Below are 189398 nucleotides of genomic sequence, written 5' to 3' on the forward strand. Positions count from 1 at the left end.
CGACATCTCGAAGCGTGGAGAACGGCCGCCTCCGCTGTCCCGGGAAACACCGCAGATCAGCAGGTCGGGTGACGAGCGAGGATAAATGCCAAGCTCAGTCTGAATCAGGCCTGGCTTTCAGACTTTCGTGCCGAGCGTGCCCACTCCCACACCATGTGCGCGACAAGAGCTACGGCGGTGAGGACAGCGATCACTCGAATCGTGCTCCAAGCGACTTCAGCAAATTGTCCCGCAGCGTCCGCTTCTACCTTCAGTCGTGCAGAGGTCTCGACATAGGCGATCAGTGGAACAAGGAGGCGGAACGAAAGTCCGTCAATTCCGGGGATCCGCGCCAGATTCCCGAAGAGCCCCATCGGGGCGCCGAAAAGAAAAGCGCCAATTCCCCAGATGAGAATTCCTGACGAGACGCTTTCCCCGCTCATTCCGTCGGATGTCATTCCGATCGGCGCGACAGGGCTGAAGTATTTGAGCAGGTAATAGACGGCCACGCCGATGGCCAATGCCGAAGAGGCCAGCCAGGCGGACTCTATCTTCGATGGTCGGGTGTATCCGATCAGTAAGGCGAAACATGCCCACGACCATCCCCCGGAGAATACAAGGTTCACGACGTGAAAAATCTGGCCCTCAAATTTGCCCGAGAGCGCACCAAGCGTGCCAATCAGTACGCCTGCTCCGAGAGCCGAAAGTATGGACATGGTGTGAGTGCGTGGAAAATTCACCTTATGTTTCCTGTCTGCGGGTCACCGATAAAGGGGGTTGGTGATCGCCCTGGGTTCCTGTACTGGCGATTTGTGCGGGAACCCAGGGTGTCGCAATGCCTACGGTGACATCTACGGTTTCGCCTATTGCGGTACTGGAGCCAGCGCGCCGCCGGCACCCAAGTCGAGCCCTGAGCGATCTTGAAACCGTCGTGGCGCGAGTCACCGCGGGTTCAAATCCCAGACCCACCGCAGGTGAACGGCCCCCGACCAGCGAGAACGGTCAGGGCCGTCGGTATGTCCAACCACAGTGATCGCCAGGTGTTCCCCGTAGCTCCCCGACCGATCGGGCGCGTGCGGGGCGCGGATAGCCTCTCTCGCCATGACGATCACTGACCCGACTGACCCGCAGAGAGAGCACGAGCTGGGGAGGGTTGCCCTCTGGTTGACGCCCGACGATCTCCGCTGGCTTGCCGGTCACTGCTGCTGTGGCCCAGACGCGTCGGACGAAGACCATGACCGCTGTGGGCGCATCCGCTTCAGAGCCAGCGCTGCCCTCCACAAGCACGGGCGTACTGGCCAAGCAGGACCAGGGAGCCAGGACGGACAGACGCCGCATCAGAGGTAGCGGTCGGGGAGCCGGGCGTGATCCTCCAGGACATCCGCGATCACCTGAAGCGCTACGCCGAACCGGGTGCGGACGTGCGTGTCTTCATCGGGGGCCAAGGGGGCGACTCCGCGCCGGAATCACTTCAACCGGCTGTGGCACAAGGCTTGCCGGGAGACCGGGAGACCGGGAGACCGGGATCAAGGGGCTGTATTTCCCTGATCTTCGGCACCCCGCCAACACCCTGGCGGCGTCCACGGGAGCCAGTACGAGGGAGTTGATGTCCCGTAGGGGCCCCAGCACTGCCCGCGCCGCGCTGATATGTCAGCACGCGAGCGCCGATCGGGACCGGCTGATCGCCGACGCGCTCAGCGGGCTCGTGAAGAACGGCCGGCAGGGCGCCAAGAAGGGTACGAAGCAAGATCCGCGACCCAAGGGCCGCGTGGGGGACGCGGAGGGCTGATCAGAGCCCTCGGGAATGACTAAGGGCCAGGCGGAGGAAACATCCTCTGACCTGGCCCTTGAGTGTTCAGAGCGGGCGACGGGAATCGAACCCGCGTAGCTAGTTTGGAAGACTAGGGCTCTACCATTGAGCTACGCCCGCAACGCGCGCGCCGCAGGTCCGGGGACCGCGGCACGAACAGCATCCTAGCGGGTCGAGCCGCGGGAACGCACACCACATTCGTGCCCGCGCCGAGTCCTGTCGGAAAGCCGGTCGGGAAACCCCGCGCATCAGAGGGTCTCCGGGCATGTACCCTACGTGTCGCACCGACGGGGTGTGGCGCAGCTTGGTAGCGCGTCCGCTTTGGGAGCGGAAGGTCGTCGGTTCGAATCCGGCCACCCCGACCACCAGCAGTGTCTCCTTCGAGTCCCTCGAGGGTCTCCACAAGATCGCGTTGTGGGCTGATTGCCGCTTGCGGTTACTATGCAAGCTGCGTGCCCGTGTGTCTGATGTACCGGGCCGAAGTCCGCTGAACCGCTGAATCGCAGCGTGACGGCAGAACCCCCAGCAGTCAGCCACAAGGAGACCGAACCGTGAAGAGCGCCGTGGAGACCCTGAACCCGACTCGGGTTCGGCTCACTGTTGAGGTGCCCTTCGAGGAGCTCAAGGACAGCCTCGACGCGGCGTACAAGAAGATCAACCAGCAGGTCACGGTGAAGGGCTTCCGCAAGGGCAAGATCCCTGCCCGCGTCATCGACCAGCGCTTCGGCCGCGGTGCGGTGCTGGAGGAGGCCGTCAACGACGCCCTCCCGAAGTTCTACACCGAGGCGGTCAACGAGGCCGACCTGAACCCGCTGGGCCAGCCCGAGGTCGACATCACGGAGCTGAAGGACGGCGAGCTGCTGGCCTTCACCGCCGAGGTCGACGTCCGCCCCGAGATCGAGATCCCGGACTACTCCGGCATCGAGGTCGAGGTCGACGCCATCGACGTCTCCGACGAGGAGGTCGAGAAGTCGGTCGAGCAGCTGCGCGGTCGTTTCGCGTCCACCAAGGACGTCGAGCGCGCCGCCCAGGACGGCGACGTCGTCACGATCGACCTGGAGGCCAAGGTCGACGGTGAGGTGCTGGAGGACGGCGTCGCTTCCGACGTGTCCTACACCATCGGCTCGGGCGAGCTCCTCGAAGGCATCGACGAGGCCGTCAAGGGCCTGGAGGCCGGTGGCGAGGCCACCTTCACCTCCCAGCTGAAGGGCGGCTCCGCCGAGGGCAAGGACGCCGAGGTCACCGTCAAGGTCACCAAGGTCTCCGCCCGTGAGCTTCCCGAGCTGGACGACGAGTTCGCGCAGATGGCGAGCGAGTTCGACACCCTCGAGGACCTCAAGGCGGACAGCCGCAAGCGCCTCGAGAACATGAAGCAGTACGACCAGGCCACGCAGGCCCAGGAGCGCGTCCTGGAGAAGCTGCTGGAGCTCGTCGAGGTGCCGATCCCCGAGAAGCTGCTCGCGGACGAGGTCCAGACCCGCAAGCACAACCTGGAGCACCACCAGCTCGGCCAGATGGGTCTGACCATCGAGAAGTACCTGGAGTTCCAGGGCAAGACGGTCGAGGAGTTCGACGCCGAGACCTCCGAGCAGGCCGTCAAGGGCATCAAGACCCAGTTCGTCCTCGACGCGCTGGTCAACAAGGAGAAGCTGGGCGTCAACCAGGAGGAGCTCACCGAGCACCTCATGCGCCGTGCCCAGTCCTCCGGCATGTCCCCCGACCAGTTCGCCCAGGCCGTCGTCGAGGGTGGCCAGGTTCCGATGCTCGTCGGCGAGGTCGCCCGCGGCAAGGCCCTCGCGGTCGTCGTCGAGGCCTCCAAGGTCGTCGACACCAACGGTGAGGTCGTCGACCTCTCCGACGAGGACGAGGAGCAGGCCGTCGAGACGGCCGAGGCCGCCGTCGAGGGTGACGCCGAGGCTGCCGAGGACAAGGCCGACGAGGCCAAGTAACACCCCGGGCGAAGCCCACTGAGCAGTGCCCCGAAGGGCCCGGACGCAGCCGCGTCCGGGCCCTTCGGCACAGGCCCCGAAAGGCCCCGGGACCTTGCGCTCCGAGCGAACAGTTCGGGAAGCGGGATGGCGTTGTCCTACCTGCGCGTTAGGGTCCATGAATACGAGGGCACGTGAGTACCCGGATGCCGGCGGACTTGTCCGCACAGGCCGGACCGCGCCCCAGAACGAGACGCTGAGACGGCACATGGCCGTCGGAGACGAGCAGGTGGATACGTGACGAATCTGAAGCCTTACGCCGCGGGTGAGCCGTCCATCGGTGGCGGCCTCGGCGACCATGTCTACAACCGGCTGCTCGGCGAGCGCATCATCTTCCTCGGCCAGCAGGTCGACGACGACATCGCCAACAAGATCACCGCGCAGCTGCTCCTCCTGGCCGCCGAGCCGGAGAAGGACATCTACCTGTACATCAACAGCCCGGGTGGCTCCGTGACGGCGGGCATGGCGGTCTACGACACCATGCAGTACATCCCGAACGACGTCGTCACCATCGGTATGGGCATGGCGGCCTCCATGGGCCAGTTCCTGCTCACCGGTGGCGCCAAGGGCAAGCGCTTCGCCCTGCCGAACACCGACATCCTGATGCACCAGGGCTCCGCCGGCATCGGTGGCACCGCGTCGGACATCAAGATCCAGGCCCAGTACCTGCTGCGCACCAAGCAGCGCATGGCCGAGATCACGGCGTTCCACTCGGGCCAGTCCGTCGAGGCGATCATCCGCGACGGCGACCGTGACCGCTGGTTCACCTCCGAGGAGGCCAAGGAGTACGGCCTCATCGACGAGATCATCTCGGCCGCGTCCAACGTGCCGGGCGGCGGCGGCACCGGGGCCTGATCCCGGCGCGCGACCTCGCGTACGCCCGCCCCGTACAGGCAAGCCTCAGCCCGCAGAACGCCACCAGGATGGTGAACACCCAGATGCACATGAACAACCTCTCCCCCGCGAGCGGCCTCTACACCGGCGCGTCGGTGGACAACCGCTACGTCATCCCGCGCTTCGTCGAGCGCACGTCGCAGGGCGTGCGCGAGTACGACCCGTACGCGAAGCTCTTCGAGGAGCGCATCATCTTCCTCGGCGTGCAGATCGACGACGCCTCCGCCAACGACGTCATGGCGCAGCTGCTGTGCCTGGAGTCGATGGACCCGGACCGCGACATCTCGATCTACATCAACAGCCCCGGTGGCTCCTTCACCGCGCTGACGGCGATCTACGACACCATGCAGTTCGTGAAGCCGGACATCTCGACGGTCTGCATGGGCCAGGCGGCCTCCGCCGCCGCGGTCCTGCTCGCCGCCGGCACCCCCGGCAAGCGCATGGCCCTGCCGAACGCCCGTGTGCTGATCCACCAGCCCTCCGGCGGTACCGGCCGCGAGCAGCTCTCCGACCTGGAGATCGCGGCCAACGAGATCCTGCGCATGCGTGACCAGCTGGAGACCATGCTGGCCAAGCACTCGACGACGCCGATCGAGAAGATCCGCGACGACATCGAGCGCGACAAGATCCTCACTGCGGAGGACGCTCTCGCGTACGGCCTGATCGACCAGGTCGTCTCCACGCGCAAGAGCTCGCACTGATCCTTGCCGCCAATTGGCGTGGACACGCCGTCGAATTCGGCGATGTGAACCACGTCAAGGGGGCCCCGCTCGGGGCCCCCGGCAAGGTACCGTCGGATATGAGGCACCAGGAGCGCTGAACCAGGCGTCTCCCAGGCGAAGGGGAAGCACCTCGTGGCACGCATCGGTGACGGCGGCGACCTGCTCAAGTGCTCGTTCTGCGGAAAGAGCCAGAAGCAGGTGAAGAAGCTCATCGCAGGACCCGGTGTGTACATCTGCGACGAGTGCATCGACCTCTGCAACGAGATCATCGAAGAGGAACTCGCGGAGACCTCCGAGGTCCGGTGGGAGGAACTCCCCAAGCCCCGTGAGATCTACGAGTTCCTGGAGAGCTACGTCGTCGGCCAGGAGCCGGCGAAGAAGGCGCTCTCGGTCGCGGTGTACAACCACTACAAGCGGGTCCAGGCCGGCGAGAACGGTGGCGCGCAGGGCCGGGACGACGCGATCGAACTCGCGAAGTCCAACATCCTGCTGCTGGGCCCCACGGGCTCGGGCAAGACCCTGCTGGCCCAGACGCTCGCGCGCATGCTCAACGTCCCGTTCGCCATCGCCGACGCGACGGCGCTGACGGAGGCCGGTTACGTCGGCGAGGACGTCGAGAACATCCTGCTCAAGCTGATCCAGGCGGCCGACTACGACGTCAAGAAGGCCGAGACCGGGATCATCTACATCGACGAGATCGACAAGGTCGCCCGCAAGAGCGAGAACCCGTCGATCACCCGCGACGTGAGCGGCGAGGGCGTTCAGCAGGCCCTCCTGAAGATCCTGGAAGGCACGACGGCTTCGGTCCCGCCGCAGGGCGGCCGCAAGCACCCGCACCAGGAGTTCATCCAGATCGACACGACGAACGTGCTCTTCATCGTGGGCGGCGCCTTCGCCGGCCTGGAGAAGATCATCGAGTCGCGCGCGGGTGCCAAGGGCATCGGCTTCGCGGCGACGATCCGTTCGAAGCGCGAGATCGAGGCGAGCAACCAGTTCCAGGAGGTCATGCCGGAGGACCTGGTGAAGTTCGGGATGATCCCCGAGTTCATCGGCCGCCTCCCCGTGATCACCTCGGTCCACAACCTGGACCGCGAGGCCCTGCTCCAGATCCTCATCGAGCCGCGCAACGCCCTGGTGAAGCAGTACCAGCGGTTGTTCGAACTCGACGGTGTCGAGCTGGACTTCGAGCGCGAGGCCCTCGAAGCCATTGCCGACCAGGCGATCCTCCGCCAGACGGGCGCGCGCGGCCTGCGCGCCATCATGGAGGAGGTCCTGATGTCGGTGATGTACGAGGTCCCGTCCCGCAAGGACGTGGCCCGCGTGGTCATCACCGCCGAGGTCGTCCGCTCCAACGTCAACCCGACGCTGGTCCCGCGGATCGTCCCGAAGGACCAGGGCCCGCAGGAGAAGTCGGCGTAACCGCCGCCAGACAGCACGCAGAAGGGGCGCCCCGGTCGGGGCGCCCCTTCTGCGTGTTCCGGTGCCGCTACTTCTTGACGCGGGCCGTGTTGTAGAGCTTCGCGGTGATGTCCGCGGTCTGCTCCAGGGTGTAGCCCGGCTTGCCGGCGAGGATGGAGGCGATGTCCGTGGCGCTGACCATGCTCAGCGTGCTGTAGTCACCCCAGATGCAGACGGGGACGGTGAACTCCTTGGGACCCTTGGTCGTCGTGTCCTTCGACGTGACCTTGATCTCCTGGCACTTCATCACGGCGCCGTCGAAGCCGGCCGGGGTCATCGTCTTCGGGCTCCCGATGAGTTGCACCTCCGACTTGCCGTCCTTGGAGGCGTTCAGCTTGGCCATGGCGAAGTAGCCGTCCACCGACTTCTCCGGGTCGGCGAGCTCCCCGTACACGCCCTGGAAGTTGAGGCCCTTTGCCGACAGCGGGTTCTTCGGGTCACCAGCGGTGTAGGTCATGCCCACCTGGGTCGGGTTCTTGATGCCCGCCGCCTCGGCTTCCTTCTTGTCCGCGTCGCTGAATTCCTTGTCCTTGTATTTCGGGTCCTTCTTGAAGTCGTCCACCGACTCCGGGGCCACCAGCTTGTAGCCCTTGGTGGAGGTCGAGACGCCGCCGCCCGCGCCACCGCCCTTCGTGAAGTACCAGCCGCCGCCCGCGATCACCGCTACCGCGACGACCACCGCGATGATGACGCCCGCCTTCGACTTCTTCGGCTGCTGCTGCGGCATCCCGCCGTACGGGGGCTGCTGCGGGTAGCCGTACGCGGGCGTCTGCGGCTGCTGGGGGTAGCCCTGCGGCGGGACGCCCGGCTGCTGGGGGTAGCCGTAGCCCGGCTGGGGCGCGGGCTGACCGTACGGGCCCGGCGGCGGGGGCTGCTGCCCGTACGGACCCGGCTGCTGCGGCTGCTGCCCGTACGGACCTGGCTGGTTGTAACTCATCCCTGCGTCCCCCTTAGGAACTTCTTTAGGAACTTCTTATGTTGTCCACATCCTCTCGGAAGATCGACTGCGTCCGGGCGCCGGGGTCCCAGGCGTTACGGAACTACTACGACGCGGAGACCTCCATCGCGGCCCGCAGCTCACGGGCCTGCGCCGCGAGCGCGTCGATGGTCACCGGCTCGTTCTCGATGGGGACGGTGACCGTCACCAGGGAGCTGTGGTCGGCCCACATGCACATCGGCATCGACCCCTCGGCTATCACGACGGTGCCGCAACGCATCGCGCCACCGGCCGGGTTCCCGGCGTCGTGCGTCGTGATCTCCGCCTCCTCGAGGCCCATCCCCTTCAGGGCGGTGGTGAGTTCCGCGCCCGGGTCCTCGTCGCGGAAGCTGGCCGCCGCGCCGCTGACCACCAGCTGAGCGGTGCCCGCCTGGTCGGCGTACACGACCGCCACCCTCGTCGTGCCCGGCTGCGCGGGGCCGGACTGGTTCTGGCCCTGCTTGATCGCGTCGACCCGCGGTCCGTCGACCTGCAGGGTCAGGCTCTGGAAGGACGCGGGCGGTACGAGCTTGTAGCGGCCGGCGTCCGCCGGGCCGTCGGCCCCACCGAGCGCACCCAAGGCGAACTTGACGGCGAAGGAGCCCGCGGCGAACCCCAGCACCATTCCCACGACCTTGAGGACGCGCTTGTTCTTCGACGGGACGGGCGGCGTGACCTGCACGTTGCCGTAGTACTGGGTGATCTCGTTCATGCCCCGCATGAGACGGCCCCCGCACGCCCACGGTCAACGGGCGGCCGCTGTGCGGTATCGATTCGTAACGGAGGTGGGCCCGCCCTTATCCTTTCGCTCGTGACCGAGAACACGCAGACACCCAGCAGCCCCAACTCCGAACTGCCGACCCAGTACGCGCCGGCCGAGGTAGAAGGGAAGCTCTACGAGCGCTGGGTAGAGCGTGGCTATTTCGAGGCCGACGCGAAGAGCGAGAAGCAGCCGTACACCGTCGTCATCCCGCCGCCGAACGTCACGGGCTCGCTGCACCTGGGCCACGCCTTCGAGCACACGCTGATCGACGCCCTGACCCGCCGCAAGCGCATGCAGGGCTTCGAGACGCTGTGGCAGCCCGGCATGGACCACGCGGGCATCGCCACCCAGAACGTCGTCGAGCGCGAGCTCGCCAAGGAGGGCAAGTCCCGCCACGACCTGGGCCGCGAGGCGTTCGTCGAGCGCGTCTGGCAGTGGAAGGGCGAGTCCGGCGGCCAGATCAGCGGGCAGATGCGCCGCCTCGGCGACGGCGTCGACTGGTCCCGTGAGCGCTTCACCATGGACGAGGGCCTCTCCGAGGCCGTCCAGACGATCTTCAAGAAGCTCTACGACGACGAGCTGATCTACCGCGCCGAGCGCATCATCAACTGGTGTCCGCGCTGCCTCACCGCGATCTCCGACATCGAGGTCGAGTACCAGGACGACGAGGGCGAGCTCGTCTCGATCCGCTACGGCGAGGGCGACGCGTCCATCATCGTCGCGACCACCCGCGCCGAGACGATGCTCGGTGACACCGCCGTCGCCGTCCACCCGGAGGACGAGCGCTACAAGCACCTCGTCGGCACCGAGATCGAACTGCCGCTGACCGGCCGCCGGATCCCGGTCGTCGCCGACGAGCACGTCGACCCCGCGTTCGGCACCGGCGCCGTCAAGGTGACCCCGGCGCACGACCCGAACGACTTCGAGATCGGCCAGCGCCACAACCTGCTGAACCTCGCCGTCCTGGACGAGCACGCCGTCATCACGGCCCACGGCCCCTTCCAGGGCCTGGACCGGCTGGAGGCCCGCTCCGCCATCGTCGCCGCGCTGCGCGCCGACGGCCGGATCGTCGCCGAGAAGCGTCCGTACACCCACTCCGTCGGCCACTGCTCGCGCTGCAAGACCACCATCGAGCCGCGCCTGTCGATGCAGTGGTGGGTCAAGGTCGGCCCGCTCGCGAAGGCCGCCGGTGACGCGGTCCGCGACGGCAAGGTCAAGATCCACCCGCAGGAGATGGAGAAGCGGTACTTCGACTGGGTCGACAACCTGCACGACTGGTGCATCTCGCGCCAGCTGTGGTGGGGCCACCGCATCCCGGTCTGGTACGGCCCGAACGGCGAGGTCGTCTGCGTCGGCCCCGACGAGCAGCCGCCGAGCGGCGAGGGCTGGACCCAGGACACGGACGTCCTGGACACCTGGTTCTCCTCCGGCCTGTGGCCGTTCTCCACGCTGGGCTGGCCGCAGCAGACCGACAGCCTGGCGAAGTTCTACCCGAACTCCGTCCTGGTCACCGGCTACGACATCCTCTTCTTCTGGGTCGCCCGGATGATGATGTTCGGCCTGTACGCGATGGACGGCACCCCGCCGTTCCACACCATCGCCCTGCACGGCATGGTCCGCGACCAGTTCGGCAAGAAGATGTCGAAGTCCTTCGGCAACGCGGTCAACCCGCTGGACTGGATGGACACCTACGGCTCCGACGCGGTCCGCTTCACCCTGGCCCGCGGTGCCAACCCGGGTGTCGACGTCCCGATCGGCGAGGACTGGGTCCAGGCATCCCGCAACTTCGCCAACAAGATCTGGAACGCCACCCGCTTCGCGCTGATGAACGGCGCCACGATCGAGGGCGAGCTGCCGCCGGTCGAGCAGCTGTCGGCCACCGACCGCTGGATCCTGTCCCGGCTCAACAAGACCGTGGCCGAGGTCGATGCGTTCTACGAGGACTACCAGTTCTCGAAGCTGTCGGACACGCTGTACCACTTCGCGTGGGACGAGGTCTTCAGCTGGTACGTCGAGCTGTCGAAGACGACGTTCTTCGCGGGCGGCGAGCAGGCGAAGGTCTCCGGCCGGGTCCTGGGCGAGGTCCTCGACGTCATGCTGCGGCTGCTGCACCCGGTGGTCCCCTTCGTCACCGAGACGCTGTGGACCACGCTGACCGGAGGCGAGTCCCTCGTGATCGCCGACTGGCCGAAGGACAGCGGCTTCCGCGACGAGGCCGCCGAGGCCGAGATCGGACTCGTCCAGGCCGTGGTCACCGAGGTCCGCCGCTTCCGCAAGGAGCAGGGCCTCCAGGACGGCCAGAAGGTCCCGGCCCGCCTGGACCTGTCGGGTACGGCGCTGGCCGCGCACGAGGGTGCCATCCGCCAGCTGCTGCGCCTCCAGCCGGAGGGCGACTCGTTCAGCGCCACCGCGACCCTCCCGGTCGCCGGCGCCACGGTCGCGCTCGACCTGTCGGGCACCATCGACGTGGCCGCCGAGCGCAAGCGCCTCTCCAAGGACCTCGGTGCCGCCGAGAAGGAGAAGCAGCAGGCCGAGGCGAAGCTCGGGAACGAGGCGTTCATCGCCAAGGCCCCCGACAACGTCGTGGACAAGATCAAGGGCCGCCTCGCCAAGGCCGAGACCGACATCGCGCGGCTCCAGGCCCAGCTGGACGCGCTGCCGGCCGGCTAGCAGCCGCGAACGAACGAGTGAAGGCCCCCACACCGTCGGTCGATGTGGGGGCCTTCCCCGTATGCCTTCCCCGCGTGGGAGCCGACGTCACAGAGACCTCCGACCTGTACGAAGTGCCCTGAATCACTCGTCATCCGGTCCCGGGGGATCCGATTCCGCGGCGGCCGGCACGGATGATGGAGGGCATGCACGTCAAGCAGGTCGCCTCGGCGCTCCACCGGGCTGTGGCCTCCGGCCGCCGCCTCACCGAGAGCTGGGCCGGCTCACGACGGGCGCTGGACGTGCTCACCGCCCTCAGCTGCCTCGCCCTGATGGCGCTGGACCTCCCCGGCCTCGCCGCCGCCGACAACTCCCTCAACGGGCCGCTCGCCGCCGTCGTGCTCGCCGTCGGCTGTTCGACCCTGCTGCTGCGGCGCCGGGCGCCCTGGATCTCGTACCTCGCCGCGCCGCTGTTCATCGGCTGGCTGCACGAGCTCACCCTGATCCAGTTCGCCCTCTACTCGGTCGGCCGCTACCGCGGCCGCCGGGCCGGGATCCTCGCCACCCTCGGATACCTGGCCTTCGCGCTGCTGGTGTTCAGCGTCCCGGGCTGGCCCGAGCCCAGGGTGGAGACCCTGAGCTCCTTCCTCAGTCTGGTCGTGCCCATCGGGGTGCTCGCCTCCGCCGTGGGCATCGCCGCCTACCGGCACGACCTGGTGGCAGAGCTCACCGCCCGGCGGGCCGAGTCCGCCGTGTTCCAGGCCGTCCAGCAGGAGCGCACCTCCGTCGCCCGCGACGTGCACGACTTCGTCGGGCGGGAGTTGACCCTGCTCACGGTGCGCTCCGAGGTGCTGTCGACGCGGGCGCGCGAGACGGCGTACGCGAAGGACTTCGAGGAGCTGGCCGACACCGCGCGCCGGGCCCACCTGGTGCTGAACGAGATCATCGTCCAGCGGGGGGAGCGGGCCTCGACTCCGGGGGTGGACGGGCTGCCGGCGCTGGCGGAGGAGAGCGGCCGGGCCGGTTCGCCCGTACGTCTCGCTCTGGATCCGGACGCGCACGCGCTGTCGCCGCTGCGGCAGGCGGCGGTCTACCGGGTGGTCCAGGAGTGCCTGACGAACGCCGCCAAGCACGCGCACGGCGAGACCATCGAGGTGTCCGTCAAGACGGACGGCCCGCGGCTGCGGATCTCCGTCAGCAACGCCCTGCCCGCCCGGACCCCGGGCCGCGCCCCGGTCTCGGCGGGCTCGGGCACGGCGAGCATGTCCGAGCGCGTGCGCAGCCTGGGCGGCGAGCTCACGATGACGCGCACGGAGTACTCGTACGAGGTGGTCGCGACCCTGCCCCGCGGTTAGGCAGGGCCTTCGCCGGGCAGGCAGGCCGCCCAGGCTGTCTGTCCCTGCCCTCGACGCGGGCGGCCCTAGCCCAGGGCGGCCGCGGACGGCTCATTGCGGACGGATTCCCTGCCCCCGTGCCTGGATGAGGGTGCTGCGGTGCCGGGTCCGTCCCTCTGTCGCGGCTGGAAGCTGTCGGGTTGGTGCAGGACTGCGGCATTTGTTCCCCAAGTTCCTGCCCGCAAGGCGGGTACGACGATCACGTCGCCCCGCTCGCCGAAGGGCCCGAAACGCCCGGGCCGAAGGTCCCGCGTGTCCTCGTCCGTAGACTGGGCTCCGTGAGTGAGCAGCAGCCCGACAGCCCCGACAGCCCCTTCGATGGATCTGACGAATTCGACCAGATCATCGCGGAAGAGTCCGACCGCGATCCCGACCTGGCGGTGATCGAGGCCGGCAGCCGCACCCTGCGCGCGCAGGCCGGTCCGCCCCAGGGTGACCCGGTGCCCGCCCCGCCCGCCGACCCGGAGGTCGCGAAGGCGCTGCAGGAGGTGGAGCAGGAGCTCGCCACCCGCTGGGGCGAGACCAAGCTGGAGCCGTCCGTGGCGCGGATCGCCGCGCTGATGGACGTCCTCGGCGAGCCGCAGCGCGCGTACCCCTCCATCCACGTCACCGGCACGAACGGCAAGACCAGCACGGCCCGCATGATCGAGGCCCTGCTGAACGCCTTCGAGCTGCGCACCGGCCGCTACACCAGCCCGCACGTGCAGTCGGTCACCGAGCGGATCAGCCTCGACGGGGCGCCGATCACCGCCGAGCGGTTCGTCGAGACGTACCAGGACGTCAAGCCGTACGTGGAGATGGTCGACGCCTCCCAGGAATACCGGCTGTCGTTCTTCGAGGTGCTCACCGGAATGGCGTACGCGGCCTTCGCGGACGCTCCGGTCGACGCGGCCGTGATCGAGGTCGGCATGGGCGGCACCTGGGACGCGACCAACGTCATCGACGCCTCGGTCGCCGTGGTCACCCCGATCAGCCTGGACCACACGGACCGCCTCGGCTCCACGCCCGGCGAGATCGCCCTGGAGAAGGGCGGCGTCATCAAGCAGGGCGCGACCGTGATCCTGGCGCAGCAGCCCGTGGACGCGGCGCAGGCGCTGCTGAAGAAGGCCGTGGAGGTCGACGCGACCGTGGCCCGCGAGGGCATGGAGTTCGGCGTGGTCTCGCGCGAGGTCGCGGTCGGCGGGCAGCAGCTGACGCTGCGCGGTGTGGGCGGTGAGTACGACGGCATCTTCCTGCCGCTGTACGGCGCGCACATGGCGCACAACGCGGCGGTGGCGCTGGCCGCGGTCGAGGCCTTCTTCGGGATCGGCCAGGAGCACGCGCGCGTGCTGGACCTGGACACCGTACGGAAGGCCTTCGCCTCGGTGACCTCGCCGGGCCGCATGGAGGTCGTGCGGCGCAGCCCGACGGTGGTCCTGGACGCGGCGCACAACCCGGCGGGCGCGGCGGTCACCGCGGAGGCGGTCACCGAGTCGTTCGGGTTCAGCCGGCTGATCGGGGTCGTGGCCGCGAGCGAGGGCAAGGACGTGCGCGGGGTGCTGGAGGCCTTCGAGCCGATCTTCGCCGAGGTGGTGGTGACGGAGAACTCCAGCCACCGCTCGATGGGCGCGGACGAGCTGGCGGCCGTCGCCGTCGAGGTCTTCGGTGTGGACCGGGTGCAGGTGGAGCCGCGGCTGGACGACGCCCTGGAGGCGGCGATCACCCTGGCGGAGGAAGAGGCCGAGTACGGAGGGGCCGGGGTCCTGGTGACCGGTTCCGTGATCACGGTGGGCGAGGCCCGCCTGCTGCTGAAGAGGGGCTGAGGATGCGCACGCTGTGTGCGAGCACGCTGATCGGCGAGTTCTTCGTGATCGGTTTCGCGGGCCTGGTGGCCATGAAGGACCCGGACCTGACCCAGACGACGGTCTGGACGGTGTGCGGGGTGAGCATGCTGCTGTCGGTGCTGCTGTGCGGGATGCTCTCGCGGCCCGGGGCGGTCCAGCTGGGCTGGGCGCTTCAGCTCGGCCTGATCGCGAGCGGGTTCGTCGTCCCGACGATGTTCTTCCTCGGCGCGGTGTTCGCCGCCCTGTGGTGGTGCTCGGTGCACTACGGCCGCAAGATCGACACGATCAAGGCCCGCTGGGCGGCCGCGCAGGAGGCGCCGGCGGCCCCCGGGGCGCCTGACGCTGCGTGACGGGTCACCCTCACAGCCCTGTAGATTCGTCCTACCGCACCCGTATGCCGCAAGGAGCCGCAACATGACCCAGCGCACCCTCGTCCTGCTGAAGCCCGACGCCGTCCGTCGCGGTCTGGTGGGCGAGATCATCGGCCGCATCGAGCGGAAGGCCGGCTGGACCATCCCCGCGCTGGAGCTGCGCACGCTGGACCAGGACACGCTCGAGGCGCACTACGGCGAGCACAAGGGCAAGCCGTTCTACGAGCCCCTCATGGGCTTCATGGCCAGTGGTCCGGTCGTCGCCCTGGTCGTCGAAGGGGAACGCGTGATCGAGGGTGTCCGCCAGTTGGCCGGGCCCACTGACCCGATCGCCGCGGCGCCGGGCTCCATCCGGGGTGATTTCGGGACCATCGTCCGGGAGAACCTGATCCACGCATCGGACTCCGAGGAGTCCGCGGAGCGCGAGCTGAAGCTGTTCTTCCCCGCTCTCTGACCCTTTCGTGAATATTCCGTGAGCACTCTTTTCTGACGTGACATCAGCCAAACAGCGCTCATGACCTGGGGCGACCGAAGTAATTTCGGTCGCCCTGCGGTATTTCCGGGCGATACCGGGAACGCCTGGGCAGGACACGTCGTCACCAGTAAGGGGGCGGGTATCCATTCCGGCGGGATTGCCGGAGTCCCGTCGCGCGGTGTCCGTACTCCCGGCACTACGATGGGGCCTCCACCCACACACCCACCTCGCCGACCTGACAGCAGCCGCTATCAACTGGAAGGCCAGACGCTCCTCATGGGGAACAAGGGGAACAACATGTCGTTCATCGGCCGTGACATGGCGATCGACCTCGGGACCGCCAACACGCTGGTGTACGTGAGGGGCCGGGGGATCGTCCTGAACGAGCCGTCCGTGGTCGCCATCAACACGAACACCGGCGGCATTCTGGCGGTCGGCTCCGAGGCGAAGAAGATGATCGGGCGCACGCCCGGCAACATCGTCGCCGTAAGGCCCCTCAAGGACGGCGTCATCGCCGACTTCGAGATCACCGAGCGTATGCTCCGGTACTTCATCCTCAAGATCCACAAGCGCCGTTACCTGGCCCGCCCCCGCGTGGTGGTCTGCGTCCCCTCCGGCATCACCGGAGTGGAGCGCCGCGCCGTCATCGAGGCGTCCACGCAGGCCGGCGCCCGCCAGGTGCACATCATCGAGGAGCCCATGGCCGCCGCCATCGGCTCGGGCCTGCCCGTCCACGAGGCCACCGGAAACATGGTCGTGGACATCGGCGGCGGCACCACCGAGGTCGCCGTCATCTCCCTCGGCGGAATCGTCACGGCACAGTCCATCCGGGTGGCCGGCGACGAGCTGGACAACGCGATCATCCAGCACATCAAGAAGGAGTACTCGCTCCTCCTCGGCGAACGGACCGCCGAGCAGATCAAGATCACCATCGGGTCGGCGTACGACCTCGACAAGGACGAGCACACCGAGATCCGCGGCCGCGACCTGGTCTCCGGGCTGCCCAAGACGGTCGTCATCTCGGCCGCCGAGGTCCGCAAGGCCATCGAGGAGCCCGTCAACGCCATCGTCGACGCCGTCAAGACCACCCTCGACAAGTGCCCGCCGGAGCTCTCCGGCGACATCATGGACCGCGGCATCGTCCTCACCGGCGGCGGCGCCCTGCTGCGCGGCCTCGACGAGCGGCTGCGCCGTGAGACGGGCATGCCCATCCACATCGCCGAGGACCCGCTCGACTCCGTCGCCCTCGGATCCGGCAAGTGCGTCGAGGAGTTCGAGGCGCTCCAGCAGGTCCTGGACGCCCAGCCCCGTCGCTGACACACGCCCCTCCGAGCAGGAGGGACCATGCGGAACACACAAGGATCCGCCGTACGGGTGCTACCGAGCCCGTGCGGCGGATCGTTGATATACAGGCAAAACAACATTCCGACGAGGAAGGCACGGCCGCCGCACGTGAGGGACACACGAGAAAGCCGGCTGCTCCTGGTGCTTCTGATCGCCATCGCGTTCGCTTTGATCACGGTGGACATCAGGGCAGGCGAGGAGTCGCCGGTCGACGGTGCCCGACAGGCCGCGGCAGCGGTCTTCGGCCCGGTCGAGAAGGGCGTGGCAACCGCCGTCGACCCGGTCGCCAACGCCATAGGGGCGGTACGGGATTCCGGCGAGCGCCACAACCGCATCGCCGTGCTGGAGCAGCAGAACGCGGCCCTGAAGGCCAAACTGGGCAGCGACGAGCAGACCCGCAGCCGCATCCACGAGCTCGACGAGATGCTCAAGCGGGCCGGCGCCGGACAGTACGGCATCAAGGGCGCCGAGGTCATCGCCATAGGAGCGGCCCAGGGCTTCTCCTGGACCGTCACCATCGACGCCGGCAGCAAGGACGGCATCGAGCGCGACATGACCGTCCTCAACGGCGACGGACTCGTCGGCCGGGTCAGCACCGTCGGCCCCGACACCGCCACCGTCGTCCTCGCCAACGACCCCGACTTCACCGTCGGCACCCGCCTGGAGAAGACCGGCGAACTCGGCTTCGCCACCGGCCAGGGCGACCGTGCGCTGTCCGTCCAGATGCTCAACGGCAAGGCCAAGGTCAGCCCCGGAGACCGCCTGGTCACCTTCGGCTCGCGAGGCAACAAGCCGTTCGTGCCCGGCGTGCCGATCGGCGAGGTCGTCAAGGTCGACCCCTCGCGCGGCGACCTGACCCGTACGGTCTGGGTGCGGCCGTTCGTCGGCTTCTCGCGCCTGGACATCGTCGGGGTCGTGGTGATGCCGCCGCGCGAGGACCCGCGCGACGCCGTCCTGCCGCCCAAGCCCGAGGCCCCCAAGCCCACCCCGACGGTCACCGTCACGGTCACGCCGTCCGGGTCCGCCAGTGTGCCCGGCACGCCGGCCGACGAGTAGGAGCAGACCGACCATGCGCTTCAACCGGATCCTGCTCTCGGCCACCCTCGTCGTGGTCGCGCTCGTCGTCCAGGTCACCGTCCTGGGCCGGCTCCAACTGCCCGGCGCCGTGCCCGACCTGGTGCTGCTCACCGTCGTCGCCCTCGCACTCGTGTACGGGCACGTCAGCGGCGCCCTCATCGGCTTCGCCGCGGGCCTCCTCGCCGACCTGGCGCCGCCCGCCGACCACGCCGCCGGACGGTACGCACTCGTCCTGTGCGTCATCGGCTACGTGGCCGGTCTGGTCCGCCCCGACAGCGGGCGGTTCCGCTCCGCCTGGGGCCCGATGCTCACCGTCGTCGGCGCCGCGATCGGCTCCACCCTGCTCTACGCGGGCGTCGGCGCCCTCGTCGGCGACACCGCCGCCCGCCACGTGGGCCTTACCGGGCTGCTGTTCACGGCCACCCTCTACGACCTGCTGCTCGCGCCGTTCACCGTGCCGTTCATCATGGCGCTGGCCCGGCGCGCCGAGAGCGACCCGATGGCCGTCGAGGCCGGCGGCGGTCCCGCGGGCAAGGCCCCCGACGTCTCCTCGGGCTGGCTGTCCGGCGGTACCGGCCTGCGCATCGGCAGCCAGCGCGGCGGCCTCCGGATGAAGACGGCGCGCGTCCGTGCCAACCGGGCCGGCCGCATAAAGGGGGTCAAGGCGGTCAAGGGCGTGAAGAGCATCAAGAAGCTGTAAGGGAGGAGCAGCGTGACCAACGTTCCGGAGACCGGCCGCACCTCCCGGGTGCAGATCCGCCTCGTGATGATCCAGGTGCTCGTCCTCTCGATGCTCATCACCCTCGGCGGGCGCCTCTGGTACCTGCAGATCCGCAACGGCGCGGAGTACTACCACGAGGCGAAGAGCAACCACGTCCAGCGGGTGGTCCAGCCCGCCGTGCGCGGCTCGATCCTCGACGCCCGCGGGGTCCCGCTGGCCGACAACGAGACCCGCCTCGTCGTCTCGGCCAGCCGCACGGCCCTGATGAAGATGAAGGACAGGGGCAAGGGCGTCATGACCCGCCTCGCCGACGTCCTGGACATGACCCCCAAGGAGGTCATGGAAAAGGTCCGGCTCTGCGACTCCACGACCCCCAAGCCCTGCTGGAACGGCTCCCCGTACCAGCCGATTCCGATCACCCTCGAAGCCACCACGCAGCAGGCGCTGCAGCTCCGCGAGCGGCCCGAGGACTTCCCCGGCATCACCGCGGAGCCCACCGCCGTCCGCCGCTACCCGGCCCCCGGCGGGGCCCGCACCTCACAGGTGCTCGGCTACCTCTCGCCGGTCACCGACGAGGAGATCCAGAAGGCCAAGGACACGGATTCGCCGCACCTGCGCTCCGATCAGGTCGGCCGCTCCGGACTCGAACGCACATATGACAAGCAGTTGCGCGGCAAGGCCGAAGTCACCTCGTACGAGGTCGACAACCTCGGCCGGGTCATGCACCAGACCAAGTCCGACCCGGGAGTGCCCGGGTCCACCCTCGTCACCAGCCTCGACGCCCGGGTCCAGGCCGTCGCCGAGTTCGAGCTCCAGCAGGCGATGAAGACCGTCCGTCAGGAGACCGACAACATCACCGGCCGCAAGTACGAGGCCGACTCGGGCGCCGTCGTCGTCATGGAGGCCAAGACCGGCCGCGTCGTCGCGATGGCCTCCCAGCCCGACTACGACCCCAACGCCTGGGTCGGGGGCATCTCCGGCACGGACTACGCCAGTCTCACCAGCAAGAACTCCAACTACCCGCTGCTCAACCGGGCCATCCAGGGCCAGGCCCCCGCAGGCTCCATCTTCAAGGTGGTGTCGGCGAGCGCGGCCGTGCGGGCCGGCTACGACTTCGACGGCAAGTACAACTGCAGCGCTTCCTACAACATGGGCGGCCGGAGCTTCGCGAACTTCGAGTCGAAGGGGCACGGCCCCATCACCCTCGGCGATGCCCTCAAGTTCTCCTGCAACACCGTCTTCTACGCCCTCGGGCACAAGGAGTGGCAGCGCGACGGCGGCCTCAAGCCCAAGAAGGACGCCCACGACTGGTTCTACCGGACCGCCCGCGAGTTCGGACTCGGCGCCGAGACCGGGATCGACCTGCCGAACGAGGTCACCGGGCGCATCCCGGACCGCAAGTGGAAGCAGAGCTTCTGGGCGGCCAACAAGAACTCCTGGTGCAAGCAGGGCAAGAAGGGCGGCACCTACGTCGAGCAGATCGCCTACGAGAGCTGCCTCGAAGGCAACCAGCTGAAGGCGTACGACAGCATCAACTTCGCCATCGGCCAGGGCGATGTCCTCGTCACCCCCATCCAGATGGCCACCGCGTACTCCGCCATCAGCAACGGGGGCACCCTCTACGACCCCACGGTCGGCAAGGCGGTGATCAGCCCCGACGGCAAGCGCATCGAGATGATCAAGCCCAAGCCCCATGGCAGGCTGCCGATCAACGCCGAGACCATCGCCAACCTCGACAAGGGCCTGCGCTCCGTCGCCGAGCCCGGCGGCACCGCCGCCTGGCGCTTCATCGGCTGGCCGATGGACAAGATCCCGATGCACGCCAAGACCGGCACCGCCCAGGTCTACGGCAAGCAGACCACGTCCTGGCTGGCCACCTACACCAAGGACTTCACGATCGTCATGACGATCTCCCAGGGTGGCACCGGCTCCGGAGCCTCCGGCCCCGCCGTGCGCAACCTCTACAACGCCATCTACGGTCTGAGCATGGACGGGAAGCAGGACCTGAAGAAGGCCCTGCTGCTGGCGCCCGAGGCGAAACTGCCGAGGATCCGCCCCGACGGTTCCATCGACTCGCCCGACATCCGGCCGTACGTGCCGCCGTCCCCGGAGGAGCTGGCTCCGCCCGTGCTCGCCGGGCCGCCCGCCCCGCCCCCCGCGCGGCAGGACTGAGGACCGAAACCGACATGCAGACCGCCAACAAGTTCTCCGTCTCCCGGTACGCGCCCGAGCGCGGGGCGATGGCCAAGCTCACCGCCCGCGACTCGGTGGTGCGCCGGCTCGACTGGCCGATACTCCTCTCCGCACTCGCCCTGTCCTTCATCGGCTCCCTGCTGGTGTGGTCGGCGACCCGCAACCGGACCTCCCTGAACCAGGGGGACCCGTACTACTTCCTCCTGCGGCACGCCCTGAACACCGGCATCGGCCTCGTGCTGATGATCGGCACCGTCTGGCTCGGCCACCGCACCCTGCGCGGTGCGGTGCCGGTCCTCTACGGGCTCTCGCTCGTGCTGATCCTCGCCGTGCTCACCCCGCTCGGCGCCACCATCAACGGCGCCCACGCGTGGATCGTGATCGGCGGCGGGTTCTCCCTCCAGCCCTCCGAGTTCGTGAAGATCACGATCATCCTGGTCATGGCGGTGCTGCTGGCCACCCGGGTGGACGCGGGCGACCTCACCCACCCGGACCACCGCACGGTCGTCAAGGCACTCTGCCTGGCCGCCGCCCCGATGGGCATCGTCATGCTGATGCCCGACCTCGGGTCCGTCATGGTCATGGTCGTCATCGTGCTCGGCGTGCTGCTGGGCTCGGGGGCCTCCAACCGCTGGGTGCTGGGCCTGATCGGCTCGGGCGTGGGCGGGGCCGTCCTGATATGGCAGCTCGGCGTCCTGGACGAGTACCAGATCAACCGCTTCGCGGCCTTCGCCAACCCCGAACTCGACCCCGCCGGCGTGGGCTACAACACCAACCAGGCGCGCATCGCGATCGGCTCCGGCGGGCTGACCGGATCAGGGCTCTTCAAGGGCTCCCAGACCACCGGCCAGTTCGTGCCGGAGCAGCAGACCGACTTCGTCTTCACGGTGGCGGGGGAGGAGCTGGGCTTCGTCGGGGCCGGGCTGATCCTGCTGCTGCTCGGCATCGTGCTGTGGCGCGCCTGCATGATCGCCCGGGAGACCACCGAGCTCTACGGGACGATCGTGTGCGCCGGGATCATCGCCTGGTTCGCCTTCCAGGCCTTCGAGAACATCGGGATGAACCTCGGGATCATGCCGGTGGCCGGGCTCCCGCTGCCCTTCGTCTCGTACGGAGGTTCGTCGATGTTCGCGGTGTGGGTGGCCATCGGGCTGTTGCAGTCGATCAAGGTGCAGCGGCCATTGTCGGCCTGATGCCCCGTTCACCCTGCCGACGTGATCCGTTCAGGACTAAGTTCGGTCTATGGCGGACACGAAACGCGAGATCGAGCGGAAATTCGAGTTCTCTCAGGCGAAGTCGGCCCGGCGGGGAGTCCCGGACCTGACGGGCACGGCCGCGATCGCGGCCGTGTCCGATCAGGGCACCGTCGACCTCGACGCCGTCTACTACGACACCCCCGACCAGCGGCTCGCGGCCGACGGCCTCACCCTGCGGCGCAGAACCGGCGGCGCCGACGCCGGCTGGCACCTCAAACTGCCCGTCTCCCCGGGGGTGCGCGACGAGATCGGGGCCGCGCTCAGCGACACGGTCCCGCGCACGCTCGCCGCCCTGCTCCGCTCGCGGGTACGGGCCGCCGGACTGGAGCCGCAGGTCAGGCTCCTCTCCTCGCGCCGGGTCAGCCACCTTCTGGACGCAGGCGGAGCCCTGCTCGCGGAACTGAGCACCGACACGGTCCGGGCCGAGCGGGGCGAGGCCACCGCCACCTGGACCGAGGTCGAGGTGGAGCTCGCCGACGGCGTCGACCCCGGGCTGCTCGACGCTGTCGAGAAGACCTTCCGCAAGGCCGGGCTGAAGGTCTCCGACGCCCCCTCGAAGCTCGCCCGGGCGCTGGCCGAGACCGGCACCGCGCCGCCGGCCCGGTCCGGGGACGAAGCCTCCGACGGCACGGCGGGCGCGTACGTCCTGGCGTACCTGCGCGAGCAGCGCGACGCCCTGATCGCCCAGGACCCGGCCGTGCGGCGGGGCCTCCCGGACTCCGTCCACCAAATGCGGGTCGCCACCCGCCGCCTGCGCAGCGCCTTCAAGACGTACCGCAAGGTGCTGGACCGCACCGTCACCGACCCGCTCGGCGAGGAACTGCGCTGGCTCGCCGCCGAACTCGGCGTCGACCGCGACCAGGAGGTCCTGATGGAGCGGGTCCAGGCCCGCCTCGACGAGCTGCCGCGCACCCTGTTGCTCGGCCCGGTCCGCGGCCGGCTGCGCACGTGGAACGCCACCCGCCGCTCCGGATCGCGCCGCCGGGTCCTGGCCGCGCTCGACAGCGCGCGCTACCTCACCCTGCTCGACTCCCTCGACGCCGTGCTGGACGAGCCCCCGCTGCGCAAGAACGCCCGCGGGCTGGCCGAGCGCGTCCTGCCGAAGGCCGTCCTGCGCGACTACGAACGCCTCGCCGGCCGCGTCGACACGGCACTCGCCCTCGCCGAGGGCCACGAGCGCGACCTGGCCCTGCACGAGGCCCGCAAGGCGGCCAAACGCGCCCGGTACGCGGCGGAGGCGGCCGCGCCCGCGCTCGGCAAACCGGCGAAACGCCTGGCCAAGGCCATCAAGCGGGTCCAGTCCCTGCTCGGCGACCACCAGGACAGCGTGGTCGCCCGCGACGCCCTGCACGGCCTCGCCGTCCAGGCGGAGGGCGCCGGGGAGTCCGCCTTCACCTGGGGCGTGCTCTACGCCCACGAGGAGGCCCTGGCCGCACGGCTCGAAGGGGAGCTTCCGGACATCTGGGCGAAGGCTTCCAAGCGGGGACTGCGGGCGGCGCTGGGATGATCATGTGGGAGGGGGCGGCTGAGCCTCGGGGTACGCTTGAGAGCTGCCCCCTGCCCGCTTCACGAAAGTCGCGTGATGACCGAATCGGTCTTCCCTCAGCTTGAGGCCCTGCTTCCGCACGTGCAGAAGCCCATCCAGTACGTCGGCGGTGAACTCAACTCCACGGTGAAGCCGTGGGAGAGCTGCGACGTCCGCTGGGCGCTGATGTACCCGGACGCGTACGAAGTCGGGCTGCCCAACCAGGGCGTCATGATCCTCTACGAAGTGCTCAACGAGCGCGAGGGCGTCCTCGCCGAGCGCACCTACAGCGTGTGGCCCGACCTCGAAGAACTGATGCGCGAGCACAACGTGCCGCAGTTCACGGTGGACAGCCACCGCCCGGTCTCGGCGTTCGACGTGTTCGGCCTGTCCTTCTCCACGGAGCTGGGCTACACGAACATGCTCACGGCGCTGGACCTCGCGGGCATCCCGCTGGAGGCCAGGAACCGTACGGTCGACCACCCGATCGTCCTCGCGGGCGGCCACGCGGCCTTCAACCCCGAGCCGATCGCGGAGTTCATCGACTGCGCGGTCATCGGCGACGGCGAGCAGGCCGTCCTCGACATGACCGAGATCATCCGCACGTGGAAGGCCGAGGGGCGGCCGGGCGGCCGCGAGGAGGTCCTCTTCCGCCTCGCCAGGACGGGCCAGGTCTACGTGCCCGGCTTCTACGACGTCGACTACCTGCCGGACGGCCGCATCGCCCGCGTCGCACCCAACAAGTCGGGTGTCCCGTACCGGGTCTCCAAGCACACCGTCATGGACCTCGACGAGTGGCCCTACCCCAAGCAGCCGCTGGTCCCGCTCGCCGAGACCGTCCACGAGCGGATGTCGGTGGAGATCTTCCGCGGCTGCACCCGCGGCTGCCGTTTCTGCCAGGCCGGCATGATCACGCGCCCCGTGCGGGAGCGAAGCATCACCGGCATCGGCGAGATGGTGGAGCGCGGTCTGAAGGCCACCGGCTTCGAGGAGGTCGGCCTCCTCTCCCTGTCGTCCGCGGACCACACGGAGATCGCCGACATCGCCAAGGGCCTCGCGGACCGCTACACGGACGACAAGGTGGGCCTGTCCCTGCCGTCGACCCGTGTGGACGCGTTCAACGTGGACCTGGCCAACGAGCTGACCCGCAACGGCCGCCGCTCCGGTCTGACCTTCGCCCCCGAGGGCGGCTCCGAGCGCATGCGCAAGGTCATCAACAAGATGGTCTCGGAAGAGGACCTGATCCGGACCGTCGCCACCGCCTACGGCAACGGCTGGCGTCAGGTGAAGCTGTACTTCATGTGCGGCCTGCCGACCGAGACCGACGACGACGTCCTCCAGATCGGCGACATGGCGGTCAACGTCATCGCCAAGGGCCGCGAGGTCTCCGGCCAGAACGACATCCGCTGCACGGTGTCCATCGGCGGGTTCGTCCCCAAGCCGCACACCCCGTTCCAGTGGGCGCCGCAGCTGTCGGCCGAGGAAACGGACGCCCGCCTGGGCAAGCTCCGCGACAAGATCCGCGGCGACAAGAAGTACGGCCGCTCCATCGGCTTCCGCTACCACGACGGCAAGCCGGGCATCGTCGAGGGCCTCCTCTCGCGCGGTGACCGCCGCATCGGCGACGTCATCCGAGCCGTGTACGAGTCGGGCGGCCGCTTCGACGGCTGGCGCGAGCACTTCTCGTACGACCGCTGGATGGAGGCGGCGGAGAAGACGCTGCCCGCGTACGGCGTGGACGTGGCCTGGTACACGACGCGTGAGCGCACGTACGAGGAGGTACTGCCCTGGGACCACCTGGACTCCGGTCTCGACAAGGACTGGCTCTGGGAGGACTGGCAGGACGCCCTCGACGAGACCGAGGTCGACGACTGCCGCTGGACCCCGTGCTTCGACTGCGGTGTGTGTCCTCAGATGCAGACCGAGATCCAGATCGGCCCGACCGGCAAGAAGCTGCTGCCGCTGTCGGTCGCGAAGTGACCTCGGGCTGACGCAGCCCGCGAGACGCCCCTCACCGGGAACGGTGGGGGGCGTCTTCGTTCGGCTGATCGCGGGGCCCGCGTGCAACGGTGCGGGCCCTGCGTGCGTCGTCACGTGCATGGACCTGGAAAAACACGGCAGGCACGAGCCCGGACCCGGCGGCCAAGGGTGCGTCTTCGCGGTGGTCCGGATCCCGGTGCGGATCCTGGCCGTCGTGATCGTGCTGCCGCTGCGGATGGCCTGGGACCTGCTGGTCCTAGGGGCCCGCAGCGTGCACCGCCGCGCCCTGCGCCCGGCCGGAGACGCGCTGGCCCGGCTGTTCAGCCGGCTCGTCCGGTACGTCCTGGCTCCGGTCGGGCACGGACTGGCCTGGCTGGCCCGAGGTACGGGACTGGTCCTGAAGTGGCTGGCCCTCGCCGTCTTCTACTGGCCGTGGGCCGCGCTGGGGCGGTACGTCCTCGCGCCCGTCGGCGCCGCCCTGTGGCGCCGGCTCCTCGTCCCCCTCGGGCAGGCGGTCGGCTGGCTGGCGAAGGCCCTGTTCGTGTGGCCGTGGGTGGCGTTGTGGCGGTACGTACTGGTCCCCGTCGCCGCCGCGCTGTACCGGTACCTGCTGCGGCCGGCCGGCGGCGCGGTCGCCTGGACGCTCGCCGCCGCGTACCGGTACCTGCTGGTGCCGCCGGCCCGGGGCATCGCCTGGCTGGCGCGCGGGCTGTACCAGTACGTCCTCACCCCGGCCGGCCGAGGCCTGGTCCGGCTGGCCCGGAGCGCCGGGGCCGCGCTCGGCTGGCTGGCGAAGGCCCTGTTCGTGTGGCCGTGGGCCGCGCTGTGGCGGTACGTCGCCGTCCCGGCCGCGGTCGGGACGTACCGCTATCTCCTGACCCCCCTCGGGCACGGCGTGGCCTGGGCCGCGCGGGGCCTTTACCGCTACGTGCTCACGCCCCTCGGGCACTTCGTCGCCGCCGCCTGGCACCTCGCCGGCCGCGTCAGCCGCGCCCTCGGCCGCGGACTCCTCCGGCTGTGGCGCGGCCTCGTCGCCCGCCCCGCGGCCTGGGTCCGCCGGCACGTGCTCACCCCCGCCGGACACCTCGTCCGCGAGGTGTGGCGCAGCTCGCGCCTCGCGGTGCGGGAGGCGCGAGCTTCCGTACGGCAGGCGCTCTTCGGTCCCCCTTCCCGGGAACCGGCGAGGTCACGGGCGCGTACTCTGGGTAGGACGACAGCCGCAGGCAACACGCCCGCTCCCGAGATCTCCCTCCACGAACGGCAGGGGTGAGCCGGAGGCCGGGCGTGGCCGGCAGGTCCCACAGACGCTCAGGGCGACGCGCGAGCCGCGGAGCCCCGCACAAGGAGAAGAACCACTGGGCAAGCGACAGCCCGAAGGCCCGCCTCCCGCACCGGTGGTGCAGCGCATCCGACTGCGCTACACCAAGCGCGGCCGCCTCCGGTTCACCAGCCACCGCGACTTCCAGCGCGCCTTCGAACGGGCCCTGCGCCGCGCCGAGGTGCCGATGGCGTACTCGGCCGGCTTCACCCCGCACCCCCGCGTCTCGTACGCGAACGCCGCCCCGACCGGGACCGGCAGCGAGGCCGAGTACCTGGAGATCGCCCTCGCCGAGTCCCGCGACCCCGAGAAGCTCCGCGAGCTGCTCGACGAGTCGATGCCGGCCGGGCTCGACATCATCGACGCCGTGGAGGCCCGTACCTCGGGCCTCGCGGACCGGCTCACCGCCTCGGTGTGGGAGCTGCGCCTGGACGGCGTGGAGCCCGCCGAGGCCGAGCGGGCCGTGGCGGCCTTCCTCGCCGCCGAGACCGTGGAGGTGCAGCGCCGCACCAAGAACGGCATGAGGACCTTCGACACGCGCGGCGCCGTCGTCACCCTGGAGGCCCTTCCCGCCCCGGCTGATAGGCCCCTGGACGATGCCTGTGCGATACTGCGGCTGGTTGTTCGGCATCTGACACCTGCCGTGCGACCCGACGACGTCCTGTCCGGTCTCCGAGCTGTGGCCGACCTGGCGCCGCCGGTCCCCTCAGCGGTGACCAGGCTGGCGCAGGGGCTCTTCGACGAGGAGTCCGGCACGGTGACCGACCCGCTCGCGCCCGACCGCGAGGCTGATACGGCCGCCCCACCCACGGCCGCCGTAGCCGCCGACGCGAAGGCGCCGGAAGGTCCCGCCGCGTAAGGAACGTCGCCGTCGCGCAGCCCTGGCACTCGGGAGCCACCTGGGTCGGGCCGCGCACAGACCTGAAGACTTCCGCCAGGCCGTACGGACAACACGTACGGAACCGGCGGCCATGAACTGAGTTCCCGTGTGGCGAACGCGCCCCGGAGGCCGGTTCCGCGCTCATTGCGCGGAGCCGTGCCGGACCGGAAGTCAGCCGCGGCGCCCGGGAGCGTGACGGGAGAACCGCCCGCAATGCTCAACAACGAAAACGACACCACCACCGCCGGCAACGCCGACAACAGCAGCCCGAGTGACAACCTGCCTCCGCGCAGGCGTCGCCGCGCCGCTTCCCGGCCCGCCGGGCCGCCCGGCGCCACCGCCGCAGAGGCGAGCCCGGTGACGGAGGCCGCCCCGGCCGCCCCCGTGGAGGAGGCCGCTCCGGCCGCCGCCCCCGCTCGTACCCGCCGCCGCGCGACCCGCGCCGTGGCCGCTCCCGAGACCCCGGCCGCCGAGGCCGCCGCCCCGGCTGCGCCCGTCGAGGCCCCGGCCGCCGTGGCCGAGGAGCCCGCCGCTCCCGCTCCGCGTGCCCGTCGTCGTGCCACCCGCGCCGTCGCCGCTCCCGAGGCTCCGGCCGCCGAGGCCGCGCCCGTGGTCGAGGAGGAGGCTCCGGCCGCTCCCGCTCCGCGTGCCCGCCGTCGGGCGACCCGCGCCGTCGCCGCTCCGGCCGCCGAGGCCGCCCCGGCAGCCGAGGTCGTCGAGGCTCCGGCCGCCGAGGCCGCGCCCGTGGTCGAGGAGGAGGCTCCCGCCGCTCCCGCTCCGCGTGCCCGTCGCCGCGCCACCCGCGCCGTGGCCGCTCCGGCCGCCCCGGCACCCGTTGAGGACGAGGCCCCGGCCGTGGCCGAGGAGGCCCCCAAGGCCGCCGCCCGCGCCTTCACCGTGGCCGACGCCCTGGACTCCCCGAAGCGAGGCGGCCGCCGCCGCGCCACCCGTTCCACCACCGCCCCGGCCGCCCCCGCGCAGCCTGCGGCCGCCGAGACCGAGGCGCCCGCCGCCCCGGCCCGGGCCCGCCGCGCCGCGCGTCCCGCCGTGGCCGTCTTCCAGGCCCCGGTCTTCGCCGAGCCGATGTTCCAGACCCCCGAGACCGCGGCCATGGCAGCTGCGGCAGCCCGCGCCGCCGCCCCGGCCGAGGAGGTCGAGGAGGAGGAGACGGAGGCCCAGGCCGAGGTCGTCCAGACCCCCGCCCCGCAGCCCGCAGGCCGCCGCCGTCGCCGTGGGCGCGGCGCCGCCGAGGCCGCCCCGGTCGCCGAGTCCGCGCCGGTCTCCCTCCCCGACGTACTCGCCGAGGAGGAGCCCGAGGCCGAGCTCGAAGAGGAGTCCGCCGAATTCGAGGAGGGCGACGAGTCGGGCGAGCGCCCCTCGCGCCGCCGCCGTCGCGGTGGCCGTCGCCGCCGTCGTGGCGAGTCCGCCGACCTCGACGAGTCCGCCGAGGAAGAGGCGGAGGCAGAGGCCGAGGAGCACGAGGCTGAGGAGGAAGAGGACGAGGAGGCCGAAGAGGCCCTCGGCTCCAGCTCCAGCCGTCGCCGCCGTCGCCGTCGCCGCCGCAGCGGTGAGCCCGCCGAGGTCACCACCGAGGCGGCCGAGGAGGACGGCGTACGCACCGTCGTCAAGGTCCGCGAGCCGCGCCCGGCCCGTGAGAAGGCCGAGCCGTCCGACGAGGTCCAGTCCATCAAGGGCTCGACCCGCCTGGAGGCGAAGAAGCAGCGCCGCCGCGAAGGCCGCGAGCAGGGCCGCCGCCGCGTGCCGATCATCACCGAGGCCGAGTTCCTGGCCCGCCGTGAGGCCGTCGAGCGCGTGATGGTCGTCCGCCAGGCCGGCGAGCGCACCCAGATCGGCGTCCTCGAGGACAACGTGCTCGTCGAGCACTACGTCAACAAGGAAGAGGCCACCTCGTACGTCGGCAACGTCTACCTGGGCAAGGTCCAGAACGTGCTGCCGTCCATGGAGGCCGCTTTCATCGACATCGGCAAGGGCCGCAACGCGGTCCTGTACGCCGGTGAGGTCAACTTCGAGGCGCTCGGCATGGCCAACGGGCCGCGCCGCATCGAGTCCGCCCTCAAGTCCGGCCAGTCGGTCCTGGTGCAGGTCACCAAGGACCCCATCGGCCACAAGGGCGCCCGCCTGACCAGCCAGGTGTCGCTGCCCGGCCGCTACCTGGTCTACGTGCCCGAGGGCTCTATGACCGGCATCAGCCGCAAGCTGCCCGACACCGAGCGCGCGCGCCTGAAGACCATCCTCAAGAAGATCGTCCCCGAGGACGCGGGCGTCATCGTGCGCACCGCCGCCGAGGGTGCGAGCGAGGACGAGCTGCGCCGCGACGTCGAGCGCCTGCAGGCCCAGTGGGAGGACATCCAGAAGAAGTCGAAGCAGATCTCGACCTCTTCGCCGAGCCTGCTGTACGGCGAGCCGGACATGACCGTCCGCGTCGTGCGCGACATCTTCAACGAGGACTTCTCGAAGGTCATCGTCAGCGGTGACGGCGCCTGGGAGACCATCCACGGCTACGTGAACCACGTGGCCCCGGACCTGGCCGACAGGCTGTCCCGCTGGACCTCCGAGGTCGACGTCTTCGCGACGTACCGGATCGACGAGCAGCTCGCCAAGGCGCTCGACCGCAAGGTGTGGCTGCCCTCGGGCGGTTCGCTTGTGATCGACAAGACCGAGGCGATGATCGTCATCGACGTCAACACCGGCAAGTTCACCGGTCAGGGCGGCAACCTCGAGGAGACCGTCACCAGGAACAACCTGGAGGCGGCCGAGGAGATCGTGCGCCAGCTGCGGCTGCGCGACCTGGGCGGCATCGTCGTCATCGACTTCATCGACATGGTCCTGGAGTCCAACCGCGACCTGGTCCTGCGGCGCATGCTGGAGTGCCTGGGCCGCGACCGGACCAAGCACCAGGTGGCCGAGGTGACCTCGCTGGGCCTGGTCCAGATGACCCGCAAGCGGGTGGGTCAGGGTCTGCTGGAGTCCTTCTCCGAGACCTGCGTCCACTGCAACGGCCGCGGTGTCATCGTGCACATGGAGACGCCGACGGCGATCGGCGGCGGCGGCAACGGCAAGCGTTCCAAGCGCCGCGGCGGCAAGGCGGAGTTCGACCAGCACGACCACGAGGTCGAGACGGTCGAGATGGAGTTCGAGTCCGAGGCCGAGGTGGCCGCCGAGGCCGCCGCGCCGCGGGCGCTGCCCGAGCCCGAGTTCGTCGCGGACGAGGAGCTGTACAGCAGCCCCGCCGAGGCGGAGGCCGCTGCGGGCCTGAGCGGCCGTCGCAACCGTCGCCGCGCCACCCGCAAGGCGACCGCTCCGGCGGGCGCCCCGCGCGGTGTGGCCGCCCCGGCGCAGGCGCCGGCCCCCGTGGCCGAGGTCGTCGCCGAGCCGGTGACCGCGCCGGCCGACACCGTCCTGGAGCCGGCCGCCGAGGTCGTCACCGAGGCCGTGGAGGCCGCGGAGACGGTCGAGGCCGCTCCGGTCGAGGCCGCTCCGGTCGAGGAGGCCGCGCCGAAGGGCCGTACCCGTCGCCGCGCGACCCGTAAGGCCACCGCCCCGGCGACCGCGGCCGAGGAGGCCCCGGAGCCGGTCGTCGTGACGGAGCCCGAGCCGGAGCCGGCCGTCGTGCCCGAGCCCGAGCCGGTCGTCGCCGCGGCCGAGGAGGCCCCCGTGGCGGAGGCCGCGCCGGCCCGTCCGCGCCGCCGTGCCACCCGTAAGGCCACCGCACCCGCCGGTTCCCCGGCAGGCGCGGCGGAGGCCGCCGTGGTGGTCGTGGAGGCCCCGGCGAGCGAGCCGGAGCCGGAGGCCCCCGCTGAGGAGGCCGCTCCGGTCAAGAAGGCCGCCAGGAAGGCTCCGGCCAAGAAGGCGACCGCGGCGAAGAAGGCCACCACCGCCAAGAAGGCGACGGCGGCCAAGAAGACCGTGGCCAAGAAGGCGGCCACGACCAAGAAGACCGCGGCCAAGCGGGCGACGAAGAAGACCGCGGCGGCCGAGCAGCAGACTCTGCCCTCCGTCTCGGCTCCGACCGAAGCCTGATCCACGCTGAGGCATGACCGTGGGCCCCGCCGCGAGGCGGGGCCCACGGCCGCGCGGGCCCGGTTTGACCCTTAGGAACCGGCCCCGTAACCTAGACCGTCGGCGTGTCTTGAACGATTACCGTTCTGCGCGCCGCGCTCCTGAGCACCTTCCTCCCGCCGCGCACGCGCAAGCGTCGTACGGGAGAGGCCGCTCGTCCATTCCGGATCAGTGCGGGCCCCGGCCCGACTGAGCGGCTGGCTTCAGGAGCATCCGCCCCGAGTGAGAGAGAGATCCGCGTGTACGCCATCGTGCGCAGCGGTGGTCGCCAGCACAAGGTTGCTGTTGGTGACATCGTTGAGGTTGACAAGATTTCCACTGCCAAGGTTGGCGACACGGTCGAGCTCTCGACCCTGCTCGTTGTCGACGGCGACGCCGTGACCAGCGACCCGTGGGTCCTGGCCGGCATCAAGGTCACGGCCGAGATTGTGGACCACCACAAGGGCGCCAAGATCGACATCCTGCGCTACAAGAACAAGACCGGCTACCGCCGTCGCCAGGGTCACCGCCAGCAGTACACGGCGATCAAGGTCACCGGTATCCCCGCGGCTGCGAAGTAAGAGGGACTGAGACATGGCACACAAGAAGGGCGCATCGTCCACCCGGAACGGGCGCGACTCCAATGCCCAGCGGCTCGGCGTGAAGCGCTTCGGCGGTCAGGTCGTCTCCGCTGGTGAGATCCTCGTCCGCCAGCGCGGCACCCACTTCCACCCGGGTTCGGGTGTCGGTCGCGGTGGCGACGACACGCTGTTCGCGCTGCAGGCCGGTGCCGTCGAGTTCGGCACGCACCGTGGCCGCAAGGTCGTCAACATCGTTCCGGCCGCCTGATCCAGCTTCGGCTGATCAAGCGTTCGTAACTTCCCGAGGGCGGATCTCAGCTCTTTCCGGCGCAAGCCGGGAAGAGAGGTCCGCCCTCGGCGTGTTGGTACGTACAGACGTTTAATGGGCGGCAAGGCCTGCCCGGGACATTCCCGCATGTAACTGGAGGAACAACCATGACCACCTTCGTGGACCGCGTCGAGCTGCATGTCGCCGCGGGTAACGGGGGCCACGGCTGCGCCTCCGTTCACCGGGAGAAGTTCAAGCCGCTCGGCGGCCCCGACGGCGGCAACGGCGGCCGTGGCGGCGACGTGATCCTGGTGGTGGAGCAGGCGATCACCACCCTGCTGGACTACCACCACAGCCCCCACCGCAAGGCCACCAACGGCAAGCCCGGCGAGGGCGGCAACCGCTCCGGCAAGGACGGCCAGGACCTGGTCCTGCCCGTGCCGGACGGCACCGTCGTCCTCGACAAGGAGGGCAACGTCCTCGCCGACCTCGTCGGCCAGGGCACCACCTACGTCGCCGCCGAGGGCGGCCGGGGCGGTCTCGGCAACGCTGCGCTCTCCTCCGCCCGCCGCAAGGCGCCCGGCTTCGCCCTCCTCGGCGTCCCCGGTACCACCGGCGACATCGTCCTGGAGCTCAAGACCGTCGCCGACGTGGCGCTGGTCGGCTTCCCGAGCGCCGGCAAGTCCTCGCTGATCTCGGTGCTCTCCTCCGCCAAGCCGAAGATCGCGGACTACCCCTTCACCACCCTCGTCCCGAACCTGGGCGTCGTCACGGCCGGCTCGACCGTCTACACGATCGCCGACGTCCCGGGCCTGATCCCGGGCGCCAGCCAGGGCAAGGGCCTCGGCCTGGAGTTCCTGCGCCACGTCGAGCGCTGCTCCGTGCTGGTGCACGTGCTGGACACCGCCACGCTGGAGTCCGACCGCGACCCGGTCGCCGACCTCGACGTCATCGAGGAGGAGCTCAAGCTCTACGGCGGCGGCCTGGAGAAGCGCCCCCGCCTCGTCGTCCTGAACAAGGTCGACATCCCGGACGGCCAGGAGCTCGCCGACATGGTCCGCCCGGACCTGGAGGCGCGCGGTTACAAGGTCTTCGAGGTCTCCGCGGTCGCCCGTACGGGTCTGAAGGAGCTCTCCTACTTCCTCGCCGAGGTCATCGCCAAGGCCCGCGCCCGCAAGCCGAAGGAGGAGGCGACCCGTATCGTCATCCGCCCGAAGGCCGTGGACGACGCCGGCTTCACCGTCACCTACGACGAGGCCGAGGACGTCTACAACGTGCGCGGCGAGAAGCCCGAGCGCTGGGTCCGCCAGACCGACTTCAACAACGACGAGGCCGTGGGCTACCTCGCGGACCGCCTCAACCGCCTCGGTGTCGAGGACGCGCTGAGGAAGGCCGGCGCCCGCGCCGGCGACGGCGTGGCCATCGGATCCGACGAGAACGCGGTCGTCTTCGACTGGGAGCCGACCATGATGGCCGGCGCCGAGATGCTGGGCCGCCGCGGTGAGGACCACCGTATGGAAGCCCCGCGTCCGGCCACCCAGCGCCGCAAGGAGAAGGACGCGAAGCGCGGGGACTCGGCGCAGCAGGAGTACGACGAATTCCGGCCGTTCTAGTCCGGTTCCCCCAGAGGGCACCCGGGCGGCATTGAAGGCGTCTTTACGCGGGTCGCCTAGGATCCTTCGGGTGAACAGCAGCAACCTCCCCACCGTTTCCGTCGTGGTGATCGCGTACAACGACGCCGGGCTCGTGGGCGAGGCCGTCTCCTCGGCTCTCGCCCAGGGCCCGGTGGTCGCCGAGGTCATCGCCGTGAACGACGCCTCGTCCGACGGCACCGCGCGGGTCCTGGACGAGCTGGCCGCCGTACACCCCCGCCTCAAGGTCGTTCACCGTACGGAGAACAGCGGGGGGTGCGGCACCCCGCGCAACGACGGGATCGCCGTCGCGACCGCCCCGTACGTCCTGTTCCTCGACAGCGACGACATCCTGCCAACGGGCGCGGCCGAGGCCCTGGTGCGCGCCGCGGAGGAGCACCGCGCCCAGGTGACCGTCGGCGCCGCCGTGCGGCGCGAGCTGCCGCAGCACCACGACGTGCCGTGGATGCCGGGGCTCTACACCCCCGGCGACGTCATCGAGCGGCCGGCGGACCGCCCGGAGCTGGTCCGGGACACCCTCTGCGTCAACAAGCTGTACGACCGCGCCTTCCTGGAGAAGCACGGCCTGCGCTTCCCCGACGGCCGGTTCGTCTACGAGGACTTCGCCTTCACCGCCCGGGTGCTGGCCGCCGCTCCGCGCATCGCCGTCGTCGGCGACCTCGTGTACGTCTGGCACGTGCGCCGCAGCGCCGCCCAGGTGTCGATCTCCCTGGACCGCAAGGACGTCTCGAACTGGCGGGCCCGCATCGAGGCCCACCGCACGGCCTCCCGGACGCTCGCCGCCGCCTCCCCGGAGCTGGGCAGCGCCTGCCAGGTGAAGTTCCTGGAGTACGACCTGCGCATGTACCTGCGCGAGCTCGGCAACGACCCCGCGCACCAGGCCGCCTGGTGGACCCTTACCCGCGAGTACGTCGCCACCTTCGCCGAGGCCGACATCGAGTCCGCCGCGCCCCACGCCCGCTGGATCGTCGCGGTGCTGCGCGCCACCCCCACCCCGCCCGCCGACGTCGAGCGACTCACCCGGCTGGCCGCCGAGCCCCCGCGCCTACTGCCCCCGTACGCGGCCGACGCCGACGGGGCGCCGGTGTGGAGCGAGGAGCTCCCGGTCCCGCTCGACGGCCTGGCCACGCTGCCGACGGACGGGCTGCCCGTCACCGTCGACGCCGAGCCGGCCGGCCGCGCCGCGGTCCGGATCCGCGTGCACGACCTGTACGGCCGTCTCGCCGAGGCCGGTCCGCGCACCGCGCAGTTGCGCTTCCTGCCGCGCGCCGGCGGCGACCCGGTCCTCGCCCAGCCGGTGGAGCTGCGCCCCGACCGCAACGGCGGCTGGGTCGCGCTGCTGCCCTTCCGCCTCGCCGATCTGGCCGCCACGGGCCGCCGCCGGGGACTGCGCCGGATGCAGGCGTGGAACGTCGGGGTGGGGGTGGAGTGCGCCGACGGGACCTCCGTGTTCACCTCCCTGCGCCCCCGGGGCCGGCTCCTTCGCCGCCGGGCCCTGCCCAGCAGCCGGTACGGTGTTCTGCTGGCGCAGCCGTACCGCACGGGGGCCGGCGCCCTCGCGCTGCGCCTGGCGCCCGGGGCCGAGGGCGCGCTGTACCTCGTACGCAACCGCCTCCACCGGGCCCGGGCAGGCCACGGGACGGGCTGACAGCCCTCTCACACCTTTCACACCGAAGTCGGACAGGACCAGGAGATACACATGACGTTTCTGATCACCGGTGGCGCCGGATACATCGGCGCGCACGTCGTCCGGGCGATGCTGCTCGCGGGGGAGAAGGTGGTCGTCCTCGACGACCTCTCCACGGGCAACGAGAACCGCGTCCCCGAGGGCGTACCGCTGGTGGTCGGCTCGGTCCTGGACCGGCTGATCCTCGACAAGACCATCCGCGAGCACAAGATCACCGGTGTGGTGCACCTCGCGGGCAAGAAGCAGGTCGGCGAGTCCGTCGAGAAGCCGCTGTACTACTACCACGAGAACGTGCAGGGCCTCACGGTCCTGCTCCAGGCCGTGGCCGATGCGGGCATCCGCAACGTCCTCTTCTCCTCCTCCGCCTCCGTCTACGGCATGCCCGACGTGGACCTGGTCACCGAGGACACCCCGTGCGCGCCGCTGAGCCCGTACGGCGAGACCAAGCTGGCCGGCGAGTGGCTGATCCGCGCCGCCGGCAAGGCGCACGGCATCGCCACCGCATGCCTGCGCTACTTCAACGTGGCGGGCGCCGCGACCCCCGAGCTCGCCGACACCGGCGTCTTCAACCTGGTCCCGATGGTCTTCGAGCGCTACGACTCGGGCGAGGGCGCCAAGATCTTCGGCAACGACTACCCGACCCCGGACGGCACCTGCATCCGCGACTACATCCACGTCGAGGACCTCGCGGAGGCCCACGTGGCGGCGGCCCGCAAGCTCGCCGAGTGGGCCGCGGCGGGGGAGTACAAGGACCTCACCGTCAACATCGGGCGCGGCGAGGGCGTCTCGGTCGCCCAGATGGTCGAGCTCCTGAACACCAACACCGGGCACGACGTCCCGCCGGTGATCGTCCCGCGCCGCGCCGGAGACCCGGCGAAGGTCGTGGCCTCGGCCGACAAGATCACCGCAGAGCTGGGCTGGAAGGCCCGGCACGACGTCCGCGAGATGGTCACCTCCGCGTGGGCCGGCTGGGAGGCCAACAAGGCCGCTCGCAAGGACGCGCACAGGGACGCGCACCGGGACGTCCACAAGCCCTGATCCGCACGGGGCTGACACAGGAGCCGCCCGCCCCGGACGTGTCCGGGGCGGGCGGCTCCGTACGTGCCCGAGGGCTGCTCAGCGCTCCAGGAAGGAGAACAGCGCTTCCCACCGGTCGGTGATCTCGGCACTGGAGTACCGCTTGACCGACTGGAAGGCCGTGTCACCGAGCCGGTCGCGCAGCTCGCGGTCCGACATCAGCGCGCGCAGGTGCCCGGCCAGCTCCATCGTGTTGCCCAGCCGGGCCAGCAGCCCGTCCTCGCCGTGCTCGACGATCTCCCGTACGCCCGGGGCGCAGTCGAAGGCGGCCACCGGCACGCCCGCCGCCATGGCCTCCAGCAGGGTGATCGGGAACCCCTCGGCGCGTGAGGCCTGCGCGAAGACCGAGGCCCCGCGCAGCGCGCCCAGCACGTCGTCGGTGCTGCCCATCCACTCCACGGAGTCGTCAAGCCCCAGCGAGGTGCAGTGCGCCCGCAGCGCCGGCTCCTCCAGGCCAGCCCCGTAGATCCGCAGCACCCACTCGGGGTGGTGGGGGGCGGCGTCGGCCCACGCGTCGAGGAGCAGGTCCACGCCCTTCTCGAAGGCGAGACGGCCGACGCTCGCGACGACCTTCTCCGTGCGCGGGGCAGGGGAGTCGGGCATGAACGGCAGCGGGTTCGGCATGCTGCCGACGTTCTCCATGCCCGCCCGGATCCACAGGTCCGCGTCCTCGGCCGTCAGCACCAGCAGCCGGTCGACCTCGGAGTAGTGACGGCGGACCCGCTCACCGCGGGTGGACTTCCGGCTGGCCTCGAAGGACTCGTGGCTCATGCCGATGACGCTGAGCCCCTTGGTGTCGGCGAGGGCCACCCACTCCATCGCCCAGACCTGGGTGACGATCACGACGCCGCCCGGGCGCGCGGCGCGGAACAAGTCGTTCAGCTTCTCCGCCCGGGCCCGCATCCCCGCCCTGCGGGCCGCCTGGCGGCGCCGCTCGGGCGCGTTCAGCCGGCCCTTGATCCCGTGCAGCCGGCGCGCCGCCGGCGGGTGGGCGTCGTACAGCGTGGTCATCTCGTACGGCAGGTCCTGCGGGAGCTTCTGCCGGATCTCCTCGGCGACCGGGGCGATGCCGACGATGTGCACCTTGTGCCCGCGCTCGGTGAACAGCCGGGCCATCTGGTGCGACCAGGTGGTCACGCCGCCGAGTTCGTCGACGTTGTTGGAGACGAGGAAGATGTCACGGCCGCCCGGGGTGGCGGTCTGCTGGCTCACTTGCCGCTCCTGTTGAAGAACTTCTCGACGATCTGGCGGGCCGCGTCCCCGCGGTCGTACTCGCCGAACTCGGTGAGGAAACGCTGCCGCGCCTCCGCGTACTTGGCGTCGGCCTCCTCGAAGACGGAGAGCGCCTGGAGGAGTTCGTCCGCGGTCGCCACCACCGGGCCCGGGGCCTTCTCCTTCAGGTCGAAGTACGTGCCGCGGATGTCGTTGGCGTACTTCTCGTAGTCGTACGCGAAGAACACCATCGGCCGGTCCAGGACCGCGTAGTCGAACATCACGGACGAGTAGTCGGTGATCAGTCCGTCGGCGAGGGCCAGCAGCGGGGTGATGTCGTGGTGCCGGGACACGTCGATGACCCGGCCCGCGACCGACGGCGGCAGCGAGACGCTGTTGAGGTAATGGGTCCGCACCAGCAGCGTGAAGCGGTCGCCGAGCCGGTCGGCGAACTCCTCCACGTCGAACGGGAAGCTGAACCCCTCGACCGCGCCGTCCGCGCCGGCCCGGAAGGTCGGCGCGTACAGCAGCACCTTCTTGTCCGGGTCGAGGCCGAGCTCGGCCGCCAGCGGACCGCGTACCCGCTCACCGGTGTCCGCCTCGTCGCGCTGCGCCTCGACGAGGGCGTCGTTGCGCGGGTAACCCGTGCGCAGCAGCACCTCGTCGCGCAGCCGGAAGCCCTTGGCGAGGGTCCGGGCGTCGTGTTCGGAGCGGATCAGGAAGTGGTCGAAGCGGTCGACGGCCGCCTGGAAGCGGTTCTGGCCCGCGCGGCCCTGCGCCTTGGTGCGGGGCTCGTGGAAGCCCATCCGCTTGAGCGCGGAGCCGTGCCAGGTCTGGATGTACGTGGTCCCCGGGCGCTTGGCGAGGGCCAGCGGGAAGCCCTGGTTGTCGACCCAGAACTCTGCCTGGGCCAGGGCGCGCAGGTACGGCCAGCTCCAGCGCCGCACCAGGGTGGCCTCCTTGGGGAAGCCGGTGGGCTTGGCGCCCGCGTACGACCAGATCGCCTCGAAGGGGGCGCCCTGGCGGACCAGCTCCTCGTAGATCGCCTTCGGGCTGTCGCTGTACTGCTTGCCCATGTGGCTCTCGAAGACGACCGTGCCCTTCTTGACCGGCAGCTTCGAGAAGACCTCGTGGTAGAGCTTCACCTTCTGCTCGCCGGAGCCCATGCTCCGGCGGACCCGCAGGGCCTTGCGCAGGCCCCGCTTGACCACGTTGGCCGCCTTGCCCTGTATGGCGTTGTTGATCAGGCTCTGGGTGCGGACGGCGGCGGCGCTCTCGGCGGTCAGGACGTAGGAGAGGTTGCCCTTCTTGGTGACCTCCGGCTCGAAGCGGTCGGAGACCAGCCGGGTGAGCCGGGGCCGCACGCGCAGGCGGGCAGCCGACTCCAGGTCGACACCTCCCACCGAGACGCGGGTGGTGACCCGGTCCCTCCCGGAGGTCAGCTTCAGCCGGACGTCCCAGACGGCGTCGATGATGCCGAGGGGGCGGACGGTGCTGCCGACGTCGGCGGTACCGGACCACTCGATCGTGTCACCGGCGTGGCGCACGGTTGCCACCGGGAAGCTGAACGAACGCACACCGATCTGCCGGCGGGCCCGGAATTCCAGCGAGGCCTTCAGCTCCGCGTCGGCCGGGATCCGGCCCAGCGGGTTCACGACGGAGCCGGACAGCGTGACGGTCCCGCGTCCGTCGTCCTCGTACGAGGTGAGGCGGTTGCCCAGCTGGAGGGAGGCGAGCGGGGCGGTGTGGAAGCCCTGATCGGTGACATCCAGTATCCGGCGGGCCTCGGCGGCCTCGGCGGTGTCGGGGCTGTCGATGTGCCGGGCGCACCAGTAGACCCGCCCGTCGCGCTCGGCGAGCGAGGAGGAGAGCCGGCCCTTGTTGGTCATGGCGTCGGCGGCAGGGAGCAGGTTGTCCCAGTCCTCCTTGCCGAGCAGATAGGCGCAGATGGCCTGGAGGTACGTGACGTTCTCGTACGCGGCCGGGTCGATGCCGGCGAGGTAGCCGTTGGCGAGGCGGGCGAACTCCTGGCGGTACGCGTCGCTCAGCAGCGGCAGGTCACGCAGGTGCAGGACCAGGTCGTGCTTGAGGAACTTGGCGTCCTTCGCGGACTTGATGTCCGTGTGGCCCTTGGCCGCCAGCAGCTGGTCGACACGGCGGTGGATCTCCATCCGGTGGACGAAGTTCGCGATCTCGTGGCGCCGGTTGCTGATCGACTTCGCCGCGGCGTTCTCGGCCACGTTCCAGAAGTAGACGTGGTTCGGGATCAGCGTGATGCGGCGGGCCGCCACGTACGCCTGGGCGGAGAACAGCAGGTCCTCGTAGTGGATGCCGACCGGGAACTCCAGGCCCTGCTCCAGCAGGAACGCGCGCCGGTAGCACTTGTTCGTGGAGAGGGTGTCGTAGACCAGCAGGTCGGGGAACTCGGTGATCGACTCCAGCGTGCGCGTGCGCGAGTAGATCCAGGGGTACCACTCGGTGGTCTTGCCCCACCGGTTGTCGAGGTGCACGCGTACGCACATGCCCGAGACCAGGTCGGAGCCGGTCCGCTCGGCGGCGTCCAGCATGTTCCGGCAGGCGTTGCGCTCCAGTACGTCGTCGCTGTCCAGGAACATGACGTACTTGCCGGTGGCCTGCTGGATGCCGTGGTTGCGGGGCGCGCCGCAGCCGCCGCTGTTCTCGGGCAGCCGGAAGGCGCGCACCCTCCCCGGGTGGGCGGCCTCCAGTTCCTGGGCGACCCCGTACGAGCGGTCCTTGCTGCAGTCGTCGACGATCACGACTTCGACCCCCTGCAGGGTCTGGTCCAAAACCGACTGGACTGCTGTCGACAGACGCTCTGCGTCGTTGTAGACGATGACGACCACGGAGACGTCGGGCACGTGCACCTCGATCCCTTCGTTTCGTTGCGTTTCGTTCAGCTCATTCCGCTTATCTCGTCCACGCTACCGCGTGCCGCCCTCGACTCAGGCAGGCCCACTCTCGCCGTGCATACTTCTAAGGAAGAGGTGAGTGGCGGGTCCGGTCGCCGACAATCACCCGTTCGGACCCAGCAGGAAGTGTTCATGACGAAGCTGTCCGTAGTTGTCCCTTGCTACAACGAAGAGGCCGTCATCGACAGCTTCGACGTCGAGATCCGCAGGGTCCTGGACGCCCTCCCCGTCGAGTACGAGGTCTGCTACGTCGACGACGGCAGCCGCGACGGCACCCTCGGCAAGCTCCGCAAGATCGCCGCCGAGCACGGAGAGCAGACCCGGTACGTCTCCTTCAGCCGCAACTTCGGCAAGGAGGCCGGCATGCTCGCCGGCCTGCGCGAGGCCACCGGCGACGCCGTTGTGATCATGGACGCGGACCTGCAGCACCCGCCGGAGCTCATCGCGACCATGCTCGACCTCTACCGGCAGGGCCACGACCAGATCATCGCCCGCCGCACGCGCGAGGGCGACAAGAAGCTCCGCTCCGCGCTCAGCCGCCTGTACTACCGCGGCGTGAACCGCTGGGTCGACGTCGAACTCACCGACGGGGTGGGCGACTTCCGCATGCTCTCGCGCCCCGCCGTGGACGCGCTGCTGTCGCTGCCGGAGTACAACCGCTTCTCCAAGGGCCTGTTCTCCTGGATCGGCTTCGACACCGTCCACTTCGACTACCAGAACGCGCAGCGCGAGGCCGGCGAGACGAAGTGGAAGTTCGGCTCCCTGCTGAACTACGGCATGGACGGCCTGATCTCGTTCAACAACAGGCCGCTGCGGATCGGGATCTGGCTCGGCGTGTCGCTGGTGGCTCTGACCGGCCTGTACGCCCTGTGGATCACCATCATGGCGATGACCCACGGCGTGGACTCGCCCGGTTACGTCACCCTGGTCGCGATGATCGCCGGCATCGGCGGCGTACAGATGATCATGCTGGGTCTCATCGGCGAGTACATCGGCCGCATCTACTACGAGACCAAGCGCCGCCCGCACTTCCTGGTGAAGGAAGCGCACGGCGCCGACCCGCTCCCGCGCACCGACCGGGCGCCGCGCGTGGCGGAGCCGACGATCACGGAGCGCAGTACCCGATGAGCCGCAAGGACCAGCTCGGCCAGGTCTTCCGCTTCGCCCTCGTGGGCGGGGTCAACACCGGCACGTTCTTCGGCATCTACCTGCTCCTGCACCCGTGGATGCCGTACTTCGCCGCCTACTCCCTCGCCTTCGTGCTGGCGATGGTCGGCTCGTTCTTCATGAACACCTACTTCACCTACCGGACCCGGCCGACGTGGAAGAAGTTCCTCCTCTTCCCGCTGACCAACGTCACGAACTACGTCATCCAGTCGGCAGGCCTCTACGCCCTGGTGACCTGGGCCGGGATGGACACCCGGATCGCCCCGCTGGTCGCGGCGGTCGTGGCCATCCCGTTCACCTTCCTGCTCTCCCGCAAGATCCTCGTCCCGGGCGCCGCCCGGGCCGCGGAACCGGAGCCGTCCAGGACCTCGTCCACGGTCTGAAACCCCTGAGCGACCGCTGTACGCCACCCCGTAGATTGAGGTCGCAGGCATTTCGGCAAGGGGCAAGGGGACAGACGTGTCAGCGGCTAGGCAAGGTGTCGTGGACGCCCGCAGGATCGTGGTCAAGGTCGGCTCCTCCTCCCTGACCACCGCGGCCGGCGGACTCGACGCCGACCGGGTGGACGCACTGGTGGACGTCCTGGCCAAGGCCCGCAGCGGCGGGGAGAAGGAGATCGTCCTCGTCTCCAGCGGAGCGATCGCCGCCGGGCTCTCCCCGCTCGGCCTGCGCCGCCGCCCCAAGGACCTGGCCCGGCAGCAGGCCGCCGCCAGCGTCGGGCAGGGACTGCTCGTCGCGCGGTACACCGCCTCCTTCGCCCGGTACGGCGTCCGCGTCGGCCAGGTGCTCCTCACCACAGACGACACCAGCCGCCGCGCCCACTACCGCAACGCCTACCGCACCCTGGACCAGCTGCTGGCCATGGGCGCCCTGCCCGTCGTCAACGAGAACGACACCGTCGCCACGGACGAGATCCGCTTCGGCGACAACGACCGCCTGGCCGCCCTGGTCGCCCACCTCGTCCGCGCGGACCTCCTCGTCCTCCTCTCCGACGTGGACGGCCTCTACGACGGCGACCCGGCGCAGCCCGGCACCACCCGCATCGACGAGGTCCGCGGACCGGAGGACATCGCGCACGTCTCCATCGGCAGCGCGGGCAAGGCAGGCGTGGGCACCGGCGGCATGGTCACCAAGGTCGAGGCGGCGCGGATCGCGGCGGCTGCCGGGATCCCCGTCGTCCTGACCTCCGCGAGCCAGGCCGCGGACGCGCTGGCCGGCCGGGGGACGGGCACGCTGTTCCACTCCACCGGTCGCCGCTCGGCGGACCGGCTGCTCTGGCTCCAGCACGCGTCGACCCCGCAGGGACACCTCGTCCTCGACGACGGCGCGGTGCGCGCGGTGACCGAGCGCGGAAGCTCGCTGCTGCCGGCGGGCATCGCGGCGGTCGAGGGAGACTTCGTCGCCGGGGACCCCGTGGAACTGCGGGCCACCGACGGCCGGGCGGTCGCCCGGGGCCTGGTCAACTTCGACGCGAAGGAGCTCCCGCAGCTCCTCGGCCGCTCCACCCGCGAGCTCGCACGGGAACTCGGACCCGCGTACGAGCGGGAGGTCGTCCACAGGGACGATCTGGTCCTGCTCCAGGGCTGAGGTTCGGTAAAACCGCCGCGCGGCGGCCCGGGGACTGGTCAACTGTGAGAGGCGGGCGGACACGCGCGGCGGAGACAGGAGGCGGCTGGTGAGACGAGCGCTGACCAGCGTCGGGCCGGGGGACGGTGACGGCGGCGGTGGCGGTGGCGCGGACGGGCGGGACGACAAGAACGCGGACTCCCGTCTGTGGCACGTGACCCTGAGCGTCTCCGGCAAACCGGCGCCGCTCTCCGAGGTCCGGCGCGGGCTGGAACAACTGGCCCACGACCACCCCTTCCTGCTGACCAGCCGGTACGCCGACGACCACGCGGAGATCCGCTACTGGGAGGAAGCCCGCGACCTCCACGACGCGGCGGCCGTCGCCCTGCGCCTCTGGGGCGAACACCGCTCCTCGGCGCAGCTCCCGCCCTGGGAGATCGTCGGCCTGGAGGTCATCGACCGCGCCACCTACCACCAACGAGTGGCGGAGGGCTACGGCCTGCCCCCGGCCCACCCGGTAGGCGTGCACCCCTACTGAACGCGCGGAGCCCTTTCCAGGCCCGCCGGCGTTTGAGGCGCGGGGTCCGGGGCGGAGCGGAGCCCCAGGTCTGCCAGCCCGTCCGGCGTTCGAGGACCGGGTCCGGGCAGCGCCCGGGGAACGGTGGAAGGGCGGGGCGGGGAGAGGCTCCGCGCAGCGGTCCGCCGGACACCCGTCTCGCGGGGTGAAACCCCGGCCGCCGGGGCCCGGCCGGGGATTACCCTGGGCGGCATGACCTCGCTCGATGCCGCCACCTCGCCCGTCCTCGCCACCGCGCAGCGGTCCCGCACGGCCGCCGCCGCCCTCGCCCCCCTCCCGCGGTCCGCCAAGGACACGGCCCTGCTGGCGATCGCCGACGCGCTGGAGGCCCGTACCGCCGAGATCATCGAGGCCAACGCCACTGACACGGCCAAGGCGCGGGCGGCCGGCACCAGCGAGACGGTCATCGACCGCCTCACCCTGACCCCGGAGCGGATCGCAGCCATCGCCTCCGACGTACGGGACGTCGCCGCCCTCCCCGACCCCGTCGGCGAGGTCGTCCGCGGCAGCACCCTCCCCAACGGCATCGACCTCCGGCAGATCCGCGTCCCGCTCGGCGTCGTCGGCATCATCTACGAGGCCCGCCCCAACGTCACCGTCGACGCCGCCGCACTCTGCCTCAAGTCGGGCAACGCGGTCCTGCTCCGCGGCAGCTCCTCCGCCTACGCCTCCAACACCGCGCTCGTCGCCATCCTGCGCGACGCCGTCGAGAGCACCGGCATTCCCGCCGACGCGATCCAGCTCGTCCCCGGCGAGTCCCGCGACTCCGTCCGCGAACTGATGCGCGCCCGCGGCCTCGTCGACGTGCTCATCCCGCGCGGCGGTGCCGCCCTCATCAAGACCGTGGTCGAGGAGTCCACCGTCCCGGTCATCGAGACCGGTACCGGCAACTGCCACGTCTACGTCGACGCCCAGGCCGACCTGGACATGGCCGTGGACGTCCTCATCAACTCCAAGGCCCAGCGGCCCTCCGTCTGCAACTCCGCCGAAACCCTCCTCGTCCACCGCGACATCGCCGACGCGTTCCTGCCGCGCGCCCTCGACGCCCTCGCCGACGCCGGCGTGACCGTCCACGGCGACGCCCGGGTGCTCGCCGCCGCCGAGGGCACCAAGGCCACCGCCCTGCCCGCCACCGACGAGGACTGGGCCGCCGAGTACCTCTCCTACGACATCGCCGCCGGCGTCGTGGACTCCCTCGACGACGCCGTCGCCCACATCCGCCGCTGGACCTCCGGCCACACCGAGGCCATCGTCACCACCTCGCAGGCGGCCGCCCGGCGCTTCACCCAGCTGGTCGACTCGACCACCGTTGCCGTGAATGCGTCCACCCGGTTCACGGACGGTGGCCAGTTCGGCTTCGGCGCCGAAATCGGGATCTCGACCCAGAAGCTGCACGCCCGGGGCCCGATGGGCCTGCCCGAGCTGACCTCCACCAAGTACATCGTCACCGGCGACGGTCACATCCGGTAGTCGCGGGCTGAACACGGTGTGGCCGGATTTCCGCGGACACCCTGCCCAAAGCAGCCCCCCAGGTCTACGCTGGTCCTGTGCCGGACGACGTGGGGGGCAAGCCGTTCCCGGACGACGGGGAGCCCGACGACGACCGCGGAGGCGCGGACAAGGACTTCGCCTCCGTGGTGTTCGACGAGGACTTCGTCCGGAACGCCGAGATCCATGAACCGAGCGCCGCCGAGCGCCAGAGGGCGGCCGACCGGGCACGCGCGGAGGCCGAAGCCGCCCGCGCGGTCGCCGGCGGCTGGACGAGCGACGACGACTACGACGGCTACGGTTACGGCCACCCCGACGGGTACGGCCTCGACGACGACGGCTGGGAGTACGACCGCGCCCACGGCAATGCCGACGGTCCCTACGGGGCCTACGGCGGCACTCTGCGCCCCTACCGCGGCCGCTCGCCCTGGCTCCGTCCCGTCGCCTGGGTGCTCGCCTTCGTGATGGGCCTCGGCATGGTCGCGCTCGCCTTCAGCGCCGTCTACCGCAGCGCCGCCGACGAGGGGGACCCCGCCCCGGCGCCCGCCAGCACGCCCCTGAGGGAAGTCACCGGCGTCGGCGCGTTTACGTACCCCTCCGACCGCCAACCCTGAAGGTACGACCCCACTCGCATACGCAGGAGCTGGGGGCTTCTCTGAAGCGGGGACAGCGGGGAGAAGCGATGGCCGTGGCAGGAGATCCACCCAACGGCACCCCCGAGGGCATCGGCGGGGGTGACGACGAATTCCGGTCGGAAGAGTACCGCTCGGTGGTGTTCGACGAGGACTTCGTCCGGGCTGCCCGCCTTCAGGAGTACTCCGCGCAGGAACGCATGGGCGAGCACGCCCGGGCCGTCCGCAGCCGCTCCCTCTGGTCGACCGGCGGCTCCCGGTCACGCACCAGCACCCCCGGCCGTGGCGCCCGCCAGGGCATGCTGCTCGTGCTGCTCATCGCCACGGCCTTCGCCACCGCCGTCTACCTGGGGCTGCGCAACCCGTACGTGCCTCCGCCCGGCAGCCCCGCCGCCCCGCTGACCAGCACCGTCGTCCCGCTCGCGGCCGCCTCAGCCGTGGCCGGCGGCCGGCCCGCAGACCTGTACGCGCAGAGCCCCGCCGCCGACTACCGGGTAGGGGCGGCCGGAATCACCCTGCCGGCCGTACGCCGCACACACCACTTCACCGACACCCAGGTCGTCACCGCGCTGTCCATCGCCAAGGACTACCTGGTGCAGTCCTCCCTGGATCCCGACATCCTGGCCGGCACCGCCTCCAGGCCGGTGCGGGTCCTGCTCGACCCGGATCAGCTGGCCCAGTTCGACCGCAGCATGACCACGCCCTCCGGCGACGGCCGCCACGCGGCCACCGGCTGGCTGGTCCGCTTCGATCCGGGCACCGCCGTCGTGGCCGACTCCCGGGTCCGTGTGAGCGGCACCCTCACCTTCGAGGAGGTCACCCCCGAGGTCCTGGAGGTGACCACCGACCACACCTTCGTGTACGCCGTACGCCCCGCCACCGGAGCTCCGGCCGCGGTGGACGGCGCCTCGCTCTTCACCGTCCGGCGAGAGCTGCGGCTGCGCTTCGACCGGCAGGACCTGGGCGCCCGGCGGACCGAGCTGGTCTCGGCCCATGTGATGGCCGGACCGCAGGCCTGTTCCGACGACCCGGCCGAAGGCTTCCGCCCGCTCCTGGCCGGAGCCGGCCCCACCACGGTGGGCCCGGCCGCGAGCGACCCGTACGCCAGCGGCCACCCGCGGCGCGCCACCGGACTGTGCGGCGTGCTCGCGCAGCCCGCAGGCCCGGCGGCGACCCCGGTCAGCCCTGCTCCGTAGCCGCGCCCTTGCCCTCCGGTCCGCCACCGGAACCCGTACCGGCCCCGGTGAACTTGTCGCGGAGCTTGCCGCCCAGGTCGCCCGCGCCGCCCGCGATGTCGCCCACGAGCTTGAACAGCGGATCCTTGCTGGTGCGCACCGAGTCGGCGTAGTGCGCGGCGGACTGCCGGAAGGAATCGCTCACCGAGGTGTCCTTGTCCTCGTCCCGCCGCGGGTAGTGGCCGTCCATGATCCGCTGGAAGTCGCGGTTCTCCGACCACTTCTTCAGCTCGGCCGCCCGCACCGTGGTGAAGGGATGCGTCCGGGGCAGCATGTTCATGATCTTCAGTACGGAGTCCCGCAGGTCGCCGCTCGACTCGTACTCCTCGGCCTGGGCCAGGAAGGCGTCCACGTTCATCTCGTGGAGGTGGTTGCCGCCCGCGATCTTCATCAGCCCCCGCATCGAGGCGTGTACGTCCTGCCCCACCAGCAACCCGGCCCGGTCCGCGGAGAGCTCCGACTTGCGGAACCACTCCCGCAGCGCCGTCACGATCGCCGTGATCGCCACATTGCCCAGCGGGATCCACGCCACCTTCAGCGCCAGGTTCGTCAGGAAGAGCAGGATCGTGCGGTACACGGAGTGTCCCGACAGCGCGTGGCCCACCTCGTGGCCCACCACCGCCCGCATCTCCTCCTCGTCGAGCAGCTCGACCAGGCCCGTCGTCACCACGATGATCGGCTCGTCCAGCCCGATGCACATGGCATTCGGCTTCGGGTCCTGCTGCACGTACATCTGCGGGACCTTCTCCAGGTCCAGGATGTAGCAGGCGTCGCGGAGCATCTCGTACAGGTGCCGGAACTGCGTCTCGCCCACCCGCACCGTGTCCGACAGGAACAGCAGCCGCAGGCTGCGCTCCGGGAGCAGCCCGCTCAGGGCCTTGAACACGGTGTCGAAGCCGCTCAGCTTGCGCAGCGCGACCAGCGCCGAGCGGTCCGCCGGGTGTTCGTACGCCCTCGAGGAGATACCCGGGAACCTCTTTCGGTCCCGCGCCGGTACCTTCTCGAACCCTGTCTCCGTCATAGCGCCCTCCCCTGGATCGGCCTGACTGGCACTGCGTCTATCCTCTCCAACGCCTGAGTCGGCGTGAGCGTGCCCCAGGCCCCCGCATACGATGTGAGCGAAGTCTCCGCCCGCTCCCCGACTCGATAGGTACCTGCCTGATGAGCCTCTCCTCCACCGCCCACAACCTGGTCGTCCTCGCCTCGGAGGGGGCCGAGCAGCACGGCGGCAACCACGACAGCCTCAACCCCTACCTGACCGGCGGCGGCGCGTTCTTCATCCTGTGCCTGATGCTGTGGGTCACCACGCGCCTGAACCGTGACCGCTAGGCCCGTGATTTAGCACTCTCGCCGAGGCCGCCGAGTCCGCCGGGCCAGTAGGCTCTGCGCTCATGGGAGAGCAGGAGATGCCTACCGGCCCGGTCAAGCGCCGGCTCGGCGTGATGGGCGGCACATTCGACCCGATCCACCACGGGCACCTGGTGGCCGCCAGCGAGGTGGCCGCCCTGTTCCACCTCGACGAAGTGGTGTTCGTGCCGACCGGCGAGCCGTGGCAGAAGTCGCAGCGTGCCGTGTCGCCCGCCGAGGACCGCTACCTGATGACGGTCATCGCCACCGCCTCGAACCCGCAGTTCTCGGTGAGCCGCATCGACATCGACCGCGGCGGGCCGACGTACACGATCGACACCCTGCGCGACCTGAAGGCGCTGAACGACGACGCCGACCTGTTCTTCATCACGGGAGCCGACGCGCTCGCCCAGATCCTGACCTGGCGGAACGCCGACGAGCTCTTCTCGCTCGCCCATTTCATCGGGGTCACCCGGCCCGGCCACGTGCTCACCGACGACGGGCTGCCCGAAGGCGGCGTCTCCCTCGTCGAGGTGCCCGCCCTGGCCATCTCGTCCACGGACTGTCGTGCACGGGTCGCCGAGGGGGATCCCGTCTGGTACTTGGTGCCGGACGGCGTGGTGCGCTACATCGACAAGCGTGAGCTGTACCGGGGAGCCTGAGCTTCCGGAGAGAGGGGCCCCGCGGTGAACGACCGACAGGATCCGTACGACCGGTACGATCCGCACACAGCCCACGAGCAGCAGCTCATCGGCTACGACGCGTACGGGCGGCCGGTGTACGGCCAGGTGCCCGCGCAGCCCGCCCAGCCCGCTCCCGACTACGGGCAGCAGCAGTACGGCTACGACTACCAGGCCCAGGGGTACGGCCGGCAGCAGCCGCAGCAGTACTACGACCAGCCCGCCCAGGACCACGACTACGGGCAGCAGCAGTACTCCCAGTCTCCCGCCGCGCCCGCGGCCCCCGGCTACGGGTACGACACGCAGCAGACCCAGCAGTGGATCCCGCAGCAGACCGCCCAGGAGCCTGCGGCCGAGCGGCAGCGGATCCCGCAGGTCCCCGAACCGCGACGGCCCGACACGGGCGCCGCCGCCGGGCCCGAGCGCGAGGCGGGCCGGGACTACCGCACCGAGATGTTCGCCTTCATCGACCAGCCGGACGAGGAGTCCGAGGACGTCATCGACTGGCTCAAGTTCACCGAGAGCCGGACCGAGCGCCGCGAGGAGGCCCGCCGGCGCGGCCGCAACCGGATCGTGGCGCTGATCGTCGTCCTCGCCCTGTTCGTCGTCGGCGGCCTCGGCTACCTCTGGTACGCGGGCAAGCTGCCCTTCCTCGACGGTCCCGGACAGAACAAGGCCCCTGCGGCCGCCGACGCCGGGGCGCAGAAGCGCGACATGATCGTCGTCCACGTGCACAACACGAAGAAGGGCGGCACCTCCTCGGCGCTGCTCGTCGACAACGTCACCGCCAAGCAGGGCGCCACCGTCCTGCTGCCCAACACCCTCGGCGTTCCCGGCGCCGACGGGACCGCCACCGGCCTCGGCAAGGCGGTCGGGGAGGGCGGCCTCGGTACCCGCGAGGCACTCGACTCGGTGCTCGGCACGCACATCGGCGGCACCTGGCGCCTGGACACGCCCTTCCTGGAGAACCTGGTCGAGCTGGTCGGCGGCATCGAGGTCGACACCGACACCGCCGCCCCGGCCGACGACGCGGCCAAGGCCCCGGCCGTGGGCCAGGGCCAGAAGCAGAGCCTGAGCGGACCGATGGCCGTCGCCTACGCCACGTACCGCGCCCAGGGCGAACCGGAGGCCAAGCAGCTGGAGCGCATGGGCAAGGTGCTGTACGCGGTGCTGCGCAAGGTCCCGAGCGACCCGAAGGCGGCCGCGCTCACGGTCGAGAGCATGGGCCAGATCCTCGACCCGGCCCTGAACGCGCAGACGCTCGGCGCCCTGCTGTCCCGGCTGGGCGCGCACGCCAAGGTGGGCGCGTACCGCACCGACGTCCTGACGGTGAAGCCGGACGGCGGCCTGACGGACGACGCCACGCAGAAGGTCGTCAAGGAGGTCCTCGGCGGTTCCGTCACTGCGGCGCAGCCCGGCGCCGCCCCGCGGGTCGGTCTCAAGGACGCCACCGGTGACGAGAAGACGCAGGTCGCGGCCAGGGCGGCGCTGCTCAACGGCGGCTACGACTTCGTGGACGGCGGCAAGGCGGACAAGACCGCGGCCACCTCGCAGATCACGTACCAGGACGACGCCCAGCGGGACCGGGCGGTCGAGGTCGCCAAGACGCTGGGGCTGCCCGAGACGGCCGTGAAGAAGGCCGAAAACGCGGTGAACGCCGACGTCGTGGTGCTCCTCGGCAAGGACTACAAGTCGTCCTGAGGGCGTCCTGCGGGCGTCCTGACCCGGCTCCGGCATGTGGCTCCGCCCGCGCGGGACGTTCCGCGCGGGCGGTGTCGGCGGTACATGAGACCCTTGTATGGATCTGCCCGCCAACCCGAAAGCATGGCCAGTGACCGCCACGGACCGCTCCATCGAGCTCATCACCGCCGCCGCCCAGGCCGCGGCCGACCGGCTCGCGCACGACATCATCGCGTACGACGTCAGCGACGTGCTGTCGATCACCGACGCCTTCCTGCTCGCCTCCGCGCCCAACGACCGCCAGGTCAAGTCGATCGTGGACGAGATCGAGGAGCGCCTGCTCAAGGAGCTCGGCGCCAAGCCGGTGCGCCGCGAGGGCGACCGCGACGCCCGCTGGATCCTGCTCGACTACATCGACATCGTCGTCCACGTCCAGCACAGCGAGGAGCGGGTCTTCTACGCGCTGGAGCGCCTGTGGAAGGACTGCCCCGAGATCGAGCTTCCCGAGGACGCCAAGCTCACCATCGGCAAGGCCGAGGAGCACGCCAAGCTGCGCGAGGCGGCGGGCGACGACGAACTGGACGGTGATCTGTTCTGAGCGCGACCACCTCGGGCACGTCGGGCAGCAAGTCCGGCAGGAAGATCGTCCTCTGGCGGCACGGCCAGACCGCGTGGAACCTGGAGCGGCGCTTCCAGGGCTCCACGGACATCGAGCTGACCGAGGCCGGAGTGGCGCAGGCGCGCCGCTCCGCGCGGCTGCTCGCCTCGCTGAAGCCCGATGCCATCGTGGCGTCCGACCTCCGGCGTGCCGCCGCCACGGCCGCGGAGCTGGCCGCCGTCACGGGGCTGTCCGTGGCGCACGACGAGGCGCTGCGCGAGACCTACGCCGGAGAGTGGCAGGGCCTCACGCACGACGAGATCCTCGGGAAGTACGGCGAGCAGTACGCGGCGTGGAAGCGCGGCGAGCCGGTCCGCCGGGGCGGCGGAGAGCTGGAGACCGAGGTCGCCGACCGCGCCGCGCCGGTGGTGCTGGAGCACGCCGGCCGGCTGCCGGAGGGCGGCACGCTCGTCGTGGTCAGCCACGGCGGCACCATCCGTACGACCATCGGCCGCCTGCTGGGCATGGAGTCGTACTACTGGGAGGGCCTGGGCGGGCTCTCCAACTGCTGCTGGTCCGTCCTCGGTGAGGGCGCACGCGGCTGGCGCCTGCTGGAGCACAACGCCGGCACGCTGCCGCAACCGGTGCTCGGCGACGACGACTGAGGGGCTCCTCCGCAGCTCCTCGGCCGGTGCCCAGCCGGCGTTGCGCCGGTCCTCCGCCACTCCTTCGCCGGTCCCTGCCGGGGCCGCCACCCGGATTTCACTTTCCGGCTGGTCACAGGCTAGAGTTCTTCTTGTTCGCAGCGCGGAACACCGGAGACCGGGGGGAGCGCGGCGGAGAGCGGGGCTATAGCTCAGTTGGTAGAGCGCCTGCATGGCATGCAGGAGGTCAGGAGTTCAATTCTCCTTAGCTCCACAATCAGGATCCCGTCCCCAACAGGGGGCGGGATCCTTGTTTTTGCCCCCTTTGCGTTTGCTGACCGGGCCCGCACCGGCATGGCAGAATCGGACAGCCGGAGGGGGGAGACGACGGCCCGATGCGGGAGGGAGTCGCTGACGGATGGGTGCACACCGGCGCCGGTGCGACTGGTGCAACAACGGCACGCCGATCGTGCGGGACATGGACCCGGTCAACCCCGACTACCAGTACTGGTGCGAGGAATGCGCGCGGGCGCTGATCATAAAAGGCGACCCGATCGAGACGTACCGCGAGCTGGAGGGGGAGCCGATCTACGGCCGGCTGCTCGACGAGCACTGCACGCTCAAGCGGTTCTATCAGTTCGCAAGAGCGTGACTAATTAGGTCAAATCGGGCATGGCCTGCGGTCGACGGAAACCGATTTTTGGACCAGGGCCATGACCGTGTAATGTTTGGGACGTCGCCAAGGGGAGCCGGAAACGGAAGCCCCGAGCGGCAGGCAAGACAAGGGGCTATAGCTCAGTTGGTAGAGCGCCTGCATGGCATGCAGGAGGTCAGGAGTTCAATTCTCCTTAGCTCCACAGTGAAGAAGCGGGCCACCCGGATCGGGTGGCCCGCTTCTCGTCGTGCCCGCTTCTCGTTGTGCCCGCTTCTCGGGTGCGCCCCCTCCCGGGCTCACGGGTCGGAAGGCCGAGCGTCGGCAGGGGCCGCTGCGGTACCCTGACGCCATGCGTGCCGTACGCCTTCTGCTTACCGAGCCGCGCTGATCAGTACCGACCCTTCGAGACGGTCGGCCTCGGCGCGGCGTCCCCTCCTGTGCGAGGGGTTTTTTCGTTTGGGCAGGCAGAGACGGCAGAGACGATCGATGGAGCTTCAGAAATCATGAGCGAGACGAACACCCCGGCCCCCGAGGCGGCCGAGGGGCACCGTTACACGGCTGCCATGGCCGCCGACATCGAGGCACGCTGGCAGGACGTATGGGACGCGCAGGGCACGTACGAGGCCCCGAACCCGACCGGTGACCTGGCCGGGGACCCCGCGCTGGCCGCGCGGCCCAAGAAGTTCATCATGGACATGTTCCCGTACCCGTCCGGTGCGGGGCTGCACGTCGGCCACCCGCTCGGGTACATCGCCACCGACGTGTACGCCCGCCACCAGCGGATGACCGGACACAACGTCCTGCACACCCTGGGCTTCGACGCCTTCGGCCTGCCGGCCGAGCAGTACGCCGTGCAGACCGGCACGCACCCGCGCGTGTCCACCGAGGCGAACATCGAGAACATGAAGGTCCAGCTGCGCCGGCTGGGCCTGGGCCACGACAAGCGCCGGTCCTTCGCGACGATCGACCCGGACTACTACAAGTGGACCCAGTGGATCTTCCTGCAGATCTACAACTCCTGGTACGACGCGGACGCGCGCAAGGCCCGGCCGATCGACGAGCTGGTCGCCGAGTTCGAGGCCGGCACCCGCGAGGTCCCCGGCGGCCGTGCCTGGGCGCGGCTGACCGCGGGCGAGCGGGCCGACGTACTGAACGAGTACCGGCTGGCGTACTCCTCGGACGCGCCCGTCAACTGGTGCCCCGGGCTGGGCACCGTGCTGGCCAACGAGGAGGTCACCGCGGACGGCCGGTCCGAGCGCGGCAACTTCCCGGTCTTCAAGGCCAAGCTGAGCCAGTGGAACATGCGCATCACCGCCTACGCGGACCGGCTGCTGGACGACCTGGACGCGCTGGACTGGCCCGAGGCCATCAAGCTGCAGCAGCGGAACTGGATCGGCCGCAGCGAGGGCGCGCGCGTCGACTTCCCGCTGGGCGACCAGGCGATCACCGTCTTCACCACCCGCCCGGACACCCTGTTCGGCGCCACCTACATGGTGCTGGCGCCCGAGCACCCGCTGGTGGACAAGTTCATCCCGGCCGCCTGGCCCGAGGGCACCCACGACGTGTGGACCGGCGGGCACGCCACGCCGCTGGACGCCGTCACCGCGTACCGCAAGCAGGCCGCCTCCAAGTCCGACGTCGAGCGCCAGGCCGAGGCCAAGGACAAGACCGGCGTCTTCACCGGTGAGTACGCGACCAACCCGGTCAGCGGCGCGAAGGTGCCGGTCTTCATCGCCGACTACGTGCTGATGGGCTACGGCACCGGCGCGATCATGGCCGTTCCGGCGCACGACAGCCGCGACTTCGAGTTCGCGCGCGCCTTCGAGCTGCCGATGCGCTGCGTCGTACAGCCGGGCGACGGGCGGGGCACCGACCCGGCGGAGTGGGACGACGCCTTCGTCTCGTACGACGCCGAGCTGGTCAACTCCACCGGCGAGGGAATCGCGCTGGACGGCCTGGGCGTCGTCGAGGCCAAGGCCGCGATCACCGACTGGCTGGCCGAACGCGGCATCGGCGAGGGCACGGTCAACTTCCGGCTGCGAGACTGGCTGTTCAGCCGTCAGCGCTACTGGGGCGAGCCCTTCCCGATCGTCTACGACGAGGACGGCGTCGCGCACCCCCTGCCCGAGTCGATGCTGCCGCTGGAGCTGCCGGAGGTCGAGGACTACTCGCCGCGCACCTTCGAGCCCGACGACGCCGCCTCGAAGCCGGAGACCCCGCTGTCCCGCAAGGCGGACTGGGTCGAGGTCGAGCTGGACCTGGGCCGCGGCGAGGGCGTCAAGCGCTACCGGCGCGAGACCAACACCATGCCGAACTGGGCCGGTTCCTGCTGGTACGAGCTGCGCTACCTCGACCCGCACAACTCCGAGGCGCTGGTCGACCCGGCGATCGAGCAGTACTGGATGGGCCCGCGCGAGGGGCAGCCGCACGGCGGCGTCGACCTGTACGTGGGCGGCGCCGAGCACGCGGTGCTGCACCTGCTGTACGCCCGCTTCTGGTCGAAGGTGCTGTTCGACCTGGGACACGTCTCCTCGGTCGAGCCGTTCCACAAGCTGTACAACCAGGGCATGATCCAGGCGTACGTCTACCGCGACGAGCGCGGCTTCCCGGTCTCTGCGACGGAGGTCGAGGAGCGGGACGGCAAGTTCTTCTTCGAGGGCGAGCCGGTCAAGCGCGAGCTGGGCAAGATGGGCAAGTCCCTGAAGAACGCCGTCACGCCCGACGAGATCTGCGAGGAGTACGGCGCGGACACCCTGCGCCTGTACGAGATGGCGATGGGTCCGCTGGACGTCTCGCGCCCGTGGGACACCCGGGCCGTGGTCGGCCAGTACCGGCTGCTGCAGCGCCTGTGGCGCAACATCGTGGATGAGGAGACCGGCCAGGTCACCGTCGTGGACGGGGAGCCCGGCGAGGACACGCTGCGCGCCCTGCACAAGGCCATCGACGGCGCCGGCTCGGACCTGGCGGGGCTGCGCTTCAACACGGCCATCGCGAAGATCACCGAGCTGAACAACGCCCTGACGAAGGCCGGCCGGCCGCTGGAGCGCCCGGTCGCCGAGGCGCTGGTACGGCTGATCGCCCCGCTGGCCCCGCACATCGCGGAGGAGCTGTGGCACCGCCTGGGCCACAGCGACTCGGTGGTCCACCAGGACTTCCCGGTCGCGGACCCGGCGTACGTCGTGGACGAGAGCGTGACGTGCGTGGTGCAGGTCAAGGGCAAGGTCAAGGCGCGCCTGGAGGTGCCGCCGACGATCTCGGACGCGGAGCTGGAGCAGCTGGCCGTCACCGATGAGGGAGTCGTCGCGGCGCTGGGCGGTGCGGAGATCCGCAAGGTGATCGTGCGCGCGCCGAAGCTCGTGAACATCGTCATCTGACGTCTCCCGTCCCCTGGGTGACGCCCACCGGGCGATCCATGGGGGACATCCCGTACGGGCAGGTTGGGGGTTCGATTGGAACCCCCAGCCTGCCCGTGGCGTTTACGGTGGAGGGGACGGACAAAAAGCTGCGGGGACTGGGGAAGGGACACTCATGGAGGCCGCGTTGATCATCTTCGCGCTGATGGTGCTTTTCGCCTTCCTGGGCCTGGGCGTGTACGTCACCACCAAGGTGGTGAGGGCGGCCAAGCGCGGCGTGGACCGTACGATCACGCAGGCCCGCCGGACGGTGGAGGACACCACCCTGAAGGCGAAGAGCTTGGGTCAGGTCGGGGTCACGGGAGCGCTGGCGCAGCTGCGGCTGGAGCTGCGGACGTCGATGCGGGCCACGCAGGAGGCGCTGCACGCCGGAGTGCGGACGGATGCTTCGCTGAAGGAGTCCATCGCGCTGTTCGAGCGGCTGAGCGAGCACGGGCACGAGCTGGACGCCGAGCTGAAGCGGCTGGAGCAGGAGCCGGACCGGCAGCGGATCGCCGAGGTCCTGCCCGGCCTGCGCGAGCGCACGGCCAAGATCACGCAGGCGGCGGACTCGCTGCGGTGGGCCGCGCGGGACCGTGCGGGGAGGTTCGCGGCCGATGACCTGTCCGCCCTGTCGGAGCAGATCGAGGTCGAGTCCGGGGCGCTGCGGGACTGGTCCCGCGAGTCGGTGGACGATCTGACGGCGGCGGCCGCGGAGTGGGACGCGGCCCAGGCTGCCGGGCCCGCGGCGGGTCCGGCGACGCGTCCGGGGCAGGCTCCGGATGCGGGCCGGTGGGGCGAGGAGCCCCGGCCGGCGGCGCTGAACCAGGCCGCACCGGCAGCACCGTACCCCTGGCAGAAGACGCGTCGGCCGGAAAGCACGACCTGATCCCCGGCGTCCGGCCGTAGTCCGTGCCGTAGGCTCGGCCCGCCCCGGGGGAGCCCGCGGCGGGCCCGGCGACCAGCCCAGGCTGCCGTCCGGCCCCCACTGGCGGTAACCTCCGGCTCATGTCCCGCCATGTCGCCATCGTCACCGATTCCACGGCCTACCTGCCCCAACCGGCCATGGCGCGGCACGGAATCACCTCCGTACCGCTCACCGTGGTGCTCGGCGGCGAAGCGCTCGAGGAGGGCACCGAGATTTCGGCGCGCAGCCTTGCGCTGGCCCTGCAGAAGCGCCGCTCGGTCACCACCTCGCGCCCGAGCCCGGAGGAGTTCGTACGGGCCTATCAGGCGGCCGCGGACGCCGGGGCGAACGGCATCGTCAGCCTGCACCTGTCCGCCGAGTTCTCCGGCACCTACGACGCCGCCGTGGTGGCCGCGAGGACCGCCCCCGTGCCCGTACGGGTCGTGGACACCGGCATGGTCGCGATGGCCCTCGGCTTCTGCGCGCTGGCCGCCGCCGAAGTGGCGGAGGCGGGCGGTTCCCTCGACGATTCCGTGGCCGCCGCCGAGAAGCGCGCGGCGAACATGTCCGCGTACTTCTACGTCGACACCCTCGACTACCTGCGCCGCGGCGGCCGGATCGGGGCCGCCCAGGCCCTCCTCGGCTCCGCCCTGGCGGTGAAGCCGCTGCTGACCCTGGACGGCGGGCGGATCGAGATGCTGGAGAAGGTGCGTACGGCCTCCAAGGCCATCGCCCGGCTGGAGGAGCTGGCCGTCGAGCGCGCCGGATCGGGCAGCGTCGATGTCGCGGTGCACCACCTGGCGGCCCCGGAGCGGGCCGAGAAGCTCGCCCAGCGGCTGCGGGAACGCATCCCGGGCATGGTCGAGCTTCATGTCAGCGAGGTGGGCGCGGTGATCGGCGCGCACACCGGGCCGGGGCTGCTGGCGGCGGTCGTCTCGCCGCGCTGATCACCGGAACGACCGCGCTGATCACCGGAACGAGTGGCAGGGATATCCACAACGGGGCCGCTGTCCACCGGAATTGAGCCCTCCGAACGGGCGTCGGGATTCGCCCCTACGGTCGTGGCATGACTCTTCGAGCGCGTATGGCGCGTCCGTCCTCCCGGCCGTCGGGTGCCACCAGTGGCCCCGGCCGGTCCCGTTTCTCCGACAGCCGTCTGCGGCACCGGCGCGGCCACGGTGTCCGCCGTGGCCGTCGGGCTCCGCACGCGGAGCCCGATGCCGTGCGGCGGCGGGCAGAAGCCCTGTTGGGCGGCAGCAGTCCGCCGCCGGCTTCGCCCTCGCCGCCACCGCCACCACCACCGCCACCGCCATCACGAGCGGCGTTGCCACCGCCGGGCGCTCCGCCACCGGCTTCGTCGGCGCCGGTGGCGGCCGAGGCGGATCCCGGGGCGCCGCCTGCGGGGCCGCCCGAGACACCGCCTGAGGAAGCTGCCGGGCTTGCTCCCGGCCTGGCGCGCAGCCTGGCCCTCCGGGAGCGGCTGCCGGTGTGGTTCCAGGCCCGTTGCGGGGTGGAGCCGCGCACGGTGGCAGCCGTTGGGGTGGTGCTGGTCCTCGCGGTCGGCTTCGCGGGGCAGCAGTACTGGTCGGCCCGGCCGCGGGAGGTGACCGCCCCCGCCCTGGTCTCCCCGGGGGCGGTACCGGCCACGGCCACGGCGCCGGCCACGGCCCCGGCCCCCGCCCCCGCCCCGGCAGGAGGCTCCGGCGGCGGCGCCGCGCGGATCGTCGTCGACATCGGCGGCAAGGTCCGGGACCCGGGCGTGCGTCGGCTGCCCGCCGGTTCGCGGGTCGAGGACGCGCTCGCCGCTGCCGGGGGCGTGCGGCCCGGTACGGACACCACGGGACTGAACCGGGCCCGGGTGCTGGTGGACGGCGAACAGGTGCTGGTGGGCGCCCCGGCGCCGCCCCCGCCGGGCGGGGGCGCGAGCGGGCCTGGCCAGGGTCCGGGGCCGGGTCCGCTCAGCCTCGGCTCGGCCACCGTCGAGCAGTTGGACGGCCTGCCGGGGGTCGGGCCGGTGCTGGCGCAGCACATCGTGGACTTCCGCACCGCCCGCGGGGGCTTCCGTTCCGTGGAGGAGCTCCGGCAGGTCAACGGCATCGGCGAACGGCGCTTCGCCGACCTGCGCACGCGAGTGCGGCCGTGAACCGCCCCGAGGCCCCGGGAGCGGCGGACCTGCGGCTGGTGGCGCCGGCCCTGGCGGCCTGGGCGGCGGCCGCCCTCGCGCTGGACGCGCCCGCCGGGCTTACAGCAGCCGGGGTGGCCGGGGGCGTGGCCGCGGCAGGGCTGCTGATACTGGCCGGGTGGCGGCGTCCCGGGCGGCTGTGGGGGGCTGCTCCGGCGTTGGCCGCGGCCCTGCTGTGTGCCTGCGCCGGTGCCGGAGTGGCAGGCCTCCAGCGGGCCGAGGCCCGGGCCGGGCCGGTGGCGGATCTGGCCCGGGGCCACGCCCGGGTCCTCGCGGAGCTCACCGTCGGCTCCGATCCACGGGCCGCCCGGAGCGGGAGCGGACCGCCGGTGGTGGTGCTGGACGCGCTGGTGACCGGGGTGACCGGACCGGACGGGGCGCGGACCCGGGTCGAGACCCCGGTGAGGGTGCTCGCCGGGCATCCGGACTGGGCCCGGCTTCAGCCCTCCACCCGGGTGTCGGTCGTCGCCCGGCTGGCGCCCGCGCGCGGCGGGGAGCGGGCCGTGGCGCTGCTGCGGCCCGCGGCCGAGACCCCGCCCGGGGTGACCGGTGGCCCGGACACCGCACAGCGGCTCGCCGGGCGGCTGCGGGCCGGGCTGCGCGAGGCCACCGAGGGGCTCGCGCCGGATGCCAGGGCCCTGCTGCCCGGGCTGGTCGTCGGCGATACGTCCAGGGTGCCCCCCGATCTGCAGGAGGCGTTCCGGGCCACCGACCTGCTGCACCTGCTGGCAGTGTCCGGGTCCAACCTGACCGTGGTGCTGTTCCTGCTCATCGGGCCCCCGGCCCGCGCGCAGCAGGCCGAACGGCGCGGGCTGGCGCCCCGGCTCGGGCTCCCGCTCCGGGCGACCGCCCTGTGCGGGGCGGCCCTGACTCTGGCGTTCGTGGTGGTGTGCCGGCCGGAGCCGAGTGTGCTGCGGGCCGCCGCCTGCGGGGCGGTGACCCTGCTTGCCATCGCCACCGGGCGGCGCAGATCCCTGATCCCGGCCCTGGGCGCCGCCGTGCTGCTGCTGGTTCTTTACGACCCGTGGCTGGCACGGAGTTACGGCTTCCTGCTTTCCGTCCTGGCCACGGGCGCCCTGCTCACCCTCGCGCCCCGGTGGAGCGATGCCCTGGTCCGGCGCGGGATGCGCCCCCGGCTCGCGGACGCGCTGGGGGCCGCGGCGGCCGCCCAGGCGGTGTGCGCGCCCGTGGTCGCCGTGCTCGCCGCCCGGGTCAGCCTGGTGGCCGTGCCGTGCAACCTGCTGGCTGAGCTGGCCGCCGGTCCGGCGACCGTGCTCGGCTTCGCGGTGCTCGCGATGGCCCCGCTGTGGATGTCCGCCGCGAAGGTGCTCGCCTGGTGCGCGGGGGTGCCCGCCGGGTGGATCGCCGCCGTGGCCCGGGCCGGGGCGCGGCTGCCGGGAGCGGAGCTGGCCTGGCCCGGCGGGCTCGCCGGAGGGCTGCTGCTGGCCGCCGCCACCCTGGCCGTCATCGGCCTCGGCGCCCGGTTCGGCCGGCGGCGCGGGGTCTGCTCCGCCCTGGCGGTGCTGCTGGTCCTGGCCGTGCTGCGGCCGCCGCAGCTCACCCGTACCCTCACCGGCTGGCCGCCGCCCGACTGGAGCTACGTCCAGTGCGCCGTGGGCCAGGGGGACGCCGCGGTGCTCGCCGTCGGACCGGGCGAGGCCGTCGTCGTGGACGCCGGACCGGAGCCCGGCCCGGTGGACGCCTGTCTGCGTTCCCTGGGTGTGGTCAGGGTGCCGATGCTCCTGCTGACGCACTTTCACTCCGACCACGTGGCCGGCCTGTCCGGGGTGCTGCGGGGGCGGTCGGTGGGTGTGATTCAGACCACCGCGCTGGAAGAGCCACCGGGGCAGGCGCAGTTCGTCCACCGAACCGCAGCGGCCGCCGGCGTACACGTCGTACGGGCGGTGGCGGGGGAGCGGAGGCGGGCCGGACCCCTGGAGTGGCAGGTGCTCTGGCCGCCGGCGGCGGGACCGCCGCCCGAGGGGCCCAACGACGCGAGCGTCGCCCTGCTGGTGCGTGGCGCGGGGCTGACCCTGCTGCTGCTCGGCGATCTCGAACCGGCCGCGCAGCAGGGCCTCTTGAGGGACCATCCGGAGCTGGGCCCGGTGGACGTGCTCAAGGTCGCGCACCACGGCTCGGCGCACCAGGATCCCGTGCTGTACGCCCGGGTCCGGCCCCGGCTCGCCGTCGTCCCGGTCGGCGCGGGCAACCGCTACGGGCACCCCGCACCCGGTACGCTCGCCCGGCTGCGGGCGACGGGGGCGACCGTACTGCGTACCGACACCGACGGTTCGATCGCGGTCTCCGGCAGCGGCTCGGGGATGCGTGCGTTTCCAGCCGGCCGGCGGCGGAGACGACACGCCCATAACGGGCGGGGCCATTCTGTTTGCCCACAACCCGACAGCATGATCGAATGCGTTTTCGCCAGAGCGGTCCAAATCCACACAGCACGGGGGTGCATCAGCCATGTTCGGTCGCCGACGGGGGATGGAGACGGCCGGAAGTTCCAGTCCGCCCACATCCGCGACACTGACGCTGCCGCCGACGGCGCGTCTGCTCAGCTGCCGGGTTCTCGACACGGTCCACCAGCCGATCCGGCAGGCCGCGTTCGAGGTGACCGACCCGATCGGCCGACGGATCGTCAGCGGCGAGACCGACCCCTACGGCGGGTTCACGGCGGCCGTACCGGAGGGCGAGTACCGGCTGTCCGTCACCGCCGAGGGGTACGCGCCGTTCCACGGGGCGACGCTCGTGGGGGACCCGGCGCAGCCCGGTACCGGGGAGATCGTCCTCGACGCGGTGGAGCCGCCGCTGCTGCCGCAGCCCGGCCACTGGGAGCTCGACCCGACGCACTCGTCCATCGCCTTCACGGCCCGCCACATCGGCTTCGCCCGGATCGGCGGCCGGTTCAACACGTTCGCCGGCGCGGTACGGATAGCCGAGCGCATGGAGGACTCCTCCATGCACGTGATCATCGACGCGGCGAGCATCGACACCGGGGTGCGGATGCGCGACGACCACCTGAGGTCAGGCGACTTCCTGGACGCGGTCCGCCACCCGACGGTGGAGTTCTACAGCGAACGGTTCATCCACCGCAGCGGCAGCCGCTGGGCCGTGGCCGGCGCCCTCACCCTCCACGGGGTGAGCCGCTCCGTCACCCTGGACACCCAGTACCTGGGCCTGGGCACGGGCATGGAGAGCGAGCCGCGGGCCGCCTGCCGGGCCACGGCCGAACTGCACCGCGAGGACTTCACCCTGAACTGGCAGTCGATGCTGGCGCACGGGATCGCGGCGATCGGTTCGAGCGTGGAAGTGACCCTGGACGTGCAGATCGTCCACAAAGCCTGAGCGCTCAGCAGTCCTTCGGGCAGTCCCGCAGGTACTGAGGTGGTCCCTCAGGTACTAGGGGACTTCCAGCCAGCCCTCGTACTCGGACGCGAGGGCGTCCAGCGAGGTCGAGTCGAGCCGTTCTCGCGGGTCCTCGACGACCACGAGCCACTGGGCGTCCTCGGCGTCGTCCTCGCCGGCCAGGGCGTCGCGGACCAACTGCGGTTCCTCGGGGAGGCCGAAGCGGTCGACGGCCTCCTGCGCCACCTCCTCGGCGGCGTCGCGGTCGGGCAGGACGAGTACATGTCGCACGTTCACGCGACCATTCTCGGGCACGCGACGAGGAGGGCTGTCGGTGCGTCGTGGGATGCTGGAGCCGATGGCCACCAGGAAGAACTCCACCGACGATCCGCTTGCCCCGCTCACCCTCGCGGTGGGGCAGGAGGACCTGCTGCTCGACCGTGCCGTACGGGAGGTGGTGGCGGCCGCCCGCGCCGCCGACGCCGACACGGACGTCCGCGACCTCGCCTCCGAGCAGCTCCAGCCCGGCACGCTGGCCGAGCTGACGAGCCCCTCGCTCTTCTCCGAGCGCAAGGTCCTGATCGTGCGGGGCGCCCAGGACCTGTCCGCGGACTCGGTCAAGGAGGTGAAGGCGTACCTCGACGCGCCCTACGAGGAGATCATCCTCGTCCTCCTCCACGCGGGCGGGGCCAAGGGCAAGGGGCTGCTGGACGCGGCGCGCAAGGCGGGCGCACGGGAGATCGCCTGCCCGAAGATGACGAAGCCGGCGGACCGGCTCTCGTTCGTCCGCGGAGAATTCCGCACGCTGGGCCGCTCCGCGACCCCCGAGGCCTGTCAGACCCTGGTCGACGCGATCGGCAGCGACCTGCGGGAGCTGGCGAGCGCGGCGGCGCAGCTGTGCGCGGACGTCGAGGGAACCATCGACGAGGCCGTGGTCGGCCGCTACTACACGGGCCGCGCCGAGGCCTCCAGCTTCACCGTCGCCGACCGGGCGGTCGAGGGGCGGGCGGCGGAGGCCCTCGAAGCCCTGCGGTGGTCCCTGTCCACGGGGGTGGCGCCGGTCCTGATCACCAGCGCCCTGGCCCAGGCGGTGCGCGCGATCGGCAAGCTGGCCTCCGCCCCGCGCGGGGCCCGCCCGGGCGACCTCGCCCGGGACCTCGGCATGCCGCCCTGGAAGATCGACCGGGTTCGCCAGCAGATGCGCGGCTGGTCGGCGGACGGCGTCGCGGACGCCCTGCGCGCCGTGGCCGCGGCCGACGCGGGGGTCAAGGGCGGCGGCGACGACCCCGAGTACGCCCTGGAGAAGGCGGTCGTCGCGGTGGCGCGCGCGGCCCGCCCCCAGCGCCGCTAGACCTCTTCGGACCTCTCCGGACAGGTCCGGGTAGCACGAAGGCCCCGGCCGTCACCCTGGGGAAGGGTGGTGGGCCGGGGCCTTCGGTCACTGCTTTTGCTGCGCCGCACCCGCGTGGCGAACGCTTCGTGTGCGGCGCGGGGTGCCGGTCAGGAGCGGGAGAGAGGGCCCGCTGGGTCCGTTCCGGCGATCACATCAGAGCTCAGCCCTGCAGGGAGGCAACCTTGGAGGCCAGCGCCGACTTCTTGTTGGCGGCGGCGTTCTTGTGGATGACACCCTTCGAGACAGCCTTGTCGAGCGCACGCGCGGCGGCGCGAGAAGCCACGGTGGCCTTCTCGACGTCACCGGCGAGGACGGCCTCGCGGGCCTTGCGGATCGCGGTCTTGAGCGAAGACTTGACGGCCTTGTTGCGCAGGCGCGCCTTCTCGTTCGTCTTGTTCCGCTTGATCTGGGACTTGATGTTCGCCACGAAAGAGCCTTTTCAGGTTCAGAGATTTGATCTTCGGATTGTGCCTCGACAGCTGAGAGGGCATACGAGACACAGCTGCCCAGGCTACCAGGCACGCTCCGGGCGGCCCAAACCGAGCGCACTGCCCCGTCCATGGGAGCATGGGAGTCTGCGTATAGATCCGACATCGCGCCGCCGAGAGCGACGGGAGCCGGACTTTCGCTCCGACCGACGCTCCGCAAACGCTTCCGACTGCGACCCGAGAATCAGGACACTGCGTGCCCGCGATCCCCAGCCACGTGCCCGAGCCGAGCCGTACCGACTCGGCGCTGATCCGCAATTTCTGCATCATCGCGCACATCGACCACGGCAAGTCGACGCTTGCCGACCGGATGCTCCAGATCACCGGTGTGGTCGACCAGCGGCAGATGCGCGCCCAGTACCTCGACCGCATGGACATCGAGCGTGAGCGCGGCATCACGATCAAGTCCCAGGCGGTCCGGCTGCCCTGGGCGCCCACCACGGGCGAGGGTCAGGGCAGCACCCACATCCTCAACATGATCGACACCCCCGGGCACGTCGACTTCACCTACGAGGTCTCGCGCTCGCTCGCCGCGTGCGAGGGCACGGTCCTCCTCGTGGACGCCGCCCAGGGCATCGAGGCCCAGACCCTCGCCAACCTGTACCTGGCGATGGAGAACGACCTCGCGATCGTCCCCGTCCTGAACAAGATCGACCTGCCGGCGGCCCAGCCGGAGAAGTTCGCCGAGGAGCTCGCCAACCTGATCGGCTGCCAGCCGGAGGACGTGCTGCGCGTCTCGGCGAAGACCGGTCTCGGTGTCGAGGCGCTGCTCGACAAGGTCGTCGCCACCGTCCCGGCCCCGGTCGGCGTCAAGGACGCCCCGGCCCGCGCGATGATCTTCGACTCGGTCTACGACTCGTACCGCGGCGTCGTGACCTACGTCCGTGTGGTCGACGGCCAGCTCAACAAGCGCGAGCGCATCCGGATGATGTCCACCGGCGCCACCCACGAGCTGCTGGAGATCGGCGTCTCCTCGCCGGAGATGACCCCCTCCGACGGCATCGGCGTCGGCGAGGTGGGCTACATCATCACCGGCGTGAAGGACGTCCGTCAGTCCAAGGTCGGTGACACCATCACCAGCCTGCACAACGGCGCCACCGAGGCCCTCGGCGGCTACAAGGACCCGCGGCCGATGGTCTTCTCGGGCCTGTACCCGCTCGACGGCTCCGACTACCCGGACCTGCGCGAGGCCCTCGACAAGCTGCAGCTCAACGACGCCGCGCTCGTCTACGAGCCGGAGACCTCGGCGGCGCTCGGCTTCGGCTTCCGCGTCGGCTTCCTCGGCCTGCTCCACCTGGACGTGGTCCGCGAGCGCCTGGAGCGCGAGTTCGGCCTCGACCTGATCGCCACCGCGCCCAACGTGGTCTACCGGGTGGTCATGGAGGACGGCAAGGAAGTCACCGTCACCAACCCGAGCGAGTTTCCCGAGGGCAAGATCTCGGACGTGTTCGAGCCGGTCGTCCGGGCCACCGTGCTCGCGCCCACCGAGTTCATCGGCGCGATCATGGAGCTCTGCCAGCAGCGCCGCGGCACCCTCCTCGGCATGGACTACCTCTCCGAGGACCGCGTCGAGATCCGCTACACGCTCCCGCTCGCGGAGATCGTCTTCGACTTCTTCGACCAGCTGAAGTCCAAGACGCGCGGCTACGCCTCCCTCGACTACGAGCCCACCGGCGAGCAGTCCGGCAGCCTGGTCAAGGTCGACATCCTGCTGCACGGCGACAAGGTCGACGCCTTCTCCGCCGTCACGCACAAGGACGCCGCCTACGCCTACGGCGTGCGCCTGGTCGCCAAGCTGCGCGAGCTCATCCCGCGGCAGGCCTTCGAGGTGCCGATCCAGGCCGCGATCGGCTCCCGCGTCATCGCCCGCGAGACCATCCGCGCCATCCGCAAGGACGTCCTCGCCAAGTGCTACGGCGGTGACATCTCCCGTAAGCGGAAGCTGCTGGAGAAGCAGAAGGAAGGCAAGAAGCGGATGAAGATGGTCGGCTCCGTGGAGGTCCCGCAGGAGGCCTTCATCGCGGTGCTGTCCAGCGACGAGTCCGGTGGCAAGAAGAAGTAGCCCCGGCACCAGGCATTGCGTACGAAACTGGCCCCCGCGCGGAAGTGCGGGGGCCAGTTTCGTTATGAATCGGCCGCTCGGGGGCTCTTACGCACCAGGCGGAGGGCCCCTAGTCTGATCACTGCTCGATGGTTACTCGCCAGTTACAAGCCTTGAGTCACTGCCCCCAATGACAGGCCCTGCCGCGTGGTCCGGAGGACGTCCGTGAGCGATACACAGACCTTGATCGAGAACCGCCCGCCCACTGTGGCGGCCCTCTTCCTTGAGCGTGTCTCGGCCACGCCGGACGCTGAGGCCTACCGGTACCCGGTGCCGGCAGCCGGCGGCACCGGCGGCCCCGACGACTGGAAGTCGCTCAGCTGGGGCCAGGCGGCCGAGCGGGTCTTCGCGATCGCCGCCGGGCTGATCGACCTCGGCCTCGGCTCCGAGGAGCGGGTCGCGCTCGCCTCCAACACCCGGGTCGAGTGGATCCTCGCCGACCTCGGCGTGATGTGCGCCGGCGGCGCGGTCACGACGATCTACCCCAGCACGAACGCGGAGGAGTCGGCGTTCATCCTCTCGGACTCCGAGAGCCAGGTGCTCATCGCCGAGGACGCCGCACAGCTCGCGAAGGCGCGCGAGCGCCGCGCCGACCTGCCGAAACTCGCCCACGTGGTCGTCGTGGAGGCCGCCGACGCGGTCGCCGCCGACGGCGACCCGGAGGGCTGGGTGCTCTCGCTCGCCGATCTGGAGGCACGCGGCAAGGAGTACCTCGCCAAGCACCCCGAGGCGGTCAAGGAGCGGATCGGGGCCATCACCGCCGACCAGCTCGCCACCCTCATCTACACCTCCGGCACCACCGGCCGCCCCAAGGGCGTCCGGCTGCCCCACGACAACTGGTCGTACATGGCCAAGGCCACCGTGGCCACCGGCATGATCCACTCGGACGACGTCCAGTACCTGTGGCTGCCGCTGGCCCACGTCTTCGGCAAGGTGCTGACCTCCGGCCAGATCGAGGTCGGGCACGTGACCGCCGTCGACGGCCGGATCGACAAGATCATCGAGAACCTGCCGGTCGTGCAGCCGACGTACATGGCGGCCGTTCCGCGCATCTTCGAGAAGGTCTACAACGGCGTGGCCGCCAAGGCGCGGGCCGGCGGCGGAGCCAAGTACAAGATCTTCCAGTGGTCGGTCGGCGTCGCCCGGGAGTACGCCAAGGTCACCCAGGACAACTTCCGCCGCACCGGCCAGGCGACCGCCCCCTTCGGCCTCGCCACCAAGCACAAGATCGCCGATGCCCTCGTCTACTCCAAGCTCCGCGACGCCTTCGGCGGCAAGCTGCGCGCCGCCGTCTCCGGCGCCTCCGCCCTGGCGCCCGACATCGGCTACTTCTTCGCCGGCGCCGGCATCCACATCCTGGAGGGCTACGGCCTCACCGAGTCCAGCGCGGCCTCCTTCGTCAACCCGGGCGAGGCCTACCGCACCGGCACGGTCGGCAAGCCGCTCCCCGGCACCGAGGTCCGCATCGCCGACGACGGTGAGGTGCTGCTGCGCGGCCCCGGCATCATGCAGGGCTACCACCAGCAGCCGGAGAAGACCGCCGAGGTCCTGGAGTCCGACGGCTGGCTGCACACGGGAGACATCGGCGAGCTGTCGCCCGACGGCTACCTGCGCATCACCGACCGCAAGAAGGACCTGATCAAGACCTCGAACGGCAAGTACGTCGCGCCGGCGGAGGTCGAGGGCCAGTTCAAGGCGATCTGCCCGTACGTGTCGACCATCGTCGTGCACGGCGCCGACCGGAACTTCTGCACGGCCCTGGTCGCGCTCGACGAGCCGTCCATCCTCACGTGGGCGGTCGAGAACGGGCTGGAGGGCAAGACGTACGCGCAGGTGCTGGCCGCGCCGGAGACCACCCGGCTGATCGAGACGTACGTCCAGACCCTGAACGAGGGCCTGCAGAAGTGGCAGACGGTCAAGAAGTTCCGGCTGCTGCCGCGCGACCTCGACGTCGAGCACGGTGACCTGACGCCCAGCCTCAAGCTGAAGCGCCCGGTCGTCGAGCGTGAGTTCAAGCACCTGATCGACGAGATGTACGAGGGCGCCCGCGAGGCGTGACGCCTGGCGGCGGGCCGGACGGGGCGGGGCGGTGGACCGCCCCGCATGCCCCGCCGCTGCCGGGCGGCCCCGGGGGCCGGGCCTGCCGCGGCTTCCCTGCGGGCCGCTTCCTGGGGCTCCGCCCCGGGCCCCGCGCCTCAAACGCCGGCGAGGCTGGGTTCGGCCGCCTGAGTGCGCGGGAGCGGCTAGGGGATCGCGGCTCCGCCCCGGACCCTGCGCCCCCAAGCGCCGGTGGGGCTGGATTGCGCTGGGCGAGGGTGGGGGCGCGGTGCGGGATGATGGGGGTATGCCTTCCGCACTGCCCGACGGTGAACCCATGCCCGAAGACGGCTCGCTGCCGTCGCACGCCCTGGTGGGTGCCGGGGACCGGCCGCTCGGGTTCTACCTGCACGTCCCGTACTGCGCCACGCGCTGCGGGTACTGCGACTTCAACACCTACACGGCCACCGAGCTGCGGGGTACCGGCGGTGTGCTCGCCTCCCGGGAGAACTACGCCGACACCCTGATCGACGAGGTCAGGCTGGCGCGGAAGGTGCTCGGGGACGACCCGCGGGAGGTCCGGACCGTGTTCGTCGGCGGCGGTACGCCCACGCTGCTGCCCGCCGGGGACCTCGTACGGATGCTCGCGGCGATCCGGGACGAATTCGGTCTGGCGCCGGACGCCGAGGTCACCACCGAGGCCAATCCGGAGTCGGTGAATCCGGAGTACCTGGCAGAGCTGCGCTCCGGCGGCTTCAACCGGATCTCCTTCGGCATGCAGAGCGCCAAGCAGCACGTCCTGAAGGTCCTCGACCGCACGCACACCCCCGGCCGCCCCGAGGCGTGTGTCGCGGAGGCGCGGGCGGCGGGCTTCGAGCACGTCAACCTCGACCTGATCTACGGGACGCCCGGGGAGTCCGACGCGGACTGGCGGGCGTCGCTGGACGCCGCGCTCGGGGCCGGGCCCGACCACATCAGCGCGTACGCGCTGATCGTGGAGGAGGGCACCCAGCTCGCCCGGCGGATCCGCCGCGGCGAGGTCCCGATGACCGACGACGACGTGCACGCCGACCGGTACCTGATCGCCGACGAGGTCATGGCGGACGCCGGATTCCACTGGTACGAGGTGTCGAACTGGGCCACCTCGGAGGCCGGCCGCTGCCTGCACAACGAGCTGTACTGGCGCGGAGCCGACTGGTGGGGCGCCGGTCCCGGCGCCCACTCGCACGTGGGCGGGGTCCGCTGGTGGAACGTCAAGCACCCGGGCGCCTACGCGGCGGCGCTGGCCGAGGGCCGGTCCCCGGGCGCGGGCCGCGAGCTCCTCTCCGAGGAGGACCGCCGGGTCGAGCGGATCCTGCTGGAGCTGCGCCTGGTGGACGGCGCGCCGCTGTCGCTGCTCGCGCCGGCCGGGCTCGCCGCCTCCCGCCGCGCCCTGGCGGACGGGCTGCTGGAGTCCGGTCCCTACGAGGCCGGGCGGGCCGTGCTGACCCAGCGGGGACGGCTGCTCGCCGACGCGGTGGTCCGGGACCTGGTCGACTGACCAGGCCCCGAGGGGCGGCCGCTCAGCCCGGGTAGTTCTCCCGCCAGGGCCGGTAGTGCGGGTTGTCCTGGCACTCGTTCATGATCTCGGTCTTGGTCGCCTTGTCGACCGGGCAGACCGCGACGATGAAGGAGCGCTCGATGCCGCCGGGGAAGGCGACCTCGACCTGCGAGGCCCACTTGTGGGTGTCGCCGATGGTCTGGTTCACGTCCACCCCGCCGGGGGCGTCGATGTAGTAGTTCCAGCCGCTCTTCCACCACGTCTTGTACAGGTCGTGGTCGTAGGTCGTGGAGACGTACGGGGAGGGCTGGTTGACCAGCACGTACTGCTCGATGTCGTACTGCCCGTCCACCGTGGCCTTCGGGTGGAAGCCCTCCTCGAAGACGACCTCCGGCGGGCGGCTGTCGGCGCGGTAGAGCTGCTTGCAGTTGATGCGCCAGGACGGGGACGGCGTGATGCGGGCGACGTCGGCCCGCTGGTCCGCGGCGGCGAAGAGGTGGTCGGTCACCCGCGGGCAGGAGTTCGCCGGAGCGGCGTGCGGGGCGGCCTGCGGCGCCGCGTAGGCCGATGTGGACGGGAGGAGGGCGGCGGCGACCAGGGCGGCGGCGACGAGGACGCGCCGCCGGAGGGCAAAGGTGATCATGGTCAGCACCCTTGCCCGGCGTGGCCCGGCGTACACGCACTGTCACCCGAAGGTGAGCGTGTACCGGACCGGAGTTGACGCCCGGTCCGCTCAGGGGGCCGTCACGAAGTCGATCAGCTCCTCGACGCGGCCCAGCAGGGTCGGCTCCAGGTCGCGGTACGAGGTCACCTTCGACAGGATGTGCTGCCAGGCGGCCCCGGTGTTCTCCGGCCAGCCCAGGGACCGGCAGATGCCCGTCTTCCAGTCCTGGCCCCGGGGGACGGCCGGCCACGCGGGGATGCCCAGTGCGGACGGCTTCACCGCCTGCCACACGTCCACGTACGGATGGCCCACGATCAGCACGTCCGGCGAGGTCACCGACGCCGCGATGCGGGACTCCTTCGAGCCCGGCACCAAGTGGTCCACCAGGATCCCCAGCCGGGCGTCCGGGGCCGGGCCGAACTCGGCCACGACGGCCGGGAGGTCGTCGATCCCCTCCAGGTACTCCACGACCACGCCCTCGATCCGCAGGTCGTCACCCCAGACCCGCTCCACCAGCTCGGCGTCGTGCCGGCCCTCGACGTAGATCCGGCCCGCCCGCGCCACCCGCGCGCGGGCGCCCGGGACGGCGATAGACCCGGACGCGGTGCGCGCGGGAGCCGCCGGAGCGCGCGACGGGCGGACCAGGGTGACGACCGCCCCCTCCAGAAGGAAGCCGCGCGGCTCCATCGGGAACACCCGCCGCTTGCCGAAGCGGTCCTCCAGGGTCACCCTGCCCGCCTCGCAGGCCACCACCGCGCCGCAGAAGTCCGTACCGGCCACCTCGACCACCAGATCGTGTTCCGCTGCCACCTCGGGCACGGCCTTGGGGCGCTTCCACTGCGGGGTCAGGTCGGGGGAGTACTCGCGCATCCGGCCGACACTAGGAGAGCCGCGGCCGTCATGCCTCCGACACGCCGAAACGGGCGGCCAGTGTGGCGCGTTGCGCACGGACGAAGGCCGCGGAGACCACCGCTCCGTGACCCGGCACGTACAGCGCGTCGTCCCCGCCCAGCGACAGCAGCCGGTCCAGGGCCGCGGGCCACTGCGCCGGTACCGCGTCTCGGCCCGCCTGGGGTTCGCCCGACTCCTCGACCAGGTCCCCGCAGAAGACCGTCTCGCGCTCGCCGGGCACGAAGACCGCCAGGTCGTGCCCGCTGTGCCCGGGGCCCACGTTCGCCAGCAGCACCTGCACCCCGCCCAGTTCCAGCGTCCACTCGCCCGACACCGGGTGCTGCGGCAGCACCAGCTGGTCCACGGCCTCCGCCGCCTCCGCCTCCGCCAGTCCGTGCCGTACCGCCGACTCGCGCAGCTCATCGCGGCCCGTGGCGAGCAGCGCGTCCAGTCCGACGGCCCCGAACACCTCGGCCCCGGAGAAGGCCGCCCCGCCCAGCACGTGATCGAAATGGCCGTGCGTGAATGCGATATGGGTCACTCGCCGGCCGGTCAGGCGCTCCGCCTCGGCCCGCACCTGCGCGCCCTCCCGGAGGCACGAACCGGGGTCGACGAGGAGGACGGAATCCTCCCCCACCACCAGTCCCACCGTGCAGTCCCACACCGGAAGCCGCCGCCGGCCGGTCCGCCCGGTCAGTCGTTCCCAGCCCGCCTCTTCCCAACGCACGTCCATGCCGCGACGCTACCTTGGCGGGCCTCCCTTGCCAGGGTCTTACTACCCGGCCGTACACTGAGCGGGGGATCTCTGGCACTCGAACGCCCAGAGTGCCAGGCAGCAGGCAGCGAACAAGGCAACGGACCACAGCTGGAGGTGTGCGCGATGCTCAGCGAACGCAGACTCGAAGTGCTGCGCGCCATCGTCCAGGACTACGTCGGGACGGAGGAGCCGGTCGGCTCCAAGGCGCTCACAGAGCGGCACCGGCTCGGCGTCTCGCCCGCCACCGTGCGCAACGACATGGCCGTGCTGGAGGACGAGGGCTACATCGCCCAGCCCCACACCAGCGCCGGCCGGATCCCCACCGACAAGGGCTACCGGCTCTTCGTCGACAAGCTGGCGGGGGTCAAGCCGCTGTCGTCGCCCGAGCGCCGGGCCATCCAGAACTTCCTCGACGGCGCCGTCGACCTCGACGACGTGGTCGGCCGGACGGTGCGGCTGCTCGCGCAGCTCACCCGCCAGGTCGCGGTCGTCCAGTACCCCTCGCTGACGCGCTCCACCGTGCGCCACGTCGAACTGCTGTCGCTGGCCCCGGCCCGGCTGATGCTCGTACTGATCACCGACACGGGCCGCGTCGAGCAGCGGCTCATCGACTGTGCGAGCCCCTTCGGCGAGACCTCGCTTGCGGACCTGCGGGCCCGGCTCAACAGCAGGGTCGTCGGCCGCCGGTTCACCGATGTGCCCCCGCTCGTCCAGGACCTCCCCGAATCCTTCGAGGCCGAGGACCGCGGCACGGTCTCCACCGTGCTGGCGACGCTCCTCGAAACCCTGGTCGAGGAAGCGGAGGAGCGGCTGATGATCGGCGGTACCGCCAATCTCACCCGCTTCGGACACGATTTTCCCCTGACGATCAGGCCGGTGCTCGAAGCGCTGGAGGAGCAGGTCGTGCTCCTCAAGCTGCTGGGCGAGGCCAATGAGTCGGGAATGGCCGTACGGATCGGGCATGAGAATGCCTACGAGGGACTGAACTCCACGTCCGTCGTCTCGGTCGGTTACGGTTCGGGCGGCGAAACTGTCGCCAAACTCGGCGTGGTCGGACCGACCCGCATGGACTACCCCGGAACGATGGGAGCGGTACGCGCAGTGGCACGTTACGTCGGACAGATCCTGGCGGAGTCGTAAGTGGCCACGGACTACTACGCCGTTCTCGGCGTGCGCCGCGACGCATCGCAGGACGAGATCAAGAAGGCCTTCCGGCGCCTCGCGCGTGAACTCCACCCGGATGTGAATCCGGACCCGAAGACGCAGGAGCGCTTCAAGGAGATCAACGCGGCTTACGAGGTGCTCTCGGACCCGCAGAAGAAGCAGGTCTACGACCTCGGCGGCGACCCGCTGTCCTCCTCGGGCGGCGGCGGTGGCGCGGGCGGATTCGGGGCGGGCGGCTTCGGCAACTTCTCCGACATCATGGACGCCTTCTTCGGCCAGGCCTCGCAGCGCGGCCCGCGCTCGCGGACCCGGCGGGGCCAGGACGCCATGATCCGCCTGGACCTGGAGCTGGACGAGGCGGCCTTCGGGACCACCAAGGACATCCAGGTCGACACGGCCGTCGTCTGCACCACCTGCTCCGGCGAGGGCGCCGCTCCCGGCACCTCGGCGCAGACGTGCGACATGTGCCGCGGCCGCGGTGAGGTCTCGCAGGTCACCAGGTCCTTCCTGGGCCAGGTCATGACCTCGCGCCCCTGCCCGCAGTGCCAGGGCTTCGGCACCGTGGTCCCGACCCCGTGCCCCGAGTGCGCGGGCGACGGCCGGGTCCGCTCCCGCCGCAGCCTCACGGTCAAGATCCCGGCCGGCGTCGAGAACGGCACCCGCATCCAGCTCGCGGGCGAGGGCGAGGTCGGCCCGGGTGGCGGCCCCGCCGGCGACCTGTACGTGGAGATCCACGAGCTGCCGCACCCGACCTTCCAGCGGCGCGGGGACGACCTGCACTGCACGGTCACCATCCCGATGACGGCGGCCGCGCTGGGCACCAAGTGCCCGCTGGAGACGCTGGACGGCCTGGAGGAGATCGACATCCGGCCCGGCACCCAGTCCGGCCAGGCGATCCCGCTGCACGGGCGCGGTGTCACCCACCTGCGCGGTGGCGGGCGCGGCGACCTGATCGTGCACGTCGAGGTCACCACGCCGAGCAAGCTGGACCCGCAGCAGGAGGACCTGCTGCGGCAGCTGGCGAAGCTGCGCGGCGAGGAGCGGCCGACCGGCCAGTTCGCCCCGGGGCAGCAGGGGCTGTTCAGCCGGCTGAAGGACGCCTTCAACGGTCGCTGACCGCCCGCGACCTCATCGACGAGCCCGGCCCGGGGACACCCCCGGCCGGGCTCGTCGCATTCCCCCGGGGCCGCTTCCCGGCCACGCCAGGAAGCGGACTATGCCAGGCGAATGCCGTGATTCGGCCCCCTGAGCGGGACATGGCACGATGCAGTCCATGTCCACCGCACCGAACGGTCTCTCCCCCCACCCGATCGTGCAGGCACCCATGGCGGGCGGCGCTTCCTGTCCGCCGCTCGTCGCGGCCGTGTGCGAGGCGGGCGGGCTGGGCTTCCTGGCCGGTGGCTACAAGACAGCCGACGGCATGTACCAGGAGATCAAGCAGGTACGCGCCCTCACCCGGCGCCCGTTCGGCGTGAACCTCATCATGCCGCAGACCGGTTACGTCGACCCGGCCGCCGTCGAGGCGTACCGCGGGCAGCTGGCCGGAGAGGCGAGCTGGTACGAGATCTCGCTCGCCGACGAGGACATCATCGGCACCTGCGACGACGGCTACGACGCGAAGCTCGCCATTCTGCGGGAGGACCCGGTTCCGGTCGTCTCCTTCACCTTCGGCTGTCCCGCCCCGTCGGTCCTCGCCTCCCTGCGCAAGGCCCGTACCTACACCGTCGTCACCGTGACCTCGGTCGAGGAGGCTCGCGCCGCGCAGGAGGCCGGGGCCGACGCCGTGTGCGTGCAGGGGGTGGAGGCGGGTGGCCACCAGGGCACCTTCCGGGACGACCCGCAGGCCGACGGCACGGCGGCGGTGGGCCTGCTCGCGCTGGTGGCGCAGGTACGGGAGGCCGTGGCGCTCCCGATCATCGCGGCGGGCGGCCTGATGCGGGGCTCGCAGATCGCCGCGCTGCTGGCGGCGGGCGCCGAGGCGGCCCAGCTCGGGACGGCCTTCCTGGCCTGTCCGGAGTCGGGGGCGGACCCGCTGCACAAGAAGGCACTGACCGACCCGCTGTTCGTCCGGACCGAGCTGACCCGGGCCTTCTCCGGGCGGCCGGCCAGGGGCCTGGTGAACCGGTTCATGCGCGAGCACGGGCCGTACGCCCCCGCCGCCTACCCGCAGGTCCACCACCTGACCTCGGGGTTGCGCAAGGCGGCCGCGGCGGCCGGGGACCCGCAGGGCATGGCCTTGTGGGCGGGCCAGGGGCACCGGCTGGCGCGGACGCTGCCGGCCGGGGAGCTGGTGGAGGTGCTGGCGGCCGAACTGGCCGAGGCACAGTGCACGTTGAAGGCAAGGCAGATGAGGAGTGCGTCATGACGGCCCCGGTGTTCGTGGTCGAAGCGGTCCCGGCGGGACCGGAGTTCGTCCTGGAGGGCCCTGAGGGCCGGCACGCGGTGTCCGTGAAGCGGCTGAACCCGGGCGAGGCCGTGGTCCTCACGGACGGCCGGGGCGGCTGGGCGGATGCGGTCGTGAAGGCAACGGAAGGCAAGGACCGCCTCGTCCTGGCGGTGTCCCCGGCCGGGCTGGAAGCCGAACCGGAGGTCCGCATCACGGTGGTGCAGGCCCTGCCCAAAGGGGACCGCGGCGAGCTCGCCGTGGAGACCATGACCGAGACGGGCGTGGACGCGATCGTGCCGTGGCAGGCCTCGCGCTGCATCACGCAGTGGCGCGGCGACCGCGGGGCCAAGTCCCTGGCCAAGTGGCGGGCCACGGCCCGGGAGGCGGGCAAGCAGTCCCGCCGGGTGCGCTTCCCGGAGGTGTCCGAGGCCATGTCCACCAAGCAGGTGGCCGCGCTGCTGGCCGGCGCCGACCTGGCGATGGTGCTCCACGAGGACCGTGACACCCCCTCCGAGGCGCTGGCCTCCGCCGAGCTCCCGGCGGCCGGGTCGATCGTGCTGGTCGTCGGTCCCGAGGGCGGGGTCTCCCCGGAGGAACTGGCCGTCTTCGCCGAGGCGGGCGCCCACCCCTACCGCCTGGGCCGCTCCGTCCTGCGGACCTCCACGGCCGGCACCGCCGCGACGGCGGTCCTGCTCGCCCGCACGGGGCGCTGGGCCTGACCCGTCTCTTCCGGATCTCCGAAAGGCCTGAGGGCTGTCCCGTCATCCCCGGCGGGCGCACGACGCCGGCCACGGCACCTCGCTGCGTTGTCGGAACGCCCGAATACGCCCAGTACGGGGGCGCCCCTCCACCTTGCGATGCACCGCATCCGACGCCGTGCGCCGACCCACCGGGGATTACGGGACAGCCCTCAGGGCTCAGCCGTTCGCGTCGATCGCTCCGGGGATACGATGCCCGGAGCGATCAACGACACGGAGGCGAAGCGATGGCCGGGGAACCGCAGGCCGACTGCCTGTTCTGCAAGATCGTCGCGGGGACCATCCCGGCGACCTTGGTCCGGGAGACCGAGACGACCGTCGCGTTCCGCGACATCAACCCGCAGGCGCCCACGCACGTGCTGGTCATCCCGCGCGTCCACTACTCCGACGCCGCCGCACTGGCCGCGGCCGAGCCGGTCATCGCCGCCGACATACTGCGTGAGGCCGGGCGGATCGCCGCCGAGGAGAAGATCGACGACCACGGCTACCGGGTCGTGTTCAACACGGGCTCCGGCGCCGGCCAGACCGTCTTCCACGCGCACGCGCACGTCCTCGGAGGCCGCGGCCTCCAGTGGCCCCCCGGATAGACCGTGTCCGTACGCGAGTTCGTGGTGCTGGGCACCGCCAGTCAGGTGCCCACGCGCCACCGGAACCACAACGGCTACCTGTTGCGCTGGGACGGCGAGGGCATCCTCTTCGACCCGGGCGAGGGCACCCAGCGCCAGATGCTGCGGGCCGGGGTGGCCGCGCACGACATCAACCGGATCTGCGTCACCCACTTCCACGGTGACCACAGCCTCGGCCTCGCCGGGGTGATCCAGCGGATCAACCTCGACCGGGTCCCGCACGCCGTGACCGCGCACTACCCGGCCTCGGGGCAGAAGTTCTTCGACCGGCTGCGGTACGCCACGGCCTACCGGGAGACCGTCCTGATCGACGAGGAGCCGGTGGCCGGGGACGGGACGCTGACCCTGGCGCGCGGGGACTCGTACGTCCTGGAGGCGCGGCGGCTCTCGCACCCGGTGGAGTCCTTCGGCTACCGGATCACCGAGCCCGACGGGCGCCGCATGGTGCCGGAGCTGCTCGCGCGGTACGGGATCAAGGGGCCGGACGTGGGCCGGATCCAGCGCGAGGGGCGGCTGGGCGGGGTCACGCTGGAGGAGGTCAGCGAGCCGAAGCCGGGGCAGCGGTTCGCGTTCGTCATGGACACCCGGCTGTGCGAGGGCGTGGCCGCGCTCGCCGAGGGCTGCGACATGCTGGTGATCGAGTCGACCTTCCTCGACGAGGACGCGCAACTGGCCGCCGACCACGGGCACCTCACGGCCGGCCAGGCGGCGCGGGCGGCGCGGGACGGCGGTGTGCGGCACCTCGTGCTGACGCACTTCTCACAGCGGTACACGGACCCGTCCGCGTTCGAGCGCCAGGCCCGCGAGGCCCGATTCGAGGGCGAACTCACCGTGGCGGCGGACCTGGTGCGCGTTCCGCTGCCCAAGCGGGCCTGAACGGTGGTCCGGCCCGGCTGTGCTGCCGGGCCGGTGCGGCGCCGCTGCTGGCCTCCGCCGCAGGCCACATCGAGCCTCGCCCGGCGATGGAGGCGCGGGGGCCGGGGCGGAGCCCGGCGAAACGGAGAAAGGGCGGGGCGGGGACCAGCTCCGCGCGGCGGCTAGACCCGTTCGCGGGAGCGGCGGGTCGTGGGGGAGAGCAGGAGGACGCGGCGGGGGAGGCGGCGGAGGGAGACCTCCGTGATCTCCAGCTCCGCCGCGCCGACCCGCGGCACCGCCCCGGACGGCGCCCCCGCGCCGGCCGCCAGTACCGCCGCCGGGGCCCCGCCGCGGCGGCGTACCGAGCCGGCGGTCAGCGGGCGGCCGCCGGCGTGCAGCGCGACCGCGGTCATCGGCCCCGCCACGGCCAGCAGCAGCGCGCCCAGCACCAGGCCCATGCCCGGGAAACCCGCGCCCTCGGCGAGCAGACTGCCGGTGACGGGCCCGCAGGCCACGCCCAGCGAGGACGCGGACCCGGCCAGCACCGCCCAGCGGCCGCGCGGGTCCAGCGCCGCCGCGAGGCCGATGGCGTAGGACAGGACCACCGGGTAGGCCGCGTTCCACAGGATCTCGCCCGCCGCGAATGCGGCGGGGCCGCGCGCCGAGGACGAGAGCACCACGCAGCAGGCGATGACGGCCGTGCCCGCGCCGATCGGCACGGCCCGGCCCAGGCGGGCGCCGAGCGCGGAGGCGGCGGTGACCCCGAGCAGGCCCGCCCCGAGCGCCGCGGCGAAGACGACCCCCAGGGCGACCTCCGACAGGCCCGCCTGCTGGGCGCCGATCCGGCCGCTGACCCCCCACAGGGCGTTCTGCGCGAGGGACCAGAGCATCAGGCCGCCCGCCAGGACCACCCCCGCGCGTGGATACGGCAGCCGGCCCGCGGGGATCCCGGTGACGGCGGCGCCGGTGGCCCCGCCCAGGCGGCCCGTGGCCGGCCAGGCCGCCGCCGCGACCAGCGCGATCGCGGCGAAGGGCAGGCCGTGGCCGCCCCCGAGCCGCGGCAGGGTCAGGTACAGCGTCCCCGCGGTCGCCGATACCGACAGCAGCCCGAGGGCGGAGGTGCGGTGCGGGTCCCGCTGCCCGGCGATCCCGGCGGCGGCCACGGCCGTCGCGGCCCCGGAGCCGAAGCCGCCGACGACCGCGCCCGTGACCACCAGGGGAAGGAGCGGGGTCGCGGCCGCCGTGCCGTAGCCCAGGACGGCGAGCAGCAGCCCAAGCCGGGCCAGCCGGCGGGGCCCGTGGCGCGGGATGCGGGAGGCCAGGGTGAAACCGGCCGCGGCGGAACCGAGCAGCAGGGCCGAGCCGATCAGCCCGGCCTGCGCCGGGCTCAGCGGGAGATGGGCGTCGAGCCGTCCGACGAGGGTCGGCAGCAGGTACGGGGCGGCGTAGCCGGCGGTGAAGAGGGCCACCAGGGGCCGGGCGGGGGGCGGCGCGGAGGCGCGGTGGAGCACGGACGTTCCAGGTGGTGCGTGGGGGATGTCGGAGGCGCCGCGGGGAGAGCGGGGCCCCTGTCTATCAAGCAGCGGGAGTTGCAGATAAGGGCCTTCGGGCAGTGATCTGCGCCACACTGGGTTTTGACCCCGCCAGGGGCGGGAACAGCTGGCAGCTTTCCCTGGAAAACCCTCGTGCAGAAACGACCCTTCGAGAACAACGGGGAGTACACCGTGACCAGTCGGGACAGAGACGACAGCCTCGAAGCGACAGTGGACCCGCTCGGTCCGCTGCGTGACCCCCAGGAACCGGGCTGCGACGTCTTCCTGACCGGAACGGTCTTCCTCGACATCATCTTCACCGGCCTCGACTCGGCCCCCGTGCGCGGTACCGAGTCCTGGGCGCGCGGCATGGGCTCCAGCCCCGGCGGCGTCGCCAACATGGCCACCGCCCTCGCCCGGCTCGGCCTGCGCACCTCCCTCGCTGCGGCCTTCGGCGACGACCACTACGGGGAGTACTGCTGGGACGCCCTCGAACAGGGCGAGGGCATCGATCTCTCCATGTCGCGGATCATCCCCGGCTGGCACAGCCCCGTCACCGTATCGATGGCGTACGAGGGCGAGCGCACGATGGTCTCGCACGGCCACGAGGCGCCTCCGCCGGCGGGCCCCGGCCCCTTCCCGCAGTGCCCGCCGCGGGCCCGGGCGGCCGTGGCCTCGCTGGGGCCCGGCCGGGGCGAGGAGTGGATCCGCGAGGCGGCGCGCCGCGGCTCGCGGGTCTTCGCGGACGTGGGCTGGGACGAGAGCGGCCGCTGGGACCTGGGGGCCCTGGCCGACCTGGAGCACTGCGAGGCCTTCCTGCCCAACGCGGGCGAGGCCATGCGGTACACCCGGACCGACTGCCCGCGCGCGGCCGCCCGCGCGCTGGCCGAGAAGGTGCCGATCGCCGTGGTGACGATGGGCGCGGAGGGCTCGTACGCGGTGGACGGGCACACGGGGGAGACGGCCCACGTCCCGGGGATCGCAGTGGAGGAGCTGGACCCGACCGGGGCGGGCGACGTGTACGTGGCGGGCTTCGTCACCGGCACGCTGGCCGGCTGGCCGCTGGCGGACCGGCTCGCCTTCGCCGGGCTGACGGCGGCCCTGTCGGTCCAGGAGTTCGGCGGCTCCCTGTCGGCCCCCGGCTGGCCGGAGGTGGCCCACTGGTGGCTGGCCGTCCCGGACGGGCTGCGCGGCCGCTACGCCTTCCTGGACGACCTGGTCCCGCCCGGCTCGACCCCGGCGGCGCGGCGCAGGGCGGTGCCGACGATCGGCTTCCGGCACTCCGCGTAGCCGGCCGGGTCCGGCGCGGAAAACCTCTCGGGGAAGGCGCGGCGGCGACGTACGCTTGGTAGTCCGGAGGTCGTCGATCGGCGCGGCCCCTCAGCGGGAGGTATGCGCAGGCCACAGTGCCGGCCCATGACTCAGACACCCACAGCCCAGATCCCAGCGCCGGGCCAGGCGCGAGCCCACTTCACCGTTCCGGCGACGCACCCGATGGTGACGGTGCTCGGCTCGGGTGACGCCCTGTTGCGCGTGATCGAGAAGGCCTTCCCGGAGGCCGACATCCACGTGCGGGGCAATCAGGTCAGCGCTGTCGGGAACGCGGCGGAAGTCGCTCTGATCCAGCGCCTGTTCGACGAGATGATGCTGGTGCTCCGCACCGGGCAGCCGATGACGGAGGACGCAGTGGAACGCTCGATCGCCATGCTCCGGGCCAATGGGACCGACGTGGAAGGAGGGGAGGAGACGCCCGCCGAGGTGCTCACCCAGAACATCCTCTCCAGCCGCGGCCGCACCATCCGGCCCAAGACCCTCAACCAGAAGCGGTACGTCGACGCGATCGACAAGAACACGATCGTCTTCGGCATCGGCCCCGCCGGTACCGGCAAGACCTACCTCGCCATGGCCAAGGCGGTCCAGGCCCTGCAGTCCAAGCAGGTCAGCCGGATCATCCTGACCCGGCCGGCCGTCGAGGCGGGGGAGCGGCTCGGCTTCCTGCCGGGCACCCTCTTCGACAAGATCGACCCGTACCTGCGGCCGCTCTACGACGCCCTGCACGACATGCTCGACCCGGACTCGATCCCCCGGCTGATGGCCGCCGGGACCATCGAGGTGGCACCGCTGGCGTACATGCGCGGACGCACCCTGAACGAGGCGTTCGTCGTCCTCGACGAGGCGCAGAACACCACTCCGGAACAGATGAAGATGTTCCTGACCCGCCTCGGTTTCGACTCGAAGATCGTCATCACCGGTGACATCACCCAGGTCGACCTGCTGCCGGGCGGCACCAGGAGCGGTCTGCGTCAGGTGCAGTCGATCCTCGAAGGGGTCCCGGACATCCACTTCTCGCGGCTCACGTCCGAGGATGTGGTCCGGCACAAGCTGGTCGGCCGTATCGTCGACGCGTACGAAAAGTACGAGGACGGCCAGGACGGCCGGAACGGCCAACACGGGAAGTAGAACTCAGCGCACCATGTCGATCGACGTCAACAACGAGTCCGGAACCGAGGTCGACGAGCATGCGATCCTCGACATCGCCCGCTACGCGCTCACCCGGATGCGGATCCACCCGCTCTCGGAGCTCTCCGTCATCGTCATCGACGAGGACGCGATGGAGCAGCTCCACATCCAGTGGATGGACCTGCCCGGACCCACCGACGTCATGTCCTTCCCGATGGACGAGCTCCGTCCGCCGGCGAAGGACGACGAGGAGCCCCCGCAGGGACTCCTCGGTGACATCGTGCTCTGCCCCGAGGTCGCCAAGAGGCAGGGCGAGGAAGCCCCGACGCAGCACTCCATGGACGAGGAGCTCCAGCTCCTGACCGTCCACGGGGTGCTGCACCTGCTCGGCTACGACCACGAGGAGCCGGACGAGAAGGCCGAGATGTTCGGCCTCCAGGCGGCCATCGTCGACGGCTGGCGCACCGAGCGCGGGATGACCGGCCCGTCCCCGGCGCCGACCGTCTCGTGACCGCCCCCCAACTGATCACCGGCGCCGTCCTGCTGGTGGTGGTGGCCTGGTTCGCGGCGTGCGCCGAGTCCGGGATCGCCCGCATCTCCAGCTTCCGCGCCGAGCAAGCCGTACGGGAGGGCCGGCGCGGCAGCGCCAAGCTCGCCCAGGTGGCCGGCGACCCTACCCGCTACCTCAATGTGGCGCTGCTGGTCCGCGTCACCTGCGAGATGGCGGCGGGGGTCCTCGTGACCTACGTCTGCCTCGACGAGTTCGGCGAGAACTGGACGGCGCTGCTCGTGGCCATCGCCGTGATGGTGCTGGTCTCCTTCGTCGCCGTCGGGGTGTCCCCGCGTACGATCGGCCGTCAGCACCCCCTGAACACCGCGACGGCCGCGGCGTACGTCCTCGTACCTCTCGCCCGGGTGATGGGCCCGATCCCGCAGCTGCTGATCCTCATCGGCAACGCGCTCACGCCCGGGAAGGGCTTCCGCAAGGGGCCGTTCGCCTCCGAGGCCGAGCTGCGCGCGATGGTCGACCTCGCCGAGAAGGAATCGCTGATCGAGGACGACGAGCGCCGGATGGTGCACCAGGTCTTCGAGCTCGGCGACACCCTGGTGCGCGAGGTGATGGTGCCGCGCACCGACCTGATCTGCATCGAGCGGTACAAGACGATCCGTCAGTCGACGACGCTCGCGCTGCGGTCCGGCTTCTCGCGCATCCCGGTGACCGGGGAGAACGAGGACGACATCGTCGGGATCGTCTACCTGAAGGACCTGGTCCGCAAGACCCACATCAGCCGCGAGGCGGAGTCCGACCTGGTCTCCACGGTCATGCGGCCGGCCGTGTTCGTGCCGGACACCAAGAACGCGGGCGATCTGCTGCGCGAGATGCAGCAGGTGCGCAACCACGTGGCCGTGGTCATCGATGAGTACGGCGGCACGGCCGGCATCGTCACGATCGAGGACATCCTGGAGGAGATCGTCGGCGAGATCACCGACGAGTACGACCGGGAACTCCCGCCCGTCGAGGACCTCGGCGAGGACCGCTACCGGGTCACGGCGCGCCTGGACATCACCGACCTCGGTGAGCTGTTCAAGGTCGAAGCCTTCGACGACGAGGACGTGGAGACGGTCGGCGGACTGCTGGCGAAGGCGCTGGGCCGGGTGCCGATCGCGGGCGCATCGGCGCTGGTGGAGCTGCCGGACGGGCGGCCGCTGCGGCTGACGGCCGAGTCCCCCGCCGGGCGGCGGAACAAGATCGTGACGGTGCTGGTGGAACCGGTGGCCGCGGCCGAGACCGCGGGGAAGGAGGGGGAATGACCCCGGCGCAGCTGCGGGAGTTCTGCCTGAGCTTCAACGCGGCGGTGGAAGAGTTCCCCTTCACCCCGGAGACCTCCGTGTTCAAAGTGCTGGGCAAGGTGTTCGCGCTCACGGCGCTGGACGCCGAGCCGCTGAAGGTCAACCTCAAGTGCGACCCGGAGCTGGCGGTGCGGCTGCGCGAGGAGTACGCGGCGGTCGTGCCGGGCTATCACATGAACAAGCGGCACTGGAACACGGTGACCGTGGGCGGGCCGGGTGCGCTGCCCGAGGAGATGGTCCGGGAGCTGGTGGAGGACTCCTACGACCTGGTGGTCGCGGGGCTGCCGAAGACGGAACGGCTGCGGCTCGACCGGCCTTGACGGGCGGGGTCGTTGCATCACCCCGTGGGGGTGCTCCCTATGCTTCGACCATGACCGACAGCACCGGGATCGATCCCGAGGACAGCAAGATCATCACGCTGGCGCGCAGCGCCCGGGCCCGCAACGGCGTGGCCGAGGGGGCGGCGGTGCGCGACGAGACGGGCCGCACCTACGTCGCCGGGACGGTGGAGCTCGACTCCCTGAAGCTGAGCGCGCTGCAGACCGCGGTCGCGATGGCGGTGGCGAGCGGGGCCCGGTCCCTGGAGGCCGCCGCCGTCGTCAGCTCCTCCGACGCCCCCGCCGAGGCCGACCGCGCCGCCGTACGGGACCTGGGCGGCCCGCAGACCCCGGTGCTGCTGGCGGCTCCGGACGGCACCCTGAAGTCCACGACTCCGGCGGGCTGACCGGCGGTTTCCTACGCTCCGGCCGGGGCAGCCGTCTCTGCCGGGGCGGCCGTCCCGGCCGTCGCCGCCGCCAAGGCCGGCCCGGCCGTAGCCGCCGCAGCGGGACGACGCCGGATCACCATCGACATCAGCGCGGCCATCGCGCACAGCGCGCCCGAGGCGTACCAGACGACGTCGTACGAGCCGAACACGTCCCGCGCCAGGCCGCCCAGGAAGGCGACGACCGCAGCGCCCACCTGGTGCGAGGCCAGGACCCAGCCGAAGACGATCGCGCTGTCGTCCCCGTACTGCTCGCGGCACAGGGCGATGGTCGGCGGGACGGTCGCGACCCAGTCCAGGCCGTAGAAGACGATGAAGAAGACCATCGGCGGATGGACCGACGGGGCCAGCAGCACCGGCAGGAAGAGCAGTGAGATCCCGCGCAGGGCGTAGTAGACCGCCAGCAGCCGCCGCGCCTCGAAGCGGTCCGTGAACCAGCCGGACGCCACCGTGCCGACGACGTCGAACACGCCGATCACCGCCAGCAGCCCGGCCGCCGCCGTCACCGGCATGCCGTGGTCGTGGGCCGCCGGTACGAAATGGGTCCTGACCAGGCCGTTCGTGGAGGCTCCGCAGATCGCGAAGGTGCCCGCGAGCAGCCAGAAGGGGCCGGTCCGGGCCGCCTTGAACAAGACGGTGACCGCCCGGCGCGCGGCTCCCGGCACCGGCGCGGGCTTCTGCGCGTACGTGCCCCCGTACGGGGCCAGGCCCACGTCCGCCGGGTGGTCGCGCAGCAGCAGCCACACGAAGGGGACCACGCACAGCGCGGTGAGGGAGACGGTCACCGTCGCCGGGCGCCAGCCGTGGTGCTCCACCAGCCAGGACAGCAGCGGCAGGAAGACCAGCTGGCCGGAGGCGCCGGCCGCCGTCAGGATCCCGGTGACCAGGCCGCGCCGGGCCGTGAACCACCGGTTGGTCACCGTCGCCGCGAAGGCCAGGGCCATCGAGCCGCTGCCCAGGCCCACCAGCACGCCCCAGAACAGCACCAGCTGCCAGGAGGCGGTCATCCACACCGTGGCGGCCGACCCTCCGGCGATGACCGTCAGCGCGCACGCGACGACCTTGCGGATGCCGAAGCGGTCCATCAGCGCGGCCGCGAAGGGCGCGGTCAGCCCGTACAGCGCGAGGTTCACCGAGACGGCGAGGCCGATCGTGCCGCGCGACCAGTCGAACTCCTCGTGCAGCGGCTCGATGAGCAGTCCGGGAAGGGAGGCGAAGCCGGCCGCGCCGATGATCGTCACGAAGGCGACGGCCGCGACGAACCACGCGCGGTGGATGCGTCCGGGCTGCCGCGGGGCCTGCCGGGAGGCCGTGGAGGTGGGGGCTGTCTGCGTCACGCCGAACAGCTTCCGGCCTGCGGCGTCCCTACGACAGTGGCCTGACTGTCACGCTTCGATACGATCGGGCCATGGAGCCGAACGCCCCGACCCACCGCGTCGTCGTCCTCGCACTCGCCGGGCTGCTGCCCTTCGAACTCGGCATCCCGCACCGGATCTTCGGGCGCGCCGAGGACGCGGCCGGACGGCCGCTCTACGAGATCCTGACCTGCGGGCTCGCCCCCGGACCGGTGCGCACGGACGCCGATTTCGCGATCCACGTCGAGCACGGCCCGGAGCTGCTGGCCACCGCCGACACCGTGGTGGTGCCGGCCTCCTACGAGCTGGGGCCGATCTACGAGCACGGCCGGCTGACCGAGGAACTCGCCGCGGCCCTCGCGCACATCCGGCCCGGCACGCGGCTCGTCTCCATCTGCACCGGCGGCTACGTCCTGGCCGCCGCGGGCTGCCTGGACGGCCGCCGGGCCACCACCCACTGGGCCTCCGCCGACCACTTCCAGCAGCTGTTCCCGGCCGTCCGGGTCGACCCGGACGTGCTCTACACCGACGACGGGGACGTACTGACTTCCGCCGGCGTCGCCGCCGGGATCGACCTGTGCCTGTACATCGTGCGCCGCGACCACGGCGCGGCCGTCGCCAACGACGTGGCCCGGCGGACCGTCGTGCCGCCGCACCGGGACGGCGGGCAGGCGCAGTTCATCGAGCGCCCGGTGCCCGAGCCGCAGCTCGCCAGCACCGCGGCGGCCCGCGCGTGGGTGATGGACCGGCTGCACGAACCGCTGCGCCTGACCGACCTGGCCCGGAGGGAGGCCGTGTCCGTACGGACCTTCACGCGCCGCTTCCGGGAGGAGTCGGGCGTCAGTCCCGGCCAGTGGATCGTGGGGCAGCGGGTGGAACGGGCCCGGCGGCTGCTGGAGGAGACGGAGCTGCCGATGGAACAGGTGGCGCGGGAGGCGGGCTTCGGGACGGCACAGTCACTGCGCAAGCACGTGCAGGCGGCGCTGGGGGTGAGCCCGACGGCCTACCGGCGCACCTTCCGGGCAGCAGCCACCACCGCAGGCGCCGGTACTCCGCCATCTCCTGATGGGCCATCAGTTGATGCCGGGCCCGTGCATTGACTTCTCCCGCCGCCCGCTCGTGAATGGCCCCCTGTCGGGGCGATGGAACCCAGTTCGGGGCGATGGAACCCAGGGGGCGGGCAGTGCGAACAGGAGCGCGCAGCAGGAGATGGTCGGCAGCCGTCGGCATGGCCGTGCTCGCGGCGACGGCCGGGGGCGCGCTGAGCGCACCGGCCGCAGCCGATGGGGAAACGCCCCCGGACCGCGTCGAGTTCCCGACCCACTGCCTGCCGCCCCAGGAGGCCGGACTTCCGCCCGCCGACGGGCCGACCACCGCCCGGATCGCCGTGGACAACCCTGCTCCACAGGTCGGCGACACCGTCACCGTGACCTACCAGGTGCTCGCCACCCCCGCCGCGGCGGTCCTGGAGCAGAACTCGGCAGGCGTCGAACTCCCCGCCGGCGCGCTGACCGCGACCGGCCGGATCCTGCTGGCGGGCGCCCAGAGCGGTGAGGTCACCGTGGTCGGCGGCCGGCGCAAGGACCCCGTCCCGGCGGGCGCGGCCCCGGCCGCCGTCACCATGACCGGCACCTTCACCGTCACCGCGCCCGGCGGGATCACCCTGGCGCCCGGCGGCTACACCCTGCACACCAGCCACCCGATGGACCTCGACACCGTGTGCACGGCCGCCGCGGCCCCCGTCTCCGGACGCCTCACCGCTACCCCGCTGCCCCTGGCCAACCTGCGCAGCGTCTTCCTCGCCGCGGCCTCCGGCAGACCGGGCGCCAAGGTCGAGGTCACCGCCGCCGGTTTCCCCCCGGGCGCGGCCGTCACGGTGGCAGGCCGGGCGGGCGCCGCCGAGACGGCCGACCGGGTCGCCGCCACCGCCGACGAGCACGGCGTGGCCCTGGCCGAGCTACCGGTGACCGACAAGGCCACCACCGCGGTCGTCGCCTACGAGGGCACGGCCTGGTCGGCGGGCCAGGGCTCGGGCCCGGCCGCGTACGCCGTCGTCGACGCCGCCCCGCCGCAGCCCGGCACCCAGCGGATGACCGCCACCGTGGAGCCCGGCGCCCTCGGCATGACCCAGGCGGGCGAGGCCATCACCCTGGGCGCGGTGCCCTACGGCGACGGCGGCGCCGCCCCGGGCCGGATCGGCACCGTCACCGTCAAGGACGCCCGCGGCGGCCCGGCCGGCTGGTCCCTGATCGGCAAGGTCACCGACTTCACCGGACCGGGCGGCCTCCGCATCCCGGGCGGCTCGCTCTCCTGGACCCCGGCGTGCGCCGCCGCGGAGGGCAGCCCCAGTCCCTGTACGGCGGGCAGCGCGGGTGCGGTCGGCCCGGACGGGGCGGTGCTGGCCTCCATTCCCGACGGCCCGCTGGTCGGCGGCACGTTCACGGTCGACGCCGCGGTGACCCTTCGGGTGCCCCCGTACACCCCGCCGGGCGCGTACACGGCGGTCCTGACGCTGACCTTGAGCTGACGGTGCGGTTGCCGCTGCGCGGGGCCGTTCCCCACCCCGCCCCTTCCCGTTTCCCGGGGCTCCGCCCCAGACCCCGCGCCTCGAACTCCCCCGGAGTCCCCGGGGGACCCCCGGGCGAGGCTGAGATCACCCTGCGGGCGATCCAGCCCCAGCCCCCTGCAACCCCGCCGGCGGTCGAGGGGCGGGCGCGGAGCGCCGTCGGGGAGCCGGGGACGGGGCGGGGCGGGGGAAGGCCCTGCTCCGCGGCTGCCAGGATCCGGCGGGTACTGCTGGTCGTGGGAGCCGTGCTGGCCGTCTGCTGGCTCGCGCCCGCAGGGACGGCCGTGGCGGCCGACAACGGCCAGTGGTCCGTGCTGCCCGCCGCCAACGCCCTCGGCCGGCGGCCGTACTTCTACCTGGCCGCCGCCCCCGGCCAGGCCGCCGCCGACACCGTGACCGTCACCAACCGATCCGACCGCCCCCGCGCCTTCCGGCTCTACGCCGCCGACGCCTACAACACCGCCCGGGACGGCGGATTCGCGCTCCGCGGCCCCGACGAGCCGCGCCTGGCCACGGCCGCATGGGTCAGGCTCGACCGGGAGCGGGTCACCGTACCGGCCGGGACCTCCGTCAGCGTCGCCTTCACCCTCACCGTCCCCGACCGGGCGGAACCCGGCGACCACCCCGGCGCCATCGTGGCCCTGGAGGACCGGCCCGCCGCCACCACGGCCCGGGGGATCGACGTGCGGCAGGCCGTCGCCGCCCGCCTGTACCTGCGGGTGACCGGCCCCACCGCCCCCGCCCTCGCCGTCCGGGACGTCTCCGTCCGCCGTCGCGGCGCCGGCGCGGAGGTCTCGTACACGCTCCACAACCTCGGCAACGTCACCCTGCGCCCACGCGCCGCCCTCACCGCCTCCGGCGTCCTCGGCCGGCCCCTGCTCGCCCGCGGCCTCACCGGACTGCCCGCCGAGCTGCTGCCCGGCCAGGAAGTCCGGCTCAGCGCCCCCTGGGACGGCCCGCCCGCGGCGGAATGGGCCGACGTGACGGTACGGGCCACAGCCGACGGAACCACAGCTCAGGGCCGTGCCGCCTACGCCGCCCACTCCTCCCTCGGCACCCTCCTCGCGGCTGCGAGCGTCCTCGCCGCCATGGGCTGGTCGGCGCTGGGAGCCGCATCGGGGAGAATGGCCCGTATGAGCGATCGTTCCCCCGAGTCCACAGCCCCGCACCGTGCGGGCTTCGCCTGCTTCGTCGGCCGCCCCAACGCGGGGAAGTCGACCCTCACCAACGCACTCGTGGGCACCAAGGTCGCGATCACCTCCAACCGGCCGCAGACCACCCGCCACACCGTCCGCGGCATCGTGCACCGCCCCGACGCGCAGCTCGTCCTGGTCGACACGCCCGGCCTGCACAAGCCGCGCACCCTGCTCGGTGAGCGCCTCAACGACGTCGTGCGGTCCACCTGGGCCGAGGTCGACGTCATCGGTTTCTGCCTGCCGGCCGACCAGAAGCTCGGCCCCGGCGACAAGTTCATCGCGAAGGAACTCGCGGGGATCAAGAAGACCCCCAAGATCGCCATCGTGACCAAGACCGACCTGGTCGAGTCCAAGCAGCTGGCCGAGCAGCTCCTCGCCATCAACCAGCTCGCCGAGGAGCTCGGCTTCGAGTGGGTCGAGATCGTCCCCGTCTCGGCCGTCGGCGACAGCCAGGTCCAGCTGCTGGCCGACCTGATCGCACCGCTGCTGCCGGAGAGTCCGCCGCTCTACCCCGAGGGCGACCTCACCGACGAGCCCGAGATGGTCATGGTCGCGGAGCTGATCCGTGAGGCCGCGCTGGAAGGCGTACGGGACGAGCTCCCGCACTCCATCGCCGTCGTCGTCGAGGAGATGATCCCGCGCGAGAACCGCCCGGCCGACCGGCCGCTGCTCGACATCCACGCGAACGTGTACATCGAGCGGCCCAGCCAGAAGGGCATCATCATCGGCCCGAAGGGCGCCCGCCTGAAGGAGGTCGGGATGAAGTCGCGCAAGCACATCGAGGCACTGCTCGGGACCCCGGTCTTCCTCGACCTCCACGTGAAGGTCGCCAAGGACTGGCAGCGGGACCCCAAGCAGCTGCGCAAGCTCGGGTTCTAGACGGGGCGCCGGTCGCGGCACCGGGCCCTGTCGTCAAAGTCCCGCCCGGTCCGCGGCCCGACCGGCGCTGCTCCGGCAACAGGGCCTAGCGCAGCCGCCGTACCTTCAGCGCGTTGTCCGGGCGGGTCCCGGGCCGGCCGTCGGGCGCGGTCATGGCCTGCACGTGTTCCGCCGCGAGCAGGACCTCCCAGTCGCCCCCGGGCAGTTCCAGCTGTTCCAGGACCTCGTCCGGGGTCGGGAAGCCGATCTCCGCGTGCTTGTCCGGGTCCCACGAGGGCCCGCCCGCGTGGCCCGCGATCAGCAGGATCCCGCCGGGGGCCACGGCCGCGGCGGCCGTCCGCAGGATCCGCTCGCGGGGGAAGTCCCCGTACGAATGCAGGAAACAGGCGGAGACGAGGTCGAACTCCCCGGCGGGGAAGGACTCCGCGAGGTCGTGCCGCCGCCACTCGACGCGGTCGGCGAGCTCCGCCTCCTCGGCGTGCCGGGCCGCCCGTTCCAGGGCCACCCCGGAGATGTCGGTCCCGGTGACGTGCCAGCCCTGCCGGGCCAGCCACACGGCGTCGGCGCCCTCGCCGCAGCCGAGGTCCAGGGCGCGGCCAGGGGTGAGGTCCGCGACCTCACGGACCAGAACGGCATTGGCCTTGCCGCTCCAGATGCGGTTGCTCTCGCGGTAGCGGGCGTCCCAGAACTCCTCGCCCGCGGCGGCGTGGTCCTGGTGGTGATGGTCGGACATGGGGGCCTCTTCCTGTACGGATCTGCCGGTACGGCCGATGCTGCGCCGGTACCGCCCGAGCGGGCAAATACCGTTGCCGTTCCGGCAAACCCGTCAGGCGGGCCGGATACTTCAGGCCGGGGGCTCCGCGATCAGGGCCGTCGCCACGCGGCGGAAGCCGATGCGGCTGTAGACCCGGGCCACGTCCTCGTCGCCGGCGGAGAGGAAGACCGTACGGGCGCCACGCTCCAGGGCCTGAGCGACCAGGGCCGCCGTGACCCCCAGGGCCAGGCCCTGACGGCGCGCCGACGGGAGGGTGCCGACGCCCACCACCTCGGCGACGTCCCCGACCGGGTTGTACTGGCCCGAACACAGCACCACGCCGTCCCGCACGGCCGCCGCCATGCCGCTACGGCCCGACGCGAGCATCCCCGACACCCGCGCCCGGCCCTCCGCCGCCGCGGGATCGGCCATCGCCACCGCCAGCTCGGCCGGGCCGGCCGCGCCCACCGCCGTGCCGGGCGCGCGGAAGGCCAGGGCAGGGACCGTGACCGCAGCCGTCAGCAGCGGGTCGTCCGCGTCGAGGAGGCGTACCTCCGGATGCGCGGGGACGACCGCAGCGGCAGGGTCCAGCACCATCAGCGGATGCGCGTGCACGTGCAGCCCGGCCGCTTCCACCGCGGCCCGCAGGGAGGGACTGGTTTCGGCCACCCACTCGAAGGCCTCGGGCACCTTCAGCTCCCGCTGCCGGGCCCGTACGCGCTCCACGTCCGCCGTGGTCGCCTCGGGGCCGCCGAGCGCGGGCCGCGCGTAGTACTGCCAGCCCGCGCCCTCCTGCACGAAGAGAGTCAGCGGGCCGAAGTCCTCGGCCCGCGCCCCGCCCACCCGGGGCACCGTGTCGTAGTACTGCTCCAGCTCGGAAAGCATTGAATCGATCATGTGGTCGGTCATCCGGCCATCCAAGCAAAGCGGCCCTTCTCAGGCACCTTCTTTGTCAGGCACCTTCTTTCAGGACGCGCGTGATCAGCGCCCGTTGTGCGTCCGACAGGTTCGGCTCCTGGCAGGACACCGTCCGCCCGTCGACCGTGATCCGGTACGAGAAGCCGTCCCGGATCCGGCCCGCCGCGTGGCCCGGCGGGCCGGGCCGCAGCGCGAGCTGGGCCAGGGCCTGCCACTCGGCCTCGTCCGCCAGGCCCGCGGTGTCCACCTCGACCCGGCGCTCGATGCCCGCGAAACCGCCCGTCCGCACCACCCGAATCAGCATGTGCGCCCTTCTACCCCGCCAGCGGGACGCCCACCGCCGACCACGCCTTCTGCAGGGCCTGGTGTTCCGCGCCCCCGTCCCCGTACCGGGCGACGGCCGCGGCGGTCGACAGCCGGGCGAAGTCCGCGAAGTCCGCGTCCGGGGCGAGCTGCCCGCCCGTGAGGGTGTCGTACCAGATCTGGCCGGCCCGCTCCCAGGCCTTGCCGCCGAGCTCGGTCGCCACGATGTAGAAGGCGTGGTTGGGGATGCCGGAGTTGATGTGCACCCCGCCGTTGTCGCGCGAGGTGGTCACGTAGTCGTCCATGGTCGCCGGCTGCGGGTCCTTGCCGAGCTCGTCGTCGTCGTACGCCGTCCCCGGCGCCTTCATCGACCGCAGCGCGACCCCGGTCACGTTCGGCCCCAGCAGCCCGGCACCGATCAGCCAGTCGGCCTGGTCGGCCGTCTGCTCCAGCGAGTGCTGCTTGATGAGCGAGCCGAAGACGTCCGACATCGACTCGTTCAGGGCGCCCGACTGCTGGTGGTAGTCCAGATTCGCCGAGTACTGCGTGACCCCGTGGGTCAGCTCGTGCCCGATGACGTCCACCGACACAGTGAAGTCGAGGAAGAGGTCCCCGTCCCCGTCGCCGAAGACCATCTGCCGGCCGTCCCAGAAGGCGTTGTTGTAGTCCTCGTCGTAGTGGACGGTCGCGTCCAGCGGCAGCCCGGCATCGTCGATCGAGCGCCGCCCGAAGCCCTGCAGGAACAGTTCGAAGGTGGCCCCGAGCCCCGCGTACGCGCGGTTGACGGTGGCGTCCTTGCCCGCCGGGTCGCCCTCCGCGCGCACCTTCTTCCCGGGCAGCCGGGTGCGGTGCTGGGCGTCGTAAATGGTCCGGTCCGGTTCCCCGGAGGCGGGCGTCCCGAGCGTGGGCACGATCCCCCGCACGGCCGTGACCCGGCGCCGGGTGCGCAGGAGGGAGTCGCGCTCCAGGGTGCGCTGCGCGAGATCGGCGCGCCGCGAGTCCGCGGACCGGGCGGCCTTGTCGAGCAGGTGGGGTGGCACGACGGTGCAGAAGACGGGGTGGCGGTGGTGAGCGCGGGAGGCATCCATGCCCGGCAATGTGGCAGTGGGTCACCTTCGTGTCACTACCTGCGACCATGATTCATTCACATGTCTGAAAGCCGTCGCGTGCGGTTGACGAATCGGCCGGTCCTGGCGGGATGGAAGGAGGTGTAGCTCACATTAGGTACAAATCGGACAGGCGGGTCTTGCATACTGAAACAGGTCCTCGCTTTACGGCGCGGCTCGGCTAGGCTCGGCCCATCATGCGTTTCGGGCTGCTTCTCCTTAGCTGCCGCGGCGAGGGTCTGTAGTCGTAGGCCGACCCCCTCCCCGCGGAGTTTGGTGTTGCGGTTTTGCGACCGTTGTCGGCCGTCCCAGCGAACTACACGCGGACACGCGAGGAGCCCAACGTCATGAGTCAGCACACTTTTGCCGGTCGCCCCACGCCCATCACCAACGCGACCCACGCCCAGAAGCCCTCCGGGATGCCCATCCACAAGTACGGCGCGTACGAGCAGGTGGACATCCCCGACCGCACCTGGCCGGACGCCCGCGTCACCAAGGCTCCCCGCTGGCTGTCCACCGACCTGCGTGACGGCAACCAGTCGCTGATCGACCCGATGACCCCCGCCCGCAAGCGCGAGATGTTCGACCTGCTGGTGCGGATGGGCTACAAGGAGATCGAGGTCGGCTTCCCGTCCTCCGGCGAGACCGACTTCGCCTTCGTGCGTTCCATCATCGAAGAGGGCGCGATCCCGGACGACGTCACCATCTCCGTACTGACCCAGGCCCGCGAGGACCTGATCGAGCGGACCGTGGAGTCCCTGGTCGGCGCCAAGCGCGCCACCGTGCACCTGTACAACGCGACCGCGCCCACCTTCCGCCGGGTCGTCTTCCGCGGCTCCAAGGAGCAGATCAAGCAGATCGCCGTCGACGGCACCCGCCTGGTCATGGAGTACGCCGAGAAGCTGCTGGGCCCCGAGACCGTCTTCGGCTACCAGTACAGCCCGGAGATCTTCACCGACACCGAGCTGGACTTCGCCCTGGAGGTCTGCGAGGCGGTCTGCGACGTCTGGCAGCCGGCCGAGGGCCGCGAGATCATCCTGAACCTGCCCGCCACCGTGGAGCGCTCGACGCCCTCCACCCACGCGGACCGCTTCGAGTGGATGGCCCGCAACCTGACCCGCCGCGAGCACATCTGCATCTCCGTCCACCCGCACAACGACCGCGGCACCGCCGTCGCCGCCGCCGAGCTGGCCCTGATGGCCGGCGCCGACCGCATCGAGGGCTGCCTGTTCGGCCAGGGCGAGCGCACCGGCAACGTCGACCTGATCACCCTGGGCATGAACCTGTTCTCCCAGGGCATCGACCCGCAGATCGACTTCTCGCAGATCGACGAGATCCGCCGCACCAGCGAGTACTGCAACCAGATGGAGGTCCACCCGCGCCACCCCTACGCGGGCGACCTGGTCTACACCGCCTTCTCCGGCTCCCACCAGGACGCCATCAAGAAGGGCTTCGACGCCATGGAGGCCGACGCGGCCGCCCAGGGCAAGACCGTCGACGACATCGAGTGGGCGGTCCCCTACCTGCCCATCGACCCCAAGGACGTCGGCCGCTCCTACGAGGCCGTCATCCGGGTCAACTCGCAGTCCGGCAAGGGCGGTATCGCCTACGTCCTGAAGAACGACCACAAGCTGGACCTGCCGCGCCGCATGCAGATCGAGTTCTCCCGGATCATCCAGGCCAAGACCGACGCCGAGGGCGGCGAGGTCACGCCGAAGGCGATCTGGGACGTCTTCCAGGACGAGTACCTGCCCAACCCCGAGAACCCGTGGGGCCGCATCCAGCTGCGCTCCGGTTCGACGGCCACCGACAAGGACGGCACGGACACGCTGACCGTCGAGGCGGTCGTGGACGGCGTGGAGACGGTCCTGACCGGCACCGGCAACGGCCCGATCTCGGCCTTCTTCGACGCGCTGGCCGGCATCGGCGTCGACGCCCGCCTGCTGGACTACACCGAGCACACCATGAGCGAGGGCGCCTCCGCCGTGGCCGCCTCGTACATCGAGTGCGCGATCGACGGCCGTGTCCTGTGGGGCATCGGCACCGACGCCAACACCACCCGCGCCTCCCTGAAGGCGGTCATCTCCGCCGTCAACCGCGCCGGCCGCTGACCCGCTCGTACGTGAACCCCGTCCCTCCCGTCCGGAGGGGGCGGGGTTCCGCCGTTTCCCGGGCCCTCACCGGGCCAGGTAGCCGCCGTCCACCGGCAGGACCACGCCCGTCACGAACGAGGCCGCGTCGGAGGCCAGGAAGGCGATGACCCGGGCCACCTCCTCCGGCTCGCCGAGCCGGCCCATCGGGTGGGCCCCCGTGACCTCCTGCAGGTACTCCGGCCCGCCCGGCTCCTCCTGCAGCGCGATCACCCGCTCCGTTCGGATGGTGCCCGGGGCCACCGCGTTGACCCGGATCCCGCGCGCCGCCCACTCCACCGCGAGGTGCTTGGTCAGCCCCGACGCCACGAACTTGGCCGGTCCGTACGCCGCCTGCCGGGCCTGCCCGGCCACCCCCGAGATCGACGAGACGCAGACGAGCGCCCCACCGGGCCGCGGCTGTGCGGTCATGGCCTCGATGGCGTACTTGCAGGTCAGGAACATGCCCCGGCCGTCGATGGCCATGACGTGGTCCCAGTCGTCAGGGCTGGTCTCCCGTACATCCGAAAGGGGGAGCACCCCGGCGTTCGCCACGGCGACGTCGAGGCGTCCGTACGCCCCGACCGCCGCGGCGATCATCGCGCGATTGGCCTCCGGATCGGAGACGTCACCGGTGACCGCCGTGATGGCGTACCCCTCGTCGGCCAATTGCGTACGCAGGGCCTCGACCCCGGGGCCGTTGACGTCGGCCGCGGTCACCTGGGCCCCCGAGCGGGCCAGCAGCAGGGCGGTGGCCCGGCCGATCCCGCTCGCGGCGCCGGTCACCAGGCAGGACTTCTCATTCATGCCGCCGACCCTAGGGGGCGCTCGTGGGGGGCGCAGATCAGCCAAGTCCGTGTCACGCGACATGTTGTCCTGTCGCACGACTGACGCATCCTCATCGATGTGGCTAACATCACGCCAACCCGGCGACGTTGCCGGAAGGTTACGCGCGGAGGTGCGACGTGCTGCCAGTTCGGGGTGGGGACGGCCGGAAGCTGACGGTCTGGGGCATCCGTACCACCTGGAGCACCGTGGGCGACGGGGAGTTCTTCTGCCCCGCCTGCGGTGGAGACCGCAACTACCGCAGGCGCACCGGGCGCCGCCGGTTCACCGTCCTCGGGGTGCCGCTGCTGCCGCGCGGCAGCGCCGGGCCCGTCGTCGAGTGCCAGGGCTGCCGCGAGCGCTTCGGCACCGACGTCCTGGACCACCTCACCACCGCCCGCTTCACGGCGATGCTGCGCGACGCCGTGCACACCGTGGCACTGGCCGTGCTCGCCGCGGGCGGGACGGCCTCGCGCAGCGCGCTGGAGGCGGCGGTGAGCGCCGTACGGGCCGCGGGCTTCCAGGACTGCTCGGAGGAGCAACTGGAGTCCCTCGTGGAGGCACTGTCGACCGACGAGGGGCGGCTCGGGCTGTACAACGTTCCCGAATGCTGCGGAGCCGCGCTGTCGATCGAGCTGCACGAGGCGCTGGAGCCGCTGGCCCCGCACCTGGCGGGTCCGGGCCGCGAGTCGATCCTGCTTCAGGGGGCCCGTATCGCGCTGGCGGACGGCCCGTACATCCCGGCGGAGCGCGAGGTGCTCTCCACCGTCGGTGCGGCGCTGCGCATCGACACGAGCGAGGTGGCCCGGCTGCTGTCGGCGGTACGGGCGCCCTGAGCGCGGGCGCGGGACCACAAGAGGTGCGCCCCAGGGCCCGGCGGGATTCCGCCGGGCCCTCGCTCGTGTACGGGCGGGCGCGCCGAAACCGTCCGAAACGGCCCCGGCGCACGTAACGATCCGGCCTCGCAGGACCGAAATCACGCCTGCCGCCGGGCTGGAGCCGATCGCTCCGGGAGCGGCGCGTCCACCCCTTGGACGGTCTCCCGTCGATGTCGGCATGTGTCCGACGGGACCGGTGCGCAGCGCATAACACCAGGTCACAGCCGCTGGATCGGGCGGTGCGCGGCGATCCGAGGCCCGTGCGCGGCCACCCGCCTTACCCTTCCGCGGGTGCTCCCGCTACTGGAGGAACCACAAAATCGTGGACCCGTGAGAGTCAACAATTTGTAGAAGTCGACGATATCTGTGAGGCCCCCCACAGGCGTTCAATTCCGGTCACACGACGAGACGCCGGCTGTAACACAGCGGGGCTTCGATCCACGTGAACGCACTGACAACCCTGGCGGACCAACGGGTTAACGACCCACTCCGGCCAGGGATAACCAGATCTCCTCTCACGTACCTCACCTCTTTGAAGGGCAAGGCAGAGATGGCACGTGTCGCCGCCCGGCTTTCCGTCGACGGAGAGCAGAGCACGCACCCGGTCGACGAGGTGCTCCCCCTCCCCAAGCTCGCGCTGTACGGCTTCCAGCACGTACTCGCCTTCTACGCCGGTGCGGTGATCGTTCCGATCATCGTGGGCAACGCGCTGAAGCTGAGCCCTGAACAGCTGGTCTACCTGATCAACGCGGACCTGTTCACCTGCGGTATCGCCTCGATCATCCAGGCCTGGGGCATCGGCCGGATCGGCGCGCGTCTGCCGCTGATCCAGGGCGTGACCTTCACCGCCGTTTCCCCGATGATCGCCATCGGTCTCGGCGCGGGCGGCGGAACCGCCGCGCTTCTGGTCATCTACGGCGCGGTCATCACCGCCGGCATCGCGACCTTCGCCTTCGCCTGGCTGCCCGCCAAGGCGTTCCGGACGGTCATGCGGCTCTTCCCGCCCGTCGTCACCGGCACCGTGATCACCGTGCTGGGCATCGTCTTGATCCCCGTCGGTCTCAACGACGCGGCCGGCGGCCTCGGCAGCCCGGACTTCGGCGACCCGAAGAACTTCGCGTACGCCGGCGGCACGATGCTCTTCATCCTCGTCCTGATGAAGATCGGCAAGCCGTTCCTCTCCAGCATCTCCATCCTGCTCGGCCTGGTCGGCGGCACCGCGGTCGCCTTCCTGCTCGGCGACGCGAAGTTCGGCGACGTCGGCAACTCCGGCTGGATCGGGGTCACCACCCCCTTCCACTTCGGCGTCCCGAAGTTCGAGTGGTTCCCGATCGTCCTGATGCTGATCGTCATGCTGATCACCATGGTCGAGACGACCGGTGACACGTACGCGGTCGGCGACATCGTCGGCAAGGAGGTCGACAGCGAGACCGTGGCCCGCGCCCTGCGTGCCGACGGCGCGGCGACCGCCCTCGGCGGTGTCCTCAACTCCTTCCCGTACGTGGCCTTCGCCGAGAACGTCGGCCTGGTACGGATGACGAAGGTCAAGAGCCGGTTCGTGGTCGTCGCCGCGGGCGTCTTCATGATCATCCTAGGTCTGCTGCCCAAGGCCGCCGCGATCGTCGCCGCCGTCCCGCACGGGGTCCTCGGCGGAGCCGCGACCGTCATGTTCGGCATGGTCGCCCTGGCCGGTATCCAGACCCTGGGCAAGGTGGATCTCAAGGAGGAGAAGAACGCGCTGATCGTGGGCGTCTCCCTCGCCTTCGCCCTGCTCCCCGCGACCGTCCCGGTCTTCTTCACCAAGCACATGGACCCGGACCTGTCTTCCCTCCTCAACAGCGGTGTCACCCTTGGTGCCACGGCTGCCATCGTCCTCAACCTGATCTTCAACGGCCTGGCCGAGGACGACGTCCCCGCCATCCCCGAGGTCCCGGCTGCCCCTGAGGCCGCCGAGGCCGCCGAGTCGACCGAGGCTCCGGCCGAACCGGCGGGGTCCGCCGCCGCGGCCGAGGCCGTCTCCCCGGCGGTGCCCGCCCAGGTGGCCGCAGCCCCGGCCGGGGCCGAGAAGGCCGACGACGCGGCAACGCCGGCCCCCTGACCCCTCCCAAGGGGTGATGGCCCCTCGCCCGGCACCCCCCGGCCGGACGAGGGGCCATCGCCGTCTCCGGAGGTGTCGTCGCGCGGAGCCGTACGGGTCCGCGTACAGGCGACAATGGGCGCATGAGTCTGTTCCGCGACGACGGCATCGTGCTGCGCACCCAGAAGCTGGGTGAGGCGGACCGCATCATCACGCTGCTGACCCGGGGCCACGGCCGGGTACGGGCCGTCGCCCGCGGGGTGCGGCGTACGAAATCCAAATTCGGCGCCCGGCTGGAACCTTTCTCCCACGCCGACGTGCAGTTCTTCGCCCGCGGCAGCGAGCTGATCGGCCGCAGCCTGCCGCTCTGCACCCAGACCGAGATCATCGCCCCCTACGGCAACGGCATCGTCACCGACTACGCCCGCTACACCGCCGGCACGGCCATGCTGGAGACCGCCGAGCGGTTCACCGAGAACGAGGGCGAGCCCGCCGTACAGCAGTACCTGCTGCTCGTCGGCGCCCTGCGCACGCTCTCGCGCGGCGAACACGAACCGCACCTCATCCTCGACGCCTTCCTGCTGCGCTCCCTCGCCGTCAACGGCTACGCCCCCAGCTTCGAGGACTGCGCGAAGTGCGGGATCCACGGCCCCAACCGGCACTTCTCCGTCGCCGCGGGCGGGGTGATATGCGGGGACTGCCGCGTGCCCGGCAGCGTCGTACCCTCGTCGGAGGCCATCGCCCTCCTCAGCGCGCTGCTGACGGGCGACTGGGGGCATGCCGACGCCTGCGAGGCGCGTCACGTGCGGGAGGGCAGCGGGCTGGTCTCGGCCTATTTGCACTGGCATCTGGAGCGCGGGCTACGCTCCCTGCGATACGTCGAGAAATAGGAGCTGGGCACATGGCACGACGCGGGATTCTGGGACGCTCTCGCCGCGAGTACAAGGTTCCCGAGCCGCACCCGTCCGGTGAGCGTCCGCCGAAGATCCCCGGTGAGCTCGTCCCGAACCACGTCGCGGTCGTCATGGACGGCAACGGTCGCTGGGCGAAGGAGCGCGGCCTGCCGCGTACCGAGGGCCACAAGGTCGGCGAGGGCGTCGTGCTCGACGTGCTCAAGGGCTGCCTGGAGATGGGCGTCAAGAACCTCTCCCTGTACGCCTTCTCGACGGAGAACTGGAAGCGCTCGCCCGACGAGGTCCGCTTCCTGATGAACTTCAACCGCGATGTCATCCGGCGCCGCCGCGACGAGATGAACGAGCTCGGCATCCGCATCCGCTGGGTCGGCCGCATGCCGAAGATGTGGAAGTCGGTCGTCCAGGAGCTCCAGGTCGCGCAGGAGCAGACCGTCGACAACGACGCGATGACGCTGTACTTCTGCGTGAACTACGGCGGCCGCGCGGAGATCGCGGACGCGGCGCAGGCGATCGCCCGCGATGTGGCGGCCGGCAAGCTGGACCCGTCGAAGGTCAACGAGAAGACCTTCGCGAAGTACATGTACTACCCGGACATGCCGGACGTGGACCTGTTCCTGCGCCCGAGCGGAGAGCAGCGCACCTCCAACTACCTGCTCTGGCAGAGCGCCTACGCCGAGATGGTCTTCCAGGACGTGCTGTGGCCGGACTTCGACCGCCGGAACCTCTGGGCGGCCTGTCTGGAGTACGCGCAGCGCGACCGCCGCTTCGGCGGGGCCGTGCCGAACCAGGCGGAGCCGGGCGCCACGGCCTGATCCCGTACGCGGTCCGGCCCGGCCCGGCCCTGCTCAGCGCCCGGCGGCACGCCCGCCGCCGGGCGCGTCGACGCCGGTAGGGTCGCCTGTCATGAACATGAATGATGGCGCGTCGGTACGGCCGGTCGCGGAGGCCGTCGAACTGGCCTACCGGATCACCACGGCGGATCTCGCCGAGGCGGTGCGTGCGAGGGACTCGCGGACAGCGGCCGGGCGCCGCAGGCGGTGGCTGTTCCCCGTGACCGGGATAATGTCGGTGCTCCTCGCCCTGTCGGCGATCGCGAGGGACGAGTCGGCCGCCAGGGTGGCGGTCTTCTTCGCCGCCGGCGCGATGATGTGGGTGTTCGCGCTCTTCAGCCCGCGGATCCAGGCGCGGGCCTTCCGTGGGCTGCTGGAGAAGGCGGGCGAGTGCCGCACCGTCGTCGACGGCTCCGGGGTCCTGGTGGCGACAGCGACGACCGAGGCGCGCATCAGCTGGGCCGCGCAGCCGACCTACGCGGAGACGGACGGTTCGTTCGTCATGCTCAGCGACGACAAGGGGGCGGTGGCCATGACGGTCCTGCCCAAGCGCGGTGTACAGGACCCGGCGGACGTCGACCGGCTGCGCGCGATCCTGGACGCCAGCCTGCGGCGGATCTGAGCCGCCGGAGCCGGGCCCGGTACCGCTGGACGAGCCCGGGCCCGCAGGCGCTCGTACGGTCAGGCCGCGGCAGCGCAATCGGCGCAGGTGCCGAAGATCTCCACCGTGTGGGCCACGTTCACGTAGCCGTGCTCGGCCGCGATGGACTCCGCCCACTTCTCCACTGCCGGGCCCTCCACCTCGACCGCCTTGCCGCACTTGCGGCAGACCAGGTGGTGGTGGTGGTCCCCGGTGGAGCAGCGCCGGTAGACGGACTCGCCGTCGCTGGTGCGCAGCACGTCGACCTCGCCGGCGTCGGCGAGCGACTGGAGGGTGCGGTAGACGGTGGTCAGGCCCACGGAATCGCCACGGTGCTTGAGCATGTCGTGGAGTTCCTGGGCGCTGCGGAACTCGTCCACCTCGTCCAGCGCCGCCGCCACGGCGGCCCGCTGCCGGGTGGATCGTCCTCGTACTGGCGCGGTATTCGTCTCGCCAGGCGCAGTCGCCACCGGTTCCTCCTCGTATCGGCCTGCCGCCATTGTGCCAGGCGGCCGAGGCCTCTAGACCTTTACGTCGTCCCGGGTGCACACCTCTTCGGCGGCGCGGGCCGCCTTCGCCCGGCGCCGGGCCAGGGGGGTGGACAGGGCCGTCAGCACCATGAAGACGCCGATCGCGAGCAGCACGATCGTGGCGCCCGAGGGCACGTCGATGTAGTACGTGGCCGCCGTGCCGGTCACGGAGACGGTGAGGCTGATGGCGATGGCCAGGCCAAGGGTGGCGGCGAAACCACGGGTGAGCCGCTGGGCGGCCGCGACCGGGATCACCATCATGGCGCTGACCAGCAGCAGGCCCACGATGCGCATGGCGACGGTGACGGTGACCGCGGCGGTGACCGCGATCAGCAGGTTCAGGACGCGTACGGGCAGGCCGGTGACCCGGGCGAACTCCTCGTCCTGGCAGACGGCGAAGAGCTGCCTGCGCAGGCCGATGGTGACGGCGAGCACCAAGGCGGCGAGGAGCGCCATCGCGACCACGTCCTCGGAGGCGACGTGGGTGATCGAGCCGAACATGGCGCTGAGGAGCCTGGCCGTGGAGCCGCCCCCGACGCTGATGATCATCACGCCGCCGGCCAGGCCGCCGTAGAAGAGCATGGCGAGGGCGACGTCCCCGCTGGTCTTGCCGCGGGAGCGGATCAGTTCCATGCAGACGGCGCCGACGACGGCGACCAGCGTGGCCATCCACACCGGGCTGGTGTGGAGGACGAAGCCGAGGGCGACACCGGTCATGGCGACGTGGCCGAGACCGTCGCCCATGACGGCCTGGCGGCGCTGGACGAGGTACGTGCCGATGGCGGGCGCCGTGATGCCGACCAGGGCCGCCGCGATCAGCGCGCGCTGCATGAAGGCGTAGTCGAGGATTTCCATCAGCTCAGCAGTCCCGTCCGCAGGGGCTCGGCGTCGTGCGCCGCGTGGGGGTGTACGTGGTCGTGGCCGGGCAGGGCGTGCTGGCCGACGGCCTCCGGCGGTGGGCCGTCGTGGACGACGCAGCCGTCGCGCAGGACGACGGCGCGGTCGATCAGCGGCTCCAGCGGGCCCAGCTCGTGCAGGACGAGGAGGACGGTGGAGCCGACGGCGACCTGCTCGCGCAGGGCGTTCGCGAGGACCTCCTGGTTGGCGAGGTCCACGCCGGCCATCGGCTCGTCCATGATCAGGAGTTCCGGCTCGACGGCGAGTGCCCGGGCTATGAGGACGCGCTGGTGCTGGCCGCCGGAGAGGGCGTTGACCGAGGCGTCGGCGTGCCCGTCCATGTCGACGAGGGCCAGGGCGCGCTCGACGGCGGCCTTGTCGGCCTTGCGCAGGAGGCCGAAGCGGGTACGGGCCAGCCGGCCGGAGGAGACGACCTCGCGGACGGTGGCGGGGACGCCGCTGGCGGCGGTGGTGCGCTGCGGGACGTACCCGATGCGCGACCAGTCGCGGAAGCGCTTGAAGTCCGTTCCGAAGAGGGAGAGGTCGCCGTCGGTGAGCGGGACCTGGCCGACGACGGCGCGGACGGCGGTGGACTTGCCGGAGCCGTTGGCGCCGAGCAGGGCGACGACCTCACCGCGGCGGACGGTGAGGTCGATCCCGCGCAGCACGGGGCGCGAGCCGAGCGAGGCCGTGGCCCCGCGCAGGGATATGACGGGCCGGTCGTCGGCCTGTAGGGGCGTGGACTGCATGGCTCGCGCCTCCGTTGCTGCTGCCATCACTTGCTGCCGAGTGCCTTCTGGAGGTTCTTCAGGTTGGACCGCATGACCGCGAAGTAGTCAGCGCCCTGGGACTTGTCGGTGATTCCCTCGAGCGGGTCGAGGACGTCGGTCTTCAGGCCGGTGTCCGCCGCGAGGGTCTTGGCCGTCTTGTCGCCGGCCAGGGTCTCGAAGAACACCGTGGTGGCATTCTCCTTCTTCGCGATCTCGTGGATCTCCTTGATCCGGGCCGGGCTCGGCTCGGACTCGGGGTCGAGGCCGGCGATGCCCTCCTGGTCCAGGCCGTAGCGCTCGGCGAGGTAGCCGAAGGCGGAGTGGGTGGTGATGAAGGTCTTGGTGGCCGTGTTCTTCAGGCCGTCCTTGAACTCGGTGTCGAGCCCGGTCAGCTTGCCGACCAGGTCGTCGGTGTTCTTCTTGTAGTCGGCGGCGTGCTCGGGGTCGGCCTTCTCCAGTGCGGCGCCGACGCCCTTGGCGACCTCCGCGTACTTGGCGGGGTCGAGCCAGATGTGCGGGTCCGCGCCGGAAACACCCTCGTGCGCGTGGTCGTGGCCCTCCTCGCCCGCGGCCTCGCCCTCGTGGCCGTGGTCGTGGCCCGGAGCGCCGTGGGCCTCCATCGTGGTGAGGGTGGCGGCGTCGACGACGTTCTTCCCGCCGGACTGGGCAACGGCCTTGTCGACAGCGGGCTGCAGGGTCTTGAGGTAGAGGATCACGTCGGCCTCGCCCAGCTGGGCGGTCTGCTTCGGCGTGATCTCCAAGTCGTGCGGTTCGACACCTGGCTTGGTCAGGATGTCGACCTTCACGTGGTCCTTGCCGATCTGCTCGGCGAGGAACTGCATCGGGTAGAACGACGCCGTCACGTCGAGCGTGCCGTCCTTGCTGCCGCTCGCGGAGGCTCCGGAGCAGGCCGTGAGGGCCGTGGCGCCGAGGGCGACGGCTCCGGCGAGGGCGGTGGCGGGTATGAGGCGTCGTACGTTCATGACATCCATTTTCATCAAAAATGGAAACGATTGTCAAAAACCCAGGGGGGGGCCCGGGGTGGGACCGTGGAAGGGGATCCGATTTGAAAGCGGGGGTGCGGGCGCCGGTAACCTAAAGACTTCGCCGTTCGTCCTCGTAATGAAGAGAGCACCGTGGCCGCCGACAAGATCGACACCATCGTCAGCCTGAGCAAGCGCCGTGGCTTCGTTTTCCCGTGCAGTGAGATCTACGGCGGCTCCAAGGCCGCCTGGGACTACGGCCCGCTCGGTGTCGAGCTCAAGGAGAACATCAAGCGCCAGTGGTGGAAGGCGATGGTCACCGGGCGTGAGGACATCGTCGGCCTCGACTCCTCCGTGATCCTGGCCCCCGAGGTCTGGGTGGCCTCCGGCCACGTCGCGACCTTCTCGGACCCGCTGACCGAGTGCACCTCCTGCCACAAGCGCCACCGCGCGGACCACCTGGAAGAGGCGTACGAGGCCAAGCACGGCCGCGTGCCCGCCAATGGTCTTGCCGACGTCAACTGCCCCAACTGCGGTGTGAAGGGCCAGTTCACCGAGCCCAAGCAGTTCTCCGGCATGCTGGAGACCCACCTCGGCCCGACCCAGGACACGGGCTCCAAGGCGTACCTGCGCCCCGAGACCGCCCAGGGCATCTTCACCAACTTCGCCCAGGTGCAGACCACCTCGCGCAAGAAGCCCCCCTTCGGCATCGCGCAGATGGGCAAGTCCTTCCGCAACGAGATCACTCCGGGCAACTTCATCTTCCGCACGCGCGAGTTCGAGCAGATGGAGATGGAGTTCTTCGTCAAGCCGGGCGAGGACGAGCAGTGGCAGGAGTACTGGATGCAGGAGCGGTGGAACTGGTACCGCGACCTCGGCATCCGCGAGGAGAACATCCGCTGGTTCGACCACCCGAAGGAGAAGCTCTCCCACTACTCGAAGCGCACCGCCGACATCGAGTACCGCTTCAACTTCGGTGGCAATGAGTTCTCCGAGCTCGAGGGCATCGCCAACCGCACCGACTTCGACCTCAAGGCCCACTCCGCCGCCTCCGGCCAGGACCTCGTGTACTTCGACCAGGAGTCCAAGGAGCGCTACACCCCGTACGTCATCGAGCCGGCGGCCGGCGTCAACCGCGCCATGCTCGCCTTCATGCTCGACGCGTACAACGAGGACGAGGCCCCCAACGCCAAGGGCGTCATGGAGAAGCGCACCGTGATGCGCCTCGACCCGCGCCTGGCCCCGGTCAAGGTCGCCGTCCTGCCGCTGTCCCGCAACCCGCAGCTCTCGCCGAAGGCCAAGGGCCTCGCCGCCGACCTGCGCAAGTTCTGGAACATCGAGTTCGACGACGCCGGCGCCATCGGCCGCCGCTACCGCCGCCAGGACGAGATCGGTACGCCGTTCTGCGTCACCGTCGACTTCGACACCCTGGACGACAACGCGGTGACCGTGCGCGAGCGCGACACCATGAAGCAGGAGCGCGTCTCCCTGGACCAGATCCAGAGCTACCTCGGCAGCCGCCTGCTCGGCTGCTAGGTTCCACCCGGCAAAAGACCGGTGGCCCGGTGCGCAGTGTGCGCACCGGGCCACCGGTCTTTTTCGGCTCGGATCAGGCGGTCGTCGCGGCCTCGGCGGCCGCGGCCTCCGCTTCGGCCGCGCGGCGCTCGCCCTCCCGCTGTGACCGCTTTCCGTAGAGCGCCGTCCACACGCCCAGGGCGCCCAGCACCCCGTAGATCATGATCGGGCTGAGGCTCACCATGGTCTTGGTGTCCAGGACGTACGCCAGGCCCATCCGGATCAGCGCCTCGGCGACGTAGGCCACGCCCCAGACCAGGGTCATGGTGCGCATGGTGGTGCGGAAGCCCTCGTACTGCCACAGGCCGTTCCACCAGGCCGTGCTCTCCGGCGTGCCGTCGGTGGCGAACTTGCGGCCGAAGTAGAACATCAGCGGGCGCGCTGCCAGCAGGGTGGCCAGGCAGAGCAGACCGAACAGCCCGGTCACGCCCGAGTCCTTGATCAGCAGGGCGCGGGCAGAGTGGGCGCCGACGAGCGAGACGACGGCCGTGATCACGATGAACACCAGCGTGACGACGGCGAACTCGTCGAGCTTGCGCCGCCAGGCCACGCTGATGGCGCTGTCGAGCACCGGCCAGGCGCTGCTGAGGAGGAGCGCCGAGAACTCGCTCCAGCCGTGGTCGTCGACGAGCGTGTTGTACGTGATGATCGGCGCGACGACGTTGAGGCCGATGGTCAGGACCCAGCCGATGGCTGTGGCGGCGCCGGAGCGGGTGGGAGGTGCGGGTCGTGCTGCTTGGGTGGACAAGGTTCCCCCTGAAACTGCCTGATGAGTGCGGTAGGGGGACCGTAGGGACATGTTGCTGACATGTACAAGCTGAACAAGCCAAAATGATCACCAAAGCGTCCGGAGGGGGTAATTCCGGATCCTTGGGCCCCGCGTCAGGCGCGCAGACCCCGGATGATCAGTGAGGTGACGGCCTCGAACTCCGTGAGGATCGTGGGCGAGAGCCAGTCCGCCGCGTACTGCGGGTCGTGGAACCGGCCTGTGGCGTCGAAGACCGCGCGGGCGGCAGCCGGTACGTCGTCGGCGGCGAGGGTGCCCGCCGTGACGCCCTCGGCGATGATCCGGGCCAACTGGTCGATCAGCTCGGTCAGGTGGTGATCCACGATGCCGCTGTTCTCGGCGAGCAGCACGGTGTAGGTGGCGAACAGCTCCGGGTCGTCACCTGCCTTGTGCCGCTTGGCCTCGAAGAGCGCCTCCAGCCATGCCTCCAGCTTGGAGGGGGCGCTTGTGGCGGACGCCGAGGTGATCTCCTCCAGCATGACGACGCTCTTGGCGAGCCAGCGGTCCGTGACGGCCTCGCGCAGCGCCGCCTTCGAGGGGAAGTGCCGGTACACGCTGCCGTGGCTGACGCCCAGCGCGCGGGCCACGTCCACCACGGTCGCCTTGGTGGGACCGAAGCGCCGCAGCACCTCCTCGGTGGTTTCGAGAATGCGCTCGGGTGTCAGGGGTTCGGCAGCGGTGGGAGGCATGGTACGACCGTACCGCCAGCTCAGTGCTCGCTGTCGAGGTGGGCCATCTGAGCCGCCGGGTACCGCTCGCCCGCTGCGGCGCCGGCGGGTACGGCCTCCTCGACTGCGGCCAGGTCGGCCTTGCTCAGCGTTATCTCCATGGCACCCAGTGCCTCGGCGAGCCGGTCCCGGCGCCGGGCGCCCACCAGCGGCACGATGTCCTCGCCGCGCGAGAGCACCCAGGCGATGGCGGTCTGAGCGACGCTGACGCCCTTGCTGTCCGCGACCTTGCGCAGGGCGTCCACCAGGTCGAGATTGCGGTCGAGGTTGTCCCCCTGGAAGCGGGGGCTCATGCCGCGGAAGTCGCCCGGGGCCAGTGCGCGGTCCCGGGCGAAGTGGCCGCTGATCAGGCCGCGGGACAGCACTCCGTAGGCCGTGATGCCTATGCCCAGCTCTCGGGCGGTCGGCAGGATCTCGTCCTCTATGCCGCGGGAGATGAGCGAGTACTCGATCTGGAGGTCGGCGATCGGGGCCACCGCGGCGGCCCGGCGCAGGGTGTCCGCGCCTACCTCGGAGAGGCCGATGTGGCGCACGTGTCCGGCCTCGACCGCTTCGGCGATGGCCCCGACGGTCTCCTCGATCGGGACGTCCGGGTCCACGCGGGCGATCCGGTAGATGTCGATGTGGTCCCGGCCGAGCCGCTGGAGCGAGTAGGCCAGGAAGTTCTTGACGGCCTCCGGCCGGCCGTCGTACCCGGTGAAGCCGCCCTCGACCGTGCGCAGGGCGCCGAACTTGACGCTGGTCAGCGCCTGCTCGCGGGCCGCGGCGGGCGCGGTGCGCAGGGCTTCGTTGATCAGCAGTTCGTTGTGGCCCATGCCGTAGAAGTCGCCGGTGTCGAGAAGCGTGACGCCGGCGTCCAGGGCGGCGTGGATGGTGGCGAGGGACTCGGCGCGGTCGGCCTCCCCGTACAGGGCGGACATCCCCATGCAGCCGAGGCCGAGCGGGAAGACGGACGGACCGGCGGCCCCGAGGGTGCGGGTGGCTGTGGCTGTGGCTGTGGCTGTGGCTGTGGTGGTGACGGTGACGTTCTCGTTCGTGGTCATGAGACGAGAATGGCATGACGAGTGACAGATTTCAATATCTGTCACTCGTCAGTGTGGGGGCGGCTACGCCAGGACCCGCAGGGCCAGGGCGGCGGCCGCGATCGCCGTGAGGGCGGCGGCCGGGGCGAGGTCGTAGTCCTCGGCCCGGAGGTGGGTGATGACCGCGCCGACGAAGTAGAGGGTCACGCCGAGGGCGGCGGCGATACCGAGGGGGTGACCCACAGGCCCGCGATCAGGCCGATCGCGCCCGCGGCCTTGAGGGTGGCCAGGCGTGGCAGCCAGGAGTCCGGCACCTGGACCTTCCGCATGCTGGCCACGATCTGGTCGTTGCGCTGGAGCGTGAAGGCGGCGGAAGCGGTGAGGACGAGGGCGAGGAGGCCGCCGACGACGGCATAGGCGATGAACATGGAAATCTCCAACGGTCGGTGGTGTCGAATCATTGAATAACATCAACGGTATCTCCAGTGCAATCATTTCTCGATTGCTACGATGTGGGACATGACGGCAGATCAGGACGGATCGCACCCTCCGCAGCGGCTGGGCCTGCTGCTGGCCTGGCACGGATCGGTCACCCAGACCCGGATGAAGAGGGCGCTCAGCGCGGCGGGGCTCACCCCCCGGCACGCGATGACGCTGATGCACCTGGAGGACGGCCCGGTCAGCCAGCGGGCACTCGCCGAGCGGCTGGAGGTGGACCCGAGCGTGCTGGTCGGGATCCTGAACGACCTGGAAGGCGACGGCCTGGCCGAACGACGCCGGGATCCGGCCGACCGCCGTCGCCACAATGTGGCCATCACCGCCGCCGGATCGACCGCGCTGGGCAAGACGAACGCGGCGCTCGACGAGGTCGAGCAGGGCCTGTTCGCGAGCCTGTCGCCGGGTGACCAGGAGACCCTGCGCGCCCTGCTGGCGCGTATCGACACCCAAGCGGACGACTTCGACTGCCAGGAGTAGCCCGCCCGCCCCGGTAGCCACCCGAGCGGGCCCGGCCGGGGGCGTCGGCGGGGTGAACGGCCCGCCCCTGCTGCGCGGGGCGCGGCCTGCCGGATCGCGCCTGCCGGATCGCGCCTGCCGGGTCGCGCCTGCCGGGTCGCGCCTGCCGGGTGGCGCCTGCCGGGCCGTGCCTGGCCGCCGGTCAGGGCCGGATCATGGAGCGTCGCACCCCGGAAGCCGGCGGAAAACGCCGGCCCCGCGCGGGCCGGGTCAGGCGTCTGCCGGGGTGCGGGGAGTGGCGGGGTCCAGGGTGCGGGCCGTGCGGGCCGCCGTCGCGCGGGCCCATTGGCCGCTCGTCGCCGCGCCCACCACCAGGACCAGCAGGCCGCAGGCCGTGATGATCCACCACGCGGGGCCGGTCGCCCCGGCGAAATCGGAGCCGTTCGCCAGCCCGGCCGCCAGGACGGCGCCCACGATCGCGACGCCCAGCGTGCTGCCCGTCTGCCGGCTGGTGGAGGCGATGGCGGCCGCGACACCCGCCTGGGACCGCGGCATCCCGGACACCGCCGTATTGGTGATGGGCGCGTTCACCATGCCGAAGCCGAGCCCGAACAGCACGTACCCGGTGAACATGAGCGGGGTGGACGTCTCGGCCCGGAAGGCGGCGAAGAGCAGCCCGCTCGCGGCCATCGCCACGCCCGCGATGAGCAGCGGCAGCCGCGGCCCCCGGCTGCCCACGAGCCGCCCCGACAGCGGTGCGAAGAGCATCGTCAGCGCGGCCATCGGCAGCATGTAGAGCCCGGCGTGCAGCGCGTCCAGCCCCCGCACGTCCTGCAGGTACAGGGTGTTCAGGAAGAGGAACCCGGCCATCCCGGAGAAGGCGCTCACGGCGATCACCGTGGCTCCGCTGAAGGGCGCGCTCCGGAAGAACCGGAAATCGATCAGGGGCTCCTCGCGCCGGGGCTCGTACAGGAGCAGCCCCACCAGCGCGGCGACGGCCACCAGCGCGCAGCCGATGATCACCGGTGAGCGCCAGCCCGCGGCCGGCGCCTCGATGATCCCGTACGTCAGACAGCCCAGCAGGGCCATGACCAGCAGCTGGCCCACCGGATCCGCCCGCCGGGGCCGCGCCGCCCGGGACTCGGGGACGTGGCGCAGGGTGAGCAGCAGGGCGACCAGGCCCACCGGCAGGTTGACCCAGAAGATCGAGCGCCAGCCCACGGAGTCCACCAGCACTCCGCCGATCAGGGGACCCGCGGCCATCGAGATGCCCGCGACGGCCCCCCAGATCCCGATGGCCCGGGCCCGCTCGGCGGGATGGGTGAAGGTGTTGGTGATGATCGACATCGCCACCGGATTGAGCATCGCGCCGCCGACCGCCTGGACCATCCGGTAGACGATGAGCCAGTTGAGGCTGGGGGCGAGGGAGCACAGCAGCGAGCCCAGGGTGAAGAGCACCAGGCCCGCGACGAACACCTTGCGGCGGCCGATCCGGTCGGCGGTGGACCCCGCGAGCATCAGGAGGGAGGCCAGGACCAGGGTGTAGGCGTCGATGGTCCACTGCATGCCCGCGACCGAGGCGTCCAGGTCCTTGCGCATCGAGGGCAGCGCGACGTTCAGCACCGTGTTGTCGAGGCTGACGATCAGCAGGCTGATGCAGCAGATCGCCAGGACGATCATGCGCTGCCGGCGACTCGGCTCACCCGGCTGACTCGGCTCGATCATGCCGCCGATCGTACGTCTGCCCGACCGCCCCGGCATGCGGGACAATGGGCGGATGACCACGCTCCCTCCGCCTCTCGCGATCGGCCCGCACACCGTGCAGCCCCCGGTGGTGCTCGCCCCCATGGCCGGCATCACCAATGCCCCGTTCCGTACCCTCTGCCGGGAGTTCTCGGGCGGCAAGGGGCTGTTCGTGAGCGAGATGATCACGACCCGCGCCCTGGTCGAGCGCAACGAGAAGACCATGCAGCTGATCCACTTCGACGAGGCCGAGAAGCCCCGCTCGATACAGCTGTACGGCGTAGACCCCGTGACGGTCGGCAAGGCGGTCCGCATGATCGTCGAAGAGGACCGCGCCGACCACATCGACCTCAACTTCGGCTGCCCGGTCCCCAAAGTCACCCGCAAGGGTGGCGGCTCGGCCCTCCCGTACAAGCGGAACCTGCTGCGCGCGATCCTCCGCGAGGCCGTAGCCGGCGCCGGGGACCTGCCGGTGACCATGAAGATGCGCAAGGGCATCAACGACGACCACCTCACCTACCTCGACGCCGGCCGGATCGCCGTCGAGGAGGGGGTCACCGCGATCGCCCTGCACGGGCGCACCACCGCCCAGCACTACGGCGGCACCGCCGACTGGGACGCCATCGCGCGGCTCAAGGAGCACGTTCCGGAGATCCCGGTCCTCGGCAACGGCGACATCTGGTGCGCCGAGGACGCGCTGCGCATGGTCCGCGAGACCGGCTGCGACGGTGTGGTCGTCGGCCGGGGCTGTCTGGGGCGGCCGTGGCTGTTCAACGACCTGGTGGCGGCCTTCGAGGGCCGTCCCGAGGACTTCCACAAGCCCACGCTGCGCGAGGTCGCGGTCACCATGCACCGGCATGCGCAGCTGCTCGGGGAGTGGATCGGTGACGAGGCGCGCGGGGTGATCGACTTCCGTAAGCACGTGGCCTGGTACCTCAAGGGGTTCTCGGTCGGATCCGAGATGCGCAAGAAGCTGGCGGTCACCTCCTCCCTGGCCGAACTGAACGCTCATCTGAGCGAGCTTGATCTGGATCAGTCCTGGCCCGAGAGCGCGGACGGCCCGCGGGGCCGGACGTCCGGAAACAACCGAGTTGTCCTGCCGGACGGCTGGTTGAAGGACCCTTACGACTGTGCGGGCATCAGCGAGGAAGCCGAACTGGACACCTCGGGAGGCTGACAAATCGCCCTCCGTGTCGCGTGATATACGCCACGCATGGGAGAGGTTTCGCTCAGATGAGCGCGAAGATCACGGGTAAGACTTTCAAAGGGTGGCACTGGGTGCCACCCTTTGTGTGTTCAATACTTGAACGCAAATAGATCGATGATCGCTCATCTGGGCGTGATCAAGCCTCAAAAGCACCCTTGGTCTTCGGGATGTGAAGACAGTCCAGGCTTTCTGATTACCCATGAGTTACTTTCGATCTGCTGGCGCACGGGTGGTTACAGCCGTATGACGACCAAGTGGACGTACCCAGAAGCCTTCGATCTGGGTATGTTCCTGGCCGTCAGGGCAGCCACCGAGCCTCGAGGAGTCGAGACCCGTGTCGGAAAACAAAGATCAGAAGTTCGTCTACGACTTCACCGAGGGCAACCGGGACCTCAAGGACCTTCTCGGCGGCAAGGGGGCCAACCTCGCCGAGATGACCAACCTTGGTCTCCCCGTCCCTCCCGGCTTCACCATCACCACCGAGGCCTGCAAGGTCTACCTCGAGAGCGGCACGGCCCCGGCCGAGCTGCGCGACGAGGTCAGCTCCCACCTTGCCGCCCTCGAGACGAAGATGGGCAAGAAGCTCGGCCAGTCGGACGACCCGCTGCTGGTCTCCGTGCGTTCCGGCGCCAAGTTCTCGATGCCCGGCATGATGGACACCGTCCTCAACATCGGCCTCTCCGACGAGTCCGTCGCCGGCCTCGCCGCGCAGTCCGGTGACGAGCGCTTCGCGTGGGACTCGTACCGCCGCCTCATCCAGATGTTCGGCAAGACCGTCCTCGGCGTCGAGGGCGAGCTCTTCGAGGACGCCCTCGACGAGGCCAAGGCCGCCAAGAAGGTCACCGTCGACACCGACCTCGACGCCGCCGACCTGAAGAAGCTGGTCAAGGTCTTCAAGAAGATCGTGGCGAAGGAAGCCGGCCGCGAGTTCCCGCAGGACGCCCGCGACCAGATGGACCTCGCCGTCGAGGCGGTCTTCAACTCGTGGAACACCGACCGCGCCAAGCTCTACCGCCGCCAGGAGCGCATTCCCGGCGACCTGGGCACCGCCGTCAACATCTGCTCCATGGTCTTCGGCAACCTCGGCCCCGACTCCGGCACCGGCGTCGCCTTCACCCGTGACCCCGCCAGCGGCCACCAGGGCGTCTACGGCGACTACCTCCAGAACGCCCAGGGCGAGGACGTGGTCGCGGGCATCCGCAACACCGTGCCGCTCGCGGACCTGGAGGGCATCGACAAGGCCTCGTACGACCAGCTCATGACGATCATGGAGACGCTGGAGACCCACTACAAGGATCTCTGCGACATCGAGTTCACCATCGAGCGCGGCCAGCTGTGGATGCTCCAGACCCGCGTCGGCAAGCGCACCGCCGGTGCTGCCTTCCGCATCGCCACCCAGCTCGTGGACCAGGGCCTGATCGACGAGGCCGAGGCCCTCCAGCGCGTCAACGGCGCCCAGCTGGCGCAGCTGATGTTCCCGCGCTTCGACGAGGGCGCCGCGACCACCCTGCTCGGCCGCGGCATCGCCGCCTCCCCGGGCGCGGCGGTCGGCAAGGCCGTCTTCGACTCGTACACGGCCGTCAAGTGGTCCCGCTCCGGCGAGAAGGTCATCCTGATCCGCCGCGAGACCAACCCGGACGACCTGGACGGCATGATCGCCTCCGAGGGCATCCTGACCTCGCGCGGCGGCAAGACCTCCCACGCGGCCGTCGTGGCCCGCGGCATGGGCAAGACCTGCGTCTGCGGCGCCGAGGAGCTCGACGTCGACACCAAGCGCCGCCGCATGACGGTCGGCGACACGGTCATCGAAGAGGGCGACGTCGTCTCCATCGACGGCTCCACCGGCAAGGTCTACCTCGGTGAGGTACCCGTAGTACCGTCCCCGGTCGTCGAGTACTTCGAGGGCCGCATGCACGCCGGCGCCGACGACGCCGACGAGCTGGTCGCCGCCGTGCACCGGATCATGGCGTACGCGGACCGCGTCCGCCGCCTGCGGGTGCGCGCCAACGCCGACAACGCCGAGGACGCGCTGCGCGCCCGCCGCTTCGGCGCCCAGGGCATCGGCCTGTGCCGCACCGAGCACATGTTCCTCGGCGAGCGCCGCGAGATGGTCGAGCGCCTGATCCTCGCGGACACCGACGGCGAGCGCGAGGCGGCACTCAGTGCCCTCCTGCCGCTGCAGAAGAAGGACTTCGTCGAGCTGTTCGAGGCGATGGACGGACTGCCCGTCACGGTCCGCCTGCTCGACCCTCCGCTGCACGAGTTCCTGCCCGACATCACCGAGCTGTCGGTGCGCGTCGCCCTCGCCGAGTCCCGCAAGGACGCCAACGAGAACGACCTGCGCCTGCTCCAGGCCGTGCACAAGCTGCACGAGCAGAACCCGATGCTGGGTCTGCGCGGTGTCCGCCTCGGTCTGGTCATCCCCGGTCTGTTCGCCATGCAGGTACGGGCGATCGCCGAGGCCGCGGCCGAGCGCAAGAACGCCAAGGGCGACCCGCGCGCCGAGATCATGGTTCCGCTCGTCGGCACCGTCCAGGAGCTGGAGATCGTCCGCGAGGAGGCCGACGCGATCATCGCCGAGGTCGAGGCCGCCACCGGCACCAGCCTCAAGCTGACGATCGGCACGATGATCGAGCTGCCGCGCGCCGCTCTGACCGCCGCCCAGATCGCCGAGGCCGCGCAGTTCTTCTCCTTCGGCACGAACGACCTGACCCAGACGGTGTGGGGCTTCTCCCGCGACGACGTCGAGGCCAGCTTCTTCACCGCCTACCTGGAGAAGGGCATCTTCGGGGTCTCGCCCTTCGAGACCATCGACAAGGACGGCGTCGGCGCGCTGGTCCGCAGCGCCGTCCAGGCCGGCCGGGCCACCCGCCCCGACCTCAAGCTCGGCGTCTGCGGCGAGCACGGTGGCGACCCCGAGTCCGTCCACTTCTTCCACGAGGTCGGCCTCGACTACGTCTCCTGCTCGCCCTTCCGGATCCCGGTGGCGCGCCTGGAGGCCGGTCGCGCGGCCGCCGAGGCGAAGGGCAGCGACAGCCGTTGACCCCCGGCCCTGACAAGGGCCCCACAGACCGCGCCTGCCCCCGGGTTCCCTGACGCCCTGGGGGCGGGCGCGCCTATTTTTTGCTGTTCAACAAATCTTTACGCCAGCAGGCGGTGGACGGATCCCCACCCGTCCACCGCCGCTGTCATTCTGCCGGGCACGTCGGCGCTTCCCGGTGCGACCGACCGCCAGGCCCCGCAAAGCCCCCCACGGCCTTCACGGAGCGTTTCGGTCGCATCGGAGTGTGCCCGGCGGAGTACAGGATTTCGGTTGTCACGCCCCTGCCGAAAGGGGTTTCAACTGTGGCCGAAAGGGCGTGGTGACCACGTGTGACGGCATGCATACTCATGGGGCGGGGGGATTGCGGTTGCACAGGTGGGGGTTCGGTGCTGCGTATCCATTTCACTGGAGTGGACCTGGCACGCGTACGGATGGCAGGGCGTCCCGATGCGTTGTGGGAAACGATTCTCAGCTTTCACCGCTTAAGAGACCGGCGCGATGCCCGGTTGTTCGGTGAATGGCGGACGGAAACCCGGAGCAGGTTGAATAGTGAAACACGCTTGCTCGGAGCGCTCATACCGAGTCGTGGCTATTTCCCCGATTTCCTGACCCCTGTGGAGGGGCAGTACGGGTGGGACCTGGGCCTCGACGCCCTGCGCGCCCTCCGCCCCGAACGGATGCGGCAGGAGCTGGCGCTGCTGGGCGCGGGAGCGGGTCTCGGGGCCGCCTTCGGGATGCCCTCCGCCGTGAGCGGGGGCCCTGACACCTCGGTCCCGCGGCGGTTGCGGGAGTTCATGGACGGCGGTACCGAGCAGCTGCCGAGGCTGCTCGGCGAGCTGCGCGGGTACCACCGGGCGGCCGTGGAGCCGTACTGGACCCACATACAGGCCCAGATCGAGGCAGAGCGGGCCGCGCGCGGCCGGGCCCTGCTGGACGGCGGCGCGGACGAACTGCTGGCCTCACTGCCGCCGATGCTGCGGTGGCGGGCGCCGGTGCTGGAGTGCGACTACCCGGTGGACCGGGACGTACGGCTGCGCGGGCGCGGGCTGCTGCTCCAGCCGTCCTTCTTCTGCCGGCGCACCGCGGTGACCCTGCACGACCCGGAGCTGCCGCCGGTGCTGGTCTATCCGGCCGCCTCGCACCTGGCCTCGGCGCCCGCGGGCGGTGAGTCGGCCCGGCCGGTGGAGGAGCACCGCCAGCGCACCCTGGGCAAGCTCGTGGGGCACACCCGCTCGGTGGTGCTGCGGGCGATCGGCGACGGCGCCACCACCAGCGAGCTGGCCCGCCGGGCCGGGGTCTCGCTGGCCTCCGCGAGCCAGCACGCCTGCGTGATGCGCGAGGCCGGGCTGGTCACCACGTTGCGCCACGGGAACGCGGTGCTGCACACGGTGACGCCGTTGGGGGCTGCGCTGCTCAGGGGCGGGGCCGTGGCCTCGTGACCGTCGGCCGCACCCCGACGGGATGACCCGTCGGGGTGCGGCCGGTGGTGCGGTGCGGCGCCCTTCCGGGGCTCAGGCCCGCGCCCTCGCGCCCCGCACCCAGGCGGGGCCGGACGTGCCCCGGCGGGCTGGGCGGCGCGGGGTCTCAGGTACGGAACGGGCCCGTGACCTCGTACGTGATGCCGCCGGTCGAACTGCCGCTCGTGCCCCGCTGGCTGCTGAAGTACAGGCGGCTGCCGTCGGGGGAGAAGGCCGGGCCGGTGATCTCCGAGGAGGACTGGCCGGTGATGCGCAGGAAGGGGGCGACGACGTCGTCCGGGGTGATCAGGCAGACCTCCATGTTGCCGCCGTCCTCGGCGATGTACAGGTCGCCGTACGAGGAGCCCGTGACGTTGTCCACGCCCGTCAGCGGGGCCGCGCCGCCGGGTACGAGCGAGTCGTCGTAGGCCAGCTCGTACGTGCTGCTCGCCAGGTTGAGCTGCCAGACCCGGTTGTCGCCCTTGGTGGTGAACCAGACCGTGTCGTTGGCGTAGTGGCAGCCCTCGCCGCCGTTGAACTTCTTGGAGCCGGCGACCTGGGTGCGGGTGGTCGTCGGGGAACCGTCCGGGTCCGGGACGTTCTGCCAGGTGAAGGACCCGGAAGTGGCGGTTCCGGCGACGAGCACCTGGAGGCTGCCGGAGGCCAGATTGCCCCAGGTGGTGGGGACGAAGCGGTAGAAGCAGCCGCTGGTCTCGTCCTCGGTCAGGTAGATCACCTGGCGCACCGGGTCGGCGGCGGCCGCCTCGTGCTTGAAGCGGCCCATCGCCGGGCGCTGCACGGCCGCGTTCACGCCGTACGGGTCGGTCTCGTACACGTACCCGAGGCTGACCTCCTCGCAGGACAGCCAGGTGTTCCAGGGGGTCTTGCCGCCCGCACAGTTCTGCCGGGTGTTGGAGAGGATCCGGTAGGAGCCGGTGATGGTGCCCGAAGAGTTGAACTTCACCGCGCTCGCGCCACCGGAGGGGTTGATCTCCGAGTTCGACACGTAGATCCAGCCCGTGCCGTCCGTGAAGCACGCGCCGCCGTCAGGGGCGCTGTGCCACTGGTAGCTGGTGGGTCCGACGTTCTGGCCGGACCGGGCTATCACCCGGCTGCTGAAGCCGGCGGGCAGCTGGATGCCGTTGGCGTCCGCCGCGCCGAGTGCGCCGTAGGGCCCGGCACCGGGCTGGGCGGGGGCGGCGTAGGCGGCCCCGTGCATCAACGTGCCGCCGAAGGCGGCGGCCGACGAACCGATCACTGCGCCGCGCAGGAAGGTACGACGTTCCACGGTCACTCCTGTGGGAGGGGGAGGGCCCTGCATCCGGTCGGACGCGGGGTCGCACGCACCCGGGAACCTAGGGGCACCGAATTGACGTGACATCAATTCCGCATGGCGTACAGCGGGACTTTCTCCCCTGTCGAGGTCCGCACCGGTGGAGGATGGTGGAGCCATGGACCTCTCCGCCGCCGAGGACATCTCGGGCCGCGCCGACCTCGACGTCGTGCTGCGCCGCTTCTACACGGCCGCTTTCGCGGATCCGCGGATCGGCCCCTTCTTCACCGAGATCGCGGGCACGGACCTGGAGGTCCACCTGCCCCGGATCACCGATTTCTGGGAGCGGGCACTGTTCCGCACCGCCGACTACCGGAGCGACGCCTTCGCCCCGCACGCCGCCCTGCACGCCGCCCGGGCGATGACCGCCGCGGACTTCGGGCGCTGGGTACAGCTGTGGCGCGCGACGATCGACGGCCGGTACCGCGGGCCGAACGCCGAGCGTGCCAAGGCGCAGGGCGAGCGGATCGCACTGGCCCTCCACCAGCGGCTGGCCGGCGCGGACGCGGAGCTGCTGCGCGGCGACGGCACGGTGGGCTTCGTCCCGCTGGCGGCTCTGAAGCTGCGCTCGTCAGCGGGCTGACCTGCGGTTTCGGCCAACCTTAAAAAAGTTCACAGGGGAGCGATGAGTTTCCCGGGACGCCCCGGTCTACCTCTCGAAAGCGCCGAAGTGCACACGAGAGAAGAGAGACCGAGATGTCCGCGACCATGATCTTCGTCAACCTGCCCGTCAAGGACCTGGAGGCCAGCAAGACCTTCTGGGGCAAGCTCGGCTACTCCTTCAACGCCCAGTTCTCCGACGAGAACTGCGCCTCCATGGTCATCAGCGACACCATCGTCGCCATGCTCCTCACCGAGGCCCGCTACAAGGACTTCACCCACAAGGAGATCGCGGACGCCACCAAGACCTCCGAGGTCCTCATCTGTCTGAGCGCCGAAAGCCGCGCCGCGGTCGACGAGCTGGTCGACGGGGCCCTGGCGGGCGGGGCCACCGAGCCCCGCCCCGCCCAGGACCACGGCGTCATGTACGGCCGTGCCTTCGACGACCTCGACGGCCACACCTGGGAGATCATGTGGATGGACCCGGCCATGGTCCAGGACCCGGGTCAGGGCCAGGACCATGGCTGACCGTCCCGTCCCGCCCGTGGTCACGAGGTCACGGCGGTCCGCACGCGGTAGGTCCGGACCGCCACCTCGTCGTCGTCCAGGCAGCGTCCCGACTCCAGGTCGAAGCGCTGCTTCAGCAGCGGCGAGGCCACGAAGGGCCGGCCCGCCGTGGCTCCCAGCAGTCCCCGCGAGAGGACCTGCGCCCCGGTGAAGGGGTCCTGGTTGCCGATGGCGTAGGTACGCCCCGCGCGGTCGACGAACACCGCGGCCTGGCTCCCGTCGGGCAGGAGGGCCGCCACCCCGCGCCCCGGGGTGAGCGCGGACAGCTCGCACACCGTCAGCCAGCCCTCCGCCACCTGCAGTTCCACGGTCATCGGACTCCTCCGATCGTCAGGACGGCCAGGTCGGGCTTGACCTGGTCGCGTTCGGGGACGAACTTCACGGTCGGGTCGGGGGCGCCGGGCGCGTTGACGAAGGACACGAACCGGCGCAGCCGCTCCGGGTCCTGCAGCGTCTCGGCCCACTCGTCGCGGTAGTGCGCCACGTGGTCGGCCATCAGGGCCTCCAGCTCCGCGCACAGCCCGAGCGAGTCGTGCACGACCACGTCCCGCAGGTGGGCCAGGCCGCCCTCCAGTCGCTCCAGCCAGGTGGAGGTCCGCTCCAGCCTGTCGGCGGTGCGGATGTAGAACATCAGGAACCGGTCGATCAGCCGGATCAGTTCCGCGTCCGACAGGTCCTGGGCGAGGAGGTCGGCGTGGCGCGGGGTGGCCCCGCCGTTGCCGCCGACGTAGAGGTTCCAGCCGCTCGCCGTCGCGATGACCCCGAAGTCCTTGCTCTGCGCCTCCGCGCACTCACGGGCGCAGCCGGAGACCGCCGACTTGAGCTTGTGCGGGGCGCGCAGTCCGCGGTAGCGCAGCTCCAGGTCGATGGCCATCCGTACGCTGTCCTGCACCCCGTACCGGCACCAGGTCTGCCCCACGCAGGACTTCACCGTCCGCAGGGCCTTCCCGTACGCGTGCCCGGACTCGAATCCGGCGTCGACGAGCCGGGCCCAGATCCGCGGGAGCTGGTCCACGCTGGCGCCGAAGAGGTCGATGCGCTGACCGCCGGTGATCTTCGTGTAGAGACCGAAGTCGCGGGCCACCTCGCCGATCACGATCAGCTTGTCGGGGGTGATCTCGCCGCCGGGGATGCGAGGCACGACCGAGTACGAGCCGTTGCGCTGCATGTTCGCGAGGAAGTGGTCGTTGGTGTCCTGGAGGGCGGCCTGCTCCCCGTCCAGGACGTAGCCGCTCGCGCCCACGCTCGGGGCGAGCGAGGCGATGACCGAGCCGACGGTGGGCTTGCACACCTCGCAGCCGTCACCGCCGCGGGCCTCGGGGCGGCCGTGGCCGTCGAGGAGCTCCTGGTACGAGGTCAGGCGGCGGGTACGGACGATCTCGTAGAGCTCGGCACGGGTGTACGGGAAGCAGCCGCACAGACCTTTGTCGGCGGCGGCGGGCAGCAGCTGCCCGATCACCTTGAGGCAACTGCCGCAGCCGGTGCCCGCCTTGGTGCACTTCTTCACCTCGGGGAGGGTGGCGCAGGCGGTGATGGCCTTCTTGGTGACGTTGTGGCAGGAGCAGATCACCGCGTGGTCCGGGAGCGAGGACGGGCCGAGCGCGACGGGTGCGCCGAGACCGGCGGGCAGGACCAGCGCCTCGGGGGCGACGGGCGGCACGCTGCCGGTGAGCGGGCGCAGCAGGCCGTACGAGTCCGCGTCGCCGACCAGGACCCCGCCGAGGAGGACGCCGTCGGGGGAGACGACCAGCTTCTTGTAGACGCCGGAGCGGGAGTCGGACCACACGACGTCGAGGCTGTCGGGGGCGGTTCCGTGGGCGTCGCCGAAGGAGGCCACGTCCACGCCGAGCAGCTTGAGCTTGGTGGAGAGGTCGGCTCCGGTGAACTCCTTCTCGCGGCCCAGCAGGTCGTCGGCGGCCGTTTCGGCCATCTCGTAGCCGGGCGCGACCAGTCCGTAGACGCGGCCGTCGCAGGCGAGGGCGCACTCGCCGATCGCGTAGACGTGCGGGTCGGAGGTGCGGCAGCGGGCGTCGACCGCGATGCCGCCCCGCTCGCCGACGTCCAGCCCTGCGTCGCGGGCCAGCTGGTCGCGGGGGCGGACACCGGCGGAGAAGACGACGAGGCCGGTGTCGACGGTGGAGCCGTCGGAGAGCCGCATCCCGCTGACCCGACCGTCCTCGCCGGTCAGCACCTCCTGGGTGCCGACACCGGTGTGGACGGTGAGGCCCATGGACTCGATGGTGCGCAGCAGGGCGGCGCCGCCGCCCTCGTCGACCTGTACGGGCATCAGGCGCGGGGCGAACTCGACGACGCGGGTGGCGAGGCCGAGCCCCTGGAGGGCCCCGGCGGCTTCGAGCCCGAGGAGTCCGCCGCCGACGACCGCGCCGCTGGTCCGGTCCTTCGCGTACTCCTCGATGGCGAGGAGGTCCTCGATGGTCCGGTAGACGAAGCAGCCGGGGGCGTCCTTGCCGGGGACGGGCGGCACGAAGGGGTAGCTGCCGGTGGCCAGGACCAGGACGTCGTACGGGAAGACGCGGCCGGAGCGGGAGGTGACGGTGCGTGCGGCCCGGTCGATGTGCTCGGCGGGGTCATCGAGGTGGAGGTCGATGCCGTTCTCGGCCATGAAGCCGGGGGGCGTCATGGACAGGTCCTCGGCGGTGCTGCCGGAGAAGTAGGAGGTCAGGTGTACGCGGTCGTAGGCGGGCCGGGGCTCCTCGCAGAGCACGGTGATCCGGTGGGTCCGCGTCGCGCCGCGTTCGGCCAGGGCCTCCAGGTAGCGCTGGCCGACCATGCCGTGCCCGATGAGCACGATCGCGGGCAGGGGCTCGGTCATGTCAGTGGCCTCCGTCGTCGGTGAGCAGGTGGAACAGGTCGTTCGGTGGTTCGTCGCCCTGCCAGGTGCGGGCGAGGGCGCCCACGGTGGAGAGCTCGCCGAGCAGCACCCCGCCGACGAGGCGGTCGCCGCGGACGACGACCGTCCGGTAGGTCCGGCGGGTGGCGTCGGCGAGGCGGACCACGTCGTCGCCGGGGCGGGGGGTCGGCTCGCCGAAGGCGGCGAGGTCGAAGTGCCCGTCGGCCCCGCCGAGGGTGAGGCGGGTGAGGGCGCGGGTGCCGGTGTACGCGGTGGGGGAGCCGGTCAGAGTGGCGGCGAGGGCGTCGGCCTGCTCCAGCGCCGGGCCGGCCAGGCCGTACACCTGGCCCGCGTGTTCGGCGCAGTCGCCGATGGCGTGGATGCGGGGGTCGCTGGTGCGGAGGTGGTCGTCGACCACGATGCCGGTGCGGACGTCCAGGCCGGCGGCCTGGGCCAGCCCCGTACGGGGCCGTACGCCGCAGGCCAGTACGACGAGGTCGGCGTCGAGCCGGTAGCCGTCGGCGAGCTCGACGCCGGTGACGCTGCCCCGGGGCGTGCCGCCGGGTGCGGCGCCGTTGCCGGGTGCTCGGCTCCTGGACCCCCGCGCCTCGAACTCCCCCGGACTCCGTCCGGGGGGACCCCCGGGCGGGGCTGGATTCGGCTGGGCTTCGCTCGGGCCTGCCGCCGCGTGGGCCGGTTGCCGCGCCGCAGCGGAAGTGACCAGGCCGCGGACCCGGCATTCCGTGTGGATCTCCACGCCGAGATCGGTCAGGTGGTCGGTAAGCAAAGCCGAGGCGCCCGCGTCCAGCTGGCGTTCCATCAGGCGCTCGCCCTGCTGGGCCAGCACGACCGAGGCGCCCCGCGCGGCAAGCGCCCGGGCCGCCGAGACGCCCAGCAGGCCCCCACCGATCACCACCGCCCGCACCCCGGGGCGTACCGCCGCCGAGAGGGCCAGACAGTCGTCCATCGTGCGGAACGCGTGGACCCCTTCCGGGAGGTCCCGCCCGCCCGGCTCGAACAGGCCGCGCAGAGGAGGGAGCACCGGGTTGGACCCGGTCGCCAGGACCAGCGTGTCGTACGCCAGCGCCGCGCCGTCGTCGCAGTGCACCAGCCGGTCCGCCCGGTCGACGCGGACCGCCCGTACACCCTGTCGCAGCACCGGGCCGGGCGCCGGAAGGGCGGCCACCTCCGGCGCGTACCGGCCCGCCAGGATCTCGGCGAGCAGCACCCGGTTGTACGGGACGTGCGACTCCTCGCCGAGCACGGTCACCTGAGCACCCCCGCCCAGCCGCGCAGCGAGCCGCAGGCCCGCGAGGCCGCCGCCGATCACCACCACACGCTGTTCCGAGGTCATGCACCGAGCCTGCGGGCTCGCTGTTTCCCCGCCGGATCGCCGCTGTTACCCGGCGGGAACGCCCACCTCAGCGCACGGGTCAAGGGCCCGTGAGGCTTTCCTCGAGGCCGCCTTGAGGATCATCACGGGTGTCGCACGGGCCTCTGGCGTGGCCCGTATGCAGATGCGGGGGGCGGGGCGGGGCGGGGCAGGGCGGGTCAGGGGCGGGATGCCGGGCGGGGCGGGGGCGGTCGTCCTGTTCCGGGCGGCCCAAGGTGCTGCTGATCGCGGGCCAGGTCGGGATCACCCCGATGCGGGCCCTGTTCGAGACGCTGCCCGGCGGGCCGGCTGGCCAGTGTGCCGGCCGCAAGCGTGCCGACGGCGGCCGTGGACCGACGGCTCCGGTGGCCCCGGACCGGGCGCCGGCCGGGCGAAGCTCAACCTTTGCGCAACTTTCCGGGGATTGTTGGCACGTGCACCCAACAGCTCCGTAGGGTCATGACCGTGCCTGACATATCAACAACCATGATCATCGTGCTGTGTGTGGCCGCAGCCGCGGCAGGCTGGATCGACGCGGTGGTGGGCGGCGGCGGCCTGCTGCTCCTGCCGGCCCTGCTCCTGGGCCTGCCCCACGCCCACCCGGCCACCGTCCTCGGCACCAACAAGGCGGTCGCCATCGTCGGCACCGCGGGCGCGGCCGTCACGTACGTCCGCAAGGCCCCGGTGAACGTGAAGCTCGCCGCCCGCATCGGCCTGGCGGCGCTCGCCGGCTCAATGGGCGGCGCCGCGCTGGCCGGCGGCATCAGCAAGGACGCCCTCCGCCCGCTGATCATGGTGGTTCTCGTGGTCGTCGCGGCCTTCGTGCTCTTCCGGCCCGCCTTCGGCACCGCCCCGAGCGCCTCGCCCGTCAGCAGGCAGCGGGTGCTGCTCGCCATCGGCCTCGCCGGGCTAGGCATCGGCTTCTACGACGGCCTCATCGGGCCGGGGACCGGCACGTTCCTGGTCCTCGCGCTCACCGCGCTGCTCCACCTCGACCTGGTCACCGCCTCCGCGACCGCCAAGATCGTCAACTGCTGCACCAACGCCGGGGCGCTCGCGATGTTTGCGTACCAGGGCATGGTGCTGTGGCAGCTGGCCGCGCTGATGGCGGTGTTCAACCTGGCCGGCGGCATGATCGGCGCCGGCATGGCCCTCAAGAAGGGCAGTGGCTTCGTCCGCGGCGTGCTGCTGACGGTGGTGGGCGCGCTGGTGATCAAGCTCGGCTTCGAGCAGTGGGGCTAGAGCCTGGCGTCACAGCAGCGCCGGTCAGGCCCGCGGAGTCCGGTGCCGTGCATCGCCACGCGGAGGGGCGCCCTGTCTGTCGGGTCGCGTTTCCGGAACACGACGCCTAGTACGTCCCGGTGAGGTGGGCGAAGACGACGACGTTGCCCCGGTAGCCCGTGCGCGGTGAGAAGCCGCCGCCGCAGGTGATCACCCGTAGCTCGGCGCGCGCCGAGGGGCCGTACACGCGGGTGTCGGGGAAGGCCTTGGCGTCGTAGACCTCGACCGCGTGGACCGTGAACACCGCGGTACGGCCGTCCGCGCGCGGGATCTCGACGGCGGCTCCGCGGCGCAGCGCCCCCAGGTGGTAGAAGACCCCCGGCCCGGCGGCGTTGTCCACGTGCCCGGCGATGACGGCGGTGCCGGTGGCGCCCGGGGTGGTGCCGTCGCGGTACCAGCCGGCCAGGTCGCGCCGGTCGGGAGGGGGCACTTCGAGGCTGCCGCCCGGCTGCAGGCCGAGTCCGGTCAGCGGGGCATCGACCCGGATGGAGGGGATCCGGATCCGGGTGGGCGGGGATCCGGTCAGCGGCGCGATACCGGGGCCTCCGGCGCTCGAGGCGCTCAGGGCCTCGGCGGGGGAAGGCAGCGGCGGGCCGACGGGCTCGCGGGAACCGCTGGTCACGAGCCAGATGCCGATACAGGCGGCGAGTGCCACGAGGCCCCCGTGCCGGGCGTTGGGGGTGCGGGAGGTGCGGCCGCGCCGGGCCGGGGAGACCGTGGCCGGTCCGCGGCGGCCGCCGACCGAGGAACGGGTCCTGGGGTCGGTTGCAGAGCCGGTGGCGGGGCCGGTGGCAGGGCCGGTGGCAGGGCCGGAAATGGGGCCGGTCGTGGGACGGGGCTGCCGGTCGCGGCCCCGGACAGCTCCGAAATCGCCTCCCATGCGTACCCCCTCGGCTTCCGTTTCGGGGTGACTGGCCGTCGCCCGGCCCCGCGAACGGGGGGGACCTCGCGGGGCGGGCGACGGGGGACGGTACCGGTCGGACCACGGCCGAAGCCGCGGTGGGCGTCCGATCAGCTCCGCGTGCCGCTCGCCCGGCGACGCAGGAGCCAGGTACCGCCTACGGCGGTCGCGGCCAGCACTGCCGCTCCCGCCGCGATCTTGGCGGGGTCGGTGGTGGTGGTCGTGCCACCGCCCACCCCGGTGTGGACGTGGCCCTGCGGGCCGCGTTCGGTGACGCCCAGGTCACCGGTGGCGAACTTGCCGTTCGCGCAGGTCACCCCGATGCCGTAGGTGCCCGGCCGGGTGCCGGGGGCGACCTGGAACTGCCCCACGACCACCTCCTTGTGCGTGCCCGGGGCCAGCTTGAACCGGCCGCCGCCCACGGTGGTGGCGTCCCCTTCGGCGTGGCTGCCGGGCCCGCAGGCGTTGGTGTTCACGGTGACCGTCGTGCCGGGGGCGGCGGCCTTGGGCCAGACCTCCAGCGCGGCGAAGTCGCCGGGCGCGAAACCCACCATGCCGAGATCCGCGGCGGCGACCGCACCGGCGACCGGGCCGGTGAAAGCGGCGCCGGTCAGCGCGGCGGCGGTCAGCGCGTGGGCGGTACGTCGGCGCATGGGACTCTCCCTGGAGGAACGGGGTCGTGTTTCCGAGATAACCCGGCCCGCCCGCGGCGCGCCTGCTGATGTCCCGTCAGGTCTGCCCGCAGACAGCCCGCCGTGGAGTCGTTTCCGCAGGTCAAGGCGGTCATGGCCGATATCCGGGCCGCCCGCGCCGTCCGGGTGATGACCGCGCAGCGAGCTGGTCAGGCCGCCGGAACCACCACCGCGGCCGCAGAGCCGCAGGGCGGCGGGTGCGTGCGGGTGACCCGCGCGCCGCTCACCTGCGCCCGGCCGAGCGCGATGGCCAGGCCCAGCCCCCGGTCGTGAGGAAGCGCGGGAAGTGGCTGCTGACCTCGCTGGCCGTCGTACTCGCGGCCTCCGGCGGCGGCTACGCGGTGAAGGCCGCCCAGCCCCGTGGCCTCGCCGCGCCCGGCCGCCCGGTCGGGAACCGCTGCGGGCCTTCGTCAGCGGGGTCCCGCGGCTCCCTGCTCAGCCGGCCGGCGTGCAACGCCCCGCCCGCCGCCGCGAGCGCCACGACCACGACCCCGTACGCCCCCAGCCGGCGGTCCAGGACGGCGAGTTCGGTGCGGTCGTCGGCCGGCGACTGGCGACTGGCGAAAAGGGCAGCACGTGCTCCCCGCCGATCGACCGGGAGTGCCGGACCGGCCCGGGGGGCAGGAACTCGTCCTCCGCGGGACGGCCTCATCCGCGGGTCGGGACGTGCGACGTCCAGCGGGTTCAGCCAGGCGCCCCCGTGTCCCCGGCGCGGGGGCGTTCTTGAGCGGCCTCGGTGAGGGCTCCTGGCCCGGCCCACCGCGGCGGCCGGGGCGCACGTCCAGGCCGGCCAGAGCGGTTCGGGGCGCGGTGGGGCGACACGGGGGGCGTCCCCGCGCCGGGGCCGGGTGCGGCGCAGCCGCCGGCGGCGAGTGCGCAGGCGCACAGGACGACGGCGAGCAGGCGGTGGGGCGAAGGCGTCACGGGGCGGAACCGTGGGGTGGGGGAGGGAAGGTGACCGACAGCGGACGGCGAGGGTCACGGGCACCGGGAGGCTGTGTGACAGCGGTGCGTACGGTGGTGCTGCGCAGCCAAGTCGGGACTTCGTCCCGCCTGCGGAGCGTTCCGTCGTACCCCAGGGAGGGCCCCGTGACATCGGTCGTTCGGCCACAAGATCCGACCGCTTCGCTCCCGTTCTTCGTCTACGGGACCCTGCGCCCGGGCGAGGTCAACCACGACCTGTTCCTGCGCGGCCGGACCGTCGCGGAGGAGCCCGCCACCCTCCCGGGCACGGCGCTCTACGACGGCCCCGGCTATCCCTTCGCGGTCGACGGCCCGGGCTCGGCCGTCGTCGGGGAGCTGGTCACCGCGGCGCCGGGCGCGTACGGGGAACTGCTGGCCGCGCTGGACCGGCTGGAGGAGTACGGGGGCCCGGGCCGCCCGGGGAACGTCTACGACCGGATCGCCCGCGAGGCCCTGCGCCCCGACGGCACGCCGGTGCTCGCCTGGGTCTACCTGGCGTCCCCGCTGGTCGCCCGCGACCTGCGGGAGTCCGGCACCGAGATACCGGGCGGCGACTGGCTGAAGCGTTTCTAGACCCCGTCGGCACAGTCCCGCCTGCAGGCCCTCGGTCGTCCTACAGGCCCTCTGCGCCGCGGTTGCGCAGCCGCTGGCCGTACTGCTGGAGCACCCACAGCTCCTCCTGGACCGCGGCCAGTTGCTCCGGCGGGGCCTGCGGGCCCAGCCGGGACAGGGTGCCCTGGATCTCGTGGACCCGGCGGTCGACGGCGCGCAGCCGCACCTGGACCAGCTGGACCCCCGCGTAGATCTCGTCCACCGTCTTCGCGTGGATGGCCTCGACCGCCAGCTCCGTGACGAGCGCGCGGACGGTGTCGTTCGGGGCCGCGTCACGCACGCGGGCGAGGTAGTCCTCGGTGCCGAGCGAGGCGCCGCCCGCATCCTGGATGGCCTGGCGCACGGCCGCGTAGGGCGGGGCCGTGAACTCGTCCATCCCGTACGCGTCGAAGGCCGGGGAGACCAGCGCCGGGCGCTGGAGGGCCAGCTTCAGCAGCTCGCGCTCGGTGCGGTGCGCCGGGCTGCGCAGGTTCAGGGCGGGGCCGCCGCCGGTCTGCTGGACGGCGGGCCCGGGGGAGGCCCCGTGGGACGGGGAGGGGCGGGGGCCGCCCCGCTGCGGCCGGCCGTCGCCCTGGCCGCCGCGCTCGCGGGCCCAGCGCGCCAGCTGCGCGACGCGCTTGACCACGAACTGCTCGTCGCGGATGCCCAGCATGCCCGCGAGCTGCACCGCGGACTCGTGCTGGATCGCGATGTTCTTGATGTTGGCGACGACCGGAGCCGCCTCGTCCAGCGCGGCCGCCCGGCCCGCCGGGTTCTCCAGGTTGTGCCGGGCGACGATGTGCCGCAGCGCGAACTCGAAGAGCGGCGTGCGTGAGTCCACCAGCCCCGACACGGCGGCGTCCCCCTGTGCCAGGCGCAGGTCGCAGGGGTCCATGCCGCCCGGGGTGATCGCGATCGAGGTCTCGGCGGCGAACTTCTGGTCGTCCTCGAAGGCCCGCAGCGCCGCCTTCTGCCCGGCCGCGTCGCCGTCGAAGGTGAAGATCACCTCGGCCGTGGCGTTGTCCATCAGCAGCCGGCGGAGGATCTTGATGTGGTCCCCGCCGAAGGCCGTGCCACAGGTCGCGATCGCGGTGGTGACCCCGGCCATGTGGCAGGCCATCACGTCGGTGTAGCCCTCGACCACCACGGCGCGCGAGGTCTTCGCGATCTCCTTCTTCGCCAGGTCGATGCCGTACAGCACCTGGGACTTCTTGTAGATCGCGGTCTCGGGCGTGTTCAGGTACTTGGGGCCGTTGTCGTCGTCGCGCAGCTTGCGCGCGCCGAAGCCCACCACCTCGCCGCTGATGTCGCGGATGGGCCACATCAGCCGGCCGCGGAAGCGGTCGATGGGCTTGCCGCTGCGGCTGTCCTGGGCGAGGCCGGAGGTGATCAGTTCCTTGTCGCTGAAGCCCTTGCCGCGCAGGAAGCGGGTCAGGTGGTCCCAGCCGGCCGGGCTGTAGCCCACGCTGAAGTGCGCGGCTGCGGCCTGGTCGAAGCCGCGCTCCGCCAGGAACTTGCGGCCGATCTCCGCCTCGGGGCTGCCGAGCTGGTCGACGAAGAACTGGGCGGCGGTTTTGTGCGCCTCGACCAGGCGGATGCGCTCGCCGCGGCCGCTGGTGCCGGCGGTGTAGCCGCCCTCCTCGTACCGCAGGGTGATGCCGGCCTGGCCGGCCAGGCGCTCGACCGCCTCCGAGAAGGAGAGGTGGTCGATCTTCATGATGAAGTCGAGGGTGTCCCCGCCCGCCTGGCAGCCGAAGCAGTGGTAGAGACCCTTGCTGGGGCTGACCTGGAAGGACGGGGACTTCTCGTCGTGGAAGGGGCACAGGCCCTTGAGGTTGCCGCCGCCCGCGTTGCGCAGCTGGAGGTAGTCGGAGACCACGGCGTCGATCGGGACCGCGTCCCGTACCGCCTTCACGTCGTCGTCGTTGATCCGTCCTGCCACGCGTGAAGTCTACGGCCGGATGCCGACAAACCCGTCAGGCCCCCTCGGCCTTGATCAGCGACCCAAGCGGAACAGAAGGGTCCGCGAGTGTGTCGCGGTCCACGGGCGCCTTCGACCTGATCAGGGCCTGGATGTGCTCGGTGACATCCCACACATTGACGTTCATACCGGCCAGCACCCGGCCCTCGGAGAGCCAGAAGGCGATGAACTCCCGCTTGCCCACGTCCCCTCGGATCAGCACCTGGTCGTAGCCGCCCGGCGGCGCGTACCCCGAGTACTCCAGGCCCACGTCGTACTGGTCGGAGAAGAAGTACGGCACCCGGTCGTAACTGACCTCCTGCCCCAGCATCGCCCGCGCGGCGGCCGGACCGCCGTTGAGCGCGTTGGCCCAGTGCTCGACCCGCAGCCGGGTCCCGAGCACCGGGTGGTGGGCGGCCGCCACGTCCCCGACCGCGAAGACGTCCGGGTCCGACGTGCGCAGGGACGCGTCCACGGCGATCCCGCCGCCGTGGACGCGGTCGACCAGTGCCAGCCCGGACGTCTCGGCGAGCGCCGTCCGGGGCGCGGCCCCGATCGCGGCGAGCACCGCGTGCGCCGGGTGCTCCTCCCCGTCGTCCGTACGGGCGGCCAGCACCATGCCGTCGTGGCCCACGATCTCGGTCAGCTTGGCCCCGAAGTGGAACCGCACCCCGTGCTCGGCGTGCAGGTCCCCGAAGAGCCGGCCGATCTCCGGGCCGAGCACCGCGTACAGCGGCGTGGCCTCCGGCTCGACCACGGTGACCTCCGCGCCGTACCCGCGGGCCGCGGCGGCGACCTCCAGTCCGATCCACCCGGCACCCGCGATCAGCAGGTGGCCGTTGTCCCGGCCCAGGGTGGCCAGGACGTTGCGCAGCCGCTCGGCGTGGGCGAGGCGCCGCAGGTGGTGCACCCCGGCCAGACCCGTGCCCGGGATGTCCAGGCGGCGCGGTTCGGCGCCGGTGGCCAGCAGCACCTTGTCGTAGTGCAACGCCGTGCCGTCACCGAGGACCACCTTCTTGGCGTCCCGGTCCAGGTGGACCGCGGGCTGGCCGAGGTGAAGCTCGATGTCGGAAGCCGCGTACCAGGACGGCTCGTGGACGAAGACGCTGTCACGGTCGTCCTTGCCCGTCAGGTACCCCTTCGACAGCGGGGGCCGTTCGTAGGGATGGTCGCGCTCGTCGCCGATCAGGATCACCCGCCCCGTGAACCCCTCGGACCGCAGCGTTTCGGCCGCTTTTGCCCCGGCCAGCCCCGCGCCGACGATGACGAATGTCCGGTGTGCGTCGACCACCTGATGCCTCCTCATAACCTCTCCGCCACATGCGACCACATGCGAGCGTCCCGCACCGAGCCTGCCGCGTGAAGGGGGAGTGGCCCGATCAGCTCACCCTTCGGCGCGTCGGGTGCGCCGGGTGAGGCGTGCGTGCAGGGAGCGGGCGGCGGCGTCCGTAAGGCACGCGATCTGGTCGACGACCGCGCGTTTCCTGGCCCTGTCGTCCGGCGCCGCGTCGAAGATGGCCCGGAACTGCGGGTCCAGGCCCTCGGGCGCGCGGGCACTGAGCGCCTCCGCGAGTTCGGCCAGGACGATGCGCTGATCGGCCCGGATGCGTTCCTGCTCGTCACGCTGCATGACGTACAGATCGGCGACCGCCTTCAGGACCGCGCACTCGTTGCGCGCCTCGCGGGGGACCACCAGTTCGGCGCCGTACCGGGTCAGGCGGCCGGAGCCGTACGTCTCGCGGGTGGCGCCCTCGGCGGCCAGGCAGAAGCGGCCGATGAGCTGGCTGGTCGCGTCCTTCAGACGCGCCTGGGCGACGGCCGAACCGTCGTACCCGTGCGGCCACCACTCCTGCTCCATCAGCCGGTCGAGCGCGTCCCGCAGCTCCTCCGGCTCGGTGTCGGCGGGCACGTAGCGGCCGATGGCGACCCGCCAGATCGCGGTGCGCTCGGGCTCGGAGTGGAGCAGGTTGGGGTCGAGGTGGCCCGCGTGCAGCCCGTCCTCGAAGTCGTGGACCGAGTACGCGACGTCGTCCGCCCAGTCCATGACCTGGGCCTCGAAGCACTTGCGGTCGGCGGGCGCGCCGCGGCGCAGCCATGTGAACACCGGCAGGTCGTCCTCGTACGCGCCGAACTTCACCGAGCCGGGGTCGGTGGGGTGGTCTCCGCGCGCCCAGGGGTACTTGGTCGCGGCGTCCAGGCAGGCCCGGGTGAGGTTGAGGCCGACGCTGACGAGATCGCCGCTCGCCGGATCGGGAACGAACCGCTTGGGCTCCAGCCGGGTCAGCAGGCGCAGCGACTGGGCGTTGCCCTCGAACCCGCCGCAGTCCTTGGCGAACTCGTTGAGCGCCTCCTCGCCGTTGTGGCCGAAAGGCGGGTGGCCCATGTCGTGGGACAGGCAGGCGGCCTCGACGAGGTCGGGGTCGCAGCCGAGCGCGGCGCCGAGTTCCCGGCCGACCTGGGCGCACTCCAGGGAGTGGGTGAGGCGCGTACGGGGGCTCGCGTCCCAGTCGTACGAGCGGGTGCCGGGGGTGACCACCTGGGTCTTGCCTGCGAGGCGGCGCAGGGCGGCGGAATGCAGAACGCGGGCCCGGTCGCGCTGGAAGGCGGTCCGGCCGGGCCGTTTGTCGGGCTCGGCGGCCCAGCGCTCGGTGTCGGCTGCGTCGTAGAGGGAGTAGAGGTCGTCTGCGGGGGCGTGCGCGGTGCCTTCCATGAATTGACGGTAACCGGAACCTCTGACAAACCGGGATCAGGCGGAGACGAGTTCCGGCCGACAGGCGCCGCGGGACACGAGCAGGGCCTGGTCGTAGCGGTGCAGCAACAGCCGCGCGAGGGCCGGGTGGTTGCCCAGCGGGGCCGCGGCGAGGGCGGGCGCCGCCGCGGCGGTCTGCGCGGCGAACCGGCCGGGAGCGGCGAAGTACGAGGCCACGGCTATCCGGTGGTGGCCACGGGCGGCCAGCGCCCGGACCGCGTCGGGCGCGCTCGGCCCGGCGGAGGCGTAGGCCGGGACCACGGCCACGCCACCGAGGCGTTCGGCGAGCAGGTCGGCGGTGCGGCGGGTGTCGACCGCCGAGTCGGGGTCGCGGGAACCGGCGGAGGCGAGCACGACGGCGTCGCCGGGGGTCCAGCCGGCCTCCAGGAGCCGTTCGTAGAGGGCCTCCACGAGCAGCGGGTGCGGGCCCAGCGGCGGGGCGAAGGCGACCCGCAGGTGCGGGGCGCGGGCGGCCGCCGCGGGAATGTCGCGCTTGACGTGGTACCCGCGGCCGAGGAGCAGCGGGACGAGCACCGCCTCGCCGCGCAGCTCCCGCAGGACGTCGTCGAGCGGCGGATCGCTCAGCTCGATGTGGCCGAGCCGGACGTCGAGGCGGGGCCGGAGTTCGCGGACGCGGTCGAGGAGCGCGAGGGCGGTGTGCGCGGCGCGGGGGTCGCGGCTGCCGTGCCCGACGGCGACGAGGGTGGGCTGCATGGGCGGACTCCGGGTCGGCGCAAGGTGCTGAGCTGCGTGCCCAGCTGGACGGTGATGAGGCCGAGCAGCTCGACCGCGCTGTCGAAGGGGAGGGGCGGGGTGTCGGGAGGGTGCACCGGCTCCGTCATGAACCGATACTGCGCGCCGCACGTTGCCGCCGCGTTGCGCCGGGGTGACGGGTGTTTTCCGGTTGCTCACCCACCCGCTCGGTCATTCGTGCGGGTGAATGGCGGTGAGGGCGGAACTGGAGGGCGGGGCTGGCTCGTCAATCCGTGCGAACGACGTGTGGAACGTGTGGTGCAAGGGGGGCGATCATGAAGGTCACGGAGTGGGTGCGGTCGGCGGTGTCAGCGGCGTCAGCAGTGTTGGCCTCGGCGGCGTCGGCGTCGGCGTCGGCTGGATGGCGGCCGAGGCTGCCGCGCGGGGTGCGGGGCCGGCGGCGGGCCGTGCAGGTGGTGATGGCGGGCTGCGTGCTGGCGCTGCTGCCCTCGGCGTGGACCCATGCGGCGGCCGCGGACCGGCTGCGGACCACGGCCGATGCGCCCGCTGCCGAGGTGGCCGTGGTCTTCGGGGCGGGGCTGTGGCACGGGCAGCCGACGCCGTATCTGGCCAACCGGCTCGATGCCGCCGCCGAGCTGTACCGCGCGGGCAAGGTCAAGGTCGTGCTGGTCACCGGGGACAACAGCCGCCGGGAGTACGACGAGCCCGACGCCATGCGGACCTATCTGACCCGGCACGGCGTTCCGGACGGGCGGATCGTCAGCGACTTCGCCGGCTTCGACACGTGGGACTCGTGCGTGAGGGCCAAGGAGATATTCGGGGTCGAGCGGGCCGTGCTGATCAGCCAGGGCTTCCACATACGCAGGGCCGTCGCCCTGTGCCAGGCGGTGGGCCTGGAGTCGTACGGCGTCGGCGTGGACGACGAGCACGACTCCACCTGGTATTACGGCGGGACCCGCGAGGTCTTCGCGGCCGGCAAGGCGGCGCTGGACGCGGCCTTCAAGCCCGCTCCGCACTTCCTGGGACCGAAGGAGCAAGGGGTGTCGCGGGCCTTGGGCGCTCTGGCAGACTGACGTGGCGTCTGCTTATGCCGATTAGTCATATACCGGTCCGTCCGTCCGAGCACGAGGTGGGAACCGTGGCTGTTGTGGATCTGAGCGGCAAGGCCGTCGTCATCACCGGTGGAGCCCGCGGCCTGGGCGCGGCCACGGCGCAGGCCGTCGTGGACGGCGGCGGCAAGGTCCTGATCACCGATGTGCTGGAGGCGGAGGCGGCGGAGACGGCCGCGAAGCTCGGCGGCTCGGCTCGCTTCCTCAGGCACGACGTGACCAGCGAGGCCGACTGGCAGGCGGCGCTGGAGTACGCGGTCGGCGAGTTCGGCCGCATCGACGGCCTGGTGAACAACGCGGGCATAGCCACCGGCCAGTTCCTGGAGCACGAGACCGTCGAACACTTCCGGCAGGTCGTGGAGATCAACCTGGTCGGTGTGTTCATCGGCATCAAGACCGCGATCCCGCTGCTGCGGGCGAACGGCGGCGGTTCCATCGTCAACATCTCCTCCGCCGCCGGCCTGACCGGACTCGCACTTACCGCCGGTTACGGAGCCTCCAAGTGGGGCGTGCGCGGCCTGTCGAAGATCGGCGCGGTCGAGCTCGCCGAAGCGAAGATCCGCGTCAACTCGGTGCACCCCGGCATGACGCTGACCCCGATGACGGCCCCCGTCGGCATCCAGGCGGGCGAGGGCAATTACCCCGGAACCCCGATGGGCCGCGTCGGTGTCCCGGAGGAGATCGCCGCGGCGGTCACGTTCCTGCTGTCGGACGCCGCCGGGTACATGACGGGCGCCGAGCTGGCGGTCGACGGCGGCTGGACCGCGGGCCTCACCGTGAAGCACCTGACCGGCCAGTGATCCGGGACCGGGACCGGGCCCGGCGCCGGGCTCGGCGGACGGCCGTGAATCCCCGTGCCTCAGGCCGGGCCACCGGGCTACGGTCCCGCCGTGGAACAGGACGACGCACCCCCTCGTACGTGACGTTTTCCCCGCTCTGACGGCCGAGCCCGTGCGCCCGCTGGAGGAGGAGGGCGAGCGAGACCTCGCCATCTGCGCGTACGACCTGCGCCTGGTCGGCCGTGCGGCTGCGGCGACGACTTCTGCCGGAGCATCCGTACCGGCGCCCCCACACCGGGCACTCCCTACGGCCCAGGCCACCGCAATGTGCTCCTCCTCCCGGAGCGGGGCATGCTGGACCTCGACGTCGTCGGCGGCCGGATCGAGTACGTCGAGATCCTCGGCCTCCCTCCGATCCGCCGGGCCTCACCGCGGCCCCCGGGCGGCGCTGAGGCAGAGCACCCCGACCTGTAACGCGGGGCGGCGGCCGGCGTAACACCGCCGACGCACGCTGGCGTGCATGCACACCTCGGACGCCGTCACCGCCACGCACTGCCCCTACTGCGCGCTGCAGTGCGGAATGAACCTCCGCCCCGCACCGGGCGGCGCGGCAGACGCGGGCGTGACGGTGGAAGAGCGGCCGGACTTCCCCGTCAACCGGGGCGCGCTGTGCGGCAAGGGCCGCACCGCCCCCGCCGTGCTCTCCTCCCGGGTGCGCCTGACCGGGCCGCTCGTCCGCACCCACGCCGGGCGGCTCGAACCGGCCACCTGGGAGGAGGCCCTCGACGCCGTCGCCGAGGGCCTCGCCCGCACGGGCCGCGCGTACGGCCCGGACGCGGTCGGCGTCTTCGGCGGCGGCGGGCTCACCAACGAGAAGGCGTACGCCCTCGGAAAGTTCGCCCGCGTCGCCCTGCGCACCTCGCAGATCGACTACAACGGCCGCTTCTGCATGTCCTCGGCCGCCGCCGCGCACCAGCGGGCCTTCGGGCTCGACCGGGGCCTGCCCTTCCCGCTGGAGGACATCCCCCGCACCGGCTGCGTGATCCTCGTCGGCTCGAACCTGGCCGAGACCATGCCCCCCGCCCTGCGCTACCTCACCGAACTCAAGGCCAACGGCGGCACGTTGATCGTCATCGACCCCCGCCGCACCCGCACCGCCGAACAGGCCGACCTGCACCTGGCCCCGCGCCCCGGCACCGACCTCGCACTCGCCCTCGGCATGCTGCACCTCGTGGTGGCGGAAGGGCGCACCGACGAGGAGTTCATCACCGGCCGCACCACCGGCTGGGAGGAGGCCCGGGCCGCCGCCATGGCCCACTGGCCCGAACTCGTGGAACGCATCACCGGCGTCCCCGTGCCCAAGCTCCGTGAGGCCGTGGCCATGTTCTGCGCGCCCTCCTCCGCGATGGTCCTCACCGCCCGCGGCCCCGAGCAGCAGTCCAAGGGCACCGACACCGTCGGCGCCTGGATCAACCTGTGCCTGGCCACCGGCCGGGCCGGCCGCCCCCTCTCCGGCTACGGCTGCCTCACCGGCCAGGGCAACGGCCAGGGCGGCCGCGAGCACGGCCAGAAGGCCGACCAGCTCCCCGGCTACCGGAAGCTGACCGACCCCGCGGCGAGGGCACACGTGGCGGAGGTCTGGGGCGTCGACCCCGCCGACCTCCCCGGCCCGGGCCGCAGCGCGTACGAACTGCTCGACGCCCTCGGCACGGACGTCCGGGCCCTGCTCCTGATGGGCTCCAACCCGGTGGTGTCGGCCCCGCACGCCTCCCGCATCGAGGACCGCATCCGCTCCCTGGACTTCCTCGCCGTGGCCGACGTGGTCCTCTCCGAGACCGCCGCCCTCGCGGACGTGGTCCTGCCGGTCACCCAGTGGGCGGAGGAGACCGGCACCACCACCAACCTGGAGGGCCGCGTCCTGCTCCGCCGCCGGGCCCTGACCCCGCCGCCGGGCGTCCGCACCGACCTGGAGGTCCTGCACGGCCTCGCCGGCCGCCTCGGCGTCGAGAAGGGCTTCCCCACCGCCCCCGAGGAGGTCTTCGACGAACTGCGCCGCGCCTCAGCCGGAGGCCCGGCGGACTACTCGGGCATCACCTATGCCCGCATCGAAGCCGAACAGGGCGTCTTCTGGCCCTGCCCGGAGGAAAGCCCGGGCACGCCGCGCCTCTTCCTGGAACGCTTCGCCACCGAGGACGGCCGGGCCCGCTTCGTCCCCGTCAGCCACCGGGACGCCGCCGAGGTCCCCGATGCCGACTACCCGCTGCTGCTCACCACCGGCCGGGTGGTCGCCCAGTACCAGTCCGGCGCCCAGACCCGCCGCGTCGCGGAGCTCAACGAGGCCGCCCCCGGCCCCTTCGTGGAACTCCACCCCCGCCTCGCCGCCCGCCTCGGCGCCGTCGACGGCAGCCCCCTGGCGGTGGTCTCCCGCCGCGGCCGCGCGGTGGCCCCGGCCCGCATCACCGACGCCATCCGCGCGGACACCGTCTTCATGCCGTTCCACTGGCCGGGCGAGGGCCGCGCCAACACCCTCACCAACCCGGCACTCGACCCGGTCTCCCGGATGCCGGAGTTCAAGGTCTGCGCGGTCCGCGTCGAACCGGCCCCCCGAGCGGCCGGCCCCGAGAACCACGTCCCGCCGGATTCTCGCCCGCAGCTTTGACGCGCCCCGGGGGAGCCGAAGCGACGGGTTACCGCGGCACCACCCTGAGGACAAGGGACGACGGCAGTTCTTCTCCCGGCTTCTTCCGGCTTCTTCCCAGGGCCTTCTTCTGGATGGCCGGCAAGAGCGGATCGGACATGAGTCCGATCCGCTTCGGCCTTCCCGCCGGGGGGTAACCATCCGGTCACGCACCGGACGCAGAAAGTGTTCGCACGCCCCTCGTGGCAGCGGTGTGTCGTACCCCACACTGAATGCGGTGCCCCCGTCCTCGGAGCCCTGGAGGTCGCCCCCGTGCAGACCCGGATCCTGACCGTGACCGTGAACGTGAGCGAGTCCTCGGAACCCGCAGAGGCCGAAGCCGTGGACGAAGAGCCCGAAGAGCCCGAGGTACTTGAGCTGATCGAGCCGGTGCCCGCACAGCGCAAACGGGCCGCGGCGGACGCCGCGGCGGGCCCCTCGGCCGATCTCTTCCGGCAGTACCTGCGCGAGATAGGCAGGATCCCGCTGCTCACCGCCGCCGAGGAGGTGGACCTCGCGCGGCGTGTCGAAGCCGGACTGTTCGCCGAGGAGAAACTCGGCAGCACCCCCGACCTCGATTCCCAGCTCGCCCTGGACCTCGACAAACTCGTCGTCATGGGGCGCATGGCCAAACGGCGGCTCATCGAGTCGAACCTGCGGCTCGTCGTCTCCGTCGCGAAGCGGTACGTGGGCCGCGGGCTCACCATGCTCGACCTCGTGCAGGAGGGGAACCTCGGACTCATCCGGGCCGTTGAGAAGTTCGACTACGCCCGCGGGTACAAGTTCTCCACCTATGCCACGTGGTGGATCCGGCAGGCGATGTCCCGGGCCCTCGCCGACCAGGCCCGGACCATCCGCGTCCCCGTCCACGTCGTGGAGCTGATCAACCGCGTCGTGCGCGTACAGCGCCGCATGCTCCAGGAGCGCGGGTACGAGCCAACCGCCGAAGAGGTCGCCGCCCACCTGGAATTGACTCCCGAGCGGGTCCTGGAAGTGCTCCGTCTCGCCCAGGAGCCGGTCTCCCTGCACGCCCCGGTGGGCGAGGAGGACGACGTCGCGCTCGGCGACCTGATCGAGGACGGCGACGCCGCCTCACCCGTGGAGTCCGCCGCGTTCTTCCTGCTGCGAGAGCACCTGGAAGCCGTGCTGTCGACCCTCGGCGAGCGCGAGCGGAAGGTCGTCCAGCTGCGCTACGGGCTCGCAGACGGGCGCCCGCGCACCCTGGAGGAAATCGGCCGGATCTTCGGCGTCACGCGCGAGCGGATCCGCCAGATCGAATCCAAGACCCTCAACAAGCTGCGCGACCACGCCTTCGCCGACCAGCTCCGCGGCTACCTGGACTGAGCAGGAAGGACCGGGGCGGACCACGGAAAGGGGGCGCCCCGCAGAGCGCCCCCGATCCGGCCCACCGTCGGTCCTAGTCGACCTCGACGACCGCCTGCGCGAACTGCGCCGCGTACAGCCGCGCGTACGCACCGTCCGACGCCAGCAGCTCCTCGTGCGTGCCCTGCTCCACGATCGAGCCGCTCTCCATCACCAGGATCACGTCCGCGTCGCGGATCGTGGACAGCCGGTGCGCGATCACGAAGGACGTACGGCCGTGCGCCAGGCGCGCCATCGCCTTCTGGATCAGCACCTCGGTACGGGTGTCGACCGAGCTCGTCGCCTCGTCGAGCACCAGGATCACCGGGTCCGACAGGAACGCCCGGGCGATGGTGATCAGCTGCTTCTCGCCGGCGCTGACGCCCGCGCCCTCGTCGTCCAGCACGGTGTCGTAACCGTCCGGCAGGGTACGGATGAAGCGGTCCGCGTGGGCCGCCCGCGCCGCCTCCTCGATCTCGGCACGCGTGACCTCGCGCGAGGCACCGTAGGCGATGTTCTCCGCGATGGTGCCGCCGAACAGCCAGGTGTCCTGCAGCACCATGCCGATGCCGCCGCGCAGCTCCTCGCGCGTCATCTTCGCGATGTCCACGCCGTCCAGGGCGATCTCACCGCCCGTTACCTCGTAGAACCGCATCAGCAGGTTGACGAGCGTCGTCTTGCCGGCGCCCGTCGGGCCGACGATCGCGACCGTCTGGCCCGGCTCGACCGACAGCGAGAGGTTCTCGATCAGCGGCTTGTCCCGCTCGTAGCGGAAGGCCACCTTGTCGAGCGTGACCCGGCCGCGCAGCTCCTCCGGGCGCTCCGGAACCTCGACCTCGGGCTCCTGCTCCTCCGCGTCGAGCAGCTCGTAGACCCGCTCCGCGGAGGCGACACCGGACTGCACGAGGTTCGCCATCGAGGCGACCTGCGTCAGCGGCATCGAGAACTGGCGCGAGTACTGGATGAAGGCCTGCACATCACCGATCGACAGGGTGCCCGAGGCGACCCGGAGCCCGCCGACGACCGCTATCAGCACGTAGTTGATGTTCGAGATGAACAGCATCACCGGCTGCATGATGCCGCTGACCAGCTGCGCCTTGAAGGAGGCGCGGTACAGCGCCTCGTTCTGCTCGGCGAAGACGGCCGCGGACTCCTTCTGCCGTCCGAAGACCTTCACCAGCGTGTGGCCCGAGTACATCTCCTCGATGTGGGCGTTGAGCGCGCCGGTCGACTTCCATTGCGCCACGAACTGCGGCTGCGACTTCTTGCCGATCTTCGCCGCGACGAAGACCGACACCGGTACGGTCACCAGCGCGACCAGCGCCAGCAGCGGCGAGATCCAGAACATCATGGTGAGCACACCGACGATGGTCAGCAGCGAATTCAGCAGCTGGCCCATCGTCTGCTGCAGCGTCTGGCCGATGTTGTCGATGTCGTTGGTGGCCCGGCTGAGCACCTCACCGCGCTTCTGCTGGTCGAAGTACGACAGCGGCAGCCGCGACAGCTTCGCCTGGAGCTCCTCGCGCATCCGGTAGACGGTGCCGTTCATCACGTGGTTCGACAGCCTCGTGGCGACCAGCATCAGCAGGCCGGCGAGGACGAAGACCACCAGCGCCCAGACGGCCACGACCCCGACGGCGCCGAAGTCGATGCCCTTGCCGGGGGTGAAGTCGGTGCCGGACAGCATGTCCGCCATGCCGCCCTGGCCCCTGTCGCGCAGCCCGTCCAGCGCCTGCTGTTTGGTGAGCCCGGCCGGCATCTGCCGGCCGACGATCCCCGCGAAGACCAGGTCGGTGGCCTGCCCGAGGATCTTCGGGCCGACGACCGCGCAGGCGACGCTGCCGACGACGGCCGCGACCATGCCCCACAGCTTGGCCCGGTCCTGAGCGAGCTGCCGCAGCAGGCGCTTTCCCGAACCCTTGAAATCCATGGACCGCTGGGCCGGCCCCGCCATCATCCGTCCTCCGGGCCCGCTCATGCGGCCTCCGCCTCCGTCAGCTGGGAGAGCACGATCTCCCGGTAGGTCTCGTTGCCGGCCATCAGCTCGTGGTGGCGCCCCTCGCCCACCACCTGGCCCTCGTCCAGGACGATGATCCGGTCGGCGTCGCGGATCGTGGAGACCCGCTGGGCGACGATCACCACGGTCGCGTCCTCGGTCTCGCGGGCGAGCGCCGCGCGCAGCGCCGCGTCCGTCGCGTAGTCCAGGGCCGAGAAGGAGTCGTCGAAGAGATAGATCTCAGGGCGCTGCACCAGGGTGCGGGCGATGGCCAGACGCTGGCGCTGGCCGCCGGAGACATTGGTTCCGCCCTGGGTGACGGGGGCCTCCAGGCCGCCGTCCAGCTCGGACACGAAGTCCTTGGCCTGGGCCACCTCCAGGGCCCGCCACAGCTCTTCGTCGCTCGCGTCGGGGCGCCCGTAGCGCAGGTTGGAGGCGACGGTTCCGGAGAAGAGGTACGGCTTCTGCGGGACCATGCCGACCGTCCTGGCGAGCAGTTCCGGTTCGATCCCGCGTACGTCCTCGCCGTCGACCAGCACCTCGCCGCCGGTCGCGTCGAACAGCCGCGGGACCAGTCCCAGCAGTGTGGACTTGCCGCTTCCGGTGGAGCCGATGACCGCGGTGGTCTCGCCGGGGCGGGCCACCAGGTCCACCCCGCGGAGCACCGGGGCCTCGGCGCCGGGGTAGCGGAAGTCGGCGCCGCGCAGTTCGAGCTGCCCGCGCCGGGCGAGCTCGCGCACCGGGTCGGTGGGCGGGACCACGCTGGAACGGGTGTCCAGGACCTCCTGGACGCGCTCGGCGCAGACCTCGGCCCGGGGCACCATCATGAACATGAAGGTGGCCATCATCACGGCCATGACGATCTGCAGCAGGTAGGCGAGAAAGGCCGTCAGCTGGCCGATCTCCATGCCACCGCTGTCCACGCGCATCGCGCCGAACCAGATGACGGCGACGCTGGAGATGTTCACGACCACGATGACCGTGGGGAACATCAGGGCGAGGAGCTTGCCGGCGGCCAGCGACACCCCGGTGAGGTCCTCGTTGGCCTCCCGGAAGCGATCCTTCTCGTACGTGTCGCGGACGAACGCGCGGATCACCCGGTTGCCGGTGATCTGCTCGCGCAGCACCCGGTTCACGGTGTCCAGGCGTGCCTGCATCAGGCGGAACAGCGGCCGCGTCTTGAGGACGATGGCGCCGACCGACAGACCGAGCACGGGAACGACGGCGAGCAGGACGCCCGACAGCTTCACGTCGAGCGACAGCGCCATGACGATCCCGCCGACGCACATGATCGGCGCCGAGACCATCAGGGTGAAGGTCATCAGGACCAGCATCTGGATCTGCTGGACGTCGTTCGTCGAACGGGTGATCAGGGAGGGCGCGCCGAACTGGCCGAGCTCCCGCGCGGAGAAGCTCTGCACCCGGTCGAAGACGGCGGCGCGCACGTCCCGCCCGAAGGCGGCCGACGTACGGGCGCCGTAGTACACGGCCCCGGCGTTGCAGACGAGCTGGACGAGCGAGACACCGAGCATCAGCGCCCCGAAGCGCAGGATGTAGCCGGTGTCGCCGTTGACGACACCGTTGTCGATGATGTCGGCGTTGAGGGTGGGCAGGTAGAGGCTCGCGCTGGTCTGCAGCAACTGCAACAGGACCAGCAGGGCGATGGGTTTCCGGTACGGACCCAGATGGGTCCGCAGAAGTCGTATGAGCACGCGCAGGCTCCGGTCGGCAAGATCGAGGGGGTTCACCCCATCTTCGGCCAACCGGCCGCCCGATCCCCACCGCTTTTCGCAAAGGCCGGTCAAAAGGAGTAGGCCGCCCTACGACCCGGGACCCAGCACGCCGCCCTGCGACCCGGGACCCAGCCGCCGCCCTGCGATCCGGGACCCAGCCGCCGCCCTGCGATCCGGGACCCAGCCGCCGCCCTGCGATCCGGGACCCAGCCGCCGTCCGCGGAGTCCTAGAACGCGCCGGGGTGGATCTGCTCCCTCGTCGCGAGGTACTGCTGGCGCACCGCCTGCCAGACCGGGAACTCCTCACCCGGCTCGAAGACCTGCGCCGCCGGGGCCGGCCACACCGGCGGAGTGTGCGGGGCCAGCGTGCCCTGCGCCACACCCAGCGCCCACGCCGCCTGGCGCGCCGCGCCCAGCGCCGCGTAGTCGGCCGGCGCCGGTACGACGACCTGCGTCCCGAACAGGCCGGGGGCCGCGGCCTGTACGGCGGGCAGCTCGGCCGCCGCGCCCAGCAGGAACACCCGGCGAATCTCGACCCCGCGCATGCGCAGCACGTCGAGCGCGTCCACCAGCCCGCACAGCATGCCCTCGAAAGCGGCCCGGGCCAGGTGCTCCGGCTTCATCGAGTCCCTGCGCAGCCCGGACAGGGTCCCGGCGGTGTGCGGCAGGTTCGGCGTCCGCTCACCCTCCAGGTACGGCAGGAGTACGAGGCCGTGCGCGCCCGGCGTCGACTTCAGGGCGAGCTCGGACAGCCCCTCCAGGTCCGTGCCCAGCAGTTCGGCGGTGCCGCGCAGTGCCCGTACGGCGTTGGAGGTGTTCACCACCGGCAGGTGCATGCCGCTGGCGTCGGCCAGCGAGGTGATCAGACCGCCCGGCTCCGACAGCGCCTCGTGGTGCACCGCCATCACCGAGCCGGAGGCGCCCAGCGAGACCACCGCGTCGCCGGGGCCGAGCCCCAGCCCGAGCGCGGCGGCCATCGTCTCGCCGGTGCCGGCCGATATGAGCAGCCCCTCGGGCGTGGTCCCGGCGGCGTCGGCCGGACCGAGCACCTCGGGCAGCAGCGCCTGGTGCCCGAGCGCCAGCTCGACCAGGTCGGGACGCCAGGAACCGGTGGCCGCCGACCAGTACCCGGTGCCGGAGGCGCCGCCGCGGTCGGTGGTCCGCCGGACCGGCCTGCCCAGCAGCTGCCAGACGAGCCAGTCGTGCGGGGACATCACCACGGCCACCCGGCGGGCGGCCTCGGGTTCGGTGCGGGCCAGCCAGGCCAGCTTCGCCAGGGGCTGCGCGGCGTGCGGGACCGAGCCCACCGCCTCGGCCCACGCCTGCCGGCCGCCGAGACTGTCGACGAGGTCGGCGGCGGCGACCTGGCCGCGCTTGTCGTTGCCGACCAGGGCAGGGCGGACCAGTCCGCCCTGCGCGTCCAGCGGCAGCAGCCCGTGCTGCTGGGCGGAGACCCCGATCGCCTGGACCCCTTCGAGGAGCCCGCCGCCGGCGGCTTCGCCGAGCGAGAGCAGCCAGGCCTGCGGATCGGTCTCGTGGGGATGCGCGCCTTCGGGTTCCCCGGTGGGCTGTGGATGGGGTGCGTACCCCTGGCGCAGCACGGCACCCGTTTCGGTGTCGCAGACGACTATGCGAGTGAAGGCGGAAGAGCTGTCCAGCCCGGCGACTATCCCCATGCGGAGAATTCTGCCGCACGCCGGGCCGGACTCCTCCGCTCCGGAGTCCCCGGAACCCCATGGGTCCCGGGAACCTCGGATGTCTCAGGTGTTGCTGGTGCCCCAGTCGTCCTCGCCGCCGCCGGCCCGGTCGCGCAGTCCCCGTACGCGCCCCGCCAGGGAGGCCGGTACGGCGTCGCCGACCTTCTCGCTCACCGCCGCGAAGGCCTTGCCCGCGTACGCGCGCCCGGTGTGCCCGGCGGTCTCGGCGGCGTTGCGCACCGCGGGGTTCTGCGCGATCTCCCGCGCTGACTTCTTCATGGACTCATAGCGCTCGCGCCCGGCCCGGGTTCCGAGCACGTACCCGAGGGCCAGTCCGACCACGAACGTGACCTTGTACCGCATGCCTGCCACCCTTCGTCGTGTGGTGCCCGGCCTGCTGTCGATACCGATTGGCGGAGCACCCCCCTGCTTGCGCTAATCTATGACTCGCAACGGGCGCTCGCCCCCCGGCAAGGCCGGAGGTGGGCTGTTCGATGCACCGCAGCAATCCCCTGTAGCTCAATTGGCAGAGCAGCCGGCTGTTAACCGGCAGGTTACTGGTTCGAGTCCAGTCGGGGGAGCTCGGTCCCCTGTAGCTCAATTGGCAGAGCATTCGGCTGTTAACCGGAGGGTTGCTGGTTCGAGTCCAGCCGGGGGAGCAAGGAGAAGAGGGCCCACACGGGTCCTCTTCTTTTTTGCCCCTCAGGGAACCGGGCAGCCCTCAGCGCGGTCTCTCTGAACAGGCGAAGCCGATCATGCGAGGCATCCGAGGCAGGAGATCGTATGAGCGGCTATGCTGCGGCAGACAGCGCGCACACATGTACGCGCCACGCCGTGAAGGGGCGGTAGCTCAGCCGGTTAGAGCAGCGGACTCATAATCCGTCGGCCGTGGGTTCGAGTCCCACCCGCCCCACCGCACACCAGGTGTGCAGAAACGATCTGACCAGCAACTTTGCTGGCGGCGTGAGTCACTACGGTGATCCTGGCGGCCCTCCGGGGCCGCTTTTCGCGCTCCAAAGGAGCTGCGGGGACGCTGCGGGGACACGTGCGTGTCTGATTTGTCGCATATGTGTAGGTGTCGTCTTGGTCTGTGCCGGGCGTGCGGGTGACCACGGCCTGGAGTTCGCTGAATGCTTCTGGCATACGTGCAGCCAGCAGGGGAAACGGCCCGTACTGGAAACGGCCCCGGCGGGGCCGCCAGCAATGACGGGGGGCCGCTCTCAGGTCCGGTGTGGGGTGGGGCTGCGCGGCCGGGCCTTCGCGCCGTGGACCGCCTCTATGAGCAGCAGGGCAGGGGGGCGACCGCACCGCGCGGTACCGATCGGTGGAACCGACCGACATCCTGAGCGCCCGGCCCCCTCGCCGCGCCGAGCTTCTCCAGCGGCACATTTGACCCCGTCCGGAAGGCAGACTCTGACGACACGGTCGCCTACATGGCCGAGATTCGAGCCATCCGCCGGGCCGTTGCCGCTGGCCGCACCCGGCCGGTCGAGCAGCGCCAGCTGACCGGCAATCGATTGCGGAAGTCGCGGCGCGAGTGGCGGCTAGGCCGCCCCCTCGCTCCCTACCGGGCCGCGCTCCACGCGCGCCACGAAGCTTGCGCCGCGTAGCGCCCACACTGGGGCCCTTGAACGTCTTCTCTTCTGCTCGTCTCCATCCCGACAGTTACCAGGTGGCCTGGACTGGTCGATGCGCAAGTCACCTGGTCGCGACGACGTAGATGCTGGCCCATTCGCGCTTCGGGTTGGCCAGTGCGGGATCGAACGACCACGGCTCCACGGCCTTAAAGCCCGCCTCCGCGAACAACTGGCGGAGCTTGTCCAAGTCGTACGCCCAGAGGTGCGGGGTGTACGTGGGATCGTCGTCCTGGTCGCGGAAGACGTAGTTGATCAGGTCGAGGTAGGTATTGATGTCCTGGCGGCAGTTCCGCTTGGCGTACCAGCGGTCGACCATCTCCTCGGCCTGCTCAGGTCCGGTGGGGTACTGGCTGAGGACGAAGGCCGCGTCCGGGACGCCGGTGATGAGCTGGCCGCCGGGGGTGAGGACCCGGTGGGCTTCGCGGGCGTAGTGCTTGGCCGACATCGGGTAGTCGATGTGCTCGAGGAAGTGCTCGGAGAACAGCACCTCCACCGTGTTGTCCTGGAGCGGCAGTCCTTCGCGGACGTCCCACAGCAGGTCGGCCGGCGGGACGGCGTCGATGTTGAAGAAGCCGTCGACGCGATGGGCGCCGCCGCCGACCTGGACGCTCTTCGGGGCCGCGTCGATCCGGCCGCTCGGGAACGCCTGCTGGCTGGCCCGGTGGTACCGACTGAGTTCGATCTCCCTGGCCGCGGCGCGGAGGGTCCGGCCCAGGCCGTGCGTGGTCGCGGGGTCAGTCAGGAGGGCGGTGATCTGCTCGCCCAGGTGGTCGATGGAGGTGCCATTTGTGCGGTGGGCGTTCATCGGAGCGGTGTCCTCTCACATCAGGCGGTGGCAGGCGCCGGTGCGGTCCACTGGTTGTTGCGCATGAGCGTGTACTTGATGTCGACCAGGCGCGGGGCGATGGTCAGGTCGAGCTCCTCGGCGGGGTGAAGGCGGCCAGTTTCGTCCTGCTCAGCTCGCCAGACCCGGTATTCCAAGTCCGGGTACGCGGGGTTGATGCCGATCTCGCCCTTGGGGATGGTCCCGTTGAAGGGCGTGATGATGTCCATGTGGTTCCAGTAGTTCCACGCCTGGAGCGCCTTGTGCTGGTCGAAGTAGAAGTAGAAGTCCGGGTACCGGCCGAACGTGCGCAGCTCTCGGTGGATGAGGTGCCCGAGGAGCGGCCCGAGCTGGGTGGAGAGGCTGTCGAACTCCCAGCGAGTGCGGTGCCAGGCTTCGGGCACCTGTCCGGGCGTGAAGAGGCGAGCTGCGACGAGATGGCTGATCCGCTCGGTCAGGTAGCTGTGGGCGTGGCGGGCGTTGAGGCTCGGGTCGATCCGGGCGAGGAGCGCGGCCAGGCCGGTGGGCGAGGGTCGGAACTTGGCCAGGTCGAACTTGCCTGCCATGTCCGGGAAGGAAGCGAACAGCATCTCCTTGTAGAGCCAGTTGTCGAACTCGCCGTACTCCGCCCGCCCGCGCGTATCGGGGGCGGTGGAGTGCAGCATCAGGTACTCGGCCAGGGCCTCGAAGTACACGTAGCCGAGGATCGGCAGGCGGGGGATCGTCTCGTCCAGCAGCCGCAGGAACCTGTCGGGCTGGACGGCCGCGCCCTGGTAGGCGACGGCAGCTGCCAGGGCGAGAAAGGCGGTGGAGTTCTTGATCCGGCTGACGATGGTCTCGCGCAGTTGGTGACGCTCGGTCTTCGAGAGCAGGTACTCCAGGCGGCTGTAGATCTGGAGGTGGATCGAGCCGAGGCGGAGGTAGTCCACGCCGGCCAGACCTCGGTACGCCTGCGGTGGGAGAGTTACCTCGAAGATCAGCGGTGTGGGCGTTCGCTTGGGGGACATGGCCTTGGCGGCGAAGGCTGGGGCTTCCTTGGTGAGGATGTACTCGCCGAGGTTGTGCATGCGGAAGCCGCGCTCGGTCGCGGTGAGGGGCGCGCAGTAGACGCTGCCGACCAGGCAGCCGCCAGAGGGGTAGAGCGTGCCGTGTTCGCTGATCTGCTCCAGGGCGTGCGTGACGTGGAGGAGGTGGAGCTTGCCGTCCCCGCTCAGCGCACGGAAGAGGGCGTTGTCCCGGAGTAGCCGACCGTTGGGGGTGTCAGCCAGGCGGTCCTCCCACGCAGCGGATTGGCCCGCGAGAGGGTCCTGGCTGTCGGTGGGACTGGGGACGAGGGCGGTGTCGAAGAACGAGTGCGCGTCGGCCCACTGCTCGTAGGCGTCGAGGAAGTCCATCAGGTGATCAGCCCCAGCTGTGCCAGCCCAGCGAGGACGGCGTCCGCGCCGCTCGCCCCGGCCAGCCACGCGGCCTCGGAGCGGGTGACGAGCTCGAAGGCGGTGGCGCGTAACCCGGTGAAAAGATCGGTACGAACGCGGGCGGGGTCGGGCCACCAGCTGAGCTTGGGCAGCCGGTAGCGGTCGAGGGCGTCGGCGGCCTTCAACAGGTCGCTGATCGTCTCGGCGCGGCTGTGGTCGGTGTGGTCGTCCGGGGCGAAGTGCTCGTACGGCAGGTCGTGGAGTCGGACGGCCGTGCCGGCGGCGGCAATCCGGCTGGGTGTCGCCGTGAGCCCGAAGTGGCTCCAGACGGTGTCGGCATTGTCCGTGAGCCAGATGGCGGCCCGGGCGCCGTGACCGCGGTCGTCCTTGTCGTGGAGGCGGCGGCAGTCGTGGAGCGCCGCGGCCAGGACGAGGGTGGCGGAGTCGTTGTCGCTGAGTCCCGTGGCCTCGGCCAGGAGCGCGGCCATGGCGGCGGTGCGCATGGCGTGCCGGACTCCGTGGAGGGAGTCATGGCACTTGGGCTCGGCGAGCCAGTCGCGGGGGATGGCCGCCCGGGTCACGAGCTCCTGTGAGCTCGGCCGGAGGGTGGGAGGAGGCGGGCCGTCGGGGAAGTCCGGCCGGTTGACGGTGATCCAGCGAACGGTGGCGGGATCGGTGTACTGATGGTGCGGGAGATGCTTGCGCGCAGCCAGCTCGACCAGACTGTCGGCCGGCGAGGTCGTGCTCATCGGACCCACCTCCTCGTGGTGGTCTACGACAGCGGATGCCTAGCTGGCGGGCGCAGCGACGGCGGCTGCGTCCCTCTCCTTGCGCTCCTGCTCGGCGGCCTCGAAGGCGGCCGTGAAGTCGGCCAACTCCTGCTCCGTCATCAGGCGGACGCCGAGCTCGTCGGCGACGTTGCGGATGCGGGCGGCGGCCTCCTCCTGCGCCGTGGCCCCGGCGGCCTCGTCCAGAAGCACCTCGAACTCGGCGTGGTGGCCCCAGGCCTCGCTCCACTTCACGGCGACCTCGACCCCGCGGAAGCGGAAGTTGTGCCGCTGATTGAACGCCTGGTGCATGGTGCCCTCGAAGCCGAGGGCGTTGAAGATCCGCACGGCGGCCGACACGTCCTCGCGGCCGATTGCGATCTCCGTTTCGGGAAAGGCGGCGCCCTGGCCAATCTTGCTGGCCTTGAGCGTGACCTTCGCTGAGCCGGCGGCCACGTTGTCGGTGACCTTCAGCAGCTGGTCCGGGAGCACGTAGAAGAAAATGCTCTTGTCGTCGCAGCCGAGGTCCTCGGCCTCCGCTGTCAGGCGGTCGATGAGCTGGTCGTAGGCGTCCTTGTCGAACCGTGCGCGCATCTCGATCTCGATGGCCACAGGGGCTCCTTTCCGGAATCGGGCATGGCTGATCCGCCCGAGCCAGGCCACGCATGGGGGTGGCTCGGTTGGATGCGATGTGTGGTTGATCAGCGAACGGCGGGGGCGGTGCGGTCCGCGGTCGCGTGCCGCACCGCCGCCGAGTGGTACGTCAGTCGATGTCGCCGAAGCGGTCGCGCAGGACGCCCTCGTGCAGGTAGTTCGGCAGCGGGACACCGCCGACGGACACCCGCTTGGTGGCGACGGCGGCCTCGGTGTCGTCCGGGAAGCCGGCCAGCAGGGTCAGGCACTGCTTGGCCCACTCCCGGGACTTGTTCCAGTCGCCGAGGTCACGGCTGCGGGTGGCGAGGGCGAAGGCGGTCTCCGCCGCGGCCCAGAGGTCGGTGGCCAGCTCCTGCTGAAAGACGTTCTCCAGCTCGGGTACGGAGGCGACGCGGGTCGGATTGGTCATGATGTCTTCTCTCCTACGGTGGTGCCTGGTGGTGTTCAACGCGTCGACAGCCGATAGGTGACATCCGTCCGGGCTCAGTACGTGAAGATCTCCGCGAGCGTGCGGTAGTCGTGGAGCTCGTCCTTGTCGAACCAGAGGTCGACCTCCATGTCGGCCTCCTCCTTGTTGCCCGAGGCGTGCACGAGGTTCGCCACGGCCTTCCCGGAGGCGGCGCTGGCGCCGCGGCTGTAGTGCGAGAAGTCGCCTCGGATCGTGCCGGCGGGGGCGTCGTTCGGGTACGTGCTGCCGACGATCTTCCGGACCGTCGCGACGGCGTCGAAGCCCTCCAGGACGAGCGCGATGACCGGGCCCTGCTGCATGAAGGTCGAGGTGAGGTTGTAGACCTCCGGGCCGAGCCGCTCCTCCAGGTCGAAGTAGTGGCGACGGGTGAACTCGGCGTCCATCTGCTTCATCTTGACGCCGACGATCTTCAGGGCCGCGTCCTCGAAGCGGGTGATGATCTTCCCGCCGAATCCGCGGACCAGAGCGTCGGGCTTGAGGAGGACGAGCGTGCGCTCCACGGTGTTTTCCTGATCCTGGGCCATCGATTCCCTTTCAGCTTTCAGGCAAGCCATATGACGGGCGCTCAGCGCCTCGCCCGCCTGAGGTTACCGGCGCCGAAACCCTCTTCTGTGCACGTTAGTTGACCGATAGAAGGGTTATCGGCCAAGCGGCCGAGACTGCCGCCCGATGAGTACCCAGTGCAGCTGCTCCAGGCGGAAAACACACTTCCTGCACGCGTGGATCTCGACCTCGACGTCACCCACGGCGATGGAGCCGATGTCGGTGACCTCGACATCAAGCCGTTCGCACCGGAAGCAGCTCCCGCTGGTCCACTCGAACCGCTGCCACAGTTGCTGAGGCTTCACGCGGCCGGCTGGCCGCGAGCCAGCCGGAGGCCGTCGATCGGGGCCGTCCACTCCCTCCCGCCTCCCTCCGGCCGCAGCCAGGCGCTGGTGGGAGGACGCTCGGAGTAGTAGGGCCACGGCTGCACCTCGCCCCGGCGGCCAGTGCCCGTGTCGATGACCAGCGCGCGGACCGTGAGCCACTCTGGCAGCGAACTCCAGCCTGTCGCGGCTTCGACGGTCGCGGGGCGCTGCGATACGGCCTGGACCGCTCCTTCGGGGTCGTACGGTGCGGGCTTCATGGTTTTTGCCATCTCCGATCTCTCGGCCTGAAGAAGACGGGTGCGACGGACGAGCGTCATCAGTCGAAGCCAGTTGATGCAGGACGGGTGGTTCGCATCTCCCAGCGGTGTTCTCGGTCTGCTGCGACAGTAGCCAGGGCGCCCGGTGACACCCCGGAAAAACCTTCCGGGGTTCACTTCGGCCACGAGGTGATGATCAGGACATGCGAGGTATGACAGAGACCCTGACCATCGGCGAGCGCGTCGCCTGGTACCGGCGTCGGCGTGGCCTCTCCCAAGAGGTACTGGCCGGCCTTGTCGGCCGTACCACGGACTGGCTGAGCAAAGCGGAGAACAACCGGATCGAGCTCGATCGCCTCTCGGTGATCACCTCACTCGCCGAAGCCCTCGACGTCTCGCTCGGAGACCTGCTCGCCGAGCCGGCGCTCATGGAGTGGTCAGCCGACAGCGGCCACCGGACGGTTCCTGCGCTGCGCGAAACGCTGATGGACTACAAGCAGCTTGCCCCTTTACTCGGAGCCGCTGGCGGCGAGGAACCACCCGCCCTGCAGGACCTTCGAGGCAACATGGGCGACGTGCTCGATGCCTACCAGGCATCTCGATACGGCTTCGCCACCCGGCGTCTCCCCCTTGTCCTGGCCGATGCTCTCGCCGCGTCCCGCGCCTACACGGGGCACGAGGCGGAGGAAGCCCACGCCCTGCTCGCTCTCGCCTACCACGGCGCCGCCATGGTGCTGGGCAAGGTCGGGGAGTCCGAGCTGGCATGGATCGCCGCGGACCGCGGCCTGGCAGCAGCGCAACGCAGTGGCCGCAGCGAAGTCACAGGATCGCTCTTCCGAGCAGTCACGCACTGCCTCCTGGCCACCGGACGCTTCACAGCCGCAGTTCAGCTGGTGAACGATGCGGCAGCCGTCATGCAGCCGGAGCTAGGCAATGCCGACGACGAGTACCTCTCGGTGTACGGCACGCTGTTCCTCACCGGCGCGATGGCTGCCGCACGGGCAGAGGACCGGGTGACCACGCAGACCTTCCTCCGAGAGGCGAACGAGACCGCGCAACGACTCGGCGCCGACGCCAATCACATGTGGACCGCCTTCGGCCCGACCAACGTGGCGATCCACTGCGTAGCCACCGCTGGCGAATTCGGCGACATCCAGATCGCCGCGGACCTGGGCTCACGAATCGACACGACTGCGCTGCCCGTGGAGCGGCGCGTACGGCACAGCCTCGAAGTCGCCAGGGCGCTGAGCTCCTGGAACCGCACCGATGAAGCCCTGGCCGTCCTGCTGGAAGCGGAACAGGTCGCCCCCGAGCAGGTGCGCCACCACTACCTGAGCCGGGAACTGGTCATCGGCTGGATACGTGGCACCAGGGGCCGGCCTACCCATCCCGTGGCAGACCTGGCCCGCAGACTGGGCATCGTCGCGGGCGGCTAGAGTCCGATCTGTGAGCGAGAACGAGCACGAAGCGAAGATGGCCCGCCCCCGCATGGCAGCCGGCGCTCTCTTCTTCGACGAAACCGATCGAGTCCTCCTCGTCGAGCCGTCCTACAAGGACTACCGCGACATCCCTGGTGGCTACGTCGAGGAGGGGGAGTCGCCCCGGCAAGCCTGCGTGCGCGAGGTCCAGGAGGAACTCGGCATCGCACCCCACATCGGCCGCCTCCTCGTCGTCGACTGGGCACCGAACCCCGGAGAGGGGGACAAGGTCCTCTACCTCTTCGACGGCGGCCACCTAAGCGCAGATGACCGCCGACAGATCGCACTGCAGGCGGACGAGCTCCGCGGCTACGACTTCCACAACGCCGACGAGGTAGCGGATCTCACCATCCCTCGCCTGGCGCGCCGAATCGCTGCCGCCATCCAGGCACGAGCCGCCGACTTGACTACCTATCTGGAGCAGGGGGAGCCGCCGGCAACGGGGACCTGACCAATCAGCAGCGGCTGACGCCGTGGGTGGCCGAGGGCAGACCCACCTTCACCTCTCGGAGCCACTGGCTCAGCGCGCATTCTGAGCAAGCATCCAGACCAGGGTGCTGAAGCTGGGCTTGCCTTGGCAAGCGTGGATTCCAGGCGGTGCCCGGATTCCGGTCCGTCCGCCCCGACGGCGCCTTCACCGAAGGAGTGTCATCGGAGTAACCGTTGCACCGCACATCGGAGTGATCTTTATTTATGAAGTATGGGGACGAGTCACCACATCCTTGAGATCAAGCCTGACCGGAACAGGTACACAGCCGGGCACTCGCCGTTAGGCTCTCCCTGGTCAGGGCGCTCGTCGTGGGGGATAGGTCGCTGAACGTGGTGGCCTGACAATCGGACGGGGCTTGGGGGGACCATGGCAGTCGCATTACCTGAGAAGGGTCGGCAGGTGCGCGTGGACGGCGCACTGGTTACGGTGCGCGATGCCGAACACGCCGGTGACGGCACTATTGAGCTGTTCGTGGTTGATGCCGCTGGGGCCCCTCAGCGCATTCTGTTGACCACTGCCCAACTCGAAGCTGGTCTCGTTCCCGTCAACGATCGGGGTGGCGACCCAGACAGGGCACTGACGGGCTTATGGGGCCGTTGGATGCAGCACGCTGTGCCGCGCATCCGTTCCGCGGTGCTGGCGACTCGCCCCTTGAAGCCCTTCGCCCACCAGGATGAAGCTGTGCATGGGCACATGCTCACCCAGCCGCGCCTCCGGTTTCTGCTCGGAGACGAGCCTGGGACCGGCAAGACCATCATGGCCGGCATGTACCTAACCGAGGGGCGCCGCGTCGGCCTTGTCCAGGGCCGAGTGGTGATCATCGTTCCTGCGCACCTTGTCACGAAGTGGGAGCGAGACCTCCAGCGTCTCTTCGGGGTGACGGCCAAGCGCATCACGGCAGCGATAGCCGCAGACCCGGCAGATCTGGACCCTCGCTACGACACCTGGCTCGTCTCCCTGGACCTCTTCACCCACAACGGTGAGGTTCGCCGGAAGGTGGCCGGATCACACAGCTCCTGGTCGCTCGCCATCTTCGATGAGGCCCACCGCCTCACGCCGACGAGCCAGTTTCTAGCCGCGGCACGCCAAGTAAGCGACTGCTCCCACCACTTGCTGCTCATGACGGCCACGCCGCATCGCGGCAAAGAGCACTACTTCCGCGGTTTGATGAACTTGCTCGATCCCACGCTGTATCCGTGGGATCCGCGCAGGACAGACTACGAGACTGCGCTCGTGCCCTCGAAGCTGTCGTTCTTGCGTCGCATGAAGGAAGACCTCGTCGGACATGACGGGTCGAAGTTGTTCAAGCAGCGATTCTCCGAAACGATTTCGGTGGATCTCAACCCATACGAGTCGGCCGTGTACGACGCGGTGATGGACTATGTGGAGACGTTCTACGCGGACTCGGCCGCGTTGGCACGCTCGATCTACGGTAAGCGGGCTGCATCGTCGCTGTCCGCGGTCGCCGCGACGCTGCGTCGTCGCCAGGCTTCTCTCATGGGTGCTGCTCACGAGCGGACCCAGCCGGTCCCTCCGGAGGGGCTCATTACGGTGCACGGCCTGGGCGCTGCTGCGGATGACGACGAGGTCTGGGCGCGGGCAGAGACATCCCTCGTTGCCGCCCGAACTAAAGACAAGCCTCGCGAGCTGTCCGAAGTGGCAACGCTCCTCGAAACGGTGACTCGGGCAGAGGCCGCTCAAGCGCCAGCGAAGTGGTCTCATCTGATGCAGTTAATGGAGCGTCATGGTCTTCGCCAAGGTGAGGGCCAGCTCCTGGTCTTCAGCGAGTTCTCTGACACTGCACGATGGCTCCAGGCATGCTTCGAGGAGACGGGGTTCAGCTCGCGAGTCCTCGAGGGGTCCGTCGACCACACAACTCGCGATGCGCTGCAGGAGGACTTTCTGGCAGGTGAGTTCCAGGTCCTGGTATCCACCGATGCCGGCGGCGAGGGGATCGACCTCCAGTCCGCTCACGTGATGGTTGACTGGGACCTACCTTGGTCCATGGTTCGCCTTGAGCAGCGCATGGGCCGACTGCACCGAATCGGACAAGAGAATCTCGTTTACGTCTATCACCTGGTCGCTCCGCACACGAGGGAGGGGCGCGTCCAGCAGGTGATGCTGACCAACCTTGAGAACGCAGGAAAATCTCTTGAAGGCAAGGTCTACGACCTACTGGATGCCACGGCCGATCGCGCCGGTTTCGACTGGGGCAAAGCAATGCTGGATGCTCAAGCGGGCCGAGAAGTCGTCGTTCCTGACACGCAGACGCTGATCGCTTCGGCCCAGGCGCTCGTCGCCGAGGAGCGGAGTCTGGCCACGCCAGCCAACGTCTCCGAAGCCTTGGAGAGGTTTGCAGCAGACCGGCTTGAGGCCATTAACCCGATCATTGTCGAAGCGATGGTCGAGCAGATTGCCCGCACTGAACGTTGGCGAGTAGGGCCCGGTCCCGCCAAGGGCATTCGGGAAGTTGCTGCCACCCTCGCACCATTACCCACGGCGTTGGGTGGCATGTGGCACGCCTATGTGGCTGCGGCCGGTGACTCCGTACGGCAGGCGATTAACGACGGTGCCGCTGGCCTCGACGACGTGATCGTGCTCGGTCCTACTGAGGAGCCCTTTCAGGAGCTCGTGGCACACGCGCTGGCCCTCGGCGAAGCGGACCTGGTCCGCGGATCGACGCTGGTCGACAGTGGTTCGCTGACTTCGTACGTGCTGACCCTGTTTGATGCGGACATCCAGGTGCACGACGGCCGTACCAGGATCATTCGCAAGGCTCCGTTGCTCATCCGGTGTTCTCTTGGGCAGGCGATACCCGTGGCGTGGGACTCTCTCATGAAGTTGCGCGCGCCTGCCCCCGAGGACCCGGCAGCGGGGGGGGGGGGGGGGTACTGACTCGCTACCGCCTGCGGTTCGCCACGATGCGCATGAAGCAGCCCGGGAAACCCTGCGGAGCCAGGTTGCCACCCTCGTAGACGAGCGTCGGGCCTGGATAGCTGCTGCCCGTTCTCAGCTGGATGCCACCCAGTACCGGTTCGAAGAGTCGATCGCAGACCGGCCGCTCGACGAGCGGCGTTCTCTGCTCGAGCAGTTCGCCGTGGCGAAGTCGTCGCGGGAGGCGGTGCTCGAAGACATTGCCGGCGTTACTGCTAGCTCCGTACGACTCGTCGGCTGGGTGACTGTGACGGGCGGAGCACGGGTCGAGACGTTGGGGTACGACCCGGATGCAGAACAGGTGGCAATCACCACCGTGGTCACTGAGCTCGAACGTCTGGGTTATGACGTCGATGACCGGCAGAGCTCCGGGTTGGGCTACGACCTTTACGCCCGCCACCGGGTAACCCGAGAGCAACGGCTCATCGAGGTGAAGGGGCAGAGCGGTCCCCTACGGGCCATTTGGCTCGAACAGAACGAGTGGGCGCAGGCTCAACAGCGTACCGATGCGTACTGGCTCTACGTCGTCATCGATTGTGCGGCTGGTCCATTCGTCGTCCTGCGGCAGCAGGATCCCGCCGCTGCCTTGAGCGGGCATCGGCGCGTCGAACGCTTCCAGATCCCGCTCTCTGAGCTCAACAGACTGATTGGAGACCAGTAGTGACTGCCGGATCTGCCGTGAACGCAGCGACGGACACCGATCGTGCCGCCATGAAGGGCCCTGCAGGTTCGCAACCAGATTCGACCGCACGTATGATCGACACGTGGTTCCCGTGCGCCGAGGTCGACGCAGCCGTGACAACGCCGGCCGGTTCCGGCCGCAGTGAGAAGGCGCTGTTCACCTGGTTCGCTTCGCGGCCAATCGCACAAGCCCGTGCTGCAGTTGCCTGCGCGTTGTTGCCTGATACACCTGAAAACCGCACTGATATCAGACTTGCTGTACAGGTTGGCGATGTGGGTGCGATGTCGCGCTTGCGAGAACGGATCGAAGCCCAGTACCCAGGCAAGGCTCCCGTGGTGCTGGACATGTTTTCGGGGCGTGGAATTATCCCGCTCGAGGCTGCTCGATTGGGCGCGACCGCTGTGGGGACAGATCTCTCTCCCGTGGCAACCCTTGCGGGCCGGCTCCTAGCCGAGTTTCCGCTTGCGGATTGGTCGAATGAGCCGCCACTTCCCTTTGGCGCCCCGTCGTCCCAAGGGGGGCTCGCTCCGGAGGAGGCTGGGGACGCTCGTGAGCTCGACGCTTCTCCGCTCGCGATCGACGGCCTTGTGCTGCCCGACGACGAGCCTCGATTGCTTGTCGATGTACGCGCGGTGCTCGCTGAAGTAGGGAAGAGGGTCGAAGCCCGTGTAGCGCGGTACTATCCGCGCAATCCCAACTCGGGCGGCGCGTTGCCATGGGCTTACCTGTGGGCAGTCACCATTCCTTGTGACGGTTGCCGTCGGCGGTTTCCGCTTCTCGGCACCATGACGCTGCGTCATCCCTATGTGCGAACAGGGGACGTCGGGCAAGCCATGCGCCTTGTCGCCGATGGTGATACGTGGAGAGTCGAGATCCATCCAGGGCAAGCCGCGCAGAATCCCCCATTTAGTTCACCTGAAGGAAAGCGCGGGAAGTCGGCGCGCTGCCCATTCCCGACTTGTGGACAAACCCACACACTCGATGTCGTCAAGGCGAAGGGATTCGCTGGCCAATATAGAGATGTGATGCTCGCTGTCGGGGAAGTAGACCCCGACAGCAATCAGAAGATCTTTCGCGAGCCGAGAGCTGATGAGGTGGAGGTCGCTCGGCGGGCTGATTCTGTCGATCTCGAGAAGATTTCAAATTTGAGCGCCATCCCTGATGAGCGGATCCCTGTGGGGAACAGGGATAACGTACGAGGTAGTGGCTACGGCTACCTGACTTATGGCTCGCTCATGAACAGCCGTCAAGCCGTGCTGTTTGCTACCACGGCGCGTGTCATCTCGGAGCTCCATGCCGAACTGTCTGAGAGCGTTTCGGCAGACTATGCCGCTGCTCTTGCCGGTTACGCGGCAAGCAATATCATGCGTCAAGTAAAACATAGCACCAGGGGCGCAAACTCTAGGGCGCATGGGCGGTCTAATGGGTCCGAGCAGAACCGCGTGCAGATCGACCATATTTTCTCTTCCCAATCCGTCATTAAGCATCAATTTGACTACATCGAGGCTGGTCCAGGGGAAGGTCCTGGTACGTGGTCCTCAGTGTCAACCAGCTTGATTAACGCGCTCAAGAAGATCCTCGATGAGACGGATGCGTCCGGGCGTCCAGGAAGGTTTCGGCGGGCATCTGCTGTGGCTCTGCCGTATCGCGATGGGACTATGGATGCCCTCGTCTGCGATCCTCCCTATTACGACATGATTGCGTACGCGGACTCCTCGGATCTCTTCTACGTGTGGTTCAAGCGTGCCTTGGGAACTGCTATGCCGGAACTGTTTTCCGGAAGTGCCGACGGCCCTGATGGCCTGCAGGACAAGACCGAAGAGATCATCGTGAAGGGACGGGGGGCTAAGGGGGCCGGCGACCACAGGTCGAGCGAAGAGCGTTATGAAGCCATGCTGGCCAGGTCGTTCACTGAGGCGCGACGCGTCCTCAAGGCTGACGGACATCTGACGGTGATCTTCGGCCACTCGGACCCGGAGGCGTGGAAGAGATTGCTCACCGCACTGACAGATGCCGGGTTCGTCGTAACGTCTTCGTGGCCTTCGAGGACTGAAACCGCGGTCACGGGTGTGGCCACAATCTCCGTCACTGTGTCGATCGGTGCACGTGTCGCACCCAGCCGCCGACCGATCGGAATCGCCGCTCAGGTGGACGCGGACGTCGTTGCCGACGTCAAGGCCCGCTGTCGTGGATGGGACACTGACGGCCTCGCGCTGGAAGACCAGCTCATGGCGTCGTACGGTGCGGCGCTAGCGATCGTGGGTCGCTATGAGCGTGTCATCACCCCAAGCGGCGAGCAGGTTCCGCTTGAGCACTACATGACTCTGGCGCGTCGTGCAGTTCGAGATGCAGTCGCTCTGCGACTGGACGAGCTGCCTTTGGAGACGTTCGATCCGCACACACGCCTCGCCGTCTTCTGGCACGAGCTCTACGGCCGCGCGGACGTGCCGAAGGGGGAAGCTCGGTTCTTCGCCCAGTCGGATGATCTCCGCCTTGAAGATTTGCGTGGTCCGATCCTTCTGGAGACCAAGGCGGGATACAGGCTGCGCCATGACGCCCCCGAGAAGGTCGCACCCTCATCGAGTGTCTACGAGGTGATCCGTGCGATGGCGGCCCAGTGGTCGTCAGGAACTGAGGCAGTCGCAGCGGTCGTCGCTGACGCAGAGCTGTCGCCGACCGACGCTCATCTGTGGGCGGTCGTCGACTGGGTCGCCGCCAAACTCCCCGGTTCGGACCCCGTCGCAATTGCTCTTGCCGCTATCAAGCGCAATCGCGGCACTGTACAGGCGTCTGCGGCTGTCACGCCCACTGCAACAGCCGTTGTGCCGCACGCTCGCAACCAGACCAGCCTCTTTTAGGAGATGACGTGACCGTTACCACAGCTCCCGTCGCTCACTGGGCTGACGTTCTGACGCTGAGGGATGAAGTTCGCCAGACCGAAGGATCAGTGGGCGAGCTTCAGATGAGCCTGGCCAAGGCGGTTTACCAGACCGTGCCTGTTCCGTATGCAGAATGCGGCTATTACACGGACATCACTCAGCCGACGCCAAAACTCGTCGGGTTCCTCGGTCGTGTAGCCCGCCGGCTCGGTGTGAGCAATCTCGATGCCCAGGCATGCTTCCACCTCGACCAGGGGATGGGTGGTGGTAAGAGCCATGCTCTGGTGGGGATCTGGCACATGATCAGTCGGCCGGACGCGTTCTTCGCTTCCGAACTGGGGCTGGCGGTGAGTTCAGAAGCCGGCGCAGGACAGCACGCCGTTGACCTGTCGCGAGTGCTTCCGGTCATTTTGACCTGCGATGGAATGTCGCCCGGCAAGACGGACCCTCGTTTCGGTCCCGCTACGGATCTTTTCGGCCGCTTTCTCTGGCTTCTGTTCGCGGATAGCCCGAACAGGATGGACAGTTATCAGCATTACAGTGGTCTAGGTGCGAATAAGGCGACCTTGCAGGCCGCGTTTGCTGAGGTTGATCGCCCGGTTCTGGTTCTCGTCGATGAACTCATGGATTACGCGATGGCGCTCACCGACGAGAGCGCCATCGGTGGAATGCCTGGCGAGCAGGCATTTCTGAATGCGCTGACTGATGCCGTGGATGATCAGGCTGGCGTTGCTCTTGTGATCGTCATGATTAAGAGCGAGGAAGACCAGAGTGGCTATCATCCGGCAGCCGTGGCTTTTCGCGATTACCTCAGTCCGCGTTTGCAGCGGAACGGGGAGACGGTAACAGTAACCGAACCGTCCGATTTTGCGCAGATCATTCGTCGCCGTTTGTTCACTCAGGCCAAGACAGGTGATGCCGCGGTCTCCATAGCTTCCGCGTTCACGGCTGCTGGCCATCAGGGAGCGTGGAAAGATCAGGTATACACGCCGCTGGGAAGCAAGCGCACGCTGGCCGGACTGTCGGAGCGTGTTGCAGAAACATATCCGTTCCACCCTGATCTGTTTGCCCTGGTGAGCAAGGAGTGGACCGTCGTCCAAGCCTTCCAGCGGGTGCGTTCAACTGTCTCAATCTTTGCTCGTACTGCCCTCTTCTGGAGCGACGAACACAAGGCCGGGCGCTGGGCTCCCGCCCTCATCGGTGTGGGCGACATACCGCTGCACACCAGCGCACTGGAGGCACTTCTCTCGAGTGGCGTCCTTGCGGGGAACGATCGTGCGATTCAGGGCTACCGAGCTGTAGCGACCACCGACATTGTCAACACTGGTGCCGGCGGTGGTACGGCGTTCGTTCTCGATGCTGCTCTGAAGGCCAGTGGGGTTGATGCCGGCCAGCCGGTCCCGGCATTGCGGATGGGCACCGCCTGCCTCGCTTACAGCCTGGTACCTCGTCCTCGCGCAGTCCGGGGGGCCACCAAGGCCGAACTGCTGGCCGCGGTTGCGGGGCCGGGCGTGGACTACTCCGCCGCCGAAGAGGTATTCAACGCCCTGGTAGCGAGCCCGGCCGAGGGAGGGCTTGGCGCCCTTGAGCGGAGTCGGCCAGGCAGGGGACCTGAGCGTTTCTATCTGTCCATCAAGCAGACGCTGAACATGTACCACGCGAACGCTCTGTCGATGGTCAGCGGCGAAGAGTCAGTCGACACGGTGTGGCTACGTGCGCAAGCACTGGCGGAGAAGCACAGCTTCACCGCTCTTCACAAGCTGGCTCGTCCCGAGCGCGAAGCTTCTGCAGCCGCGGCGTTTGCTGGACTGGATTCTCAGCAGACCAGGCTGGTGGTGCTCGACCCGCGTCGCTGGACGCTGCTCAACGGTAGAGACCAGGCAACTCGCGCTGACATCGATGTTGCGTACGGAATTTCTCCCGGCTTGCCCAGCACCTTCGCAGCCTCGATGGTGATGGCTGTGGCCACCACCCAGCGACGGGACCGGGCTAAGGCCTTCGCCCGCGACTACCTGGCCTGGAATCAGGTTGTCGCTCAATTGGCCGAGGATAGCGAGGAACTGGGCGCAGCACGCGAGCGCCGTGACCAAGCGGGTAGGAAGCTTGATGAGGCTGTCGCTTGGGCGTTCCAGCACTACGCGTTTGTGTTGCGGACTGACAGTGGGCTGGCAGTGCAGTACAAGACACTGCCGGAGCCGCAGACGTCGCTATCTGGCCGTCATGTATGGGCTGCCCTGGTAGCAGACGGCCGGGCTGTCCAGGCGAACCAGCTCTCTGCCGAGTATGTGGCGCAGCTCATCACGTCGGGCCAGTACGGGCGGGACCTGACCCCGAAGGAACTGTTCGCGCACCCATACAGCGATCCGACCTGGCCGCTGATCCAAACCGACGAGGAGATGCGTCTGGCGCTGTTCAAGCTGGCAATCTCCGATGAATGGATGCTCACGGACAGCGACGGCGTAGAGATTCGGCCTGCGACCGCGGCGCAGATCCAATCTGCAACTCTGCAGCAGCAGCTTCGGCCGCGGCTGCTCCTGGCGCCGCCGGAGCAACGGATTGGGGAGGAAGCTGACGCGGCTCGTAGTCCTGCTGCTTCCGCGGCGGCCCCCGAGCGAATCAGTGAGTGTGGTTCGCCGGCTCTTGGAAGCCCTGCGGTTACCGTTCCGGTTCAGGGCAGGGTGACCGAGCCGTCGTTCGAAACCACGGTCATCAGCATCCCTCTTTCGTCGGTGACCGACCCTGCGAAGCGGGAGCAGGTCTGGCACCTGTTGCGTGAGGTGGCGTCGCTCGTCGACCCTGCAAAGTCGAGTCAGAACGATCTCCAGATGGTTGGCTTGCAGATCACGATTTCGGCCGCCACTGGGGAGACGCAGGGCATGCTGGGCAAGGCATCGCAGGTGCCTGGTTCAAGTGCGCGAACAGAGCAGGACGATCTCTAGTAGCTGAGGCTCACCTACAGGCTCGCGCCGCCCGAGGGCTTTCGAATAGCCGTTCGCGACAGCGTGGCAAGGGGAGCGGATCGGGCTCGCCGCGCGGCAGCCGTCCGGGATGCCCTGACTGCAACGTGAGGCCGAGCAGGCCTTGAGGCTCCACCCCCAGAGGTCCGGGGGTGGAGCATCTGCGCGTTGGAAGCAGAATCCGCTGCGCGGTACTGCGGCTGGAACCTCAGGCGCTCCTTGATGTCGGCGTGGTGGGGAGATCGCTCGACGCGCTTGCTGTATCTGTTCAGAATGACAGTCACCCCTGAGCAGGTCCGAGCTCTGGCCGATGCCTACAGGAAGACTTTGGACGAAGGGGACGTCGTCTTCCGGGGTGACCGGCTCAGCCAGAAGACTCTCGTCGCGATCGTGGTGAAGTCGGCCACAACGCAGTCTGACTGGCTTGAAACTCGTGTCCCCAATGGTGGCGAATTGAAGGAAGAGCTGGAGGGGCTCGTTTCAACCCTCGCTAAGTATGACGTCGTTGGGGCCAACCTTGCGGCGACGAAGCAGTGGCTCAGAAAGCAGACGTTCATTCTGATCGGCGCAGTGTGTGCACTCGTAGCGTGGCCAGCATGGCTCGGGATCGTTGCTGCGTGGGCGGGGGTCATCTTCCTGGGTGCCTACAGTTTGGGATACCGGCTGGGTCTTCTGCTGGGTGGCACACTGCTCGTGTGGCTGTTGACGGGCCTCTGGAAGGCCGCGACCAGTACGGACTTTCATCGATTTCTCGCAATGCCGAAAGCGATTGGAGTGCAGGAAGGCGAGCTGTTTCGTTCCCACGTCCTTCCTACGCTCGAAGCCATGCGTGCCAGCCATAGCAGTGCGGCCAGGAAAGACCTTGATACGCCAGTTGTGGGTGAATTGAGGGGTTGGGCGTATCTCCTGCTTGTATTGTCAGTCGCCATTTTCTGCATCGTTGCAACACAGTTCGTTCTGGGGGTCATCGCTGCCTTCAGTTGTAAAGCGAATGCGCCCGTTATCGACTATCCGTGGACGCCAGAAGATGACACGAAGGTGTGCTCCTAGTGCCGCGGGGGTGAGGGGTTAGGGGACGTCAAGGGGACGCAGAGGGGACGCAAGGACAGGAACCGGCAGGCAAAGGCCGACGTGTCCCGTCATCGGTTACCGGCGCTGACCTGCGATAACGACATTGAACCGCATGTATCGACAAGGGCCGCCAAGATCCCGAGAGGACTCATAATCCGTCGGCCGTGGGTTCGAGTCCCACCCGCCCCACCATCGCTTGATGGAGCAGAAACGTTCTGACCAGCGCCTTAGCTGGCAGGGTCGGAAGCTCCGGGGACCTTGACGGCTCCCGTCGATCAAGCTGTCATGATCGACAGGACATGTTGTGGACGCCAATGTCCGTCATATCGGGCGCAGCCCAAATTGCCTGAAATATGGTCCGGTTGAGACAAGTCTCGACTGCAGGATCAGGCCCGCCGTGAGTGGATCGGCATAGCCGTCAGATGCCCGAGTGGGACCCTGTGGTCGGTTAGGCCCGGGGCTGATCTTCTCCTGATTGACCTCTGTCTCGAACGCGCCACTGGTGGCCGGTCGCACGCTTGAATCAACCAGGCTCCGGCTTCATCGGCGGCCGGATTCGTCGTTCCCTGCCGCAGCAGATGTTGGCGATGTATCGTGTTTACATACATGCCCCTCAGGGAGGTGGTTGCTGTGTCGGTGACCCAGATTGATCTCGATGACGAGGCGCTGGCTGAGGCCATGCGGTTGATGGGCGTCACGACGAAGAAGGAGACGGTCAACGCGGCCTTGAGGGACTACGTGAACCGGGTGCGGCGGCTGGAGGCCGCGGAGAGGCTGGCTGCCCGCGGGGCGCGGGGCGAGTTTGAGCAGGCCGCTGCCGCATACGACGCTGCGAAGCAGGCCCGGCGGGCGTCCTTCGAGTGATCTCCTACCTGCTCGACACCTCTGCGCTGTGGTATCTGTTCCGTACTCCGGGCGCGCTGCAGCCTTGGGAGGGGCACATCGCGGCCGGGGTGTTCCGTGTCTGCGAGCCCACGAGGACCGAGTTCCTGTACTCGGCCACCAGCCCGTCCCACAGGGATGAGCTGGCCGAGGAGTTGGACGCGTTGTGTCCACTGTCCGCGGTGCCGAAGAACGCGTGGCGCTGGGTGGACACTGCCCAGTACAAGCTCACCCAGCGCGGCCAGCACCGCGCCGCCGGCCCGATCGGCCTGTTGGCGTGCGCAACTGCGGTCCACCACGGCCACACCGTGCTCCACGTGGACAACGACTTCGCAGCCGTGGCGAGTGTCCTGAAGGACGTGCAGCAGCGGGACATCCGCACCTGAGCCGGTCGGGGGCACCACGCGTTCAGCGTCAAAATCAGAAGACTGGCCATCGCCTCGCCGTGAAGAACCGGCGGGCAGGAGCTCGGGTTGAGAGTCCGTAAGCATCTCGACACGCAGCACCAGCGGGTCCTTCAGACCTTCGAGAAGCCGCCTCGGGGCCTCTTGGTGCTGATCACGCTGGATGAGTCAGGCACGCCATCGAGGCGTTCTGCCGCGGCCGACAGTGAGGCCGTCGCCTTCGTTCGCCGCCGGCGCCCGCACCTCTACCAGCAGGATGCCGAGCAAGCCGCCGCTCGGCTCGGCGCCCGCATCATCTGGACGATGATCCACCGCGGCGCGCTCCTCTTGCCTGGATGCTCCTACTGAAGGATGAAATCAAGCCATCGGAAGAATAAACGCAACCCTCGAAGGTTTGGCGTGATCATTCCGTTATTTGACCGAAACGAAAGAAAATATGAAGATCATCTGCGGCTGGGTGTCGATGACGGCACACAGTGCACAGACTCCACCGGGGTAGGTGGAGCAATCGGGAGGGAACCCCCATGCGTACTCGCATGAAGTCGGCCGTGGCGACGGCCGTACTCGCAGCCGGACTCGTTGGCGCACTTGCGCCGAACGCCGCCGCCGCGTACACGAAGGTCAAGAACTTCTCCTTCAACAACGAGGGCGTCGGGGCGGAGACCGGCCGTTGGTCGGCCGCGGGTGGCTACCAGTCCGCGTCACAGGACGGGTGCAACACGGCCCTCGGCGGTGCGGCGCGGGTCGGCTACGACTTCAAGATCGACATCTCCTGGTCGCCCGACCAGTGGGTGGCCTGGCGTGACTGGTCTTGCGACAACGGCGTCTACTGGAAGGAGTTCAAGGCCAGCGACGGCGGCAACTACTACATGCAGATCGCCAACACCCCGGACTTCGTCTACTCCAACGGTCGCGTCGTCTACAACTGATCCCAGACGATGAGCATCCTTTCCTGTCACGAAGTGACCAAGCGATTCCGGAAGCACTCCGTGCTGGAAGGGGTCCATCTCAGCCTGGAGGCCGGCGAGATCGTCGGCCTCCTCGGGCTCAACGGTGCGGGCAAGACCACCCTGATGCGGGTGATCACTGGGCTGTCCACCCCCGATTCCGGTGAGGTTCGGCTGTTCGGGGAGGCCTTGCCCATGCGGCCGCGGCAGCTCGACCGGCTCGGGGCCGCGCTCGACGCGCCCGCCTTCCACCGGTGGTCCACCGGACGCGCCATGCTGCGTACCCTCCTCGACACCGCCGGGCTTCCCGACGGCGGGCGGATCGCCCGCACGCTCAACCGCGTCGGACTGACCGGCGCCGCCGACCGGCGGCTCGGGACGTACTCGCAAGGCATGCGGCAGCGCCTCGCCATCGCCGCGGCGCTGCTCAAGCAGCCCGACCTGCTGATCCTCGACGAGCCCACCAACGGGCTCGACCCCGAGGGGCTACGCATGGTGCGGCGGATCGTGGCCGAGGAAGCCGAGCGCGGGGCCGCCGTCCTCGTCTCCAGCCACCAGCTCGACGAGATCCAGCGGATCTGCCACCGCGTGATCATGCTCGCTCAGGGCCGTGTCGCCGCCGCCGGTACCCTCGACGCGCTCGGCTACGACCCCGAGAGCGGTCCAGCCGCCTTCGAGGACTGGTTCTTCGGGCTGGTCGGGAACGGCGGCCGCCAGTGAACCGCCTCGTCCGGGCCGAGACCCGGCGGCTGCTGCGGCACCCGCTCGCACTGACCCTCGCCGCGCTGTTCGTCTTCGGCTCCCTCTACTGCGCCTGGGTGAGCGAGAGGATGGCCGCGCACAACATCACGCAGGTGCAGGACAACCTCGACTTCCTCCCCGCATCGTGCGAGTCCGCGCAGAACACCCCGGCGCAGAAGGCCAGATGCCTCGCCGACGTGCCCCTGCAGGCCGCCGGGCTGGAGCGGATCCAGGACAAGTTCACCGCCGAAGGGGTGCGGGCCGCGTACGCCCAGCACCCGGTGGGCGCCCTGCTGTGGACCGTACGGTTGCTGACGTCCATTCCAGGGCTCGCGCTCCTCGTCATGCTGGCGGCTTTCTCCGTCGCCGGGGAGTGGAGCCGGGGCAGCATCGTGCCGCTACTCCTCTACGAGTCCCGCCTCAGCCGGCTGCTCGCCGCCAAGGCCCTGGCCGTCTGGGTGTGGAGCCTGGCGCTGCTGTGCGTGTCCGCCGCCGTGACGGCCACGTTCGGCCTGCTTTACGGCCGTGACGCCTACCGGTTGCCCTCGCCCGGCGCCCTCGGTTCCGTCCTCGCCGACACCGCTCTCGGCGTACTGGCCGGGGCTGCCGTACTGGCCGGGGCCGCGGCCGTCGCGGTCGCCCTGGGCGCACTGCTCCGCCAGCCGATGCGCGCCTTCCTCGCCGGAATGCTGCTGCTCGTCCTGGTGGTCCGCACCTCCGCCGCCCCGGGGCTGGGCGCCTGGCTTCCCGGCGGCGCGCTTGCCGACCTCGTCGGCTTCGGCGCGGTGGACGGGGTCTGGGACCACTTCTGGATCTCCACCGACCCCTCCACCGCCCCCGTCCTGCTCCGCGTCTTGCCGACCCTGGCCCTCATCGGCCTGCTCTGGCTCGGGCTGGACCGCCTCAACCGGACCCGGGACCGTGCCTGATGACGGGTACCCGGCGGCGGCCGACACGCGGGGAAGGGACCGCCTGGGCCGGCGAGCTGCGGGCCCTGTGGACCGCTCCGGTGTGGGGGGCCACCGCAGCTGTGATGGTGCTGGCCCTGGCGCTCGTCACCCGGCTCTGGATGGCGGGCGCCTCGTACGGGGTGCTCGACCCCTCGGTGTCGGCGCTCACCTCGCTCCCGGCCGCGCTGCGGGCGGCGGCCTGGCAGTTCGCGACCCTGCTGGGGCTCCTCCTCACAGCAGTGGTCGTCGCGACCGGACTCGGCCAGACCCTGGAAGGCGGCACTTGGAGCGCCCTGCGCCTGTTCGAGAACCGGGTCGGAGTCCTGTGGGCCCGTAAGGCCGGCGCCGCACTCGCCCTGTCGCTCGCCAGCCAGGTAGTCACCGGCGTGTTGCTGTGGCTGGGCACCTCGGCACTCGCCCGGCTGTGGCCGGTGCGGCCCCGAGCGGTGCCCCCGGGTTTCGCCGGCGGTCATACTCCGCCTCCCCTGCCCGTCGAGTCCGCGACCTGGGGCCAGGCCGCGGGCGCGATCGCCGGCGCCCTCCTCGTCCAGTTCCTCTTCATCTCCCTGGCCGGGCTCGCGGCGGCCCTGCTGCGCAGCGTCATCGGGACCCTCGCGCTCGGAGCCGGCCCCCTGCTGGTGACCGCGCCGCTCGTGATGCTTCCGGCGGCGCCGTTCCTGCCGCACCGCTGGATCGCCGATCTGCTGAACCTGCCCTCCGAGGCCCAGTACCAGCTGTACCTCTGGAATCAGGCCCCGCCCGATCCGACGCCCCTGACCGGAGGCCTCGCCCTCGCCGGGGTCGCGTCCCTGGCCGCCGTGGCCGCCTGGGCGGCGCTGCGGTCCGAGCGGGCGCTACGGCCCGTCGACTGACACCGCGGCCCGGTGGCGACTCTGTTGATAGAGGCGCGCAACGACTGCGAGGGCGTGGGTTCCGCTGCGGTCTCTCGCTTCGGTGTAGGTGGTGGCTCTGTCAGCGAGGAGAGGCCGCAGATGGACTTGCCTGCTCACGAGCGTCTCTGGGCGGGATGGCTGCGCCGACGCCCGCAGGCAGGGCGCACCGGCGGGGGTCGGCGCAGCCATCCCAGTCCGGCCGTTGGCACCCGGACCCCGACCGCCTGCGGCCCGCTCCCGTCCCGCTATGCCCAGTGGATGCCGAGGTCGGCGAGCTGGGTGAACTGCTCGGTGCTGAGGCGGTCGCGGCGTGCTTTCTGGCTGCCGGTCCAGATACCGGTGCGGTGTGGTGCCGTCGAGGAGCGTCTCGACGTGGGCGCGGGGGATGGTGGTGCCTTGCCGCGCAATGTACTGGATTGGGCTCCAAGAGGCTCCGCTCCCGTTTTAGGGGTCGGAGCCTCTGCACGTGGGAAGGGGAAGCCGATGTGCATGAGTTAGGTGGGCGGTGGACCGGCCCCTGTCCCGCGAATTCCACAGGTCACCCGTTCCGTGCGCCTGTTGAGGACGCGTTGAGGACGCAAGGATGGGAACGGATCCAGAAGGGCTGGAGTAGACCAGTACTGGGCGCCCTCCGTCGGCCGTGAGTTCGAGTCCCACCCGCCCCACTTTGATGTCGCACAGAAACGCTTTGACCTGCAGAAACGTCCTTGTGTGTGACCGAGGGCGGCAACTTTGCTCCAACGGAGTGAATCCGCTGCTCAAGACTTCGTAGACTCGTGTGCAAGCCGCTGCTCGTAAGATTTTTAACCGCTTGACCTGCGGACGATCTCCCAGCTCACTTCTCCGAGGCGGCATCGCTCTGCGGCCTTTGAGCGTCAGAGTCCGCGCGTGGCATTCGCGGTGCTGAGTGAAAGAATCGCCGTCGATGCGGGTGCAGGGCCCTCCCGTGCCGTCACCCTCAACCCCCGGCGTGTGAGCGGGACGGTTCCTCAGCCGGCGTCAAGGCCGGCATCGCTGAGTGCTGCTGGAGGTGATGAGGTGAGCAGGACAGCTAGCTGGAAGGCTTCGTCGGCGTGCTCCGGTCGTCGCTGAGCTTAGGCAATCCGCAATCTCGCTGGTCAGAGGTCCTATCTGTCTTTCTGCCCATCGGTCGGAAAGCTGGCCTCATGAAAGCCAGGGATGAAGGCCCACGCGCCCACCGCTGAGAGACCGGACGATCAGAGCTCGCGGTCGAGCCAGATCATTGCCACTGCCGAGATGACCCGGCTGAGGCTGGAGATCGCCAACCTTGCGAGCAGCGCCATCGCGACGCTGGTCCGGTTTGCAGCCGAGCTGCCGTGCTGACGAGAGAACCGCATCGAAATCCCCTAGGTGATGAGCTGGATCACCCTCCTGGCGGTCCAGCGCCTGGTGGGAGGATTCCGCCTCCACTCGCCCGCCATGCAGGCGTTCCAGTTGTGCCACACGGCGTATCGGCGAGTTGGCTTCGAGGGCATCTCCGTTCCACTGCGCTAGTGCGGCGCGTTGCAATTTTGGAACGGCGATGGTGGCCGTGAACGCCTCCCCCGTACGGTCGCATTATGAGTGAGCGTCAGAAGACTCAGCAGAAAGCGCGCTTCATCGACGAGGCGTGGTGCCGGGCGCTGCGCAGGGCGGCCGAGCCGATCACCCGCAAGGAGTTGGCCACTCGAGTGGGTTTCAGCGTTGCCAAACTCCAGGAGTACCTGGCAGGGCACCGGAAGCCCAGCATGGACGACCTGGTCCGACTCGCGGACGCGTTGAACTACCCCAAGCTCAGGCTCCTGACCATGGCCGGCTACCTCGAAGGAATCGCCAATCTCCTCTCCTACATGGACCAACTGGAGGACCAGGCCGAGCGCATGGAGTACGCCGCGAAGCGGATGCCGGGTGAGCCGCTGTACGGGGCCGCCCGAATTGCCAACTCCGCCTTGAGCGAGGCCGACTTCGAGGTCGGGATCCGCCCGGTCTGGTTGGGGAGGGGTGCCCGGCGGAGGCACTACAGCGACCGCGTCGTCCTGAGGTCGCTGAACGGTGCGGCCGTCAGTCTTCTCGACCGGCAGCGGGTCGAGGCGGCACTTCACGACGAGCTCGCTTGGTTCGGCGCCGGATTCGTCGAGGGATGGGTTCCCGGACAACGGGAGTTTGTGATCAACGTTCCGAGGTTCGTGGCAGCGCGGAAGGGCAGTGGCGCGCCGATGGCGGGAGTACCCAGGTCGATCGCCGTCATCGGCGGACACTGGGCCGGATCGGCGGATGTCGCCAGCTTCCTGGGGCATGCCTTCGACTACGACTACAGCCATGTCGGCCTGGTGGCGTCGCGTGCGTTCTCCCGGCTGACGCACCGCTGGGGTGACGCCGACCAGGAGCGCGACCGACTGGAGGTCGTGCGGACGTACGTGGAAGGCAGCGATCTGGGACGGACGCGGGTCTGGGCGGCGGACGTCGGTGACTCCGAGGCTGCCGCGAAGGTCATCGCGGCGTCCCGCTCGGCCAGGACGCCGCTAGTCATCCACCTCAGGCCCACAGACGACCTACTCGACTGGACCGCGCACACCAGAAGCGAGCGGCGGCATACCGCGGCTACCCCGGCCGAGGAGATGCGGCGGCTCCGTGCCGTCCGACAGCGGGTGGATACCACCCTCGGTGGTATCGCGCACAGGACGCTCGTCCTTCCGGCGCCCCTGCCATCCTCGGTTCGTGCGGCGGGCTCCGACGGCGACCGCTCATCCGACGGCTTCTTCGACATGTGGGCCGACCTTGCGGAAGCGTCTGTCGGAGCCATGCACCAGCTCTTCCCGCTGGCGTTCGCCCGCGATGAAGCCCTGACCCGACTCAAGGCGGTGAAGTGATGTGTCCCATTTCCCCCAGCTGGAACAGCTGATCCTCTACGTGGCTTTACTCGGCATATTCATGATTGCCTCCTGGATCTTCGGCGTCTTCCGCAGAACCAAAGTGCTGGTGCCGAAGCGCCACAGGGACACCTGGGTGAGCGCCGGCCAGCTGGTCGGGATCTGCGGCTTGGGCGTGGTGGACGTGTCCAGCGCGCTCCTCGCGATCTTCTTCTGACGGCCCCCCGCACCGGCGGCGGGCGGCTGCGTGGCCGACGCCGAAGCTGTCCGGCTGACCCTGGCGGCGCTCGACTCCAGTCACCGACCACCGTCGACAAGGGCCGTGAGGAGTGGATCTCGGACGGCATCGCGGTCCCTGGTGCCCTGATCGAACGCCTATGGCTACACCACTCTGCCGACGCGACCCTGTGAGAGCTTCACGTCGATGATGCCCCTCGTCATGACAGGGTCATTGGACTATTCAAATCACTGTCCGTCGCCGCCTTTGCGTGGCCAGAGTGCGCCTAGTCGCAATGAACCGGTCGCGGTTGTGAGGCTCTGCCCCGATCGAGGGTGGAGCCTTCTTCCGATGGAATGGGAACCCGCTGCGCACAAGTCCGAACGTGCTGCTTGCTCACCCCTCTCCCGTCAGGGGGCGAACTAGCACCCGCCGGAGCGGACCGCCAGGGGACGGCCAGGGGACGGCCAGGGGACACAAGGACAGGTACGGACGCGCACAAGAGGGCAGGTTTCCATACAAGTAATGGGCTCTGACCTGGGGAAACGTCACAGATCCGCGTCAGAGGGCAAAGGCCGCCAAGATCCCAAGAAGACTCATAATCCGTCGGCCGTGGGTTCGAGTCCCACCCGCCCCACTGCGAGCCGCAGGTGCAGAAACGATTGCACCTGCGGCTTTGGCGTTTCCGGGGGGATTTCGGTGTCCGGCTAGAAGTTCTCCGTTTCGTCCGCGAGGTAACGCAGTACGTCCGTCAGGTCCTGGCGGCGGGCGAAGGCCGCCCGTTGGCGGTGGGCGCCCGAGCCGTCGCGGAGGAGGGCGCCCAGGGTCTTGGCCGCGTGGTCGAGGTCGCCGGCGGCGACCAGGGCCGGAGCGACCAGGTCCAGCAGGGCCTCCGCGAGGTCGGCCGCCGGGAGTTCGGCGCCCGTGTACGGGTCGAGGCCGAATCCCTCCAGGCCGTCGTGGGCCGCCCGCCAGCGCGCCAGGCGCAGTACGTCGTCCCGCAGGGCCGGTTCGGGCCGTTCCTCCGCGATCTCCCGCAGGGCCGTGGCGACCAGGGCACGGACCAGCTCGGCCTGGAGGATGGCCGTGTCGATGTCCGGAGACATGTCCGGCGCTCTGATTTCGAGCGTCGGCCAGTGCCCCGACGGACGGAGGTCCCAGTAGACCATCTTGGTGTCCAGGGCCGCCCCCGAGCCGAGCAGGGTCTGCACCGAGAGCCGGAAGTGGGCCGTGGACGTGAAGTGCGGGGGCAGACCCGCCGAGGGCCAGCCCGACCAGGCCATTGCCCGCCAGCTGGCGTGGCCGGTGTCACGGCCGCCCCAGAACGGCGAGTTGGCGGCCAGCGCGATCAGCGTCGGCAGCCACGGTCTGACCCGGTTGGACACCGCCACCGCCGTGTCGACGTCGAGCGTGCCGATGTGGACGTGGCGGCCGCAGCTCACGAGGGTGTCGGTGAGCGAGCCGAAGCGGCGGTGCTGCTCGCGCTGGCGCGGCTCGTCGTTGGTCAGGTGCAGCGGCCCCTCCACGGCCACGACCGGAGAGGGTGCGGCCAGCAGGCGGCAGCCGTGGGCGCGGGCCGCCCGCCCCAGGGTGCGCCGCAGGGTGGCGAGTTCCTCGCGCAGCGAGGCCGCCGAGTGGGCGATCGGGGTGGAGATCTCCACCTGGTAGCGGGTGCCCTCGGGGTGTATCTCCCCGGGCAGCCCGCCGGCCGTGGCGAGGACGAGCGGGGCCGTGGGGACCACCCGGAAGGTGCGGGCGTCGACGAGGAGGAACTCCTCCTCGACCCCGACGGTGAGGGGAACGGTGGAGCGCACCGTGTTCTGCGCGGTGCCGGTGCTCGTGGTGCTGTTGCCAGGTTCGATCACTACGCCTCCCTGGACATACGAGTCTTTTCATCATGAGCTGAACACGAGGCGCGGAGCGTACGGCGATCCGGTCAAATGTCCCGTGACGGTGGCGAGTTAGCGGCAAGCAGCGGCCCGGTGTGGGGCCCCGGGACCCGGGTGGGGCGGCTGTTGCCGGTGTGTGCGTGCGGGAAAATGACCGCGGGCGGCGAGCGGCCCTCTGGTTATCATCCGCTGTGACCCGTACCGCCGCGCCCGACCGCCCCCAGCGGCGAATATTTGCCGACCTCACCCCGCTCCGCACGTCCCGGGACTACCGGCGGCTGTGGGTCGGCGGCACCATTTCCTGGCTCGGCCAGGCGATGACCGCCCTCGCGATCTCGCTCCAGGTCTACGACATCACCCGGTCCAGCTTCTCCGTCGGGCTCGTCGGACTCTTCTCACTCGTCCCGCTCGTCGTCTTCGGGCTCTACGGCGGAGCCATCGCCGACACCGTGGACCGGCGCAAGCTCGGCCTCTACAGCTCCCTCGGCGCCGCCGGGCTGTCGGCCGCGCTCGCCGCGGCCGCACTGCTCGGATACCACCGGGTGTGGTTCCTGTACGCCGTCGTCGCGCTCCAGGCGGTGTGCGGGGCGCTCGCCGGACCGGCCCGGTCCGCCATGATCCCGCGGCTGCTGCCGTCCGCGCAGTTGCCCGCCGCCAACGCGCTGAACTCCGTGACCATGACCTCCGGGATGATGGCCGGCCCGATGCTGGGCGGGTTGATCGTCGCCTGGTGGGGGTACCAGGCGGCGTACCTGATCGACGTGGTGACCTTCACCGCCGCCCTCTACGCGATGTGGCGGCTGCCGTCGATGAAGCCCGACCGCGCCGAGGGGACGCGCGGAAGGGCTTCCGTCGTCGACGGTCTGCGCTTCCTCGGCACCCGGCCCAACATCCGGATGACCTTCTTCTCCGACCTGGCCGCCATGGTGCTGTCGCAGCCGAAGGCACTGTTCCCGGCCATCGCCGTGCTCTGGTACGGCGGCGACGCGAAGACGGTCGGCCTGCTGGTGGCCGCGCCCGCCGTCGGGGCGCTGCTGGGCGGGCTGTTCTCCGGCTGGCAGGGCCGCATCCGCCGGCACGGGCTGGCCATCCTCGTGGCCGTCGCCGGGTGGGGACTGGCGATCGCGGTCTTCGGCCTCACCCGGAACCTGTGGCTCGGTCTGTTCTTCCTGGCCGTGGCCGGGTGTGCGGACACCATCTCCATGGTGTTCCGCACCACGATGCTCCAGGCCGCCACCCCGGACGACATGCGCGGGCGCCTCCAGGGCGTCTTCATCGTGGTCGTCGCGGGCGGGCCCCGGCTCGGGGACTTCCTCGCCGGGACCGCCGCGGACCTGACCTCCCCGGCCGTGGCGATCACGGGCGGGGGCCTCTCCTGCGTGCTGGTGCTGGGCCTGCTCGCGCTCCGCTGGCGGGCGTTCGCCCGCTACGACGCGCGGTCGCCGCAGGCGTAGGGCCTCACGCGTCCACCGGTTCGCGGTGCGGGGCCGTTGCCGGGACGCTGCCCCGGGCCCCGGGCCCCGGGCCCCGGGCAGCGTCCCGGCCCTGCGTCTCAGTCCCCGGCCGGGCCGGATGCGGTGGCGCAGGAGGCGGGTGGGGCGGGGGGAACGATCCCGCGGGCGACGCCCAGGGTCACCAGGTCCTGGGGGCGGATGCGGAGTTGGTCCGCCGTGGCCGGGGCGGCCGTCGGGGGGCGCTTGAGGATGGCTGCCGCGAGTTCAGGGGCGATGACCGAGAAGTAACTGTCCGGGGTGACCCACGTGTTCCCCGGCGCGGCCAGCGCGAGGGCGCCGCCCGAGCCGCCCTCGCCGATCAGCAGGGTGGTGACGGGGACGGTGGCCGCGGCCAGCGCCGCGAAGGTGTCCGCGATGGCCGCGCCCGCCCCCTCGTGCTCGGCGGCGGCGTCGTTGGCCGCCCCCGGGGTGTCCACCAGGGTGAGCACGGGGATGCCGAGCCGGTCCGCGAGGCGCAGGACGCGGGCGGCCGTACGGTATCCCGCCGGGCGGGTGGCCGTGCCGCACTGGGCGGCGTACGCCACGGCCCGGCCCTCCCGCAGCCCGAACCCGCACAGCATGCCGGGGTCGGTGCCGCCCGCCCGGTCCCCGGAGAGCGGCAGGCGGAGGGCGAAGTACGCGTCGAGGTAGGCCGCGGCGCGCGGGCGGTCCGGATGACGCGCCTGCCGGACCGCGTCCCAGCCGGTCGCGGGGGGCTGACCACCGCGTACGCCGCCCAGCGCGGCCGGGGGTTCGACGGGTCCGTCCGCGCGGGGCGCGGACAGGACGCGGAGCCAGTCGGACAGGACCCCGGGGAGCTCGGCCGGGGGGACCACGGCGTCCACGTGCCCGGCGGCGTACTGGCCCTCGGCGCAGTACGCCGCCGGGTCCGCGTCCGCGGGCCGTACCCGGGAACCGGCGAAGCCGACCTGGGCCCCGGGGAGCGCGAGGACGACGTCCGCCCCGGCGCCGAGGGTGGCCCAGCCGCCGCCGGTCGTCGGATCGCGCAGGACGGCGATCTGGGGCAGCCCGGCAGCCCGGGTCAGTACGCACTGGCGGGCCACGCGCTGGAGCTGGGTCAGCGCGAGCATCCCCTCCTGCATGCGGGAGCCGCCGGTGGCGATCAGGGAGACGAGGGGCAGGCGGTGCTCGCGAGCGTGGCTGTACGCGGCTTCGAGCCGGTCTCCGGTGCGCTCGCCCAGCGAACCGCCGAGGAAGCCGAACTCGAAGGAGATCACGGCGGCTTCGCGGCCGCCGATGCGGGCGGTGCCGGTGACGACGGACTCCTGCTCACCGGTCCGCTGCGCGGCGCGGGCGCGGGAGTCGTCGTAGCCGGTCCAGGCCAAGGGGCCGTCGGCCGGTGACTCCCGTCGGGGGGCGGGGAGTTCGGTGAAGCTGCCGGGGTCGGTCACGGAGGCGATGGCCGCGCGGGCCGAGAGGCGGGTCGTCGTCACGGGCTCACCCTAGGGGTTGTTCACGGGAGGGGAAGGGCGATCTTGATCGCATAGGCGGCGACGAGGCCGTAGCCGAGGCGGAAGGTCCACGCGCGGGCGGTGTCCGAGATCCGGCTCCCGGCGAGTGCGCCGAGCGCGACGAGGGACTGCTGCCAGAGGAGCGAGGCGGCGCCGACGCCGAGGAGGAAGGCGGCTCCGGCCGGGCCGGTGCGGAGGGTGGCGCCCTGCGCGGTGGTGAGGGCGGCGAAATAGAGGGCGGTAGTGGGGTTGAGGGCGGTGAGGCCGACGTACCGGGCGAAAGCCTTGGCCGGGTCGGCTCCGCCTGTGGGCCGGGCGTCGGCTCCGGTTCCAGACCCGGGGCTCCGCGCCGGGCCCCGCGCCTCGAACGCCGGCGGGGCGGGCTGGTCCGGCGGGGCTGGAAGGCGCAGCCGGGCTGGATGACCGGGGCTCCGCCCCGGGCCCCCGCGCCCCGATCGCCGGGGGGCTGGACGGTGCGGCGGGGGTGAGTGATCGGGGTGGCGGCGGTGCCTCGTGAGGCCCCGGGCGGCGATGGCCAGGAGGATCACCGCGGAGGTCAGGCGGACCCAGGCTTCGATCGGGGAGATGTGGGAGGCCACCCACGGGCCCAGGGCGGTGGCCAGCGCGGCGTAGCCGAGGTCGACCGCCGCGATGCCCGCGGCCGCCGCGATCGCCGCGCGGCGGTGGCGCATCGCCTCCTGCAGCAGCAGCACGCTCATCGCACCCATCGGCATCGCCACGCCCAGGCCCGCGACCGCGCCCGCCAAGGCCGGTGTCATCAGTTCGCTCATAGGGGGAGCGTCAGGCCCACGGGCCGCCGGACGGGCACCGATATCGGCCCCGGCTGCGAGAATCGCGGTATGGACCGCCTCGACAGGGAAATCCTCGGCATCCTGCAGCTGGATGCGCGGATCTCGTACCGCGACCTCGGCGTCCGTGTCGGCCTCAGCGCCAACGCGGCCGCCGACCGGGTGCGCCGGATGCGCCGGGAGGGGGTGATCCGGGGGTTCACCATCCTGGTCGACCCGGGCGCCGACACCCGCGGCGGGCTCGTCGTCTTCATCGACGTCACCTTGCGCCAGGACACCACCAACGAGGAGTTCGAACGGCAGGCCGCCAAGCTCCCGGGAATCACCGAGGTCGTCCACGTGACGGGCGAGCACGACTACCTCGTACGCGCCCGGGCCGCCGACCCCGCCGCACTCGACGCCCTGCTCCGCCGCCTGAAGCGGGAGGCCGGGGTGGCCCAGTCCAACACCCGCATCGCCCTCCGCGCCGCCAACCGCCCGGGCCAGCCGTAAGAGCACGCCGGGTGCCGGGCCGGACGGGCGCGCCGGGGCGGCCGCCGGCGGCGGCGGCCTCGGGACCGGCGATGCCCCGCCGAGCCTCCCGTTCAGGGCTACAGCGCCGACTCCCACGTCAACGTCGCCCCCCGGGTCCCCGACTCCGTGCGGCCGTCGTCCGCCACCGTCAGGCGGACCCGGTACGGGGTCGTGTCCACCTCCACGTCGAGGCCGGTGACCTCGCTCCGCCGGTGCGCCGCGCCCAGCGCGCCGCGCAGGGCGACCAGCAGATGACCCGTCACCGGGTCCGGCAGCAGCGCGTCCACCGCCCCCGCGAAGTGCACCGACGGCTGGAAGCCGAACAGCACGGCCGCGCCGCCCGTCTCGCGCAGCACCCGCCTCCGGAAGGTCGTCGGGGCGTCGGCCGGCGGCTGCTGGAGGGCGAAGATCGCCGTGCGGACCTCCTGGATGGTGGAGTCCAGCTCGTCCACGGCACGGCTCAGCTCGTCGCCCACCGTGTCCCCCGACGGTGCGTTCGAGGAGCGACGCCTGGTGCTCTCCAGCATCATCTCCGTGGCGAACAGCCGCTGGACCACCAGGTCGTGCAGGTCCCGGGCGATGCGGTCACGGTCCTCGTACACCGCGAGCTGCTCGCGGTCGTGCTGCGCGTCCGCGAGTACGAGGGCCAGCGCCGCATGGGAGGCGAACTGCGAGGCCAGCAGCCTGTCCACGGCGTCGTACGGGGGACCGCCCCGGGCGCGCGGCAGAGCCAGGGTGCCGATCAGCTGGCCGCCGCTCTGGAGCGGGAGCATCATGCTGGGCCCGAACCGTTCCCGGACGTGCGTGGTCATCCGGGGATCGGTGGCCGAATCCTCTATGAAGACCGGCTCGCCGCCGAGGAGTTGTTCCAGTACGGGCGACCCGGGGGCGATCGCCGTCCCCACCAGGTCGCCGGGATCCCCGTGGGTGGAGGCGGCGACGATCTCCATGCCGCCCTCCCGGGTCGGCTGGAGCACCACCCCGGCCGCGGCGTCGGCCAGCAGCCGGGCCCGTTCGGCCACGCACATCAGAGCGTCCGCCGCCGGGCGGCCGGCCAGCAGCGTGGTGGTCACGGCGGCGGCGCCCTCGATCCAGCGCTCCAGGCGGCGCGCGGTCTCGTAGAGCCGCGAGTTGCCGATCGCCATCCCCGCCTGCGAGGCCAGGACGCGCACCAGGGCGAGGTCCTCGGCGGTGAACGGGCCGCCGCCCCGCTTCTCGGTGAGGTAGACGTTGCCGAAGACCTCGGTGTGCACCCGGATCGGCACGCCCAGGAAGCTGCGCATGGGCGGGTGGCCCGGCGGGAACCCGGCGAAGCGCGGGTCCGCCGTCAGATCGTCCAGCATCAGCGGCCGGGGGTCGCTGATGAGCGCACCGAGCACGCCGGAACGCCCGTCGGGAAGCCGGGGGATCGCCGCCCGCTCGGCGCCGGTCAGCCCGGCGGTGAAGAGCGCGGTCAGCCGGACGCGCTCGGGGTCGATGACCCCGAGCGCTCCGTACCGCGCCGCGCAGAGCTCGGTCGCCGAATCCACGAGGTGCTGGAGGGTGGCGTTCAGCTCCAGCTCGGATCCGACGCTGAGCACCGTGTCCAGCAGGACCGGGAGGGCGGAGGGCCGGTCGGGCTCCTCGTCGGGACCCTGTTCGGGCCCTTGTCCGGGCCCCTCTTCGGGCTCTTCGACGGGTCCCGCCCCGGCGTTCGTCATTCGGCCAGCGGGTTGAGAACCATGGGGGCGATCTTCCCTTCCAGCATCGCGCCGAGACCGAGTACGGCACACACGTCGGGCCGTTCCGCGATGGCGACGGGCATCCCGGTGGCGTCGCGGAGCATCTGGTCCAGGCCGGGCAGCAGGGCGCTGCCGCCCACCATCATGATCCCCTTGTCCGTCAGGTCGGCGACCAGGTCCGGCGGGCAGTCCCGCAGCACCTTGCCGATGCCGTCGAGGACGGCGGTCAGCGGCGTGTGGATGGCGTCGCGGACCGCCGCCGTGTCCACGTGGACGGATCGGGCCAGTCCGGTGGCCACGTCGCGGCCGTGGATGAGGGTGGAGGCCGGCCCCTCGGCGGTGATGCCGTTGCCGTGCAGCGCCAGCTGGAGCGGCCGCACCGCCTGGCTCGGCAGCATCAGCTCGTGCGCGTGGCGCAGGTGCTGGACCACCGCGTGGTCGATGGCCTCGCCGCCGACCGGGATCCGTTCGGCCGTGACGATCGAGCCGAGGGAGAGGACGGCCACCTGGGTGGCCGCCGCCCCGCACACCATGATCATCGTCGCGGTCGGCTGCTCCACCGGCAGGCCGCAGCCGACGGCCGCCGCGATCAGGGTGTCGACGAGTTCGACGCGGCGGGCGCCGAGCCCGACGAGGGTTTCCACGGTCGCCCGCTGGGCCAGCGGGTCCGCGTCGTGCGGGGTGCAGGCGGCGGCCCGCAGCCGGGGCTTGCGGCGCAGCGCGCGCCGCAGCTTCTCGCCGAGCAGGTGACGGAGCATCCGCTGGGCCATCTCGATGTCGACGACGGTGCCGCCGGAGACGGGGCGCACGACCCGGATGTAGTCGGGCGTGCGGCCGGTCATCCGCTCGGCGAAGGTACCGACGGCGATGAGCGCGCCGGTCCGTGTGTTCACCGCGGCGACGCTGGGCTCGTCGACGACGAGGCCGGCGCCCTTGACGTACACGCGGGTCCTGGCGGCCCCCAGGTCGACGGCGACGTGGCAGCGGCGCAACTGCTCAAGACTGACGGTCACGGCAGATCCTCCGAGAGCGCTGACGCAAGAGGACCGGCGGAATGCCGGTCGCTTGTCATATCTTCTCGGGCATTTGGGGCTGATCGCCCGTTGTGATGCTCCGGTCGGGGGTGCGTCGCGGCTGCATGGGGGTGGATTTCTGTACCGACAGGCACCAGCATGCGCCCACCGCACGCGCTACTCACGCGTAACCAGGTAAAGGGGACTCGATGCTGACGACCCGCCAGAGACTGGTGGCACTCCTGACGCTCTGCCTGGCGCTGCTGGCGCCGGTATCGGCCCGTGCCGCCGACCGGGTCACGGACCACGCCTCCGAGCAGGCGTCATCGCGCAATCCGGTGGTCTTCGTACACGGTTACAACGCCGATCCGGGCGTCTGGGGAGCCCTGCGCGAGGACCTGCGCGCCGCCGGGTACGCCGACTCGGACCTCTTCTCCTGGGGTTACGACACCCACCTGTCGGTCAACGAGGTCCTCGCCGGGCGGTTCGGCGCCTACGTCGAGGAGGTCCGCCGGCAGACCGGCGCGGCCCGGGTCGACGTCGTCGCGCACTCCTTCGGCTCGCTGGTGAGCCGCTGGTACGTGAAGTTCGGCGGCGGCGCGGCCACCGTGGGCCACTGGGTCTCGCTGGCCGGACCCAACCGGGGCACCTCCACCGCATGGGCCTGCGCGCTGTGGGACCAGGCGTGCCGGGACATGACGCCCGGCTCGTACGTGGTCAAGAACCTGAACGGCGGGGACGAGACCCCGGGCGCGGTGAAGTACGCGACCTTCTGGTCGAACTGCGACGAGGTCGTCAACCCGGACGACAGCGTCCCGCTGACCGGGGCGGCCAACACGCCGGTCGGCTGCCTCAAGCACAACGACCTGCTCGGCGACGACGCCACCTCGGCGGGCGTCCGGTCCTTCCTCGCCTCCTAGGTCGTCAGCGCAGCGCCGTCCGGGCCGGGCGGGACCTCGCCCCCACGGTCTAGAGGTCCTCGCAGGAAACCCGCTGGAGCAGGCCGTACGTGAACTCGGCCACGCAGTGCCTCGCCCCCGCGGCGAACGCCAGGCGCCAGCGGGTCGGCGCGGTGCCCTCCATCGGCCGCACCGGGGCGAAGGCCCGCGCCACCTCGTCCACCGTCGCCGACCAGGGTCGCAGATCGTCCGCCGACGCCAGTACGGGCCCCCGCGCGCCCGGGGCCCGTACCAGCCACTCGTTCCACACCGCCCCGTCCGGCGCGGCCAGCACCTCGAAGCGCAGGTCCGGCCAGAGCGGTACGGGCCACAGCAGCGCCTCGCACTCCAGGTCCCCGATCCTGCGCGACTCCGCGGACTCCGGGGCGCCGAGCACCGAGCGGTAGCGGGAGAGGGCGCCCCGGGAGCGGGGCGAGCGGACCATCGCCTGCCAGCGCTTGTTCGCCTCCCGCTGCTCCGAGAGCGAGGCGCCGAGCCGCCTGCGGGCCTCGTCGGCGAGGTCCGGCTGGAAGTCCGCCATCCTGCGCAGCAGCACCAGCTGGAAGGCGGCCGGCCCGAAGGGGCCCCGGGCGCCCGGAGTCGGATTCGCTGTCATGGAGGCAACAATTCCACACAGGATCCTTACGTTCCCGGGATACGGATGTTGCCGGGAACCCCGTAGCCTGCGGGCCCTATGAACTACTGCCCCGCGTGTCGGAGGTACCTCAACGGCGCGCTGGCGTGCGCCGGGTGCGGAACTCCGGCCGAGTACCTGATGCCCGCCGCGCCCGCCGCCGCGCCCGCCGCCGCGCCCGCCGCCGCGCCCGCGGCCGTGGCGGACGAGCCCGCGCCGCAGCCCACGCTGGCCGACGTGTACGCGGACTCGCTCGTGGTGCTCTCCGCGCCGAACGAGCGCAGGGCCGGTGCCCGCCGCCGCGCCACGCACCGCAGGCGCCGCCGGACGGTGCTGACCGTCGGGCTCGGGCTGCTGCTCGCGACCGCCGGCTCGCTCGGGGTGGCCAAGATGGCCACCGACGGCCAGCGCAGCGACCGGGCCGCCACGGTGGTGCTGACCGACGACGCCGGACCGCAGCAGCCCGCGCCGCTGCCGGACCTGCCGACTTCCGGCGCGCCCGCCGGGCCGTCCGGAAAGGCCACGGCGAAGGCCGCCGCCGGGCCTGCGAAGAAGGCCGGCACCGGGGCGCCTTCCGGGGGTGTGACGCAGTCGGCGCCGGCGCCGTCCGCCCCTGCGCCCACGACGTCGGGCTCGGCGTCCAGCACTCCCGGGCCCGGGGGCAACATAAAGCCGACCGCTTCGGGGCAGCCGTCGCAGAGCGCCACCGGCAGCCCTCAGCCGCCGACCCCGACCCCGACGAAGCCCACGCCCAAGCCCACGCAGAAGCCGAAGGACGACTGCTGGCTCTTCTGCGGTTGGTTCTGAGCCGCCGGGTCAGCCCAGCATCCGCCTGAGCAGGTCCCGCAGGGCCGTCCGCTCCTCGGCCGACAGGCCGGCCAGCGGCTCGCGCGCGAAGTCCAGCGACTCGCGCAGCCGGTCCGCGGTCAGCAGGCCCTCCTCCGTCGGGGCGGCCAGCTTCACGCGGCGGTCGGCGGGGTCCGGGCGGCGCTCGACCAGGCCGCGGGTCTCCAGCCGGTCGACGATGCCGGTCACGTTCGACGGCTCGCACCTCAGCTTCTGCGCGATGCGGCGCATCGCCATCGGCTCCAGGGAGAGCAGGTTCAGCACTCTGGCCTGCGCGCCGGTCAGCTGGTGGCTGGCGGCCGCATGCTCGTACTCCATGTGGTACCTGGCCACGACGTCGCCGATGAGTTCGACGACCTCGACGGTCACTGGGTCTACGCGACGACTGGGCATGGATTCAGAGTACCCATTTACTTGACAACATGAAATATCCAGGCGCATGGTTGTTTCACCTAGTGAAGCAATTTCGTTCTTACCAGGAGCGCCGCATGTCTCAGATCCCCGCCGTCAGCCGCGAGTGGCACCTCGTCCGTCGGCCGCAGGGCTGGCCCGTCGCCGAGGACTTCGCCCTGCGCGAGGTGCCCGTGTCCGCCGAGCCCGCCCCCGGCCGGATCCTCGTGCGCAACCTCCACATGTCCGTGGACCCGTACATGCGCGGACGGATGAACGACGTGAAGTCCTACGTCCCGCCGTTCCAGCTGGACGAGCCGATGCAGGGCGGCGCGGTCGGCGAGGTCGTCGCCTCCGCCGCCGAGGGCTTCGCCGTCGGAGACCACGTCCTGCACCACCTGGGCTGGCGCGAGTACGCGGACTTCGACGCGAAGTTCGCCACCAAGGTGGACGCCTCGCTCGCCCCCCTCTCCGCCTACCTCGGCGTACTCGGCATGCCGGGCCTGACCGCCTACGCGGGCCTCTTCGAGGTCGCCTCCTTCAAGGAGGGCGACGCGGTCTTCGTTTCCGGTGCGGCCGGTGCGGTCGGCAGCCTCGTCGGCCAGTTCGCGAAGATCAAGGGCGCCTCCCGGGTGATCGGCTCCGCCGGCTCGGACGAGAAGGTGACGCACCTCACGGAGAAGTACGGCTTCGACACCGCCTTCAACTACAAGAACGGCCCCGTCGGCCAGCAGCTGCGCGAGGCCGCCCCCGAGGGCATCGACGTCTACTTCGACAACGTCGGCGGGGACCACCTCGAGGCCGCCATCTCCTCCCTGAACGTGAACGGCCGGGCCACCCTGTGCGGCGCGATCGCCCACTACAACGACACCGACGCCGCCCCCGGCCCGCGCAACCTGATGCAGGTCATCGGCAAGCGGCTGCGGCTCCAGGGCATCCTCGTCAACGACCACGCCGGGCTGCAGCAGCAGTTCGTCCAGGACGTGGCCGGCTGGCTGGGCTCCGGTGAGCTGCGGTACGACGAGACGGTCGTCGAGGGCGTCGAGAACGCGGCCTCCGCCTTCCTCGGCATGCTGCGCGGCGAGAACACCGGAAAGATGATCGTTTCTTTCACCGGTTAGGCTCACCCCACACCGTCGTGACCGTGGGCGCGAGTCTCGGCGATTACCAGGAGGATCTTCTTACATGTCCATCCAGTACTCCGACGTCGCGTACACCGCTGTCGCCACCGCCGAGAACGGCCGTGACGGCCGCGTCGCCACCAACGACGGCCAGCTCGACGTCGTCGTGAACCCGCCGAAGGAGCTCGGCGGCAGCGGTGCCGGCACCAACCCGGAGCAGCTGTTCGCCGCCGGCTACAGCGCCTGCTTCCAGGGCGCCCTGGGTGTCGTCGCCAAGAACGTGAACGCCGACATCTCCGGCTCCACCGTCACGGCCGAGGTCGGCATCGGCAAGAACGACGAGGGCTTCGGCCTGATCGTCAAGATCTCCGCCGTGATCCCGAACGTGGACGCCACCACCGCCAAGGACCTCATCGAGAAGGCCCACGAGGTCTGCCCGTACTCCAAGGCGACCCGCGGCAACATCACCGTCGAGCTCGCCGTCTGATCAGGCACGGCTCGGCGAAGGCCGCACCCCGGTCCGGGGTGCGGCCTTCCCCGTAGACTGGCGCCATGCGTGATCTTGCGGGGGGTTTCCGGTATCTGCTGGCCGGACAGCGCTGGGTGTTCCGGCACGGACGGTGGCTGGGCTTCGGGCTGTTGCCCGGGCTGGTCTCCCTCGTCCTCTACGCCGGAGCGCTGGTCGGGCTCGGCTACGGCGCCGACGACCTCACCGCCTGGGTTACCCCCTTCGCCGACGGCTGGGCCTCGCCGTGGCTCGGGCTCTTCCGCGGCTTCCTGACCGCGCTGGTCTTCTGCCTCGGACTGTTCCTCGCGGTGATCACCTTCACCGCCGTGACCCTGCTGATCGGCCAGCCGTTCTACGAGTCCCTCTCGGAGCAGGTCGACCGGAGCGAGGGCGGCGATGTGCCCGAGTCCGGGCTCCCGCTCTGGCGGGAGCTGTGGGTCTCGGCCCGGGACAGCGTGAAGGTGCTCGGCCGGGTGCTGCTGTACGGGATCCTGCTCTTCGCCCTCGGTTTCATCCCGGTGATCGGGCAGACCGTGGTCCCGGCGCTCGGGTTCTGCGTCTCCGGGTACTTCCTGACCCAGGAACTCACCGCCGTAGCCCTCCAGCGGCGCAAGGTGGACCTGCCCGAGCGGTTGGTGCTGCTGCGGTCACGGCGGATGCTGGTGCTGGGCTTCGGGGTGCCGCTGGTGCTGGCGTTCGTGGTGCCGCTGGTCGCGGTGTTCCTGATGCCCGGCGCGGTGGCGGGGGCCACGCTGATGGCGCGCGACCTGACGGGGGCCGACCGGGCCCCGGGGGCGGGTGCCGGCGCGGAGGCCGGGCCGGGGACCGGGTTCGGGGCCCAGGCCGACACCACGGCCGGAGGTTTCGGTCCGCCGCCGCCCGCGTACTCGTAACTACCGCTTGAGCAAGGTGATCGCCCCGGCCGTGTCCTCGCCGCCGTGGGCGGCCGGGTCGGCGGTCAGCCGGCGCCGCATCAGCTCCAGGTACGGGGAGATCAGCTCGGCGCTGACCCCCTGCTGCTCGGCGGTGCGCAGCAGGGTGCCACTGCCCGTGACCTGCATGGCCAGGTTGGACACCACTCCGGTGGTGAAGTCCCGTGAGCTCAGCCGCTCGGCGGCGTTGCCGATGAAGAAGCCCATCGCGCCGAGCCACTCGGACAGCAGCGGAGCCAGGTCCTTCGGGGAGACGTCCTCGCCCTCGATCAGCGCGTAGGCGTGCGAGACGCCCGCGAACATTCCGTACATGGCACTGAGCAGCGCCACGTCGTGCAGGGCCGCGTGACCGGGGTCCTCCCCGACGAAGCGGCCGCCGGCCGGGACCTCCAGGACCTCCCGGTGCGTGTCGAAGAGCGCCCGCGAGCCGCTGTAGAAGACGTAGCCCCCGCTCTCCGGGACGCCGATCATCGTCGGCGTGGCCATGATCCCCCCGTCCACGAACCGGGCCCCGCGCTCCTCGGCCCAGGCCGCGCGGGCACGGCCCTCGGCCGGGGTGCCGGTGGTGAGGTTGACCAGGTCCTTGCCCGTCAGGTCGACGCCGGCCAGGGCCGAGTCGATGCTGGCGTCGTCCAGCAGGCACAGGACGACGAGCCGGCTCGCGGCCACGGCCCCGGCGGCGCTCGCGGCAACGACGGCGCCTTCGGCGGCCAGCGGCCCGGCCTTGGTGGCGGTGCGGTTCCAGACGGTGAGCCGGTGCCCTGCGGCGAGCCAGGTACGGGCGAGGGCGGTGCCCATGTCGCCGAGGCCGAGCAGGGTGAGGGAGGTGAGCGGGTTCTGCGGGGTGTTGTCGGTCATGGCGTTTAGCCTGGTGGCAGGCCGTGAGGCGCTCAAGTACGCACCTTGGAGTGGGTGGTTACCCCAAGGTGAGCGAGCAGGTGGGAGGGGTGTGCGGTGGCGGTGGCACGAAGGCCCGGAGCGGATCACTGCGGGATCGCCGCGGCGATGTCCGTGATCGACGGCAAGTGGAAGGTCTCGCTCCTGTGGGAGCTGGAGCAGTGCCCCCGACGCTTCGGTGAACTGCGCCGGCTCGTCCCGGGCATCTCGGAGAAAGTGCTCGCCGCCCAGCTGCGCGAGCTGGAGACGGACGGCATCGTGCACCGCGAGGTCTACGACGAGGTCCCGCCGCGCGTCGAGTATTCGCTGACCCCGCTGGGCCAGGAGCTGAACACGGCCCTGGAAGCCCTGGGGGAATGGGGAGCCAAGCACCTCCTCCCGGATTCGGCCTAGGGGGTGTCTTCAAAGGGTTCTGATGGGGGATCATGTGTCGCATGGTGCGTCGTCATGAACTGTCGGATCTGGAGTGGGAAGCGTTGTCCGCGCTGTTGCCGCGGTCGTCGTCGGGGCGGCCGCG

The 189398-nt window shown here is 70.7% G+C and carries 163 protein-coding genes, 7 tRNA genes and 3 pseudogenes; 115 read left to right on the plus strand and 58 right to left on the minus strand.

Features of this window, described 5'->3' with window-relative positions:
* Window positions 1–104 precede the first annotated feature (104 nt).
* Window positions 105–695 carry a hypothetical protein gene (locus tag AB0D48_RS16800; RefSeq protein WP_362396554.1) on the minus strand — a complete coding sequence of 197 codons (591 nt, stop codon included), beginning with the start codon at window positions 693–695 and terminating at the stop codon, window positions 105–107.
* Window positions 696–1585: 890 nt separating this feature from the next.
* On the opposite strand from AB0D48_RS16800, the gene AB0D48_RS16805 reads away from it, so the two are divergent.
* A complete protein-coding gene (locus tag AB0D48_RS16805) occupies window positions 1586–1768 on the plus strand; it encodes an integrase (protein WP_362396557.1) in 183 nt (60 codons plus the stop codon).
* 70 nt (window positions 1769–1838) lie between these two features.
* On the opposite strand, the gene AB0D48_RS16810 is transcribed toward AB0D48_RS16805, so the two are convergent.
* Window positions 1839–1909, minus strand: a tRNA-Gly gene (locus AB0D48_RS16810).
* A 168-nt stretch (window positions 1910–2077) separates the two neighbouring features.
* Between AB0D48_RS16810 and AB0D48_RS16815 the strand changes: the two genes are divergently transcribed.
* From AB0D48_RS16815 to clpX, 5 genes are all read left to right on the plus strand, one after another.
* Window positions 2078–2154, plus strand: a tRNA-Pro gene (locus AB0D48_RS16815).
* A 186-nt stretch (window positions 2155–2340) separates the two neighbouring features.
* A complete protein-coding gene (gene tig / locus AB0D48_RS16820; protein WP_362396560.1) occupies window positions 2341–3738 on the plus strand; it encodes a trigger factor in 1398 nt (465 codons plus the stop codon).
* Window positions 3739–4014: 276 nt separating this feature from the next.
* Window positions 4015–4632, plus strand: coding sequence for an ATP-dependent Clp protease proteolytic subunit (locus AB0D48_RS16825; RefSeq protein ID WP_362396563.1), 618 nt, complete (start codon window positions 4015–4017; stop codon window positions 4630–4632).
* A 68-nt stretch (window positions 4633–4700) separates the two neighbouring features.
* Window positions 4701–5372, plus strand: a complete 672-nt coding sequence (locus AB0D48_RS16830) for an ATP-dependent Clp protease proteolytic subunit (RefSeq protein WP_362396566.1) — start codon at window positions 4701–4703, stop codon at window positions 5370–5372.
* 153 nt (window positions 5373–5525) lie between these two features.
* Complete coding sequence (gene clpX, locus AB0D48_RS16835; protein ID WP_328925721.1) at window positions 5526–6812, plus strand: ATP-dependent Clp protease ATP-binding subunit ClpX; 1287 nt, start codon at window positions 5526–5528, stop codon at window positions 6810–6812.
* A gap of 67 nt (window positions 6813–6879) precedes the next feature.
* Here clpX and AB0D48_RS16840 read toward each other — a convergent pair whose 3' ends face one another.
* Both AB0D48_RS16840 and AB0D48_RS16845 read right to left on the minus strand, forming a co-directional pair.
* Window positions 6880–7788, minus strand: a complete 909-nt coding sequence (locus tag AB0D48_RS16840; RefSeq protein WP_362396571.1) for a hypothetical protein — start codon at window positions 7786–7788, stop codon at window positions 6880–6882.
* 106 nt (window positions 7789–7894) lie between these two features.
* Window positions 7895–8539, minus strand: a complete 645-nt coding sequence (locus AB0D48_RS16845) for a hypothetical protein (protein WP_362396574.1) — start codon at window positions 8537–8539, stop codon at window positions 7895–7897.
* A 99-nt stretch (window positions 8540–8638) separates the two neighbouring features.
* Between AB0D48_RS16845 and AB0D48_RS16850 the strand changes: the two genes are divergently transcribed.
* From AB0D48_RS16850 to galE, 20 genes are all read left to right on the plus strand, one after another.
* The gene (locus tag AB0D48_RS16850; protein WP_362396578.1) at window positions 8639–11260 is read left to right on the plus strand and encodes a valine--tRNA ligase; all 2622 of its coding nucleotides are present in this window, start codon (window positions 8639–8641) and stop codon (window positions 11258–11260) included.
* Window positions 11261–11445: 185 nt separating this feature from the next.
* The gene (locus tag AB0D48_RS16855) at window positions 11446–12594 is read left to right on the plus strand and encodes an ATP-binding protein (protein ID WP_362396581.1); all 1149 of its coding nucleotides are present in this window, start codon (window positions 11446–11448) and stop codon (window positions 12592–12594) included.
* Between the two features lie 317 nt (window positions 12595–12911).
* Entirely contained in the window at window positions 12912–14435 is a 1524-nt protein-coding gene (locus AB0D48_RS16860) for a folylpolyglutamate synthase/dihydrofolate synthase family protein (RefSeq protein WP_362396584.1), read from the plus strand.
* Window positions 14436–14437: 2 nt separating this feature from the next.
* Window positions 14438–14806 (plus strand): DUF4233 domain-containing protein, encoded by a 369-nt coding sequence (locus AB0D48_RS16865; protein ID WP_362396587.1) that lies wholly within the window; start codon window positions 14438–14440, stop codon window positions 14804–14806.
* Window positions 14807–14870: 64 nt separating this feature from the next.
* The gene (gene ndk / locus AB0D48_RS16870; protein WP_362396590.1) at window positions 14871–15281 is read left to right on the plus strand and encodes a nucleoside-diphosphate kinase; all 411 of its coding nucleotides are present in this window, start codon (window positions 14871–14873) and stop codon (window positions 15279–15281) included.
* A 318-nt stretch (window positions 15282–15599) separates the two neighbouring features.
* Window positions 15600–16619: a rod shape-determining protein gene (locus AB0D48_RS16875; protein WP_008738981.1), complete on the plus strand. Its 1020-nt coding sequence runs from the start codon at window positions 15600–15602 to the stop codon at window positions 16617–16619.
* A 135-nt stretch (window positions 16620–16754) separates the two neighbouring features.
* Window positions 16755–17702, plus strand: a complete 948-nt coding sequence (gene mreC, locus AB0D48_RS16880; protein ID WP_362396593.1) for a rod shape-determining protein MreC — start codon at window positions 16755–16757, stop codon at window positions 17700–17702.
* Between the two features lie 13 nt (window positions 17703–17715).
* Window positions 17716–18423, plus strand: coding sequence for a rod shape-determining protein MreD (gene mreD / locus AB0D48_RS16885; RefSeq protein WP_362396596.1), 708 nt, complete (start codon window positions 17716–17718; stop codon window positions 18421–18423).
* Between the two features lie 12 nt (window positions 18424–18435).
* Window positions 18436–20616, plus strand: a complete 2181-nt coding sequence (mrdA, locus tag AB0D48_RS16890; protein WP_362396599.1) for a penicillin-binding protein 2 — start codon at window positions 18436–18438, stop codon at window positions 20614–20616.
* A gap of 14 nt (window positions 20617–20630) precedes the next feature.
* A complete protein-coding gene (gene rodA, locus AB0D48_RS16895; RefSeq protein ID WP_362396602.1) occupies window positions 20631–21830 on the plus strand; it encodes a rod shape-determining protein RodA in 1200 nt (399 codons plus the stop codon).
* Between the two features lie 49 nt (window positions 21831–21879).
* A complete protein-coding gene (locus AB0D48_RS16900; RefSeq protein ID WP_362396605.1) occupies window positions 21880–23400 on the plus strand; it encodes a CYTH and CHAD domain-containing protein in 1521 nt (506 codons plus the stop codon).
* A gap of 72 nt (window positions 23401–23472) precedes the next feature.
* Entirely contained in the window at window positions 23473–25398 is a 1926-nt protein-coding gene (locus tag AB0D48_RS16905; protein WP_362396607.1) for a TIGR03960 family B12-binding radical SAM protein, read from the plus strand.
* Window positions 25399–25516: 118 nt separating this feature from the next.
* Window positions 25517–26668, plus strand: a complete 1152-nt coding sequence (locus tag AB0D48_RS16910) for a hypothetical protein (protein ID WP_362396610.1) — start codon at window positions 25517–25519, stop codon at window positions 26666–26668.
* A 127-nt stretch (window positions 26669–26795) separates the two neighbouring features.
* The gene (locus tag AB0D48_RS16915) at window positions 26796–27575 is read left to right on the plus strand and encodes a TIGR03936 family radical SAM-associated protein (RefSeq protein WP_362396613.1); all 780 of its coding nucleotides are present in this window, start codon (window positions 26796–26798) and stop codon (window positions 27573–27575) included.
* Window positions 27576–27809: 234 nt separating this feature from the next.
* Entirely contained in the window at window positions 27810–31637 is a 3828-nt protein-coding gene (locus AB0D48_RS16920; protein ID WP_362396615.1) for an Rne/Rng family ribonuclease, read from the plus strand.
* A gap of 278 nt (window positions 31638–31915) precedes the next feature.
* Window positions 31916–32236 (plus strand): 50S ribosomal protein L21, encoded by a 321-nt coding sequence (gene rplU / locus AB0D48_RS16925; RefSeq protein WP_030715748.1) that lies wholly within the window; start codon window positions 31916–31918, stop codon window positions 32234–32236.
* A gap of 13 nt (window positions 32237–32249) precedes the next feature.
* The gene (gene rpmA, locus AB0D48_RS16930) at window positions 32250–32504 is read left to right on the plus strand and encodes a 50S ribosomal protein L27 (protein ID WP_048480572.1); all 255 of its coding nucleotides are present in this window, start codon (window positions 32250–32252) and stop codon (window positions 32502–32504) included.
* A 167-nt stretch (window positions 32505–32671) separates the two neighbouring features.
* Window positions 32672–34117 carry a GTPase ObgE gene (obgE, locus tag AB0D48_RS16935; RefSeq protein ID WP_362396620.1) on the plus strand — a complete coding sequence of 482 codons (1446 nt, stop codon included), beginning with the start codon at window positions 32672–32674 and terminating at the stop codon, window positions 34115–34117.
* Window positions 34118–34187: 70 nt separating this feature from the next.
* On the plus strand, window positions 34188–35804 hold the full coding sequence (locus tag AB0D48_RS16940) for a glycosyltransferase family 2 protein (protein WP_362396623.1): 1617 nt from the start codon (window positions 34188–34190) through the stop codon (window positions 35802–35804).
* A 51-nt stretch (window positions 35805–35855) separates the two neighbouring features.
* Window positions 35856–36881: a UDP-glucose 4-epimerase GalE gene (gene galE / locus AB0D48_RS16945; RefSeq protein WP_362396626.1), complete on the plus strand. Its 1026-nt coding sequence runs from the start codon at window positions 35856–35858 to the stop codon at window positions 36879–36881.
* Window positions 36882–36959: 78 nt separating this feature from the next.
* On the opposite strand, the gene AB0D48_RS16950 is transcribed toward galE, so the two are convergent.
* Together AB0D48_RS16950 and AB0D48_RS16955 are read right to left on the minus strand one after the other, a co-directional pair.
* The gene (locus AB0D48_RS16950; protein ID WP_362396629.1) at window positions 36960–38132 is read right to left on the minus strand and encodes a glycosyltransferase; all 1173 of its coding nucleotides are present in this window, start codon (window positions 38130–38132) and stop codon (window positions 36960–36962) included.
* Complete coding sequence (locus AB0D48_RS16955) at window positions 38129–41017, minus strand: bifunctional glycosyltransferase family 2 protein/CDP-glycerol:glycerophosphate glycerophosphotransferase (RefSeq protein WP_362396632.1); 2889 nt, start codon at window positions 41015–41017, stop codon at window positions 38129–38131. The genes AB0D48_RS16950 and AB0D48_RS16955 overlap by 4 nt, the downstream gene beginning before the upstream one ends.
* Before the next feature lie 177 nt (window positions 41018–41194).
* Here AB0D48_RS16955 and AB0D48_RS16960 point away from each other — a divergent pair, with 177 nt between their 5' ends.
* From AB0D48_RS16960 to AB0D48_RS16990, 7 genes are all read left to right on the plus strand, one after another.
* A complete protein-coding gene (locus AB0D48_RS16960; protein WP_362396635.1) occupies window positions 41195–42190 on the plus strand; it encodes a glycosyltransferase family 2 protein in 996 nt (331 codons plus the stop codon).
* Window positions 42187–42612, plus strand: coding sequence for a GtrA family protein (locus tag AB0D48_RS16965; RefSeq protein WP_362396638.1), 426 nt, complete (start codon window positions 42187–42189; stop codon window positions 42610–42612). The genes AB0D48_RS16960 and AB0D48_RS16965 overlap by 4 nt, the downstream gene beginning before the upstream one ends.
* Window positions 42613–42688: 76 nt before the next feature.
* Window positions 42689–43816, plus strand: coding sequence for a glutamate 5-kinase (proB, locus tag AB0D48_RS16970; RefSeq protein WP_362396641.1), 1128 nt, complete (start codon window positions 42689–42691; stop codon window positions 43814–43816).
* Between the two features lie 88 nt (window positions 43817–43904).
* A complete protein-coding gene (locus AB0D48_RS16975; RefSeq protein WP_362396644.1) occupies window positions 43905–44333 on the plus strand; it encodes a hypothetical protein in 429 nt (142 codons plus the stop codon).
* A 231-nt stretch (window positions 44334–44564) separates the two neighbouring features.
* Window positions 44565–45842 carry a glutamate-5-semialdehyde dehydrogenase gene (locus AB0D48_RS16980; protein ID WP_362396647.1) on the plus strand — a complete coding sequence of 426 codons (1278 nt, stop codon included), beginning with the start codon at window positions 44565–44567 and terminating at the stop codon, window positions 45840–45842.
* Window positions 45843–45919: 77 nt separating this feature from the next.
* Window positions 45920–46474 carry a hypothetical protein gene (locus AB0D48_RS16985; RefSeq protein WP_362396650.1) on the plus strand — a complete coding sequence of 185 codons (555 nt, stop codon included), beginning with the start codon at window positions 45920–45922 and terminating at the stop codon, window positions 46472–46474.
* Window positions 46475–46542: 68 nt separating this feature from the next.
* Window positions 46543–47688, plus strand: coding sequence for a hypothetical protein (locus AB0D48_RS16990; RefSeq protein WP_362396653.1), 1146 nt, complete (start codon window positions 46543–46545; stop codon window positions 47686–47688).
* Here AB0D48_RS16990 and AB0D48_RS16995 read toward each other — a convergent pair.
* Window positions 47672–48748: a M48 family metallopeptidase gene (locus tag AB0D48_RS16995; protein ID WP_362396656.1), complete on the minus strand. Its 1077-nt coding sequence runs from the start codon at window positions 48746–48748 to the stop codon at window positions 47672–47674. The genes AB0D48_RS16990 and AB0D48_RS16995 overlap by 17 nt on opposite strands.
* Window positions 48749–48888: 140 nt before the next feature.
* Here AB0D48_RS16995 and AB0D48_RS17000 point away from each other — a divergent pair, with 140 nt between their 5' ends.
* From AB0D48_RS17000 to AB0D48_RS17065, 14 genes and pseudogenes are all read left to right on the plus strand, one after another.
* A complete protein-coding gene (locus tag AB0D48_RS17000) occupies window positions 48889–49056 on the plus strand; it encodes a hypothetical protein (protein ID WP_362396659.1) in 168 nt (55 codons plus the stop codon).
* A 62-nt stretch (window positions 49057–49118) separates the two neighbouring features.
* Window positions 49119–49736 carry a nicotinate-nucleotide adenylyltransferase gene (nadD, locus tag AB0D48_RS17005; RefSeq protein ID WP_355406730.1) on the plus strand — a complete coding sequence of 206 codons (618 nt, stop codon included), beginning with the start codon at window positions 49119–49121 and terminating at the stop codon, window positions 49734–49736.
* A gap of 24 nt (window positions 49737–49760) precedes the next feature.
* Complete coding sequence (locus AB0D48_RS17010) at window positions 49761–51455, plus strand: LytR C-terminal domain-containing protein (RefSeq protein ID WP_362396663.1); 1695 nt, start codon at window positions 49761–49763, stop codon at window positions 51453–51455.
* A gap of 130 nt (window positions 51456–51585) precedes the next feature.
* Window positions 51586–52032, plus strand: a complete 447-nt coding sequence (gene rsfS, locus AB0D48_RS17015) for a ribosome silencing factor (RefSeq protein ID WP_362396666.1) — start codon at window positions 51586–51588, stop codon at window positions 52030–52032.
* Window positions 52029–52697, plus strand: coding sequence for a histidine phosphatase family protein (locus tag AB0D48_RS17020; protein WP_362396982.1), 669 nt, complete (start codon window positions 52029–52031; stop codon window positions 52695–52697). Before rsfS ends, AB0D48_RS17020 begins: the two co-directional genes overlap by 4 nt.
* Window positions 52698–52877: 180 nt before the next feature.
* Window positions 52878–52950 (plus strand) — tRNA-Ala (locus tag AB0D48_RS17025).
* 144 nt (window positions 52951–53094) lie between these two features.
* The gene (locus AB0D48_RS17030) at window positions 53095–53328 is read left to right on the plus strand and encodes a hypothetical protein (protein WP_008738908.1); all 234 of its coding nucleotides are present in this window, start codon (window positions 53095–53097) and stop codon (window positions 53326–53328) included.
* Between the two features lie 132 nt (window positions 53329–53460).
* Window positions 53461–53533, plus strand: a tRNA-Ala gene (locus AB0D48_RS17035).
* Between the two features lie 301 nt (window positions 53534–53834).
* Window positions 53835–56705 (plus strand): leucine--tRNA ligase, encoded by a 2871-nt coding sequence (gene leuS, locus AB0D48_RS17040; protein WP_362396670.1) that lies wholly within the window; start codon window positions 53835–53837, stop codon window positions 56703–56705.
* A gap of 154 nt (window positions 56706–56859) precedes the next feature.
* On the plus strand, window positions 56860–57612 hold the full coding sequence (locus AB0D48_RS17045) for a hypothetical protein (protein ID WP_362396673.1): 753 nt from the start codon (window positions 56860–56862) through the stop codon (window positions 57610–57612).
* A 119-nt stretch (window positions 57613–57731) separates the two neighbouring features.
* A complete protein-coding gene (locus tag AB0D48_RS17050) occupies window positions 57732–58577 on the plus strand; it encodes a DegV family protein (protein WP_362396676.1) in 846 nt (281 codons plus the stop codon).
* Window positions 58578–59155: 578 nt separating this feature from the next.
* Window positions 59156–59773: a ComEA family DNA-binding protein gene (locus AB0D48_RS17055; protein ID WP_362396679.1), complete on the plus strand. Its 618-nt coding sequence runs from the start codon at window positions 59156–59158 to the stop codon at window positions 59771–59773.
* Window positions 59770–62142, plus strand: a pseudogene (locus tag AB0D48_RS17060) (ComEC/Rec2 family competence protein); the annotation flags it as partial. The gene AB0D48_RS17055 and the pseudogene AB0D48_RS17060, both read left to right, overlap by 4 nt.
* A gap of 157 nt (window positions 62143–62299) precedes the next feature.
* Window positions 62300–63160: a YceI family protein gene (locus AB0D48_RS17065; protein WP_362396985.1), complete on the plus strand. Its 861-nt coding sequence runs from the start codon at window positions 62300–62302 to the stop codon at window positions 63158–63160.
* A gap of 54 nt (window positions 63161–63214) precedes the next feature.
* On the opposite strand, the gene AB0D48_RS17070 is transcribed toward AB0D48_RS17065, so the two are convergent.
* Entirely contained in the window at window positions 63215–63457 is a 243-nt protein-coding gene (locus tag AB0D48_RS17070) for a hypothetical protein (protein ID WP_362396682.1), read from the minus strand.
* A 61-nt stretch (window positions 63458–63518) separates the two neighbouring features.
* Here AB0D48_RS17070 and holA point away from each other — a divergent pair, with 61 nt between their 5' ends.
* Window positions 63519–64511, plus strand: coding sequence for a DNA polymerase III subunit delta (gene holA, locus AB0D48_RS17075; RefSeq protein WP_362396685.1), 993 nt, complete (start codon window positions 63519–63521; stop codon window positions 64509–64511).
* A gap of 202 nt (window positions 64512–64713) precedes the next feature.
* Here holA and rpsT read toward each other — a convergent pair whose 3' ends face one another.
* On the minus strand, window positions 64714–64980 hold the full coding sequence (rpsT, locus tag AB0D48_RS17080) for a 30S ribosomal protein S20 (protein ID WP_356868905.1): 267 nt from the start codon (window positions 64978–64980) through the stop codon (window positions 64714–64716).
* A gap of 257 nt (window positions 64981–65237) precedes the next feature.
* Between rpsT and lepA the strand changes: the two genes are divergently transcribed.
* From lepA to hemW, 3 genes are all read left to right on the plus strand, one after another.
* Window positions 65238–67103, plus strand: coding sequence for a translation elongation factor 4 (lepA, locus tag AB0D48_RS17085; RefSeq protein WP_362396689.1), 1866 nt, complete (start codon window positions 65238–65240; stop codon window positions 67101–67103).
* Between the two features lie 204 nt (window positions 67104–67307).
* On the plus strand, window positions 67308–69200 hold the full coding sequence (locus tag AB0D48_RS17090) for an AMP-dependent synthetase/ligase (RefSeq protein ID WP_362396692.1): 1893 nt from the start codon (window positions 67308–67310) through the stop codon (window positions 69198–69200).
* Between the two features lie 286 nt (window positions 69201–69486).
* Complete coding sequence (hemW, locus tag AB0D48_RS17095) at window positions 69487–70719, plus strand: radical SAM family heme chaperone HemW (RefSeq protein ID WP_362396695.1); 1233 nt, start codon at window positions 69487–69489, stop codon at window positions 70717–70719.
* Window positions 70720–70741: 22 nt separating this feature from the next.
* Here the strand turns inward: hemW and AB0D48_RS17100 are convergent, their stop codons facing one another.
* The 3 genes from AB0D48_RS17100 to AB0D48_RS17110 form a co-directional block, all read right to left on the minus strand.
* A complete protein-coding gene (locus AB0D48_RS17100) occupies window positions 70742–71362 on the minus strand; it encodes an ADP-ribosyltransferase (protein ID WP_362396698.1) in 621 nt (206 codons plus the stop codon).
* 90 nt (window positions 71363–71452) lie between these two features.
* Window positions 71453–72253 carry a DUF3097 domain-containing protein gene (locus AB0D48_RS17105; protein ID WP_362396701.1) on the minus strand — a complete coding sequence of 267 codons (801 nt, stop codon included), beginning with the start codon at window positions 72251–72253 and terminating at the stop codon, window positions 71453–71455.
* Between the two features lie 28 nt (window positions 72254–72281).
* Window positions 72282–73007 (minus strand): MBL fold metallo-hydrolase, encoded by a 726-nt coding sequence (locus tag AB0D48_RS17110; protein ID WP_362396704.1) that lies wholly within the window; start codon window positions 73005–73007, stop codon window positions 72282–72284.
* 147 nt (window positions 73008–73154) lie between these two features.
* Here AB0D48_RS17110 and hrcA point away from each other — a divergent pair, with 147 nt between their 5' ends.
* The 6 genes from hrcA to AB0D48_RS17140 all read left to right on the plus strand — a co-directional run bounded on the left by hrcA (window position 73155) and on the right by AB0D48_RS17140 (window position 78841).
* Complete coding sequence (gene hrcA, locus AB0D48_RS17115) at window positions 73155–74171, plus strand: heat-inducible transcriptional repressor HrcA (RefSeq protein ID WP_362396707.1); 1017 nt, start codon at window positions 73155–73157, stop codon at window positions 74169–74171.
* Complete coding sequence (gene dnaJ / locus AB0D48_RS17120) at window positions 74172–75311, plus strand: molecular chaperone DnaJ (RefSeq protein ID WP_362396710.1); 1140 nt, start codon at window positions 74172–74174, stop codon at window positions 75309–75311.
* A 157-nt stretch (window positions 75312–75468) separates the two neighbouring features.
* Window positions 75469–76560: a nitronate monooxygenase gene (locus AB0D48_RS17125; protein ID WP_362396712.1), complete on the plus strand. Its 1092-nt coding sequence runs from the start codon at window positions 75469–75471 to the stop codon at window positions 76558–76560.
* Entirely contained in the window at window positions 76557–77300 is a 744-nt protein-coding gene (locus AB0D48_RS17130; protein WP_362396717.1) for a 16S rRNA (uracil(1498)-N(3))-methyltransferase, read from the plus strand. Before AB0D48_RS17125 ends, AB0D48_RS17130 begins: the two co-directional genes overlap by 4 nt.
* 266 nt (window positions 77301–77566) lie before the next feature.
* A complete protein-coding gene (locus AB0D48_RS17135; RefSeq protein WP_362396720.1) occupies window positions 77567–77926 on the plus strand; it encodes a histidine triad nucleotide-binding protein in 360 nt (119 codons plus the stop codon).
* Between the two features lie 3 nt (window positions 77927–77929).
* A complete protein-coding gene (locus tag AB0D48_RS17140) occupies window positions 77930–78841 on the plus strand; it encodes a ribonuclease Z (protein ID WP_362396723.1) in 912 nt (303 codons plus the stop codon).
* Between the two features lie 161 nt (window positions 78842–79002).
* Here AB0D48_RS17140 and AB0D48_RS17145 read toward each other — a convergent pair whose 3' ends face one another.
* Window positions 79003–80331: an MFS transporter gene (locus AB0D48_RS17145; protein WP_362396725.1), complete on the minus strand. Its 1329-nt coding sequence runs from the start codon at window positions 80329–80331 to the stop codon at window positions 79003–79005.
* 252 nt (window positions 80332–80583) lie between these two features.
* Between AB0D48_RS17145 and AB0D48_RS17150 the strand changes: the two genes are divergently transcribed.
* The 6 genes from AB0D48_RS17150 (at window position 80584) to AB0D48_RS17175 (ending at window position 85387) form a co-directional block, all read left to right on the plus strand.
* The gene (locus AB0D48_RS17150; protein ID WP_362396987.1) at window positions 80584–81642 is read left to right on the plus strand and encodes a PfkB family carbohydrate kinase; all 1059 of its coding nucleotides are present in this window, start codon (window positions 80584–80586) and stop codon (window positions 81640–81642) included.
* Window positions 81643–81768: 126 nt separating this feature from the next.
* A complete protein-coding gene (locus AB0D48_RS17155) occupies window positions 81769–82812 on the plus strand; it encodes a PhoH family protein (protein WP_362396728.1) in 1044 nt (347 codons plus the stop codon).
* Between the two features lie 13 nt (window positions 82813–82825).
* Complete coding sequence (ybeY, locus tag AB0D48_RS17160; RefSeq protein WP_362396731.1) at window positions 82826–83323, plus strand: rRNA maturation RNase YbeY; 498 nt, start codon at window positions 82826–82828, stop codon at window positions 83321–83323.
* Window positions 83320–84624 (plus strand): hemolysin family protein, encoded by a 1305-nt coding sequence (locus tag AB0D48_RS17165; RefSeq protein ID WP_362396734.1) that lies wholly within the window; start codon window positions 83320–83322, stop codon window positions 84622–84624. The genes ybeY and AB0D48_RS17165 overlap by 4 nt, the downstream gene beginning before the upstream one ends.
* The gene (locus AB0D48_RS17170; protein WP_362396738.1) at window positions 84621–84983 is read left to right on the plus strand and encodes an MmcQ/YjbR family DNA-binding protein; all 363 of its coding nucleotides are present in this window, start codon (window positions 84621–84623) and stop codon (window positions 84981–84983) included. Before AB0D48_RS17165 ends, AB0D48_RS17170 begins: the two co-directional genes overlap by 4 nt.
* Before the next feature lie 50 nt (window positions 84984–85033).
* Entirely contained in the window at window positions 85034–85387 is a 354-nt protein-coding gene (locus AB0D48_RS17175) for a cytidine deaminase (protein ID WP_362396741.1), read from the plus strand.
* A gap of 11 nt (window positions 85388–85398) precedes the next feature.
* Here AB0D48_RS17175 and AB0D48_RS17180 read toward each other — a convergent pair whose 3' ends face one another.
* On the minus strand, window positions 85399–86763 hold the full coding sequence (locus AB0D48_RS17180) for an MFS transporter (RefSeq protein ID WP_362396744.1): 1365 nt from the start codon (window positions 86761–86763) through the stop codon (window positions 85399–85401).
* Window positions 86764–86834: 71 nt separating this feature from the next.
* Between AB0D48_RS17180 and AB0D48_RS17185 the strand changes: the two genes are divergently transcribed.
* The 4 genes and pseudogenes from AB0D48_RS17185 to era all read left to right on the plus strand — a co-directional run bounded on the left by AB0D48_RS17185 (window position 86835) and on the right by era (window position 91422).
* Window positions 86835–87881, plus strand: a complete 1047-nt coding sequence (locus AB0D48_RS17185; RefSeq protein WP_362396747.1) for a helix-turn-helix domain-containing protein — start codon at window positions 86835–86837, stop codon at window positions 87879–87881.
* A 128-nt stretch (window positions 87882–88009) separates the two neighbouring features.
* Window positions 88010–89308: a beta-xylosidase gene (locus tag AB0D48_RS17190; protein WP_362396750.1), complete on the plus strand. Its 1299-nt coding sequence runs from the start codon at window positions 88010–88012 to the stop codon at window positions 89306–89308.
* 350 nt (window positions 89309–89658) lie between these two features.
* Window positions 89659–89970: pseudogene (locus AB0D48_RS17195) on the plus strand (DUF916 domain-containing protein); the annotation flags it as partial.
* A 501-nt stretch (window positions 89971–90471) separates the two neighbouring features.
* A complete protein-coding gene (gene era / locus AB0D48_RS17200) occupies window positions 90472–91422 on the plus strand; it encodes a GTPase Era (protein ID WP_362396990.1) in 951 nt (316 codons plus the stop codon).
* A gap of 85 nt (window positions 91423–91507) precedes the next feature.
* Here era and AB0D48_RS17205 read toward each other — a convergent pair whose 3' ends face one another.
* The 4 genes from AB0D48_RS17205 to AB0D48_RS17220 all read right to left on the minus strand — a co-directional run bounded on the left by AB0D48_RS17205 (window position 91508) and on the right by AB0D48_RS17220 (window position 94485).
* The gene (locus AB0D48_RS17205) at window positions 91508–92155 is read right to left on the minus strand and encodes a class I SAM-dependent methyltransferase (protein WP_362396752.1); all 648 of its coding nucleotides are present in this window, start codon (window positions 92153–92155) and stop codon (window positions 91508–91510) included.
* Between the two features lie 111 nt (window positions 92156–92266).
* The gene (locus AB0D48_RS17210) at window positions 92267–93061 is read right to left on the minus strand and encodes a GNAT family N-acetyltransferase (protein ID WP_362396755.1); all 795 of its coding nucleotides are present in this window, start codon (window positions 93059–93061) and stop codon (window positions 92267–92269) included.
* Between the two features lie 67 nt (window positions 93062–93128).
* Entirely contained in the window at window positions 93129–93398 is a 270-nt protein-coding gene (locus AB0D48_RS17215) for a protealysin inhibitor emfourin (RefSeq protein ID WP_362396758.1), read from the minus strand.
* A 10-nt stretch (window positions 93399–93408) separates the two neighbouring features.
* Window positions 93409–94485: a M4 family metallopeptidase gene (locus tag AB0D48_RS17220; RefSeq protein ID WP_362396761.1), complete on the minus strand. Its 1077-nt coding sequence runs from the start codon at window positions 94483–94485 to the stop codon at window positions 93409–93411.
* Window positions 94486–94850: 365 nt separating this feature from the next.
* On the opposite strand from AB0D48_RS17220, the gene leuA reads away from it, so the two are divergent.
* On the plus strand, window positions 94851–96614 hold the full coding sequence (gene leuA / locus AB0D48_RS17225) for a 2-isopropylmalate synthase (protein WP_362396764.1): 1764 nt from the start codon (window positions 94851–94853) through the stop codon (window positions 96612–96614).
* A gap of 66 nt (window positions 96615–96680) precedes the next feature.
* Here leuA and AB0D48_RS17230 read toward each other — a convergent pair whose 3' ends face one another.
* On the minus strand, window positions 96681–97439 hold the full coding sequence (locus tag AB0D48_RS17230) for an SDR family NAD(P)-dependent oxidoreductase (protein ID WP_362396767.1): 759 nt from the start codon (window positions 97437–97439) through the stop codon (window positions 96681–96683).
* A gap of 158 nt (window positions 97440–97597) precedes the next feature.
* On the opposite strand from AB0D48_RS17230, the gene AB0D48_RS17235 reads away from it, so the two are divergent.
* The 5 genes from AB0D48_RS17235 (at window position 97598) to AB0D48_RS17255 (ending at window position 102778) form a co-directional block, all read left to right on the plus strand.
* Complete coding sequence (locus AB0D48_RS17235; RefSeq protein ID WP_362396769.1) at window positions 97598–98293, plus strand: TerB family tellurite resistance protein; 696 nt, start codon at window positions 97598–97600, stop codon at window positions 98291–98293.
* Window positions 98294–98885: 592 nt separating this feature from the next.
* Window positions 98886–100433, plus strand: coding sequence for a nucleobase:cation symporter-2 family protein (locus AB0D48_RS17240; RefSeq protein ID WP_362396772.1), 1548 nt, complete (start codon window positions 98886–98888; stop codon window positions 100431–100433).
* A gap of 122 nt (window positions 100434–100555) precedes the next feature.
* Window positions 100556–101302 (plus strand): DNA repair protein RecO, encoded by a 747-nt coding sequence (gene recO / locus AB0D48_RS17245; protein WP_030757462.1) that lies wholly within the window; start codon window positions 100556–100558, stop codon window positions 101300–101302.
* Between the two features lie 11 nt (window positions 101303–101313).
* Window positions 101314–102138 (plus strand): isoprenyl transferase, encoded by an 825-nt coding sequence (locus AB0D48_RS17250; protein WP_362396776.1) that lies wholly within the window; start codon window positions 101314–101316, stop codon window positions 102136–102138.
* Window positions 102139–102229: 91 nt separating this feature from the next.
* On the plus strand, window positions 102230–102778 hold the full coding sequence (locus AB0D48_RS17255; protein ID WP_362396779.1) for a YcxB family protein: 549 nt from the start codon (window positions 102230–102232) through the stop codon (window positions 102776–102778).
* 59 nt (window positions 102779–102837) lie between these two features.
* Here the strand turns inward: AB0D48_RS17255 and AB0D48_RS17260 are convergent, their stop codons facing one another.
* Genes AB0D48_RS17260 through AB0D48_RS17275 form a run of 4 tightly spaced genes read right to left on the minus strand, consistent with a single transcriptional unit; the run spans window position 102838 to window position 105976 of the window.
* Window positions 102838–103266, minus strand: a complete 429-nt coding sequence (locus AB0D48_RS17260; RefSeq protein WP_362396782.1) for a transcriptional repressor — start codon at window positions 103264–103266, stop codon at window positions 102838–102840.
* Window positions 103267–103317: 51 nt separating this feature from the next.
* A complete protein-coding gene (locus AB0D48_RS17265) occupies window positions 103318–104181 on the minus strand; it encodes a metal ABC transporter permease (protein WP_362396785.1) in 864 nt (287 codons plus the stop codon).
* Window positions 104181–104972, minus strand: a complete 792-nt coding sequence (locus AB0D48_RS17270) for a metal ABC transporter ATP-binding protein (protein ID WP_362396788.1) — start codon at window positions 104970–104972, stop codon at window positions 104181–104183. Before AB0D48_RS17270 ends, AB0D48_RS17265 begins: the two co-directional genes overlap by 1 nt.
* 26 nt (window positions 104973–104998) lie before the next feature.
* On the minus strand, window positions 104999–105976 hold the full coding sequence (locus tag AB0D48_RS17275) for a metal ABC transporter substrate-binding protein (protein WP_362396790.1): 978 nt from the start codon (window positions 105974–105976) through the stop codon (window positions 104999–105001).
* 153 nt (window positions 105977–106129) lie between these two features.
* Here AB0D48_RS17275 and AB0D48_RS17280 point away from each other — a divergent pair, with 153 nt between their 5' ends.
* Complete coding sequence (locus AB0D48_RS17280; protein ID WP_362396793.1) at window positions 106130–107512, plus strand: glycine--tRNA ligase; 1383 nt, start codon at window positions 106130–106132, stop codon at window positions 107510–107512.
* Window positions 107513–107585: 73 nt separating this feature from the next.
* Here AB0D48_RS17280 and AB0D48_RS17285 read toward each other — a convergent pair whose 3' ends face one another.
* The 5 genes from AB0D48_RS17285 to AB0D48_RS17305 form a co-directional block, all read right to left on the minus strand.
* Entirely contained in the window at window positions 107586–108299 is a 714-nt protein-coding gene (locus tag AB0D48_RS17285; RefSeq protein WP_362396795.1) for a VC0807 family protein, read from the minus strand.
* Between the two features lie 134 nt (window positions 108300–108433).
* Entirely contained in the window at window positions 108434–109027 is a 594-nt protein-coding gene (locus AB0D48_RS17290; RefSeq protein ID WP_362396798.1) for a TetR family transcriptional regulator, read from the minus strand.
* A 20-nt stretch (window positions 109028–109047) separates the two neighbouring features.
* A complete protein-coding gene (locus tag AB0D48_RS17295) occupies window positions 109048–110109 on the minus strand; it encodes an aldo/keto reductase (protein ID WP_362396801.1) in 1062 nt (353 codons plus the stop codon).
* Between the two features lie 63 nt (window positions 110110–110172).
* Complete coding sequence (locus AB0D48_RS17300) at window positions 110173–110295, minus strand: hypothetical protein (RefSeq protein WP_362396804.1); 123 nt, start codon at window positions 110293–110295, stop codon at window positions 110173–110175.
* A complete protein-coding gene (locus tag AB0D48_RS17305) occupies window positions 110292–110516 on the minus strand; it encodes a DoxX family protein (RefSeq protein ID WP_362396807.1) in 225 nt (74 codons plus the stop codon). Before AB0D48_RS17305 ends, AB0D48_RS17300 begins: the two co-directional genes overlap by 4 nt.
* A 91-nt stretch (window positions 110517–110607) precedes the next feature.
* Between AB0D48_RS17305 and AB0D48_RS17310 the strand changes: the two genes are divergently transcribed.
* A complete protein-coding gene (locus tag AB0D48_RS17310) occupies window positions 110608–111063 on the plus strand; it encodes a MarR family winged helix-turn-helix transcriptional regulator (protein ID WP_362396810.1) in 456 nt (151 codons plus the stop codon).
* 249 nt (window positions 111064–111312) lie between these two features.
* Here AB0D48_RS17310 and AB0D48_RS17315 read toward each other — a convergent pair whose 3' ends face one another.
* Window positions 111313–112722, minus strand: coding sequence for an MFS transporter (locus tag AB0D48_RS17315; RefSeq protein WP_362396993.1), 1410 nt, complete (start codon window positions 112720–112722; stop codon window positions 111313–111315).
* A 79-nt stretch (window positions 112723–112801) separates the two neighbouring features.
* Here AB0D48_RS17315 and dusB point away from each other — a divergent pair, with 79 nt between their 5' ends.
* The 3 genes from dusB (at window position 112802) to AB0D48_RS17330 (ending at window position 118474) form a co-directional block, all read left to right on the plus strand.
* Entirely contained in the window at window positions 112802–113962 is a 1161-nt protein-coding gene (gene dusB / locus AB0D48_RS17320; RefSeq protein ID WP_362396813.1) for a tRNA dihydrouridine synthase DusB, read from the plus strand.
* A gap of 364 nt (window positions 113963–114326) precedes the next feature.
* A complete protein-coding gene (gene ppdK / locus AB0D48_RS17325) occupies window positions 114327–117035 on the plus strand; it encodes a pyruvate, phosphate dikinase (RefSeq protein WP_362396815.1) in 2709 nt (902 codons plus the stop codon).
* 386 nt (window positions 117036–117421) lie between these two features.
* On the plus strand, window positions 117422–118474 hold the full coding sequence (locus AB0D48_RS17330; RefSeq protein WP_362396817.1) for a helix-turn-helix domain-containing protein: 1053 nt from the start codon (window positions 117422–117424) through the stop codon (window positions 118472–118474).
* Between the two features lie 145 nt (window positions 118475–118619).
* On the opposite strand, the gene AB0D48_RS17335 is transcribed toward AB0D48_RS17330, so the two are convergent.
* The gene (locus AB0D48_RS17335; protein WP_362396820.1) at window positions 118620–119780 is read right to left on the minus strand and encodes an alkaline phosphatase PhoX; all 1161 of its coding nucleotides are present in this window, start codon (window positions 119778–119780) and stop codon (window positions 118620–118622) included.
* Window positions 119781–119943: 163 nt separating this feature from the next.
* On the opposite strand from AB0D48_RS17335, the gene AB0D48_RS17340 reads away from it, so the two are divergent.
* Together AB0D48_RS17340 and AB0D48_RS17345 are read left to right on the plus strand one after the other, a co-directional pair.
* Window positions 119944–120408: a group III truncated hemoglobin gene (locus AB0D48_RS17340; protein WP_362396823.1), complete on the plus strand. Its 465-nt coding sequence runs from the start codon at window positions 119944–119946 to the stop codon at window positions 120406–120408.
* 113 nt (window positions 120409–120521) lie between these two features.
* The gene (locus AB0D48_RS17345; protein WP_362396826.1) at window positions 120522–120953 is read left to right on the plus strand and encodes a VOC family protein; all 432 of its coding nucleotides are present in this window, start codon (window positions 120522–120524) and stop codon (window positions 120951–120953) included.
* A gap of 20 nt (window positions 120954–120973) precedes the next feature.
* Here the strand turns inward: AB0D48_RS17345 and nirD are convergent, their stop codons facing one another.
* From nirD to AB0D48_RS17360, 3 genes are read right to left on the minus strand one after another with little or no spacing between them, the layout of a single operon-like run.
* Window positions 120974–121306, minus strand: a complete 333-nt coding sequence (gene nirD, locus AB0D48_RS17350; protein ID WP_362396829.1) for a nitrite reductase small subunit NirD — start codon at window positions 121304–121306, stop codon at window positions 120974–120976.
* Window positions 121303–123825, minus strand: coding sequence for a nitrite reductase large subunit NirB (nirB, locus tag AB0D48_RS17355; protein WP_362396832.1), 2523 nt, complete (start codon window positions 123823–123825; stop codon window positions 121303–121305). Before nirB ends, nirD begins: the two co-directional genes overlap by 4 nt.
* A 1-nt stretch (window position 123826) precedes the next feature.
* The gene (locus tag AB0D48_RS17360; RefSeq protein WP_362396835.1) at window positions 123827–125197 is read right to left on the minus strand and encodes an FAD-dependent oxidoreductase; all 1371 of its coding nucleotides are present in this window, start codon (window positions 125195–125197) and stop codon (window positions 123827–123829) included.
* 483 nt (window positions 125198–125680) lie between these two features.
* Between AB0D48_RS17360 and AB0D48_RS17365 the strand changes: the two genes are divergently transcribed.
* Window positions 125681–126457, plus strand: a complete 777-nt coding sequence (locus AB0D48_RS17365) for a TSUP family transporter (RefSeq protein ID WP_362396996.1) — start codon at window positions 125681–125683, stop codon at window positions 126455–126457.
* Window positions 126458–126563: 106 nt separating this feature from the next.
* Here the strand turns inward: AB0D48_RS17365 and AB0D48_RS17370 are convergent, their stop codons facing one another.
* Window positions 126564–127133, minus strand: a complete 570-nt coding sequence (locus tag AB0D48_RS17370) for a class F sortase (RefSeq protein WP_362396998.1) — start codon at window positions 127131–127133, stop codon at window positions 126564–126566.
* A 374-nt stretch (window positions 127134–127507) separates the two neighbouring features.
* On the minus strand, window positions 127508–128050 hold the full coding sequence (locus AB0D48_RS17375; protein ID WP_362396838.1) for a hypothetical protein: 543 nt from the start codon (window positions 128048–128050) through the stop codon (window positions 127508–127510).
* Between the two features lie 102 nt (window positions 128051–128152).
* Between AB0D48_RS17375 and AB0D48_RS17380 the strand changes: the two genes are divergently transcribed.
* Window positions 128153–128362 carry a hypothetical protein gene (locus AB0D48_RS17380; protein ID WP_362396840.1) on the plus strand — a complete coding sequence of 70 codons (210 nt, stop codon included), beginning with the start codon at window positions 128153–128155 and terminating at the stop codon, window positions 128360–128362.
* An 816-nt stretch (window positions 128363–129178) separates the two neighbouring features.
* Complete coding sequence (locus tag AB0D48_RS17385) at window positions 129179–129625, plus strand: gamma-glutamylcyclotransferase family protein (RefSeq protein WP_362396843.1); 447 nt, start codon at window positions 129179–129181, stop codon at window positions 129623–129625.
* A gap of 40 nt (window positions 129626–129665) precedes the next feature.
* On the opposite strand, the gene dnaG is transcribed toward AB0D48_RS17385, so the two are convergent.
* The 4 genes and pseudogenes from dnaG to AB0D48_RS17405 all read right to left on the minus strand — a co-directional run bounded on the left by dnaG (window position 129666) and on the right by AB0D48_RS17405 (window position 135194).
* Window positions 129666–131585, minus strand: a complete 1920-nt coding sequence (gene dnaG / locus AB0D48_RS17390; RefSeq protein WP_362396846.1) for a DNA primase — start codon at window positions 131583–131585, stop codon at window positions 129666–129668.
* 34 nt (window positions 131586–131619) lie between these two features.
* Complete coding sequence (locus tag AB0D48_RS17395; protein ID WP_362396849.1) at window positions 131620–132894, minus strand: FAD-dependent oxidoreductase; 1275 nt, start codon at window positions 132892–132894, stop codon at window positions 131620–131622.
* 93 nt (window positions 132895–132987) lie between these two features.
* Window positions 132988–134313 (minus strand): deoxyguanosinetriphosphate triphosphohydrolase, encoded by a 1326-nt coding sequence (locus AB0D48_RS17400; protein WP_362396852.1) that lies wholly within the window; start codon window positions 134311–134313, stop codon window positions 132988–132990.
* Window positions 134314–134349: 36 nt separating this feature from the next.
* Window positions 134350–135194, minus strand: a pseudogene (locus tag AB0D48_RS17405) (sirohydrochlorin chelatase).
* Between the two features lie 330 nt (window positions 135195–135524).
* Between AB0D48_RS17405 and AB0D48_RS17410 the strand changes: the two are divergent.
* The 5 genes from AB0D48_RS17410 to AB0D48_RS17430 all read left to right on the plus strand — a co-directional run bounded on the left by AB0D48_RS17410 (window position 135525) and on the right by AB0D48_RS17430 (window position 140975).
* Window positions 135525–136139 (plus strand): ElyC/SanA/YdcF family protein, encoded by a 615-nt coding sequence (locus tag AB0D48_RS17410; protein WP_362397001.1) that lies wholly within the window; start codon window positions 135525–135527, stop codon window positions 136137–136139.
* Between the two features lie 14 nt (window positions 136140–136153).
* Window positions 136154–136975: a glucose 1-dehydrogenase gene (locus AB0D48_RS17415; RefSeq protein WP_362396855.1), complete on the plus strand. Its 822-nt coding sequence runs from the start codon at window positions 136154–136156 to the stop codon at window positions 136973–136975.
* 330 nt (window positions 136976–137305) lie between these two features.
* Entirely contained in the window at window positions 137306–137428 is a 123-nt protein-coding gene (locus tag AB0D48_RS17420) for a hypothetical protein (RefSeq protein ID WP_362396857.1), read from the plus strand.
* Window positions 137429–137474: 46 nt separating this feature from the next.
* Window positions 137475–139613 (plus strand): molybdopterin oxidoreductase family protein, encoded by a 2139-nt coding sequence (locus AB0D48_RS17425; RefSeq protein WP_362396860.1) that lies wholly within the window; start codon window positions 137475–137477, stop codon window positions 139611–139613.
* A 276-nt stretch (window positions 139614–139889) separates the two neighbouring features.
* On the plus strand, window positions 139890–140975 hold the full coding sequence (locus AB0D48_RS17430; RefSeq protein ID WP_362397003.1) for an RNA polymerase sigma factor: 1086 nt from the start codon (window positions 139890–139892) through the stop codon (window positions 140973–140975).
* 73 nt (window positions 140976–141048) lie between these two features.
* On the opposite strand, the gene AB0D48_RS17435 is transcribed toward AB0D48_RS17430, so the two are convergent.
* From AB0D48_RS17435 to AB0D48_RS17450, 4 genes are all read right to left on the minus strand, one after another.
* Window positions 141049–142971 carry an ABC transporter ATP-binding protein gene (locus tag AB0D48_RS17435; protein WP_362396863.1) on the minus strand — a complete coding sequence of 641 codons (1923 nt, stop codon included), beginning with the start codon at window positions 142969–142971 and terminating at the stop codon, window positions 141049–141051.
* On the minus strand, window positions 142968–144701 hold the full coding sequence (locus tag AB0D48_RS17440) for an ABC transporter ATP-binding protein (RefSeq protein ID WP_362396866.1): 1734 nt from the start codon (window positions 144699–144701) through the stop codon (window positions 142968–142970). The genes AB0D48_RS17435 and AB0D48_RS17440 overlap by 4 nt, the downstream gene beginning before the upstream one ends.
* Before the next feature lie 248 nt (window positions 144702–144949).
* A complete protein-coding gene (locus AB0D48_RS17445) occupies window positions 144950–146398 on the minus strand; it encodes an FGGY family carbohydrate kinase (protein WP_362396869.1) in 1449 nt (482 codons plus the stop codon).
* 84 nt (window positions 146399–146482) lie between these two features.
* A complete protein-coding gene (locus AB0D48_RS17450; protein WP_362396872.1) occupies window positions 146483–146782 on the minus strand; it encodes a YtxH domain-containing protein in 300 nt (99 codons plus the stop codon).
* 145 nt (window positions 146783–146927) lie between these two features.
* Between AB0D48_RS17450 and AB0D48_RS17455 the strand changes: the two genes are divergently transcribed.
* From AB0D48_RS17455 to AB0D48_RS17465, 3 genes are all read left to right on the plus strand, one after another.
* Window positions 146928–147000, plus strand: a tRNA-Asn gene (locus AB0D48_RS17455).
* A gap of 5 nt (window positions 147001–147005) precedes the next feature.
* Window positions 147006–147078, plus strand: a tRNA-Asn gene (locus AB0D48_RS17460).
* 180 nt (window positions 147079–147258) lie between these two features.
* Window positions 147259–147332 (plus strand) — tRNA-Ile (locus tag AB0D48_RS17465).
* 785 nt (window positions 147333–148117) lie between these two features.
* Here the strand turns inward: AB0D48_RS17465 and AB0D48_RS17470 are convergent.
* The 7 genes from AB0D48_RS17470 to AB0D48_RS17500 form a co-directional block, all read right to left on the minus strand.
* Window positions 148118–148861: a methyltransferase domain-containing protein gene (locus AB0D48_RS17470; protein WP_362396875.1), complete on the minus strand. Its 744-nt coding sequence runs from the start codon at window positions 148859–148861 to the stop codon at window positions 148118–148120.
* A 20-nt stretch (window positions 148862–148881) separates the two neighbouring features.
* Window positions 148882–150273, minus strand: a complete 1392-nt coding sequence (locus AB0D48_RS17475) for a hypothetical protein (RefSeq protein WP_362396877.1) — start codon at window positions 150271–150273, stop codon at window positions 148882–148884.
* Window positions 150273–151043, minus strand: a complete 771-nt coding sequence (locus tag AB0D48_RS17480; RefSeq protein WP_362396880.1) for a hypothetical protein — start codon at window positions 151041–151043, stop codon at window positions 150273–150275. The genes AB0D48_RS17475 and AB0D48_RS17480 overlap by 1 nt, the downstream gene beginning before the upstream one ends.
* A 39-nt stretch (window positions 151044–151082) precedes the next feature.
* A complete protein-coding gene (locus tag AB0D48_RS17485; protein WP_362396883.1) occupies window positions 151083–151673 on the minus strand; it encodes a hypothetical protein in 591 nt (196 codons plus the stop codon).
* Between the two features lie 151 nt (window positions 151674–151824).
* On the minus strand, window positions 151825–152124 hold the full coding sequence (locus AB0D48_RS17490) for a hypothetical protein (RefSeq protein ID WP_362396886.1): 300 nt from the start codon (window positions 152122–152124) through the stop codon (window positions 151825–151827).
* Between the two features lie 74 nt (window positions 152125–152198).
* Window positions 152199–152708 carry a nucleoside-diphosphate kinase gene (locus AB0D48_RS17495; protein WP_362396889.1) on the minus strand — a complete coding sequence of 170 codons (510 nt, stop codon included), beginning with the start codon at window positions 152706–152708 and terminating at the stop codon, window positions 152199–152201.
* 320 nt (window positions 152709–153028) lie between these two features.
* Window positions 153029–153310: a hypothetical protein gene (locus AB0D48_RS17500; protein WP_362396892.1), complete on the minus strand. Its 282-nt coding sequence runs from the start codon at window positions 153308–153310 to the stop codon at window positions 153029–153031.
* Window positions 153311–153522: 212 nt separating this feature from the next.
* On the opposite strand from AB0D48_RS17500, the gene AB0D48_RS17505 reads away from it, so the two are divergent.
* The 16 genes from AB0D48_RS17505 (at window position 153523) to AB0D48_RS17580 (ending at window position 173705) form a co-directional block, all read left to right on the plus strand.
* Window positions 153523–154746 carry a helix-turn-helix transcriptional regulator gene (locus AB0D48_RS17505; RefSeq protein ID WP_362396895.1) on the plus strand — a complete coding sequence of 408 codons (1224 nt, stop codon included), beginning with the start codon at window positions 153523–153525 and terminating at the stop codon, window positions 154744–154746.
* Window positions 154747–154756: 10 nt separating this feature from the next.
* Window positions 154757–155239: an NUDIX hydrolase gene (locus AB0D48_RS17510; protein ID WP_362396898.1), complete on the plus strand. Its 483-nt coding sequence runs from the start codon at window positions 154757–154759 to the stop codon at window positions 155237–155239.
* A 444-nt stretch (window positions 155240–155683) separates the two neighbouring features.
* Window positions 155684–158173, plus strand: coding sequence for a DEAD/DEAH box helicase (locus AB0D48_RS17515; protein WP_362396901.1), 2490 nt, complete (start codon window positions 155684–155686; stop codon window positions 158171–158173).
* A gap of 202 nt (window positions 158174–158375) precedes the next feature.
* On the plus strand, window positions 158376–158873 hold the full coding sequence (locus AB0D48_RS17520; RefSeq protein ID WP_362396904.1) for a DUF3883 domain-containing protein: 498 nt from the start codon (window positions 158376–158378) through the stop codon (window positions 158871–158873).
* Between the two features lie 17 nt (window positions 158874–158890).
* Entirely contained in the window at window positions 158891–161752 is a 2862-nt protein-coding gene (locus tag AB0D48_RS17525) for a hypothetical protein (RefSeq protein WP_362396907.1), read from the plus strand.
* A gap of 8 nt (window positions 161753–161760) precedes the next feature.
* The gene (locus tag AB0D48_RS17530) at window positions 161761–164712 is read left to right on the plus strand and encodes a DUF499 domain-containing protein (RefSeq protein WP_362396909.1); all 2952 of its coding nucleotides are present in this window, start codon (window positions 161761–161763) and stop codon (window positions 164710–164712) included.
* Window positions 164713–164898: 186 nt separating this feature from the next.
* Entirely contained in the window at window positions 164899–165780 is an 882-nt protein-coding gene (locus AB0D48_RS17535; RefSeq protein ID WP_362396912.1) for a hypothetical protein, read from the plus strand.
* A 651-nt stretch (window positions 165781–166431) separates the two neighbouring features.
* On the plus strand, window positions 166432–166665 hold the full coding sequence (locus tag AB0D48_RS17540) for a type II toxin-antitoxin system VapB family antitoxin (RefSeq protein ID WP_362397006.1): 234 nt from the start codon (window positions 166432–166434) through the stop codon (window positions 166663–166665).
* Window positions 166662–167069: a PIN domain nuclease gene (locus AB0D48_RS17545; RefSeq protein ID WP_362396915.1), complete on the plus strand. Its 408-nt coding sequence runs from the start codon at window positions 166662–166664 to the stop codon at window positions 167067–167069. The genes AB0D48_RS17540 and AB0D48_RS17545 overlap by 4 nt, the downstream gene beginning before the upstream one ends.
* Before the next feature lie 87 nt (window positions 167070–167156).
* Window positions 167157–167435, plus strand: a complete 279-nt coding sequence (locus tag AB0D48_RS17550) for a hypothetical protein (protein WP_362396916.1) — start codon at window positions 167157–167159, stop codon at window positions 167433–167435.
* Window positions 167436–167611: 176 nt separating this feature from the next.
* Window positions 167612–168016 (plus strand): hypothetical protein, encoded by a 405-nt coding sequence (locus AB0D48_RS17555; RefSeq protein ID WP_362396919.1) that lies wholly within the window; start codon window positions 167612–167614, stop codon window positions 168014–168016.
* 33 nt (window positions 168017–168049) lie between these two features.
* The gene (locus AB0D48_RS17560) at window positions 168050–168754 is read left to right on the plus strand and encodes an ATP-binding cassette domain-containing protein (protein WP_362396922.1); all 705 of its coding nucleotides are present in this window, start codon (window positions 168050–168052) and stop codon (window positions 168752–168754) included.
* The gene (locus tag AB0D48_RS17565; RefSeq protein WP_362396925.1) at window positions 168751–169704 is read left to right on the plus strand and encodes a hypothetical protein; all 954 of its coding nucleotides are present in this window, start codon (window positions 168751–168753) and stop codon (window positions 169702–169704) included. Before AB0D48_RS17560 ends, AB0D48_RS17565 begins: the two co-directional genes overlap by 4 nt.
* On the plus strand, window positions 169704–170597 hold the full coding sequence (locus AB0D48_RS17570; protein ID WP_362396928.1) for a hypothetical protein: 894 nt from the start codon (window positions 169704–169706) through the stop codon (window positions 170595–170597). The genes AB0D48_RS17565 and AB0D48_RS17570 overlap by 1 nt, the downstream gene beginning before the upstream one ends.
* 1601 nt (window positions 170598–172198) lie before the next feature.
* Window positions 172199–173488: a helix-turn-helix transcriptional regulator gene (locus AB0D48_RS17575; protein ID WP_362396931.1), complete on the plus strand. Its 1290-nt coding sequence runs from the start codon at window positions 172199–172201 to the stop codon at window positions 173486–173488.
* Window position 173489: 1 nt separating this feature from the next.
* Window positions 173490–173705 carry a hypothetical protein gene (locus AB0D48_RS17580; protein ID WP_362396934.1) on the plus strand — a complete coding sequence of 72 codons (216 nt, stop codon included), beginning with the start codon at window positions 173490–173492 and terminating at the stop codon, window positions 173703–173705.
* Window positions 173706–174412: 707 nt separating this feature from the next.
* Here AB0D48_RS17580 and AB0D48_RS17585 read toward each other — a convergent pair.
* Entirely contained in the window at window positions 174413–175570 is a 1158-nt protein-coding gene (locus tag AB0D48_RS17585) for a glutamate--cysteine ligase (protein ID WP_362396937.1), read from the minus strand.
* Between the two features lie 215 nt (window positions 175571–175785).
* On the opposite strand from AB0D48_RS17585, the gene AB0D48_RS17590 reads away from it, so the two are divergent.
* The gene (locus AB0D48_RS17590) at window positions 175786–177048 is read left to right on the plus strand and encodes an MFS transporter (RefSeq protein ID WP_362396940.1); all 1263 of its coding nucleotides are present in this window, start codon (window positions 175786–175788) and stop codon (window positions 177046–177048) included.
* Window positions 177049–177146: 98 nt separating this feature from the next.
* Here the strand turns inward: AB0D48_RS17590 and AB0D48_RS17595 are convergent, their stop codons facing one another.
* On the minus strand, window positions 177147–178541 hold the full coding sequence (locus tag AB0D48_RS17595) for a carboxyl transferase domain-containing protein (RefSeq protein ID WP_362396943.1): 1395 nt from the start codon (window positions 178539–178541) through the stop codon (window positions 177147–177149).
* A 20-nt stretch (window positions 178542–178561) separates the two neighbouring features.
* Window positions 178562–179350 (minus strand): LysE family transporter, encoded by a 789-nt coding sequence (locus AB0D48_RS17600; RefSeq protein WP_362396945.1) that lies wholly within the window; start codon window positions 179348–179350, stop codon window positions 178562–178564.
* A gap of 69 nt (window positions 179351–179419) precedes the next feature.
* Between AB0D48_RS17600 and AB0D48_RS17605 the strand changes: the two genes are divergently transcribed.
* The gene (locus AB0D48_RS17605) at window positions 179420–179860 is read left to right on the plus strand and encodes an Lrp/AsnC family transcriptional regulator (RefSeq protein ID WP_362396948.1); all 441 of its coding nucleotides are present in this window, start codon (window positions 179420–179422) and stop codon (window positions 179858–179860) included.
* A gap of 98 nt (window positions 179861–179958) precedes the next feature.
* Here the strand turns inward: AB0D48_RS17605 and AB0D48_RS17610 are convergent, their stop codons facing one another.
* Together AB0D48_RS17610 and AB0D48_RS17615 are read right to left on the minus strand one after the other, a co-directional pair.
* The gene (locus AB0D48_RS17610) at window positions 179959–181581 is read right to left on the minus strand and encodes a GAF domain-containing protein (RefSeq protein ID WP_362396951.1); all 1623 of its coding nucleotides are present in this window, start codon (window positions 181579–181581) and stop codon (window positions 179959–179961) included.
* Window positions 181578–182615, minus strand: coding sequence for a rod shape-determining protein (locus AB0D48_RS17615; RefSeq protein WP_362396954.1), 1038 nt, complete (start codon window positions 182613–182615; stop codon window positions 181578–181580). The genes AB0D48_RS17610 and AB0D48_RS17615 overlap by 4 nt, the downstream gene beginning before the upstream one ends.
* Before the next feature lie 209 nt (window positions 182616–182824).
* On the opposite strand from AB0D48_RS17615, the gene AB0D48_RS17620 reads away from it, so the two are divergent.
* Window positions 182825–183535 (plus strand): triacylglycerol lipase, encoded by a 711-nt coding sequence (locus AB0D48_RS17620; RefSeq protein WP_362396957.1) that lies wholly within the window; start codon window positions 182825–182827, stop codon window positions 183533–183535.
* A gap of 49 nt (window positions 183536–183584) precedes the next feature.
* Here the strand turns inward: AB0D48_RS17620 and AB0D48_RS17625 are convergent, their stop codons facing one another.
* Window positions 183585–184169, minus strand: a complete 585-nt coding sequence (locus AB0D48_RS17625) for a hypothetical protein (protein ID WP_362396960.1) — start codon at window positions 184167–184169, stop codon at window positions 183585–183587.
* 78 nt (window positions 184170–184247) lie between these two features.
* Here AB0D48_RS17625 and AB0D48_RS17630 point away from each other — a divergent pair, with 78 nt between their 5' ends.
* Window positions 184248–184994, plus strand: a complete 747-nt coding sequence (locus AB0D48_RS17630) for a hypothetical protein (protein WP_362396963.1) — start codon at window positions 184248–184250, stop codon at window positions 184992–184994.
* A 9-nt stretch (window positions 184995–185003) separates the two neighbouring features.
* Here AB0D48_RS17630 and AB0D48_RS17635 read toward each other — a convergent pair whose 3' ends face one another.
* Window positions 185004–185426: a MarR family transcriptional regulator gene (locus AB0D48_RS17635; RefSeq protein WP_362396966.1), complete on the minus strand. Its 423-nt coding sequence runs from the start codon at window positions 185424–185426 to the stop codon at window positions 185004–185006.
* A 95-nt stretch (window positions 185427–185521) separates the two neighbouring features.
* Between AB0D48_RS17635 and AB0D48_RS17640 the strand changes: the two genes are divergently transcribed.
* The 3 genes from AB0D48_RS17640 (at window position 185522) to AB0D48_RS17650 (ending at window position 187945) form a co-directional block, all read left to right on the plus strand.
* Complete coding sequence (locus AB0D48_RS17640) at window positions 185522–186544, plus strand: NADP-dependent oxidoreductase (RefSeq protein WP_362396969.1); 1023 nt, start codon at window positions 185522–185524, stop codon at window positions 186542–186544.
* Window positions 186545–186608: 64 nt separating this feature from the next.
* Window positions 186609–187031, plus strand: coding sequence for an organic hydroperoxide resistance protein (locus AB0D48_RS17645; protein WP_362396972.1), 423 nt, complete (start codon window positions 186609–186611; stop codon window positions 187029–187031).
* 65 nt (window positions 187032–187096) lie between these two features.
* Window positions 187097–187945, plus strand: a complete 849-nt coding sequence (locus AB0D48_RS17650) for an EI24 domain-containing protein (RefSeq protein ID WP_362396975.1) — start codon at window positions 187097–187099, stop codon at window positions 187943–187945.
* On the opposite strand, the gene AB0D48_RS17655 is transcribed toward AB0D48_RS17650, so the two are convergent.
* Complete coding sequence (locus tag AB0D48_RS17655; protein WP_362396978.1) at window positions 187946–188842, minus strand: NAD(P)-binding domain-containing protein; 897 nt, start codon at window positions 188840–188842, stop codon at window positions 187946–187948.
* Between the two features lie 147 nt (window positions 188843–188989).
* On the opposite strand from AB0D48_RS17655, the gene AB0D48_RS17660 reads away from it, so the two are divergent.
* Window positions 188990–189274 carry a helix-turn-helix domain-containing protein gene (locus tag AB0D48_RS17660; RefSeq protein WP_362396980.1) on the plus strand — a complete coding sequence of 95 codons (285 nt, stop codon included), beginning with the start codon at window positions 188990–188992 and terminating at the stop codon, window positions 189272–189274.
* Window positions 189275–189398: the final 124 nt, after the last annotated feature.

The sequence above is a fragment of the Streptomyces sp. NPDC048269 genome (assembly GCF_040652395.1).
In the GTDB taxonomy this organism is placed as follows: domain Bacteria; phylum Actinomycetota; class Actinomycetes; order Streptomycetales; family Streptomycetaceae; genus Streptomyces.

Excerpts from the sequence above, each read along its gene's own strand:
- AB0D48_RS17130 (WP_362396717.1), top strand. The coding sequence starts at position 76,557 with ATGACGGCCCCGGTGTTCGTGGTCGAAGCGGTCCCGGCGGGACCGGAG.
- AB0D48_RS17415 (WP_362396855.1), top strand. The coding sequence starts at position 136,154 with ATGCCGATTAGTCATATACCGGTCCGTCCGTCCGAGCACGAGGTGGGA.
- hemW (WP_362396695.1), top strand. The coding sequence starts at position 69,487 with ATGCCTTCCGCACTGCCCGACGGTGAACCCATGCCCGAAGACGGCTCG.
- AB0D48_RS17340 (WP_362396823.1), top strand. The coding sequence starts at position 119,944 with ATGGACCTCTCCGCCGCCGAGGACATCTCGGGCCGCGCCGACCTCGAC.
- AB0D48_RS17110 (WP_362396704.1), bottom strand. The coding sequence starts at position 73,007 with ATGGACGTGCGTTGGGAAGAGGCGGGCTGGGAACGACTGACCGGGCGG.
- leuS (WP_362396670.1), top strand. The coding sequence starts at position 53,835 with ATGAGCGAGACGAACACCCCGGCCCCCGAGGCGGCCGAGGGGCACCGT.
- rodA (WP_362396602.1), top strand. The coding sequence starts at position 20,631 with ATGCAGACCGCCAACAAGTTCTCCGTCTCCCGGTACGCGCCCGAGCGC.
- AB0D48_RS17450 (WP_362396872.1), bottom strand. The coding sequence starts at position 146,782 with ATGCGGTACAAGGTCACGTTCGTGGTCGGACTGGCCCTCGGGTACGTG.
- holA (WP_362396685.1), top strand. The coding sequence starts at position 63,519 with ATGGCCACCAGGAAGAACTCCACCGACGATCCGCTTGCCCCGCTCACC.
- mreD (WP_362396596.1), top strand. The coding sequence starts at position 17,716 with ATGCGCTTCAACCGGATCCTGCTCTCGGCCACCCTCGTCGTGGTCGCG.
- AB0D48_RS17045 (WP_362396673.1), top strand. The coding sequence starts at position 56,860 with ATGGAGGCCGCGTTGATCATCTTCGCGCTGATGGTGCTTTTCGCCTTC.
- AB0D48_RS16960 (WP_362396635.1), top strand. The coding sequence starts at position 41,195 with ATGACGAAGCTGTCCGTAGTTGTCCCTTGCTACAACGAAGAGGCCGTC.
- AB0D48_RS17310 (WP_362396810.1), top strand. The coding sequence starts at position 110,608 with ATGACGGCAGATCAGGACGGATCGCACCCTCCGCAGCGGCTGGGCCTG.
- AB0D48_RS16900 (WP_362396605.1), top strand. The coding sequence starts at position 21,880 with ATGGCGGACACGAAACGCGAGATCGAGCGGAAATTCGAGTTCTCTCAG.
- AB0D48_RS17215 (WP_362396758.1), bottom strand. The coding sequence starts at position 93,398 with ATGCTGATTCGGGTGGTGCGGACGGGCGGTTTCGCGGGCATCGAGCGC.
- AB0D48_RS17655 (WP_362396978.1), bottom strand. The coding sequence starts at position 188,842 with ATGACCGACAACACCCCGCAGAACCCGCTCACCTCCCTCACCCTGCTC.
- nadD (WP_355406730.1), top strand. The coding sequence starts at position 49,119 with ATGGGAGAGCAGGAGATGCCTACCGGCCCGGTCAAGCGCCGGCTCGGC.
- AB0D48_RS17190 (WP_362396750.1), top strand. The coding sequence starts at position 88,010 with ATGGCCGTGCTCGCGGCGACGGCCGGGGGCGCGCTGAGCGCACCGGCC.
- AB0D48_RS17505 (WP_362396895.1), top strand. The coding sequence starts at position 153,523 with ATGACAGAGACCCTGACCATCGGCGAGCGCGTCGCCTGGTACCGGCGT.
- AB0D48_RS17635 (WP_362396966.1), bottom strand. The coding sequence starts at position 185,426 with ATGCCCAGTCGTCGCGTAGACCCAGTGACCGTCGAGGTCGTCGAACTC.
- AB0D48_RS17100 (WP_362396698.1), bottom strand. The coding sequence starts at position 71,362 with ATGATCACCTTTGCCCTCCGGCGGCGCGTCCTCGTCGCCGCCGCCCTG.
- AB0D48_RS17315 (WP_362396993.1), bottom strand. The coding sequence starts at position 112,722 with ATGATCGTCCTGGCGATCTGCTGCATCAGCCTGCTGATCGTCAGCCTC.
- AB0D48_RS16965 (WP_362396638.1), top strand. The coding sequence starts at position 42,187 with ATGAGCCGCAAGGACCAGCTCGGCCAGGTCTTCCGCTTCGCCCTCGTG.
- AB0D48_RS17275 (WP_362396790.1), bottom strand. The coding sequence starts at position 105,976 with ATGAACGTACGACGCCTCATACCCGCCACCGCCCTCGCCGGAGCCGTC.
- era (WP_362396990.1), top strand. The coding sequence starts at position 90,472 with ATGGCCCGTATGAGCGATCGTTCCCCCGAGTCCACAGCCCCGCACCGT.
- AB0D48_RS17210 (WP_362396755.1), bottom strand. The coding sequence starts at position 93,061 with ATGCTTTCCGAGCTGGAGCAGTACTACGACACGGTGCCCCGGGTGGGC.
- AB0D48_RS17250 (WP_362396776.1), top strand. The coding sequence starts at position 101,314 with ATGGCACGACGCGGGATTCTGGGACGCTCTCGCCGCGAGTACAAGGTT.
- AB0D48_RS17425 (WP_362396860.1), top strand. The coding sequence starts at position 137,475 with ATGCACACCTCGGACGCCGTCACCGCCACGCACTGCCCCTACTGCGCG.
- AB0D48_RS17610 (WP_362396951.1), bottom strand. The coding sequence starts at position 181,581 with ATGACGAACGCCGGGGCGGGACCCGTCGAAGAGCCCGAAGAGGGGCCC.
- AB0D48_RS17555 (WP_362396919.1), top strand. The coding sequence starts at position 167,612 with ATGCGTACTCGCATGAAGTCGGCCGTGGCGACGGCCGTACTCGCAGCC.
- recO (WP_030757462.1), top strand. The coding sequence starts at position 100,556 with ATGAGTCTGTTCCGCGACGACGGCATCGTGCTGCGCACCCAGAAGCTG.
- AB0D48_RS17170 (WP_362396738.1), top strand. The coding sequence starts at position 84,621 with ATGACCCCGGCGCAGCTGCGGGAGTTCTGCCTGAGCTTCAACGCGGCG.
- AB0D48_RS17630 (WP_362396963.1), top strand. The coding sequence starts at position 184,248 with ATGAACTACTGCCCCGCGTGTCGGAGGTACCTCAACGGCGCGCTGGCG.
- AB0D48_RS17230 (WP_362396767.1), bottom strand. The coding sequence starts at position 97,439 with ATGAATGAGAAGTCCTGCCTGGTGACCGGCGCCGCGAGCGGGATCGGC.
- AB0D48_RS17305 (WP_362396807.1), bottom strand. The coding sequence starts at position 110,516 with ATGTTCATCGCCTATGCCGTCGTCGGCGGCCTCCTCGCCCTCGTCCTC.
- AB0D48_RS16845 (WP_362396574.1), bottom strand. The coding sequence starts at position 8,539 with ATGAACGAGATCACCCAGTACTACGGCAACGTGCAGGTCACGCCGCCC.
- AB0D48_RS17185 (WP_362396747.1), top strand. The coding sequence starts at position 86,835 with ATGGAGCCGAACGCCCCGACCCACCGCGTCGTCGTCCTCGCACTCGCC.
- AB0D48_RS17490 (WP_362396886.1), bottom strand. The coding sequence starts at position 152,124 with ATGACCAATCCGACCCGCGTCGCCTCCGTACCCGAGCTGGAGAACGTC.
- AB0D48_RS17255 (WP_362396779.1), top strand. The coding sequence starts at position 102,230 with ATGAACATGAATGATGGCGCGTCGGTACGGCCGGTCGCGGAGGCCGTC.
- AB0D48_RS17295 (WP_362396801.1), bottom strand. The coding sequence starts at position 110,109 with ATGACCACGAACGAGAACGTCACCGTCACCACCACAGCCACAGCCACA.
- hrcA (WP_362396707.1), top strand. The coding sequence starts at position 73,155 with ATGCTCAGCGAACGCAGACTCGAAGTGCTGCGCGCCATCGTCCAGGAC.
- AB0D48_RS16980 (WP_362396647.1), top strand. The coding sequence starts at position 44,565 with ATGACCTCGCTCGATGCCGCCACCTCGCCCGTCCTCGCCACCGCGCAG.
- AB0D48_RS17205 (WP_362396752.1), bottom strand. The coding sequence starts at position 92,155 with ATGTCCGACCATCACCACCAGGACCACGCCGCCGCGGGCGAGGAGTTC.
- AB0D48_RS17265 (WP_362396785.1), bottom strand. The coding sequence starts at position 104,181 with ATGGAAATCCTCGACTACGCCTTCATGCAGCGCGCGCTGATCGCGGCG.
- AB0D48_RS17470 (WP_362396875.1), bottom strand. The coding sequence starts at position 148,861 with ATGAACGCCCACCGCACAAATGGCACCTCCATCGACCACCTGGGCGAG.
- AB0D48_RS17420 (WP_362396857.1), top strand. The coding sequence starts at position 137,306 with ATGCTGGACCTCGACGTCGTCGGCGGCCGGATCGAGTACGTCGAGATC.
- AB0D48_RS17650 (WP_362396975.1), top strand. The coding sequence starts at position 187,097 with ATGCGTGATCTTGCGGGGGGTTTCCGGTATCTGCTGGCCGGACAGCGC.
- AB0D48_RS17290 (WP_362396798.1), bottom strand. The coding sequence starts at position 109,027 with ATGCCTCCCACCGCTGCCGAACCCCTGACACCCGAGCGCATTCTCGAA.
- AB0D48_RS17660 (WP_362396980.1), top strand. The coding sequence starts at position 188,990 with ATGTCCGTGATCGACGGCAAGTGGAAGGTCTCGCTCCTGTGGGAGCTG.
- AB0D48_RS16990 (WP_362396653.1), top strand. The coding sequence starts at position 46,543 with ATGGCCGTGGCAGGAGATCCACCCAACGGCACCCCCGAGGGCATCGGC.
- AB0D48_RS17270 (WP_362396788.1), bottom strand. The coding sequence starts at position 104,972 with ATGCAGTCCACGCCCCTACAGGCCGACGACCGGCCCGTCATATCCCTG.
- leuA (WP_362396764.1), top strand. The coding sequence starts at position 94,851 with ATGAGTCAGCACACTTTTGCCGGTCGCCCCACGCCCATCACCAACGCG.
- AB0D48_RS17050 (WP_362396676.1), top strand. The coding sequence starts at position 57,732 with ATGTCCCGCCATGTCGCCATCGTCACCGATTCCACGGCCTACCTGCCC.
- AB0D48_RS17645 (WP_362396972.1), top strand. The coding sequence starts at position 186,609 with ATGTCCATCCAGTACTCCGACGTCGCGTACACCGCTGTCGCCACCGCC.
- AB0D48_RS17125 (WP_362396712.1), top strand. The coding sequence starts at position 75,469 with ATGTCCACCGCACCGAACGGTCTCTCCCCCCACCCGATCGTGCAGGCA.
- AB0D48_RS17500 (WP_362396892.1), bottom strand. The coding sequence starts at position 153,310 with ATGAAGCCCGCACCGTACGACCCCGAAGGAGCGGTCCAGGCCGTATCG.
- ybeY (WP_362396731.1), top strand. The coding sequence starts at position 82,826 with ATGTCGATCGACGTCAACAACGAGTCCGGAACCGAGGTCGACGAGCAT.
- AB0D48_RS17030 (WP_008738908.1), top strand. The coding sequence starts at position 53,095 with ATGGGTGCACACCGGCGCCGGTGCGACTGGTGCAACAACGGCACGCCG.
- AB0D48_RS17000 (WP_362396659.1), top strand. The coding sequence starts at position 48,889 with ATGAGCCTCTCCTCCACCGCCCACAACCTGGTCGTCCTCGCCTCGGAG.
- galE (WP_362396626.1), top strand. The coding sequence starts at position 35,856 with ATGACGTTTCTGATCACCGGTGGCGCCGGATACATCGGCGCGCACGTC.
- AB0D48_RS16995 (WP_362396656.1), bottom strand. The coding sequence starts at position 48,748 with ATGACGGAGACAGGGTTCGAGAAGGTACCGGCGCGGGACCGAAAGAGG.
- AB0D48_RS17475 (WP_362396877.1), bottom strand. The coding sequence starts at position 150,273 with ATGGACTTCCTCGACGCCTACGAGCAGTGGGCCGACGCGCACTCGTTC.
- AB0D48_RS17360 (WP_362396835.1), bottom strand. The coding sequence starts at position 125,197 with ATGACCTCGGAACAGCGTGTGGTGGTGATCGGCGGCGGCCTCGCGGGC.
- rpmA (WP_048480572.1), top strand. The coding sequence starts at position 32,250 with ATGGCACACAAGAAGGGCGCATCGTCCACCCGGAACGGGCGCGACTCC.
- AB0D48_RS17105 (WP_362396701.1), bottom strand. The coding sequence starts at position 72,253 with ATGCGCGAGTACTCCCCCGACCTGACCCCGCAGTGGAAGCGCCCCAAG.
- nirB (WP_362396832.1), bottom strand. The coding sequence starts at position 123,825 with ATGACCGAGCCCCTGCCCGCGATCGTGCTCATCGGGCACGGCATGGTC.
- AB0D48_RS17605 (WP_362396948.1), top strand. The coding sequence starts at position 179,420 with ATGGACCGCCTCGACAGGGAAATCCTCGGCATCCTGCAGCTGGATGCG.
- dusB (WP_362396813.1), top strand. The coding sequence starts at position 112,802 with ATGCGGGACAATGGGCGGATGACCACGCTCCCTCCGCCTCTCGCGATC.
- AB0D48_RS17575 (WP_362396931.1), top strand. The coding sequence starts at position 172,199 with ATGAGTGAGCGTCAGAAGACTCAGCAGAAAGCGCGCTTCATCGACGAG.
- AB0D48_RS17135 (WP_362396720.1), top strand. The coding sequence starts at position 77,567 with ATGGCCGGGGAACCGCAGGCCGACTGCCTGTTCTGCAAGATCGTCGCG.
- AB0D48_RS17065 (WP_362396985.1), top strand. The coding sequence starts at position 62,300 with ATGGAGACGGCCGGAAGTTCCAGTCCGCCCACATCCGCGACACTGACG.
- AB0D48_RS16855 (WP_362396581.1), top strand. The coding sequence starts at position 11,446 with ATGCACGTCAAGCAGGTCGCCTCGGCGCTCCACCGGGCTGTGGCCTCC.
- AB0D48_RS16800 (WP_362396554.1), bottom strand. The coding sequence starts at position 695 with ATGTCCATACTTTCGGCTCTCGGAGCAGGCGTACTGATTGGCACGCTT.
- AB0D48_RS17240 (WP_362396772.1), top strand. The coding sequence starts at position 98,886 with ATGGCACGTGTCGCCGCCCGGCTTTCCGTCGACGGAGAGCAGAGCACG.
- AB0D48_RS17410 (WP_362397001.1), top strand. The coding sequence starts at position 135,525 with ATGGCGGGCTGCGTGCTGGCGCTGCTGCCCTCGGCGTGGACCCATGCG.
- AB0D48_RS17640 (WP_362396969.1), top strand. The coding sequence starts at position 185,522 with ATGTCTCAGATCCCCGCCGTCAGCCGCGAGTGGCACCTCGTCCGTCGG.
- AB0D48_RS16830 (WP_362396566.1), top strand. The coding sequence starts at position 4,701 with ATGGTGAACACCCAGATGCACATGAACAACCTCTCCCCCGCGAGCGGC.
- AB0D48_RS17375 (WP_362396838.1), bottom strand. The coding sequence starts at position 128,050 with ATGCGCCGACGTACCGCCCACGCGCTGACCGCCGCCGCGCTGACCGGC.
- AB0D48_RS17155 (WP_362396728.1), top strand. The coding sequence starts at position 81,769 with ATGACTCAGACACCCACAGCCCAGATCCCAGCGCCGGGCCAGGCGCGA.
- AB0D48_RS17220 (WP_362396761.1), bottom strand. The coding sequence starts at position 94,485 with ATGGATGCCTCCCGCGCTCACCACCGCCACCCCGTCTTCTGCACCGTC.
- AB0D48_RS17620 (WP_362396957.1), top strand. The coding sequence starts at position 182,825 with ATGCTGACGACCCGCCAGAGACTGGTGGCACTCCTGACGCTCTGCCTG.
- AB0D48_RS17435 (WP_362396863.1), bottom strand. The coding sequence starts at position 142,971 with ATGAGCGGGCCCGGAGGACGGATGATGGCGGGGCCGGCCCAGCGGTCC.
- AB0D48_RS17570 (WP_362396928.1), top strand. The coding sequence starts at position 169,704 with ATGACGGGTACCCGGCGGCGGCCGACACGCGGGGAAGGGACCGCCTGG.
- AB0D48_RS17400 (WP_362396852.1), bottom strand. The coding sequence starts at position 134,313 with ATGGAAGGCACCGCGCACGCCCCCGCAGACGACCTCTACTCCCTCTAC.
- AB0D48_RS17625 (WP_362396960.1), bottom strand. The coding sequence starts at position 184,169 with ATGACAGCGAATCCGACTCCGGGCGCCCGGGGCCCCTTCGGGCCGGCC.
- AB0D48_RS16865 (WP_362396587.1), top strand. The coding sequence starts at position 14,438 with ATGCGCACGCTGTGTGCGAGCACGCTGATCGGCGAGTTCTTCGTGATC.
- obgE (WP_362396620.1), top strand. The coding sequence starts at position 32,672 with ATGACCACCTTCGTGGACCGCGTCGAGCTGCATGTCGCCGCGGGTAAC.
- AB0D48_RS16805 (WP_362396557.1), top strand. The coding sequence starts at position 1,586 with ATGTCCCGTAGGGGCCCCAGCACTGCCCGCGCCGCGCTGATATGTCAG.
- AB0D48_RS17345 (WP_362396826.1), top strand. The coding sequence starts at position 120,522 with ATGTCCGCGACCATGATCTTCGTCAACCTGCCCGTCAAGGACCTGGAG.
- AB0D48_RS17175 (WP_362396741.1), top strand. The coding sequence starts at position 85,034 with ATGACCGACAGCACCGGGATCGATCCCGAGGACAGCAAGATCATCACG.
- AB0D48_RS16920 (WP_362396615.1), top strand. The coding sequence starts at position 27,810 with ATGCTCAACAACGAAAACGACACCACCACCGCCGGCAACGCCGACAAC.
- AB0D48_RS16840 (WP_362396571.1), bottom strand. The coding sequence starts at position 7,788 with ATGAGTTACAACCAGCCAGGTCCGTACGGGCAGCAGCCGCAGCAGCCG.
- AB0D48_RS16875 (WP_008738981.1), top strand. The coding sequence starts at position 15,600 with ATGTCGTTCATCGGCCGTGACATGGCGATCGACCTCGGGACCGCCAAC.
- AB0D48_RS17480 (WP_362396880.1), bottom strand. The coding sequence starts at position 151,043 with ATGAGCACGACCTCGCCGGCCGACAGTCTGGTCGAGCTGGCTGCGCGC.
- AB0D48_RS16910 (WP_362396610.1), top strand. The coding sequence starts at position 25,517 with ATGGACCTGGAAAAACACGGCAGGCACGAGCCCGGACCCGGCGGCCAA.
- AB0D48_RS17445 (WP_362396869.1), bottom strand. The coding sequence starts at position 146,398 with ATGGGGATAGTCGCCGGGCTGGACAGCTCTTCCGCCTTCACTCGCATA.
- nirD (WP_362396829.1), bottom strand. The coding sequence starts at position 121,306 with ATGACCGTGGAACTGCAGGTGGCGGAGGGCTGGCTGACGGTGTGCGAG.
- AB0D48_RS17600 (WP_362396945.1), bottom strand. The coding sequence starts at position 179,350 with ATGAGCGAACTGATGACACCGGCCTTGGCGGGCGCGGTCGCGGGCCTG.
- ndk (WP_362396590.1), top strand. The coding sequence starts at position 14,871 with ATGACCCAGCGCACCCTCGTCCTGCTGAAGCCCGACGCCGTCCGTCGC.
- AB0D48_RS17495 (WP_362396889.1), bottom strand. The coding sequence starts at position 152,708 with ATGGCCCAGGATCAGGAAAACACCGTGGAGCGCACGCTCGTCCTCCTC.